This is a genomic window from Alteromonas sp. ABH4_456 (genome assembly GCF_056160645.1).
Genome location: NZ_JBSWXO010000005.1, coordinates 57672 through 288357, shown reverse-complemented (window position 1 = coordinate 288357; position 230686 = coordinate 57672). Strand labels below are relative to the sequence as shown.

Here is a 230686-nt window from a genome sequence, read left to right as displayed (position 1 = left end):
ACGGCGTCCATCAGGTAAGCTGACGTCCCCATAGGATCTTCAAACATGGCCACCTGCAGAATTCCGCTAATGGTATACGCATCGCTGCTGCCGTCCATGGTAAAGCCCTCAGGTGAGCGGACATAAATCATTTGATTAGGTGCCGGGGGAGGGAAGTGAATACAGGCGCCGAAATAAGGGACAAGAAAAAAAGACAGGATTTCACGCTGGTCATTCACATCTAACGGTACGATGAAGCCATTGATTATAACGGCTCTGTTGTGCAACGTTTTCACGGTAGTTGTAGATGTCAGCGTTGCCTGGTAGTCAGCATCGAAAGACGCCTGAATGGATGTGAAAACCTGTTCATTAATTGGCTTTGTTTTGTCGGGCTGGTACTGCTTTATGAGGGATGCTTCGTTTTCCGGCAGTAAGTCTTTCCAACCTGCATGCCATGGCTTTTCATTTTCAAACTGACTTCGCAAATCTTCATTGCTGCTTACAAAAATGGCATTTTTGCTGAGGCCGGATGACTCAGCCTGAAATGGTGAACCGCCGGTCAGGAGAAACCCGGCAACTACGCCTGCCAGTAAAGCCAGGCCAACGATTAATCCTGCTTTAGCGTGCATTTCAGGCCTGCCTACACCGACTGAATTTTAAGCGTCTTCTCAATTTCCACCGGTGTTGAGCCCCGTTTAGCCGTGAGGAACACGGTTATTGTATGCTCTCCTTTTTCCATGGCACGGAAAATCATCGTTGATTTTTTTGTTATCCCGGCAATGCGAATTGATTCTTCCGACAGTAATTTTATATGTTCGCTGCCTTTGATATTGACACTGACATCGTAGAAAGATGTTGGCACAAAGAAGGCTAATTCACTGTTTGTTTCTACCCCTGTTGAGGTACTTACCTTCCCGGGTACAGTCACAGTGATATTGTCGAATCGCGTCTGTTGCATATGTTGCTGCATCATAGGGTGGTAGGCAGCAAAACCTGCCATACCTTCTCCGTGAAAATCACAGGCTGATGCGCCGGAGGTACAAACAATACTCATCACTCCTGCCGCGATCAGCAGTGCTTTATTCAAATAGTTCATAATTGTCCACTTTCAGTGTGTAAGCTGCAGTGCCTAATTCATGCTGACGGGTTTGAATATCCACTTCGCCCTCGAACCAGAATGGCTGCATGAGATCCTCAAGCTCCAGGCCTTGTTTATAGCTCACATAGATAATCTGGTTAGGCGGTGGCGGCGGCATATGCAGACAGGCCCCAAAGTAGGGTACGATGAAAAATTCGGTCACCAACTTTTCTTCATTTTGTTGAAGGGGGACCACGTAGCCCGGGATTTTAATCGAACGGCCGTCGAATTCAGGAATGACCTGCACAGAGCTTAACGCCTGCTTGAAACGTTCTGTTTTCTCATCTTCAAAAGAGTTCTGTGTAAACGCCTTTACAGAATCTTGTTGAGATCCGTCCTGAACATTGCTTAGATATTCAGGTGGGTCCATCAGGGCAGCCAAATCACTGGCTGGCATTAACGCAGTCCATTCTATTTCTTCATATTCTGCGGCTGAAAGAGTTGCGCCGCAGGAAAAGGCACTGATACACGTGAAAATTGCGATTTGTCTCAGGATTCGTTTCATTAAAAGCGTCGCTATTGGTTTGATAAAATGCCCGATGTTATAACATCACCATGTTATATAATAACGATAAGAGTTTAGTTTGAATAGTCAGCATACCAGCACTTCGTCGGCTTCTGTCGCGATACATCTCAAAGATGTGGTTCATCAGTACCCGAAAAGTAAAACCCGCATGACACTGCCGGAATGGACAGTGGAAAAAGGTGACCGTATCTTTTTGCATGGCCCGTCGGGCTCGGGGAAAACCACGTTATTGAATTTGCTGGCCGGTGTACTGAACGTAGACAGCGGTGATATTAACTTGCTGGGTGAGGATTTCTCTTCACTGTCATCCGGTAAGCGGGACGGGTTCCGTGCGCGGCACATCGGGGTGGTATTCCAGCAATTTAACCTGGTACCTCATCTCAGTGTGTTGAAGAACATCGAACTGGCCGCCTATTTCGGTGGCAACAAAGGCAATGTAGAAAGCAAAGCTGCGGGCTTAATTAACGCCCTTAAATTGCCTGCAGAAGTGTTAACCCAGTCAGCTAAAAGCCTGAGTGTGGGGCAGCAACAACGGGTGGCCATTGCCCGCGCGCTCATCAATGAACCTGAAATTCTGCTGGTGGATGAGCCAACCTCTGCGCTGGATACCGACGCCCGTGATGCGTTTATGACTCTGCTGATTGATCTATGTAAACAACATCACACTACGCTTATCTTCGTCAGTCATGACAAAAGCCTCGCGCAGTATCTGTCGTCATCGGTGTCTTTGCAGTCGTTATGCTCATTCAGTGAGGTGGCATAATGTTGTTATCTTTTGCAGTAAGCAGTTTACGAAGCCGCGCGAAGTCAGTGCTGCTTACTTTTCTTTCGTTGCTCATCAGTATCAGTGTATTACTCAGTGTTGAGCACATCCGTTTGCAGGCAGAGGCCAGCTTCAACCGCACGGTGTCCGGTGTGGACTTAATTGTCGGTGCGCCAAGCGGACAGATGAACCTCATGCTCTACAGTATTTTCCGCATGGGCAGCCCCACCAATAACGTGGAATACGACAGTTTTGAAATGCTCGAAAATAACGAACAGGTAAGCTGGGCAATTCCAGTCGCACTGGGAGACTCTCATCACGGTTACCGCGTGTTAGGTACCAATCAAACCTACTTCGATCAGTATAAGTACGGCAATAAGCAGCATTTGGCCTTTGCTGACGGCGAATCGTTCAAAGGCATATTCGACACAGTCATTGGTGCGGACGTGGCAAAGAAACTGGCTTATAAGGTCGGCGATAAAATCGTTATTGCCCATGGTACCGGAGCAGTAAGCTTTACTAATCACGACCAGTCGCCTTTTACCATTACCGGTATTCTCGCGCCTACCGGCACGCCGGTTGATAAAACCGTACACGTGAGTTTAGCGGGTATCGAGGCCATGCATCTGGCGCCTTCCCAACTGAAAGACATCCTCGCGAACCCCGATGATTTTTCCAATCCACTGATTCAGCCTGACAGCGTAACCGCCGTGTTGTTGGGACTTAAATCGAAATTTGCCACGTTCACTTTACAGCGGGCGCTGAACAATTATGAAGATGACAGACTCATGGCCATTCTGCCCGGCGTCGCTATGGCTGAGTTATGGAAAATGATGGGCACGGTAGAGAATATTTTGCGGGTGATTAGCGTACTGATCCTGGTGTCGTCACTATTCGGCCTGTCTACCATGCTGCTGGCTTCTATGCAGCAGCGGGAAAAAGAGATTGCAGTGCTCCGTATATTAGGTGCAGGAGCCGGCGTGGTGTTTTTACTTATTTTAACCGAAGCCATTGTCATTGCCGTCAGTGCCAGTGTCATGTCACTGGGATTAGTCACATCTATTTTTGCCGGCGCGAAAGGCTGGCTGGCCAGTGAGTACGGCCTGTTTTTATCTGCCAATGTGTTTAACGCACACAATGCAATGGTTATTGGTGCTGTGGTAGTAGCGACGCTTATTACCTCGCTGTTACCCGCTATCGATGCCTACCGCAGTGCTATTCATTCGAGGCTTTAGGAGTAGGGGTAAGGTCATAGGGATTGATTTAACTTAGCTTTCTTAAGACTGGAACGTCTGATTTGTGTTAGAAAGAAACAGGAAAACACGACAACAGCAAAGAGAAAGGAGATCCCGAAAGTTAAGAAAAACGCGTTTATCATATGCTGTTCGGGCACTTCGGATACATGCTCTGTATGGAGTAACAGGCTAAATATGGCCCCCATTAGTGAAGCGCCCGTTATCAGGCCTAAGTTTCTTGACAAGTTGATGAGCGCCGACGCTTTGCCCTTGTCCTGCTCGAAAGCCGCTCCGATAATGAAAGTACTGTTTGCAGCATGAAATAATTGCCTTCCCGGTGTCAGTATCAATAACGCCACGATATAGCCATAGATGCCAAAGAAAAGGGGAAAACATGCAAAGCTCAATGTTCCCACCGATATCTGAATCAAGCTTAGTTTCATGGTTGAGCATGCGCCATACCGGTCAACCAGTTTTCCTGCCGGGTAGCCTGATAAGGCGCCTGTTAGTGGTCCTAAAGAAGTGACGAGTCCCACATTAATTAATGACAGGTGCAAAATATAGGTCAGAAAAAAGGGACCAACTATTAATGTCGTTATGGCAATTGCATCTACCACAAAACTGCAAAGCAGTGCGCTATTACGCACCTTCTCACTAATAGGTGGATTTTTCAGTAGCGCCGGTTTCTGGTTTTTGGACCGTCGTAAAAACAATAAAAGTAGCAAGGCAGCTAGCAGGAGCAATGCAATATTCACCGCCGGTGTGAGCAAGCCTATGAATGACATGGCGAGTGTATAGCACGCTAACGAAGCAGCGAGAAGAGCAGAGCCTGCTATATCAAAATTTTTAACCGGTTGTCGCAAAAGTTTATCTGCCGGAATATATTCGCATAGACACAAAGACAGGAAGCTTAACGTGACCATTGACCAGAAAATAAACGACCAATCTGTGTAATTAAGGATAAAACTTCCTAAAACAGGACCCAGCCCGGTTCCCAGCGCAGTCATTGTGCCTAGTAGGCCCATCGCGCTTCCAGTGGCGTTACGCGAAAAAATTGAACCGGCCAATGCATAAACCTGTGCAATGATAAGAGCGGCGCCTGCGCCCTGTATCAGCCTTGCGACCATTATCATTATCAAGTTGTCACTTAATGCGCCTGCCAGTGAAGCGAGAAAGAATATACTTATACCAATACGAAGTACTTTTCTTCTTCCATATTTATCGCCAAGTGAGCCCGCCCCGATAATGAGAGAAGTTATGGAAAGTAGATAAGCGATGATCACCCAGTTCACAAGCTGTATCGAAGTGTTGAATTGCTCCGTCAACAGGGGTAACGATACATTCATTATGCTCATCGCTAACGATGGAATACTTAGCATGGATGCCAAACACAGCATAACATTCAGTTGTGAACAGGTTTTTTGATTGACCGGCTTCGTTTGGACAATTTTGTCTATCATAACGCTCCCTTCAGATGGCCTGAATTGACTTGGGCTGTTTCTAACTATAAGGTCAGCTTACTACTTAAAGTTAACTTGAGGTCAAGAGCGCTCATGGGTGTTATTGATATTGCTTCCTTGTCAAAAAAATCCGGTGTTCCGGCTTCAACCCTTCGATATTATGAAGAAAAGAACTTAATTAAATCCGTTGGCAGGCAAGGACTAAAACGACTGTTTGATACTTATGTTTTCGAGCAGTTGGAGTTTATAGCGCTTGGGCAGCGAGCAGGCTTCCCCCTCGAGGAAATTCAGTTGATGCTGACCAGGAGAGGGCAATTCGAAATAAATCGGGAAAAACTGCTCGAAAAAGCAGATGAAATACAGCAGCATGTTAAACAGCTTGTGGCTATTCAGCGGTGTCTGGAACATGCTGCGAATTGTTCTGCAGAAAGGCATTCCGAATGCCCCAAATTTCAGCGCCTGTTACGCCTGGCTGGGAAAGCGCAAGCCAGGAGACGAAAGTAGAGCCGTAGCATGCTGGACTATGGCCTGAACGCCCGGCTAGGGTTCGTTTAAGAAACGTGTCATGCGTCCGGATCTCATCTCTTCCGAAAAATCGCTGCTCGTCAGGCGATACTGAATAAAGTTGTCTGAAATACAAAGGGTGTCGTGAATATCGCCCGGCAAAAATACCTTGCAGTCGCCACAGGTCATCCTATCTTTTCCTCTGGAAACTAGGTGTGTTTCTCCTCTTGACGATGTTATTTTCTTATAAGTCGTCATTTCGATTTCGCCGGATTGAACGGCATATAATACCCAGCCTGCACCATGGTCATGCGGCAGCCGGTATGTATCTTTCGGTTCTGAGTGTGCCAATAGAATGAAGCCATGATTTTTATCAGTGTACAGGACCTTTGTCGCAGGCTTCTCTTTTATTAGCTCATCAAGCCAATCTTCTTTCGCGGACGTGCGGGTAAGTTCTGATAGCAGCTCACGCGCACGCGTTGTGGTTTCAGAATTCAAGCCTGACCAACAGGCGCTAATGTCGCTCGTCACTCTCTCTAAACTATTTCTCATTGGGTATTTCCTTTATTGTGGATGAACCATGCCACTTTACAACTTCAAGTTAACTTGAGGTCAAGGTGTATCCGGGGGGTAGCGACGCCAGGTGTCCTGACTGAGTGGAAATGAGTGCGCGTAGATGAGAGCCGTCCGGGCAAAGTAACTTTAAGTGCGATAAGCTGCTTGTGGTTACAACTCGTTACGTTATAACATTTTATTTTTGGTGTGATAACGGAACAGATAAAATGGAACAAACAGCATATGCGTTACAGGCAGATAATCTGTGTGTCACGCTCGGCACGCAACAAATCTTAAAAAATGTCGCTTTTCATATTGAAAAGGGCGAAGTGCTGGCGCTGTTAGGCGGGAACGGTGCGGGAAAATCGACAACCTTGAAAACCTTTCTGGGTCTTATTTTACCCTCTTCCGGCTCTGCGAAAGTGCAGGGTAAAGAAGTTGCACAACATCCGGAGATCATCCGCGAGAAAGTGGCTTATTTGCCGGAATCAGTCATGCTCTATGAGCACCTGAGTGCTATTGAGAACATCAAGTACTTCATTTCTCTGGCAGGACTGACACGCAGTACCGGCGATATAGAGTCAGCCCTGAAACGTGTGGCATTGCAAAGTACCGCATGGCACAAGAAGATGAGCCATTATTCGAAGGGGATGCGTCAGAAGACAGCTATCGCCCTTGCGCTGCTGCGCGATACGCCCATTTTGTTTCTGGATGAGCCCACATCTGGCTTAGATCCCGTTGCTATCGATGAACTGAACCGCCTTATCAGCCAGCTTGCCAGTGAAGGTAAGTCCATCCTCATGGTTACTCACGATGTATATGGTGCCTGCCACGTGGCACACCGGATTGGCCTGTTACGTGACGGTGAAATCGTAGGAACGTTCACTGCTAACCCCGGCGAGAGTATTGATACTGAAGCGGTACACGCAGCTTTTGCGAAGGGACAGGTTGCAGCATGAGCAGGCAAATAATTACTATCGCAAAAGATGAATGGCGATACTGGTTCCGGACGAAACTGGCTATTACTGTATTAATTTTTACGGTTATTCTTACGCTGGCATCAGTGGTGATTACTGCAATGACGGTGGACGCAGATAATCATAGCCGCCATATTCTGCAGTCTGAGTCAGAGCACGCTTTTGAAGACCAGCCAGACCGCCATCCTCACCGGATGGTGCATTTCGGTCACTATTTGTTTCGTACGCCAACACCTCTTGGCCGCATTGACCCGGGCATCGATACATACACAGGTACTGCCATCTTTTTAGAAGGTCACCGTCAGAACGGCGCGACATTTTCCGGCCAGCAGCAAAGTACCGGACTTAACTGGCTGGGTAAACTATCGCCCGCAACCGTCTTGCAAATACTTGCGCCTCTGTTACTTATTGTCATGGGCTACAGCGTTATCACCCGCGAAAAAGAGGCGGGTACGTTCACCTTCCTGAAAGTGCAGGGTGTATCACCACTCACTTTGATTGCCGGTAAGACCCTGGCCTTGTTCATGGCCGCCGGGGTGGTACTGTTACCGCTGGCCCTTGGCGCGCTTTACGCTACATTTCAGGGCGCGGGTATCGTTGCTGCGCTTTCATTCTTAACGGGTTACGCACTCTATCTGATGGTCTGGGTGGCGTTAGTTATGCTGGTTTCCTTGCTTGCCACAACCAACCGGAGCAGTTTTGGTGTTCTGATTTTCAGTTGGATCGCTATTTGTCTTGTTCTGCCAAGAGTTTCTGTAAGTGCAGCCACAATGGCCGTCTCGTCGCCGGGGAAGCTGGAAACTGACTTTGCCGTTCTGGAGGAATTACGTACATTAGGCGACGGTCACGACGACAGTGACCCTGCTTTTAAGAAGTTTAAAAGTGATTTGCTGGCTAAATACAATGTAGAAAGTATTGAGGACTTGCCGGTTAACTTCAAAGGCGTTGTAGCACAAAAGTCAGAAGCAGACCTGACCGCAGTGATTAACCGGTTTGCGTCGCAAAGCATGAATGAGGAGCAGGCACAGGCTAATGTTGCCCGCCAGTTTGGTTGGATTTCTCCTACCATTGCTATCCAGACCTTATCGATGAAACTTGCAGCAACTGATCTGGAAAACTACCACCGGTTCCTGAATGAAGCAGAAGCGGTGCGGTACGATTTTGTGCAGTCACTGAACAAACTCCATGCCGAGGCTTTGTCTTATGCGGATGACGCGAATAAGTACCAGAGTGAAGCAAACCGTCAGAAAGCAAAAGTCGACTCTGCAAACTGGAAAATGCTGGAAGCCTATACGTTTGAGCCCGAATCCGTGACACAGAGACTGGCCTCTGGCAGGTCGGCGTTCGTTCAGTTAGGTGTGTTGATTGTTGTTTTATTTGGTGCCGTATTTTTAGCAGGGAGACGCGCGTGAACTGGACGGATTTAAAGCGTGAATCAGGGCTTATCCTGACTAAAAAGAGTGTGATTTTCTTACTGTTTGTTGCGTTTGCTCTGTCGGCATTTTCGGTGTGGACAGGCACGCAGGAAGTGGAAAAACAGCGTGAGACAATATCACGGCTTATCGACGCCGACCGCATCGACCGCGCTGAAGTGCTGGAACAGAAAACCGGTTATGGCAGTGTGGCATACTATGCCTTTAGTCTGACTTACGATCCGCCTTCAAATCTTGCGTTCGCCGGGTTGGGAAGCCGTGATTCTTATCCATGGAAGCACCGCATCCGCGCGCTTGCACTGGAAGGGCAAATTTACGAGTCTGATACCGGTAATCCCGAAATGGCTATGGCAGGGCGTATCGATTTCACGTTCGTCATTAGTATTCTTTCCCCGTTGATCACCATCTTGTTATTGCATGATATCCGCGCCGCCGAACGCGCGTCCGGCCGGTATGCATTGCTGGTGGTGTCAGCCCGCCGCAAGTTTGGTTTGTGGTTGCCAAGAACCGTTTCCATGGTGTCGTTCCTGTCTCTGGCGCTGCTGATCCCGTTCTGGATTGGCGCGGTGTGGAACGGGGCGCTGGCTATCCATATTGTTCTGGTGTCGCTGATCACCATATTGCACATCGCATTGTGGGCAGCACTCTGTTACTGGTTTGGTAAGAAAGACTCCTCAGCACCTCATCTGGCGTCTGCACTTCTGGGCTTATGGTTGGTCAGCAGCTTCGTTTTGCCGGCGCTGGGAAGTGTGGCCATTGAGCGTATGTTTACAGGACCACAGGGCGGCGAAATCCTGATGACTCAAAGGGAAGCGGTAAACGGTGCATGGGAGCTCCCGTTTGAAACTACAATGGATGCTTTTACCGCCCGTCACCCCGAGTGGAAGCCTTATACAAAGATGGATTCATTGTGGGACTGGAAATGGTATTACGCATTTCAGCAGACCGGTGATCAGGCCGCAGAGCCTTTGTCTCTCGCATACCGCGAAGTGGCGAAACAGAAGTACGAGGCAGCATCCTGGTTGTCGGTATTGTCGCCAGCAAGCTGGGTTTCAAGAAGTGTTACCCGGCTAGCGGAAACCGATCCGGTAGCGGCATGGCATTACGAACAGCAAGTGCGCGATTACCATGAATCATTACGGAAATACTTTTATCCGTACTTATTTAAAGCGCCGGCCTTCGACAGAAGCGAGCTGAGTAAAATGCCTGTTTTTGCGCCTGAAAAGAGCAACTAACGATAACAATGGCCGCCCAAACCCACAGGCGGCCTTTTCGTTTTGTTTTCACTGACAACTGTTGAGCTTCGTTTGCAGGTGGCGCTGCTGATACCACAGCAGTGGCGCGCACACGCAAAATAATCCCAGCGCATAAAGCATCTTTGTGCCCAGTCCCACGGCGATGGTGGCGCAGAACAGGCAGCTTAGCATTACCAGTGGACGATGCTTTGCTGATAAAAGGCGGACGGCCGCCAGCATACTTGCCAGATAAATCAGTACAAACACTCCATTTACCCAACCAATCAGGTCTTCCAGGTTGTACGCACCGTAATGCGTGATAACCAGGGTGAGTGTCATGACGACAAGTACGCATTGCAGCGCCCGTTGAGGCACGTTGTACTGGTTGAGGGTCTGGAAGTAACCCGGCAATACCTTATTGTTGCTTAAACTCCAGGTTAACCGTGCCAGACTGGCTGTGTACACATTCACAGTTGCCAGGCCGCCAGCTACACCGAGTGCACCGATAACCGCCGCGCCACCGCCGGAGAAAATCTGATCAAATACGGTAACCATGCTAAGAGAATCTGACACCGGTGTGTCGATGAGCAGCCAGGTACAGCCCAGGTAAATTAATCCCACCAGTAATGTGCCGGTCATAATGGCAGGGACCAGATCACGGCCCGGGTTTTTAAAATCCTCGGCCAGATGGGAAATGGCTTCTATACCCAGAAAACTCCAGAACGCGATGCCCATGGCGGCCAGCATAGGATTCATATCAAAAGGCGTAGCCGTTGCCTCAGGGAGCTGTTCGCCCGACGCCACAGGCTGACCTGCCAGCATAGCAATAACGACCAGAGTAATAACGAGTGTGAGGATGAGCTGGAGGGTCGAAGAAAACTGAATACCCCGGTAATTAAGCGCAAATAGCAGCGCGATAATACCCAGTTGAACGGGCAGCGCCCAGTCCGGTGAGAGACCAAACAGCGTTTCGATAAACCAGTACGTCATAATGATGGCAGCAGGCGCGCCAATAGGTACCACAAACAAGAACAGCAAACCGATAGTTCTGCCTGCAGATTTGCCAAACGCCTTTTCAACAAAATAGGCCGGGCCGCCCGCATGAGGGTAGCGGGAGGAGAGTTTAGCAAACACCATGGCAACGGGCAGTATTGCCACTGTTAGCACAAGCCAGCTGATCATTGCCCAGTGGCCAGCGGTGTTAATGGTCATCTGCGGCAGAATAAATACGCTGGTACCCAGCAAAGTGGTGGTCAGCAGCCCTGCGCCCTGCCAGCGTCCAATTTTGTTATTTGCATCGTGCATGGTTATAAACAAACCCAATCGTACTGCGTTAATTTCAATTGCGTAATATACTGCGTTTTTGCGCTTCATAACGTGTTACTTTGCGTGCATTCAGCGCGTTGTTGCCGTCATTTTGACGGTATATAGACTTTTTACCTGCAAAATGACGGAATCACGATGGACAAATTCGATCAGGCTATTCTTGCTCAGCTCCGGCAAAATGCCCGGGCCAGTATTTCAGCGATTGCTGATGAAGTGGGCCTGTCTCGTTCGGCGGTAACAGAACGGATAAAAAAGCTGGAATCGAACAACGTGATCCGCGGCTATCAGGTCATGTTGTCAGAATCGCAAAAAGAAGGCGTTGCCGCTTATCTGGAAATCCAGCATAAGCGGGCACGGTGCGCAGACGTGGTGCCCTATTTTCGCGCCATTCCTGAGGTAGTGTCGTGCTACGGTGTTACCGGCGAGTGCGACCTGATTGTGCTGATAAAAGCAGACACCATGCGCCGGCTACATGAAATCCGCGAACATATCGATACCATCGACGACATTATCAAAATCAAAACCCACGTGGTGCTGAATCAGTGGTTGGGGTAAAGAGTGAAAACAAAGAAGGCTGCATATCTAAGTGCAGCCTTATTCAGGACTAATTTTGGTAAAGCGTACTGATGTTAAAAATCGTACGTGACCGTGAGGCGAATATCGCGCCCCGCTTCGTAGGGGCCAACCACTAGTTCGTATCCTGCAACGCCACTGTAATCACCGACACTGGAGTGATCGCGATACAATTTGTCGAACAGATTAGTAACAGCAACATTGGCGATGAAGCTGTCAGATATCTGCCATTGGGCAAAAAGATCTAAAGTGGTATAGCCTGGTTTCTCTAATGCGTACAATGCATCAACCCAACCGTTATCTAAATCGGCATGCAGAGTGTCAATGGTTAAACTGTCTACTCTGGTCACCGTTGCCCCTATAGTCGCGTCGGCATTGATTAAATATTCGACGCCCGCTACCCAGGTATTGCCACGGCTATTACCTAAACCTAAAAACTCATAACCATTGATATCAATACTGCCGTAATCTGTTGAGTACAGCGAACTCCTCGGCGATAACTCTGCATCCATAGAAGAAAAGCCAACGAAGAAGTCAAAGTCAGACCAGCGGTAAGCTAAATCGAATTCAAAGCCTTTTGAATCGATGGTGCCGATATTGTTGTAGACAGAGGTGCTGTTGGCTCCGACATAGATGACATCATTAATCGCAGAGTGATAAACGGCTGCACGGGCATGTAAGTTATTCGCCTGATATTCTACGGACGCCTCAATATTCTCTGCCGTTTCTGGTTTTAACCCGTCGTTGACGACCGGGTTCTCAGAGCGATCGTACAAATAGCTGTCGATGGTAAAGCCGTCACCGATTTGTTTGCCTCTTGCCGCTTCGGCATAGCTGAGCCCCAGTGTCCATGCCTTTGTGAGCGAATAGGCCAGTCCCGCATTGTAACTCATTTCTGTGTCGTTAAGTTTTGCTGCAGGTTCTGTTATCGGTGTTCCGTAATAATCGTCAAGCAAGATCTTTTGCTCATAGCGGTAGTTGTCATAACGCACGCCGTAGCTCAAAAGTAAGTCGCTGGTTATGTCGCTGTAGCCCTGAAAGTAAATGCCTGTGACACTTCCTGTTTCTCCGTGATCTTCTTCAGGTTGTGCAACGGCATAGCCACTGTCTACTTCATCATTGCGGTAATCAACACCATAAATAAACCGGTGGGCCTGAACATCACTGGTGTTGCGGATATCGAACCCATAGGTGTCAATTTGAGCCAGCCAGTCGAAGCGCCCGCCACGGAAAGAGGAACTGGTCGAGTAAGCAGTCGCTTCTATATTCACCAGTGTATTCACATTCACGCGGTAGTTTGCGACGTAGGTGTCACGTTTTGCTTCACTGGAATAAAGCGGGTCCTCTGGTTGAACTATCCAGTTAGGACGGGCAGAGAACAACCCTTCTTCGTCACGTTGTTCAACACTGAGGGAAAGATACTGGTTTGCCGAAATATTGCCGCTGGCTTTGATGAAAAGCATGCTTTGATCCGCTGATGACCCGCGGATCGCGTTGCCTTCGCCATCTTCCATATCGTTACGATCAATATCACTGTAATAACCAAGTACGCCCCAGGAATCACTTAGCTTGCCGTAGACGGTGCCACTTAATCTGCGCCCGTCATTTGTAAAATAGTTGGCTTTCAGCCTGCCGCCAAACTGTTCACCTGTAGCGAGAAGATCATTCGCATCCTTCGTCTTGAAACGAATAGAACCACCAATCGCCCCCGGACCGCTCGTCGCTTCACCGGCTCCGGCCTGAATATCGATTTGTTGGAGTAAATCCGGGTCGAGCGTTACACGTCCAATATGGTGGAATAAAGTAGAAGTCTGTTGTGCGCCGTCCACTGTCACGTTCAGCAGCGCATCTTCCAGGCCGCGAATGTAGATTTTTTGCGCTACTCCCACCGAGCCGCCAACGCTTACTGAGGGCGAATAGCGGAAAATATCTTCCAAATCGTTTGCCTGATAATGCTCAATGTCTTCAGCCGTTATGCTCAGATTGGTAGCCGCTCCGACAACCGCTATTTTTTCAACGGATTGCTGTTCAGGGAGTGCTTGCGCATAGAGATGATATGTAGGGGCTGATGTCGCACAAATGAAGCCGGCAAGCGCGATTTTGTTCACGGTTGAGTCCTTTTCTTTTATGAATAAGAATTATTATCATTAACCTTAAGGACAAGAGACAGGACTTTTACATTTGTTACATTTGCGGTAAATCCACAGTCATTATAAGACCTGAACCAGCGCCATTAGATGCTGATACTGCGGCCGATATGGCTTTTAATTGTCGCTCAGCAAGTGATAAACCTAGTCCGAAGCTGTTGCTCTCTGCAGGCCTTGATTTATCTACACGAAAAAACGGGCGAAAAATGGCATTCAGGAATTCGGTGGGCACGCCCGGTCCTTCGTCGATGATTGTAATGCGGTAACCATCCACTGCTTTTTCCAGGCTAAGATGTACGCTTTTTCCGGCCGGCGTGTAGCGCAGAGCATTTCGTAAAATGTTCTCTACGGCCTGACCCAGTGCACGATGGTTACTATTATAAATCGTTGCTTCTTCTGGCAGTGAGCCAATTATCTGGCGATCAGGGAATTCAAATCTGGCATCTTCGATGAGCACATCGAGCAAAGATACTAAGTCGATAGATTCATTACGTAATTCCGGCGCTTCGTTTTCTAGCCAGGACAACGTTAGCGTATCGTCGACCAGCTTGCGTATGTGCTGAGACTCTCTATGAACCCGTGTCAGTTTGGTTTGCATTTCTTGTGGAGAACGGGGGGTGTTGGTAAGCAGGTTTTCGATGGCAATGTCGAGCCGCGTCAACGGTGTACGCAGTTCATGTGATAAATCCGTAATTAGCTGCCGTTGGTGAATAATTAAGTCCCCAATTCTGTCTGCCATCTTATCGAAAGTCGTGGATAAGTGCGCCAGCTCATCATCACGCTTACCTAAATGCTCTCTTACTCTGACATCAAATTTTCCGGCACTGAATGCGCGGGTGGCTTTCTCCAGCGTTTTCAGGGGAGACATAATATGTCTGTAAAGCACATAACTCAGCGTAATCAGTAAAATGAGAGGCAAAAATACCTGCAAGGAGACCCGCGTGATTGTCCAGTATGAGCCCGGCCTCATCCGCTCAGGCAGTTCAACCAAAAGACTGGTTTTTTCGTCCGAGAATGGAAGCTCCATAATGGGAAAGTAATCTAAATACAAGTGAATTTGCCATTCGGTACTCCGGCCCATATTGTAGCCAGTGTATTCATCTCTGCGGGACGTATTTCCTGCAAGGTGTGTAATTTCCGCCCGCGTGACAGCAGCCCAGATATTTTCCTTTCGCTGCAGTTCAGAAAGCCATTTTTCAAGTGCTTCATCATTCCCGGCCTCAAGGAGCTTTTCAGCGCTGTCACGCCACGCATTGAGCCGGGTGACATCACTTTCCTGCAACATGCTCATGTCACTTTCAATTTGCGTCACTGCGATATCAATAAGATAGAAAAGCGCGACCACTCCCGTGCCGACAATAAGAAATAACTTCCAGAACAATATCCGGTTCATCTCAGGCAATATCCTTTGCCGTGGACGGTTTGCAGGCGGCTACCATCCCATCCGGCCCCGCTTAGCTTTTTTCTGACTCTGCTCATGTGCATATCTAAACTCCGGTCGTACTGACTGAATGCGCGGTGCAAAATGGTTTGATAAAGAAATACCTTACTGAGCACCTGAGTATGATTTCGCATTAAGGTAGTCAAAAGGCCATATTCAGTGGGTGTAAGCTGCAATGCTTGCCCGTTTGCAAAAATTTCCTGTTGCCTGCTAACGGTTATCAAATCATCGATTTGCAACTCACCATATTGTGGCGAATTTCCTTTCATAGAGCGTCGCAGGATGGCATCTACCCGTAATAACAATTCTTCTGTATTAAATGGCTTTGACAGGTAGTCGTCAGCGCCGGCGCTCAGGCCACGAATACGTTCTTCTTCTGCATGTTTGGCGGATAAAATCATCACTGGCGTGTCATTACAGCTACGCAGAATGCTCAATACAGTGAGGCCATCCTGGCCTGGTAGCATGATATCGAGAAGGATCAGGTTGAATGTACGGGAGACTGCAAGATTGAGACCTTCATCCCCGCGAAAGCAGGGTGTCGTCAGATAGCCATGGTTGTTCAGAAATTCGCATAATTGATCATTCAGAGACTGGTCATCTTCAATAACGAGTATGCCGGGTCTGCCATCAGAATAGGAAATAGTTTCGGGGGGAGTAGACATACTTATCCAATTAACCTGAACAAAGCATCAATTTAAGTTAAATGATAATTATTATCAATATGTCGGCGGCGGGCGCGCAGCATCCAGCGCCAGAAACCCAGTACAAAAAGCGCCAGCGTCAGCACGCCGGTAAGTATCCACAAAATCCGGCCTGCCAGGGTGAAGTAGGTGCCGTCATGTAACGGATGCAGCCAGTTCATGATGGTATTCGTCGCACCTTGTTGCTGATAGTCAAACACTTCCAGTACCTTTCCGGACACACCATCGATATAAACATAACTGTGAGGAAAGCGGCGGGAAGGGTCGCCTGATACTTGCAAACGAATGCGGTAGTGCGCGCGGGGGCCTCCGGCATCCGGTGTTTCAATCCAGGCGCCTTTACTGTCAGGCAAAGCCCGTTTTGCGATACCCAGTGCCTGTGCCGGAGAAATGACGGGTGGTGCAGACGTGGCATTCTCAGAGGTAAAGTTGGCGTACTGCGACTGGCCAAAAACAGGTTCCAGCACAAAGCGGGATTCATTAGGTAGTGCCAGCATGACGCCGGTCATGCAGAGCAGAAGAAGCGGAATAGCACTGAATAAACCCAGGGTTTTGTGCCAGTCGTATAGCAGCCCGATTTTATTCGCCTTGCGCTTAAAACGCAGTTGCCTCGCCCATTGTCCCCGTTTGGGCCACCAGACAATCAAGCCACTTATCAGCAAGTATGTGCATGCAAGCCCCAGGTATCCCACTATGATGCCGCCGGTTTTACCCAGCAATAAACGAAAGTGCAGATTGTAAATCCAGGTAACGAAATACTGCCCCCAGAAGTCACGCCGTAAAACGGTGGTCCCATCGGCGGTTAGCCACACCATCATAGGTGCAAAGTCTTCTCCTGCCGTCTCTTTGGGATTGTAATAGCGGGCCGGAATAACATAAGCGTCGTTCGTGACTTCAAAGCGCCACGAACGGGTTTTATCAGGATAGGCTGCACGCAGTGTTTTAAGTGCTGTGTCATAGTCTGGCGAGGCTGCTGCTTGTTGTGGCTGCCTGGCGGGTAAATTTAAGGCGCTGTCGAGTTCGTTATAAAAAACGAGTATCGCGCCGGAAAGCGCGATGACGGTAAATACTATTCCCACAGATAAACCCAACCACAGGTGGATTCGTCTGTGAACCTTTCGCCAGTTGATGCCCATGTCGTCAGAACTTCAGCATGACTGAAACTGCGACGGCGCGCCCTTCACCCGGACTATGCAGACTCTGGCTACCATCCCACCAAACATACTCATAATATTCATCAGTTACGTTCTTCAACTCCAGCATCACATCGGTGTTCTCTGACACGCTGTATCGGGCAAGCAGATTCAGCAGAGTGAAATCACCAAATGTTCCGGCGTTATTGGCAGAGTTCAGTTCGTAATCTGTCTGGCCACGCAATACCGCTGACAGCATGATTTCTTCATTCAGATAATAATCGGCACCGGCAGAGTAAACCCACTCGGGAACATGATCAATATCGTTGCCCGCCAGTTCGGGTTGATCCGGAGAGGGCGTCTCAATTTCGGCTTGCTGCCAGGCTAGCGTTGCCCACAGAGAAAAATCTTTCGATGGCGACCATGCACCCTGCAAATCAATACCTTGCCGTTCAGTGGCCCCCAGGTTTTCAAAATCACCATTTGGATCGTTCAGTCGACGTTTCAATTCGCCGCTGGCCGTTTGATTCCAAAGCGTAAGGCGGGCACTCGTGCTGGCATCTGGTTTGTAGGCGATACCCGCTTCCCAGCCACGGTTTACTGAAGGTTCCAGATTGGTCTGGCGAGGCGGTAGAAGATAAGCGCCTGAGCCCACACCAATTTGAAAGGTTTCCCCCCAGTTAGCAAACAGGGTAATGGCATCTGTGGGTAATACCGCCACAGACAGTTTGGGCTGACTAATCGTACCGTAGTCATTTACTGGTGCCGTCACATTATTTAACCGGTCCTCAAAATCACCGGTGACTTTATCTACCCGCCATGCAGGGGTGATACGCAACCAGTCTGCCGGCGCTATTTCACTTTGAATGTACGCGCCCTTAACACGAAGTCTGAAATGCTGATCTCTGGTTTGGGTATCGGCGATACGGTTGGTACTCAGGTAGCGGGCGGAAATATTGTCTTGTCCCTCTATGCTGGCACCGGCTTCGAAAAACAGACCACTCAGACCTGAATTACGAACAGTATAAGTTGCCGAAGCCTGCACTCCGTAATGCTCTTCTTCGGTGTAACGGTTCTGTTGGCTGACTCCGGCCGAAAAAGTGACATAGCGGTCGTCTTCAAGCTTGTTCAACCAACTGGTCACTTTGTAGGTAACATTCTTCGCTGGTTCGCCGTGCAGTCCCAGGTTGTATTGCTGCATTTCCCGGGTACCCATATCTGACGCGTTATAGTTGTTAGTGGCGCGTGGGTCTGAATAGGCTATTTCGCGGGTGAGGTATCCGGCTTCCTGCGCATCGCTGTCGTAATAACGCGCGCTGGCATTTGCAGACAACGTAGAGGAAATGGCATAACCCCATTTGCCCGCAAGACTGGTGCGGTCAAACTCGCCATGATCCCGGTATCCGTCACCCTCCCGGTAGCCAATGGCGTAATTCTGGCTGAAATCACCCGATTCGTCTCCAAGTGCTGCCTGTACATCATACTTGCCAAAGCTACCTGCAGACAGTCTTGCGTCGGTGTAATCGCCACCGGTGCGGGTAATGAAGTTCACATTGCCTGCAATGTTGTGCAGGCCGTAGCGTGGGTCAGTCGTGCCCCGCACCAGCTCCAGGGTGGAAATCTCGATGGGCAGGATCATATCGAGATAGGGCATGTTGCCACTGTTTGCGTTTGACGGAATATCATCGATTAATAGTTTGGCCGCATTCACTTCGCCCTCGCCGTTAAATCCACGAAATGAGAGCTTTCCGCTGGTGGTGCCCTGGTTAAATTCGGTCAGTACCACGCCGGGCATTCTGCCCGCCAGCTGCCAGGCATAATCAATATCTGGCTGACGAACCGCATCTCCGGATAAACGGTCTACAGAGGTAAGCATCCGGCTGGCGTCTGCAGATGCTTTCGCTGTCACTTTAATCCGTTCACCAACAGAAAAGCTTATGTCGCCTTTGCGGCTATTGTCTGCATTTGTCGCATCCGTTTCCTGAGCGTTCAGCGATAATGCGATAAACAAAGTGGAAAGCGGAAAAAGCAAAACGGGAGAAACAGGAAGAAAGCGGGCGTTTTTGAAAGGCATAAAATCTCTGACCGAAAGTTTAAAAATCAGCGCGGATTATTCCTTCTCACAGGGTCTGCTACAATGCGACATAATGTCGCACCAGAGCCCGTTATCATGCTCAGAAATACCAACCTCAACTTGCTTCGTACGTTACATGTATTGTTGCAGGAAGCCCATGTGAGCAAAGCAGCGCAACGTCTTTATATCACCCAGTCAGCGGTGAGCAGGCAGTTAGCACAGCTTCGGGATATCTGGCAGGACGAGTTGCTGGTGCGAAATGGCAACCAGCTGATCCTCACGCCCAAAGCCGAAATGCTCAAAGCGAAGCTCGACACGCTGATGGACGATTTCGATTTGCTGTTGGCTGAAACCGTATTCGACCCTGAAAATTGGTTTGGCGAGCTGGTGCTGTCGTCGAGTGATTATGTCGCCCAGTATGTCATGCCGGACGTATGCAAGCGGCTCAATACGCAGGCGCCAAATCTGGCGGTGAGTTTGCGACTATGGGAGCCCGAATACATTCACCGGCTCCACGAACTCAATATCGATATCGCCTCCACCATGTTGCCGCAAAAGCCGGATGGCATTTCTGGTATCCGCATTGGCGCGGACCATTCGGTGCTGGTGATGCACCAGTCACATCCACTGGCTTCAAAAAAACATGTCACCGTAAAGGACCTGATTGCTTATCCGCATATTAAAATTACCGGTGGGGCTGACAAAGATACCTTTGTTGATGACATTCTGCGGCAGCAAGACTTACAGCGCCGGGTTCATTTGCGGGTGCCCTTCTTCAATGCGGCATTAAGCCATTTGCAAGTATTCGACGGGCTAATGGTGATGCCAGAGCACATTGCTGAGAGTTTGGGAGACAGCTGGAATATTGTGTATAAGCCACTGCCTTTCGACGTTGACGAAAACCAGTACTGGCTTATCTGGCATCCTAAATATGATAACGACATCAGACATAAATGGGTGCGGGAGCAGGTAAAAGACGCGATTGCCCATTGCGAAAGCTCAATCCAACTTTGATTGATTTGCGGTATTACCCTAAATCATAATTATGATGAAATATTATGATTTCCAGTTATGCTTATGATGCTTCTACAATGCAGGAAATTGGAGGGGCATCATGACCATCGTTGTATTTTTCACTTTATTTTCTGTTTGTTTGTTGGGAGCCATGTCTCCCGGTCCGAGTCTGGCGGTTGTGACTAAACATGCGCTGTCTGGCGGGCGCTTTAACGGGCTTTGTACTGCATGGGCCCATGCGTCAGGTGTTTTCTTCTATGCGTTATTAACCAGTTCAGGGTTGGCCGTGTTACTGCAACATTCGCCCGTATTGTTTAAAGCGCTCACCTGGCTGGGAGCCGGGTATCTGGCCTGGCTTGGTGTAAAATCGCTGATGTCGAAAGGCGGCATTCAGGCGCAAATGCAGTCTGGCAAAAAAGTCTCTGCGCTGGCAGCAGCGGGGGATGGCCTGGCAATATCATTGTTCAATCCTAAGATAGCGCTCTTTTTCATTGCCCTGTTCAGTCAGTTTATCGGTGTGGCGGGCAACATGGCGGAAACAGCGGTTATCGTTGCAACCCCTGCATTAATTGACGGGCTTTGGTACACGCTGATTGCCGTGGTAATGTCCAGTCAGGCGGTAGTACAACGGATTCAGGCCAAAGCAGGCATTATTGATAAAGTCACTGGCGGGGTGTTGATCTTACTGGCAGTAAAAGCGGTGTCACTTTAAGAAAGTTAAAAAATGAAATCAGCATTGCACTTTTTAATTGATACTATTTAAAGAATCAATTTCTAATCAGCCAGCATTTTAGTCATATTATCACAGTGACTATAAGCTTATCATTCCAGTTGAGTCTTGAAGGTCGTCAGACCTGCGTGTCACCCATAGCGGTTGCGAAAACGGACTTCCCTTATGTTCACTTTCGCAACCGTTTCCCCTGAGTTTCAGTTATTGTCTTCGGCCTGAAGCAAGTATTTCAGAGAGCCCCCGGATTCTACTCTGTTCATACCTGGATGGGACATACAGCCAGTTCCGCAGGTTAAGCAGTGAAAGCGCTGCAAGAGGGTACAATCTGAGTGCCGTTTCTTCTTTCTTATATTTTAAAATTCTTGTTATCTATAATGGTATTAATTTCATTGATACCTCTCATCATTAAGTTCGCGTTTTAGATAGCGGGAAATCCTGTATTTTGTTTTTTTGTTAATCGAATGTGTCATTAGGAACACGGGTTTAACAAAGGCGATGTGAGTAATGTCCGGTGGCATGGTGAAACGCAGCAAAGATCGCGGTAACCCGGCTAATGGCATTTGCAGGTGAAGACAAACAGGAAACCAAAATGAAAAACACGCAAATTTTCAAAGTAACGGCGCTGGCAGCAGCGATCGCCAGTCCGGTGCTTTACGCCCAGGATGCTGTTGAAGCGGAAGAGTCTAAGGGGTTTGAAGTTATCCTTGTGGAAGCGCAGCGAACCACACAAAATCTGCAGGAAGTCCCGGTGAGTGTGCAGGTGCTCTATGGCTCTGATCTAGCAGAACAGAATATCAATGAACTGACACAACTCTCGGCTCTGGCGCCCACGCTGCAGGTGGGGCAGGATAACACCTACGCCATTCGTGGCATAGGTTCCCAGGTTTTTGCCGAGACTATCGACCCCAGTGTAGCGCTGGCAATTGACGGTGTAAGCCTGGGCCGAAATGCGCTGGCCGGCCAGCCCTTCAACGACATCGCCTCAGTGGAAGTACTGAACGGACCGCAAGGATTACTGTTTGGTAAAAATGCGTCTGCAGGTCTTGTCAATATTGCGACAAAGCGCCCTGTAATTGATGAAACCTCTGGCAATATTTCGTTTGAATACAATTTAAGAGATACCACGCCAACAGATGCTACGGGTAAAATTGCCAAGGGCACTATTAATCTGCCGGTATCCGAAAATTCTGCTCTGCGTATTAACGCCTTGTATTCGATGCAAGACAGTATTATTGACAACGTTTATCCCAATACTGAACGCACGGATTTAGATCAGGAAAAGTCCGGGATTAAGGTGAAGTATCTGTATGAAGATGGTCCGCTGAGCCTCTATTTTATTGGTGATTACAATAAGAATGAAGGCACCGGAGAGCGCTATGCCAGAACGTTCCGTGCAGTTGATCCTGACAGTGAGATCGTTGCGCTGCTGGAGGCAGATAATATTGTAGCGGGACCGGAAAACATGACCAACAATTCCGATGGTGAAATGTTTATGGACGTAGAAACCGGTGGTCTGCAGGGAGAGGTGGTTTACGCATTTGATAACGGTATGGAGCTTATCAACATTGCTGCATGGCGTTACTTCGACAGTGACGCTAACTTACATAACGACTTTTCATCATTGCCTGATATCGTAAATAACCCGAACACAAACGAGTATGAACAGTTCTCTAACGAGTTGCGTCTGGTGTTACCTGCCACTGAAAACTATTCCGGTCAGGTGGGCTTATTCTATTTTGATTCAGAATCGAACATGACAAACAGTCTGGAAGTGCAGGGGCCGCCACCGTTTGTGGCCGTTGGTTTCCCATTCTGTGTGGAAGCTGAGATTTCTGGTCCGCCGCCGGGCTGTCCTTATAGCAACGATGTCTTTTTGGGAAATGACTCTGTTACTACATTGACGCAAACCAGTTATGCCGCATTCGGGCAATTCGATTTTTATCTTTCGGATAAGCTTACTGCTACCGCAGGTGCACGGGTTACGCAGGATGAGGTCTCATCTGATGTGCTGCAAATGCAGAAAGACTATTTTGTAGGTATCGGTGGACCCCGTGGTCAATTCTACGAATCGGTAGATAACACTAATCTGAGCTGGAAGCTTGGCGCTCAGTATCAGTACGACGCGGACCTGATGATGTATGTTTCTGTAGGACAAGGCTACAAAGCGCCGGGCTTCAATACCGACAATCAGGATAACGAAGCGATTCCGTTCGCAGTAGAAGATGAAATTTCGACAACCATTGAGGCGGGCTTTAAGAGCAAAGTGCTTGATGACAAGGTGATCTTCAATGTGTCTGTGTTTAATACCGATTTTGATAATTACCAGGCGCAGTCGTTTAATCTCGATGCTCAGGCGTTTATCATACAGAATGCTGCTACTGTAACCTCGCGGGGCGCTGAAATTTCAGTAAGAGCACTGGCCAGTGATAACCTGACCTTTTACTGGGACGCAGCCCTGTTAGATTCAACCTTCGATGAATTTGCACAGGCATCCTGTACACCGGACTCAACGGAGTGTGGTCCGGATGATGCTTTCTTCGATGCATCCGGATATTCCACACCACTGGCGGCAGATTTCACTTCCACGCTGAAAGCGCAATACGAGCAGGAAATCACGGCTACGGTCTACGGATTCCTGAATGCCAGCGTATATTACCGGTCTGATATTAATTACGGTATTGCATCGCCTTCAACTGAACTGGATGCCATCACTACATTTAATATTAGCGCTGGTTTTGAAACCGATGAGGGCTTACGAGTGTGGGTATTCTGTAATAACTGTACTGATGAGAAATACCCCGTCTCTATGGCCTTTGATGCCGGTGAAAATAACCGTGGCTTAACTTCAATTCACCAAACCTGGGGGCTCAACTCAGTGCGCTCTCTTGGCCTGGCAGCCTCCTGGGCGTTTTAATCTCATCCTTAGCCAACTCGCCGGGAGTTGGCTTTTTTGCGCCAAAAAATAGTGCGTGTTTGAGATTACTTCACCAGAATATAACGATTCTCGTTTTATTCGATTTTCACTATGAACCCTGTTGTTATTTCCATTGGTCTGCTGCTTTGCAGTAATGTGTTTATGACTTTTGCCTGGTACGCCCATCTTAAAGAACTGAACAACAAGCCGTGGATCATTGCAGCGCTGGTGAGCTGGGGCATCGCGTTGTTTGAATATATGTTTCAGGTGCCGGCAAACCGCATTGGTTTTACGGTATTGTCGGTTGGTGAACTCAAAATCATTCAGGAAGTGATCACCCTGAGCGTATTCGTCCCCTTCTCTCTGTATTATCTTAAAGAGCCGTTAAAGCTGGATTATCTGTGGGCCGGGTTGTGCCTGGTGGGGGCGGTGTACTTCATCTTCAGAAGCAAATTCAGTTAGGGGACTGGCAATTACCAGCCCCCGGCGTAGTTACTTTTTAATGGCCACGATGCCGTAGGTGCCGGAATTATCCGGATAGCTGGTGTCATCACAGTTACAATACGAGAATGTTTCTGAGAAGGTGTAGTAGGGCTCCGGAATTCTTGGGTAAATCAACCCAGGACGTGATGGCGAGTAAATAGGATACGAGTATGCCGGCTTTTTAAAGCCTGGCGGCAGTCCTTCCATGCGTTCTCCGGCTTCACGCATGGGGCCGGTGTCTTCTTCGTGATCGGCCGCACCATTAATCACTGATAAATTCTCAATCATCGATTCAGGCAGGCCGGGCGTAAAATCGTAGGCCATTTGTAAATGCCAGATCTTCCATTTACCGTCTTCCAGAATGAAATCGCCGGCATATTTTTCCCAGAAAAAGACGCTGCCAACTTTAGCGTCGTCGCCTTCAATATTGGCCATCAAGCCCATACCCGGTGAGTACCAAATTCCTTTCGCTGTTTTACCGTCACCGGCCACTTCAATCACCGGCGTGGTGTTGGTATGCATCGCCCATTCATGACCGGCGCCAAGATTCGATTCTTCCAGTTTCAGTTCCGGCATCACTTTCTGCATGGCTTTTAATGCCAGTTCACGGTTTCTTTGATTTTCTTTACCATAAGCATTGCGCACAGTTTGTAAGCCGTCCATCACCCACAACGGGCTGGCAAAAACGGCAGAATCGGCAAATTTACCTTTCGCATCTACCCAAAGGATGTCGACTTCTTCAAGGTTCATACCTGCAGCATGTAGATAGGCATGTTTGCTCATCACGTTTTGCACCTGAAGGGCTATGTACGCGTGCTCACCTTTGCTGATAACCGGTCTGTTGTCCGCCATAGCTTCCCCAGACGCCATAAAGCCGGTGGTGGTAGAGAGCAGCACTGCCATAGCGACTGCTTTTACTGATGAATTAATCATTATCTTTCCTTAACGTTGATTTGTGTCGGGCACAATTTGAGAATACGTTGATAAATCTTTCTAAATACTTGTGGGAGCGCTCCCATGCTGTTGCGATGTCAAGTCGCAATGTCAAACCTGTCGAAATACATTGCAATGTAATTAAAATGTTATCAAATTGGTAATGTTTATGAAGTTAATCCAATTTATGGATGCCGTTCTTCTTGTTGCCCGCGAAGCGTGTAGAATAAAGTGAAAGGGAACAGATTCCTCAGATAAGGGTCGGAGTGGCGGGTGTCATCGGATAATAAAAAAACAGTCAGAAAAATGAGCAGAGCAACAGGAGAAGATGTTGCAAGACTGGCTGGTGTTTCCAAGTCTACTGTTTCGCGGATCTTTAATGGTGGAGTGGTGTCTCCGGTGGCGCGGGAAAAAATTCTGGCCGCGGCTAAAACGCTGCATTATCGTCCTAATCCTACCGCGCGTTCTCTCACAATAAAGCGTTCTTTTCTGGTGGGCGTTGCGATTACCCAGCTTGATAATCAATTTTATCCTGATTTTGTGCAGTTGCTGTCAGACAAGCTGGCATCTCAGGGATACAGAATTGTTTTATTTGTGACACACGGTGAACGTGGAGATGATCCGACCCTCGAGGAAATTCGCAACTACAGCCTGGATGCTATCATCTTTGCTTCCAGTCGCAGTGCTACAATGACGGCTGCGGCTTGTGCTGAAGCGGGTATACCCACAATCATGTTTAACAGTGTGGACCCGGTAGAAAACTGCAAGTGCATCAGTACCGATGACATTAATGGTGCTGAGCAAATCGCGGCGGCGCTTTATGAGGCTGGTCACCGGTTCATCGGTGTATTAAAAGGACTGGAAGAGAGTGTGATTACCCGGCGCAGGGTGAGCGCGTTCGCAAACAAAATATGCGAGCTGGGCGGCGCAAAAGTAGTGGGTGAGAACTGCAACTTTCAGTTTGAATCAGCAAAACTGGCTACCCGCCGCCTGTTAACCCGGTTCCCTGATACAGATGCTATTTTTGCGTTAAACGATCACATGGCTCTGGCCTGCATGGAAGTGTGCCGGAATGAGTTTCAGCTTACGCCGGGTGAAGACATATCGATTATTGGGTTTGACGATGTGACGATATCTGGCTGGGGAACGTTTTCTCTTGCCAGTTTTGCTCATCCTCTGGGTCAGATCACCGATGAAATTGTAAACTATGTGCTGGCGTCACAGCGTACAGAGCAGCCCGATACCTCGCCAGTCTATTTTAAAGGTGAACTGAGATACCGTTCATCATTGAAGTCTCCCTCTTAATGCTCTTCTGAGTACTTCCTTACCAATATTTGTTAATCAAATGTTTTGAATTCGTTTATTGGATTTTTCCGATCACTGAGTTTTAAGTAGTCTCATCGTCAAGTTTTTAAATTTGGGAGCGATCCCAATTAGCTATCTGTCGGGGGATTCCTACTGCTCCCGGCGTGAACAAGGAGCATTACGATGAAACGCATAATCTTAAGTTCTTTTATCGCAGGACAGTTCATATTAGCTGGCTGTGCGTCGACTTCAGCAGAACCCGGAGCCGGCGTGAGTGTTGCTAACGCTGATTTTAGTCCGGTACTGGAAGCGGTTGATACTAACCGCGACGGAAAAATGTCCCGTGCAGAGTGGCAACATGCAGGGTTGCCAGCATCGTCCTTCGGCATGTTTGAAAAAGGTCGGGGTTTTGTTACTAAAGCCGATTTTGATGAGAATCCGGCTCCTCCGGGCATTGATATAAATGGTGACGGCAAGCTGACCGTTACCGAGTTCAGACAGTTCGACCGTATGATGTCTGCAAAAATGAACCCCCGTGAATCCATTTCTGCCGCTGAACGGGCGCTGGCAATGTGGGAAGTTCAAAATGTGATGAGTAAGCATGCTTACTATCACGCCGCTGCATTAAATCTGGAGGAAATCACCGCGATATGGGTAGACGAATATGGTGACAATGCGGCCACGGCTAAGTTCTCAAGCCCTGCCTGGGTAATGAATGGCATAAACACCATCAAAGGTGCTTATGGCAGGATAAATCAGGATAACCGTCAAAAAGCGCTGGAGAAGATTGCCAAAATTTATCCGGACATCGAAGTGACAGAAGCGAATCTTGGCGCAGGCCATGAGTGGGTGATGCATACCAATACGACACCTGTCATCGAGGTGGCGGGTGACGGTAAAACAGCGAAAGGGATCTGGTATTCACCGGGCATGGGGTTAATCACTGAATTTGAAGGTGGTACCGCACGTGTTGACGGTACGTTTTTCTGGGAGAAATATGCCGCCGACTTCGTTAACGAAAACGGCGTTTGGAAAATCTGGCATTTGCAAATGGCGTATGACTTTACGCCCAAGCTGGATGATAAATGGCTGGATTTTGAGAAGAAAGGCATGGTGCAAACCGGAGAACGGGACGGCGAAATGCCGGATGGTTTCTCAAAACCTGAATATTCCTACCCATCTTACAGTATGAAACGAGCCGCAACGATTTATCCGGCCATTCCTCAACCTTACTACACCTTTTCAGAAACATTCAGTTATTGAGTTATCGCCGCCCCGCCGGCGGCGTTTTAATCTGACCTGCTTTTTAATAAGACTATCTATGACTATTTTTCGTGTTTGCTTAGCGCCCTTCACACGGTGTGCGCTATTTGTGCTTTTTTCGCTTGCCAGTGCTATGTCTGCCAATGCGAAGGAGCAACCTTTATTGCATGCTGAACTTGCCAGAGAAGTTGCCTCAGAAGGCATCATTCTGCTGGAAAACGACGGCGTACTGCCATTTCGTCACAATCAACGGCTGGCGGTGTTTGGTATCGCCCAGCAAGATTATTTGCATGTGGGTACCGGCTCAGGATATGTGAATGCGCCTTATACCGTCAATCTGATTGACGGGCTTGAGAAACAGCCGGGCATCACCCTTTATCAAAGCCTGACAGTCAGGTACAAAGACTATTTTGAGAAGACCAGATCTGAGAAAGAAGATAAAGCCCGGAGGTCCGCCGGGCAGTGACGCCGTGCGGGTGCCGGAAATGCCATTGTCAGATTCGTTGTTAGCACAGGCTGCAAAAGCTAATGATGCTGCGGTGATTGTGCTTAACCGCCCCTCAGGAGAGGGGAAAGACCGGACAATGGACGGCGACTATTTGCTCAACCCTCAGGAAGAAACATTGTTCGGTCAGGTATCAGCGCATTTCGATAAAGTGGTGGTGGTGCTGAATATTGCCGGCATTGTCGACATGTCGTGGGTTGACCGCTTTAAGCCGTCAGCGGTATTAATTGCCTGGCTACCCGGAATGGAGGGCGGTAATGCCCTGGCAGATATCCTCACGGGTAATATCAATCCTTCCGGTAAGCTGACGAGCAGTATCGCCTTCAACTATAAGGATTATCCGTCATCAGCAAATTTTGGCGGCTTTGTTGATGGCTATGAAAAACGGGTTGCTGACGGCACGGAGATAGAATATTAGGGATTTATTCCGAACCACAAAACGCCGGCAAAAGGCGTGGAATACGAACGACCGGTCAACAACCGCTATTTTGTGGAATATGAGGAAGATATTTACGTTGGATACCGCTACTTCGAAACGTTTGGTGTACCGGTACGTTGTCCCTTCGGCTTTGGTCTTTCCTATACACAGTTCGATATCACAGTGGGGTCTGTGGAGAACCGTGCCAGTGAAAGTATCTTTACTGTTAAGGTTGCAAATCGCGGCAAAGTGGCCGGTAAGGAAGTGGTTCAGATTTACGTAAACAAGCTGGACGGCAATCTGGAGCAGCCTGAAAAAGTATTGGCAGCGTTCGCCAAAACCAATTTGCTGCAGCCTGACGAAAGTCAGACGCTGACCATTACCGTCGCAATGAATGATCTTGCGTCATTTGATACATCCGCATCAGCGTATGTGCTTGAGCCGGGACGCTACAGCTTCTTTGCAGGCAATTCTGTTAAACATGCACCGCTTGTTTCGGTAAATCACCTGAATACCCGTCGTGTGGTGAAGCCACTATTGATCTTAGCGGCGAGACTACTGAGCAGGCAGAAATTTCATTTGCAGATGTCAGCCGCAATACCGCGTTGCTTAAACAGTACATTGCACAATTCTCTCACACGGAACTAATTGCTCTGCTTGTAGGGCCGGGAATGGGTTCAGAGAAATCATTGTTTGGTCCTTTTTCAAAGGTCGTCGAGGGAGCCGCAGGGCAAACCGCGACCATTAAACGTTTAGGTTTACCTAGTCTTGCTCTGGCGGATGGTCCTGCAGGTTTAAGGCTGGAAGCCAAAACAACGGGGTTTCCTGTCGGAACACTGGTGGCCTCAACCTGGAATGTGCCTCTGGCTGAGAAAATGGGGGCGGCCGTGGGTCAGGAAGCGCGGCTGCATCAGGTCGATCTCTGGCTGGCACCGAGCGTAACCCGCTCAACGGAAGAAATTTTGAGTACTATTCCGAAGATCCGCTGATTTCCGGGCAAATGGCGGCGGCTGTTACCCGTGGCGTGCAAAGTCAGCAGGTAGGTGTAACACTGAAACATCTGGTAGCGAATAATCAGGAAGCTCATCGCTTTGATGGTATCGATACCGTGGTTTCTGAGCGTGCGCTCAGGGATATTTACCTCAAAGGCTTCGAAATTGCGCTATCGGCATCAAATCCGCGGGCCATTATGACTGCCTACAATGCTGTAAACGGCACCTATACCGCTGCCAGCGAAGATCTCATTTCCCATATTCTGCGGGGTGAATGGGGTTACGACGGTGTGGTCATGACAGACTGGGAAGGTGACGGGATTTATTCATATGAAGGGCTGCTTGCCGGTAACAACCTTTTCATGCCGGGCTTTCCGGGGCAAATCCAATACTTCGTTGACGGGCTCAAATCGGGACAGATTTCCAGAGAAGACCTGGAAGCCGCTGCTTTGCCGCTGGTCAGGCTAATTCTGAGCTCTCCACGGTAATTTCCAAAATTAGCGGGTATTTGTAACTCAAATGTTTTTAATTTGTTAATTCTATTGGGAATGTAAAACAGGATTTTTAATAATCATCCATAGACGCTCCTGTCTGTAACGTTATGGGAGCGCTCCCATAAGTGGCAAGAAGATTCGTTAACAGCAAGGACACGAGATATGAGAACTAATGAAAGAACATCACTTGCCAGTGCGGTTGTGCTGGCATTGTCCGGCATTGCCGGTACTGCTGCTGCGCAAACAGATAAGAAAGATGACGATAAAACACTGGAAGTGATTGAAGTAACCGCGCAGAAGCGGGTACAGAGCATCAATGATACCGCTATCGCCATCAGCGCAGTGAGTGGCGATGACATCACCAACCGCGGCGACAGTTCTTACGATGCTGCCATTAAAGGTACACCGTCTGTGAAAGTGCAGGGCATTGCCCAAGGGGCTCAGGTATTTATTCGTGGTGTGGGTTCCCAGATCGATCCTGCCTTCGCCGACCCGGCAGTGGCAACGCTGATTGATGGTGTGTATACCGGCAGAACCGAATCTGTGCAGGCGGGGACTTTCGACATCTTACGAATCGAGGTATTAAGGGGGCCGCAGGGAACCTTGTATGGCAGAAACGCGTCCGGCGGCTCAATGAACGTTATCACCCGCGACCCGGTGTTGGGTGACGTAGAAGGATACGTCACTGCACAACTGGGCAATTTCAGTATGAAACGTCTGGAAGGCGCACTTAATTTACCCGTCAGCGACGATTTTGCCATTCGTGTTGCCGGATATAAAAGTAGCCGGGATGGTTATTTAAGTGATGGCAGTATGGAAGATGATTCGTCAGCGTTACGGGTAAAAGCCCTGTATGTGCCTTCTGATGAAACCCGCGTGTTGTTGAAATACGAGAAATCCACCTATGAAGGCAATGCGGCAAATACAGTGCCGGTAGAAGGATGGGAAGGTAACCTCACATTTCCGCCGTTTCTCGCTGCATTCGCCCCGGATGGTTGGGTGACTGACAATCCCGACGACCCGTGGACAAACGACAAGTATCATCAACCCGGCCTCAACAAGCGTGACTCGGTTACCTATTCATTGCAGGCGAGTCAGGACTTTGACTGGGCCACAGTCAATGTGATTGCAGCTTATTCAAATCACGAAAATTCCGAGAAAACCAGCCACTTGTTTGGTATTACCGATCCGGATGTATTCTTCGCCTGTGGTTCATCGGACTGTTACGACGATAATACCGGTAATGCAGATTACAAAACCGTTGAAGTACGCCTTGATTCACCGGCCAGCTCGGACGTAGTGTGGATGGTTGGCGGCTACTTCCTGAAAAGTCAGGGGGATGTGGGCGGTGACGGACAGGAGCTGACACTGGGTGATGCTATTTATACTTACAATCAGGCGTTCGCCCCGAGTGAGACAAAAGCCATTTTCGGACAGATGACTTATCCGTTGTCGGATACCCTGCGCCTGACAGGCGGCCTGCGTTTCAGTAATGATACCCGGGAGAACAGTTATGAGTTGTATGATCCCGAGGGTGTGCAGCTTGAAACCGACAGTCAGACCACTGAAGACGACTCTGTCACGTGGAAAGCGGGTATAGAATATGATGTCAGCGACGATCAGCTTTTCTATGCGCATATTGCCTCCGGGTTTAAGCAAGGTGGCGTTAATACCACAGTGCCGGTGACGGATTTCGACCCGGAAGAATTGATCAGTTACGAAGCCGGTATGAAGAACACGCTGCTGGATAATCACCTGCAAGCCAACTTTGCCGTGTTCTACTATGACTACATGGATTACCAGGTGCCTACGCTGCAAAATATTCCCGTTGGTGATACCGGCGAGATATCTACTTTCCCCGTGGTGCTGAATGCCGGAGACAGCTCTATTTACGGTGCGGAAGCGACATTTGACTGGATTGTGTCAGATGCCGGCAGATTGAAAGTATCCATGAGCTATATGAACACCGAATATGGCGAAACAGAGTTACCGGTCAACCCGTTTATCGACGGCGGCCCTTATCAACTTGAAGGGCGGGAAATGGTCAACGCGCCTGAGCTTACCGCGATGCTAGGGTATGAGCACAGCTGGTATCTTGACAGCGGCTCACTGATTGCGGGCATTACAATGAATTACTCCAGTGACTATATGACTTCCATTGAGTTTTATGTGCCCGGAGCAAGGCAGGAAAGCTTCACCCGTACCGATGCAAGTATTCGTTATGAATCTGACTCAGACTGGACGCTGGGGCTGTGGGTGAGAAATATTGAAGACGAGGCGCAAACTACGTATGTATTTCCGGCATACAGACGTTTTGTTACTTCTCCCCGAACCTTCGGCTTAAATTTCACATACCGTTATTGACGGTATGCAGAAATCAAAAAAGCAGCTTTATAAAGCTGCTTTTTTTAATTCTTTTCGCAATTATGATGACGGCGATTCTGAAATTTCCGGTGATTCCGCATCTTCATTTTTTTCAATAATTTCCGGATTGCACATCGTTAAAATATCGCAAAGAAAATACATCATTTGGAATGTCTCCCGTCTGTAAGATGTACCGAATATACCGCCACACCAATAGCTTTACAAGGGTAAAACAATAATTTTACAAAAGCGTGTTTTTCACCAGTGCCGTAATGTCACCGTCGTGGCGGAATCCCGCATGCTCTGCAGCTGGCGTGAACAAAGGCGGCTGTTTTCCAAACCCTTCTTCCAGTGCTGCATCCGGCTTCCAGCTCACCAGTTCTTCAGACGCGCCTGTCTGCGAGGCTATTTCCCTTACCAACTCAAGCATACTGGTTCTCACTGCAGGTAGCGTAACCACGCGGCTTACCGGCATTTGTGAGCTGTCCAGCACGGCAGCATTCAAAAGGTTGTTCACACACTGGTTCACTGACATCAGCCACATGGTTGCCTGTTCAGACACCGGGGAAATATAAGGCTGGCCCGCTTTGAGCAAATGAAATACATCACTCAGAAAAGCCGATTTAAGGCCGCTTTTGGCGAGAGGACGGGCGACAATGCCGGGCAGCCTTACTGTCACTGTATCGGCCAGTTTGCGGCGGGAAAAATCAGCCAGTGCTAATTCAATCATGGCCTTATGCGTGCCGTAGGTCATAGCAGGTACAATCGGGGCATTGTCGTCTACCACGTCAGGCATAGGAGCGCCGAGGACTGCTATCGTACTGGTATACACTATACGCGGGCGGTGACCATTTTCGCACGCTTTTGAAAACAGGGTCAGTGTGCCATCCAGGTTCACCGTTTTGGAGAGTGCAGGGTTCTGTTCTGCTGCACCGCCGGGAACGGCTGCAAGGTGGAACAGAATATCACAGGGCGATGAGAACACTTCTGACAGCATGGTTTCATCAGAAAAAGGGGTTTCAAATGCCGCCACCCGGTCGTGATTTTTCAGGAAATCGGGCAATACCATATCAATGGCAATCAAATGCCAGTCCGGCTTTGCCAGAATAGCGTCACATAACTTTTGCCCTACGAAACCGCCTGCGCCGGTTACCACCACTCTTTTCATTTGTATTTACCTTTTTCTCATTGTGGATACAAATAATAAAACACCTTTTAAAGCGTAAATATTCGTTTTCCAGATACATTTTATTAATAAATCCGATTCGGATTTCACGCCCTAATTTCTTATAAATACACTCACTGATTTATACCTGTTGACTGCGTGAATTTGTTTGTCAGGAAAACATGCCTGAAATTAACAAAGCAATTAATCTGAAAATTTTGGAGTGAAAATATGGTGACAGAAATGGCACGACTGGTCGTTTCTCCTGAGAACAAGATCCGGTTTGAAAAAGCGGTCTCTCTGGCTGTGGAACACTTCAAACAAGCAGAAGGTTGCCACAGCTTTGCTCTGGATGCAGTGATTGAGAACGAAGGCGAATATGTTTTGCTGGTGCGCTGGGACTCTGTCGAAGCGCATATGGAAACTTTCCGGCAGTCTGAAGGCTTTGCAGCCTGGCGGTCGCTGGTGTCTGAGTTCTTTATTGCCCCGCCGGCGGTGGTTCACACCAGAACAGTGATAGACGGCTTTTAATTACCCTATTTGTAACGGAGACCACCATGGCTATTTGGTTAAAGCGGGGCGCGGAAGCGCAGGTTAAAGCAGATGCTGACCGCAAAGTACGCGAGATTGTAGAAGCGACACTTGAAGACATTGAAAAGCGGGGCAATGCGGCTATCCGCGACTTATCCGTTAAGTTTGATAACTGGGACAGAGAAGACTACCGGCTGACAAAGGAAGAAATTCAGGCATGTATGGACTCGCTGTCCCCGCAAGATCTGAAAGATATTGAATTCGCCCAGACGCAGGTGCGTAATTTCGCGCAAATTCAGCGCGACTCCATGAAAGATGTAGAAGTAGAAACTCTGCCCGGAGTGATTCTGGGACACAAGAATTTACCGGTAAACGCTGCCGGTTGTTATGTGCCGGGTGGTAAATATCCGCTGCTGGCTTCCGCTCACATGTCGGTTATCACCGCAAAAGTGGCCGGTGTTCCCCGTGTAATAACTTGCGCCCCACCTTTTAAAGGCAAACCTGCTCCTGCCATTGTTGCGGCGCAGGCACTGGCCGGTGCGGATGAAATTTATGCGCTGGGTGGTATTCAGGCTATCGGCGCAATGGCATTGGGCACAGAAACCATCAGTGGTGTGGATATTCTGGTTGGCCCGGGGAATGCGTTCGTTGCTGAAGCGAAGCGTCAGTTATATGGACGTGTAGGTATCGACTTATTTGCCGGTCCTACCGAAACCCTGATCATTGCTGATGAGTCGGTAGACGGTGAAATGTGTGCTACTGATATTCTTGGTCAGGTAGAGCACGGACCGGACAGTCCTGGTGTGTTGCTGACCAATTCAGAAAAACTGGCCAGAGAAACCATGGCAGAAATTGAGCGTCTGCTGGAAATTCTGCCTACTGCTGACCATGCCCGTAAAGCGTGGGAAACGTTCGGTGAAGTCATCGTGGCAGAAAGCTACGAAGAAATGGTGCAGATTGCTGACGAAATTGCCAGTGAGCACGTGCAGGTGATGACGGCTGATCCGGATTACTTCCTCAAGAACATGACTAACTACGGCGCGCTGTTCCTTGGTCCGCGTACCAATGTGGCGTATGGCGACAAAGCCATTGGCACCAACCACACGCTGCCAACGAAGAAAGCGGCCCGGTATACTGGCGGGTTGTGGGTCGGCAAATTCATTAAAACCTGTACCTATCAAAAAGTGGTTACCGACGAGGCATCTGCATTAATCGGTGAATATTGCTCGCGTCTGTGTGGCCTGGAAGGCTTTGCCGGTCATGGTGAACAGGCAAACCTGCGGGTGCGTCGTTACGGCAATATTGATGTGCCGTATGCCGGAACGGTTACACCCACCGCAAAAACGAAGGTTTAGGAGTCATTATGACAAACAGTACGTTACCGGCATTACCGGACTTTCGTCTGGAGGGTAAACGGGCACTGGTTACCGGCGCTGGGCGGGGCATTGGCCTGGCCATTGCCGCCGGACTGGCGGAAGCCGGGGCGTCGGTAACACTGGTTGCCCGTTCGGCCGGCGAAATTCAAACTGCGGCAGAGGCGATTTGTGCGCGGGGAGATAAAGCGCAGGCAGAGGTGCTGGATGTCAGTGATCTTAACGCGGTGCGCGATTTTTTCGAACGGCACGACCCGTTTCATGTGCTGGTCAACAACGCCGGTACCAACCGGCCGAAACCGGTCACTGACGTCACCGAAGACGACTATGATGCGGTACTTAATCTGAATGTGAAAAGCGCCTATTTTGTCGCACAGTCCTGTATTCAGCGCATGATTGAAGGTGGCATCAAAGGGTCGCTGATTCACATCGGATCGCAGATGGGCCATGTGGGCGGCGTTAACCGCTCATTGTATTGTGCATCGAAATGGGCACTGGAAGGCATGAATAAAGCAATGGCTCTTGATCTCGCTCCGCACGGGATCCGCACAAACACTATTGCCCCTACGTTTATCGAAACGCCGCTGACCAGGCCATTCTTTGAAGATAAAGCCTTTCTGGCTTCTGTGCTTGAGAAAATCAAAATCGGCAGACTGGGGAAAGTGCAGGATCTTATGGGCGCGGCATTGTTTCTGGCATCAGATGCATCCGCATTAATGACTGGTACCAGCCTGGTAGTTGATGGTGGCTGGACAGCGGAGTAAATATGACTGTTAACGTATTACCGGAATTTACATTTCATCATGGCGGTGTAAGTGTGCCTGATCTTGAGCAGGCAAAAGCCTGGTATGCCAGCGTGCTGGACTTCGCCACCGAGCGGGAATTTTACATTGAAGCTGCAAAGGCGAAGGTGGCCATGGTACGACGGGGCGACCTGCGCTTCGAAATATTTGAAGTGGAAGGGGCGGCTTCGTTGCCTGAAGAAAGGCGACACCCACCACAAGATGTAAAGACCCACGGCAATAAGCATGTAGCATTCAAAGTACCTGATTTGGAACGCTTCCTCGACGTCGTGGAAGCACGGGGGGCGGATGTTGCTTTCGTGGTCAGGGAGAAGTTTGGTAAAGGCTGCTTTATTCGTGACTGTGCAGGGAATCTTATTGAATTTGTTGAAGAAAACAGAAGCTGACTGCCTGCGTTTCTGTTGGCCGTAACGGCAGTGTGATTGTTACACTGCCGTTTTTTTCGCCCGGAATTCACTATTGCCGTTACGAATATCTGGCATCGGTAATGACGATTTAATTTAATTCTCCCGTTTCTCTATTGTTGTTATGTTGTTAATCAATTGTGATTGCTCAAAGCGGTTGGCTGGCGAACTATTTTGTCGCCAGGATAATAAAACCGCCCCGGCGTTACACAAACGGATGAGAGAACCTGGAGTACAAACCTGTGAACAAAACGCGAATCCCTACCATGCTCGCCCTGGCTGTCGCTGCTGCCGTGACCCCGGCTTACGCCCAGTCAGACAATGAAAACGCTCAGTCTGGCCTGGAGGTTATTGAAATCACTTCCCAGCACCGCACTGAGAATGTCCAGAAAGCGGCACTGGCGGTATCGGCCATTTCCACAAAGCAATTGGAAAAGAGCGGTATCACGCAGCCTGATCAATTGTCATTTTTAGTGCCTGCACTGCAAATCAACAAGACCGGCGGCACAGGGAACGCCTTTTACGTACGGGGTGTGGGTACACAGGGAACGAACGCGTTTGCCGAGAACGCGGTGGCCTTTAACTATGACGGCGTTTACATTGGCCGTCCGGGCTCTGTGGTTGGCACCTTTTTCGATCTTGAGCGACTGGAACTGCTGAAAGGACCTCAGGGGACGCTGTACGGTCGTAATGCTACCGGCGGTGCTATCAATGTAATTTCCCGTAAACCCGAGCTGGGCTATACCGAAGGCTACATAAGCGGCAGTGCTGGTAATTATAATTCACACCAGTTGGCGGGCGCAGTGAATGTTGCGGTCAGTGACAACTCAGCTTTGCGCATTGCCGGCCAGTGGGTCAGCCGCGACGGGTATTTATCCGACGGTTATGATGACGAAGACGGTAAAGCGTTGCGGGTACACTACCTGTATGCCCCCAATGACAAATATGACGTATTGCTGAGTGGTGACTACTACAAGGCTGGCGGCAAAGGTGCGGGCAGTGTGCTGATCTCTGACGGCGCGCCGGCAATTGATGAGCGGATTGGTGGTGCCGATCCGGTGAGTATAGCGGCATTTGATGCTTCCCAACCCACCGCCTTTTTCCTCAGCCGCCCAGAGTTTGTCAGTACCTACATGGATTTTGAGACCTTCAATTTCTATGACGCTGACGAGGGCGTTGATTACGAAGGCTATCAGGACAGTACTTTCTGGGGGGTGTCCGCTACTATCAACGCTCACTTCGACAGCGGTACGCTGACGGTTATTCCTTCATACCGCGTGGCCGAGCCGGACACCACTTTCTACCTGCCGGGCTTTCCGGTCATCAATCAGGATGAGAACAGGCAAAGTTCACTGGAAATGCGCTTCGCCTCAAACGATACCGGCGCAATTAAGTACGTTGCGGGTGCATTTATTTACGCTGAAGATCAAAAATCTATGTCCTGGGCGGCACCTTTTTCCTTTGCTGCTTCGCTATGGGGGCCGGCTGGTGAGTATGTTTACTCTGATCTAGGCACAGACAGTCAGGCGGTGTTCGGACAGATGACCTGGTCGGCCACTGATAACCTCCGCTTTACCTTAGGTGCACGTTTCACTGAAGAAGAAAAAGAGATGCAGGTGCGTCAGTCCGCGCTGACGCTGGAAACATATGACTTATACGATTTCAACAATACGCCCGACACTGTGCAGGCTGAAGACGAGCGCTCTTTCAATAACTTCACCTACCGCGCGGGAATTGAATACGATGTGAATGCGGATTCCATGCTGTATGTGAACTACACCACCGGCTTTAAATCGGGCGGCTTCTTTGCTGACTCTGTCGATAACTCCTATGAGCCGGAAGAAATCGGCGCGCTGGTGGCCGGTAGTAAAAATCGCTTTATGGATAATCAGCTACAGCTGAACATTGAAGCTTTTTACTGGGACTACAAAGATCAGCAGGTAACTTATCTGGGTTACTTACCGTCCGGCGCATTTGGTTCTCTCACCCGTAATGCCGGTGCTGCCACCATGCAGGGGGCAGAGGTAGATATTCAGTATGCTGTCAGCGATTACGGTTTGCTGAAAGCGAATATTCAGTATCTGGATGCCAGTTACGATGAGTTCATCTATGACGGAGCAGGAGCAGACACAACAGTAACCACCTGTGCAACAACCGCAGATGAAAGTGGTGCGAGTCTGGTGGTGGATTGTTCAGGGAAGCCGGCACTCAACAGCCCTGAATGGACATTGAATCTGGGGTATGAACACACATTCGAACTCAGTAACGGGCTCTATCTGGTGGGTTCAATCTGGCATCACTACGAAACAGAGCGCTATGTGGATATTGGCTATCAGGATTCCCAGAAGCAGGATGCTGTGGGGGTAACAGATTTATCATTCACTCTGGATAACGGCGGTGCGTGGTCGGTAAGCTTATACGGCAACAACATTACTGATGAAACAGTGATCACTACAGCGATAGCACGACCCGCATCATCGGCTACCTATGCGGCATTAAAAGCACCCCGTACTTACGGGGTCAGAGCAAAGTACAACTTCTGATGTACAGATAAGAGAAAACCCCGCTGACAGTTAACTGTCAGCGGGGTTTTTTATTGGCGGGTTATCGGGCAATGTCTTGCCCGCTATTCGCCAGACGACACTTACCAGGCAATGGCCCCTGCATCAATGGAAAAATCTGCGCCGGTGACAAAGCTGGCTTCGTCACTGGCAAGATAGGTGGCGCACCAGGCAATGTCTTCCGGCTTGCCTAAGCGGCCCAGCATGTTTTTTGCCATGACATTTCTGAGGAATTCTTCATCGTCAATCACCGGAGCTGTGGCGCCGGTTACAATGAGCCCGGGTGATATAGTGTTTGCCCGAACACCATGAGGACCACCTTCCATCGCCAGTTGGCGGGTCATTGCCAACACACCTCCTTTGCCCGCACAGTGCGCCAGTGCGCCAGAGCCTTTTAATGCCTGGTAAGCGTTGGCCGAAGCAAAATTAATCACAGAACCGGATCCGGATGCTTTCAGATGTGGCCAGAATGCCCGGGTGACCAGATATACCGAGTCTAACTCTGCTTTTAAGGTTAGTTGCCAGTCTGCATAGGTCATATCCTCTATCCATTTAAACACAGCAGTAGCCGCAGCATTGACGATGATATTTAGGGATCCGGTTAGCGTCGTCACTCTTTCACGCAAATTGGTAATGTCATCTTCATCGGTGAGGTCAGCGGCACAGGCGAACTGCAAAGACAGGCCTTGTGACTGCGCTTCCTCTACCGTGCGCAACGCCGCTTCTTCATTTATATCTGTGCCAATAACCGTTGCGCCTTGCCTGGCGAACATGAGAGCGCAACCTTTACCGATGCCATCGCCGATACCTGTGACCAGTGCGGTTTTCCCTGCCAGTCGGCGGTTTTGTTCAGAAACGCTGTTACTTTCGTTATGCATATACTTTCCCCTGTAATAGTTAAACTAAGTGTAAAAAATGTTGCGAAAATTTGAAAATTTGCGTTACTGATGTGCCGAATCCCCCGTACAGATAGTGTGTTGTCCAGCGCTAGTCTCGTTGATGTTGTGAATCATTTGTTATTGGAATGTGCGATATCTGCATAATCGATTTGTGCGCGTACAGCCTGTCAGTACACTTTGAGTCATAATATATAAATGCTCAGATGAAGGTTAGCGATGGGACAACTTAAAGATGTACGCCGTGTGGTAACGGGGCACGATGAGAATGGCAGATCGATTTTCAAAGACGATCAGGCTTTTGAGACAAAACTAATTCCCAGTGGTGATGCCGAATTTACACTTGTCTGGACAGCACCTGATTTGCCGGTGGAAAACAATGATGAAACTGACGGTCGCAACCGTGATGCCGGACTCACATTGAACGGCGGTTCTGTGATCCGTGTGGTGGATATGCTGCCGCAATCGGCGTCGCCCTTTCATCGTACCAACAGTCTGGACTATGGCATTGTGATGCAGGGCCAGCTGGAACTTGAGTTGGATGATGGCAATACAACTCTGCTTCATGCCGGTGACATCGTAGTGCAACGGGGCACTATCCATCTTTGGCGGAATCCGTCTGAGAACGAAGTATGCCGTATTGTTTTTGTACTTACAGAAGCAACGCCGGTAGAAATTAACGGTGAGCCTCTGCCGGAAGTTCACCCTTAACAGGAAGTAAAAAATGGCTGATTTTGATGTAATCGCAATGGGCGCAGGCCATAACAGTCTGACAACGTGCGGGTATCTGGCAAAAGCCGGAAAGAAAGTACTGCTGCTGGAGCGCCATGACTACGCCGGTGGCGGTGCAGCCACACAGCAAATCCTGACGCCGGGTTACCACCACGATTTGCACTCCAGTGTGCATATTATGATTCAGGCGAACCCGCTTATCACCAATGATGAGCTGGATTTGTTCAAAAAATATGGCATGGACTACAAATATTCAGACGTACCTCACGCCACTATTTTTGCTGACCAGACGGCGCTGATGACCTATAAAGACCTGGATAAAACCTGCGAAGGCATGGCTAAAATTTCTCAGCGTGATGCTGAAGCGTACCGCCGTTTCGTTGAACTGGGCCAAAGCATGCTGCCGATGATTATGCCGGGTATGTACAAACCTCAGCCTCCTCTGGGCGCGCTGATGGCAATGCTGGACAGCAGTGAAGAAGGCCGCGTGATGATGGACATGATGCAACGCAGCAGCATGGATATTATCAATACCTGGTTTACTCACGATAAAATCAAAATGCACATTGCCCGTGCGGTGTCTGAAAACCTGCAATTACCTGATGAGCTGGGCACTGGTATGGGGACTGTGATGTTTACGGCGCTCATGCACACCTACGGCGTAGCCCAACCCTGGGGTGGCTCAGGTAAATTGTCAGAATCTATGGTGAGAGCTATCGAAGCTACCGGGGGCGAAATTCGCTACAACAGCGAAATCAAGCGCATCCTGGTGTCAGGCGGTAAAGCCAAAGGCGTTGAGCTGGTCACTGGCGAGAAAATCATGGCCCGTGACGCTGTCATCGGCTCCATGCACCCCCATAAAATTCGTCAGTTTGTTGATGGCGTGTCTGAACCCGTACTCAAGCGTGCTGAAAATGCCAGTCTGGCAGCGTTCAGTTTGTTTGTTGCTCACTACGATCTTCGCGAACCCGTACAATTCCGTACTGCAGAAAAAGATGTGGAAAAAGCCATTATGCTTACCCTTTGTCAGCATGAATCCATGGCGGATATGCAGCGTGACTTTGATGCTGTAAAGCGGGGGGAGCTGACCGACATGATGTTTTCTGCGGGTAACGATGAGTCCAAAACGGATCCCTCTCGCGTACCGGAAGGCGCCGGCATGTGGCACAGCACCGGCTTTGCTCCGTTTAATCTTCTTGAAGGTGGCAGCAGCCGCTGGGATGAAATACGTGAAGCTTATGGTGAAGAACGCCAGAAGCAACAAGGTAAGTTCGTGTCGAACCTTAACAGCGACAATATCATCGCCCACAAATTCTACACGCCACTGGATTTGGAAAGAAACTCGCCGAACTCCATGGTGGAAGGTGATGTTCACGGTGTGGCACCGTACTTCTACCAAAGTGTGGGACATCGTCCTACGCCGGATCTTGGTCAGTTTAAAGTACCGGGAATCGATTCACTGTATCTGGTTGGCCCGTCAATGCCGCCTGCAGGTGGTGTTGTGGGCGCTGGGCGCGCCGCTGCCATGGTGATGTTCGAAGATTTGGGTATGGACTTCGACAGCACGTTCCAGACCGGCGAAAGTAAATCCAAAAGTAACGTGAAAGCCAGAACACAGGCGCCGGATGATGGTGCGGTGCGACTGTTCGATGAGAACGATGCTGAACTGATGACGGTGGACAGCATTGATACAACAGATGATGAGTTGGTGGTGCGGGGTAAAACCTTCGGAACGATGCCATTAACTGCCCGCCTGGGGCCCGGAGATTTACGCAGAGCCGCTAAGATGGCGCTGTCTCCGGCGAAGTTCATGACAATCGTAAAAATGCTGTTCAGCAAAGACTAAACAATGACAATTCTACTACGGATAGGCTCCGGGAAACGCAACATGGTCACCAGAAAGGCTGGTACGATACAGGAAATTATTCTGATCCTTCCTGTTACACATCGCCGTGATGAGGGCCGGGTTGTTAGCGCCAATCATGCCGTTGCTTGTGCAGGCATTCGGGCATATTGAGCATGCACATTACCCGTAGTACAACACTTAAAACCCCGCGACAGTCTTTCTGTAGCGGGGTTTTTTAATTAACTTCATATGATAACAGTAAGGCTATACCGTTATTTCCGGCAGGTAACAGCTAACAATCTGAGATCAGTGTTCCCCCGTCCACCACAATATCCTGACCTGTTGTAAAACCTCCGGCTGCACTGGCCAGATAAAGCGCGGTAGCGGCGATTTCATCTGTTGTGCCAAGGCGGTTAAGGGGTGTTTGCTGCATACGTTTGGTCATAAACGCCGCGTCGGCCTGCAGATGTTTCGATAACGGCGTATCGATAAGACCCGGGCAAATACAATTGGCGGTTATGCCATATCTACCTTGTTGTACCGCGTAGTTGCGGGCAAGTTGAGACAGCCCGGCTTTCGTGACCGAATACAGTCCTAAGGCCGATGTGCCACGTTTGCCTGCAATGCTGCCCACATAAATTAGCCGTCCGCTACCCCGCTGCTGCATGCCTTTAACTGCGGCAGCAGACAGTAACTGGGCTGACAGCAGGTTAATTCTCATGGTACGCAACCAGTCGGCCTCAGCGCAGTCGTCCATGCTTCCCACATGACCTTCAATGCCGGCAGTGTGAATAATAATATCTACCGGCGCATTCTGAATATGCTGAATGAGTGCATTAGCACCGCCTTCAGCACTGAAATCCGCAGGAATATACACTGTGCCGGGCGGAGTTTCCGGGAAACTGTGCTCACGGTCGGCCAGAATAAGCGTTGCACCAGCCTCAAGAAAAAGGCGGGCAACGGCACTGCCAATCCCGCCAAGTGCACCTGTCACCACCACGCGTTTGTTCTCAACGCTGAACAGGGAAGCGACATTAGCAGTCATGGTTTTACCATGGTGTGGTCAATTTTGCCGAATACGCTCTGACCCAGGTGATCTTTCACGTCGAAGCTGAGGGATTCACCGTACTTTAGAAAATCGGTTTTCACTTCACCAAATTCCAGTATGTCCAGTGCCCGGCGCTCTGCTAGACAGGCCGATCCTGTTTCTTTCCAGTCTTTACTGGATACCGTTCCCGAACCTAAAATCATACCGGCTTTGATGTTGCGGTTGTACGTGATGTGCTGAAGGATTTGCCCGAAAGAAAAGTCCATTTCGCGGCCATTAGGGTGACCAAACCATTCCCCGTTGCGGCTCACTTCCATGTTCAGGTGCACACGTCCGTCTTTCCAGTCATCACCCAGTTCATCCGGGGTAACCGCCACCGGTGCAAACACCGTCGCCGGCTTTGCCAATATAAAGCCGAAGCCCATTTGTAATTCACGGAAAAGATGCTTACGCATGCTCATGTCATTTAAAATAGTGACCAGTTTTACCCTATCCAGCGCTTCAGAGGCGGACGCCCCCATAGGAATATCGCCGGTAATAACCGCAAATTCCCCTTCAAAATCGGCGTTATCTTCTTCAGAAGGGAAAGCATAATCTTCACAGGGGCCCATAAAGTCATCGCTCTGACGCTGAATAAGAATAGGGATGTTCGGATCTTTCTTCACATCCAGATCAAAGGCCTTTTCCATTATGTTGCCATGGTTTAGAAATGCCGAGGCATCAATGAACTGGTGGCAGCGGGGCAGGGGAGCCATAGCATCCTGAGGGTTAAACGTGAATGCGTCTGAAACCGCATTATCGTTGAGCTTGTCGTAAACGGCGGTGAGATCAGCAAGCACCGCGTCCCAGTTTTCCAGTGCCAGTTGCATGGTTTTAGCAATATGGGAAACGTCTGCTGCCCGGGTTAAATCACGGGATACCACTACAAGGGTTCCGTCGCGGGTGCCGTTTTTCAGTGTTGCGAGTTTCATAGCCTTCTCCTTAAAAGTTAACGCCGCCATCGCAGTTGATAGTTTGCCCGGTAACAAAGCCGCATTCTTCGGATGTCAGGAACAACAGTGCGCCGGTTAAATCCTGTGGCTCTTCGGTTTGCTTAATCAGTTGCAGATTATTTTTCACGTTATCGAATAACTGCGGGGGCAGGTTTTTTGCTGATTCCGGCGTACGGGTAAGTCCGGGCGAAAGGGCATTGACTCTGACTCCTGAAGAACTGAATTCTGCAGCCAGCGCCCGGGTCAGACCGATCCCCGCCATTTTTGTTGTCACATACGCTGAAAACCCGGGCATTGCCGTGCCGGTGGTGCTGGAGGCGATTTGAACGATGCGTCCGTAACCCCGTTCTGCCATACCCATACCGAACGTTTTGCCCAGAATGAATGCAGCTTCAACATTTATGGCTTCAAATTTTCTGAACGTTGCTAAATCAAGTTCAGCCAGCGGTATTACCGGCATGAAAGCAGCGTTATTAACAAGAATGTCTACCTGACCGAATTTACTGAGTACGTTATCAGCAAACTGCGAAACCTGTTCTGCGTCTGACAAGTCAACAATTTCACTGTAAGCCCGCTGACCGGTGGCACGAATTTCTGCCACCACGGCGGAGGCATCCTGAATGTCCGCTATGGCGATATCGCATCCCCGTGATGCCAGAGCCAGAGCGAATTCCCGTCCTAACGCACCGGCGGCGCCCGTAATAACTGCAATTCTGTTTTGATGTCCCGGCATTTTCTTTCTCCACAAAAAATTGTGAATAAAGTGTAACAGGCACACCTGAGGCGGAATATTTGATTCGGTAAAGCCGGACTATTTGTTTTGCCAATAATCCGGCAGTGGTGTCAGGCAAAGGTCTTACGGGCAGTAGCTATTATCTGTTCTCTTAACCAGATTAGCGCCGGATCCTGGTCCCGGTATTTATGCCATTGCAATGCCCACGATATCTCAGGTAAAGGTTCCGGAAGCGGAATGGTTTTGATGGGGATGAGTGCCTGCCAGTGCTCAGCAAGATGTTGATAAACAGTTGCCACGCGCGCTGTGCCGGGTAAAAATTGAGGAATCGCATTAAAAGTCGATGTGATTATTTCTACTTTTGGCTCTTTTCCCCACTTATCTCTCATGAGTACTTGATCCTGACTGGTTACGCGACTCGTGCCAAATTTTACAGTGACGTGGCCAAGGTTCAAAAAATCGTCCAGTGTTATATTTTCATGAACTGCATCGTTCTGTTCACATGCAATACATACAAATTTTTCAGAAAATAATTCCTCGCATGGGTGATGATCAACCTTTATCGACATCGGCATTATCATGAAGTCTACTTCTGCCCGGTCTAATACTTCTGCAGGCTTATTGCTCGGAATAAAAAATTCAAACTGAATCCCCGGGGCAAGTGAATTAATCTGCTTAGCGACCGCGGTAAGCAATACCGTACTACTGTAGTCGCCAGCGATAAATTTGAATTTTCTGTTACAGGTGTACGGATCAAAGGTTACACCGCGATCAACGGTGGCTTGAATTTGTAAAAGGATATTGTGAACTGGCTCTGCGAGGCTCTCACCTAATGGCGTCGGTTGCATTTTTGCACCCACCCGTACCAGTAAATCGTCATTGAAAAACTCCCGCAACCGCGCCAGTGCACCACTGGTGGCAGGCTGACTTAAACAAATACGTTCAGCTGCCAGCGTAATACTTCGTTCGGTAAGCAAGGCATCCAGTGCCACCAGTAAATTGAGGTCGAGTCTGTTTAAACGCATGAGAAAACCTGCATGAAAGCCCTAAAGCACTAGTATCATTTTTTAACTATATGATTACAACAAAGAAAACATTATTTTACTTAAGGCTTTCGTATTACTGATAAGCAGGTGTTAAATGGGCGCCATTAATGCGCTCATGGTTAACGCCATAACCTGAATATGCTCTACTTTTGAACCGCCGGTTTGCTCAATTTCACCTAAGCGCTTTGAGTTAGTCACAATCATGCTGCATCGGGGCCAGCGGCGATTCTCGAAGCGGGTGAAGATCTCTTCTACCGTGCCACCTGATGCAATTTCATCGGCTATCACCACAGCATCTTCATGGCCCATACCTGCACCCGACGCGAGATGGGGTGTTGTGGCATGAACTGCATCTCCCATCAGCAATATCCGGCCTTTAAACCAGGAACGGGGCATGATCATCCCTTCCAGCGGGCGTGCCAGAATGCTGGATGATTCAGAGAGTTCCGCTTTCACTGCTTCAATCACCGGTGCAGTAAATGGCGCAATCAAGTTTTGCAGGTAAGGCAGCAGTTCTTCATCAGCGATGCGGGACTTTTGCGGCCGTTGTTCGGTGTAATTCAGGTACATGTGGGTGGATGACACCGGGGTAAAACCGAGTTTGCCATTGCTACCGTAAAACAATGCCGGACGTTCCAGGCCGTGGCGTTCCACCACCGCGCGCCACACCACCTGACCGGTATACTGAGGCACCGGTGCTCCGGCAAAATACTGCTCACGGGTTTTAGAAAATACACCATCTGCGGCCAGTACCATGTCAAACACATGTTCAGAGCCATCTGTCAGCATGGCTTTAATACCGTCTTCCTGCTCAGTCAGTGTTTCGTAGGTGCAGCCAAGGTGTACATGCACGCCGCTTTGCTGCACTTTTTCAGCCAGAATACCGGCAAGTACCGGGCGCATGATGCCACCGCCTCCGGTAATACTTGAACCGGGCACGGCAGGAGTAACTATTTGACGCAGGAAAGTACCGTCAGCAGTGAGCATGTCGACGTTCTGGCAAATAGCACCGTGGCGGCGGAATTCGTCAATCAGACCAATTTGCTCTATGGCACGCAGTGACGGACCGCTAACAGTGATACCGGCCCCGTCTGTCTTCCATTTTTTGTCCAGTTCAACAAGGTGTACTTCTATTCCTTGTTTACTGAGCAGAATGGCTGTGGACATACCGGTGAAGCCCCCGCCGACAATAAGCACTTTATTTACTGATGATGTCATGTTCATGTTCTTCTGTTTCTGAGTCGGGGTACCAGACGAGATTCCCGTGACTATTTATTTCTACCTGTACCGGCGTTAAGTGACTCCCTTTACAGGGGCCGGAAATACAAAAACCGGTATTGCGTTCGAACAGCGCGCCGTGTGAGCCGCATTTAATGAACTGGCCAGACCCGTCCAGAAAAGCATCTTTTTTCCAGGCCATGGACGCATGTTCGTAGCCCTTGTGCGGACAACTGTTACGAAAAGCAGCAATGCTGTTATGGCCGGTTCTCACTACAAAAATAGACGCTGCCCGCTGTGCGCCGGTGCTGAAACCTTTACTGGTATTCAGCACAATATCCTCCAGCGCACACAGGGTGATGCCATCAGTGCGGATCGCCACCGGGCATCCATTTTTTCACCAGGGTGAAATTGAAAATTTGCGAGGTATCTGCGCTGGCCATGGCTTCCCGTGGCGTCCAGCTGTCATCATGCAAATCCATGTCTGCATCATATTCAACATGCACGCCCATGGGGCTGTTGAAGTACCAAAAATAGTTTGAGCCAAATATATGCCGGCCCGGACCCCAGAAAGTTTCGTAGCCTTTATCCTGAAAACGTTTGCCCGCCAGCAACAGCTCGTTCGGCCCGGCCAGGTGGAACGTGAAATGCTCACAACCCTGCATATGCGACGGGGTATCGATAAGAAACAGTGAGTGGTGATCAAAAGTTCCCTGCGGGCGCAGGAACGGCCCTAACCGGGTGAAACGATCGGCAACCCGGAAACCGAGCCTGTCGATGTAAAACGACTCTGCCTCTTTAATATTCGGAACGAAGTAGACGACGTGGGACAAGCTGGCAGGAATGATGTCGTAGCTGTCATCTGCCCCCGGTTCATTAACCGGACGCTGTGGTGCAAAACCCGGAGAATTAATCTGCTCATTTTTGCCGGTAAACGCCTTACGACAAGTGATTTGAAATTTCAGCGCAAAACCGCTGTTGTCCACGGTAGTCAGGCTACCATCCTCACCGGTAATCACTTCGCGGTCAGTACTCAGTTCTGCTTTGATAGCATCCAGCGTGGTCTGGTTGTCTACGCCATACACGGTTTGTCTCAGCATCGATGCAGTGGGTAACGGTGCCGGTAGTGCTGCATGGTCCTTGTGTCTGATGATAACAGCCGTGCCGTCCTGTCCTTCAAAGCGGCCACCTTCATCAGATACACCTACAGGAATAAGGCCGTAATCGGTGAGGTACTGACAACAAGCCTGTACGTCGTCAACACCGAATACCAGTTCGTCTAAACCAACTATATTCATGGTAAATCCATTATTTCTTTAACTTGAAAGTAGTGTAGAGAGGTGGATGAGGAGTTGGAAATTGCTTGATTGGATGAAGGTTATTTACAACTCAGATACAGGAAATAAACAATTGGTGAGACAGATAGAACGCGCACACCGGCGAGGATTCCAGTGTGCTTTTTGATGCTCAGTTTAAAAGAAGTTACTTCATTTTCTCAAATTCCGCTGCGCACCAGTCGGCAACATAGTCCCGCATACCGGTGCCGTTGTCTGCGCCACAGTGTTCTATTTCAAAGTCTTTGGTTGTGAATATTCGCAGATGACGGTTAACTGAATTTACTGCCTGCTCGTAGGATCGATAAGCGTTGCTTACTGGTATCTGGCGATCACCTTCACCATGCGTAATAAGAAACGGCATTTTCATTTTTTCGATCTGGCCATCCAAAGTGACTTTTGGCATATAGGCCATAAAGTCATCAAGGTTTTCCTTCCCCCATACCCACAGTACATGATCCCAGTAGTGTGGCACCGGATTCTCGCCTTCACGCTCCATACGCTCTTTTTGTCTCTGGCCCCAAACATGGTTAGCGCCCATTACTGCGCACAGTGCAAATCGAGGTTCGTTCGCAGCCGCGCGTGGCGCATAATAGCCACCCAGAGAAAGGCCAAAAATACCTATTCGATTCTCATCCACATCATCACGGGATGCCAGATAGTCGAATGCCGGTGTTGCCCATTTTTCTGTATCGTACACTGCAGTCAGGCCACGTTTACGCAGTGCTTCACCGGTACCTGGTTGATCGACAAACAAAGTGTACATGCCCCGGTCGAGGTTAGATTTACCATGACCGGCCATGTTCACCTGTTCTTTCATTGAGTCCAGGCCATTTACCGAAACCAGCGCCGGGCGCTTAATGCCGCTGCCATCGTGAACGAAAATAGCGGGGTAAGACGTGCCTTCATAAGGAATATCCAAAAAATCCACATGTAAACCGCTGCACTCTACGTGCTTACGGTACAGCGCCAGGCCTTTGTCGTAGGCTTCCCAACGCGGAGCATAATCTCTGGATTGCATGCGTTCGGCAGACAGATAGTAACCGGATGCACGGGCGTACTTTGTTCCGGCAGACAAAAAATAGCCTTGTTCTTCATCTTTGCGGGCGTTCTCTTCGACCTGCTTCGCCACGGCAATCCAGCTGTCAAAAAGTAACTCTGTACCCGCATCTTCACCGTTGGCGGCGGCCTCAAAAATAGGGCGACAGGCGGCATCTACTTCGCCGTGATTCCCTCCGCATGCAAGGGCGAGATTAACCTGAAGATTCCAGACGTAATTTCCTTTGAACGGTTCAAACATGTCGTGCTCCTGTATCGACAGCGATTGGTACGTGTCGTGGCTAATTGGTCAGTAGTTATTTGCACTATGATTACTCATCGAAACTTACAAACACAATTAAGACCCTATCGATTATTCGGAATGACATTATCAGTATTGTAAATATTTGGTTACTGTTGTTTGAGTTGTTATCAATTTGTTATTTATATGAACCTTATTCGTAAGGCGAATTTGTCGGCACACTGATACTGCAGTTAGTCTTGTTCTGAATAGTTCGCTTGCGCACATGCTATAGCAGAATACTGTCGCGCATTTTTCCGACTGGCTGGTAATTAATAACTTAAAGCTACAAAAGGCAAATCCATGATTAAAGATCGCAGAGCCGGTACCCTTCAGGGCATCGTGCTAATATTACCTATTACCCTCAGTACCATGGGTTCCGTGCTTCTCGCTCCTATCGTGCCGCAGCTCATGCAGGCATTTGGGCATATCGAAAATGCAAACTATTGGGTACCTCTACTTCTTTCTCTGCCAGCGTTGTGCATCGCACTTGGTGCTCCCCTGGCCGGTTATATCGCTGATAAAGTCGGACGCCGTCAATTGCTTATTGCGAGTATGTTTGTTTACGCGGTTTGTGGCGTATCTCCCTTATTTCTTGATAGTTACTGGATGGTTTTCGGCTCCAGATTACTGGTTGGAGTCTGTGAAGCCTTTTTGATGACGTGTTCCACAACGTTAATCGGGGACTATTTCAAGGGCGATGACAGGAATAAATGGTTAGGAAGTCAGGCTGCCGTTGCCTCTCTCACTGCTATGTGTCTGTTTCCTCTCGCAGGATACCTTGGTGCCACCTATGGTTGGAAAGGGCCTTTCGCATTGTACGCGCTTAGTTTGCCATTAGCGGTAATGACAATTTTGTTTACGTGGGAAACCGGCTCTCAGTCAGATGAGGAAGTGGAATCTGAAGCTCACGTTACTGAGCATACAAAGAGCTTTCCTTGGGGGCACATGGGCACCGTATGCGGTTTTACTTTAATTGGCGGTATTCTTTTTTACTTGCTCCAATTTCAAATGGCTGCAGCACTGGGTGAGTTCGATATAGACAATTCAGCTATCACCGGGTGGTTACTGTCATTCGCCAGTATCGGCGTGCCTATGGGAGCAATTGCCTATCGTTACATACATCAATGGCTGGGCCTTAAAAATCTTATCGCACTCGAATTTGGCATTCTGGCGCTGGGTTTCTTCTCGATGGCCAGTGCACCTGACTATAAAGTTTTCGTCGCTGCCGGGTTCCTGAACCAGTTTGGCGCAGGCATGCTGCTTCCCACTATGCTTACCTGGGCCGTTAAACCGCTGGGTCACGCTGTTCGGGCCCGGGGAGCTGGTATTTGGCAATCTACGTTTGCCACTGGTCAATTCGTAACAACACTCGTCTTTGCCTGGGTGCTCGCGAATCTGGCAAATGGCAGTCACCTGGAAAGCTTTAAAGTATTTGCCGGAGTAGCGCTGGCCATGTTTGTTATCTCTATAGTAACGCTACCAAAAAAGAATAGTGGTATTAACTCTGCCATTAAAAATGGCGCGTGATCAGACTCGATAATATAAAGGAAGTAATAATGTTTAATAAAATTAAAGTAGTATTTTTTCTGGCAGTATTCTCAATGTTTCCTGTTTCTGCCAGTGCTATGGAAACGATTAATGACGAAGATTTACCTACGTTCGGTATAAGAAACAAAGCCAGTTATATGCATTACATAAAACTGTTCAATGAGAAAAACCCTCAGGCATTCGAAGCTTATTTTTCTGATGATATTGTGTATATAAATGGAGGGCTGGTATTAGAAGGTATACCCGCGGTAAAAAAACACTATCACGGCCTTTGGTCATTGATGAAAGAAGACTTAACTGTGAACGAATTTGTTTTTGACGGCGATACCCTTGCTGTTGATCTGCACGCTCACTTTACCGTCATGCGGGATGATGAAAATTCACCGTTCGGTAAAATTAAAAAAGGTGATGCTTTTGACTACTACGGGTCCATTATTTATAAAATTAATCATCTCGGGAAAATTAAAAAGCTAACGGTATCTTATTTGGATTTTACATATACAACTGATGGGAAAACACGCTCACTGGGTTCTCCTCACTAGCAAATAAAATAAACCTTACTTTACCTCAGGGCGTCCTCAATAACAGGTCGCCCTTTTCTCTTTCTATTTTCTCAGTCTCCTGTATTCGTTCCGCAAAATTTCTCTATTTGTTAATTCGAATTCTAAATTTCGTTTCAATTTAGCAAAATAAAAATGCGGTTATTAACAAATAATTAAATAAAAAAATACATATGTGCAGTGGTTTAATTTTAATCATTCTGCGTCAGTGATCTTCGAATAAATAAAGGAACGTCTGAGATGAAAAAACAGCAATATCGCTTCTTTCTGAGTGCTGTAGCTATTTCGGTTTTATCTGCAACTTGTGCAACCGCCACAGCGCAAGAATCTGCAGAACAAAAAGAAGACCTCGAAATAATTATGGTTACATCTTCGAAAACGAACAAACCTCTGCAGAAAGTCCCTGCTGCTATTTCTGTAGTGGATGGTGAGCGTCTGGCTCAGGCTGCCCGTGTGTCTGCTGATGAGGTGCTTGCCAATGTAGCAGGGGTCGAAGTGCAGGGGGCGGCCAGGGGCAAAGTGTTTGCTATTCGCGGCCTGGGTTCCGATTTACCCCCGGGGGTTGGCGAAAGTTCGGTATCTACTAATTACGATGAGGTGTATTCCATTCGTGCAGAAGCTGGTCAGTTAGGGTTTTATGATTTAGAACGAGTCGAAGTCATGCGCGGCCCCCAGGGGACACTTTATGGAAGAAACGCTACAGCCGGGGTGATTAACTTTATATCACACTCTCCGGTATTGGGGGAGTTTGGTGGCCATGTTGGAGTAAGCGCCGGCGATTACAATTTTCGCCGGGGAGAGGGGGCCGTCAATATACCTGTGTCTGAGGACTTTGCGGTGCGCGTGGCGGGTACAATCGTAAAACGAGATGGTTTTTTATCAAACGGGCATAACGATTTAGAAGGTGATGGTCAGCGTATCAAGGCGCTATATCAGCCCAGTGACGATTTTAGTTTACTGTTGGGGTATGACCGGATCCATCTGGATGGCATGGGGGCGGGTGCCACTGAAAGCGCTTACTGGGAGAGTGGTGACTACTACACCACTGATGATTCGGGAATTGGTGATGGGCAGGATTATACGTCGGATAAGTATTATGCCAAGTTGCAATGGAATGTGGGGCCCGGACAACTCACTATTCTGCCTTCTTATCAGACTGGAGATGGTACGAATGAGGCAATTTTTGCCGGGAGGGGGACTGCCGGTTACGATCCTAAAAATGTAGAACAAAATGCTCTTGAGGTGCGCTATGGCAGTCTTCCTGGCGAAGACATTGAATGGATTGTTGGTTTTTTCCATTACGATTATGAGCAGAGCCTGGTCGCCGAGGAATTATATGCAGACGGTACAACCAGTGGTGTTGAAGATTCAAGTTTTACCAGTGGTGATTCCGATGCGTTGTTTGGTCAGGTAACCTTCCCTGTCGCAGAAGACTGGAGGATAACTGCAGGTGCGCGCTATACCTGGGACGAGAGAGAATCAGAAGGAACTGCGCCAGCTCCAATTTATGGGTACGCAGGTACGAGGGACGATAACTTTTTCGACTGGAAGCTGGGACTTGAGCATGATCTTTCCGAAAATGCACTTGTCTATTTGCAGGCTGCAACCGGTTTCCGTCCCGGTGGCGTGAATCCGTTTGACGGTAATACCATCATTCCCGAGGAGCTTTTATCCTATGAGGCAGGTATCAAATCCAGACTATGGGATGGTGCATTACAGCTTAATGCCAGTTCGTTCTATTACGATTATTCCGATTTCCAAATCGTTGATTTCTTTATCACAGCCACGGGACCTAATCTAAGTTTCTACAATGCTGACGCGGTGAACTGGGGAGCTGAACTGGAAATGTTGGCAATTCCCTCTGACGCCCACCGAATCAACTTCTCTCTCGCTTACTTAAACTCTGATATTGAGTCAAACCTTTGTCTTAATCCAAGCGGGTACACCGGCGCGGCAGACGCAGAATGTGACGGGTTAGGGGCCAATGCGATTAACTTTAAGGGGGAACGGCTACCACATTCACCGGATCTGACTATCAAAGCAGGTTACGAATACATTTATGAAGGTAACGGTGGCTGGCTGTTGATCCCCAGAATCGAAATGAGGTACGTCACTGAGCAATACGTTGCTCCGAGCAATCAGGATATTGCCTTGCAAGGTGATTACTTCACAGGAGATATAACCGTAACCTGGCATGATGCACAAGATAAATTAAGTGTTTCAGGCTATGTGAAAAACTTTACTGATGAAGCTGTCAAGACTGGTTTCTTCACAGGGTATGTGGTCGGCGGAGCACCAAGAACTACTGGTGTGTCACTAAACTATCGCTTTTAAATTTTTCAGGAACGAAGATGAATACTTTAACGGGTAGTAAGCTCAAGCAATCTGCCAGTAGCGCTTTCGCGCTGCTGGCAGGCGTCGTGATGATAGGAAGTGCCCTGGCGCAACAGTTGCCAGACGGGCCTCCTGGCCCACCACCGGCCATGCCGCGTATTCAAGACACGCAGTATAAAAGCTATATAACAATCGCAGGTGAAGCGGTTCAAAAAAGCGAAACTGCAGAGGTTACTGATAGCGGTGTAATCGGCAAATCTGCAATCAATGGACTAACGCTAAAATCACATGAAGATGACTTCAATGCCATTATCATTAAAGAGCCGGGCGCACTAGTCAAAATCAGTGATACATCTGTCAACCTGAGTGGAGACGGCAGCAACGACTTTCTGGGCAAAGGGGCGGGCTTACTTGTTACCGGTGGCGTGGCCTATGTGTATGACAGTGAAATTGTCACGTCCGGTGTAGTATCCAGTGCACTGGTGGCGGCGGAGCGTGCAACGCTTAAAGGGTTTAATAGTAAGTTCGTTTCTCATGGCGGACAGTTGCCTGAAGATTACGTGCCGGTCATTGGTCCCGGTATGAAAGAGCCTCCGGCCCCGTTGGGTATTACCGGTACCGCCAGAACACTGCTTACCATGAGTAATGCACGGAGCTATTTCTACAACTGTGAATTCATTGCTGATGGGTGGGGTGCATTGTCTACGGATGCCGCTGGCGGAGAAGCCTACCTTGAAGTGAACGACAGTCAGGTCACTGTCAATAATAGCGGATATGGCGCCTATGCAGATTTTGGTGCAAAAGTGGTGGCAAACCGCACTGTGTTTGATGTGGCAACGTACACTGGCGTGATTGCGGGAGAGGCTGAAATGGCCTTTTTTGATAGCGAATCCAGTTCGGGTCGCAACGTGGTCATGATTCACTCAGTCATGGGCAATCCGCAGGAAAAGGGGCGGTTAGTTGTTGCTGGCGGGAAGCACAATGCAGAAGATGCTGCATTTTGGGTGAAAAGCGCGAACGCAGTCATCACCTTAAAAAGCACCTCTATTGTGTCTGAATCTGGTGTGCTTTTGTTGGCCGAAGTCAATGAGGACAAATTCCGCACCCAGGTTAACGGAGCCCGCGTACCCGGAACAGCTCTGTCGATTGAAAACAGCAAGCTATCGGGTGATGTCGTCAATCAGGACAGCGAAAGAGGACTCGTAGTTTCATTGAATAAACGATCGGTACTAAATGGAGCGTTATCCAATGTGACATTGAGCATTGATGAAACGAGCGCCTGGCATGCAACAGGTAACAGCGTTATTGAGCTGGACAATGCAGCGGGCCTCGAGCAAATACAAACCAACCCGGGAGTAACGGTAACTATTCGTTCATCTCATCTGAAGCCCGGGAAAATCAGTCAGCCCTCTGGCGGCAATCTCATAATCGAAACTATTTAATTTATCAGGAAATATGTATGACTCTACCTTCAGTTTTTAGAAAAACCTGTTTAGCGACCCTTATTGCTTTCGCGGGAGCGACACACGCTTTCGATGTTTCAGTAAATGAGCAGCACGTGAAGGCTGGCGAGCCGTGGAAGATTTTCCAGGATACTCGCGTTAACACACTCATTCTGGAAAAAGGCGCGGCTATTCAGCGACCTGGCAAATCCGTTACGATGTTGGTTGATGGCAAGGAAACCGCCATGTTGCCGGGTAAATATAATAATGTGGAACTGGTCATTACCGATAAGTTCTACCAAAGTCCTACTGGTAAAAATGACCGTGGAGTCGACAATTTTCGCACAGCTTTGCTAATTACCGGGAAAGGGATTGATGAAAAACGTTCAGTCATTCAAGCCATTCAGGGCGGCGAATATTCTGCGTCGGAGGCGAAAGACATCACATTGGTATCTGATAGCGGAAATTTCAATGGTGTGATGGTCGATGGCAACGTCAGTTATCGTGTTGACGGTGCAAACGTTGATTTCCGCTCTGATGCCGATGGCAGTGATAACAGCGATTTTTCCGGCTATGGTGCAGCATTTGCAGCTTATAACGGCGCCCGGTTGGCTATCTCAAACAGCAACATTGATGTGTCGGGTGTGGCACGTCTGGCCCTGTATGCATATGAAGATGCAGACTTATTGATCACAGACTCAACATTCAAAGTAGATGGTGGGGAACTTTATGAAGGGTATCCTAACTCGGCTGACTTCTCTGCGATGCTTGCTCCGCCCTGGGTGTTGGGTATCAAAGGTAGCGCACGTGGCACTAACATGATGGGAAACCGTACGACGTTTACCATGGTGCGTAGTGAAGCCGAAGCTGCAAACTGGGGGGTGTTGTCTACTGATATGGGCGCAGCTATGTTGATGACTATTGTAGATTCTTCATTGACATTAAATGGTGAAAAAGACCTCTTTAGTACCCGTTACGGCAGCGGTTATGGCAGTTATATTCTGGGATCTGAGCACTTCTATTACGGTGTAACCATTCACGCCGGTACCTACGGTGGAATTGTGCGGGAAGGTGAGGCTTATTACGGTGACTCGACGTTTGACGAACCATTAAATATCTATCCCCGTTTACAAATTCCAACAGGTGAAACATTCATTGATTTTTTCGGCAACGAACAACAGGTATTTGATATTCAGATTGATGATACGCCCGCGTTTTCAAAGATCACCGGGAAAGGTAAAAAGTCTTACATCTATTCAGACAATTTTGGCTGGATGTCTCATGGCGATGGCAAATTGGTGATAGCCGAAGGTACAGAAGTGAAGACCGGAAAAAGTACCTTCCTGCTTAAAGACGGTAATGTTGATATAACAGTAAAAGATCGGTCTGAACTCACTCCGGGTAACGGGGTATTACTTCAAATGATGGACAACGATGACATGCTGGTGGGTATCGATCCTGAGTCTCAGGTTGCACTTCACTTTAATACTACGTTCACCGAGAAAGCTGGCTATCCCGGTATCGACTACTCACTTGAGTCTGTGACTGATGAAAAACGCGCCAATGTGACGTTAAAAGCAGAAGGCATTAAGCTTGAAGGTGACCTTTACAACGCGACAGGTTATTTTGGAAACCAACCAGGCGATAAACTCACAGTTACTATGGGTAACAGGTCCATCATCATTGGTGTTATCAGTAGTACGAGCGCTATTCATATCGATGAACATGGAGACCAGAACACTCAATTCACTGATGCTGAGTACTATTATCTCGGACATGTTAAAAACAAGCCTTTTTTCAATGGTGTCAACGATATCGAAGTTGTGCTTGAAGACACGGGAGTCTGGCTGGTAACAGGGGAGAGTATTATCACCTCCCTGACTATTGCAGAAGGCGCGGAAATGAAAGCTAAAAACGGTAAGTTATCAATGACTGTTGACGGAAAAGTTACGCCAGTCAAGCCAGGTAAATACGAAGGTATCATCAAACTGACTGTATCCTCGTAATTTCGAAACCATTAACTCAATCAATTCTCATTCCTGGCGGACATGTTGTCCGCCATATCTCCTTCCGGCTTTTTCTCCCCAAAATAAAATTGACTATCGATATCATTTGTTAAGCGCCTTTACAAAATGCTTGCATTCAAACGCATGTTTAATATATAACCTACCTGTTACATTAAATTAACTTTTTAAGCGTTTAATGCAACAAAAAAGGGCGATGAAGAGAGAAATAGCCCGATACGCGAAATGTGTGATGGGGTCTGAGAGCCAAAGCGTGAAACCATAATGACATCGATATCACGGGGCGCTCAGTAAGGGACATGCATTTCATTTGTGTCACAAAAACTCAATTGGAAACCAAATAATGTTTAAAAAATCAAAACTGTCATGCGCGGTGGCAGGTACTCTGAGCGTTGTGGTTGCGTCACAGGCCTTTGCTCAGCAAGCGCCTGAAGAAATGGAACAGATTGAAGTCCGTGGTGTTAGGGGATCACTGTCTCAGTCTATGAACGTGAAGCGTCAGTCATCAGGTGTTGTTGATGCCATTTCGGCAGAAGACATGGGTAAATTCCCTGATACTAACCTGGCAGAATCACTTCAACGGATTACCGGTGTATCAATTAACCGTGTAAACGGTGAAGGTTCTGAAGTTACCGTGCGTGGTTTTGGTGGTAACTTCAACTTAATCACGTTAAACGGCCGTCAGATGCCGGCTGCAAACGTAGCATCAATTACCGGTAACTCAGATGACCAGGGGGCTTCCGGCTCTACCCGTTCATTCGACTTCTCTAACCTTGCCTCTGAAGGTGTAAGCGGTATTGAAGTATACAAAACCGGCCGTGCAGCAGTACCGTCAGGTGGTATCGGTGCAACAATTAACATTAACACCATTAAACCACTGTCTCAGGGTGAAAACCGCATGTCTTTCGGTGCTAAGGCAATGAAAGACGAAAGTGGTGATGGCGTAACGCCGGAACTGAGTGGTATGGGTAACTGGTCTAACGACGACAATACCCTGGGTGTAGCAGTATTTGGTTCTTATCAGGAACGTAATTCCGGTAGCCGCGTGATGAACGTGTCTCAGTATCAGCTGTTTAACTGGGATTCCACTTCACCGGGTACCTTTGGTCTGGTCGATGGTGCGAATGTGACCAACCCGCCGGAAGAAGGTCAGCTGGTAGCGATGCCAACTAACGTAGGTTACGGTGTTAACGAAAACAACCGTGAGCGTTTAAACGGTATGGTTACGTTGCAATATGCACCGTCAGATATGTTAACCATTACTGCTGATGCGACGTACGCAAGCAACACCATGGAGGCCACGTCTATCACGGACGGTGTATGGTTTGCCCGTCAGTTCACTGATATGGAGTTCGATGGTAACCCTGTTGTTGCCACACCTATCCGTTTCAGCGAAGACATCGACGGCGGTAAAGACTTTTTCTTCCAGAACCTGGCGCTGGCCGCGAAAGATGAATTGCACTCCTTCGGCTTAAATGCGAACTGGTGGGTGTCTGATGAACTAAACCTGCGCTTTGACGTTGCGTCATCAGAAGCCAAAAGTGGTGGTGACGGCCCTTCCGGTAAAAACGTTGTGCGTATGAACGTTGCCGGTGCAACTGCAGGCTGGCAGACAGTTGATATGTCTTCAGGGTTCCCGCAAGTGAGTATCGTGGTAGACGACTCCATTAAGGGTAACGATAACGGTATTTTCGATATGCCGGATGTAGGCCCTCAGGTTGCCCGCGCCATTGAATCTAATCAGAAGCAAACTGTTGATCAGGTCCGTTTTGACGGTACCTGGGATCAGGGCGCAGACGTGAAAATCGACTTTGGTGTTGGCTATATTTCAACCGAGATGAACCAGAACCGTTTCGAATCCGAAGCGCAGCTTGGTGGCTGGGGTGTCGCTGATGTAGGTAATATTCCGGAAGGTCTGCTGGAAGTCACTTGCACTGCCTGTGCGTTTGAAGACACGAATATCACTGGCGTAGCTGGTGCTGACGCCATGGCTGTTCCGGCCGGCTCATCAACTATTCCGTTGGGTAGCGTGTCGTTCAAGGGTAATGCAGTAGAGCTGGTTAACAGCATCGCGCCTATGTACGGTTACACTCTGGATACGTTCAATGCGATTTCTTCAGCTGATAACACAGTGAAAGAAGACATTCTGTCTTTATACGGTATGGCGTCAATGGACGGCGAACTGGGTGGTTTCGAGACTAACCTGGTAGTCGGTGCACGCTATGAAAAAACAGACGTCGAGTCGATTTCTTTACAAACCGTCCCACTGCAAATCAACTGGGTATCAGACAACGACTTCCGTACTGTACTGGGTGACGAAACACAGGCACTGTCGCAGAAACACTCTTATGAAGCGTTCCTGCCGAATATTGACTTCTCGATCAATCTGACTGACGATTTAAAAGCCCGTGCTTCTTACAGCATGACGCTGGCCCGTCCGGCCTACAACCAGATGTACACTGCTACCACAGTGGGTGCGCCTGGTCGTCCTACCTACCTGGGCGGACAAGGTTCCGGTAGCCGTGGTAACGCCGCGCTGGATCCGCTGGAATCCAATAACTTCGACCTGTCCTTAGAGTATTACTACGGTGATGCGTCTATGGTGTCTGTGGGTTACTACCGTAAAGACGTAGACAACTTCGTAGGTACACAGCAGGTTTCTCAAGGTCTGTTCGGTCTGCTTGACCCTACTTCCGGTGCAGCCGGTACAGTGTCTGCTGAAGCAATTGCTGAACTGGAAGCCCGTGGTGTAGAAGTGACAGAGCGTAACTTCTTTACCATGACAGCACTGTTAACCAACCCGGATAACTTCCCGGGTGGTGCTGATGAGTTCGAAGAAGGTCAGGCATTCGCTGATGCAGTATTTGCTTCAAACAACGTTGAGCCGCAAGCCGGTGACCCGGAAATGCAGTTTGAGGTGACTCAACCTGTGAACAACCAGAGTGCACGTATCTCCGGTTACGAGTTCGCATGGCAGCATTTCTTCGGCGACAGCGGCTTTGGTTACCAGGCTAACTTCACCATCGTAGACGGTGATATCGGTTACGATGTAGGTGCGAGCCCTGCTATCGAGCAGTTCGCTCTGGAAGGCTTAAGTGACAGTGCTAACCTCGTATTAATTTACGAGAAGAATGGCCTGTCTACCCGTATCGCTTACAACTGGCGTGATGCGTTCCTGGCAGAAGTTAACCGTTCTGTATCGTCACAGCGTAACCCGCTGTTCATTGATGAATACAAGCAGTTAGATTTGAACGTCAGCTACGACTTCACTGATGACTTCACCATGAGCCTTGATGTCATTAACTTACTGGAAGAAGGTCAGCGTCAGTATGGCCGTACACAAAACAACACGTTCTTTGTTCAGGAACTGGACAGACGTTTTGTACTGAGTGCCCGTTATAGCTTCTGATTGAAGTTATAACAACCGTTGAAACCGCACCTGATAGTTGAGCAGGTGCGGTTTTTTATGGATTGAAAATGAGCCTGCTACTAACTTCGTATTGACATTCAGGTGCTTCACCTATGTGATTGTGCCTGACGTTGGCTGAAAATAGGGCTGTTCTCTCGCTTGTTGCGGATTCATGGTTACCTGGCAAAGAAATATTCGTGGAGTTTTAATATGCATTACAAAGGCGAGCAGTTTGAGGGAAAACATTTTGATGAAGATCTCGAAGCTGTAAAATTCGAAAATTGCCGGTTTATCGATTGCGACTTTACCCGCGCAAAATTGTCAGGCGCAGAATTATCAGGTTGTGCCTTTACCACTTCAGACGGCGAAAAAGGTTGCAACTTTTCTTTTGCTGACATTCGCGATACCAGCTTCCGTAATTGTCGTCTGGCACTGGCCAGTTTCCGTGGTGCCGACGGATTTGGTGCTGAATTCAGAGATTGTGATTTAAAAGGTGCTGATTTCAGGCAAGCTTCTTTTGCGAACTTTATCACTACGAAGTCTTTCTTTTGCTCTGTAGTGATAACCGGTTGTAATTTGAGTTATGCGGATTTCGAAGGACAGCTGCTTGAGAAGTGCGAATTATCAGAAAACATCTGGCGCGGCGCGAACCTCAGCGGCGTGAGTATGGACGACGCAGATCTCAGCCGTGGCGATTTTTCTTCAGACCACTGGGGCACGTTCAGCTTGAAAAACTGTGATCTCCGGCATGTGGACTTACATGGACTCGACATCCGCAGAATGGATTTAACTGGCGTGAAAATTTGTGATTGGCAGCAGGAATCCCTGCTCAGTCCTCTTGGTTTAATTGTAAGCTAGGTTTTTACGTTCCCTTTTACCGGCGTTTTACTGAGAATATAAGTACCTATAGGAAGATTGCTTCTTAGCAGCTATTTCCCTGACTGAGTGATATCAATTATATAGTTCGCCAGTTTCTTAAGTAACGTACGACGCGCCCCGTTTAGTTCCAACGAGGCGTTCAGCCGGAAGCAATGATTAAATTCATCATGCAGGCTGAACAGCTTTCCGGGGGCAATCGTAATGTGCAGGCGTAATGCTTCAAAATAGATATCCATCGCATTCACGTGAGGCTGGCATTCTATCCATAAAAAATAACCGCCGTCCTGCGAGTGAATTTTAGCAACGTCCTGTAAAAGTGCTTCAAGGCAGGCCTGCATGGTTTTTTTTCTGGTTATCAGTTTCTTACGAAGTTGCTTCAAGTGCGACTCGTAGTTTTTGGAAGACAGGTAGTGAACCAGTGACAGCTGAACAGGCGCACTGGTAGCCAGTGTACTCATCAGCTGTTGTTTCTGAATGTCCAGCGACTTATGGCCGGCTGCCACCCAGCCTATGCGATAGCCTGCTACCAGTGACTTGGAAAAAGACGAACAAAGCAGGCTGTACCCGTCTTCGACAAAATGTTTAATAGGCAACGGTGGTGTCTGTCCGGCATACAATTCAGCATAAACATCATCTTCGATTAATGTTACCCCATAGGTTTTGAGTAACCTCGCAATCTGCTGCTTTTTGTCATCACTAAGTGAGTAGCCTACGGGATTCTGAAAGCTGCTCATCAGCCAGCACGCCTTCACCGGATGATTTTGAAAAGCCCGCTCGAGTGCGTCAATATCCAGCCCGTTCAGCGGCGAAACCGTTACTGTAATTGCCTTTAAGCCAAGCCGTTCCAGTGCTTGCATAGCGCCATAAAACACCGGAGATTCAATCACTACCCAGTCACCCGGCCTGGTACAGGATTGCAAACTCAGACTGAGTGCTTCAAGTGCGCCTGCCGTGATAATAATTTCATCAGGGGAAATATTCACACCCCGCGCCGCATAGCGTTTGGCAATTATTTGTCTGAGTTCAGGGTTACCCGGTGGCAGGTTATCCATCGCACTGGTCAGTGAAATTTGTTGTGCAGCTGCAACGATGGACTTATTCAGATGGTGCCTGGGATACAGAGCAGGATCGGGATAAGCAAACCCTAAGCTGAACATATGCGGGTCGCGGGATGCCTGAAGTACTTCATAAACAAAATCATTAATGCTCACCGCTTCCGCTGTTTGTACTTTGTTCTCATCAGCCGGGCGGGCTGCTGATGTAACTGTAAAGCCGGAGCGCTCATGGGAGCTGATCAAACCCTGACTTTCGAGCATCTGATAGGCATGGAGCACGGTCATCAGGCTGTAACCTGTTTGGCGGGCCTGCTTGCGCAGCGACGGAAGCTTTTCATGTTCCAGCCAGATACCCCGCTCGATCTGCTCTTTTATTTGCCCGGCTAAAATTATATATTTCGCCATTGCTTACTCCGGCCAAAGCTTCATCAGATTATAACAAGCGAATAAACGATCTGTTATAGAAAAATGTACGCTTTCTGTACCTGTTTATTGTTCCTCTGCGGGTTTACTTTTGAATCTGCCAATTAAGAGTTTCGTCCAGTCGTGGTCTGGCCCGAAATCCGCACAATGTCAAAGGGGACGTTATGAAACTGTATTTACTCTTGTTGTCTTTCTTTCTTGCTGCGCCGGCTCATGCAGGTGGAGGCACGGTATTGGGTATGATTTTCACAATTGTTTTTGTCGTCGTCATGCTGGTGCTGTACTGGATGGTCGTGGCGGAAGTGGGCGAAAAAGATAAGAGTTGAGGATAATCTGATCCTCAGAATTCCTCCGCCAGCGTCTTTTCAACTCATTACTAAACTATTCCGCTACGGGCCCGTGCTGGCGGCCGCCTGGTGTAATGATGTCTACCGGCACGCTCCGGGTTTTATAGTCAGAAACCATGTCTGTTTGCTTCATTTTTAAGATTATTGATTGCCTGAATTACTGCCGGCTGCACTTTCCCTGTCTTGCGGTCGCAGGCAGAAAACGAGCCTTGTCTTGTGGCGATAGTGAACTTGCGGATATATTCAATATTTAACATATTAGTAAAAGTGATAGTTGCTAACTGGTCTTTGTTGTAAATAAAGATAGTATGCCGCCCAATAGTTCCTCATTTAATGAGGAAAACGATGAGTTGGGTTTATCTGGTGCTGGCAGGGTTAACCGAAATTGGTTGGCCTCTGGGCCTGAAATTATCTCAAAGCGGCCAGTACAAATGGGGTGGCATCGCCATGGCGATTGCATTTATGGGGGTCAGCGGCTTTTTACTGTATCTGGCACAAAGGGATATTCCTCTGGGCACCGCGTATGCCGTATGGACCGGCATAGGCGCTGCCGGTACGTTTCTGGTGGGCGTTTTTGCCTTTGGCGACCCTACATCACTGCTGCGCTACATCGGCGTATTTTTGATCATATCCGGTGTGGTACTGCTGAAAGTAGGATGAGAAATGTGAGGTGAATATCACCTCACGACATCAACTACTCACCATGGCCGCTTCTTCTAAAATCAGTGTGCGCAGCCAGCGGTGAATAGGATCGCTGTCTACGGTCGGGTGCCACATCATGGCTTCCCGCAAGTCGGGAAAATCGAAGGGCATAGATAGAATATCAATAGGCATGAAAGTGGCCATGAGTTCAGCAAAACGGCGGGGAATAATGGCCAGTCTGCCGGTGCTGACCACTGTGGTGCACAGTGAGGTAAAGTCGTTGGTGATCACTTCTACTTTACGTTTAATGTTGCGCTCTTTAACCAGCCATGGCTCAATACTTAAAAGGCTGACACGGCCGAATCCCACCGAAGCGTGTCCCAGTGATGAGAAGATTTCCGGCGTCAGACCACCCTGCGTGTCCGGATTGTCTTTGCAGGCAATACAAACCATTTCGTCAGTGGCGAAAAAGGCGTGAGGATAACCGTCCACGGTTTCACTTTCCGGCGCAATCACAATATCAATCCCGCTTTTCACCATGGTTTCCACCTCAACGGTGAAAGGTGAAAGAAATTCGAAAGTCATGCCAGGCGCCAGCTTCTGCACTTTCGCCAGCACACCGGCAAGGAATACCTGAATAATATAATCTGACGCAACAATGCGGAAATGTCGCTGGCTGGTGGCGGGCTCCAGTTTACGTTTATTGGTAATCGAACCGCGCACAATATTCAGCATTTCTCTTACCGGTTCCTGCAGTTCCAGTGCATAAGGCGTGGGCTGCATTTTTCGGCCTATCTGCACCAGCAAATCATCATCAAAATAAAGCCGCAACCGCGATAAAATACTGCTGGTGGCCGACTGTGACAGGTGCAGCTTGTCAGCTGTTCTGGTGATATTTTGTTCTTCCAGCAGTATGTCTAGTGCTACTAATAAATTCAGATCCAGCTGTTCAAACCGCATAACGCCCTCGTTGCCTGTTTAGGTATCTATCAAATTGATGCAAACCATCTATACATTCAATTTTTTGTTTGGTCAGCGCCCATTTAACATTGTTTCTCCATTAATTTAAATATTTTTAACAATAAAAAATCGAATTTCTGTTCGGTTTGTGGAGCGGCGATGAAACTAGCCTCAATCGATAACGGTAGTCCGGATGGCCAACTGGTTGTTATCTCAAAAGATACTTCGCAAATGTGTCGTGTACACGGTTCTGCCGGCACCATGGCCGCGTGTCTGGCTGACTGGCAAAGTGTGCTTCCGGTACTTCAGGATATCAGCAACGCACTGAACAACGGCACCTGTGAACAGGCCGAGCCCGTTGCCGGTGCCTGTTTCTTAGCACCGTTACCCCGCACGTATCAGTGGCTGGATGGTTCGTTGTTTATGAATCACGGCCATTTGATGCAAAAGGCGTTTAATCTCGATCCCATCGAAGACGCCGACAAATATCCGCTGATCTACCAGGGCGCCGGCGATGCCTTCACCGGATGTAATGACACCATCGCGCTGTATAACCCTGCCCATGGCGTAGATTTCGAAGGTGAGTTTGGCGTTCTGACCACGGATGTGCCTGTTGGAGCTACGCCCGGTGAGGCCATGCAGGCCATCAAACTGGTGGTGCAACTAAATGATATCAGCTATCGCGGTCTGGCGCCCCGTGAAATGAAAACCGGCTTCGGTTTTGTGCAGGCAAAAGGCGAAACCGCTTTTGCGCCGTTCGCGGTAACGCCGGATGAGCTTGGCGACAGCTGGGCAGACGGCAGAATCCATTTAACCCTCAATATCACCCGCAACGGTGAATGGTTTGGCAACCCGTCGGGCAGTGAAATGCATTTTGGTTTCCATGAGCTGATTGCCCACGCCGCCACAGCCCGTCCTATCAAAGCCGGTACGGTGTTTGGCTCCGGTACGGTTTCCAATACAAACCCCGAAGTCGGACAGGCCTGTATTGCCGAGCTGCGCGCTAAAGAGCTGATAAGGCACGGCAAACCGCAAACCCCGTTTTTGAGTAACGGTGAAACGGTACACATGGTGTGCCGCGACAAGCAGGGCCAGCCGCTTTTCGGCGAAATCAATCAAACAGTAAAAGGAGGCTAACATGTTCAGCCCCAATGATTTTGACATCGTAGATTTGTCCGTCACGCTGGACAACAACCCCCACACCGATCCGCCGCCGCTGTTGCCAAAGATTGATTATATGGATCACCAGGAAGGTTGGCCTGAAATGGAGGCTATGTTCCCCGGCCTTACTCTCGACCAACTACCAGGCAACGAGTCCTGGGCAGCAGAACGCCTGCAAATCACCACCCACAGTGGTACGCACATGGACGCGCCATGGCACTACGCATCCACCACCGACGGCGGCAAGCCGGCTTTTGGTATTGATGAATTACCTCTCGACTGGTGTATGCGCCCGGGTGTGAAGCTGGACTTCCGCAACATGGAAGACGGCTATGTGGTGACCGCAGAAGACATCGAAGCTGAGCTGAAGCGCATTAACTATGAACTGCAACCACTGGATATCGTGGTGGTGAATACCCGCGCCGGTGCCATTTTCGGCGAGCCGGGTTACCTCGAAGCCGGTGTGGGCCTTGGCCGCGAAGCCACCATGTACCTCCTTGAAAAAGGTGTGCGGGTAGTGGGCACCGATGCCTGGAGCTGGGATGCACCCTTCAAGTATACCCGCGAACGCTTCGCTGAATCCGGCGATGCGTCAATTATCTGGGAAGGCCATAAAGCCGGCCGTGATATCGGCTACGGGCAAATGGAAAAGCTATCAAACCTTGAGTCACTTCCAGCGTCCGGATTCTGGATTTCCTGTTTCCCTTACAAAATTAAAAAGGCATCGGCGGGCTTTGTTCGTGCCGTCGCGTTCGTGCCTAAAAAGACGAATTCTTAAGAGGAGTTATCATGTTTAAGTATTTCCCCACCAACTATGTGTGGAACCTGTCAGTCGACCTCGCCATCGAAATGGGCGCCCGTATCGGTGAAATCGAAGAGATGTGTGCTCCGCTGCAGGAAGCCGCGAAGAAAAAAGACAAAGAGGGTACCGAAGCGTTCCGCAATACCTGGGCAAACATGGCAGACAAGCTGTGTGTGCTGGCCGAAGAAGACGAGCAGGCTGGCCGCATGATTTCTGCCGGCGAAAAATACATGCGCGCTTCCTCGTACCTCATCACCTGTGAGCGTTTGCAGGCCCACAATGCCCCTGGTCGTCTTGAGCTGTACAAGCGTGAACTGGAATTGTTCGAACGTGGCATGGCGCTGAAAGGGGCGAACTGTAAGCGCGTTGAAATTCCTTATGAAGGCAAACATCTGTCCGGACTTTACGTGAAAGCGAAAAATGTAGATGGCCCGGCACCGCTGTTAATTCAGGTAAACGGCCTGGATTCCACCAAAGAAATGAAGTACCTCGTTGGCTTGCCACAATGGCTGGCAGACCGGGGCGTGTCGTCACTGGTACTGGATCAGCCGGGTACGGGCGAAGCGTTACGCCTGCAAAACATTAACGCCCGTTTCGACAGCGAACACTGGGCATCACCGGTGGTTGACTGGCTGGAGCAGCATCCTGAAGTAGACAACAGCCGCATTGGTATGGAAGGGGTGTCGTTAGGGGGCTATTACTGCCCGCGCGCGGTGGCGAACGAGCCGCGCCTGGCACTGGGTGTGTGCTGGGGTGCAAACCACGACTGGCGTGACGTTCAGAAGCGTCGCCTGGAAAAAGAAGGCGACTTCCCGGTACCACACTATTGGAATCATGTGTGCTGGGTATGGGGCGCAAAAGACATCGACGAGTTCATGACCATTGCTGAAAACGTGTGTCTGGACGGGGAAGTAGAAAAAATCAAAGTGCCTTTCCTGGTCACCCACGGTTCGAAAGACTCACAAATCCCGCTTAAGTGGGCAGAGCGCACCTACGAGCAACTGGTAAACAGCCCTAAGCGTGAGCTGAAAGTGTTTACCGAACGTGAAGGCGGTGTACAGCACTCCAGCTTCGACAACAGCATCAACGCCGGTCACTACATTGCTGACTGGGTAGCGGAAACGTTCAACGCCCGCACATCGATTGAAGGATAAAATCATGAATATTATTGGACCGGATTTATTGATTTTTGGTGTTGATGATGTGGAAGCCTGTAAACAGTTTGCGCTGGATTACGGTTTAACGCAGGCATCTGAACACCGCTTCGTTGCCCTTGATGGCACGGGTATTGAGATTTACAGCAAAGACGACAGCAGTTTGCCTGCGCCGCTGGAAACGGGGTCAAGTATCCGCAAAACCATTTACGGCGTGGCAGATACCGCAACCGTGGATGCCATTTACGACGAACTGTCGAAAGACCGTGAAGTAAAACGTCTGGATGACGGCAGTATTGAAGCTGTGGATGACATGGGTTTTGTGCTGGGCTTCCAGGTCACTATGCGCAAGCCGCTGGATATGCCAGCAGAGAAAATTAATGCACCGGGTGCACCTGCACAGCGTCCGGCCAATGAAATTGGTGTATCGAAAGACTTTACGCCGGAGCCGCGCACTCTGTCTCACGTGGTGTATTTCGTGCCAGATTACAAAAAAGCCGAAGCGTTCTACGCAGAACGTCTGGGCTTTATCACCACCGACCGCTTTAGTCATGTGGGTCCTTTCATGCGTCCTGCAGGCACTACCGATCACCATACGCTGTTCTTCCTGAACACGCCGCCGCAAATGAAAGGTATTGAACACTTTACCTTCCACATGTCTGGCCCGACTGCGGTGGTGCAGGCCGGTAACCGCATGGTGGAAAAAGGTTACCAGAGCTTCTGGGGGCCGGGCCGTCACATCTTCGGTTCTAACTGGTTCTGGTACTTCAAGAGCCCGTTTGGCTGCAACATGGAATTCGATGCTGACATGGATCTCCATGACGACAACTGGGATGCCCGCGAAGCCTTGCCGGGTGCGGATAACTCGCAGGTGTTCCTGCTGCAGTACCGCGAAAAGTGGGCACCAATGGGCCCGCCGCCACCAAAAGGCTGATTGTGATGAACCAAGGTGTCCTGCTCTGCAAATTAGATGAACTACCCGACAATAGTTCCCGGGGTTTTTTGCCTGATACCCGGGGTCAGGACACCGTTTTTATTGTGCGCCGTGGCAGCAAGCTGTATGGCTACAGCGATATTTGTCCGCACTATGGCGATACCGCCTTACCCTGGAAGAAAGATGTTTATCTGGATGCCGGTGGTGACTACATCGTTTGTGCGGCGCATGGCGCGTTATTTACACCCGACACCGGAGAGTGTGTGAAAGGGCCGTGCAGAGGCGAGTTTTTAACCCCTCTGAACATCACGGTGACCGCTGAACAGGATGTCGTTTTACTCTGTGAATCACGAGGAAAAGAACAATGAGCGCATGCGTAAATAAAGTATTGATTATTGGTGGTGGCTTCTCAGGTATGTCTGCCGCTATCGAAATGAGTAAGCGTGGTATACAGGTTGATCTTGTAGAGATTGATAAAAACTGGCGCACCGACGGTGCCGGGATCAGCATTGGCGGCGCCACCATAAGAGCACTGCGTCAAATCGGTGTGCTGGATGAATTTAAAGCGCAGGGTGCTACCCACGCCGGTTTGGATGTTCATGCGCCCGACGGTACTCATCTGGCGCATATTCCTGCGCCGCCAGTGGCGGGCAACGAAGCACCCTGTGAAGGTGCCATTATGCGCCCGGTGCTGGCCAAAATTCTGGCAGCTAAAACCCGTGAATGCGATGTGAATGTGCGCTTAGGCATTACGTTTGAAAACATCAACGACAAAGGCGACAGCGTAGAAGTGACCTTTACCGACGGCACCAGCGGTGAATACGATCTGGTGGTTGGTTCAGACGGCCTGATGTCATCGGTAAGAACCACATTGTTCCCTGATGCACCCAAGCCATCTTACATCGGCCAGGGTGTATGGCGTGCAGTTTTGCCCCGTATTCCTGAAATTGAAAACATTCACATGTGGATGGGTAAGAATGTGAAAGTGGGTGTGAACCCCATGTCGAAAGACGAAATGTACATGTTCATTACCGAAAACCGGGCGGACAACGAGTTTATTGAACCGGCTACTTTCAAAGAGCGCTTTATTGCGTTGCTGGAGTCTTTCCCGGCCCCGGTTGTACAGCAAATGAAAGGCATGCTGCATGACAAGTCGATGATTCACTACCGTCCGCTGGAAAGCATGTTGATGCGTGCACCCTGGTATTCAAACCGCGTAGTGTTAATCGGTGATACCGTGCATGCGACCACGCCGCACCTGGCATCCGGTGCCTGTATCGGACTTGAAGATGCCATTGTATTGGCAGAAGAACTGGATGACAAAGCCACGTTGTCTCAGGCATTAAGCGCATTCCAGACCCGTCGGTGGGAGCGTTGTCGCCTTGTGGTTGAAAACTCCGGTCGCCTTGCTGAAATCGAAATTGAGGGCGGTGACAAAATGGAGCACGCCGGCATTATGCGTGATTCTGCCATTGCGATGGCGCAGCCGCTTTAAGCACTATTCAGCGATAAAAAAAGGTGCGCTTTGTATCAGCGCACCTTGATCATTGCGGGTAAAAATTCGCTTAACAGAACTCGTAACTCACATTAGCGAATACCATTCTTGGTCTGGCATAGGCGACTTCTGCATAGCCACTGCCTGAACCTAAAGACGAGTTACCAGACACGCGGTAAATCTCATCGGTGGCGTTGTTAATGCCCAGTGCTGCTTTCCAGTCTATATCCGGCGATTCGATAACTACCGAAATATCAACCAATGTTGAAGAAGTGGAATATTGAACAAATCCCGGGCCTTCATCGATTTCCTCGCAGATACCTGTAACGCTATCTAACGATTTTCTCCATACAATGTATCCAAAAGACTAATTTTCGCACTGTGTTAATCAATTGTATATTGAGTGTAAGTTTCGGGTTGGACCGGAACGCCTTATACACTAATTGAACAGAGAATAATAAAAACGTTACGCAGGAGATGGTTATGAATCAGTCTTTTCGTCGTGCAAGAGAATACACATCGCAGGTCGTGCGCGATCCTATTCCTTATTGTTATATGGCCGGTATCGCCGCATTACTCATGGTTGACCGTTTCGTGTCAATTGGTGGATACTGAGGACGTTCAGGCTGTTTTTGAAACAGCCTGAACGTCCTGGCGGAGTCATTTTTCGTCAGTAATATCTTCTTCTGAATATTGTTGTCTGCACAACGGGCCAGGACACTAAATAGCGCCTTTACGAGGCTATTGGTATGTCCGGACAGACGCTTGCTTTTGATTTATCTGTCAATGATTCACCTGAAACATCCCGCCTGTTCTTCAGTCACATTTGCGTTACGCTGATGGCGATATAATTGTATTACATCGGTACTTTTTTTTCCGGCGGGAATCTATTTTCTCAATAGCTCATATTGATAAACTGGGCTTCTGGATAGAATGAGTAAAGATTATGTTAACGGTAATCTATGATCTTTCCATAAGAATTTGCTATGTACAGAATTTTACTTCTAAGCTTATTGCTTTTAACCGTCCTCATTTTTCAACCCGCAACTGCAGCAACAGAACACCCTAATATTATTGTCATCATGGCTGATGATGTAAGTAGCAAGGTCGGCGCTTTTGGTGACAGTATCGCGCAGACTCCCAACTTAGATAAATTAGCTGCTGGGGGTATCCGCTATACGAATTTCTTCACCGTTGCCGGTGTTTGTGCCCCCAGCCGGGCTGCTCATATTACAGGTATGTATCCAATATCTTTCGGCGCGCAACATATGCGCACGGAGGATAAAAATTACCGGGCTGTGCCCCCTCCTCATGTTAAAGCATATCCTGAGTTGCTCAGACGTGCCGGATATGCGACAGCGAATGTGGCAAAGCGTGACTATCAGTTTGGCGAACCTTTTAGTATCTGGGATGTGGACGTAAATGGCTTCATGGATGAGCCGGATTTAGCGGTTTGGAGAAAGCTGCCTTCCGGGAAGCCGTTTTTCGCAATGATCAATCTGCTCTCAACCCACGAAAGCAGGCTGGCTCCAAGGAAGACACAGGAAACTATTGAAGGTCCTCACGCAGGATTCTTAAAAGCAATGGGGGGGTGGGTTAGCCAGAATGTACAGGAGGTGACGCAATCAAAAGATGTCACTGTGCCTCCTTATTTGCCTGATACGCCTAAAGTGCGTGACTCTGTAACGCAAATGTATGATCTGATCCATTACATGGATGCTCAGGTGGGTAGTATCATAAGCAATCTCGAAGAAGACAGTCTGCTGGAAAATACGATTATACTCTGGACCACTGACAACGGTGATGGTTTCCCGCGTGCCAAAAGAGCCGTACTGGACTCAGGTATTAAGTTACCTATGATATTAAGGTTTCCTGACGGCGTTAGCGCGAATACTGTCGACAGCCGGTTGGTATCAATGGTCGATATTGCACCTGCCGTATTGACCATGGCCGGAGTAGAGGTACCCGATTACATGCAGGGGAGAAACTTTCTGAGTAATCAGAGGGACTATATCTATGCAGCAAGAGACCGGATGGATCAGGTTGAAGACAAAGTCCGGGCTGTCAGGAATAAACGGTATAAGTTAATCCGTAACTACTTAGCTGATAAACCTTATTTCCGCCCGCTTCCTTTCCGTGACTGGTTTCCGGCTATGCAGGAATTAAATGAACGTCATCAGGCTGGGTTGCTGACACCTCTTCAGGAGTCCTATTTCTCGGCTCCGAGGGCTGAAATTGAACTGTACGACACATTGAACGACCCGCATGAAATCAATAACATCGCTGGTCAGCCAGATGTCCGGGAGATCCAAAGTGAGCTGGAGTCTGCACTGGATAATTGGATGGATGTTGTTGATGACGGCAAGTACGAATCGGAAGACATGTTAATTAATGCAATGTGGCCCGGCGGTAATCAACCACAAACTTCAGCTCCGGTTATTAAACTTGAAGAAGTTAGCGGAAATAAGAAAAAAGTGATTCTGAGCAGTCAGACCGAAGGTGCGTCGATCACTTATTCTACCGACCCTGAACAAAAACACTGGCACCTGTATACTGGTCACCTTGTTATTGATGATGAGAGTCACTTGTCAGCAAAAGCAATAAGATACGGTTTTGCAGAAAGTGCTATCAGTACACAGGTAAAAAATTAACTACGCCCGTCAAGCTGCAAAACATCCATATCCTGTTCGATGGCGTTGGATATATGGGCGTGCATGGCATTGCGTGCCCTGGACGGATCGCGGAGTTTCAGTGCATTGAGGATTCTACGGTGTTCATCTACATACGGGTGAACGCCTAAATCCCGTACCCGCTGGTGGAATGTGGAACTGAGCACTGACTGGTTTCGCAATCCCCACAGCCACTTCACGTAAGATTCCAGTGCACTGTTGTCGGTCGCTGCTGCGATGGTGCAATGGAAAAGTTCATCAGCCTGCTCTTTGGCTTTCTCACTGGATTTGGTGTCTTCCATAATGCGAAGGGCGTTTTCCAGTACCGCAAGCTGTTCTTTGCTTATTCTGGCGGCAGCAAGACTAACCGCTTCAGGCTCTACCAGAAGGCGGGCTTCCAGTACTTCGAAGGGACCGGGTACATCATCCAGCTTTCCGGCATCCAGTTCATTCAGCGGCAAAGCATAAATGCCAGACCCGGTGCGAATTTCCACCAGGCCGGCAATTTCAAGGGCAATCATCGCTTCACGAATAGTGGGGCGGCTCACTTCAAACCGTACCGCCAGATCACGCTCTGAGGGTAAACGCTCGCCCGGTTTGATATTTCCGCTGCGGATCTGACTTTCTATTTGTGTGGCGACTTCGATATAAAGTCTGCGTACTTTTACCGCTTCTACTTTCATGGCCTGATTCTGATTTTCTGTCTGCTTAACCGTAAAAGCATAGGGAGACAGGTAAATTAGTCAAGCCAATTTTATTCATCAGTTAACGCGGAACTTGTGCATTTTCGATTGCAGTACCTCGTTGTTTTGTTTGAGCTTCTCTGACAGCTTATTCAGTTCCTGCGCCAATGTATGTTCATGAGCAGCGGCATCCTGTACGCCAAGGATATTTTCAGCTATCTGACGGGCAGTAACCGACTGTTCTTCGGTGGCTGCCGACATAGTGTTAGCAAGCTGTTCCACGTTGCCGGCACCCTGTTTCACTTCTTCTGCTGCCTGTTCGCCCTGAGCTGTGACATTCAGGGATTCCATGGCACGCTCATTATTACTGCTGATCCCACTGATAACCGTATTACTCACATTCGTGAGATTTTCCAGTAAGTCTGAAATCTTATCCGTCGAAGCCCGGCTGGCAGTAGCGAGTTGTCTTACTTCATCGGCGACCACGGCAAAACCGCGGCCGTGTTCGCCTGCCCGTGCGGCTTCGATGGCTGCGTTTAAAGCCAGTAAGTTGGTTTGCTCAGACAAGGTGTTAATGGTATTTAGAATCGTACTGATTTCAGACACCTGCTGACCCATGGTTTGTGCCTCGGCAGCCACGCTGTCCATGTCTTTGGTTAACGTCTGCATGGCGACTTTAATTTCCCGGTTTGCGGTCAGAGAGCGTTCTGAAATACCTTTCAATGACTGGCTGGCTTCCAGTGTTTTCATTGTTGAGCGGGCTATCTCTTCGCTGGTGGTTGCCATTTCTTCTATCGCAGAAGAAATCGTCATGGCTTTGCCGGATGTCTCGTCAGCGTCTTTTAATACCACAGAAGTCGACTTATATAAGTCGTCACTGATGCGGTTTGAAATACTCACTGACTCTTTCACGCTTTGCAGTAAATCCCGCAATGTGTGAATGGTCTTATCGATGTAGCCGGAAATCTGCCCCAGTTCGTTATCGTCCGGCAATCGTATATTGACTGTCAGATCGCCATTGCCGGATACCTTGTCAAGGTTGGTTGAAAGGCTGCGTAACTGCTGGCGCAACAGAGAAATCATAAAGAAATAGAGCAGGCCAATGACCAGCACGACAACCAGTGAAAACCCGATTATCAACATGAGCTGGCTGTTAGCCATATCGCTATTGCTGATGGCCATACTGTTGATACGCTGCCATTGCTTGTCCAGCTGTTGCTTGACCTGACCGATTTGCCGTGTGGAGGCCTGAAACCAGTCAGCCGGAGCCGGCAAAATAGAAAAATTAACGGGGTCAGATTGCAAGGCGTCCACCACGCTTTTCATTAATCCGGCGTCTGCAGAGTCTGCTACCTGCTTAAATGCTGAAAGGTCATTCCCGCTGAGCAAATTATTTAATTGCTTTGTGATGTACCCAATATCCTGCTCGTAGGCCGAAATTTCATTAAGGGCGGCAGGATTTACGGCGCGTTTAGCAAGCAGGCCATTCACTTTGCCCCGTACCTGTCCAAGCCGCTCTTTTAGCCACGCATATTGAATCGCATAAGTAAGCTCTGTCGCCGCTTCGCTGCTATGAATATTCAGGGTGAGGTTTGAGGCTGCATCCAGAGCAGATTTATTCAGCTTACTGTAAAAGCTGAAAGCATTTTTACCATTGCCGGCATCCACTTCTTTTCTGATCGCTGGCTTAGCTTTCAAGGTTTCCTGCAACAAAGCGACTTTTCGCGACACATTGAAGCTTTCCGGCCACTGGCCGGATAACAGTGCCATAAGTTGTTGTTCTGCAGCGTCAGCTTTAATGCGCTGAGCATCCACTTTCGCTTTTGCCTCATCACTGCCTGAACCCAGGAAGCCTGCTGTTAGTCCCCGTTCAACGGCATGATGATGGGCCACTTTTTCCAGCCGGTCGAGCAACTGGATGAGAGCCGTATCGTCACCGGCACCTGAGCGCTGTGCGAGGGTATAACTCACATCTTTACCAACCAGGAAAAAAGCAAAGACAAACAATAGTGCGGCACTGATCAGCGTGAGCTGAACCAGAGAAAATCGATGTAACCAATTCAAGTTGCGTTCCTCGCATTTCAATTGAGAAAGTAAAGCGGAGCAATACAACACGATTTGCTTGATGGATTTTTAAGCAAAGTATAGTAAGACTGCGAAAAACAGCGAGTTCCGGTGACGGATTAACAACATTTTTGACAGACAAAGAAAGGAATCGTCAGAAACACGCCTGATGCCCGCCATTGGGCAAAGCCGCAGTGCTCCTTGTAAAAAAATAAAATGTCTTTGTCAGGGCATGCTACTGAGAACAAATTGTCGACTTTAGTATTAGAGACTTCGTGGCAAATATCAATGTGATAAAGCAATTAAGATGATTTTAATTTCTAATTAGAAATAATTGTTATTTCGTGGCTAGTGTCGCAGTTTATCCTCAGCTGTTCCTGTAACAATAATGAGCATTCCTCAGAAAAGTGGCAGTTATAGCTGCCACTGTACTTCGATACCAGCTACTCTGGGAGAAGAGAGTGGAGCATAATAAGTTTCATCAAAACCCAACATGAAATTTTGATAGGCTTGCCCTGCTGCGTACCGTCTGTCAGTTAAGTTTTCCACGAACAGACGGACTTGCCATTCCCTGGTTTGGTACCCGAGAGCTGCGTCAAGCAATGACGTGCCGGGCCTGAAAATCGCATTGTCGGTGGTTAATGCCGTTCTTCCCAGATAGCGCCACTGTGCGCGCAAATACCACCCGTTGTCCCATTCGTATTTCGCTGTAAGTGAAGTATCCCATTCCGGAATCATTTTGACTCTGTTTCCGGCGTAGCTGACGCTGTCAGAGTAATTATTGCTGTCATATTCTGAATGTGTATAGCCAGCACCAGCACGTAGCGAAAAATGAGTATCTGGCTGCCACATAAGTTCAGCTTCTACTCCCTGGCTTGTGATAGCAGCATTTGAACTGATAAGTACTGTAGATAGCACTGTGCCGTCCGGGGCGGTAAGTAAACTCACTTCCTGCCAGGATGAAGCATCGATAGAGAACAATGCGCCGGTGAAAAATAAGTTCAGTGAAGAAATGTTGTTTTTATAACCAATTTCATATGACCACAGTGTTTCATTTTCATAGGGCCCGTACTGCGAGGCTATCTCATCCCCTTTGTCGGCTGCAACTAAGTTATACCCGCCGGGTAAGTAGCCCCTCGAAGCAGAAATATAAATATTTTGGCTGCTATCCGGTTGCCAGGAAAGTGCTACCTGAGGTAGCCAAACATCGCTTTTCTTTTCAGCATCAAGTTCGGCATAGTTCAATGCCAGAGAGCCGAGTGTCAGCGAACCGGCCCGTTGAGATACCCGGGCATCCGAATTTTCGTAACGTAATCCCGCATGCAAACTCATGCTATTCGTGAGCGGATACCTGGTATAACCAAACACTGCCATGTTTTTCAGTGAAGAAGACTGTGCGGGGGCTTCCTGATAATCAGAAATACTACCGCTACCAGCCAGGGTGAATAAATTTTGCGTTCTGTGTTGTTCATAGTACGCCGCTCCGGAAAACCATGTTGCACCGTTTGTCAGTTCTTCGGATATCTGAAATTCAGCATTTAAAAAATCACGCTCTACTTTATTTCCGCCTGCAGCGAAAGGCGCTAAGGTGAGATCCAGGTCATTACCAAATCCCAGCTCATTGGCCTCGCGGTAGGCAATGGTGCCATTTAACGTGTAATTCCCGAAATCCCCCTTGTAAGACGCACCTGCACTCCACTCATCTTCGTCAGTGTTTTTGGGAGCATCATGTAATAAAGTGTATTCACCGGCCAGTTTGTTATTGTTGTACAAGGCAGAGAAGGTTTCGTTGTAAGTTGTGGTATCTAGAGGCGCAAATTCCTGTTCGTAAAGGCCCGGAGACTGGTTGTCAGTGACCATAATATTGATGTTAATCTCGCCATGATCTGATGGCAGAAACATGCGACTTCTGCTGTAGATGCGTAAGTTATCAATGTGTCCTTTTTCGTTGTTTGTAGCACCTTCATTCTTAACATAACTGTCACCATTTTGTACCTCGACTTCCAACGAAGAGAAAAAGTCACTGAAAACTTCACCAGACACTGTCACTCCGCCCTTGTAAGCCTGGCCGTTTGAAAAATGCTCAACGTCGCTGAAAAGAGAAATCTGCAAATCGCTGGATGGTGTCGCGGTATTGATAACAATTATTCCTGCGTCTGCATTCGCGCCATATAACGCTGATTGAGGTCCTTTCAGCACTTCGATTTGTTGAGCTTGTCGTATGTTTAAGTTGTCTGGCTCGCGATAGGGAATGCCATCAATATAAACTGCAGCGCGGTTAACAACAAAAGGGTTAGACTCAATGCCGCGGATAGAAATATAGCTGCCACCTATCTGACCGATTTGAGAGATTGAAACATTCGGTAGCAGTTCGTCGATATCCCTTAGTTGTGAGATACCGCTCTGCAGAATAGTTTCTTTGTCTATGACCGAGACAGAAGCAGGTGTATCAAGCAGCGATTGTTGCTGCCTGGTTCCCTTTATAACTATATTCTCGTAGTTCTGATTCTCCTGAGCGATCGCGACAGATTTAAAGAGCGCAATGGGAATGACTCCAAACAAAATGAACTTAGACACATCATTATTCCTTTTAATTAACTGCGAATAATTATCAATCCTGTTTTGGTGCCGTATCAACGCAGAGTTCATCCGGGATCTGGCATAGTTGTTCCTGTTTTGGGCAAAAGCTGGATGGAAAATTCGCAGGGAGGGAAGCCGAAGTGTTTACTAAATCTGGTACTGAAATGGTTGTTGCTGTAGCCGACCAGGTAAGCCGTTTCCGAAACACTTCTGCCATCACGAAGAAACTGCAGTGCCTGTTCCATTCTTGTGCGGAATAGTGCTTCTTTGATTGTTATTCCAAAAGCGTCTTTAAAGTGACCACTTAGCGCCCTGGTGCTCATTCCCACGTGGGTAGCTATAGAGGCTATTGTGAGAGGCTTGGAATATTCTTTGTTGATGAGTGTTTTTGCACTGGCGAGCTTGGTCATCAAGTGTGATGGTTTGGGGACATTTTGATTGTTCAGCTCTTTGATAATAAGTGCAATGAGGTTAAGCGCTCTGGCTTGCATCGCGATGTCAAAGCTATTCTGATCGTTCCAGTATTGAGTGCTGCCACATAGTGAGTAAATCAGTTCATGAGCAGATGCAAAGGTATGAAAGCTCAGGTTGTCAGTACTAATTAGTGGCAGCAAACTATTGGTAATAACTTTGGAATCGTAAAGCGTTTTAAAATCAATATGGAGTCCACAGGATAAATGCTCTCCGGATTTAATGTGCGTTTGAAATGGAGCAACACTGTCTTTTGGAACGACTAATAGCGTTAAAACAGGCCCTTTACAATTTACCTCAATATGGTTCGCGTAACGCGTCTTCAGAGTTGAGATGCCTGCGCCGAGATGGATACCGGGAGGAGGAGACGTAAAATAGTGCTTGTCTTCATCAAGAACATGCCTTGATACCCAAAATTGACCAAGAGATGTATCACAACTATCGAAGTAGCTGTTTGCATTGGCTACTTCGTTATTTATCGCTTCTAAAGCCGGGGTCCTTTTTTGCAATGATGAGTCAAAACGTTCCATTCAGATGCCTTTATGGTTTCAAAAATCCCTGAATTGTATATTAATGCAAATGAGATTTATTTGCATTAAGGTGGGTCGTTATTTTATTCTCCGGACGAGCTTTGCAGATGAAGGAAGCACGCTATGAGTAGTTTAAAAGAATCACTGGCATTACAAGGGATCCCTCAAACCATGTTGTGGACATTACACAACCGTGCGACTGAAGCGTTGAGGGAAAACGGGATTATTAAAGACCCGGATGCAGTTTCAATCTATCAAAGCATAGACTTTGATTACAGCAAACACTTCGGACGTCCTGACGGATCTCACGCATTGCGTTCTTTTATTTTTGATGAAGCGCTGAAGCCCTGGTTGAAAAGGTATCCCAAAGGCACAGTCATTGAGTTAGCTTGCGGTCTGGAAACGCAATTTCAAAGGTGCGGGAATGAAAGCACAAACTGGATTTGTGTGGATTTGCCAGAAGCAATATCGGTGAGAAAACTGTTTTTGCCGGAAGAAGGGAACTGCCACTATATCTCATGCAGCGCACTGGATACTGACTGGTTCGATCTAACGCCGTGTGATCAGCCTGTGTTCATCAGCGCACAGGGCTTGTTAATGTACTTTTCCGAAAATGAGGTAAAGACATTGCTCAAGCGAATCAATCAGCACTATGAGAATGTCACTTTCATGTTTGACACAATTCCGCCCTATTTTTCCAGAAAAACTATGTCCGGTTATTGGCGTACAGCGCATTACAAGGCGCCGCCTATGCCTTGGGGAATATCTCGCTGTGACATCGTTTCGACTCTGAGTGACTGGGTTCCGTCAGCTAACCGGATTGATATTATTCCCTATGGATTTATTCACCATCCGCTGGCATTTACTTTATCTTTATTATCCAGGTTGCCGCTTCTGCGGGAAATGCTGCCTTATATCGTCAAACTGGAAAAAGGGACGGATCAAATGAGTAGAAAAAACGATTAGTCACATCTTTTTTCCAATTGGTAATAATTATCATTTGCGTTATTGGTTTTTGCGGTGTATCTTAAAACTGTCCCTATCATAACAATAATGATCACACTTCAGGCATTTGCCCCGGTACAGGGGCCTGTTTTCTTGCCGCATAACCTTAACATTCAGTGGGAGTCGAACGATGGAAGCAATTATCTTTTTGCTGTTGTCTGCGGGCACAGCTGCATCATGTGGTTTACTGGTTCGTTTTTTGGGCCGCTCTGAAACAGAGTAAGCCACCGCAAACCAGTCAAACATCCAGGCGCTTTACGTGGTAAACGGAGAAAGTCATGGCGCTCGTTTTATTATACGACGATGCAAGATCTCAACGGATCTGCAGTGCATCGGCCGGTGAAATTTCCACCTTCAGGCAATTTCTCAAAACAGAAAAAGTGTTCTACAACAAATCACGGGTCGGTGCGCTTTTGCTTCATCACTATCAGTTTTTGATGGACCTTGCAGCAACACCTGTGCCCAAAGAGCTGTCAGCATGGCTGGAGTCAGATCGTAAGTTACCTGTTATGCATTGCTTGCGGGCAGATATTCGGGATTTATGCGCCTGTTGCCCCTGGGTGTCGGAATGTAATAAACAAGACTGTTCTGCCGCCGATTGTATCGGGAGGTTAATGGCGAGCCAGCTTATTACTGATGTGTACGAAGGTGAACAGCGGCGAATGGATAAGTTTATCGGCGCAGTAATCAGTAAAAGCCGGCGCTTCTTTTATGTGTTACAGAAAAATAGCAGGCAGCAACAAAGCTCGCTGTTTGACCTTATCGACTTACTGAAACTGAAGGGTAAAGAGGAAGGGGCAGTGGCACACGCCTGCCGGACGACATTAATCAACTACCGCTCGGCATTAAAAACCGCTATCAGATAAATCTCCAATGCAAATGAGAATGGTTTCTCTTTGTATGAGATGTTATAGTATAACAATTCTCATTGATGGAGTTTATTATGAAACCCGATATACATCCCGATTATCAGCAAGTGGTATTTCACGACGTGTCCGCTGACGCCTACTTTCTGGTTGGCTCAACTATACAAACTAAGCGAACTATAGAATACGAGGGAGCAACCTATCCCTATGTCCCGCTGGATATTTCGAGTGCATCTCACCCAGTTTACACTGGTAAACAAAGAGCATCGAAAAGTGAAGGCCGAATCGCTAAATTCCAGAGCCGTTTCGGTAAGCTGGGTAAAAAGTCCTGATCCCGGGACGAATTTACAAGCAAACCTTCAACTTGATTTCCGGGGGGAGCAAATCAATGTTCCCCACTTTCCCGTCATCCTTCCTGAAAATTACCGGATTACATCCCGTAATCCCTTAAATCACTATCACCGGTGAAAATTTTTTTCTGACGGGTAGTCATAGCACTCTACTTAAGTATAATGCGTTCAATAAAAATAATAAGAATAATTATTATTTGTAAAAAAGACCATACTTAAATAGGAATCTCGCATGTTTAAAACAAACCGGAAGTTTGTGTGCACAGCTGTGTCCGCTGCTATCACTTCTCTTTTTTCACTTTCAGCCTTCGCACAGGATGAGCCGGAAACGCTGGATGTCACCGTTGTAAAAGCCGCTGCAGAGGAACTGAAGCAGGCGCAGGGTGTATCCGTTATCACAGAAGAAGACTTCAAGCGCCGTCCGGTCACCAATGATATTTCAGAAATCGTACGTACCATGCCGGGTATTAACCTGACCGGTAACTCATCTTCAGGTCAGTACGGCAATAAGCGTCAGATTGATATTCGCGGGATGGGACCCGAGAATACATTGATCCTGATTGACGGTAAGCCGGTGTTGTCACGTAACTCAGTAAAAATGGGACGCTCGGGGGAGCGGAACACCCGTGGTGACAGTAACTGGGTGCCGCCGGAAGCCATTGAGAGTATCGAAGTTATTCGTGGTCCGGCTGCTGCCCGATATGGCTCAGGTGCATCGGGTGGTGTGATTAATATCATCACCAAATCCCCTGATGTGGCGTCAACCACCGTGTCTTTGCAAACGGAAATTCCGCAAAATGAATATGAAGGCGGTAATTACCGTATCAACGTAGTCAGCAGCGCGCCTTTGTCAGACCGCTTCTCTCACCGCACCATTGTTAACTACAACAAACAGGAAGCGGATGATCCGCAACTGAACCTTGAAGTCACCGACACAAACGTAGGTCGTGGCGGCGCGGCCAAAGCGGTTGGTGCAGGTCGTGAAGGTGTGGAGAATATGGATTTCCGTACACTGGTTCGTTTCCAGCAAAGTAAAGAACACCGTTGGGATTTCGAAGGTGCTTTCAGCCGCCAGGGTAATGAATATGCCGGTGATAACGCCTTCCAGGGGATCCGCTACGGCGTAGACGAAAACGACAACCCGATTATCCCTACGGAAGATGAACTTGGCGAAACCGATGCGCTGGCACTGATTGGGGAAGAAACCCTGGTGATGTACCGCCGCACGCTGGGTGTTACCCACACGGGTCAGTACGATTTCGGTGACTCGTTCAGCTATATTCAGTACGAAGGTACAACAAACAGTCGCTTAGGTGAAGGTTCTGCCGGTGGTGGTGAAGGTGCTATCAACAGCCTTGAGAAAACCACGATCAAGTTGTCTAACATTACCGCTAAAACGGAATGGAACGTGCCATTAGAGCTGGGAGGTTTTGCACAAACGGCAACATTCGGTGCAGAATTCCGCGGCGAAACGCTGGATGATGCAGTGAGTAATCAGCTTACTTTAAACGTGGCTGATGAGAGCGAAATTCCCGGGGCTACTGCCGATCCTGAAAGCCGTCCGTCTGAAACCGATGCCACACTGATTGGTGTGTATGTGGAAGATAACATTTTGCTTTCTGATTCCGTGACAGTTACACCGGGTATCCGTTTTGACAATCACAGCGAAGCCGGCACCAATTTATCGCCCAGCCTGAATGCATCCTGGCAGGCAACAAAGAATATTGTTGTACAGGGTGGTATCAGCCGTGCGTTTAAAGCCCCTAACCTCTATCAGCTGAACCCTAACTACGTGTATTACACCCGTGGTAATGGCTGTCCGCTGGACTTCTCAAGCCTGGGGGGCGGCTGTCACATTATCGGTAACCCTGATCTTGAACACGAAACCTCAGTGAACAAAGAAATTGGTATTAACTATACCAACGACGAAGGTGTTAACGCCGGTATCACTTACTTCCACAACGATTACAAGAATCGCATCGGTACCGGTAACGTGGCACCGGAATACATCCTGCCAAGTGAAGAGGGTGGTGAAGCCAATGTTCAGGTTTTCCAGTGGTACAACATTCCTGAAGCCGTAATACGTGGTCTGGAAGGTAACCTGCAGTTTAACCTGACTGACAGTATTCAGTGGTCGACAAACCTTACTGTTATGCTGGAAACGAAAGACAAAGAAACCGGCATTCCGCTGTCTATCGTGCCGGACTACACAGTTAATGCCATGCTGACCTGGCAGGCAACAGAGCAAATCCAGCTTGTACTGAGTGGTCAGCACTATGGTAAAACTGAAAGTCCGGAACTGAGCCAGACTTCAGGTCAGGCAATTACCGGTGAAGATCGCGATGCCTATACCATTGCTAACCTGAATGCGGTTTATCAGTTTAATGATAACCTGAGCTTCAACCTGTCGGTGAAGAACTTCATTAATACTGAAGTCCGCCGTGAAGGTACACAGGCTTCCAGTGCCGGTGCAAATACCTTTAACGAGCCCGGTCGCAGCTACCTGGTGTCGGCGAACTACACGTTCTGATAATCAGCTGTAAAAAAGCCGGCTGTTCATCAAAACAGCCGGCTTTTTGTTTTTTAATAGCCTCTCATCCTTTGGGCATATTCCTTCCTCAGGCGTGAAGGCCTTTATCCAGGATCTTCAGCATTCTGTTCCAGGCAGCATCGGCCTGTTCTTCGTTGTACACCTTTGAATCCGGTGGTGTCCAGCCGTGCAGCGTACCGGGATACACCGCAATGTCTGCCTGCAAATCCGCTTCTTTATAAGCTTCAAGGAGTAAAGGTTCCATCTCCGGACTGCGTTGGGCGTCATTTTCTGCGATGGCGTGTAATGCCAGTGCTTTTGAGTCAGCAACGGTGAAATGGGGACTGTCGTCTTCTTTCGTGGCCAGACCGCCGCCGTGGAAGGTAGCAATCGCGCCCACTTCTTCAGGGAAAGCGGCGGCAGCGTACATAGTAAAGGTGCCGCTCATGCAATAACCCAGCACGCCTTTTGGTGCGCTTGCATCCACCACAGACTGTTCGTTTAAAAAGTCGAAAAAGGCGCGGTTGTCAGAGTTGGTATTATCCGGCGTGAGTTTAGCGCGCATGGGTCCCAAAATTTCGCGGGCTTCCGGTGCCGGAAAACTGATGCCGTCGGGCAGGGCTGCACCTTTTACATCCCGGTAGAAGGGGTTTACCACCAGCACAGCATATCCGGCGGCAGCCAGGCGCTGACCCATTAAATCGTATGACGCGCGGCGACCCATAATGTCCGGCCACATTACCACCGCAGGATGTTTGCCGCTTTTCGGGCTCGCCAGCAAACAGTCGGCCACGCCATCAGGTGTGTTCACCATTACCTGCTGTGTTTGTACCTCGCCGGAGGCCATGGCAAATTGAGGAAAGGCGGAAGACAAAGCGCCTAATCCTACGAGTTTACTGAAGTCACGACGGTTTAATTGCCCGCCGTTTTTCTTAAAATCGTGAATGTCGGATTCTGTATGGTTGTCGCACATTGTTTTTATCCTTGTTCGGGGTAAGGGGTGACACATTGCTTAACGAGCATACTATGAATATGCCGGTTTGGGTTCATTCAACACGGTAAATAGTTGCGGTGCAAATGAGTTTTGTTATCATTTGGATAAGGAACGGTTATTACTTCAAGGTCGAAAGGTGCCCGATAATTCATTAATCCCCTGGCACGTCAATCATCCCCCTCGGGATGTGTGTTTGCGGCCCGGCCTTAATTTTCATTTTGGTGATACCACTGATAAGGAAACCCGCCACTGGCACGGTGAAGTGCATGACCGTTTTCGTTTGATTTTAGTTCTCGACGGCTATCTTGAAATACGGTTCGGGCATAAAACGCTTATGCTCGGGAGAGGCAGTGACGCTGAACCCGGCCCCAACATGGCACTGGTTTCTCTGGAAACTACAGAATCGTTTTCCCGTCATGCAATTGCCGGTAACTATTGCCGTCGTTTGAGTATTGGTGTTTCCGGGGAATGGTTAACGCACACGTTTTCCAGCGTGCAGGAAGAGCGTTTGTTGAATAAACGCTGGCGGCATCTGGATGTGGCAGCATGGCAGGCGTCTGCTTCCAGTTTAATGATGGCAGAGGAAATGCTCGATATCTCTGAAAGGCCACCGGAGCTGGGCGGTATTGTGCGTGAAAGCAGGGCACTGTCACTGCTTCTTGAAGCATTTGGTCAGTGCCATAAAGTGAACGCAGAACATCAGGAGCGCTTTTCCTGCGTGCAAACGCCTGTACCTGAAAAGTGGATGCTATTTCGTGAATGGATTATCTCCCACGCAGCCAGTGCATTAACCATCGACTATTTAGCCGGTCACATGAGCACCACCCCCAGTACGTTACAACGCAAATTCAAAGTCTTTTTTGGCGAAACGGTATTTGATTGCATCCACAGCGCCAGACTTGAACTTGGCATGAAGAAGCTGCTTACCGGTTCACAGCCGATCACCAGTATCGCAATGGATGTGGGTTACGGGTGCAGCGCCAGTTTTTGTACTGCATTTAAAAAGCAATTTGGTATGACGCCGTCTCAGGCCAGAACCCGACATACTGCTCCCCTTGTCATGCAACCGTAAATGCGGTTTCAACAAAACAAAATGCCGTTTTAAGTAAAGCGACACGGCCTGCATTAAAGATAATGAGAATCGTTATCAAAACGGTCGATCATGAACGTTGAGTTGTTCACCGTACTGTCGTATATCCGCATAACAATAATTACAACATGTCGTCATCATTCAGGCGGGCACAGGCTAATGCCTTGCATATGACACCCTTGCTTTTGAGACATTGTGCTGCGCAGTTTTTACGACGAATTTCTCTTCATGGTCCCTGATGACTCTAATCACACATTCAAATCAAGGACTAAGTTGTTATGAAGCGCGAACCCGTATTCAAAGTATCACTGCTTGCCATGGCATTAAATATCGCCAGTGCTGTCTCTGCACAGGAAAATCAGGCTCCGGACAGGGATGCAAAGGACATTGAGAAAATTGTCGTTATTGGTGAAAAAGCCAACCGCAGCCTGAAAGATGCCACCTCTTCTGTGTCAGTTATTTCTGAAGATGCATTAAACGATACGCAGTACAAATCGGTATCGGACGCATTGTCTGAAATTGCCAATGTGGTTATCCCTACAGGCGGCCTGCCGGATATTCGCGGTGTGTCCGGTAACGGTGCAGCCGGAGGCTTCAATTCTATCGCCGGCGGTGCAAAAGGCCGTGTGATGACGTTAATTGACGGCGTAGCGCAACCCTTCGTTGCCGATTTAGGCGGCGACAGCGGTATGTGGGATCTGCAGCAAATTGAAGTCTATCGCGGTCCCCAATCTACCAGTAACGGCCGGAACAGTATCGGTGGTTCTGTGTTCATCAAAACCAAAGATCCTTCACAAGACTGGGAAGGGGCTGCCCGCGTCGGCTACCGTAACCAGGATCAATACATTGATACATCCGGTGTTATTTCGGGCCCGCTGGTTGAAGATACCCTTGCGTTCCGCCTGAGTGTGCAGCATCTCGATGCCGATACCATTACTGATGACACTGGCTACGATACTAATCCGCCGGACTATGATCTGGATAAAATCAAAACCACCCGTATTCGCGGTAAGTTACTGTGGACGCCCTCAGATGACTTAAGCTTCATGCTCACTCACACTTACAATGATGAAGCGGGAGATACCGGCCGGATTTTTTATGCGCTGGAAAATTTAGATGACCGTGAGCGCATCTACTTCCGTGATATCGAGACTGAAGCGTCTACTACGACGCTTTATACTGACTACACCATCAATGACAACTGGTCTTTCGACATGCTGGTGTCCTACATGGATTACCAGTGGGGCTTCGACAGTTACGAGGCTACCCCCGAGGCTGAACAGCAGCTCGGGTTTGATGAATCCAATATTACTGTTGATGCGAAGATGAACTACGTGTCTGGCAGAAAGGGTATCAGTGGCTTTGTTGGTGTGTACTATTTTGACAGAGATCAGGACATACTCAGCACCGGTTCTGCTGCCTACACCGGTGATGATGCAAGTGACTCTGTGGCTGTTTACGGTGAAGCTACCTTCCCGCTGAACGACAAGTTTTCGCTGATCACCGGCGCCCGTTTAGAGCGTGAAACCCAGGACAGGCATTTTGTTTACGGTGCAATCGACGCCATTCTCGACCAGGACACAAATATATTCCTGCCCAAAGTCGCACTGCAGTATGCCTGGACTGATGCCACCACCGTTTCTGCCAGTGCCCGTAAAGGCTATAACGCAGCCGGCGGCGCACTGAATTTCACGGCGCAGGAATACTATTATTTCGACGATGAAAAAGTGAATACCTTCGAGCTGGGCAGCCGCACTCAGTTTGCTGACGGGAAAGGGTATTTCAGCGCTAATGTATTCTACAACGACTACGACGGGTATCAGGCTGTAAGCTCGTCGCGGGTGATTGAGAACCTTCCTCAGGTTGTTACTTACGGTGCAGAATTTGAGCTTCATACTTTACTTACTGAAGATCTGGAACTGAATGCCGGGATTGGTTTGTTGCAGTCAGACATTAAAGACCCCGGTGAAAGTTATGCCGCGGTGAAAGGCAACGAGTTAAATAACGCCCCTGAGTTTAATGCGACCTTAGGCGCCACATACTGGTTTAATGATAAGTGGAGTACAGGTGCCACCGCCCGCTATATCGGTGAGTACTATGGTGATTTCACCAATACAGCAGAGCGCGTTGCCGGCGATTACACGCTGGTAAGAGTTAACGCTAATTACACCGCAGATAACTGGCTCATTACTGCTTACATTGACAACCTTTTCGATGAGACAGCGCTGGTTAGCCAGGAACCGGTAAGTGCCCGTTATCCTGCCGGCTTTGCTTCTATTGCTGATCCCCGCAATGTGGGTGTATCGGTCACTTATCGTTTTTAAACCTCTGATGCGTGAGCCTTTCGGGCTCATGCATTTTTTTATGTGTTGTAAACCGTACTTTCTCCGGAAATGATCATGATAAAAATGCAGCACTGGCGGCGACGCTTTGTGTACATAACCTGCTTATGGTTAAGCGTTGTTTACGCCTGCTCCGTTTATGCCGGCGCGGAGCAAGCTGATGCCTGGCCAAAGACGCTGGTAAACAGTGATGGAAGCCGGGTTGTTATTCCCGCCAGGCCTGAAAGGATTTTGTCTACCTCAGTAACCGTTACCGGTACATTGCTGGCGATTGATGCGCCGGTTGTCGCCAGTGCATCGGCGACAACCAATGCCTATTTTGCGCAGTGGCAGGAGGTGGCGAAAGCAAAAGAGGTCACCAATGTATGGCCAGCAGGGCGTATCAACCTGGAGGCTGCTTATGCCGTCCGGCCCGACCTCATCATTGTCTCTGCAGGAGGCGCCGATTCGGCCATGGCCCATGTGGAGATGCTTCGTGCCATCGCACCGGTGCTCATTGTGGATTATGCCGTGACTGACTGGCAGGGTCTGGCAACAACATTAGGCCGGGCTCTGGGGCTTGAGCAATCCGCGCAGCAACGTATTACATCATTTAATCAGTATGTTGAAAACGTTCGTCAGCATATTCATCTGCCAGAGGGAAAGGTGAATATTGTCAGTTACAACGGGCCCGGCATTATCAATCCTGTTGGTACGGCAACCGGTACCCACGGTAAGTTATTACGGGCGCTTGGATTCGATGTTGTTACACCACCTGGCATCATGAAGGGTAGCCCCGAAGATGCGGGCGATTTTATCCGCAGCGAGTATGAGCAACTTATCAGATTGAACGCAGCCTCTGTTTTTTTACTACGTCGGCGCGTAGATGATGTAAACGGACTCCTCAATGACCCGGTATTACAAAATTTACCGGCGGTGAAAAACAAACAAGTGTGGGGTATGGGAGAAAACTCATTCCGCATGGACTTTTACAGCGCCACTGAGACGGTGGATATCATTGCAAAGCTGTTTTCTTCCCCATGAAGGTGTATTCGCGGCACTTTGATTTACCATGTTTGATTATTGTGCTTGCAGTGCTGCTTTTTGCCAGTGTCGCCATTGGCCCGGAGGTGCTGCCACTGCATGAAACAATATCGGCATTTACTCAGTTCGATGCAGCAAACACTGCGCATTTGCTGGTACGGGAATTACGTGTTCCCCGCACGCTCGTCACTTTCTTTTGTGGCAGTGCGCTGGCTATTGCCGGACTCATCATGCAAAGCATGACACGAAATCCCATTGCTGAACCGGGTCTGTTAGGTGTTAATGCCGGCGCGAGTCTGGCTGTTGTTGTCGCTATTGCATTTTTCGGGGCTGAAACGGCATTCGTCAAAATGCTTGCCGGTGCGGCGGGGGCTGCGCTTTGCTCTTTGCTGGTGGTAAAGCTGGGGACCGGTCCGCATCGTTTTTCGCAGGACAAATTAGTACTGGCCGGCGTGGCGTTCTCGGCAGTGTGCCTGGCGGCAGGGCAGTTAGTGATTGCGTCTGCCGATCTCTCCGTGTTTGAGCAATACCGGCACTGGATGGTAGGGGCAACGGCAGGCAAAGGGTTTGATGTACTCTGGCCGTTAATGGGGTGCTGGCTGGTGGCACTTGTGCTGGCTTTGTATATTGCTCCCGGCATTGATGTGCTTATGCTAGGTAACCATCTGGCGACGGCATTAGGCGTAAATGAAAAGTGGCTCAGCCGTGGCTGCTTGACGGTCATCACGTTACTGGCCGGCGCGTCTACAGCGGCGGCGGGCCCGATACTCTTTACCGGCTTAGTTGTCCCTTTTTTGTGCCGCTGTATTGCACCTGTTACCCACCGGCGGCAGTTATTGCTATGTGCGGTTATTGGCGGTGAAGTGTTGTTGCTCGCGGATGTGTCGGGCCGTGTTGTGGCTGCACCGGGCGAGGTCAGTACCGGCATCATGATGGCTATTCTTGGCGGTCCGGTATTTATTGCACTTGCCAGAAATGAGCGGGGGGCAACGTCGTGACGGCCCCGTTTTTACTGCGCGCCGGAACATTCTCTTTCTTCGTTTACCCGCGTGTTCTGCTGGTGCAGTGTCTGCTGATCTTCATACTCGCAGCTCTTTGTCTTCATGGCCTGATGTCTGGCAGCAATCTGCTCACATGGCAGGATGTAACGGGGTGGTTGGCTGGCAATGGTCTCGCGCCTTTGCCCGCTAAAATTCTTATCGATATCAGGTTACCCGTTGTCCTTACCGCCCTGGGCGTCGGTGGCTGCCTGGGAGCTGCCGGTGCGGTCTTTCAGTCTGTTTCACGAAACCCCTTAGGCTCTCCTGATATTTTAGGCTTTACGTCCGGTGCTGCGACAGGGGCAGTTTACCACCTGGTGTTTATCAATCAGTCACCCGCCGGTGTAGCGAGCTTTGCTTTTCTGGGAGGCTGTTTTACTGCGCTGGTGATTTATCTTTTCGCCATTAAAGGACGGGTTCTGCAAACGGGAAGGCTTGTTTTAGTGGGCATTGGCACAGGTGCAACGCTTACCGCGTTTACCGGATTATTGCTGGTAAAAGGAGATATTGATAACGCGATGCTGGCCAATTTGTGGCTGCTGGGCAGTCTGGAAGGCAGGCAATGGGGACATGTATTCACCGCTATGGCCGGGCTTTTCACTGGCTTGCCGGTGTTGATGTTGCTGGCGAAATCTTTGCGTTTAACTGAAATGGGCGATGCGGTGGCATTTGGCTTAGGAGTTAACGTGCAACTAAGCCGTCATGCCGGTCTGGCTATTTCTGTGCTGATGGTTTCTATGGCTACCGCTGCCGCCGGCCCGATGGCGTTTATTGCCTTAGGTGCGCCCCATATTGCCAGGGCGCTTACCGGTCTTTCCTTACCGCTATTCACAAGCTCACTCTGCGGGGCGGTTTTACTGCTGGCTGCGAACAGAGTAAGCGCCGTATTGCCTTTGGCCAGCCAGTTACCGGCAGGCAGGGTCACCGCGATACTCGGCGGCGTGTATCTCATTGTGCTACTCCTCAGACAACATAAAAAAGGGCGTTTTGATGTCGACTCTTCCTGAACCGCATACGTTTTCCGCGGCAGCGCTTGCTGCAAAATCACTGAGCTTCAGCTATGTGAAAAACACCATTATTCGAGATGTATCGGTGCAGTTTCCTGCCGGAAAAATCAGTGTGATTATAGGGCCAAACGGATGCGGTAAATCAACGCTTTTACACTTGCTTGCGGGCCTTTACCGGCCTTCTTCCGGTGAGGTTTCGTTGCAGGGGCAGCCGCTGTCATCCTTCACTCCGAAAAACCGTGCAAAACAACTGAGTTTATTACCACAAACCAATGTTTCCCCTGAGAGCATGACGGTAAAAGGGCTGATTTCACGGGGACGGTATGCCTGGCAAACACTCTTCAGTCAGTGGCATGAAGAGGATGAAAAAGCCGTTAATGATGCACTTTTGCAAACCGGATTGAGTGACCTGGCAGGCCGGGAAATCGCAACTTTGTCCGGCGGTCAGCGTCAACGCGCCTGGATCGGACTGGTACTGGCCCAACAAACGCCGCTGATTTTGCTTGATGAACCCACAACATTTTTAGATATCGGTCATCAAATCGACGTGCTGAATGTGTGCGAAAAGCGCAACCGGGAAGATGGCACAACCATCGTAATGGTGCTGCATGACATCAATCTTGCGGCCCGGTATGCCCATCACATCGTTGCCATGAAGGACGGGGAGATAGTGGCAAGCGGCGCACCTTCATCAGTATGTACGTCAGGCAACATGCAGCTATTGTTCGGCATAGATGCGCTTGTGATGGAAGATCCCGTTCATCATTCCCCTTTAATTTTACCCCGCTAAAAGGATGCCCGCATGACCCGTCACAACAGGACTTTACTCACCGGTATGTCACTGGCCGTTACCTGGATGTCAGGCAATGCCTGGCGCAGGCCAGACAGTGAAGTGGAAAGGCTGTATGACCCGCTTTATTACACTGGGCTGGCGCAACTCGCCGAGTCTGCCTGCATGGACTTTGTCTTCAGGCCGGACTCTTTGTTTATTGACCCGTCAGCGCTGGCCAGCTCGGTGGGCTTTAGCGGACTGGATCCGACTATTCTGCTCACCGCAGTAGCTATGGGCACATCAAAAATTGGTTTGCTGACCACGGCATCGACAACATTTCATTCTCCCTATGTGATCGCCCGGCAACTCCAGTCGTTACATCATATCAGCGGCGGGCGGGCAGGGTGGAACGTGGTTACCGCACTGGACGGACACGAGAACTTTGGTCTGCCGGCTATGCCCGGTACAGAAAGCCGGTATGAAAGAGCGGATGAATTTGTATCAGCGGTGCAGCAGTTATGGCACAGCTTTCCGCCCCGGGCGCTGCTCCATGATAAAGAAGCAGGGCGCTATGCCGAACCATCGCAAATTAAGGCAATCAATTTTGAGGGTAAACAGTTGGCATGCAAAGGTCCTCTGACGCTAAGTGGCCACAGTGCCGGAGACGTGCCCTTATTTCAGGCCGGGGCATCGGAAACCGGGAAAAATTTCGCCGCTAAAATCGCCAGGGGAGTATTTGCTGCAACGCCGGATATGACCAGTGCGAAAGCGTTACGGACAGATCTACGACAGCGGGCTGAGGAGTCAGGAAGACAGGCTGATGACATCCGGATTTTGCCGGGGTTATCGCTGTTTCTTGCCGGTTCATACGAAGAAGCGCTGAAGCTGTTTCGCGAAACCAGGGACAACACGCTCACCCACCGCCACCATCAGCTGGTGGCCTCTTCGTTGGGTTTAGAGGTCGGTGAACTCCTCAGTATGACGGTTCTGGATGAGTCCGTATTGCAACCCGTGAGACAGGTAAGAAGCAAAACTCACAGTGAGCTAATCCGCAACGTGGTAAAAAACGGGCCGGTTACACTCGAAGCACTTATGGCAAGGCCTGAAGTAGCAGGCTCAGGTCACTGGATCATCATCGGTACAGCGCAGCAGGCTGCAGATGAAATTGAAACATGGTTCAACAGCGGAGCCATTGATGGCTTCATCGCATTGCCGGGCGGAAGCAGGGAGTGCTTTGAAAGAGTGTGTAATGAACTCATGCCTGCATTGCAGAAAAAGGGACTGGCAAAATTACAATACCATGACAGTACATTTGCCGGTCATCTGTCGCCGGCATCATAAGTAAAACGGCTTATCTGCTACCTTTCAAAATATAAGGAATTAATATTTAGAAAATCTTAAATTTAAGTTAAATAACAATCGTTATCATTACACTTTCTTCCATGCTAGAGTCCCGCCCTCCCATTCAACCCGTCAGGTTATAAGAGCGGGTCAATTTGTCTTACCCTGAGGATTCAAATGCAAAAGAAACTTCTTCCTATTTCAGCAGCGGTTATCTTCGCGCTGCACAATCCATTATCCTTTGCGCAAACACAAGAAAACTCCGCTAAGTCTGCAGACGACAGCGAGCTGAAAGTGATTACAGTGAGCGGCAAGTACAGCATTGGCCAGTCTGTCAGCACGGCAACCGGTTTAGGTCTTACCCTGCAGGAAACACCGCAATAAGTCTCCATTTTGACGTTTGAACGCATGATGGACCCAAACATCACAGCTATTTTAGATGCTGTAAACAATGCGGTTGGTGTGAGTTCAGAAGAAACTGACAACGTGCGTAACTCCTTTTACGCCCGCGGTTTTCGTATTGATAGTTATCAAATTGACGGCGTGCCTAAATCGTGGAGTTTAGGCGGCAATCAGGGTGAGACCGTAGCAGATACTGCCATTTACTAACGTATTGAATTTGTTCGTGGTGCCACCGGTTTACTGACCGGGGTTGGCGTTCCGTCGGCTTCTATTAATTTGGTGCGTAAGCATGCCGACAGCACTGATTTATCCGGTTTTGTTGATGTGGCCGCAGGTCGGTGGAACACGCAAAGATTCACAGCTGATGTGTCTAACGGATTAAATGACGATGGTTCAATCCGTGGCCGTTTTGTTGGACGTTATCTTTCCGGTGATTCCCATGTAGACTTTTATGAAGATGACAAAACCGTACTCTATGGTGTGTTAGAAGGCGAAGTGGGTGAGAATACCTTGCTTCGCGCAGGTGTCAGTTATCAGGACAGCGATCCGAAAGGCACTATTTGGGGGGCGATACCTACGTTCTTTGCTGATGGCAGCCACACAGACTGGGACCGGTCTAAAACTACCGCAGCAGACTGGAACCGCTGGCGCACCACGAATACCAACTATTTTGCTTCGTTAAATCATACCTTCTCAAACGGTTGGGACCTGATCGCGAACTACAATCGCATTGAGTACGAAAGTGACACCCGCTTATTGTACATGTCAGGTTCACTTGATGTACAAACCGGCCTGGGTGTGGGGGCACAGCGTTACAACAGTTATGGTAAATCAAGCCAGGATAGCTACGACGTGCAATTGCGTGGTGACTTTGCCCTGTTTGATGAAATGCACGACTTCGTACTTGGCGCACTGTACAGCGACCAGCAGGCAGACACTTTTACGCAAGATCCTATCGGTGGCGACATGAGCGGAGGATGGGACTCTGTCGACGTAGGTAACTATTTTGAGTGGGCCGGATTGCCTGAACCTGAGTGGGAAGACGAGCGGGTCCAGACTCAGAGTATTGAACTACCCAGCGAGGCTATTATGCCGCAACACGTTTGTCAGCAACTGATTCACTGAAGTTTATTTTGGGTGCCCGTTTGGCAACCTGGTAACGCACTGGCTTTGACTGGAGCGGTGATGTTAATTATGGCAACGACGATGAGTTCATTCCACACGCCGGCGCACTTTACGACATCACGCTAAATCATCGAGTTTATGCCAGCTATACAGAAATTTTTGAGCCTCAGAACCAGCGTGACGCAAATGGTAATCTGTTAGATCCGCTGGTGGGCGAAAGTGCTGAAATTGGTCTGAAAAGCAGTTTCCTTGATGACCGCATTCATACCACTGTGGCGATTTTCAATATTCAGCAGGACAACTTAGCGCAGGTCGATACTGATTTTGTGCCGACGCCTGAGCAATTTACCGCTTATTATGGTGCGAAAGGAACGGAAAGTCAGGGCTTTTAAGTGGAAGTGGTGGGTCAGCCTGTGGATGGTTGGAACATTACAGTAGGGTATTCCCAGTATGATGCTGAAGATGCCGCTGGCAATGACATCAACACCGACAATCCCACAAAGCAGTTTAAATTCTTCACTACTTATCAGTTTGTAGAAAGTTTGCCTGAACTGACAGTAGGCGGCGGATTTAACTGGCAGAACGAAACCTGGTCAACGGGTACCAACCCCGCCGGCGTTGCCGATCGTTTTACGCAGGATGCGTACGTGCTGACTAATTTGATGGCGCGTTACGCCATCAGCGACAATCTGAATCTGCAATTAAATATCGATAACCTGACAGATAAAGAATACTTCACTCAGGTAGGTCAGTTCAGCACGTTCCGTTACGGGAAACCACGTAATTACATGATGAGTCTGTCTTATCGCTTTAATTAAGCTGCGGAAATAAAAAACGGGCTGTGTCTTGTTGAAATGCTATCAATAAAACGTAGCCCGTATCATTTTATGTGGTAAGCGTCGCTTCACCGCGTCACTACGTTTGTTAAGGCAACCGTTTCTTTAGCTACACCCGACATACGCCGTATTTATTCATTTGGTTACCTGCGGACCTTACGCCGTTGGTTACTTGAAATATAAAGCGCTATTAATAACGCACTCACGGTCATTTCGTAGCACCAGTAAACAATGCCCTCAGCAATGCCTTCGCTTTCACAGGAGAGGACTAGCGAGAGGGTTAAAAACACAAATCCGGCATATTTCAGGGTGTTGTCTGACAGAGGTACGGAAGCCGGAGAAATCAAAAACTTGCGGTTACGGGGCATCGCGGCTGCCAGGCACCAAAACGCCACCGTGCACACAAGTAGACAAAGCATCATCACAGGTTGCTCCCTATGCTGATAAACAGCCAGCAACTCAGGCTTGATAGCAGCACAACAGCGCTGGTACGCAGGAGTTTACGGGTTGCAATAATCCATATCACCAGCACGCTGTAGGCAATAAAGCCCAATAACATGCACCAGATAAATGTAACGGCTTTATCAATCTCAGCCAGTTGAAAAAGCAGTCCGGTAAGAGTCACAGACAGCAACGAAACCAGTGCAAAGCTCCCGAACACGGCCAGCAACAGGCGCCAGACAAACAGGCTATTTTGCATAGTGCTCCACCTCTACTTCGATGGCTTCATGATGTTTTCTGTTCAGTATTTTCCATTGCAACAGGAACAGACAGCCTGTCACCAACAGGCAGATATCCATCACCAGTAAAATACTGTCTTCCGGGAGCTGATATGTACCAATATGTTTTGTCACAGTTATCACGCTGAGCAGTGGCAGCAACAGGAAAGTCACAGCGTTGAGCATGGCTGAGTAGCGCCAGCGCTTGTGTTCGCCGGTCAGTAAAGATATCAGCAGCACAATGAACCAGCCGGCAAAAAATACGTCAATTTCTGATTGCGCGCGGTCAGCGAGTGTTTCCGGTAATACGCGGTTAGCAAGAAAGAAACTGGCCACCGCAAAAGGCAGGCCCATAATGGTTGCTGCATTTAAAACCCGTACCCACTGATGACCTTTGTGAGGCGCTTTCTTTTCCCGCTTTTTACTCCACAGTACCAGGCCGGTAGCAATCATCACCGAACCTGTGATACCGGAGATAAAATACAACCAGCGCAATGGCCAGTCTGCGAAGCGTCCGGCATGCAGATTTATCATGGTTCTGCGGGTTTGCTCTGCCACAGAGGGTACTGCGCGGGTCGACAACAGTTCCCCGGTGGCAGTGGAATAGACAAGCCGGCGGTACGGAGAAATCAGCCCGTTGGTCGGTACTTCCATAAATTCGATGGTACCGTTCTGATCTGTGGGGTTATCAACGCCGATAAAGGTAATTTCAGCGCCGCCCAGACGTTGCTGTGCGTCGTCGAACAGGGCCTGCAAATTCACCGGTTCCGCCTTGATTCCGCTGGCAGCAGGTTGCGCCTGCCTGGCTTCAACGGCCTCAAAATAACTGCCCCTGTCACCGAACGTGGTGTTCATGGCCCAGGCGTAAATCATCAGCATGAGGGTGACCAGGCCGGTGTAGGTGATCATAAGATGGAAGGGCACGGCCAGCACGGAGGTCAGTGTATGGGCATCCAGCCAGCTTCGCATACCCATGCCTGATTTGAAGGTGAAAAAGTCCTTAAAGATTTTCTTGTGAATAATAATGCCGGAGATAAGAGCTATAAACATGCACATGGCAGCTATGCTGACCAGCCACCGTGCCCAGATCACCGGCATATAATGAAGATCAAAATGGAAGCGGTATAGAAAGTTGCCGCCACGGGTCTCTCTGACTGACACTTCCTGTCCGGTGCCATCCAGTGTTGCTCTTTTAAAACCACGGGGACCGGCGTCACTGGCCCGCCAGAAGAGTGTGGACACCATGTCCCGTTCACCCGGCACGCCGATAGACCAGCGCGGTGAGTCGGGAGCTTCTTTCAGCAGAAAAGCCTGAGCATTGGCGACAGCATTGGCCGGAGTGGCCGGCTGAGTCAACTCGGGTTGCATCCAGCGGGTTATTTCATATTGGAAGAAAGCCAGCGTACCAGTAACAAACACAGCGAACAGTAACCAGCCCAATATCAGGCCTGTCCAGGTGTGCAGCCAGGTCATACTGTCTCTGAAGCGTGAAAACATAATCTTATACTTGGTTTTAGAAGAGTGACTACCGTGGGTCGCCAGGGGCAGCAAGTATGAAAGCGCTTAATTCTATCTTAAAATAAAACCAAATGATAATTGTTTTTATTTTCGCGAAGTGTTCCTGATCACTGTGAACCGGACGCCGGATAATTCTCTACATCCTCGATGACCCTGCGCTCAAGTCTGGCTTCGCCCTCGGGATCAGCATGAATAATTACGTCGGCGTCGGTAAATGCATCTTCTATCTGCAATTCAACTTCATCGGTGATGTCGTGGGCTTCGCGGAAAGACAGTCCGGCATCAAGCTGAATGTCGAGTTGTATAAAACTCTTATCACCGGCGCGGCGGGTACGCAAAGCGTGATAGCTCAGAACATTGGGATTGGCTTCAAGAATTTGTTTTATGGTTTCTTTATCTTCTTCAGGCAACTCTTCGTCCATGAGTTGGGGAATGGCTATTTTTGTCACCTGCCAGGCGGAATGCGTGAGAAATAATCCCATTGTTAAACCGGCCACGGCATCCAGTCTTGGAATCCCGTAGTAACTGCCTATGAATACTGCCAGCAGCGCACCGGTAATAGCAAAGATATCGCCAATGTAATGAGCCCGGTCAGACTGAATGATTAATGAACGGGTACGCTTTAATGCCAGTGTCTGGAATGATACCAGCAGAATGGTTGCAATCAGTGAAAACAGAAGTACGCCAACCGCAATGTCAGGTCGGGTAACCGGTTCCGGATCCACAAGATGATGCACCGACTCCCACAACACCAGCGATGCTGAAGCGCTTATCAGCGCTACCTGACCAAGAGCGAATAACGCTTCTGCTTTATGGTGTCCGAATTTGTGATTGGTATCAGGTTGAAGGGCGGCATAAGAAGCCACACCTGCGGCAGCAACACTAACCAGTAAGTCGATACCGCTGTCGGCAAGTGAACCGAGAATGGCAGCCGAGCCGGTTATAAACCAGCCACCTGTTTTAAGCAGGCATAGCAGGGAAGCTACACACACTGCCGCACTTGTTGCCACTTTCACCCATCTGCTGCGTTCATTGCGGCATTCGTTTGTGTTTGCGCTCATGTGTGGTTCTATATTTTACGAATAACAAAAATGCCGGACTTCTCAATAATATTTTTAGAAGGCTGTTTAAGTGTAGATAGCAGCATTAAGGTTTCCGTTGGCATCGGGAGAATACCAAGGTTACCACTAATACACATCTCTTTGATAGCGATGTTCGCTGACCAGATTGTCCATGTAAGCATCAACGCCGGCTTCATCAAAGCCTCCATATTGTCCAATGACCTTCCGGATGGCACTGGCTAAAGTTGAAAGTTTTACTAGGGAAGATGCGAATAAGTCCCTGATGTGAGATCATAGCTGTACAGTAAATCTCAGCCATAAACGTCTATGAGTCACCAGTTAACCTTTGCCGATAGTGAGTTTTCCAGCAAACGCCGTCAGACCCGTAAAGAGATATTCTTATCCAGAATGGATAACCTGCTGTCGTGGTCTCAACTGCTGGAAGTGATTGACCCCTTTTATCCTAAAGCAGGTAATGGTCGCCGTCCGTATGCGCTTGAGACCATGTTTCGCATTCATTGTATGCAGCAATGGTATAGCCTTGGTGATGAAGCAATGGAAGATGCGTTATATGAAATTGCTTCGATACGTCAGTTTGCACAACTGTCAATGGATAAAGCCATTCCTGACCGTACTACCATTATGAACTTCCGGCACTTGCCGGAAAAACACAAGCTGACTCGCAAATTATTCAAAACGGTTAACCAATGGCTGACGGACAGCGGTGTGATGATGACGCAGGGTACACTGGTGGATGCCACGATTATTGAAGCGCCAAGTTCTACTAAAAATAAAAAGAATGAGCGTGCTCCGGAGATGCATCAGACCAAGAAAGGCAATGAATGGCATTTCGGCATGAAAGCCCATATTGGTGTGGATGCCAAGAGTGGCCTGGCCCATACGCTGGTGACCACCGCCGCCAACGAACATGACCTGAATCAGTTGAAACACCTGCTGCACGGCGAAGAAGAGTTCATCTCTGGCGATGCCGGATATCAAGGCGCAGAAAAGCGGGAAGAACTTAAAGACACGGATGTTGAATGGCTAATTGCTGAGCGTCCCGGAAAAGTTCGAGCACTGAAAAAGCATCCCCGCAAAAACAAAACTGCCATCAACATCGAATACTTAAAAGCCAGCATCCGGGCCAAGGTTGAACACCCGTTTCGCATTATCAAATGTCAGTTTGGCTTTTTCAAAGCACGTTATAAAGGACTGATGAAAAATGACTCACAGTTAGCCATGTTATTCACCTTGGCGAACCTGTTTAAAGTAGACCAAATGCTACGACGACAGCCAAGATCTGTCTGAAATCCGGGAATAGCCCGGAATTAGGTCGAAACCTGGCCTAAAACGGCAGTATATTAACCAAAATTGAAAATTTAGCGTTTAAAATTCAAGCTACCAGCAAAAAGTATCGCTTGTTACCTAAACTGAAGGACTTATTCGCAGTTTCCCTAACCTAAATAAGTAAGGAAACAGTGATAAGCCTTCCGGGTTAGTTTTAAAGCAAGGTGGTTCTGCGTCACCGTTCACCGGGGCTATGGTGAACGGCTTCCTCGCTGTACACACTCGCGTTGTTGACTACTTCATGCAATAAGCTGTTAATTAATTTCATTTTTTTGCGGCTTGGTGATTTCATGTTTGCCTGAACAGGCTGACCCTGCTCAGGCAAATTAGTCACGTTTAAAAGCGGTATGTCACACGTGCGCCCAGCTCCCGGGGGGCGCCAAGTATATAACCCTGAGTACCATCAGTAGACGAAATGTTGTTGTTCGTTACGTATAACTTGTCAGTGAGATTACGTACGTATATTTCCAACTTAATGTCATCCATTTCGTAGCCGCCATTTGCATTAATCAACGTATAACTACTCATTTCACTCTCGTTCCCCACATCTGAATAGGAAGAACCGGTATAGGAGATAGTGGTATTGAAGAAAAAGCCTTTGCCGTCAAAATAATTCACGCCAACAACGGCTGTTTTTTCCGGGGCAAAGCTAAAACGATTTCCGCTATAGTCTTCAAGGCCATCGGGTGAAACAAACGTGTCGTATTCTGTTTGAGTGAATGCGAGGCCGGTGTATATATTCAGGATGTCTGTGATGTCGTATGTGAAGCTCAGTTCTGCACCAGACAAGCTTGATTCCCCTGCATTCACAGTCATGGTAAAGGCGGCATTTGTTGTACCGGGTTCCTGTACCGCTACTTGCTGAGCGGTCCAGTCACTGTAGTAAACGTTAGCATTAAATACGCCTTTGCCATCTAACACCACCGCCCGGAGCGATGCTTCGTAATTCCATAACTCTTCAGAATCGAAGTTGTTAACGCCATTGAAAAGAGTCAGTTCATTGCCGCCGGAACGATAGCTTTTCTTTACAAAAAAGCTTGAGAATACATCTTCATTCCAGTTGTAAGTAATACCTGCATGGGGCATCAGATTACTGAAATCTTTTGTTTCACTGGTCTCGGGGACAGCAGAGACCAGACCGGCTAACTGGCTGTTGATGAGAAAAATTGCCTGGTCAATCGTCACTCCACCCAGGTCAACGCTGCCGAAGGGGCCGCCCATTTGCGGTAAGTCGTAATCAGAAACAGTACTGCTTTGCGTGAGATAATCTTGTTTTTCGTTATCGTAGCGCAGGCCTGCACTGACAACCCAGCTTTCACTCAGGTCGATCTCCCATTCAGTAAATAATGCACGGGTAGACGTTTCAACCTCTGTTCTGCCAGAAGATAGCGAAGGGAAAAAAGGTTCATAAAGCGCCACAGGAAGTACAGCCGTTGTTGTTAACACAGCGCCCAGCCCGGGCATAAAATTGTCGAAAAGCACGGGCAAGTTGTAGTCAATAGCGTTGCTTTGGGTACGTTTCGCATCGATTGATGACAGAAATACGCCTGAGCTTCCACGAACACTTTCATTTACATAATTAAAGCGTAACTCTTGTGACCAGTTATCATCTTCACTATATCGTCGGATAATACCACCACCTGATCCCGTTGTTGCAGGTGTCTGGTCTGAATCGTTTAGCCTGGTTCGTTCGCCTGTTTGATAAGCGGAAATACTTTTTAGAGACCAAATATCATTGAAGTGATAGTCGATATTGAGAGAAAAAAGATCTGCAGAGGTGTCGAAATCAGCATCCTGGTCAGCTGATGTTGCCCTGTCGGCCTGAGTATATCCGTCAACCAGGTAACTGGTAACACTGCCGTATTCGCTTTCTATGCGTTGATAAGAAAACACTGATTTTAACTGGTCGGAAGGCTGATACAACCACTTCAGGCGGTAAACATTGTTATTCGAATGAGCGTAATCATCTTCATTGCGGGTAATGTTATTGATATATCCGTCTGACCGGTTCTGTTCAACGGCAAGGCGCACGGCGGAAATTCCATCTGCAATGTTGATGTTTGCCATGCCTTTAATTTCTTTTCTCCCGTATTCGCCAACGCCCAGCCGTATTGCTCCTTTATTTGTAAATTCAGGATCAGCAGTATTGATGACAACTGCGCCGGCCAGTGCATTGCGGCCCAGGTTCGTAGATTGCGGGCCACGTAATATTTCGACTTGCTGGACATCCCACAGGCGACTGACCCCCTCGTTTTTTACCCAGCCAGTCAGAGTTACGCCATCAATAACAACAGAGGCAAGATCACCACGGTTAGGTTGGGAGGCCCCGTCAGTATTTCTTACGCCCCGTATCCGAAAATCGAATTGATCACCGCTTACCCCGGGGGTCTGTAAGTAGACGTCGGTTAGATTCTCCAGATTACGCCGCTCAAGGGATTCACTGGTGAAAACCGCAACGCTTTCCTTTGTTTCTTGCAGCGAATTGGCAAGCTTTTGACCTGTGACGACAATATTCTCAATATCTCTTTCATTGTCTTCAGGTGAATTGTTCAGCTGTGCAAGTGTTGTGCTGCTGGCAAGGCCAAGCGATACAGCCAGGCTGACTTTGGACAAGTATTTCATATCATCCTCTGATGTGATTGCTGATAATTGCTTGGAGTCTTTAGCGTTCGCCACTGGTCTGCCGTTTTAAAATATTGCTTCAAGCTGTTTGAATAAAACTGGAATGTTAGCAGAGTTGTTTTTGCATTATCAAAGAAATGAGATTGATTGTTATTTTTATTTTCATCAACAGTATCTATTGGTGAGTACACCTCTTTAGTGGTATTAATTGTAAATGAGAAGCGTTATCATTGGGGCGTGTCGAATTTTTGAGGTAATTGTAGTGGAAGCGGCTCTTGAACTCTCATGTTTGATAAATGACAAATTGATATCTTGTCAAAGTGATGAACGGGGTAAATGGCGTAAACACTCTGTGCTTGAAAACGCTATACAGGCTGATTTTGTTAATGCGCACATTTGCAGAGATATTAGCGTAACAATAAGTAATTGCCTGTTTGTTAGGGATTATAATTCACACATTAAATACTCACTTCCTACAATTCTGCTGATATTTGGTTTAGAAGGTGTGAGTCATTTCCGCTTTTCAGACACTAATATTTCCGGCACTGTTAAGGCCGGTGATGTATGGATGTTTGGGGTGAACAAACATACATTAATCAGAACAACCCCGGCCAATAGCCGCTGTAAAATGGCCGTTTTTAAATACTCTGCGAAGCGAATACACGATGCCTTTAATCATACTGACGCCCTAAGTTGTCAGCTAGAAGGCGATTACATGATTCGTTTGGGGATCCAGCAAAAACCGGATATCTGGACAGATAACGTTATTGCGAACCAGTTGTCATCAGTGAGTGACAGACTGCTTGCTGAGGCCAGAGCGCTGGAGCTCATTGCACAATGGCTAAACCCTATAAACAACGCCCGTCAGTTAACCAGCAAATCGTTGAAACCTGTGGTTGATTTGCTATTGCATAATCTGGTAAATCCGCCCGGACTTAATCAATTAGCCAAACTTGCAGGAATGAGCCACACAAGATTAACAAGAGAATTTAAAAAGCACTACGGAATGACTGTTTTCGACTGGCTGCGGTTGCAACGGTTGTCGTTGGCTAAAAGCTATCTGGACGACTCTACGCTGTCAGTCACGGATATTGCTCAAAGTTGCGGATTCAGCAGCGGCAGTCATTTTTCTCAACTCTTTAAAATGCAGTTTGGAATGACGCCCCGGGCCTATCGTAGCAAACAGGCCCCCGGGTAGCTGAAGTTGTAATTATTTGCGTTTTCTCACAAGCGCCAAAAGGGCGCCGGTAGCAATGAATAAAAGAGAAAACGCTAAGTAGGGAGCGGGTGATGCGAGCTTGTATAGCAAGGTACCTACCAGTGGACCTGCACTCATGCCCAACCCCTGACTCAAGCCATTGAGCCCCGCTACCCGGCCCTGCAGAGTTCCGTGATTACCTGATGTCATAAGTACTAAATTTGACGGCAGCAAGGCACCTAATCCAACCCCGATACCTGTCGTGGCGCAAAGTAACATGGCAGGAGCAAAAGCGAAGCTACAAAACGCCAGTGCTAAAATGGAAATAACCAGCCCACAGGAAAATGTTCTGTCAGGGCGGACTGACATTTTAGCCAGAAGCAGTTGGGTAACGATCATCGCCAGCATGCTACTCATCATCATTGCACCGGTGAAGCGCGTGGCCGCATCCGGGGAGAACTTGTACTGGTCCTGTAACATCCAGTTAGAGACAGGTTGTAAAGCGCTGTATGCCGCAATCGCTATAGCGGTGACGCACAAATAAGGTAGTAATGCTTGCCAGTTATCAGCATGCTGCAACGCATCACTTGTTGCGGGCCGTGTTTCAGGTAGCTGAATCGCTACCAGTAATGAGGATACAAGCATCAGTGAACCAAGAATTAAAAATCCTGCCAGGGTGGAGTCGCTGCCTGTCAGCATCGCAGTCGCGCCGCCAACCACGGTTCCTGTACCGAATGACGCACCCATTATGCTCATGCCCCTGATACGACTTTGGGGCTCTGTAACATCGCAGATTGTCGCCTGGATCCCCGGTTTTAATCCGGCGCTGAGAGCAGCATGTAATATTCTGATTGAAAAAAATACAATGATAATTGTCGTGGTTGTTAGCATGGTTGCAATGCTAAGCAAAGAGGCGATTGCTATCATGCCGATGGCAGAAGATATTAAGCCTGTGGTGATCACCTGTTTGCGGCCAAAATGATCGCAAGCTCTTCCCCAAACAGGGGCTGTAAACATCAGTAATAAGGCGGGTATAGAAAGCAACAGGCCTATATTTAAATCAGCAATGTTCAGCAGGCGGCCGGTTGCCGCGATACTGATAGCGAAGTAGGCATGGCCTGCGCCATTCAATACCAATGCGAGATACAGCAGACTCATTTTTTTCATTATTTTCCATTCCTGATCAGCAATAGCCAATATCAAGATCGAGGGGACCAAAAGGTGAAGTTATGGTGCGGCTGTGTACCCGGGAAAACCCGGCGCTTAACATTGCCTTTGCCAGAGTGCCTTGTTGAAGAGAGACATTGTTACCGGAAATGGCGGGTATCAGCCGCCCAACTACATGGTAGGCAGGTTGTGTGCGCTGGTGGGTAAGACCTTCATGAGCGCACACAAAAATACCGCCCTTGTTGAGGCCATTGCGGATCTGCGTCATCAGGCCTGGCAAATCATCTGAGTAGTACAATGACATGCTGGCGAAGGTAATATCGAACCCTGCAGGTAATGTAGCTTTATTGTAATCTCCGGCATGCAGCTTCAGCCCCGGGTTCCCGGCGATCTCCGGCATCCGTTTCAGTTGGTCTATGACCCCGGGTAAATCAAATATGTGATACTCAAGTGCCGGGCGCATTGCGTGTAGCAGGCCCGCCAGACAAGCTGAACCCGCACCTATATCCAGAATTGTATTGGCGTGTTGCCATTCAGGAAGAGATGCGATGAGTTCAGCGTAGTAACTTCCGCTGGTACTTTTGTGGAACGCATGGAGATTTTGTGTTGCCCGCTCCCAAAACGTTTCATCTTTAAATGTACCGGCAACTGGTTTTACCGTTTGTGATTCAAGAAGTTTAATAACTGCTTCACCACTCTTAATTCTGATATTCCCCATATGCACCAGTGTGGGAAGCAGAGTGTTCGGGCTATTACAATTTAACAGCTCTGCCATGGCTGGTGCCAGGTGATAGTTTTGCTCATGTTTGCACAGTAGTGTTAAAGCTGTCAGTGAATCCAGTAATCCTGCTGTTGGGTCGGTACTCCAGTGCTTTTTTCGGGCAATTTCTGCAGCCGAAACAGGATGATGCAGTTCATCAAAAAGTGCTGAATGGAGAGCTGCACTGAATGCAGCCCAACAAGCGCCGCCATGCAATAAATCGAATAACTTTTTCTGTGGATTGTTGTTCATTTTTGGCTACCAGTTTGCTGAGAAATTAATACCGTAATACCGTGCTCTTGTGTCCTCTGCCACGATACCGCTATTGGTAAGCACTGAACGGCTGAAAATAGTTTCGTCGGTTAAGTTGTCTGCTATCAGTGAGACGGAAAAAGCATTGAATTGATAGCCAATAGTGGCATCCAGAATGGTATAGGAAGGTTGCTCCAGAACATTGTTGGAGTCGAAGTAATACTTGCTGCTACCGGAAGCAATGACACTGCCAAACCATCCGCCGGCGTTGTCTTTTCCTGTGTAGTACAGACCTGTCGACCAGGTGTACTCAGGGGCCATGGGCAAACTGTTTCCCGACAGATCGTTTTCAACAAATCCTGAACCGTTAAATACATTTACCGTGTATTCACCGGCACTTGCATCCATCGTTCCCAGGCTAATAAAACCACGCAATGATTCATTAAATGTGTAGCCGGCATTAATTTCTATGCCTGAGGTTGTGGCTTTTGCCGCGTTGGAAATGGCAGTGACAAAGCCAGGCTGTAAATCGACAATTTGCTTGTCTTTGGTTTGTGTATTAAATAGTGCTGCTGCAAGCTCAAGGGAATTATCCAGTAAGTTGGCTTTGTAACCTAACTCAAAGCCCGTGCTGGTTTCTCTGGCAAAGGTAAATGACAACGCATTCTGTGCGAATGTGTGGTTATAACCTCCGGGCAGATAACCGCTGGCCAAAGAAAAGTACATTTGCTGTTGGTCATTAAATGCGTAGCGCAAACTTGCCCTAGGCAGAAACACACTACTGTCTGTATCTTGTTGATAGTCAGAGGTGCTAAGCCCCGAATAATGCTGGCTACCATCCTTGTTAATTTGCTCTTGCCGGGCACCCACACCAAGGGTCAGCTTATCGTTGATCTCCCAGTCCAGCTGACCAAATATGGCATAGCCGCTCTGATCAATCCGTGTAATTCTTTGCGCTCTTGCCAACAGAGCAGAGCCGCCAATGGTGAAATCTACGTCAGTATTTTCTTCAAAGTAGTAGAATCCGGCTAACCAACGGATTGCTGCTGCCTGATCACCGGATACCCTGAATTCCTGAGAGAACATTTCATCATCAAGGTTCATTAGTGTCTCCGGAACAGGGAAAGCTGCTAAGTCCAGATCAACCTGAAAGTCATTGAAGTAGCGTGTATAACCGGATATTGACGTAAAGGTGAGTTCTCCCCGTGCATGAGTGATTTTTAATGAATGGATATCTGAGTCTTTTTCATCAAAAGTGTCTGAGTTGTAGTTTATTGTGAACCTTGGAGTTGCCTGCTCTCCGGTCAGATAACGTAGTCCCGCTTTACCGGAATCTTTGTGAGACAAATGGCTTCTCCAGGCTATCAGCGTGTCAGGGGATAAACGGGCATCGAATGCGACATTGGCTGTCAGATTTTTTATATGGCCTTTCTCTTCGGAGTCGTCATAAAGGTTCAGTTGCGTACCGTCTGTTTTCTCGAAGCGTAAACCCGCAGAAGCGGCAACAACATCGGTTAAAAGCGGTGTACTGGCCGTAACGGCTACAGCAGTGGCGGGTTTATAGCCATTGGCACCGTCTGTGACTCCGGTCGTAAAATCAAGGTTGCCGGTGGTTTGCCAATCCGGTGACAGGCTGGTTACTTTTACCACGCCGCCTTCAGCATGGCGGCCATATAAAGCCCCGAAAGGTCCTTTATAAATCTCTACAGGTTTAATATTAAACAATGCCGGTAACTGGCTACCACCAAGAGGAAGTGCAATGTCATCCAGGTAGTAGCCTACTGGTTGTTGCAGACTGGAGTCATAACCCAGTACGCCACGAATGGCTACCCGTGTCTGAACAGATGAATCTTCTATTTTGATGTTAGTGGTTGTCTGATCCAGGCGATCAAGGCTTGCTATTCTTGTATCCACATCGATCGTATCTACGCTCAGCGGTATCGCGGCTGGTGACTCTTCCCAAAGGCGGGAGGTTACAACGATGGTCTCGAACGTGTCGTTATCGGGTAATTCAGCCGCAACTGACACAACGCCCGGTGCGCTTATCGCTGCATTTGCTGCTAACAATAAATAGGTGCGGGGGGAGTGCATAATTTGTTTATCCTGTCTTTGTAATTACTATTGAATGACAGAAAAGATACAAAATCCCTGCGGGGCAAAATATCAAATGACGCAACGTTTTCATCAAATCAGGAACGGCTTGTTTACCTGATAAAGCGATCAATTCGGTACACATCAGTCCATTATATTTTTGGTTAATCGTCAGATTCCACTACATTTAAATCTAAATGATAATGATTTCCATTTAAATTGCATTTGTTTTCAAATGCTTATGTTTTATCTATATGTGGTGTGTTGATATGTCTGAAGTCACTACATATAGTGCTCATGGACTTGGCTCAAGGAAAAACAATGATTTCATATATACAAAAACGTGATGAACAAATAGAGAATTTTAACCCGTCCAAGATAACCCGTGCTATCGAGAGGGCGATGCTGGCCACGCAAAGTGGAACCAGAGAACAGGCGCAGATAATTTCAAAACAGGTGGTTGAGCAACTCGAACAAATCAAAGCAATTGACCGGCGCTATGTACCTTCTATTGAAGGTGTGCAAAATATTGTTGAAGAAGCACTGATGAAGAGTGAGTTCACACAAGCGGCAAAAGCCTACATTCTGTATCGTAACGAACACGCAAAAATGCGCAAACGCGATATTTTTAGCAAGCGCATTAACCTCAAGCCCTACGAATATCCTGAGCTCCTTGAATATTCAGATGCTATTCGCCACTCGTATTGGTTGCATACCGAATTTAACTACACCTCTGACATACAAGATTTCAAGGTCGGGATCTCTGACAGTGAACGCAATGCAGTAAAAAATACTATGTTGGCGATTTCACAAATTGAAGTGGCAGTTAAAACGTTTTGGGGCAATTTACACGGTAAATTACCTAAACCAGAAATTGGCTCGGTAGGCGCAACGTTTGCTGAAAGTGAAGTCAGACACCATGATGCTTATTCACACTTACTTGAAATACTGGGCCTGAACGAAGAGTTTGAACGTTTACAGGAAAACCCGGTGATTAACGAGCGTGTGCAGTATCTGGAATCGGCGGTGCGTCACGCGAAAAGTGATAACAACAAAGATTACGCCGAAGCTGTGCTGTTGTTCTCTTTGTTTATTGAGCACGTGTCGCTGTTTTCTCAGTTTCTGATCATTATGGCGTTCAATAAGTTTCGCGCTCAGTTCAAAGGCATTTCTAATGTTGTCGAGGCGACGTCCAAAGAAGAACAAATCCACGGCAATTTTGGTATCGAGATCATCAAGATTATCAAACGTGAAAATCCTGCCTGGTTCGACAGCCGCCATGGGGCCATGGTGCAAGAGCAGTGTCGACAGGCTTATCGCTCCGAAGAGAAAGTCGTTGATTGGATTTTCCAGCAGGGAGAACTGACGTTTCTACCCAAAGCCGTGGTGCTTAACTTCATTCAGGACCGTTTTAACCGCTCACTTAAAAGCATTGATATTCCACCGGTATTTTCGGTTGATGAGGCCCTGCTCAGGGAGTCTGAATGGTTTGATGATGAAATTATTGGCACTAAGCATGGTGATTTCTTTAACAAGCGCTCGATCAATTACAACAAACGCAGCAAGAGCGTAACCAGCGACGATTTATTTTAGGGAGCAGATGGCAATGAAATGGTTAACGGAAAATAGCAGAAAGTACTTACAAGCGGGTTACTTGACAGAGGATACCACGCCGGAAAAGCGCATTCGTGAAATCGCAGAAAACGCTGAAAAAATTAACGGGATTAGCGGGTTTGCAGATAAATTTTACCGTTATATGCAGCGTGGATATTTCTCACTGGCATCACCAGTATGGTCGAACTTCGGCAAAGATCGCGGCTTGCCCATTAGTTGTTTTGGCTCCTACCTTGGTGACGATATGGGCGAAATTCTTTATACCCAGTCGGAAGTAGGCATGATGTCTAAAATGGGGGGCGGCACGTCCGGGTATTTTGGTGCACTTCGCCCCCGGGGTGCGGCGATAAAAAATAATGGCGTATCGTCGGGAGCCGTGCATTTCATGCAGCTGTTCGACACTATTGTTGACGTGGTGAGTCAGGGCGCTACGCGCCGTGGTAATTTTTCGCCTTATTTGCCCATTAGTCACCCCGATATTGCCGAGTTTCTTGAAATTGGATTAGAAGGCAATCCGATCCAGAAACTTACCCATGGCGTTACGGTGGGCGATGCATGGTTACAGGCCATGATAGACGGAGACCAGGACAAACGTACAATTTGGGCTAAGTTAATACAAGTGAGAGGCGAAATCGGGTATCCGTACATCCTGTTTGAAAATAATGCGAATAACCAGACGGTGGACGTATACAAGCAACAGCATCGCCGTATTTACGCCAGTAACCTGTGTACTGAAATCATGCTTCCAAGCGCGGAAGATGAGTCTTTTGTCTGTTGTTTGTCATCGTTAAATTTATTGCACTATGACGAGTGGCAACACACGGATGCGGTAGAAACTTTGACGTATTTCCTCGACGCCGTGATGACGGAATTTATTACCAAACTGGAGCAGTACAAACATTCTTCCGCCCGGGACGATGCAAAAACCTTTATGTTTATGGAGCGTGCGTACAACTTTGCTCAGAGACATCGTGCAATAGGGTTAGGGGTATTGGGCTGGCATTCATTGTTGCAATCAAAAATGCTGAGCTTCGAAAGCCGTGAAGCCGCTAAATTGAACGTGGAAATCTTCAAGCTTATTCAGCAGCGGTCTTATGCTGCGTCGGAGCAATTAGCGCAGGAATTTGGTGAACCCGAAGTGTTGAGGGGCTATGGCCGCCGCAACACGACCACTATGGCCATTGCGCCAACCACATCGTCGGCCTTTATTCTTGGCCAGGTGTCTCAGGGCATCGAACCTATATGGTCTAACTGTTACGTTAAAGACATCCAGAAAATTAAGACCACAATTAAAAACCCTTTCTTGCTCAGTTTGCTTGAGGAAAAAGGTCAAAACAAAATAGAAATATGGCGCAGTATTCGCGACAGAGATGGTTCTGTACAGCACTTGCCGTTTCTTTCTGATACAGAAAAAGAGGTGTTTAAGACGTATCCCGAAATTAACCAAATGACCATTATTCATCAGGCCGCAGCCAGACAGACGTATATTGATCAGGGCCAGTCACTGAACATCATCATTCATCCCGATACGCCGGTAAAAGAAATCAACGCGTTGTACATAGATGCATGGAAGTTAGGGCTTAAATCATTGTATTACCAGCACAGTATGAATGCTGCTCAATTGCTTAACCAGAAGCAGCTTTGTACTGCCTGTGAGGCTTAGGTAAACGAATAAAAATGACTGGTAGTCATCTTTTGCGTATTCTCCGGATTACATAAATGCCTGTGTAATTCGGGGAAACAGCGACTCTGCAGTTTGCACTGTGGTGAGGTGGGTATTCAGGCTTGTATGTGCTGATTCTGAGATGTCAGCCGGCATACCGTTGAGTTTGTTGCATACATTAACAGGCTCAACAATTTGCTCAATTACATCATCAACAAGAATGCAGGCATGGGCCAGGACCACTTTCCGGCCGTCATTCCTGACCATGAGTCTTAGTGCTGTGCCGGCAACTTTCTGCCCCTTAATGTTTATGTTGTAATCACCGTCACAATAAGCGCCGTGTGTAGCATGACACTCTGTTTCTATGTTCAGTCCCTGCATAAAAAGTTGTAATGCAGCAGTAAGTTTCAGATAGGCCTTTTTAATTGAGAAATCGGTGTTTTCCGGCCACAGATACAGATGAGAAATGTTAATCATGCCTGCGGTTTGTGGTACAGGCGAACCGCCGGTTTTTCTGGAAACATATTGCCAGTCACGGGAAGTGAGCCATTTTGATAACTGCTCATTCATTATCCATTTCCGGCCTGCGGGAAACACAATAGTGGGCTGGGTACAGCGCCATAAAAACAAGCTTTGCTCAAGCTCATCCGCCATTATTTGCTCTGTCAGCAACGCTTCCCTCGCCAAAGCCTGGTGGCAACCGGTTGAGGGAAGGTACACGATTTTATTCCGGTGTGCTGGACCTGTTTTTCTACTCATTATCAGCCTTATGCAAAGGGTACGGGGCTATTTCAGTACATGCTCAGATCCTTGCGGGGCAGGGACATGCACTTCCTCTGAGTTTTTACGCCCCGGCCTCAGCAACTTAAATCCGATGAAACCGGTCAGTGATCCTATAAGAAATATGCTGAGTGCAACACCCGCCGGAGCCTGCTGGCCGTTATTGAAAAGAGACAGGGTGGTTTGCCCGAATAATATGATGTCTGCAATAAATGTCAGATAGAGCAAAAAGGATACAAAACAACAACTGATACCCATGAATTTGCGGATGCTGTTTTTGAAAAAACCGAGAATAACAAAAGCGAACAGTACGCCCCAGAAGGGCAGTGTAACAAAGTCTGGTCTGTCTGCTAACGTGGCCGGCAGCGTACGTTCTAAAAAGAAACATACGGCTGTTGCACCCATCACACCAAAGCAACCACCAAGTGTTAGCGCCCGTGCAAGTGCAAGTGTTTTAGGATACGCGGCTTTTTTCGCACGTTTGACGAACCACAAAACATTACCCGCGACAATGAGACCACAAAATGCCATACCCAGAAAAAAGTAAATAAAACGGGCATCAAGTGCAGCAAAATTTGCCAGGTGCATACTGAAGAGCAAGGTGATGCCAGGATAAAAAATCTCGCCACCCGGAGGATTATACTCACTGGAAAATTCCTCATCTCTGACCGAGTAGAACTTATTCACGTAGTTTGAAAATGTCCCGTTTTTTACGCCATTGACCCTTATCAGGCTGTTTGTATCGCCGTAATTCTGAATATTCAAACCAGTTATCGTAGCATCGTATTCTGTTTCAGTATCTGTAATAAGTTGCTGAAGATCAGGAAGGGGTTTTGGCGTAAACGCAGCTTGCTCTGAAGCATTGGCAATCCCTGCATCATTGAGCATGGTGTTAAAGTCGCCTTTGTATAGCAACATGGCCGTCGAAAGTTGAAAAATAATACCTAGATTGAACATAACACCGGTTAACGCATACATCAGTCCAAACGGCAGAGAAATGACGCCTACCACATTATGTAAGTCGTTCATTTTGTATCTTGTTGTCTTATCCCGGCGATACAGAAAAAAGTGCTTAATCAGGTTTTTAAGTTGTATGACAATGCCGGTAAATATGATCACTAGAAAAAAGAAGGTGATCACACCAATAATGTACCTACCCTGAGGGATGTGCAGGGTATAGTGCATGTGGTTGAGATAATTGGCTAACTCAAAAGGATTGCTGTCGTTAAGCACCTTTCCGGTAGAGGGATCGATAAGCAGTTGTGTAAACTCGCCACTGCGTTCAGGCTTTTCCAGCTTCTCATTAATTTCTTCTACGGTCAGGCCTTGCGCGGTTAATAAGCGTGCTTCATCGAAATAAGCATTACCTGCTTCTGACAGCTCAGGTGAATCATAAACCGGTAGCGATAAATTGATGTAGGGAGAATAGTCGCCCGGGAGGCGAAAAAACAACAGCCTGGATTCGTCAAAGTCCTGTGAATCAACCGCGTTTTGTATTGCGCTATTAATATTAACGGTTTGCTCAGCAACGGAGATAGGATACTGAGGTAATGATGCCCACCGCACGACTTCCGGAAGGAACAATGTAATTGAGCCTGCCCAGAAAACGATAAATAACGGAATAGAAATAAACAGTCCTACCCAACCGTGAGCTTCTGTCGCTTTACGAATAGTTTCTTTTTTCATAGTACGTCCAGAATAAGCAGCGCATTTATCGAGCCTGATGTCAGAAGTATCAATGTGCTCCGGATCAGACTTTTCTTAAAATTCTCAACACAGAAATAATAAGTAGCAATGCCTGCCCATAAAAGAAACCCGCCTACAAAACCGATAAGAAAATAGACCTCCCGGTGGATCGGAACAAGGTAAGCAATATTCACCATAATACTAACATTTAAGAACAGGCCCAGAAATAAACCCGCAAACGTTCTACCCCACATCGGCTCCTCCCAGGCTGGCTGCAATCAGCATAAATGCTGAGCCGGCGATTACTGTGGCAGACAATTTAGCCTTATTAAAATGGGGTAATATCAATGCAAGACCTATCCATGAGGTCATGCTGACACACAAAGTAATGATGCTGGCAGCGAGAGGATGATAGAGCTCGCTTAACATTACAGTACAAACAATGACTGACGGAATGAAAAGCCCCCAGGCCAGGCCTTTAGAAAAAGGCTTTGTGAGGAGCACTTGCTGATCTGCACTCAAATAGATAGGAAACGATCCCAACCAGCCTATCTGTACTGCAAGTATTTTGAGAAGAATTAACACAAGTGCTCCTGCAAACTACACATTGATTTTAGTGTGTTTAAAGGTGGTCACTAAAGCCATAATATTTGGCAATACACAGAATAGTATAATCCACGATACGCCCATTATGTCGCCTGCCATACCGTGCTCTACGATGTGCGCAAGATGGAAAAGGGTCAGGAGTGCAATCAGAGAAAGTGTTAACCAGCGAACTGCTGCAGACCATTTCACACTGAGCAATAAAAGGGGGGCAAGAGAAAAGAACAATATTCCCTGAATCATTGCAAAAGGAGGCAAGTGAATGTCTACAGGCCCGCCGTTCTCCGCAACCTGTGCGAGTGCGTGACCCGCTTCAGAAAGGTACAATCCGAAGATACCCAAAATTGGGATAAGTAAGTAAATTGGGACTTTTGTTTGATAACTCTGCATGAATTTCTTCCTTAAATAATTGTCCGAAAAAACCGTATTGTGGGCGTGTACTAATACAGAAAGGGATATTGATGCCCGGCCCGGATGGAAACAATCAGAGACATCAGTCTGATAAAGTCGACTACGACGTTTTACGTCACCTTCATCCGAGCAGCAATCTGGTTTTTATAATCCCTCTGGATTTACGTTAACACAAATGGGAATCATTACCATTATACTTTGTGGTTGCTTCGTTGAATAGACAGAAAGTAATGGTTTGGGGAAAAGGCGGACATTCTTTGTAATGCCGGTAACTGACAAAAAGTTACTTTCACAAGGCATCTGTATCAATACTTCAACGTTAAAGGTGAGCCACGAATCTGGCTCACCTTCTCAACCGGCAAAGTTATACGTTGTATGTCGAAGATGCGGTATCACCACCGCGACCTGTCCAATTTGTATGAAAAAATTCGCCACGTGGTTTATCAAGGCGCTCATACGTGTGTGCGCCAAAATAGTCTCGCTGGGCTTGCAATAAATTGGCTGGTAAACGGCCATTGCGATAACCGTCAAAATAATTAAGCGCAGCGCTGAATGTAGGGGTGGGAATACCGTTTTGTGCGGCAACGGCAATCACATTTCTCCAACCGCTTTGTGACGCCTGTAACTTTTCAATGAAGTAAGGTGCCACCATTAAATTCGATAACTCAGGATTTGCATCAAATGCATCTTTTATGTGCGATAAAAAGGTGGAGCGAATAATACAGCCTCCACGCCACATCAGCGCAATCCCGCCATAATTCAATTCCCATTTAAACGCTTTTGCTGCTTCACGCATGAGTACGTATCCCTGAGCGTAAGATACAATTTTTGAAGCCAGCAAAGCGTTCCGGATATCTTCGATGAACGCGCGCTTGTCTCCCTTAAAAACAGGTTCGGGACCTCTTAGCAAAGATGAAGCTGCAACGCGTTCTTCTTTTTGAGCCGATAAACAACGTGAAAATACGGCTTCGCCAATAAGCGTAAGTGGTACGCCGTGATCCAGAGCTGACACAGCCGTCCATTTCCCTGTTCCTTTTTGACCTGCGGTATCAAGGATTTTCTCGACCAGGGGCTCGCCATCTTCTTTATACGCAAAGATATCCCGCGTAATTTCGATTAAATAACTATTTAACTCGCCCTCATTCCACTCTGCAAACACACTGTGCATGTCATCAGCAGTCATACCTAGCAGATCTTTCATGATTTGATACGCTTCACATATCAACTGCATATCACCGTATTCGATACCGTTATGCACCATTTTTACAAAGTGGCCGGCTCCGTCTTCGCCTACCCAGTCACAACATGGGGAACCGTCGTCCACTTTAGCAGCAATCGCCTGAAAGATATCTTTAACCTCAGGCCAGGCCTCTTGTGCACCGCCTGGCATTATTGACGGGCCGGTTAATGCGCCTTCTTCCCCGCCCGAAACACCTGCTCCAATAAAGTGAATGCCTTTTTCTTTCAGCAACGCAGCACGACGATTAGAATCCGGGAAGTGCGTATTACCGCCGTCTATAATAATGTCGCCTTTTTCCAGATGCGGAACCAATTGTTCAATCATTTTATCTACCGCAGGGCCAGCTTTAACCATCAGCATGATTTTCCGGGGTGCTGTTAATGAATTGACTAATTCCTCAATACTGAATGCTCCGCGTATGGCCTGGCCTTTTGCGCGGCCTTCAATAAACCTGGATACTTTGTCGGTAGAACGATTATATGCCGTTACAGTGAACCCTTTACTGGCCATATTCAGAATGAGGTTTTCCCCCATGACAGCCAAACCCACTACAGCAATGTCTGATAGATCTTTCATATTAATAACAATGTCCCGTTAACGTATGTCTAGTTTACTGTTCAATTTTTTGAACAACGTGGAGCCTGCGTTACTTATTGTTGTATTAGTCGTTTATTTAAAATCTTGTTCCGGATAAACGCGCTTCATTTCCCTAATTCGTAGCTTCTATGATTAAATGAAAATGAGAACTAATTGCGTTTTCTCTGAGGTGCTACTGTATATTAACTGTTACAAACTTCAAGAAAATCTGGCATTTACGTAGAATGAAATAATCTGTAACTCGCTGAATATAAGCCTCCATTTCTACCTGCAGATGTCCTGAAACGTAAACTTGAGTTTTTCAACGCACTTTAGGAAGCTGCACAGCCATTGCTTTACTTGACAATTGATAATAAGTATCATTTTCAAAAAATGTACATATAAGGATTAATCATGACTTTCTCAGGATCAACCCGTTGTAAAATTGCCTTAGTGCTGGCACTTTCTACCGGCAGTTTTTCTTCTCAGGTATCAGCAAATGGTGCTATCGGTGATCACGTAAATAACCTTCACGCGCACCTGGGCGAATACTCAGAAGAAGTGCGGTGGCTGGAAGATAAATTTGGTGCCGTCGTTGATGCCTACGAAAAGCAGGGCAAAGGAAAAGTCGATACTGACGTTATGATTGAGTACTGGGAAGAAGTAGATTTCCATTCAGCCATTGAGACACAGTATGTGCCTGTTTACGCCACAATCTGGCAAGGCATTTACGGTGTAAAAACAGCCATCGATAGCGGTGCCGCTACGACAGCCGTCCGTGCTGAAGAGGCAAAACTGGTACATGCCCTCTGGCAGGGCCTGGGGGCGGTAAAACTGGCTTCTCAATATCAGAAAAAAGGACTTATTGCTCAGGTTCAAACCACCGAAACTGAACCGACAACGCCAACGGAAGTGATTGATGACATTAAAGTTCGCCTTGATCGCGTCGTCGCGAAGTATGCTGAACAGTTGTCTGAAGTGGCAACCACGCTGGTGTATGATACCTATCTGCAACGTTTCGAAGGTATTGAGGGGGCCTTAATTGAATTAGATGCGCCTCTGGTTGAAGATCTGGAGAAAGACTTTAACGTTTCTTTACCGCAGGCGATTGAGCAAGACAAAGGCGTAGATGCAGTACGCGAAGTTGTGAGTACCATGCAGGTTAAGTTAGATAAAGCCTATGCGTTACTGGCTGAAGCAGAGAAAAGTCGTAAGAGCGTGTTTTAAGGAATCACTATGCAACGCAGAGCGTTTGTTCAGGGCTTAGGACTGGCTGGCTTAGCTGGCGGTCTTGGGCTGTTACCCGGCATGTCCTTCGCTAATCCGGCAACCGCGGTATCTGTTGATTCACTGCCAAAATTGAAAGGCGACCTCACGCTTTATCTTGGCAGAGGAGAGGGCGGACTTTACGAAAATGTCCTTGAGGCGATCAAGAAAAAGAACCCGGAACTGAATTTACAAATTCGTCGCGGTGCGACGGCAGAGCTGGCCAATATGCTGGTCGCCGAAGCTAAAGCCGGCGTGAAACGGGCGGATTTGTTCTGGGCAGTAGATACCGGTTCTATAGGTATGATTACTGACCAGGGGCTGGCAAAGCCCCTGCCAGACGACGTGGTCAATCAACTGAAACCGGGTTTTCAGTACCCTATGTGGTCGCCGGTAACCGGGCGCATCCGCACTTTACCTTATAACACTGAGCGGGTACGTGCAGACCAGATCCCTGACAGTGTGATGGCCCTTGCCGACACAGATTTGAAACTGGGTTGGGCACCTGCATATGCCTCTTTTCAGTCTTTTGTTACAGCGATGCGCATTCTCGAAGGTGAGAAAGCAACAGCCAGCTGGCTGAAAGGTGTGAATAGCCGGGCGAAGAAATATGCCGGTGAACTGGGTGTGGTAATGGGGGTTGAGCGCGGTGAAGTAGATTTGGGCTTTGCCAATCACTACTACACGTTAAGGCTTAAGTCCGGCAAGCCGGATGCCACCGTAGATATAGCCTACACAAACGGTGATGCGGGGTGCCTGGTGAATGCCTCCGGCATTATTTCGCTCACTGAAGGTGATTTACCGGTAAACTTTATCCGTTACCTGCTGACCAGAGAAGTGCAATCTTATCTGGCGTCTGAAGCCTATGAAATTCCACTGGTCGGCGGCGTAGCGCCGCCTGATGGTCTCACGCCTCTGAGCAGTATTTCTCCTCCTGATTTGGATCTTCGTAAGTTAGCTGATATAAGACCGACATTAGACTTAATGAGGAATGTTGGCGTTCTGTGAAAAACCTGCCTAAATCGTACCCCTTTGCAATCATCATTGCGGTGATTGCAATTTTACCCGTCGGGGTTTTATTTTCCCTTGCCTCTGATGATGCTGCGTTTTTTGATACCAGAAATATCACTGTATTAATGAATACGCTGGCATTGATGGGGCTCACGGTGGCAGGGGCTGTGATGGTCGGGGTGCCCCTGGCGTTACTCACAGCATATGTCAGTTTGCCTTTAAAGCGGCTGTGGCTAATTTTATTTGCAGCACCGCTGGCTATGCCAAGTTACCTTGGCGCATTTACCCTCTATTTTTCTTTCGGCCGCGGCGGCGAAATCGAGAGCTTTACCGGTTTGACCACGCCATCTTTGGAAGGACTGTGGGGGGCAGGGCTGGTCATGACGTTGTACACCTATCCGTTTGTGATGATGACCACCCGTTCCGCCCTGCTCAGCCTTGATGCCAGTCAGATAAATGCTGCCCGTACATTGGGATTATCATTAACTGCCAGTATCTGGCGCATTGTTTTGCCACGGGTCGTAAACAGTATTGCCGCCGGGGCATTGCTGGCGGCGCTGTATGCGCTATCGGACTTCGGGACGCCGGCAATCATGGGGCTGGATACATTTACCCGGGTAATATTCGTGGAATACAACGCCTTCGGTCTCAGTCAGGCAGCCATGCTATCGCTGCAGTTGATGCTGATAGTCGTGCTTATTCTCTTCATCGAATCTCAAATCCGTGGTGCCAAAGAACGACCTGGCAAACACATTCAAATACATGTTCATCCGGCGAAAAGTCTTGGTTTTGTGAGTCTGTTTTCGCCGGTTATTCTGTTATCTCTGGTTCTGCCTCTTGGCATTTTTGTATTGTGGCTGGCCCGGGAGGGAGCAGAAGGCTTTGATATTACCTATGCATGGAATTCCGCCTACGCCTCCATGATGGCCGCGGTTGTCGCAGTCATTCTGGCGATTCCCGTTGCCCATGCCGCTATTGCCGGCCGGGTAGGACGATTTTTTGAGCGAATAACGTATTTTGGATTCGGTGTCCCCGGCATTGTAATGGGGACAGCGCTGGTTTATCTCGGATTACAAATTCCGGTACTGTATCAGACGCTGGGCTTGCTGGTGATTGCCTATGTATTGCGCTTTTTGCCGCTGGCTGTGAGTACAGTTCGCAGTACTACTGAGAATCAGGATGGTGGCCTGGGAAACGCTGCGCGGGTATTGGGGGCTTCGCCCAGAGAAGCGTTTTTCCGTATTACCTTACCTCTGACTGCGCGGGGCATGATTGCCGGCGCCGCATTGGTTTTCCTTGAAGTGATGCGTGAATTACCGGCAACATTGATGCTCGGGCCCACAGGTTTTGAAACGTTAGCAACGTACCTGTGGCGTGTTTATGAAGCTGGCTATTTCGGACGTGCTGCAGTACCGGGTTTATGCCTGGTATTTATTTCCGGGCTTGGGTTAATCCTGATGCTTACCGGCGAGCGAAAAGCAGAATTTTCAGTTAATGAGAGTCAACATTCCTGATGCTAGAAGTTAATGGTTTATCAGTCGATTATGGAACTAATCGGGTAGTGCGAAATTTAGATCTCAAGCTTAATGAAAGCGAGATCTTAATGTTAGTCGGGCCCACCGGTTGTGGAAAAACGACAGTTTTACAAGCACTCGCGGGTTTGATCCCCGTAACTGAAGGGAAAATTGCTCAGGGTGGATGGGTTTCCACACCTGAGAAACAGGTGCCACCGGAAAAACGCAACGTGGGGATGGTGTTTCAGGACTTTGCACTCTTTCCCCACCTCACCGTAGAGCAAAATGTTCAGTTCAGATTGAAAGACAATACGTTGGCTGATCACTGGTTGGAATTACTGGGTCTGAGTGACTTCCGGCACGCTAAGCCTGCACGGTTATCCGGTGGACAAAAGCAGCGGGTAGCATTGGCCAGAACGCTGGCACATGAGCCTGCTTATGTATTACTCGACGAACCGCTTTCCAATCTGGATGCCGCATTAAAAGACAGCTTGCGATGGGATATTCGTGATGCCCTCAAAAAGGCGGGTGTACCGGCAATTTGGGTAACCCACGATCAGGATGAAGCCCTGTCGGTCGGTGACAGGGTAGGGATCTTAAATAAAGGTGTGCTTGAACAACTGGATACACCAGAGCAGTGTTTTGAAAAGCCGGCCAGTAAATTTGTGGCACGTTTTCTTGGTGAAGCCAGTTTTCTCAAAGGGCGTATTTCCGGCAATGAAGTAGAAACCGCCATTGGCAACGCACCGGTGTATTCAGCTGATAATCAGCAAGAATTAGTGGAATTGCTGGTAAGGCCCGACGATGTGATTATTACCGAAAAGCCGGAGCAGCCAAACGCGACGGTGTTACGCAGCCGTTTTGAAGGTGGCAGCAGATTATTGTTTGCTGCGCTGGATTCGGGTGAAACTGTGAGTGCCAGAGTGTCTCACGAATTGAAAGTAATGCCGGAGCAGCGGGTATTACTCACCTTGCAATCCGCCCACCCGTTATCAGCATTTAATTTATAAGTCTCGCCGGCCGGGCAAAAAATATATCGGAAGCACATTACCGGTTAATACGGTTAATGTGCTTCAATCCCCAAGAAAACAGATATTAAGCAGATAGCTCTTTTCTGACAATATCAGCGCCCGCTGCCAGGGCCTCAAGCTTACCCCTCGCAATGTCCCGGGAAAGAGGAGCCATGCCGCAGTTGGTACAAGGATAAAGCTTGTCCGCATCAACGTATTTCAGTGCTTCCCGGATAGTCGCTGCCACTTCTTCAGCCGTTTCAATTTCCGGGGTAGCCACATCAATGGCGCCAACCATAACTTTCTTACCCTTTAGTAACTCAAGGACTTCAAATGGCACACGCCCGTTGTGGCACTCCAGAGAAATAATGTCGATGCTTGATTGCTGAATGGCAGGGAACGTTTTTTCATAATGACGCCACTCTGCACCGAGAGTTTTTTTCCAGTCTGTATTGGCTTTAATGCCGTAGCCATAACAAATGTGAACGGCAGTCTCGCATTTTAAGCCTTCACAGGCTTTTTCCAGCGCTTCGATTCCCCATTCATTAACTTCATCGAGGAACACGTTAAAGGCAGGTTCATCAAACTGAATGATATTCACGCCGGCGGCTTCGAGCTCTTTAGCTTCTTCATTTAACGCTTTTGCGAATTCGAAAGCTAACGTTTTACGATCTTTATAATAATCATCATACAGGGTATCAACCATGGTCATCGGACCGGGAAGTGCCCACTTGATGGGACGATCGGTTTGTGCCCGCAGGAACTTCGCATCGTCAATGAACACAGGTTTCTGGCGGCTTACCGGGCCGACGATCCCGGGCACGCTGGCATCGTAGCGGTTACGAATTCTGACTGTCTTTTTATTTTCAAAGTCAACGCCGCTTAAGTTTTCAATAAAGGTTGTGACAAAGTGCTGACGGGTCTGTTCACCGTCACTGACAATATCGATACCTGATTTTTCCTGTTCTTGCAGCGTCACCCGAAGGGCATCGTTTTTACCTGCAGCGAGGGCTTCTCCCTCAAGTTTCCATGGAGACCAGAGCTGTTCAGGTTGCGCCAGCCACGATGGTTTTGGCAGACTTCCGGCGGTGGAGGTCGGGAATAATTTTGTCATTGTAATACTACCTGTACCTTAAAATCAGATTGCTGACGCAGCAACGCCAGAGGCCCATTGCTGAAGCGTATTTTGATGTTTCTGAATGAAGTTCTCTTCGCACCATTTACCCTGCTCGATGGCAAGTCGGGCGCGTTCTTCCTTGTCGTACACCACTTGAGTAACTGAATAATCGTGATTTCTTAGACTTGGCTTGTACACTTCACCGGCGACAGAGTTCGTGTTGTAAATCTCCGGGCGATAAATCTTCTGGAATGTTTCCATGGTGCTCAGCGTGCTGATGAGCTCCAGTAAGCTGTAGTCGTTCAACAGATCGCCGAAGAAAAAGAACGCATAGGGCGCCGAGCTGTTAACAGGCATAAAATAACGAACTTTCATGCCCATGGTTCTGAAATACTGCTCTGTCAAAGATGTTTCATCAGGTTTATATTCCGTGCCTAACACTGGGTGCTGATTACTGGTACGGTGATAGGTTTTGTTGTCTGAAACACTCAGGCAGATCACCGGCGGTTTACTGAAGTTCTCTTTATAAGCGCCGGAACTGATGAAGTCCTGAAACATTTTTCCGTGTAATTCACCATAGTTTTCCGGTACAGAGAAATGGTCTTTCCCCTCATTGTGTTTACGTAACACCACACTGAAATCGTAGTCGCGCACATAAGACGAGAAATTGTTACCCACAATGCCTTCAATACGTTTATTCGTATAGTGATCGACAACGCTGGTTTTCAACACTTCAATGGTCGGGAAGGTCTCACCATTACCTTCAACATCAACATCGACATGCACGATATCGAGCTCAACGGAATAACGGTCTTTTTTAGGGTTATCCCAGTGTGCCAGACTATTGAAGTTGTTATTGATCATGTTAATTGCTTTGCGCAGATTTTCCTGCCGGGCTTCACCACGGGCCAGGTTTGCAAAGTTCGTGGTAAGACGTGTTTCGTCCGCAGGAGAGTAGTGCTCATCAAAGCGAACGGTCTTAATGGAATAAGTGAAATCGCTACTCATAATAGTCTGGTGCCCCATGATCAAAACAAAAACTAACATTTAATGTGTTGAGCTAATTGTAGGGCGAGTTAACTATGATGAATATTGATATTAATTAATGGTTGTATGAGCCGTTTTCATGGTTTGGGGTCGTGACCCGAATTGCCGCTGTTTTTCAATAGTCATGGCTATCATTCCGGCACCACTTTGCCAGACGCGGAAGGCGAATCAACGGAAGTGTCTTTTATATACCAGATGCTATTTTTCTCTCCCCGTAAAGCCCGCCCACGGGTTTTCAAAGCACCTTTATAAAATACATAAGCGAAGACACAGGCTGTCGCTTCAACCCACAGGTTACTGGGTGTGAGCTGCCACGATACTGCGGGCAATACGAGACTGATAAGCGTAGTGACAGGAATACAGGCACAACATAAACTCAACAAGAGTTGCAAATGAATGGCGCTGCGTGCCGCACCTTTCAGAAAGCTGTAGGCCAACGCCAGCAGGAACACAGTGAAATAAACCCAAAGGTATGACTGATTTACCGGCTGTCCGAATATGTACATCCATTTTGAAGAAAGTAATGTTGCTGCCACGCCCAGCATTGACCCCACGCACACACCAACAGTGAGGTTTGCCATGACCGCGTTAGATGTGGATTGCACTGCCTGCTTCTTTCGTCTCTTTTCCAGCCACAGTAAATTTCCTGTGTAGAACAATGCTGCACCCATCAGGCCTAAAATGAAGTATACCCAGCGGCCAAACGTACCTGCAAAGTTACCAAAATGCAGCGCAAATAAGCTTTTTACCAGCGGCCAGTATCCGCCATTTTCATCACTGCTAAGTGTGGAGTAGGTAACTTGTTGTGTGAAAGGGTGCATCAAGATCACGTCAGAATCTGCAGCACGCTGGAGCACACCTTTCCCTGCAACATCAATGCGTACAGATGCTCTTTCTGTATCCAGATTTGAAAAGCTGAGTTGTTTGACCCGGTACCCTGTTGTGGTTTCATTCACCTTCTGTATGAAACTGGACATCGCCGGTAAGGCAGAAAGCGGGTAGACGTCAGAAGACTGACCGCCGCGCTGAAACATGGGCTCATCGCCATAAATGTAGTCCAGTCCGTCGTAGATGATGTCATGAAAAGCAAACACTACCACAGTCCAGGCAATGATCAGGTGGAAGGGCAGGCTGGTGATGCCGAGCAGATTGTGGGTGTCCAGCCAGAAACGGCTGGCACCTTTTTTCTGGCGAAGCGAGAAGAAGCTTTTCACCAGTGTCGGCAGCAGAAAGATAACCCCTGATACCAGCGCAACAAAGTAGAGTGCAGAGGCAATGCCCATTATCACCACGCCGAGATCTTCATGTCCGACTTTGCCGGGAATGCCTGCGGTTCTGTGCAGTTGATCGATGAGATCTCCCAGCACATTTTGTTCGCTGACGCTGGAGTACACTTCACCATGTTCGTTTAACGAGGCACTGCGAATCACACTGTTCAGAGAGATACCCCTTCCACCACCCTGTTCATACCAGAAAAGCGGAGATTGATTTTCTTCAAGGCTGACAGTAAAACCTTTGATAACATTTTCATGCGCCCCGGCGGCCTGTTGAATCAACGTATCATATTCGTTCAGTTCTACCTGAGGTAAATGCGTATCAGCGGGTATAGCCCATTCTGTAATGGGGGCTTTGAACATGGTCAGTGCACCGGCGAAAAAGGCAATAAAGAGTACAAGGCCCGATGTTATGCCTGTCCAGGTATGTACAGATTGATAGATACGGATAATGTCGCTGCGGATTTTCATACTGCGCTCCTGAGCAAGGCAAAGAGACCCCAGCAAGCCAGGTTTGCTGCTCCGAGCCAAAGAAAGGCACTGCGGCCAGATTTAAACAGAAAACCAAATGCCACGATAATCAACCAGATGAAGGGGACCATCCACATCGTAAACTGGTCCTTATTAACGGCACCGATCCCGCCCGGACCATACCAGGCGAATAGTCCCATAATTGCGAAGGATAAAGTCAGGCCAAGTAAGCAGCAGGCAATATTCTTACTCCACCAGTCGGTACGGATTTTTTGGTCTTGCTTAAGCCTGCTCATATCAGGTTACCTTTCCCGCTTTAATTAACGTCATAACAGGCACAATGACGGACAGCACCGCCAGCAGAAGAGCCCAGGTAAATATGGCTGCGGCAACAGTCATGATTTGTAACCAGATCACCAGGGAAGCGCCGAGGAAAATATAGCCGGCGTACCTGAAAGCGGGACCTCCCTGAGAAGACGCAAACCGCTGGTTTTTATTGGAAAAGTATAGTAAGGCCATTCCCGCCAGTGCAGTAAGAAAGGCTATTAAGGAGAAAAGCATGACTGTCGGTCCCTGAAATCTGAAAATAGATTAAACTAAAGTCGAATGATTAATGATAATGATTTACAGTCCCGCTGTATAGAAGAGAGTAGCACCCTGTTTAGACCACTGAGGTGGGTAACTCAGAAATAATCCAGCCTAAAACTGTTAAGGCGCCTGCATACATCAGAATACCGGCATAGTTACCCATCATCACAAGAGGGATAACAGGAATAATCAGGCTCCAGCTCAACAATGAACGCAGGCGCGAAGATATTTTCAGCGACAACAGCGTGCTGCTTTCATCGTTGTTTCTTGCATGCAATTGCCTGCGCCGGTGGTCGGTATTCGCCAGAAGCATAATAATAACGGCGCTGTATGCGATGAATGGCAAAGTGGTAAAAAGATGATTCATTTTGCGATTCCTTCTTCACTGAAGGCGACATTATCCCGTTGATTTTTTGCTTCCCGGTGCCAGGAAGCATACAGATTATAAAAGCACCATGCGGCACAACAAAGCAGCACCAGGTCGACAAACAGTAAGGCAATCATGTTGTGTATCACTGCGTCAGCCCAGCCGGTGCCGGACGCCACAAAACGAAGTAAGGGTAACGCAAGGCAAAGCAGACCGTTCAGCACATAGAAAAGCTGTTTTAGTTTATCTGTTCTGCGGACTAATAATGAGAATAAGGTAACAATACCTGCGGCGATTATGAAAGATAACGGGGTCCAGGTACTTTCACTGGCACCAAAAGCACCACTTAGAAAAAAGCCGAGAGCACTGCTTAAAGAACAAACCGGCAGGCCCCAAAATCCCCATATGCAAAGGCGACTAAACCAGCGCCACTGATCCGTATTTTCTTTCTCGTTTCTGTGGGCATAAAGCTGCAGGCCGGTAACCGTGACATAACAGGACGCAACACCAAGACTTATCCAGACAATTTTAGAAAACAGACCGGCAAAGGTGCCAAAATGGATAGGGAAAATCAGAGACAGGACGACACTACCGGCGGAAGGTACCGTACCAACCTGCGGCTTATATTCTACAAATTCTCCGTTAGTTACATCATAAACCAGTTGCTCGAAACCAACTCCGCCTTCAGCTGGCATGAAAAACGCCGTCATGCTTGCAGATTCAGTTCCCCAATGAGAAACAGAGAGAAACGTTGGTAATGAGCCTTGTTTTTTGTATGCATCAGCCACCATGGTATTCAGGTTCGCTGACTCTTGCGGCGTTTCACTTTTATTTTGCTGTTCGCCGACCAGTGTATACATCATTGCTTCCTGATCACCTCCGAAGGCAACCATCGCCATGGCAGGCAGGCCAAAGGCGCCGGCAAAACTGAAAAAGCTGCCTGTAAATGCGAGCAAAATGGCAAAAGGAATACTCCATGTACCGGCTACGGTATGGGAGTCACGCTTCAGTGACTGTCCGTCCCGTTGCTTTCGTATTGCAAACATGTCGGCGAACAGATGTTTATGCATCATAAAGCCTGAAACAGCTGCAATCAGCATGGCGAGACCAAGAATCCCAGTCAACAACAGCCCCCAGGGTGGCGGGATATGTAATTCCGTGTGAATAGCCACCAGGAAGCGGCTCAGCGCATTACTGTCATCTGTTGCCGATAAATCACTGCCGAAACCTTCAGTCTCAGACAGAACGTTGCCTTTCGCATCAATACGATACTGAATACCGTATTCATCCATTACGCCTGAAGGATTTTGTTTGTGAGTGTGAAAATAAAAAACCAGTTCCTGCCGGTGATTTTCATAGGCTGAAACTTCTTCACGGAATTCTTCCGGTGTGCTTTTTGCCAGGTCGGAAACGGTTTTATTTATGTCGGAGCTGACCAGTAACCCAAGACTTTCGTTGCTGTTTGCCCATTCACCAATTTCTTCAGATACTACGGCGACTGTGCCGGTAAAAATAACGGCATAAAGCAGCATACCCAGCACAATGCCTGACCATGAGTGTAAGCTTAATAGTGCTTTTGCTTTTGAGCGTACGTTTGCTGTTGGACCACTCATCATATTACCCCGTAAACTGGTAGGTCAGAATGCCGCTGTTAAGTAAAAATAATGCTGCTAATACCCACCAGGCTTTCCGCTGATCTACAGTCAGATAGGTATAGAAAAAAAGCACTGACCAGATAAGCGGGAAAATAACCAGTGGCATGATGATATTGTTTACTTTGCCGGCACCGGCAGGAAACCACACAGCCATGGCCAGCATAAAGCATAGGGAAACAAGCAACGTTGCCGGACCGGATAGCCAGAACCGGCCATTTTTCAGAAAATTCGCTGCAGATGTGGTCATTGAAAAAGATCTTTTTTAGATTTTGCAAAAGAATATCACAAAACCATCGTCGTTTAAATGATAATTATACTCATTCTCTTGTGGGCGGTGCAAAGAATGGTGCAGCGGGCAGAGCCCGCTGACATCCTTGCACAGATCAGAATTGATATGCGACAGATGCCACAATGCCGCGGGGATCACCGGCATGTACACCGCGACCAGCAGGAGCCTGCGAGGCCTCAGCAACGTAACGTTCGTCGAAGGCATTCTGGATGTTTAGCTGAAAGCGCCAGTCCAGATAATTTACCCTGGCGTAAAAGTTCGCCAGCGTATACGGGTCTGTTTCCAGGGTGGTTGTGAAATATCGTGTACCAATATATTGAGCACCGCCGCCCAATGTTAAGTCAGCATTTGCAGTAAGTGGCATGGTGTAATTAAGCCACAACGAGGCTGTAGAGTATGGCGCACCCTGAACCTTGCCGGTTTTTACCAGGTTGCCTTCTTCATCTGCATCGTACTCATCGGTTTCAGACTTACCGATATTGGCAAATACGCTCAACTGTTCAGATACCTGCCAGTTCACATCAAACTCAAAACCGGTCGCTTCCTGTTTACCCGCCGCTCTCATACCGAACGGGTTGGTGCCATCGATTGGGGCTGTGGGATCGGAAACCGCAACATTGAGCTTTTCTATAGAGAATGCCGCCAGAGTGAAGCTGATATTTTGCGAAAAGCTGCCCTTGAGGCCAAGCTCATAGCCTTCTCCTTCTTCCGGTTCAAGGAAATTAAAGAACTTATCCGTGTCAGTGTTGGGAGAAAAGGATTCTGAATAGCTGCCATAAACGGTGAGGTCATCAGTAATATTATACGTTGCTCCATACTGGAAGCTGGTATTGTCCAACTGTTGTTCAGCGCCGTCGAGAATACGGTTGATGTCATCGTATCGCACCCCTGCACTGACAATAAAGTCGTCGGTCACATTCAGATAGTTCTGCGCAAAAAAGCCACTACGTTTAGCGTCTTCAGTACCTCCGTATGCCATTAATGATTCGTAGGGGGGACGCTCTTCTGAGTAATCAGGATTACTCCAGTCAAGTGCCGACATAACTGTTGCATCCCAGGCGCCACCATATTCGTAATCCGTTTCCCGGTAGTCAGCCCCGATCACCAGCCGGTTTCTTAAACCGCCAATCTCAAAATCACCGGAAGTACTTAACTGAAAGGCATTTTCATCGGTTGCGCTTATCTGATTTGCCGGTACACGGTAAACAATATTCGCTTCCGGATCGTAGCTGATTGGCAGCCATAACACGCTGTATTCATAACCGCTGTCCAGTTTCCGGGCCCGGGCGTTAAGCTGCCAGTTTTCGTTTAACTGATGTGATACATCTACACCATAATTGTACAGGTGACGCTCCATGGTATCGTCCGGACCGTTGTTTATTTGTCCGATGGGTCCTGTCAGGTTACCGTCAGCGTCAATAACATTCCCGAAGTCCGCCGGGTTATCGTCTTTTGTAATCTCAGCAAAGGCCGTAATGGTTGTCGCATCGCCAATAAAGAATTTTACGGAAGGTGCAATATATGTGCGGTCGAACGAGTTGTTGTAGTCTCTGTGTGTGTCGTTGGTGGTATACAACCCGACCAGTCTGAATAATGCTTCATCACTGAACTGACCATTCAGGTCAAAGCGTGGACTTGCATAACCATAGTTACCGAAATCCAGCATGACTTCACTTTGAGCTTGTTTTGTCGGGCGCTTTGCTCGCATATTAATAATACCGCCCGGGTTACTTTCTCCGTAAAGAATCGAGTCCGGCCCTTTGAGGATCTCTACTTGTTCCAGTCCGTAGATTTCAGGGTCGCTCACGCCACCCCACTCCGATACCCGGAAACCGTCAATTAACACCGGAGGGTTCTGGAATCCGCGCATTGTAAAAGCTGACTGACGACCATCACTCGAACCCAGAAATCCTGCGTTTGATGTGTAAGCCAGCACCATCTCAAGTGCTTTAGGCTTGACTTCCTGAATGAAATCCTTGTTCAGAATTTGTACGGAGCGGGCAATCTCTTTTAATTCGATACCATTGCGGAGTAATGATGAGGCATCTTCAGTATGAAGCCCTGTCACCTCGATATGTTCTATTTTGTCATTATCATCTGCAGCAGCAAAAGATGAGCCGGCATGCATGAGTGCGCAGGCAATCGCGATTTTACTGAATTTCATAGTGTTCCCTGTTTCGTGCTTTCTGTTTGCGCGAATTCTATACATATTTATTGCAAGCGTATTTACTACCTTAGAGTGATATTGTAAATGATAATTATTTCTATTTGAAATTATTCATCACTGATCCTATGATTCTATTCAGGGGTAATCCATATCAATGGGTTAAATTGCGGGCAGGCTTTTGAGAAGCAAAATGAATGAATCTGTTTCTACAATGCAAACGATGCGTATTGCACTGAAATCACACGGTTGGCTTGTGAACAAGCGTCTGTTTCTGCCTGTTATTCTGCTTTCTTTTTTATGGTGGCCTTTCAGCCGTGAGACGACTCAGCAGGTTCTTGCTGACGCGTTCTTTCAGGTGGGGGCTTTTGTTTACGCATCTCTGGCGTTGTATTACCTGTGTACATTACGGGTGCCCGCAGAGACCATCAGCCGGTTCATTGCCCGCCATCCGTTTTATGAAGTCTTCATTGCCGCTTTTCTGGGAGCTTTACCCGGCTGCGGTGGCGCAATTATTGTTGTTACTCAATACACAAGAGGAGTAGCAAGCTTCGGTTCCGTTGTGGCGGTGCTCACCAGTACAATGGGGGATGCGGCATTTTTACTGTTGGCCCGGCAGCCGGCAGATGGTCTCATAGTGATGGCCGTCGGCATGGTGGTGGGGTCACTTACCGGAATCATTGTTAACCGTTTTCACAACTACCGGCCTAAACTTATTGAAGATGAGTTCAGCAGTCCTCAGGACGACAGTAACACTTGTGCGTCCATGAGAGTAAGTAAAGCACTGACCGGTCTGGCAACACGTTTCTGGCTGGTGATCAGTATCCCTGTTCTGCTTATCGCCATGGCTTTGGCGCTGCAAGTTAGTCCTGCGGACTATTTACCTGTTTCTGAGCAACAACTCACCCTGTCAGGCGCAGTCCTCGCAATTGTGAGTGTTACGCTCTGGGCTACGGGAAGTGTGGGCACGGGATATTCCTCATTAACCAGTGAAGATCCGGGGTCACAGCCACCTGACTGGAAACGAAAGGCTGCACTGGACACGCAGTTCGTGCTGGTATGGGTGATCATGGCGTTCATGCTTTTTGAGATCAGTATGCTGGTCTTCGGTGTAGATTTAGTCGATGTATTTCAGTCTATGGGAGCAAGTGCCGTGGCGCTGGCTATCCTCATCGGCTTCTTACCCGGTTGTGGTCCGCAAATACTCGTTACCACGCTGTACCTCAATGGCGCACTGCCGTTTTCTGCGCAACTGGGTAACGCAATCAGTAACGACGGAGACGCGCTGTTTCCTGCTATTGCGCTTTCTCCCCGCGCAGCGCTATTGGCAACGCTCTATTCTGGCATTCCGGCCTTCCTGGTGGGTTTCGGATATTACTTCCTGGTTGAGCTCTGATCCCAGGCGCTCAGCAGGGGTGCAAAATTTGCCATCAAATAGTAACAATTATCATTTGCATTATTGTCCATTCACATCTAAGGTAGACTTAAGAAAACGGGAAATCACCTAATCTTGTTCACCGTAGAGGATGTCATTATGGATATTACCTTCCTGTGTCCAAAACACACTGAATGGGTGTACAGCCACCCGGAACAGGCTGTGCACTTTCTGGCAAGAGATGAATATCAGGGCTCAATGTTATATGCCGACGGCCAGTACAGAGAGGCCATTGCCTATCTTGGGTGTGCGTTTGATATTGCAGCCATTTTGCTGGAAGTCGACGGGGGAGATAATGACGCTATGCGACTGAAGCTGGAGTCGCTCGGTGACTTGCTTAGCGATGCATATTTCAAGCTCGGATTAGTTCATTATAAGAGCGCCATTGAAATACGGGCTGCCGGATTGCTTTCAACTATGCCTTATTACAATGTGGCGGTGCTGCATGCCTGATGGCGAGGTTATGAATAAGGAATGTCATGCTCATTACGTTATCTGGGAGCGTGTCATTAAAGACGGAAACAGAGACTTTGACGCGGATGTTTTCGAAGGCGCGCGGCTTAAGTATTTACGTGCAGTCGAATTGGCCGTTGCCATGGTCGAAAGCGAACCTTGCATCCGGCCCACCATCGGTGCCTTGTTGGTGAGCTATCACAATCTGGCCGATCTTTACGAGCGGCATGGCTATCCGCTCTTCGCTCTGAATGCGCTGACCAGCGTGTTTCAGCATGTTGAACATCTTCAAAGGGCGAATCCTGCAGAAACCGCGCCCATCTGGGGCAAGCGCATTGCCTCAGAACAACTCTACCTGTTTAAAAAGCGACACGGCGAAGCGGAAGAATTTCAGAGACCTGCTTTCATCGCCATAAAACCTGACGACATCAGTACGCACCAAAGGTCTCTACATTAATTAACAAGGAGCATCCGCATGTTAAGACACCTGTCTTTTAAGCTTCAACTGGCGTTATCGCTGGTTCTGTTCAGCCCTTTTTTATGGGCACACCCCGGCCATGATCACGCCCACTGGACGAGTACAGTTCTTCATGTTCTGTTTTATGCTTCCATTGCCGCAGCGGCCGCAGCATGTGCCTTTGCGATTTACAAAGTCGTCAAGCGCCAGTCGTTAACGCAGGGAGATTAATCATGTTCCACAAGTTACTTGAAAAAGTGGATGTTCTGGTCAATTTTGAGCGCGCCAGTGCCCACTGTGATATTCCCTGCAAAATTTATGATCCCGTCAGTGCACAGTTGGCTGCGCTGAGTGTTATCCGCTTTGCTGATCTGATTGAAGAGTTAAATGGCGAAAATCCGGCTCAGCTTGTTCGCCTTGTACGTGAAAAAGAAATTCATGCGGAAAAGGTAAAGCAGGAAATCAGAGTGATATGGGGCGACTATTTTAAAGCGCCACAAATCGAAAAATACCCTGATGTTCATGAACTGGCACACAAAATTATGATGGCCGGTTCTGCCTGTAAGCAACATACCAGCCGTGACAAAGGTGTGGAGCTGCTTAATCTGGTCAATCAGTTTGCGGAATACTTCTGGGCTTCCAAAGATATTGCAACCTACACAGCAACGTGCCCGTATCCGCCTGCAGAGCAAGTGGTCTATCCTAAACTTGCCTGATGCTGAAACTTCTCGTCGTCGATGGCCGCAGCATGGAGCCGGCACTGAGTGCCGGTACGTTCGTGCTGGTGCGCCATCTTTTCTGGCGACTCCCCCGCATTAACGACATTGTCGCTTTTCGTTGTCAGACCCGTGGCCTGCTTATCAAAAGAGTAATTTCTGTAGAACCTGAACTCGGGCTCTATCTCGGTGGCGACAATATTGCTGAATCAATCACTTCCGAACAAATAGGCTGGGTAAAACCGGCTGATATCATCGGCAAAGTTCTGTGGCGCAGCCGCTGAGTATTGCTGTACGAAAGGATTAAATAAGGACAGGTTTAACAGAAATCCCTTTTATGTATTCTGGTATTTCGTAAATATCGGATTATTCCCCATTCACTTTGATTCTGTTATGCCTGTAATAAGCCGTTTCTATGGCATCATTATCGCCATGTACTTTAACGATCACAATCCTCCCCATTTACATGCTAAATATGCAGGTCAAGAAGCCATTTTTGCGTTTGACGGTACTATAATAAGTGGCAAGTTGCCGGTTCGTGCGGTAAATATAATTAACGAGTGGATTTCCGCTCACCGGATGGAGTTACTTGAAAACTGGCACCGGGCACAGTGTGGTAAGCCGCTCAATAAAATCAAACCGCTGGAGTAACGTTATGCTTCATGTAGTAAGTGCGAAATATCTGGAAGATTTTAAATTGTGGGTATGTTTTAACGACGGAACTGCAGGAGAAGTGGATCTTCGGGGAAAGCTTAGTGGTCCGGTTTTCGATCCCCTAAAGCAAGAAGCCTATTTCGCAAAAGTATTTGTCGATCAGGAATTGGAAACCGTTGCCTGGCCCAACGGAGCAGATTTGGCTCCCGAGTTTCTTAAAGACAACCTTGCTCAGGTTCCATCCTGACCACAGCTTTAATAGACAGCGCCCGTAACGGGCGCTGTGCATTTTATTCTCCGGTATTATCTGTCAGCTTCATCGGATCCATAAGCTTCATCAGTTCCTCGCGGGGAATGTCTGTCATTTCCTCAGCGACATCTACCACCGGACGCTGCTCTTTGTATGCCTTCTTGGCAATTTCTGCGGCGTTGGCGTAACCGATGACCGGATTCAGAGCGGTCACCAGAATCGGATTGCGGTGCAGGGCTTGTTCCAGCGTTTCCTGATTCACCGTGAAACCGGCGATGGCTTTGTCAGCCAGAATGGTGGCGCTGTTTGCGATGAGTGTCAGGCTGTTCAGCAGGTTGGACGCAATCACAGGCAGCATCACATTCAGTTCGAAATTACCTGATTGGCCACCAATGGTGATTGCCGCATCGTTGCCGATGACCTGTGCTGCCGCCATTGCAACAGCTTCCGGAATAACCGGGTTAACTTTGCCAGGCATGATAGACGAGCCCGGTTGCAGAGCAGGCAACGCGATTTCACCCAGTCCGGCCAGCGGGCCCGAGTTCATCCAGCGCAGATCGTTGGCTATTTTCATCATCGTCACGGCGGTGGCCTTCAACTGGCCTGAAAGTAAAACGGCGGTGTCCTGGGAGCCAATCAGCGCGAAGAAGTTGTCGCCGGGTTGAAAGTCAATATCCGTAAGAGCAGACAATTCACGGTTAAATGCAAAAGAAAAATCTGGATGGGCATTCACACCGGTACCTACCGCAGTTCCGCCCAGAGCAAGGGTTTGCAGGGCAGGCTGCAGGTTCTGAATCGCATTAATTTGCGCGTCAATCTGCGCCTTCCAGCCACCCAGGCTCTGATCCATGCGAACCGGCATGGCATCCATCAGGTGAGTTCTGCCGGTTTTACAATAATCCTTCAGGGTTTGCGCTTTTTCACCGATGGTTTCTGACAGATGCGTCAGTGCCGGAAGCAATACGCGGTGTACCTGAATCGCTGCGCTGACGTGGATGGAGGTAGGGATCACATCGTTGCTGCTCTGACCATAGTTAACGTGGTCGTTGGGGTGCACATTAACACTGCCGGCCTTATTCGCCAGAGTGGCAATCACTTCGTTGGCATTCATGTTAGAGCTGGTGCCGGAACCGGTCTGAAACACATCCACCGGGAAATGCTGCATCATCTGCTCATCGCTCAGCAAAGTATCACAGGCTTTAACGATGTTGTGGCTGGTGGATGCGTTTATACAGTCTAATGATAAGTTTGCTTTGGCGGCGGCTTTTTTAATGGTCACCAGCGCTTCAATAAAAGGGCGGGGCATTGGCTGGCCGCTCATAGGAAAGTTATTTACAGCCCGTTGAGTCTGCGCGCCGTAAAGTGCTTTTGCAGGTACCTCAAGTTCACCCATACTGTCTTTTTCGATACGATATTCTGACATGTTGTGTCCTTCACAAAAAATATTGAGCCAGGATGTTCAGTTCCCGCTGGAACTGACGGATTAACTGGTCTTCGTCGTCGCAGGTCACCATACGTTGTGCTGCTAACAACGGCCGGTATATCTGGTTAAGGCAGTGGTGCCGCCAATGCGTTACCACAAAACAGTCGCATACGGTGTCGAGTAACAACCTGGCTGCGTGGATGTACAAACTCACTTTCTCATACGTGGAAAGTAATAAAGAAGATGCATGTTCAATGCGGCGCAAGTACGTATCGACAAGCAGGGGGCTGTCCGGCTCATCGCCTTTGCGGATATGACTTTCCAGTTCCAGTAAACCTTTTTGCATAACAAAACCGTACACATAACCAAACAAATTCATTAAATCATAAATGATAATTGTTTTCATTATCATTTTGTGATGATGCCAGATCTATACAAAAAAGTTAATGTCTGGTAAAACGTAATTGATTAATACAATGGGAAATAAATGATGAAAAAAACGATTGTTGCGATCTCAGTTTTGTTTAGTGGCTTCGCTTTTGGCGAAGAATGTGCGACCACTATCGACAGCACTGACATGATGCAATTCAATAAATCTGAAATGACAGTACCTGCTTCTTGCGACAACTACACAGTAACGCTGAAGCACACGGGTACATTGCCTAAAGAAGTCATGGGTCACAACTGGGTTTTATCTAAAACCGCGGATGCCCAGGCAGTTGCCGGAGACGGCGTTGGTGCTGGTCTGGCAAACAACTACGTTAAAGCAGGTGACGAGCGTGTTATCGCTATGACTGATGTAATCGGTGGTGGCGAAGAAACAGCCGTTACTTTTGATGTTAAGGCTCTGGCAGCAGGCGAAGACTACACGTTCTTCTGCTCGTTCCCCGGCCACATCGGCGTAATGAAAGGCTCACTTAAAGTATCTTAATTGTACTTTATTCGGAGAAGGCCACGGTGGCAGCACCGTGGCCTTTTTTATTGCCGTTGTTTTTTTAAGCATGATCGCCGACACTACATCTATTGTTTTTTATTGCCTGTATATAAAAAAGTATAAATGCAGTTAATGCATAGGAGTGAGTCATGCGTATCGATCCCCGCACATTGCGTCTTTTCCTGGCGGTTTGCCGGGAGGGCACCATCAGTGGTGCTGCCCGGGCAGAGCACCTTTCCCAACCATCCGTTTCCGTAGCGATTAATCAACTGGAACGTGTTCTTGCTACCAAGCTTTTTGAACGTAACCGGCAGGGAATTCTGCTCACCCCGGCAGGGGAAGCGCTGAAAATCAAAGCACAGGCGGTAGACAGCCTGCTGATCTCTGCGCAGGAAGAAATCAAACTGCTGGCGGAAGATATCGGTGGCCCCCTGAATATCGGTGGAACACCCGGCGCTCTGGCGTCAGTGATGGGGAAGGTCATTAACAGTTTCAGCGAGCAATATCCGAAATTTAATCTGCGAATTATTGAGTGTCACGACGCCAAAGCCCAGCGTTTGCTGAAAAGTTACGAACTGGATGTGGCCATTCTGACGTCAGGTATGACGGACTCGCCGGAAGATTTCTGTGAACTGCCGGTGATGACTGATCCGTTTTCGATTATCGTCGGGCAGGCGAATAAAGATCTTCCCGATATGATGAATCTGAAGCAACTGGCTGCGGCGCGCTGGGTATTACCAGACAAGGTTGGCGGGTTTCGCAGACAAATTGACGCCCTGTTTATCAACAGTAATGCAGCACTGCCGGGCAATGCTATTTCCTGTGACTCACTGCTTACCACAAAATCCATCGTGCGCTCATCAGATTACATCACCATATTGCCAAATGAAGTGGTGAAATCTGAGCTGGAAAACGGGACCCTGCGGGCAATAAAAATTGAGGGCATAGCCTTCCAGCGCAAGGTGGGCCTGTTATGGCTGGCGGAACGAAAGTTACCGGCAATTGCACAGGCTTTCATTGACCATACCGTGCAGTGTCTGGATGTATAGTCTTTACCTATATTTAACAAAAAAATAAATATTTGAACAAATATCTGAGAGTGCCAACATAAGCGTATATCCAGAAGAATAGGTGACGCTTATGCGTACAATAATTAATAACGCAAATATCTTCGACGGCAGCGGTAGTGACCTGGTTTCCGGCTCTGTTGCCATTGAAGACAAACGTATTGTTCAAATCAGTGACGCAGCCATTCCTGCACAGGAAGGCGACATTGTTATCGACGCAAAGGGTAAAACGCTTATGCCCGGTATGGTTGAAGCCCATGCTCACCTTACCTGGCCAACGTCGGTGGAAAAATTTGTACCGGGCATGTTCCTTCCCCCTGAGGAACTGGCGCTGACAGCAGCCCGTAATGCCCGTATTCTTCTCGACCACGGGTTTACCAGTGCTTATTCCGCAGGCGCGTTAAGCAAAACCCTGGAAATCTCATTAAATGAACACCTGGTAACCGGTGGACTGCCCGGTCCCCGTTTAATTCCGTCCTCTGTAGAGCGCGAGCCGCCCAACGATTCTGATCTCGATCCCGGTCATGTTGAACTGCATTCCCGTGGTCCGGAAGGTGTTAAAGAGTTCGTCAAAGACTGTGCGGATATTGGTGCGAAAGCCATCAAGTTTCTTATTAGCGGCGAAAGCGCACTGAAACCCGGTGCATCGCTGGAGTTGCTGTATACCGAAGAAGAATTAATGGCAGCCGGTGAGCAGGCAAAAGAAAGCAATGTGTGGCTTACTGGCCATGCTCATGCATGCGATGCGGTGAAATTCGGGATTAAAGCCGGCTTCCGCATTCTGTATCACTGCACCTACGCCGATGACGAAGCTATTGATATGCTGGTGGCGAATAAAGACGAAATGTTCGTTGCACCTACTATCGGTATTATTCAGGCCACGCTGGATGCAAACCCGCCGCCGCATATGGACATGACCCATATGAAGGAAGACGCTGCTATTGTGCTGTCTAAGCTTAAAGCGCTTGTACCGAAGCTGAAAGCGAAAGGTGTAAGAATTCTGCCAGGCGGCGATTACGGATTCCCTTTCAACCCTAACGGCCGCAATGCCCGCGACCTGGAGTTATGGGTTGAGCACTTCGGTTATACCCCTGCCGAAACCCTGCACGCAGCCACACAATTAGGTGGTCAGTTGATGGGGATGGGTGACGAGCTTGGTCTGGTAAAAGAAGGTTACCTGGCTGACTTACTGCTGATTGACGGCGACCCCACCAAAGACGTCACCATTATGCAGAACAAGCAAAATATCGCGATGATTATGCAAGAAGGCCGTTTGTACAAAACGCCAGCCCGCGACAGCTAGCCCGCCATAAGGAAATTTGCAATGTATGATGTAGCAATTATTGGCTGCGGGCCGGTAGGGGTTCTTGCGGCCAATTTTCTGGGAAAACGGGGGCTTGATGTCGTCGTTCTGGAGAAAGAAGCCAACCCGTATCCATTACCCCGCGCCGTTCACCTCGATCATGAGATGGTGCGGTTATTCCAGTCTGTCGGCTTACACGACACCATTTTAAAAGATATGCGCGACACCGACGGTCATCTGCATATCGGCGCTGATCACGGTGTTATCCGGTATATGGGCACAGTGGGCAAGCCCCGTCCTTACGGCTGGTCGAATGATTACTTCTTTTATCAGCCTGAGCTGGAACATCACTTGCGAAATGCGCTGTCCCGTTTCAGCAATGTATCGCTGCGTCTGGGCACGGAATGTGTTTCGATCAGTCAGCAGACTGATACCGCCGGTAAACGCAGTGTAACGCTGGAAACCCGCACCGGCGATAAGGCGGAAACTGTTCAGGCCCGCTGGGTCATTGCCTGCGACGGTGCCCGCAGCGTGGTCAGAAAATCGCTGGGTATAAAGCTGGACGATTTGCAGTTTGAAGAGCCCTGGCTGGTGGTGGATGCCGAAGTGGAAGGGGAGATCCAGTTCCCGCCACTGACCGGTTTACCTGATGATGCCAATATTCAGCAGTTGTCTGTGATGATGTGTGATCCCGAACGTCCGGCGACTGTTGTGCCCGGCAGGGGTAACCACCGCCGCTGGGAATTAATGTTGCTGCCCGGTGAAGATGATCAGGAAATGATGCAGCCGGAAAAAGTCGCAGAGTTACTTGCGCCTTATCTTAACGGCGTTCCGCATAACATTGTGCGGGCTGCGACTTACCGTTTCCACGGCCTCGTGGCGGAACAATGGAAATGCGGCAATGTCTTTTTAGCCGGTGATGCTGCCCATCAGACTCCGCCGTTTTTCGGACAAGGCATGTGCCATGGTTTCCGTGATGTCGCCAATCTTGCGTGGAAACTGGACCTGGTATCTAAAGGCCTGGCAAATGAATCCCTGCTTAAAACCTATCAGCCTGAGCGTGATCCCCATGTGCGGGCTGTTATCTCTGCCGCAGTAGGTGCAGGTCGTTATATCTGCATGCTGGACAGGGAAAATGCCGCGCAGCGTGACATAGACATACGGGAAAAGGTGAAAAAAGGTGAGTTGCCTACGACGGCCGCCGACCTGATCCCGCCAGTTACAGACGGCATTATTGCAGCAGAGACTTCGCAGGCCGGCCGCCGCTTCATTCAGCCCCGTTTGAATATTAACGGCTCGGAACAGTTGTTTGATGATTTAACCCATGGCGACTGGCGACTACTGGTATCGGGACTGGATGTGGCGGGCAAAGCGTTAACTCAGGTTAAAAGTACCCTGCCGGACCTGAACATCGAAGTGGTCGACTTAAGCCAGTGGCGCGACCCGCAACTGACCGCCTGGTTTGAAGAAGCCGGTGTGGGAGCGGTACTGCTGCGCCCTGACTACTACGTTTACGGTACAGCCAGTGAATGCTGTGCCTCTCTTTTACAGCAGCTGAGACACCAGCTTGATGGTGCCTGCACTGCCACTCCACAACAGGAATCCATAGCATGACAATAACATTAGCCCTCGCTGATAAGATCATTGATGGCACCCTGCGTTATGCCAGAGAAAATAACGTGAACCCGCTGGCGGTTGTTGTACTTGATGCCGGTGCGCATCCGGTTGCTTTCAAACGGGAAGATAAAGCCAGTTTATACCGCTTCGATATCGCTATGGCGAAAGCAAAAGGCGCTCTTGGCATGGGATTCAACACCCGTGGCATCGCAGAGAAAGCGAAAAATAATCCGGTATTTTTTGCCAGTGTCACCGCTATCAGCGGGGTTGAGCTGGCGTTATCTCCGGGGGGGAATCTGATTAAAGACAGTCAGGGCAATATCCTTGGTGCTGTGGGGATAAGCGGTGACACCGGTGAAGTCGATGAGCATTGCGCCCTTGCCGGCATAGAGGCCGTTGCCGGAGAACTGGAGAATAAAGCATGAAACTACGCAGTATAGAAATGGTGCTGCCGGAAGCAGATAAAGCCGCAGATTTCCTGGTGAATGTGTGGGGCACCAGACTTGCAGCCGTGCAAAACAACACGCATTACATTCGCGGCTCCGGCACATTTCCCTATCTGGTTGCGCTGGAAGAAGGCGACAGCAAGTATGTACGCAGCGTCACATTCGTGTGTGAAAGCGATGAACTGACTGCCCTGAAAGAACGTGTCGCTCAGTCCGGTTTCCCTTGCCGGCCTGAAGCGTGCACCGACCTGGGCGGTGGTGAGGGCATTGTTGTTGAGCTGCCTGAAGGTGAGTTATTACGTTTTCTGGTGAATGTAGAAGAAGTTGATGCGCTGGACGATGACGATTTACCTGTAAAACTGACGCATGTGGTTTTCAATGCCACAGATGCAGAACGTACGGCTGACATTGTGGAAGAAGTGCTTAACTTCCGCGTGTCAGACCGCACAAAAGGCATGGTATTCGTGCGCTGCAACGATTCCCACCACAGTACGGCTTTTGCCCGCGCAGGATTCAGCTCTCTGAATCACATTGCATTTGAGATGCAGGATATGGACGCGGTGATGCGCGGTGTCGGCCGGTTGCGCGACGATGAACGCACGCCTGCCTGGGGCCCGGGCCGACACGGACCGGGTGACAACGTGTTTGCCTATTACATCGCGCCTTTCGGTGCGGTTGTAGAGTTTTCTACCGCCGTTGAGAAAGTGCCGGAAGATTACAAAGTGGGTGCGCCGGAAGACTGGACGTGGCCGGAAAACCGCATCGATCAATGGGGCATGTCTGACAAAGATTTCGCCGGGCTGAAAGTAGCTGAAGAAACATTCCGCTTTCACCGCACATGGCAACCCGCGCCGCTGAATTAAACGACTCAGGAATTTATTTTATGAAATACGTAAGCTTTACTACCGCCAGTGGCCAACAGGGCTTTGGCCGTCTTGACGGTGATGTGATCACCGATTTATCTGCACAGGCTGCTGATTTAAAAACGGCCATTACGGAAGGCACCCTGTCATCGCTGAACAGCGAAACGACGCTCAGCCTGGCTGATGTCACATTAGGTCCGGTTGTGCCGAATCCTGATAAAGTGTTCTGTGTGGGTCATAACTACGAGACTCACAGACAGGAAACAGGCCGCGCTGCCACTGATCATCCGTCAATTTTCGTGCGCTTTGCAGATTCCCTGTCTGGTCACAATCAGCCCATCGTGATGCCAAAGGTGTCAACGCAGCTGGATTTCGAAGGTGAACTGGCTGTGATCATCGGCAAAGGTGGCCGTTATATTTCTGAGCAGGATGCCATGTCTCATGTTGCCGGCTATGCCTGTTTCAATGATGCGTCTGTACGTGACTGGCAGTGGCACACCCGCCAGTTTACACCGGGCAAAAATTTCCCGACTACCGGTCCCTTCGGTCCTTACATGGTAACGCCGGACGAAGCCGGTGACCTTTCTGAGGTGCAGGTTACTACGCGCCTGAACGACGACATCGTGCAACAACAGCCCATCGGCGATATGATCTTCCCAATTGCAACGGTGATTGCATATATCTCCAGCTTCACACCGCTTAAACCCGGTGATGTTATTGCCAGTGGTACACCAGGTGGTGTTGGGGCGAAACGCAATCCGCCACTGTGGATGAAGCCGGGCGATACGGTGTCGGTTGAAATTGGTCCTATGGGCAAGCTGGTGAATACCATCACCGCTGAATAGTTGTTAAGCATCAGGCAGGAAAATAACCATGGAAAACACCGCGGTAAGTGAACAAATCCGCCGTCTGGGTCGTGAACTCGGTCCGCCAGTGATGGAAGGTCTGCTAGCCATTCTGGGTGACGAGCAACGTCAGCTGGTGGCAAAACAGCCCGCCAGTGCCGTTGATGTGGCATATGGCGACCATGAGCGCCATGTGCTGGATATTTATGGCGCAGGCAGCCAAAACGGTGTGTCAAAGCCGGTGTTTGTTTTTGTTCACGGTGGCGGTTTTTTGAAAGGTGATAAGGGCGATAGCGAGCGCTGGTATAACGCCTGCGTAGGCCGTATGGCAGCAGAGCAGGGCTGGCTGGGTATAGTGATAAACTATCGCCTTGCCCCTGATTTTACCTGGCCCGCCGGTGGTGAAGATGTGGCCCGCGTGGTCAGCTGGCTTAAATCCAACGTGGCTCAGTATGGCGGTGATGCTGATAACATCATCCTGTGCGGTACCTCCGCCGGTGCGTGTCATGTGGCGACGTATCTGCAACTGAACCCGGATAAAGCGGACATCACCGGTGCGGTGTTATTGTCCGGTTTGTACGGCATTACCCCGCTGGATGACCGCGACACCCTGTACTATGGTGATGCAACCGGATATGACTCCCGCAAGCCTTTACCTGCACTTATTTCAACGACTGTGCCCTTATTTATTGCCTGTACAGAGCTTGACCCCGAACGCTTTCAGAAGGAATGCATCGGATTATTACAGGAGCGGTTGCAGGTAAATCATATTCTCGACAGAAGCATGTTCCTGTCAGGCCACAATCACTATTCAGTGGCCGGCCATCTGGGTACGTCCGATACCCGTTTGCGGGATGAAATCAGTTCGTTTGTCTCCTCAGTGACAGGTTACTGATATCGTATAAAACGAAAACGGGACGCTAATCAGGCGTCCCGTTTTTATTTCCGGTATACGTTGAGCTAAAGCGCTTTTTCCTTCAGCAGTGCCCGTTTAACCACCGGGCTTGCCAGCATTTGCTGATAGTGCTGAATAACGTATTCAAACTCTGAAAAATCAAAGCCAGCCCGCTTCAGCCGGTTTACCGTCCAGAACAGGTAAGCGTCTGTAGCACTCCAGTCGTCACCATACCAGTAAGGGCTGGCTTTCAACCGCTTCTCTGCGGTTTGATACGCCGGTTTTAACTGCGATGCTGCTACATCTTTCACTGCGCCAACATCAGTGGTTACGCCCAGTAAGTCCGGCTTGCAATATCGCGTGATCAGCGGGTGAACGAAGCTGGCAAACCAGGCCAGATCGCTCACTGCTTCCACGTTGTTGATGTCAGCGGGCAGTATCCCTGCATCCGGATAGTGTGCGTGCAGAAACAGCAATATGGCCGGGGTTTCTGTAATCACGCCTGTATCTGTCAGCAGAGCCGGTACTTTTCCCTTAGGATTTACAGCTAAATACTCCGCCGTTTTATGGTCGCCTTTAGCAAGATGTACCGCACGCAGGGTATAATTTGTCTGCGCTTTTTCCAGCATAACGATGGATATTTGAGAGCAGGCGCCTGGCGAGGCGCATAATGTCAGCATGCCGTACTACACACGGTTTTGCTTGAGAATTTTCGAATAAGCCAGCGCGCTGGGCTTTGGCTTCCGCTCAAAAGTTTTTCTGTCTACGGTATGCAGGCCGAATTTCGGTCCATAGCCAGATACCCACTCAAAGTTATCCAGCAGCGTCCAGTGAATGTAACCTTTTACCGGCACGCCCTTATCAATCACACTCTGCAGATGTTTAAGTGAGTTAGAGATAAAGCGTTCACGCTGACTGTCATCTTCTGTGCCGATCCCATGTTCAGTAACAATGATTGGCTTGCCCGTTTCCGCGTATATGTAGGCAACACAGTTGGCCAGAGAAGTTGCGTCTATCCAACTGCCTGAATAGTTCTTCTCAGCATCATCGGGGGTAGGGACATGACCGTTCTTGTCCCACACTACTCTCTCGTAGTTTTGTACGCCGATGAAGTCAGTCTCTTTAACTTTCAGCCAGTCGCCGTAATTATATTTACGCATCTCATTACGCACAGAATCCGGTCCTGTAGACTGATCATCCAGCATCGCGAGGGTAAAACCCACGTCGAGGTTACTTCGTTCTGCTTTAATGGCCTGACGCGCGGCTTTGTGTCCTTCAATAAGAATAGGGTTCATTACATCTAAATCTTGTAAGCGCGCAGCATTCAGGCCGGTAAAATGCTCTGATTGCGTGGCTTTGCCTGCCGCTGCCAGCATTTTTTCCTGCATATCCCACACGAAAGGCGGGACGCCGAGCACTTTTAGCAGGCGAAGTAAGTTAGGTTCGTTAAAAGTAACTGCGTAGCCAATACCATCAGCCAGCTGTGCGGCAACTTTACTGCAATAGTTGGCGAACAGAGCTGGCGCTTCCGGCTTGGTCCAGCCGCCACGGGCTGCAAACCATACCGGGCTGGCAAAGTGATTAAAGCTTACCAGAGGTACCATGTTGCGCTTGTGGCAGCCGTCGATAATGCGTTTGTAATGGTCAATCATTGCCTGGCTGAACAGGCCCGGTTCCGGCTCAATGCGTGCCCATTCAATGGAAAAACGGTAAGCGCTGAATCCCAGATTGCTGCACAAATTCAAATCGGTTTCCCACAATTCAAAACTGTTACAGGCGTCACCGGACTGCTCCTTGAACAGCGTGGGCTTCACGTTCTCCAGTAACCAGATATCTGAATTAACGTTATTACCTTCAACCTGATGACCCGCACTGGCTGCACCCCATAGAAAATTGTCGGGAAACTGACCGCCAGCCGGTAAAGATGAAGAGGCGGCTTTGGCAAAATGCGGGGCGCTCATAGCGGCAGAGGCCATAGCAAGGAATTGTCTGCGGTTGATCATGTTACGTCCTGATGTCAAAGATTAATTTTTCAACTGTAAAAATAACGTGAATCAATCTTCAGGAATAATAATCATTTTTGACGGTTGTATAGTCTGAGTTAATGGTTAAACCTGACACAACCCGCAAGCAGGGCGAACGGTTCGGGGATTTTTTATATATAGTTTTTATCAATACATGGCATCAAATAAATAATTTGTTCGTATTGAAGAAATTACGTAAGTTACATTTTGTTAAAAACTTGAAAAGGATAATAACAAGATGAGTGATATGACCCTGAACCGCTACAAAAGCGTTGAAACCGTGGTAGGAGCGGTCATCAACGGCTTATTCAGTTTGTTTTTTGTTTTCCTGATCTTCGGCGGGCTGGACGTGGTGCCTATGCAGGGCGACAACGGTCTGTTTATTGACAGCATTCCTCAGGGGCTGGCAATCGGCTTTATGGGCGCTTTCTTTCCCTCGTTTCTTACCCGCAAGCGCATCCGCAACGGCCAGTTGCACATCAACGGACAATCCGGCCACACATCCTGGTTACCGTCCCATCCGGTGCTTCGGGCACTGGTGTTTGCTGTTTTTGGTGCGGCACTGTCATTAAGCTTCTTTGCGTTACTCACTTTTGCAGTAAATATCGACACCCTTTCGTTCAGTACAGCCGCTGTAGTAAAAACAATTTGGGGGATTTGTCTGGGAGGGCTTGTTGCTGCCATTACCATTCGCCTGGCCCTGAACGATTACGCACATTGAGTTTAAAAACGTCTTTGCACCCATGTGTCAGTGGTGTTGCCCCGGTGAAGACCGGGGCTTTTTAAGTTCAAAAACATTTACCACTTCAGCGATACATCGCCCAAAAGGCCAGAAGGTCGAAGCGGTGCATCCGGCACATAGGCGGGCAGGGTGGTGAAGGTGTACTTTTGCTTCACATCCGGCTGGGCGTCACCGATTAAGCGGTTCACCCACAGGTTCGTGATATTCAGCGTTACCGTATTCTCACCGGCTGTCAGGTAGTCCGATACATCTACTTCAAAGGGCGGCTTCCACAGCGTATTCACCACCTGTCCGTTCACTACCACTTCCACCACATCGCGCACATCTTCAATATGCAGCTGTACAGGTTTGCCCCGCATAGCCTTATCGATGTTGAAAGATTGGGTGTAGCTGGCGGTGCCGGAGAAGTAACGGATACCGGTGTCGTCAGACTCAGCCCAGTTCCCGGCAGACAAAGTGGCTTTGGCTGGCGCGCCCCGGTCTTTCTGGAAGGTCACCTGCCATTGGTCTTTCAGCGTTTTTGTATTACTGAATGATGAGGCCACTTTATCCACGTTCGCCGGCGAATCACCGAACACCACATATCCAGACTCGTAAGGCGCCAGGGTCTTTTCAATCACGGTGCGCCCGTCTTTTACTGTGCTGTTTAATGTAGTAATGGCACCGGTAACCGCGTTGTAGTGATACGGTTTTCTGTCAGACACGTTGAAGGACAGTGTTACCGGCTCGTCACGGTTTTTGCGGTTGGTGTAGTAGTAAATTTCTTCGCTGTCTGTCTGACGGTGAACGAAGAACAAGGTGGTATCGTCATGCTTACCTGCATAGCGAAAATCCGGTGTGACACCGGCTTCTTTAATACCGCTCTCTACGTCGTCGGCATTGATCACACGGCCTTTACCGGTTTTGCCGCTCCACAGTGTGTTGGCAAGTTGAGCAAAACGGGCGGCATCATCTGCCAGCGACGGGCTGGCCAGTGGTTTTTTACCGATAACGGTGGCGCCATTTGCTACCAGTTCAGCAATGCGCTCCAGAACCGGCAGCGTCATGTATTGCGAGGTGCCGCCCAGATAAAGTACAGCATAGCGCTGGCCTGAATCTGTGCACAGATCAGCTCCACAGTTTTGCAGCAGATCTGTAATGACGTCGTTATTTACGTAATCGTAAGCATTTTCCAGTGGCACATCTTCAGATGGCTTGTCCAGATACAGGGATGTTGGAGGCGCATCTTCACCATAGAAATAGGCCACATCTGCTTTGAAGTGACCCTGCTGTAACATGTAAGCATTGCGGCTGATATAGGTTACCCAGGGTTTAGCATAATCAGCCCAGGTCTCCAGACGGTTAAAGTACTGACCAAACACAAATAAACTCAGACCCGGGCCTTCATCTTTGGGTTGGTGAACCGATGTATGAATGATGGGGCGGTTAACACCCAGCGCAAATTCCATGTCGATCATGGGCTGCAAATCCCGGGGCGAGAAGGCCCAGGGGAAAGACGCCGACGTCAGCGATTCTGCCGCTACCAGGTTCTGCCCGTAGATGTGCGCCACAGAAGCGGCTTCGCGGATATCTGCCCAGTACTGCGGCTGCGGTCCTACTTGATTTTCGGTATCGAAGGCCCACATGGCGGCCATAGGCACATCGGCGTTACTGCGAATACGCATGCCGTCACCCAGAGTAGGGCGACCGTTCTCCAGTGCTTCGGAGTAGTGTTTCAGGCCCGCTTCTTTTACCCGCTTGCTGATCACGGCGTAGTGATTGTCTGCCAGCATTTCGCCTAAGGTTAAGCGGTAGTCGTAGAGAAATTTATCGGTTTGTACCGCATCACCAATGATCACGCCAACTAAGGCCGGTAACCAGGGCGTTAAGTCGTAACCGCGGCGTTGTTTGAATTCTTCAAACATTTTTGGTGTCCAGTTCGATGCACCGACTTCAATACTGTCATTCAGCAGCGCTTTTACGCCTTCTCCCAATGCATATTGACCGCTGGCATCTTTGTACATGTCGAGGTAGTGATCAATATAGGCACTCACCGCGCTGGCATCGTATTTGTCGACTTCAAGGCCGGTGGCGGCTTCTGTGGCAGGGTGATTCTCTTTACCGGTCAGGCTGTAACCAATGCGGATAATTTTCCACAAGCCTTTTTCCGGGTGCCAGTTAAGTGAACCGTCTGCATTCAGCTTGTCTGTAATGTCAATCACAGCGTCCGCAGGCACACCTTCACCGGTGTGTTGATAAGACAGCGTGTGATAATCCGGGGCAATACCAAAGCCGGCTTTGTCTTCAAAACGATGCACTCTGGCTTGCGGATAAAAGGCTACTTCCAGCAAATCTACCGGCTCTGATTTTGCTTCTCCGGTAGGTAAATTAAAGCCCGGAGGTGGTGCAGCGCCGGGCGCAGATGACGATGGCAGGGAAAATTTGCCGTTCGGATTACGCGACATCACGATACGCATGAATCGCGCTTTAACTTCCGGAAAACTGATCGTGGTTTGCGCGGTTGTTCCTACAGGAATGGTTGCCACAGGGGCAAACGTTACGCCGTCTTCACTGGCTTGCAGCGTGGGTAAAAAGGGCGCCGGGATAAACATGCCCGGTGGTGGCATGGCAAACGACAGGCTTTGAACGCTTTTTAGCTCACCAAAATCAAAGGTGATTTCAACGTCTTTGTCCGGATGAGACTGTGTTTTGGTCGCGCTGCTGTATGAACCGTCAGACAATATACCGAGGTCTAGCTCGTCGTCATTGTTGGTTGTTACGGAAACAGGCTGAATGCGCTGTTCATGAACAGGGAAGGCGATAACGGCAATATCTTTGTAGTAAACCGGTGTCTCTTTTTCGGCATGTGTAGGATCAGCAAAAATTTCCTCTGCGCCATAGAAATCCTGGAACGCACCCGTATTTTGAGGCGGTTGCGGCACCCGAACGGCTTTTTTCTGTCTGGCGTCAATGGTAATTTCGCTCCACGCCAACTTTTTCATACCGTCTGCAGGCTTTACCCAGGGACCACCGGTTTCACTCCAGCCCGGCGAGGCGGCAATGCCGAATTCAAAATTGTGCTTATTCGCTTCGCCCAGCGCGTATTCAAAAGTGTCTTTCCAGGCCGGTGTCATATATTCCAGTGCAGTATCGACAATTTTAGGCGTCATGAGCTGGGCATCAAAGTTCTGCACACCGCCAATGCCAACCCTATCCATCCAGGCGAGATCTTTTTCAATTCCTTCACGGGTAACGTTACCGTTCATCCAGTGCCACCACACTAAAGGTTTAGCGGATTGGGGCGGGGTGATGAAGTCGTCTTCGAGTGTGGTTGCAGTACTGTTAAACGAAAGCAGAGAAAGGCCCAGCGCCACTTTGGATAATGCGAACAGAAACGGGTTTACGGGTTTGGTCATAAACTTGCCCCTTAAAAATGATAACGAGGGCTGGCACTTTCGTGGCAGCCCTCCGCGTAGGAAGATAAATTAAAAACGGGTTCTGAAGCCAACGGATAAGAAGCGGCCCATGCTCTTATAAGCCACACCCTCATCGATGTTACGGAACGGAGGATCTTCGTCCGTTACGTTATCTATGTTGAACGTCACCTGCGTATCCATGCTGAAGTCGTAGCTGGCGAACAGCGACAAGGTGGTGTAGGAATCGATATGTTCCTCTGCTACATCAGCACTGCCACGGTAGTAAACCGTACCGGAGAAGTACCAGTCGTCACGACGCAAGCCCAGTGTAGCCACACTGTTGAACGCTGAAATGGCTTCGTTGAAATCACCCAGTGCCAGCGTGTCGTTAAAGCCTGCGCCTTTTACGTTCTCTTTGTCACGGTTCATGATGTAGGTACCGCTTAATGAGAAGTCCAGTTCGCCTAAATCGATATCGCCGAACCATTGTACCGAGTAGTCCAGACCATCAACTTCGTACGCGCCCATGTTCGATTTACGCTGGTCGCTCACCACATAAGGTAAGCCGTAAATATCTACCATGGCTTGCAGACTCTCGTAACCCTGGGTAGGGAAGTCGCCGAATTTTGCAATGATTTCTTCCACCGATGACGGGTTCACAATGTAGTAGTCTTCGTTCACTTCTGCATCGTAATAAGCCGGGCCGAAGTAGAAACCAGCGTTTTGATCCAGACGGTCCTCGTATGCAATGCTCCAGTAAGTCAGTGACACCTTCGTGGAGTCGGTGACGTACCAGTCAGTCCCTAACGACATGGTTTCTGCGGTTTCAGGCTTAATACCTTCTGACGCACCGCTTAAAGTAAATGACGGCTTAAAGAAATCAGGGAAGAACGGGCTGTCTGATGAACGCAGCGGGCTGATTGGCAGGAACAATTCATATTGCAGCGGTGCCGCTAAATCAGCCAGTGCCGGTGCGTGGAAAGACGTACCCCATGTACCGCGGACGGTAACGTCTTCGGTAGGGTTCCAGGTCACTGCGATTTTCGGGTTTGAGCTTGAGCCAACATCGTTGTACTTGTCGTAACGGCCGGAGATAGACACGTCCAGATGCTGGATACCCGGCATCATGTTGTCATCACCAACAAGCGGGATGTAGATTTCACCAAATACCGACTTAACGTTACGGTCGATGTCGCGTACTGAAGAGGTAGAAGGGTTACCCACTTCGCCAGCCGTTACAGACTGATAGAAGGACTCTTCACGGTACTCTGAGCCTACTGCTGCCCGCATCATACCGCCGGCAATTTCAAACATGTCCCCGTTGGCAATGACTTTGAATTCCGTTAAATCCTGATCGGTACTGGTGTCGTCAAGCCAATTATTAATGCCAGCCAGTACAGAGGCACTGGTTTGTGATACATCATAAGGGTTCAGTGCCGTCTCAGTGGTACTGGCGGAAAGCGCTGCCAGCTGAGCATTCGCGTTAATGGAGTAGTCATGATAGTAAGACGTACTCTTACCATAGTTAACGGTACCCTTAACTTTCCACGTATCGGTAAGCTGATAAGTCAGGGTGGGCGTAACCTGCCATTGCTCATACATGGACGGGTTTGCGCCGGCGCTGCCCCATACATCCGCGTAAGAGAATGAAACGGTGTTAGAGGTCTCATCACCCACAGCGATAAAATACGGGTTGTCAGCAGTGATCGTTGCGGAAGCACGAATATCTGAAGGATCGTAATCTGTGGCTTCACGGCGTGAATAGTACGCCAGCACATCCAGGCTTAAGCGGCTGGACAGTTCCTGAGTCAGGTTGGCGAACAGTGAATAACGCTCTTCTTCCGGATAATAAGACTGGTCGTCGTAGGTAGAACAGTAGTTCGGTGATGATGCATCCACGCCAGGCAAACCATATAAGGTGTCGTCTAACAGAATGTTACCGGGCGTACAGGACGTAGAACGGTAATCTGCACCGCCAACACCGGTGAGATCTTCTTTAATGAAGTCCTGATCTTTACCGTACATCGGTGAACGGTCGCCGTAAGAGAATGCAGTGACCAGTGTGCCTTTATCCCAGCTTGTGCCAAAGCCGCCGGAAATATCAATGCGGTCGTAGTCGCCCGCACCCATACCATATTGTACGCTAAGTTCACCGCCTTCCATGTCTTTCTTAGGAATGAAGTTGATGACACCGGCAACAGCGTCAGAACCATAGATAGACGAACCACCGTCCGGAATCACTTCTACGCGCTCAAGCAAACTTGCGGGGATCATCGACGAATCAACCCAGTTCATCGGGCCAACCGGAACAAGGCGATTCCCCCCCAACATGACCAGAGTAGCCATTCCGCTCAAGCCGCCAATACCGCGAATTTGCGGTGGCTCAAAAGGAATTGAGGCTGTGAGGGTATTTTCCGGCACGGCGTTGAAGTCTGCCATTTGTGGAATGCGGCGAAGCAAATCGGTAGCAGAGGTCACACCCTGCTCAATGATTTTTTCCTGATTCAAACCGATGACGTTGGAACCGACGGGATTAACCCCTTCAATCAACGTACCGGTAACGGAAATGACTTCTACGTCTTCCTCGTCTTCTGTTTGTGTGTCCTGAGCAATGGCAGTGGCGCTCATTGAAACGCTTAATCCTGCAATAACAGCAAGAGAAAGTTTGTGTAGTGGCATGGGTGTTTTCATCGTTATAACTCTCAGTATTAACCGACAGGTGTGTAATTTGTTACCAAGATTTAACAATGCGTATACAAAAGTAAAATACTATATTTTTAATAATGTATTAGTTCAGACTATGCATGCCCTGTGAGGTCAGGCTGAATAAGGTTTGCCTGTGGGGCAATTCTCTACGTGATATCGAAAATATAAATATCAGATATGATTATTATGGATTGAAAATGATTGTTTGATAGTTCGGGATGACTTGCAGGATGTAAAAAACCTTGGGTTTTGTAAACAGCTGTTGTACTTTTTAATCATAATTTCCTTCGTGGAGTACTCTTTCGCCGTGAAACCAGATGAGATCCCCTTCTATGATCTGTATGGTGAGTCGTTCTTAAAGCTCAGTGCTGACTTCGTTCATCTGGAAGATATCCGCGCCCGCAGTGCGGGACTGGGATGGGAGATTTCGCCTCACCGCCACGGCAAATTATTCCAGCTTATTTGTGTTATTGATGATGAATGGACCGTACAACGGGATGATGAAAAGCTGACGCTTCAGGGAGACTGGGTAGTGACACTACCACCCGGCGTAGTGCACGGATTTACCTTCGCGCCGGACACCAACGGCTACGTGCTCTCTGTTAATGCCGATGTGGTAAATGCATTGCGCAGTGACAGCGCAATCGCGGACTTTACCGGTGCAGTATGGTCTTCACAAGCTATTGAATTTCAGGACAAGCATCAGTCTGAACGGTTCGTTGCTTATCTGCATATGCTGGCCGGTGAAATGCGCAGTAATGATCCCGGTGCCACAGTGAGCATCCATATGTTGCTTAAACTTTTGTTTGTGCTGGTTGCCAGGCAACAAAATACAGCCCGTAATCTTGCCGGTACATCGGGCCGGGACTCCAGGGTATTGCTGGGTTTCCGCGAGCTCATCGACAAACATTATCAGCAACATTTGAATGTAAATGATTATGCGTCAAAATTGTACATTTCTGTCTCTACCCTTAGCCGCATATGTCAGCAGCATCTCAATACCACCCCGAAAAAGCTGATCCACCAAAGACTGGTAAATGAAGCGAAGCGGCGACTGATTTACACCCGGCAATCGCTGGATGAAATTGCTGATACTTTAGGGTTCAAAGATACCGGTTATTTCTGTCGTTTCTTTAAACAGGCGGAAGGTACTACGGCGGGGGAATTCAGACGCCGGAGTGAGCTGTAAAAGTTCTGCTGCACTGGTATCTGTTTATGACAATTTATTTATGGCTGTAAAATCTGTTTTGAATGCTGATGAAAGGGGCGAAAGCCTTTTAATTCTTATTTAAAAGACTGAATTGTAAATAGTGCTTTTTTACTTGTATTTTTCGTATCGTTATAGAAAAAACTAATGTCTGTCGTCGCATTTCTTAACAGCATCTGTTAATTCGCGGTAGCATACTGTTAGCCCTGAAACGGCTTGTAGTTATTACGCCGCAACTGAATCGTTTCTGACAGCGAAATCCGGTGCCTGAAATATTTTGCGCTCCTTTCACTGTCAGCAGGAGAATGAATTAATGAGTGGTTTTACTGTTGATGCCGACTGGCTGCACTGGTGCGAGTCACCGTCGAAGCCGAAGTTTGTCGTACCGGAAGGTGCTGTTGACGCCCATTGCCATGTGTTTGGTCCCGGTAATGAATTCCCCTTCGCGCCGGAGCGCAAGTACACGCCATGCGACGCGTCTAAAGATCAGTTGTGGGCATTACGTGATTATCTGGGTTTCAGCCGCAACGTTATTGTTCAGGCTACCTGCCACGGCGCTGACAACCGTGCACTGGTTGACGCACTAAACCACTCTGATGGTCTTGCCCGCGGCGTTGCTACCGTAAAAGCGGATATTACTGATGAAGAGCTTCAGGTTCTGCATGCCGCTGGTGTACGGGGCGTTCGCTTTAACTTTGTGAAGCGGTTAGTAGACGCGCTGCCCTTCGATTCGCTGGGCACTATTGCTGAGAAAATTAAGCCTCTTGGCTGGCATATCGTCATTTACTTTGAATCTCAGGAACTGCCTGAGCTTTATGATTTCTTCACCAGCCTGCCTACCACTGTTGTGGTTGATCACATGGGCCGGCCTGACGTAACAAAACCGGTAGACGGACCAGAGTTTGCTCTGTTTCTGAAACTGCTGGAAGAGAACAAAAACTTCTGGTCGAAAGTAAGTTGTCCCGAGCGCTTGTCCATTGTGGGACCGGAAGGTGGCTACGAAGACGTAGTGCCGTTCGCCCGGGAAGTGGTTACCCGTTTTGAAGACCGCGTGCTGTGGGGAACAGACTGGCCGCATCCGAACATGAAAACACATATGCCGGATGACGGGCACCTGGTGGATATGATCCCCAAAATCGCCCCCACAGAAGCGTTACAGCGTAAATTATTAATTGATAACCCCATGCGCCTTTACTGGGCGGATTAATCATCGCTGCCGGTACCTATAGGAATGATGCAGGTCTGGCTGGCTGAACAGAAATGAGTTGGGAGAATAAAATGAAAGTAATCGTAGTGGGTCCCGGTGCGTTCGGGATCAAACACCTTGATGGCCTGAAAAATATCGATGACGCTGAAGTTGTTGGTCTGGTTGGCCGAAATTTAGAAAAGACACAAGCCGTGGCAAACGAATACGGTATTCCGAATGTGTATACGTCTCTGGACGATGCACTGGAATCCGATGCTGATGCCGTTATCCTCTGTACCCCTACACAACAGCATGCTGCGCAATCAATTCAATGTATGAAAGCCGGCAAACACGTACAGGTTGAAATTCCGCTGGCAGACAGCTGGGAAGATTCAGAAGCGGTTGTGAAAACCCAGCAGGAAACCGGCAAAGTGTGCATGGTGGGTCATACCCGCCGCTTTAATCCTTCGCATCAGTATGTACATAATAAAATCACAGCCGGTGAACTGAATATTCAGCAGATGGATGTACAAACGTATTTCTTCCGTCGTAAAAATATTAATGCCAAAGGCGAGCCCCGTTCCTGGACCGATCACCTGCTGTGGCACCATGCTGCCCACACTGTGGATTTATTCGAATATCAGGCGGGTTCTCCTATCGTTAAAGCGAATGCGATTCAGGGACCAATCCATCCCGAGCTGGGCATTGCTCTGGATATGTCAATTCAGCTGCAGGCTGAAAACGGTGCAATTTGTACACTGTCACTGTCGTTCAACAACGATGGCCCGCTGGGTACATTCTTCCGTTATATCTGCGATAACGGCACTTACATTGCCCGTTACGATGACCTGGTGGATGGCCGCGAAAATGCCATTGATGTGTCCAAAGTCGATGTGTCGATGAATGGTATCGAGCTTCAGGATCGCGAGTTCCTGTCTGCCATCAAAGAAGGCCGCGATCCGAACAGTAGTGTTCACAAAGTCATTAACTGTTATAAAGTGCTTCACGATCTGGAGCAGCAACTTAACAGCTGATGCTGCTAGTCTTCCGTATCGTGTGTCGACAACGTCAGGCAACTACAGCCAGCGTATCCGGCATGATGCGGAAGCGGTATAAAAGTTAACGGGAGAGAGAGAATGAAACAAAGAAAGCTGGCTGGTCGTCTGGTATCCGAAATCGGCCTTGGATGCATGAACCTCAACCACGCTTACGGCGCTTCAGTCTCTCAGCAGGAGGCCAGCAAGTTGCTGGCTTCTGCTTTTGAACAAGGCGTTACCCATTTCGATACTGCCGCGCTTTACGGTTTTGGCAGTAACGAAAAGCTGGTGGGTGAAGCCATTAAAGGTTTTCGTAAAGACATCTTTCTGGCCAGCAAATGCGGCATGACAGGCGTTGACGGCAAACGTGTCATCGACGGGCGTCCGGATACTCTGGTAAAAACCCTGGATACCGCTCTGCAAAGTCTGCAGACCGATCACATCGACCTGTATTACCTGCACAGAATCGATAAAGATGTGCCAGTGGAAGAAAGTGTGGGTACGCTAGGTGATATGGTGAAAGCCGGTAAAATCGGTGCCATCGGTTTGTCTGAGGTGTCAGCAGATTCTTTGCAGAAAGCCCACAATGAATTCCCTATTGCTGCGCTGCAAACAGAATATTCTCTGTGGACACGCAACGCAGAAATTGCCGTACTGGAAACCTGTCAGAAACTGGGTATCGATTTTGTGGCTTTCAGCCCGCTGGCCCGTGGTTATCTTGCTGGTGGTATCGACAATCCGGAAGCTCTGGCAAATGGTGATATCCGTAAAGGTATGCCACGTTTTCAGGGTGACAACTGGACAGCGAATCAAAAGCTGTACGCTGAGTTTGCAGCCCTTGCTGAAGCAAACGGTGTCACGCCGGCTCAACTGGCTATCGCCTGGGTTCTGGCACAAGGTGACCATATTCACGCTTTGCCCGGCACGAAGTCAGAGGCGCACTTAACGGAAGATTTAAAGGCCAGCGCAGTGTCTCTGGATAAGCAGGTATTTGCACAGGCTGATGACATCATCAACCGTCAAACCGTGCAGGGTGCCCGCTATGGCGCAGGTGCACAGGCAGATATTGATACAGAAGATTTCTGAGTATCTCTCAGACGGAAAGAAATAGAGCTGAACAGAAAACAAAGCCCTCCATGTGAGGGCTTTTGCTTTTAAAAGGGCAGGGAATAAGCGTCCTGCGCATGAGAATCTGACAATCTATTACTTTCCTGCAAAAGTTTGAGACTGTGTCTCTTCAGCAAACCGCGCCAGTTGCTTCGTCAGCCGGTCAACTATCTCTGGATGAGAGTCAGCCACATTAAAGCGCTCTGACGGGTCATCTTCAAGGTTATACAGTTCAGGCTTAACACGGGTAGCACCGGCACTGGCCATCTCACCGCTGAATTCATCAAAAGGAGACAGGCGCAGTTTCCATTTTTTATCTCTGACGGCTTCAGCCACATCACCACGGAAATAATAGAAGTAATTGTCTTTGCTATGCGGAGTATTACCCTTCAGAAAATCCGACAGATCCGCGCCGTCCAGTGTGAGATCTTCAGGCAAAGTTGCGCCGCTTAATGTGGCGAATGTCGGGAATAAATCCAGCGCTGAAATCAATTCTGAATTGACCGAGCCGTTAATTTTACTGTCAGGCCAGTGAATGATGGCAGGGACACGGGAACCGCCTTCATAGGTGGTGCCTTTTGAACCTTTTAACGTGCCGGCGCTGCCCACATGCCAGCGTTCCACACCGCCCTGAACCATTCTGTCGGGCAGGTTTTGCCACGGGCCGTTATCACTGAAAAATACAATAATGGTGTTGTCCGCAACACCTTTTTCTTCCAGTGCATTCATTACTTCACCAACACTCCAGTCAATCGTTGATACGGCATCGCCATATAATCCGCCTGCGGATTTTCCTTTTTGAAAATCCGGTGCTGCCACCGGTAAATGGGGCATGGACCAGGCCATATATAAAAAGAAAGGTTTATCGTCAGAAAATGCGCCGATATTGGCAACAGCTTCTTCGGTGTATGATGTGGTGAGCACAGACTGGTCTTTGATCACACCCACAGGCTTGTCGTTACGGAACATTTGCAGCGGAGACATGCTTTCTCTGCCCATCAATTCTGCTGTCACCCAGGGATCAGTCATATCATTGCTGTAAAGCAAGCCGAAATACTGATCGAAGCCATGGTCCACCGGCAAAAATCCGGCTTTATCGCCCAGGTGCCATTTTCCTACCATAGCAGTTTGATACCCCTGAGATTTAAGCATTTCAGCCATCGTAAATTCAGACTGGGGCAGGCCGCGATCTGAATCAGGCATCAATACCTGCTGCATACCGGAGCGGATGGCATATCTTCCTGTCATAAGTGCCGCACGGGAGGGTGTACATACTGCCTGACCAGCGTAGAACGAGGTGAGTTTGATCCCTTCTGTGGCCATTGCATCTAAATTGGGAGTCACAATATTGGGATGCCCGTAGGTGCTTAGATCTCCGTAGCCCATATCGTCAGCCATCATTACGATGATATTGGGTTGCTCCGGTTGCGGGGCTGACATAGCGCTGTTGAGCCCTGCCAGCGAAAATGCGGTGATAAGTGAAACGCGGGCAGAAGCTGCCAGCAATGTAGATACATAGCTCACTGGTAAATTCCTTAAACTAGGGGAGAAAAAAGGCCCGGCCATAATATCGGGGTATTGAGGGATTGGCCGGGCACTCACTGGAAATCAGAAAGTGGCGCGGAATCCCGCAAACAGCCGGCGACCATTGTCTACAACCTGATAGGGCAGGCCGTCGGTAAACTTAATTTCTACCGCTTCATCAAGCAGGTTCACGCCTTCCACGACAACGGTGAAATTCTCCGATACGTTATAATTCACCGACGCATCTAACGTGCCGTATGCTTGAGTAACCGCGCCTCTGCCACCGAACGCTACAAGCTGAGACAGAAATTTGTCGCGCCAGGTATAGGAGATACGCGCGCCGAAGGTATCATCCTCGTAAAATCCGCCCACGTTGAAGTTGTGCTTTGAGCCGGCGGTAATGGCTTCCGGGTCGCTGTTATCAATAAAGGTATAGTTGGCGTTAACACCGGTATTGGACAGCAAGCCCGGCAGTGAAACGAAACTATGCTGACCGGCCAGCTCTGCACCACGAATTTTGGCACCTTCGCCATTGGACGGACTGCGGTCGATAAACTGGGCTGTAAAGACTTCCCCGGTCAATGCATTGGTTACAGGCAGGTTTATTACCGTAGAGCCGGAGCGGATAAGAGACACCAGATCTTTGTAAAACAGCGTTGCAGATACCATATCTGTGTCACCGTAGTAGTACTCCAGAGCCACATCAATGTTATTCGATTTAAACGGATCCAGTGTCGGGTTACCGCCTGTAATACTGTTGGCTTCCACGTTCGCTACCGTTACCGGCGAAATGTCTGTAAAGCGCGGACGGGCAATGGTTCTGCTGGCACCAAATCTCGCGATTAATTCATCTGTGAGGTTATAGCGAAGGTTAAGACTCGGCAGCCATTCACTGTAGCTGTTGGATTCCTCGATTAACCCCAACGGTGCCACTGTGGTTAACCCGCCGTTAGGATTGAAGGTAATCTGATTTAGGTCAGCGCCGGCACCACGGGACAATTGCTCTGTGCGGGTGTAACGAACGCCAAAGTTACCCGACAGATTGCCATCGCCACTTTCAAACTCTATTTCGGCATAGGCATTGGTCGCTTCTTCGGATACATCCTCCGACAGGGTGGGATCAATACCGTAATTACCGGCAGCAATAAGCTCTTCCCGGGAAAAGCTGTTCAGCATTCTGCGGGTATCAATGGCCAGCCGCTCCTGAATAAGGCCCGGATAGTTTTCAAGATACGCGCCGTTCAGTGGTGATACCGGTTGCAGCAGGAAAGCGGCAGAAGAGGTGCCGGTGATCCCCAGTTGTTCGAACAGCTCCACCGGAGGCTGGTCGCCAAAGAGTGACTCAATTTGGGCCACATTCATTGTCAGTCTGGCACTTTGACCCACTTTATTGCGGTCAGCGTAATGAAAGCCGGTTTTGAATTTCGTGATATTGCCGAAATCCAGGTAGCGCTCAGCGTCGAGTTTTATATCCAGTAAATCTTCCGATGATGCCTGGTTGTAGGCACCGTTAACACCAACGAGGCGATAGTTCTGCTGGTCCAGCACACGGTCTTCAGAACCGTTCATGTAAGTGGTTGAGGTAACCGCATCACCCTGTTCAGATTGCAGCGTTAAATCCACCAGCGTACTGTTCACAATATTCAGGTTGTCTGCCAGCTGTGAAGAACGGGAGCGGTTTACCTGACCGTTAACCGTCCAGTTATCAGTAAGATATTTACCCAGCAACGTCATCGACCAGGTATCACCTTCCCGCTGTTCTATCCGGTTTCCGGCACGGGTATCCACATTATCGGCGCGGAACGTCGTTGCTACTGCACGTCCGTCAATATCCCGGATTTCAGACTCGTCAGGATAGTACGGCCCCAATGAGTTGTAGGGGAAGGCGAGGAATTCTGCCCGTGCGCTGTCGACTTCATATTTTGTGTAAAAGCCGTCAGCCGTCAGCTCAAGGTTATCCGATGCCGCCCACTGGGCTGACAAAATTGCACTGGTGCGGGTGCGCTTTTCGTCGTACATGGTGTGAAAGGTAATGTAGGGAATGGCTACACTGCCATCATCCAGTACGCCATTACCGTTGAAGTCCTGTCCGCTACATAAGTCCCGTGAGGCCACGGAGCCGTCGCAGATCTCCGGATTGGCAATCCCGTCTTCAGTAAACGCGCCAAACTGTTGAGAACCGCTGGTGAAACCTTCAGCTTCAGAAAAGCTGGTATAACCGAAATTTAGAAAATCCTGGGTGCCGGAATTCCGCTCCATGTAAGACACACCCAGTGTCAGACCAAAATCACCGTCGCCATAAACATCGCTGTAGAAAGCAGTAACACGGGGACCAATATCTTCGGCGTTAGACTCCTTGCTGCCCTGCACTGACAGCGCAAGCTGGCGCTCAGTAAAGTCGAAGGGGCGGGGAGTGCGGATCACCACCGAGCCGGCCAGGCCACCCTCCTCAAGAGACGCGGTGGGCGTTTTGTGTACTTCCAGGGTTCTGACAAATTCACTGGGTAAAGAAGTAAAGTCAAAGCTGCGGCTGGTATCTGAACCGGTATCCGTTAACGCATTTGGTAACGCCACACTGTTCATGCGTACAAGCACGAAGTCGGAAGGCAGGCCCCGTATATTTATCGAGGAGCCTTCACCGCGGGAGCGGTTAATTTGGACACCTGTAATACGTTGAAGGGATTCCGCAACGTTAATGTCAGGGAACTTACCTACATCTTCGGCAGAAATCGCATCAACAACGGTGGAGGATTCTTTTTTAATTCCCATGGCCTCAGTGAGGCTCTGGCGGATCCCGGTAACCGCGATGACTTCCATATCATCAGTTGGCGTGTCCTGAGCAAAACCGGGGTTGCAAAAGGTGGAGGCAATGGCGATTGCTAATGTGCTTTTCAGGCATCTGTTTTTTGTGTGTGTCATCGTGCTCTCAGTAATCAAAAGTCGTTGTCCGGAAAGAAACTACAAACAGACAGGATCTGTTTACTCTTCTTTGTTAACTGGAGGTTAACTTGAAGTTAATGTTGCACGCGTATTGTGATAACTACAATTGATATTAAATTATCAACCTATAACTTATGGGAAATTACGGCTGATTATATCGGGTTCTCAGCGCTTCCAGCAGATAATTCACCGGTTCGAAATCTGTCAGGCTGGTGCGGCACACCATGCCGGACGAGAAAGTTTGATTCAGTGAAATTGCCTCTACAGGAATTAAATCGTACTGTGCAAAGGTTTCTGACACCGCATCCACAGACATAATAATGTGGTCGGTTTGCTGGCCGATACGGGCAAGGCCAAGTAAAGATTCAATCCCGTAGGTGAAGCCGGAAAAAGGAATGCCTTTGCGTTGCAGATTCTCTTTCATGGAAATGTTTATTGCACCTTCCCAGATCCCGAATGCAGACCAGGGATAATCGCAAAGGGACGCTGCGCGTTCGTTCGCGGGCAGCGCATGGATAGGATGTGAGCGGCGGGCGAACAGCATGCTTTCGAGATCTAACAGCGGAATAGCACTGAGTCCGTGAGCCAGCTCACCGGCGGGGATAAAGCCGAAATACATGTCAGAATCACCATTGAGTACTTTGGGAATGGCAACGTCTGCTGATTCAAGCTTAATGCCGATGTTCAAGCCAGGAAACTGGTGATACAGCGAAGGCAGTACATCCGGCAAAATCTCAGACAGCCACACGGGGCCGGCGCTGCCTGTGAGAGGTTTGTAATAGTTCTGCTTAATTTTCTCAATTTCACGGGTGGTTATCTCCGCTTCCTTAAGGATGATATTGGCTTTGGTCCTGAGAATATCTGCGAAGGGAGTGGGGTTTAAACGGCCACCGGTTCTGTCGAATAACTTCACATCCAGCAGCATTTCAAACTGACTCAAACTCTTCGACAGCGCAGGCTGGGACACATTCAGTACCTCCGATGCCGCCCGCAACGAGCCTTTGTCATAAATTGCTACAAACTGGGCAAGATGCCGGGACAACAAGAAGCGCATAGTACACCTGCATTAATATGAGTACGCTTATGTTGCCTCTGGTTGCAGGTAAAAGCCAGCGCGTCTGTTAAGGGCTGAGCATAAAAAACCGGAGGCCTGATGCCTCCGGTTAATTAACTAAAGCAAAACATGCCTGAAGTGATTATTCAGGATGGTTGTCCAGCACCATCACGCCCGCGCCGGTATTGGAAATCGGGGCATGGTAGTGCTTGTGCACCACTTCCACGTCGTGGCGTAATGCGCCGCGCATTACCATCCACATGATGGTTTCAATACCTTCAGAGCCTGAGCGGCGCATGATTTCAGTGTTCGAGAGGTCTGCAAACCACTCAGGATCAGTGGCGATTTTATCCATACACTCTAAATCGAATTCCACATCAATGATGCCTGCGCGCTCACCCTGTAGCTGGTGAGACATACCGCCGGTACCCAGAATCACCACGCTGAGATCGTCCGGGAAGCTGGCGATAGCTTTGCCTAAAGCCTGGCCCAGTTTGTAGCAACGGCGGGCGGTCGGTACAGGATGCTGAACGGTATTTACCGCCAGAGGAATGGCCTGAACCGGCCAGATTTCATGGTCGCCGTAAAGCGCGCGGATAGGGTTTACAAAGCCGTGATCGACTTTCATTTCCTGACAGGTACAAATGTCGAATTCCTGCTCTACCAGTGATTCCGCCAGATGCCATGAGAAAGGTGCGTTACCCGTGAAAGGTGCGACAGGCTTCAGGCCCCAGCCCTCGTCGGCATTGAAGTACTGATCAGCACAGCCCAGCGCGAACGTGGGTACTTTGTCGAGGAAGAAATTCAGGCCGTGATCGTTGTAAACCACAATCACGATGTCGGGCTTCTTCTCTTCCAGCCACGCCTTGGCCGGACCGTAGCCGTCAAAGAAGCGTTTCCAGTAAGGCTCCTGCGTTAAATTATTGGATATTGCAGCGCCCACTGCCGGAATATGTGAGCTGGTGATACCGCCTAAAAGCTTAGCCATTCCAGTAGTCTCCTTTTGCCTTAATCAGTTCATCGAGCTTTTCGGCCCGTTTTTGTAAATTCGCGATAAATTCTTCAGTCGTAATGCCCTGAAACGCCGCGCCGGCATCCTGTACTGATGTGCCACGGGGAATCGCCATTTTGGCCATGAAGTAAATGTTTGCACCCATACGCAGCATGCCGAGAAAATCCTGATTCACTACGGCATCTTTATATTTGTCTTTCACACCCATTTTGTCGCAGTAAGCGGCCGGGTCCTGATCAAACTCAAGGCGGTTGGCTTCTTCATTAAAAGAAAACAGTAACTTGTTTAACGCATAGGCCGGGTTGGCTGCGCGTCCGTCGAACACATAAGTGCCCGGAATATCGTCATAATCTTTGGGTTGCCAGCTCATTGTGAAACCTCTGTTAACATTGTTTATTGTATTTTATATAGATTGAATGCATAGTTAATGCATAAAAAAGGTGCTTAATTGTCAATTTTGTAGAAAGTGAAAATTATGTTGAATTCTTTGGACGCGGTGGATTTCTATGGTGATGACGAACAGGTGGAACACAGACACATTCTGTACTGTGAGCCGCTGACCACACGCAGTGAACGCCACGACTGGATGATTCAGCCTCACCGTCACAGGGATTTGCACCAGATTTTTTTCGTCGTCAAAGGGGGCGGGCAAGTTCAGCTGGATGAGCAGCAATTAGCTGTATCCGCGCCGGTATTATTGTCTATTCCTGAAGGCCACATGCACGGTTTTCAGTGGGAACCCGGGTCTGAAGGATTTGTACTGTCAATTGTGTCTGCGGCGATTTCTGAAATCTCACCGGGAGCCTATCAGGCTGCGTTTCAGGAAGGCGCTATTTTGCAGGATATTCCGGCGCAAACCTGCGAAGATTTGCAGCTTATTTGCAAACAACTGAAGCGGGAGGCCGACGGCCACGGGCAATTTGAAGAACAAATGACCATCGCACTTTTAAGGCAGATGGTTGTGCATATTGCCAGGTGTACATCGCAACATGAAGATGTGCCCGGTCAGTATTCCAAGGCGGAAAGAAAGTTTCTGCAGTTTAAAGCGCTGATCGCCCAGTTCGGCACAACGCATCACCAGGTGGGATGGTATGCAGGAAAAATCGGCGTATCAGCGGCGCACTTAAATCAGCTTTGCCAGCAACATGCGTCCGTGAATGCATTGTCGATGATCCACCGGCATCTGCTGGTGGAAGCCAAGCGTCACCTGATGTTCGCCGATTTCAGTATTACTTCAATCGCCTACCGCATTGGCTTTAAAGATCCGGCGCACTTTACCAAGTTTTTTACCAAAAAGGCCGGGTTGTCACCGCTGAAATTCAGACAGGAAACCCGTGATAAAGCGTCGCCGGAAACAGCGTAAGCCGTATTATACTACCGTGATGTCCACTTCAATGTTGCCACGGGTAGCATTGGAGTACGGGCACACCTGGTGTGCTTTGTCTGCTTAACAAACGCTGACGAAGCCCGCCAGCTGGTCACACTCATTGATAAGTTACAGGGCTGTTTTCAGTCCTAAACTTTAAAGCGGTTCACGTTACCGTCGATATTGCGGGATACATCACTGACCCGCTGACTGGCGGCACCGGCCTGTTCAACGGTTGCGATAACCTGCTGACTCAGCGTGTTCAGCGATGATACGGTTTCATTCAGGTTCATCACTACCTGGCTTTGCTCTTCCGTGGCGGTGGCAATCTGATAGATACGGTCGTTGGCACCGGTGACCGACGACGATACTTTATTCAGTTTTTCATTCAGCGACGTTGAAATCTCTACCACTTCCGCCATCTGTGACGAGCCCGACTCAATAGCCGATACAGCCTCAGACACCCCTTTGTTAAGATTCAGCAGCATCTCATTAATGTCTGTGGTGGCCTGTTGGGAACGGTTAGCCAGCGAGCGGACTTCATCAGCAACCACGGCGAAACCGCGACCCTGTTCGCCGGCTCTGGCCGCTTCGATTGCCGCGTTCAGTGCCAGCAGGTTGGTCTGTTCAGAAATGCCGCTGATCACGTCCAGCAGGGAAGAAATTTGTTGTGTTTCTTTTTCCAGCTTCTGAATCACAGAGCTGGCATGAGTGATCGCCTGAGAGGTTTTGGATACCGTTGCTGCGGAGGTAGACACCGCTGCCTGGCTGTCAGCTGCATCTTCATTGGCTGTGCGGGTATCGCTCAGCGCATCCTGTGTATTGTCAGCAACTTCCTTCAGCGCATAGCTGAGTTCGTTAATTGCGGTAGCAATCTGATCAAGGTTGTCACGTTGCTCATGGGAAATGTTTCTGACATCGTCTGACGATGAGCGCATCGAGGCTTCCGCATCTTTCAGTGACACAGCGTCAGCTTTAATCAGCTTGATAAGCCGCTGAAGGTTGTCCATTAACGCATTGAATGCCAGTGCCACGCCGGTGATTTCATCGCGGCCATCTGAACTTAAACGCTGAGTCAGATCGCCTTCGCCTTTACTGATTGAATCAAGCACATCGCGCAACATATTAATGCGGCGGGTAATAAGGCGCGGACCGATAATAATACTTACTGCACAGGCAACAACAGCCAGCACCACAGCAATGATCAGATACACGGTTTGCTGGTTACTGGCTGCAAGACTGTCACGGGTGATTTTGTCTGACTGATTTTTCACTGCTTCGCCAATGCGGTCATAGTTGCCCCGCAAGGCTTCAAACAGTGGCATCCCCTGCTGGTGATAAATGGCGGCAGCTTCCCGTACGTTATTTTGGCGTATTAACGTCATGACCTGTTGATTCAGCCCGATCCAGCTATCAAAATCCTGTCGGAACTGCTTTGCCTCGCTAACCACGTCCGGATAATCTTTCGTGAGTGAAAGCACTTTTGCCATCCGGTCGTTAGCCTGCTGAGCATTCTCTTCGTAATCTTCAATCAGGGTCGCTGCGCCACTGATCCCCAGTTCTTCAGCCAGCATCAGGTCCAGCAGCGCAGAGTGCGCCTGATACAAATCGCGGTCTGCGTTCAATGCCGTACTGATTGATTCTGTGAATGTGGCAGACAGGGTTTCAGTGTTGTGCGCCAGTGAGCGGCTGTTAGAAATGCTTATAAAACTGACTACCAGAATAAGTAGAGCAACAAAGCTGAGTGGCACTGACAGCTTTTGACGAACGGTCATATTTTCGAAGTTGAGCATAACGCCTTCTTTATGTGGTGATTGGCAATGTACAGTTGACAAAGTGTTTTTTCTGATCTCAATTATAAGGTATAGCACCAAACTGTATCAGCATTTCACATTATACTTTATGGTAATCATGAAAATTGTAGTCATACTTTTTATGATTTCAAATACCTAATCTCTCCAAAAGGTGTAGGGCATCTCAGTTTCTCACCATCTATACTTCTCGCATTATATTTCAGGTTCTAATATCTGACCCGGTTCAGATTTCAAAAGGATTAATATTTTGGCCATACGTAAATTTATTCGTCCGGCGCTTATTGCAGCGTTGGGTACTTTACTTGCTCCTCAGGCTCTTGCTCAGGATGTTGAATTTGATTTCAGCGGTTCCTGGAGAATGCGTTACGAATCGTTGAAAAATCCGATTTTTCCGGCCACAGAAGCCCAGCGTACTCAATCCAACGACCGTATTTCTTCACGGGTTTTGTTGAAAGGTGAGGCAAATTACGGTAACTGGAATGCCACCGTGGAAATTCAGGATTCACGGGCATTTTTAGATGACAACGATCCGACGTTGAAATCGTCTCAGGTTAACACCCTTGAACCGCTGCAGTACTTTATCCGCTACAAAGATTTCAACGAGTATGTAAAAGCCATCACCGTTGGCCGTATGGCAGTCGACCATGGCAGTCGCCGTTTGATGGCGAAAGGTGTGTATCGTAATGCCATCAATGCCTTCGACGGTGTGATGGTTGATACCGTCGTCAAAGACTGGGATATCCGCGGATTCTATTTTCTGCCGGTAAGCCGCTTTCCGACGCAATCTCAGATGGTAGAAGATAATAAGCGTGCATTCGATAAGAGCTTCAGTGAGCGTAAGTACTTTGGTCTGTATGCCGTGTCTCCGGATGAGAAATGGAAGATTCAGAATTACTGGTTCAAGGAAAGTGACTCTGAAGAACTGGCGACGAAAAATCGCGACCTTTACACCTTGTCTGTGGATTACTCAGAAAGCTTTGACGGTGACTGGAAAAGCAATATTGAAGTGATTGGGCAAACGGGTACGGCAAGATCGTCTTCATCAGCCAGCGATATTACCGATCTGGATGTGAATGCATGGATGGTGCACGCCCATTTAGGTCAGCAAGTCACAAAGAGCACCTTTTTACGGGCGGAAATTGACTTTGCTACCGGCGACAATGACAGCGCGGACGATGAGATTAACGCCTTTGACGGCCTCTATGGCGTGCGACGTTTCGACTTCGGTCCAACGGATGTGTATCAGAGCTTTAAGCGCAGCAACATTATTGCGCCGGGGTTACGCAGCGTAACCAAAATCGGTGGTGTGCATAACATCATGGTGGGTTATAAAGCCCTGTGGTATCACAAAGTAGAGCAGGGCGAAGAGGACTTCATGGGTAACCAGTTAGAAGTCAGATGGCGTTATCAGGTCATGCCGGAACTGCGTCTTGAGTTTGGCGGTGCCTACCTGATGAAAGGCGATGCTCTTGAGCAGGGTGATTACCCTGATGACTCACAGTTTGCCTACACCGCATTTCTTTATAAGTTCTAAAAAAACAGGCTGTGCATGTTTAACAACATGCACAGTTGCGTTTCGTTTTCTCCATATGACCGATGCCGGGATTGAACGTATTGGTCGGATCCAGTGAGCGGTAGAAGGCTTTCAGGGTAACTTCTGCATCATATAGATGGCCCACGTTGTGTTCTGCCGGGTATTTGGCTCCGCGGTTATCGAGCAGGGCCAGCATCTCTGCTTTTACCTGCTTTGCCTCAGTACCTTTTTTAAGAATGTAGTCCTGATGGAATACATGACAGAAAAAGTGTCCGTAATAGAGTTTCTTCTCAATTTTTGCGTCAAGCTCCGGCGGTAACGTTTCTACCCAGTCCATGTCGTTGCGGCGCAGCGCAATATCCAGTGCGAGGATGTCGCCCACTTCTTTTTCGTGCAGTAACTGATAGCGCAATGCAGCGCCTGCTGCGGCAAACCGGTGCAGGAAGGCGGCAGACGCTTCGTCCGGTGAACAAGCCATATAACTGCCGCCAAGTTCAGCGGCAAAAAATGATGTCAGAAAAGCTTCTGCTTCTTCAATGCCCTCATCACTCATCTTCAGAATGAGGTGATGCTCATACTGGTTCCGGTACTGCATCAGACTGTCGGGCAGATGATTGGGAAACAGCCTGGCGGCAGATTGCATAATGCGGTCTGAAAGAAACGAAGGTAGCCAGGACTGCTTGTTAAGCAGCGCATCAATGCGGCCTTTTGCTGCAAACATTTTAGGCAGCCTGCCGGTGCCCACGTGCTTAACAGCCAGAAAGGTGTCTTTGCCGTAGTCTTTAGCGACATCGAAAATATCACGGTGCATGTACTCTGCGACTTCCGGTAAGTGCGTAAACTCTGCCAGCATGTGCCGGCGCAACTTCGCCAGAAGCGCCGGATCATTCACGCCAATATAAAAGGTTTGTTCTCTTTCGGGTTTGGCAAAGGTATCCAGTCTTACTGCAAATACCGCGAGCTTACCGGCGCAACCACTGGCCTCAAAAAGTTTGCCCGGGTCTGCGTTGTAGCGGGCGGGGGTTGAGGCATCCACATCACGAATTATGTCTGCGTAATCCTGCGCGCTGGCAAACTTACTGTTATCCGTACTGTTCTTATCGAATGTGCCGTTTTCCAGGTTTGTCAGGATCTCTTCAGGCTCTGACCCCAATTCAATGCCGAGGTGATTAACCAGTTGCAGCCTGCCATGTTCATTAACCTGCGCATACAAGGCATATTGGGTGTAGGCAGGACCGCGTTTGATTAGTGCGCCGCCAGAGTTGTTTGCTACACCGCCCACAATGGACGCGCCCAGACAGGATGAACCGATAACGGAATGGGGACTGCGCGAAAGAGGTTTTAACTGATCTTCAAGCTTATGCAGCGTGGCGCCCGGGAAGCTGATGACCTGTTTGCTATCTTCAAGCATGATGAGATCATCCATGGCCAGGGTATTTATCACCACGATTTCCCTGTCGTAATCATCGCCGGACGGGGTAGAGCCTTCCGTCAGTCCGGTTTTTGCAGCCTGCATAATAATGATGCAGTTATTGTTTACACACACTTCCAGCACGCGCCAGAGTGCAACCAGAGTTTGCGGAAATACCACGGCCAGAGCTTTACCTTGCCCTGAACGCCAGCCGGAACGATAGTGTTCGGTAGCGGCAGGATCTGTAGCGATATGTTCGGGGCTCAGCACAGCTTGCAGTTGCGCAACAACCGGGTGCGACATGAAATAACTCCTTTTGAAAAGCAGGCCTGGAAACCTGGTTGAATATATCGCATTTTTACCATGATGGCTTATCGTAACCGGCGCGCTGGTCGGGTAAACTGCGCGCCTTACCTCTTAACAGTGATTTTGGTTTTGCATAATTCAGTTTTGGCACTGCGTATTCAGGAACTGGCTAAATCAACGCGGCCTTTTGTCACGCGGGGTAGTCGCGTAATACGCTGCGAGGGTTGTCTGCTGCCGGCGGTGCACTGTATTTGCGATGCTGTACCGGAACCTGTGGCTGAAAGTGCCTTTCTGTTTCTGATGTATAAAGGCGAATGCTACAAACCGTCGAATACAGGCCGTTTAATCGCTGATGTGGCTAAGTACAATTATGCCTTTACCTGGTCGCGGACAGAACCTCAGCCAGCGTTGCTGGCGCTGTTAAATGACGAACGCTACATGCCGGTAATCATCTTTCCGCATGAGAATGCAGCACCCGAAAGGCGGTTGTATGACGTGCCTGTGCAGGAAGGTAAAACCCCTTTGTTTATCATGCTCGACGGCACGTGGCGTGAAGCCGGCCGCATGTTCCGTAAAAGTGCGTACTTGCAGTCTTTTCCTGTACTGGGCATTCAGCCTGAAGCGCTGTCAGATTACGCCCTCCGCGAAGCTTCGCATGATTTTCAGCTATGCACAGCAGAAGTAGGTATCGAAGTCCTGAAACTGGCGGGCGAAGCACAGGCAGCGGCCAGCCTTAGTACGTATTTCAGTCATTTCCGGAAAAATTACATTATGGGTAAACCCCATATGAGTAACCGTTCGTAGTAAACAAGGATTCGCCACACCGCATTTTTGTGGCAGACTGAAGTTAATGTCGCTGCATGGAAGAAGTTAATGACGCTATATCGCCCGTTGTTCAAGCATATTCGTAATCATTCTGCGCTTTTCAGCGAAATGTCGCAGTATCGTGATCAGGCCGTTCAGGCCCTTGGATTAACTCATTACGCGTTTCACAAAACGCCTAAATTTGTCACTGAAGATGGTCGCAGGCTTACTATTGAGCCGGAACGCAGCATCGTGTTGCCCAACGTACATCATCTCAAAGGAGTGAAAACCAAACTGGCAGAGCAGGTTGCCGGGCTCAGCATGGTGACTCACAGTGAAATCGGCTACCGCTATCCTACCGCTGCACTGGCAGGCCTGGATGCGCCCTTTATTAAACGGATGCGCTCTGAGTATTTTCACCGGGTGGATGAGGATCGCAGTATTTGCCGGCCGGTTAACTTGTCTTATGGCATTAAAAGCCGGGGTAAAGGCGATAACCGCCAGGAATATGAAGTCTGGATGCCCGATGAAGCACCGGAACAAAGTCCGTTACCGTTATTAATTGACCGCTACGGCGAAGACTTACCCGATGATGTGCGGGACTTTGTTGAACAACCTTCCCGCGTACATGGCTGGATGGGGGTAAAACGGGCGGCCTTTGAAGCCCTCTACCAGAACAAAGCGGTGTGCGGTGATTTAGTGATTTGTGTAGCACTCAGTGTCGACGCTTACAATATCGGCGCCCGCCCTGATTTGTCTTATTCACCGGAAGCGGAAAGCTCCATCGCGGTCAGCAATGCTGAACTGGAGTGGGAAATTGAGGGATACTACGCGCCACGGGACTGGAAATTCGATCACGACACAGTGTGGAATGCCATCAACCATACCCTTGAGGCAGTAAACGCGCCGCTGAATGATTTGTACGGTCAGGATGCCATCCCCGTAAATGAAAGTAAGACAGAGCGGATTTTATCCACCTTACAATCCTTAGGCGTAACCACAGAAGAAATTGAGAGCATCAATTTGCAGCCCTGGGAGTTTATGCTGACAGAGAGTGAGTCGCGGGTAAAAAATCACGATCCCAGCAGAACGGTAAATCTGCTCGGACGCCTGAACCGTTTGTTCTATCAACCCGACAGACAGCTGCCGTCACTGAACTGGATGCATGATTTAATCAGCTGAAGTCAGCAACCGTTCTACGAACCATTGCTTAAATGCGTCACGGTCGGCCCATTCTAAGGCGACGTTAACCTGCGGGCCACTGTCTGCCGGTACAGTAAATCCGTCTGGGGTGACAGATAAATGCATGGGCTCAGCGGGTAGCCAGCTGTGGTCGGGAAGGGCAAGGTACACAGCAACGGCGTCGTACATTACCGAACTGCGGGTTGCCAGATAATCAGCATTTTCCCAGGTAACGAGGCCCGCCCAGATGGGGTAGTTCTCAAAAATGACCTCAAGCTGTTTGTCAATGCTGTTTTTCAGTTGCTGATATTGTTCACCGTCGAAAATCATATCGCCGCAGGTATCAAGAGGCGTAATGGTGAAACTGTGTAAGGGCGCGTGAAGCACTTTCCGGAAGGCCGGTACATTGTTTTGCACGTTGTACTCGGCAGAAGGCTCATCACTGTATCCTTTGTAAATACTGCCATGCATGCCCACTATACGCATTTTCGGAGCCAGTTCCGGCGCACGTTCCAGCACGGCAGCAATATTATGCATAGGGCCGGCAACGATAATGGTGACGGGATCTGAAGACTGTTCAAGTAACTTTATAATAGCACCTGCACCGTCTTCGATAATGTCACCCTGGTAATCAGACAGTGCGAAGTCAGCTACCCAGGGCTTGTGAAATTCTGCTTTGCCTTCAAAGCGCTCACCCATTCCAACAGGAATATCTGTTCTTCCTGCTTTTGTCAGAAATTTCGCCGCCACCTGCGCCCGGTAACGGGTATCTTCCGATGCCGTGGTTACCAGTTTCAACTCTAATTCCGGACTTTTTAAAATAAGCGACAGCGCTACCATGTCATCGATATCGCTGCCAATGTCGGTGTCAAAAATTACCGGAACAGGCTCTGCGGCGCGGGTCATATTACTCGGCGCTGCGGTCATTATGAAAAGCACGGTCAACAAGCGTTTTAACACATAAAACATCAAAAGAATCCTTATCTGAAGAGGGGCGAAGCAAAGGCACCCTGATGATATTACAATACGGGCCATATCACCGTAGAAATTAATCCGCTGCAATCAGCCGGATAATCACGATAGGCGAATGATCTTTTCTGCTCTACAATTAATAATCAGAATAAGGACATAGCAAATAATCCGGAGTAACAGTGCTTAGCGAACTTTCCCTTGGCGGCATGCTTTTCAGCCCGATGGTGGTGATGATTCCGCTGGCTTTTCTGTTGTCGTTATTAACCCGTTACGGGTTATATGCCACCGGTTTATATCAAAAATTGTGGAAACCACCCTGGTTCGAGGTCGCGCTGTTTATTTGCTACCTCGCGGCGACGGTGAAAATGTTGGCGGGTTGAACATGGGAAAAGTACTGAGCATCATTGTGACACTTCTGGTTATCGCCGTCGCTGTCTTCTCAGGGCGCTGGGTGTGGGATCATTATCTTTATTCGCCCTGGACCCGGGACGGCCGCGTTCAGGCTGACATCATCACTGTTGCACCGGATGTGTCCGGATGGGTAACAGCCCTGCCGGTGAAAGATAATCAGAAAGTACAAAAGGGCGATGTGATATTCCGCGTTGATGTTAAACGCTATCAGGCTGCGGTAGACGAGTTAAACGCGCAGGTGCACAGTAAACAACTGGCGCTGGATCTTGCGCAGCATGAGTTTACCCGCCGTGAAAAACTCAGAGAGCGTAACAGTATCAGTGCCGAGGAGCTGGAAAGCAGCCGCATCAGTTCCGATATGGCCACAGCTGCACTGGATGTAGCAAAGGCACAGCTTGCCAGTGCGGAAATCGATCTTGAACGGGCAACCGTGACTGCGCCGGTGAGCGGGCGGGTAGTGAACCTGACCCTCCGGGAAGGAAACTACGTGAATCAGGGCACGCCGGTGCTTTCTGTGGTTGCTGATAATACTCTGTACGTTACCGGTTATTTTGAAGAAACAAAGCTTCCTCTCATTCATGAAGGTCAGAAAGCCACTATTCACCTGATGAGCGGCGGCAAAGCGTTGTCGGGCACAGTATCCAGTATTGGACACGCTATTGCCGACACCAATACCTCCACAAACAGCCAGTTGCTTCCCGAAGTGCAGCAAACCTTTAACTGGGTGAGACTGGCCCAGCGTGTACCGGTAGACATTAAACTGGATAAGGTGCCGGAAAATACCCGCCTCGTTGCCGGTATGTCGGCGTCGGTCCGGTTAGCCACAGACGGGGAGTAATCTCGTTGCCTGCTTTCCTGGCTGTCTACCTAAGGCCCTCCCGCGCCTCGTTAATATTTGCCCTGAAAGGGGTTATCTCCATGGCGATGGCAATGTACGTGGCCATGTGGATGGACTTGGAGCGGCCTTACTGGGCGCTGGTCTCTGCGGTTTTTCTGCAGGTACGTCCGGAAGCCGGCATGGTGCTGGAAAAAACCGTTTGTCAGATCCTGGGGACTCTCATTGGCGGTGCCTTCGCCATGGTGGTACTGCATTATTTTCATGCCTATTCAGGGATTTCCCTGTTTTGCCTGGCGCTGTGGACCTGGCTGAATTCCGGTCTGTCATCACTGGTGCGGCGGGTGAACTTTATTTACTTCTTTGCTATGGCCTGCGTCACACCCTGTATTATTATTCTGCTGACCATGGCTACGCCTTCCGCAGTTAGCAGCCAGAGCATTTTTGATATCGCCCAGTCCCGGATCAGTGAGCTTATCGTTGGGTCGGTGTGCGCCATGCTGGTTTCGCTGATTTTATGGCCCCAGCGGGTAGAGAAGGTGCTGGTTGATCATGCCAAAAACACCATTAACCAGACGATGGCTTATCTGTCGGTAGAATTAGATCCTGACGGTTCACACGATGAGCGGCACAAGCACATCGACGATACCCTACAGTCTTTAACGGCGCTGAGTGATGACTCCAGCGCTGTCGTTTTTGAAGGTCCGGACGGGCCGGGGAAATCCCGCGCGGCCACCGTTATCTGTAATAAAATCCTGTCGTTAATTGCCGTGGTACAAATATTCGGCCGGCTGCAACGGAATAATCCGGAATTGCTGTCAGAGAATATGATGTCGCTGCTCACTCAACTGAGAAACGATGTGGGCCTCATTGGCAGCCTGAAAAGTTTCGACGAATGTTATGAGCTGGCACAGAAGCAAAGACGCAAATGGAGCAAGCTTTTCCAGTCTGACCAATTGACCACATTAGAATTCCGTTTGTGCCGTACCGCGCAGGAAATGGTAGCAGATTTAGTGGTCATACTTCGTGCTTACCGGGCACTGGAGCGGGGAGAAAAATCCACCCTTAAAGCCTCAGGTATTAAACCTCACCGCGACTGGCTGGTAGCAGTGACGACAGGCTTTCGCACATGTCTGGTTTTCAGCACCGGCGCATTTTTATGGGTAGGCACAGGTTCACCGGCAGCCATCATGCTGATGATCTTACCGGTAATATTTTCCATCATGTTCGCCAGACTCGCGCCCGTGGTGGTCACCAGGGCCATACGTGGTGTACTTATCGGAGCCTGCTTTGCTATACCTGTAGCCATTTTCTACGCCCTGAACCTGATAGCCGCCAGTAGCGGTGACTTCGCCATTCTGGTGCTTATTTTATCCGGCCCGCTGTTTTTAGGTTTAATGCTGCTGTCGCACCGGGCGTTTCTGCCCTACGGCATCGGCTTTTGCATTCCGTTTGTGATCCTTGTGCAACCGGCCAACGATATGAGTCGCTCACTTTCGGTGGATTACACCACCAGCAGTGCACTGGCGGTCCTCAGTGGCGTGATGATTTTATACTGGATATTTAAGTTATTTGCCGGGCCCGGCGCGAACTGGATCCAGTCACGTTTGCTTTCAGTGACCTATCAGGATTTACTTAAAATTGGCAGTCCCGGTCATGATGAAGACTGGTTCAATGCGCGGATGTGTGACCGGCTTCTGCGACTCACCAGTTACGAGCAAAATATTACTTCAGGTTACCGGACACTAACCGACCTGGGCCTGACAGGCCTGAACCTCGGACATGCTTCTATGCGGATTCGGCGTCTAATGAGTGGCTTGAGTGAGCGCTCACTAACCGATCTTGAACAGGAGTGGCAGCAAGCGCTGGCGGCCTCTTTTCTGGCTGCATCAAAAGGGGATGATACAGACCTTCTTGCCCCGGTAAATAAGCGGATAATCAATACACTCAAAGCGGAAGGTGCGCCGGAAGAAAATCTGGCTCTCATAGACGGTATCTTCACCCGCCTGCATTATTCTTTCCGCCGCACGGCAACCATGATCAAAGAAGCCCGCGCCTAATTCACATATCACTACCAGGTGCCAGATTAAGTTTCATATATAAATATTTTGGTAAGGCCAAATGGTGTTTTTAATTGTCTTTTACTCGCTTATGCAGTAGTCTCTAAATAATTGGCATGACCAAATTTGAGGTTGCAGATGATTGAAACATGGCGCTGGTTCGGACCCGGCGACAGCATTACGCTAGAAAAAATCCGCCAGGCAGGCGCGACCGGTATCGTGACATCGCTGCATGATGTGCCCACCGGTGAAGCCTGGCCACTCGAAACCATAAAATCCCGTAAAGCGATGATCGAAGATGCCGGCATGCAGTGGGATGTTATTGAAAGTATTCCTGTGCATAACGACATTAAAAGTCGTACCGGTAATTATCGTGAGCTTATCGAAAACTATAAAACGTCGGTGCGCAATGCCGGCGCTGCCGGTGTCACGACCGTGTGCTACAACTTTATGCCGGTGGTGGACTGGACCCGCACGAATCTGACTTATCAACTTCCTGACAAAAGTTATGCATTGCGCTTCGAATATTCAGACTTCGCTGCTTACGATGTGTTTGTGATGCAGCGTCAGGGAGCAGAGAATGATTATTCTTCTGATCTGTTGAATAAGGCGAAAGCCCGGTTTGATGCCATGTCTGATGCTGAACGGGAATTGCTGGAGAAAAATATCATTGCCGGATTACCCGGTGGTGAAGGCTCTTATAACCGCGAAGGGATCAGAGATACCATCCAGCAGTTTATCGATCTCGGCGAGGACGGTTTACGGAACAGCCTATTTGAATTCCTTGAAGCAGTCATTCCGGTAGCAGAAGAAGCCGGTGTGAAAATGTGTATTCATCCTGACGATCCGCCGTTTTCTCTTTTTGGCTTGCCCAGAGTGGTGTCTACCCAACAGGATGCAAGGAAGATCCTCGAAGCGGTGCCAAGCCCTGCAAACGGACTCACCATGTGTGCCGGCTCCTACGGTGCCAGAGGCGACAACGACCTTATCGCCATGGTTAACGAGTTTGCAGAGCGGATTTACTTTGTGCATTTACGCAATGTGAAACGGGAAGATGACGGTTCATTTTATGAAGCCGCCCATCTGGACGGCGACAATGATATGGTGGGGCTGGTACAGGCGCTGTTGAAATGCGAGTCCAGTCTGGGGTGTCAAATTCCCATGCGCCCTGATCATGGTCACACATTAAGTGATGAGCAGGACAAAGCGGATTTGAAACCCGGTTATTCCTACCTTGGCCGTCTGAAAGGCCTTGCAGAACTGCGCGGGCTTATTTGCGCCGTGTCCTACATGAATGCAAAGCACTAGTCGATTGCCCAGTACGGCGTATCGCCGTATATCGACAGCATGTAATCAATGAAATGGCGCACGCTTACCGGCGTGTGCTGTGATTTCGGATAGACAAAGTGAATATCCTGTGGTGACTTCCGGATAGCCGGCTTAAACGCATCCAGTACAGAGATCAGTTTTCCTTCCCGCACACTCTCTCCAACCAGCCAGTCCGGGAATAAAACCAGTCCCATTCCTTCCCGAGCAGCCGTCAGTAGCGCTTCCGCATTATTAGACGTCATCAGCGGTACAAATTGTTGTTGTGTCCAGCCCGAATCAGGCTCGTGGAAAAACCACGGGTTAGTCCCGCTGAAACCTTTATACACCAGACACCGGTGCTGTTTTAAATCAGCAGGGGATGTCAGCGGTGTATTGTTCTTAAGATAAGCCGGTGATGCCGCCAGAAAGTAACGCTGTTCGCAGATTTTTCTTGCCCGCAGGGAAGAGTCCGGCAGGGCACCTATGCGGATAATCACATCGGCGTCACCTGCATGAGGATCGATAAACGCATCTGTTAAAGTAAGCTCCACCTGTACATCCGGGAACAGTTCGGAAAACTCCGCCAGAAACGGGGCAACATGATGTTGTCCGAACTGAACCGGTGCATTTATTCGCAGTATGCCGCCCGGTTCGCCATCGAAATCCTGTAAATGCTGCTGCATCTCCATCAAAGATTTTTCGATTTCTGACGTATAGCGAAAGAATATCTTTCCCTGTTCGGTGGGAGCCAGCGAACGGGTGTTGCGATAAAACAGCGGCTGCTCCGTGGCATCTTCCAGTTGCTGAATGGCCCTTGATACCAGAGACGGTGAAACCCCTTTCTGCCTGGCGACGGCTGACAAACTGCGGGCTTCATAAACCGCGATAAATAGCTTGAGAGTACGGAGTGTAACGTGATTCAATAAATTCATTTATGCGTAATATGCAAAAATCTTTTCTGAATTATCGTGTTTTTCGCACATTTAGCAATGGTTAAAATACACTTTTTCAGGAGAAAGGTGCGGAGCCATACAGCTCCGCATTAATAAGTTACCAGTGCTTTATACGGCAACCTTTCAGGGCATAAAACAGAATGAAACCGTAGCAAGGAATGGTCATCCAGTAAGCATTCAGAACACCGTATGCATCAGCAATCGCGCCGAAAACCATTGGCAATACTGCGCCACCCGCAATACCCATGATTAACAGGGCTGAACCACGGGCAGTGAATTTACCCAAGCCTTCCAGTGCCAGTGGCCACACTGCCGGCCAGACAATGGCATTGGCCAGGCCAAGAAGAGCAATACACGCAAGGGGGTCGGGCAGCGTGGTGACACCGGTCCAACCCCAGATAACAGCAGAAATACTGTCACTGGCAGGGTCTGTAAACGGAATGGCAACCGCGAGTAACATGCCCAGTACCGCAGACAGCGTAAGCAACTGATGTTGGGTTAAAACCCGCGGGATCAGTACCAGACCCAGGGTGTAACCTATTACCATAAAGAACATGGTATAGGACGTCAGCCCCAATGCGCCTTCCACGCCAAGCTCAGAGCCGGCAAGCCCGATAGTGTCACCGGCAATGACCTCTACGCCCACATAGAAAAACAACGCCGCCACACCCAGCACCAGTTGGGGAAACTGCAAAATTGAGCCGTTCCTCATGCCGCTGGCATCAAGGCTTTCATCTTCTTTGTCTAAATCCAGCTCAGGCAATCCGGAAAAACGCAGCGCGACTGCCAGTAACAACAGAGCGACAGCCATGCCAATATAAGGTGCTACCAGACTGTCAGCCAGAGACTGAATTTGCGCAGCCCGTTCTGCTTCCGGTAAAGCGGCAATGCTCTGCGCTGTTACGCCGGAGAATTCCCCCAGTACCAATGCGGTAAATACCACCGGTGCCAGCCAGCCTGCGCCTTTATTCAGCAGGCCCATAATCGATATGCGGGCTGCAGCGGTTTCCGAAGGCCCGATTTTTACCAGATACGGGTTGGATGCGGTTTGAAGAATAGTCAGTCCTGAACCTACAATAAATTGTGCGGTGATGAACAGGGCAAAGGTTTGGGTTTCTGCAGCCGGCACAAACAAAAAGCAACCGGCGGCTATCATCACCAGACCCAGCGACATGGCATTGCGGTAACCGGTTTTATTCAACACAAACGACATGGGCAGAGCCATGACGACGTACGCAATGTAAAAGCTGAATGCGATCAGCAGCGCTTCCATGCCCGATAACTGACATACAATTTGCAGAAAAGGGATTAACGCACCGTTCAGCCAGGTAATGAAACCAAACACAAAGAACAAGGTGCCGATAATGGCCATGGGCAGCAATACTGTACTGCCGGAAGAAGAGGTTTTACCTGTTGTCATTATTATTTCCTTCAGATTAAAAGGGAAAGGCCCTGCAAGCCTTACGACATGCAAATCCCGTTACGCCAGACGCGCTGAACCTGCAAGGCGTCGTTTACCGCTATCCAGTTGGCCTGCGAGCCGGTTTGTAATGTGCCGATACTTGATGAAAGCCCAAGAAAATTTGCCGGTGTTGAAGTGGCCATTTTCAGTGTACTTTCCAGCGCAATGTTCAAATCAAAACGGGTATGCTGAATGGCTTCTTCCATGGTCAGCACCGAACCGGCCAGTGTGCCGTCTGCCAGTTTGAGCGTTGGTCCCTGACGCAGCACCTTAATGCCCTGATACATAAAGTGGTCAGCATCGCTGGCCGCCGGGGCCATGGCATCGGTCACCAGCATCAGCTTGTCGTCACCCTTCAGGCGGATGGCCAGAGTGGCACTTACCGGGTGCACATGCTGATGATCAACTATCAGTCCGCAATACACATCATCACGGTATAACGCGCTGCCTACCACGCCGGGTTCCCGGCTGGTAAGGGCAGACATGGCATTGTAAAGGTGTGTTGCACCGGTCGCACCGGCATCAAAGGCTTTAAAACAGGTGTCTGCATCTGCGTTGGTGTGACCGGCCGATACAATTACGCCCGCGTCCACCAGACGGGTGATGTCTTGAGGGGATACGGTTTCCGGCGCAACGGTAAGTAATACCTGGCCTAAGTCTTTGCGGGTGAACAGGGCAAATTCGTCGTCACTCAGGGGGCGGATATGCGCAGCGCTGTGCATGCCCTTTTTCGCAGCAGACAGGTGCGGGCCTTCAAAGTGAACGCCGGGAATGGCGGCAGGGTCGGCCTTATGCGCTTCAGCTATAGCATCCGCACCGGCAGACATGACGGCTATATCGTCGGTGATCAGCGTAGGCATAATACTGCCTGTACCGGTAGTCAGGTATGCGCGTGACATGTGCAACAAAGAATCCGCCACCGGCGCTTCATTAAACTGCACACCACCGCCGCCGTTAACCTGAACATCTACCATGGCCGGCATGATCAGGCCATCCAGTACATCGTGTTGCCCCGGCTCAGCATCAGGTGTCACCGACGCAATGCGCCCGTTTTCCACCGTGAATACCACGTTGCTTTGCAGGCGGTAGCCATCAAAAAATTGTGAAGCAAAATAACCCATGAATTAAACCGTTTCCGTGACTTTCTTCAAGCCTACCGGATTATCCGGGTCCATGTTAAGGGTTCTCGCTGCAATTTCGATATCCAGATAAAAACGCTGCATGATCAGCAGCGGCGCAACCAGCGGATGCACCTCGTCATCTACTTTTAACAGCGGAAATACCGGCGCACCACGGCGCTTCACTTCTTCAATTTGTCCGCTGTGAAAACTGGCTGAAGCATCCGGCACGTGTACGTCAATAATGGCTACGCCACGGTTCAGCAAGGCTACCGGTCCGTGCAGGAACTCTGCGCTACTGAACGCTTCGGCCTGAACGCCAAGTACTTCTTTCATTTTAAGGGCTATTTCACGGGACACCGCATAACCAAATGCACGGCCAAGTACCACGCAGCGCTCCATAGGCTTAAGTACCTCAGCAGTGAGTACCGGTACCTGTGCAATGGTGTCGTCAAGCCGGTCAGGCAAGACACTCAGTGCTTCGTGCAGTGCCCGGTTGTCTGAACACGCCGCCACAATGGTCAGCAAAGCATATAAAGTGGCGAGATAGCTTTTCGTGGCTGCCACTGCCACTTCCGGGCCGGCTTTAAGGGGCACAAAGAAATCAGCCAGATCTGCCAGCGGTGAGCTTTCATCGTTAACCAGCGCAACAACCAGTGCGCCTTTTTCCTTCGCCATTTTTGCCTGAGCCAAAATGTCAGGGCTGCGGCCAGACTGGGAAATCACGAACACTAACGCTTTTTGTAAACGCAGTGACTTGCCAAATACACTGTTCACCGACGGTGCTGCGGCGGCTACCGGCAAACCAAGCTCTGTTTCAATGAGGTATTTGCCGAAAACGCCGGCGTGGTCAGATGTGCCACGGCCAATCATGTACACAAATTCCGGGTCTTTTTGCTTAATTGCTGCCGCCAGCGCAGTGATTTGCGCTGCGTTGTCACGTAATTGTGTGCGGAAAACGTCAGGGGTCTGCGACGCTTCAGCAGCCATTTTTGTTGCGTGTGCCATTCAGGCCTCCTTAAATGCCTGCCGTGCCAGCGAAACCGCACCGTATTCAGGGGAACACAATGGGGGGCTCAGCAGCCGTTGAATAGTAACAGGGATCTGGCTGCTCCAGTACGATGCCAGTCCGCCAATCATGGTGATACGCCGTGCATCCAGCGCCTGTAATCTTGTCAGCATTTTGGTGAGGTACACAGTACCTTCGTTAATAATGGCCTGCGCACCGGCGTTATTCTGCTTCGCAAAGTCCAGTACCAGCGGTGCAAGTGCCGCGTAATCACCGGAGCGGTAGTGCAGGGCCTTCGCGACAATATCTTCCGGTGTGATTACATTGAGTTGCTGACACACCGCCTCCGTGAAATCACAAACCGGTTGTAACGCATCCATCGCTTCCAGCGTGTGGCTGATTGCCCGCCAGCCCAGCCAGGCGCCGCCGGCCTTATCGCCCAGGGGGAATCCATGACCGCCAATACAGGTATGCACATCATTCACGCTGGCAAAGGCAGAACTGCCCGTGCCGGTAATTAGAATGGCACCTTCGCTGCCACCGTGAGCGCCGGTACAGGCAATGTGTAAATCAGTAGTAATCATTGTACTGGCAAAGGGAAGCTGCCACTTTTCCGCAACCTCCCGGTAGGCCGGAATGTTCACCCCGGCCAGTCCCAGGCAGGCATGCACCTGTGCCAGTGCATCTGCCGGCAGTCCGGCTTCATTTAATGCTTGCATGGCAGCGGCATTCACTGAGTTATATGCGGTCTCTGCTGATTGTGCAGGATTAGACGGGCCGGAAAGCCCTTCGCCAAGCAGTTCGCCGTTCAGGGATTCAAGGCGGGCTTTGCATTTAGTGCCGCCGCCATCGATACCAAGAAAATACTGTTGCTGAATCACTCACGGGTTCCTTGCTGTTGGATAGATAAAATAGAGAATTAAAAACGGTGTAAGATCAGATTTTGATAAAAATCTGTTTGCGGTAGAGCCAGTAGACGGGAATAAAACAAATACCCACAAACATCACTACCCAGGTAGTGGCACTGGCAAATTCGCTGAAGCCTGCCTGCAAAGACCACTCAACCCATGCCCCGTGAACAGATGTGCCGGCTATTTCCCAGTCCAGGCACTTCTCAATAATAACGTGCAGCACATAGGCGGTAATCGCATTGGCGCCAAAGATGACCGGAATGGCCGTGCCCGCACGGTGGCCTTTAATATCGGTGTACCACACCATCACCGCCAGAATCATAGCGCCGATCCCGCCGGTAGCCAGTACGAAGGAACTGGACCAGATTTGCTTGATGAACGGAAAGCCCAGGCTCCACACACAACCGGCACAAAAGGTGAGAAAACCGAATAAGAAAAGATGCATCACTGCGTCTCTTAACTCACCTTTGGCGGCAATGATAATGCGGCCTATGAGCATGCCCATGATGCCGGTAACCACAGAAGGGAAGGTGCTGAGTAAACCTTCAGGATCCCATTCACCACGCCACAACATGCCGGGCATGAATCTGTCGAACCAGTTAATAATGTTCTCGCCCCGTTCCAGGTGGCCGGCGGGTAAACCCGGGGCCGGCACAAACAGCACAAACAGCCAGTACAGCACCAGCAGGGCAATGCCGGTTTTAATTATTGTACGTACAGAGCAGTAAACCGCCAGATAGCAGCAAACCAGATACACCACTGCGATACGTTGCAACACGCCAAGAATACGAACCTGCTCGAAGTGGGTGTAGAACAGGTTCACCACTAATCCCAGGGCGAACATGATGCAGGTGCGTTTCCACACTTTTTGCAGTACAGGTTTCAGATTGGGCGAATCAGCATGAATATTCTTAAAGCCTAAGCTGATTGCCACACCCACAATGAGGATGAAAAAGGGAAATATCAGGTCGGCGAAGTGAATGCCATCCCAGTATGCATGGGACAACTCACCATAGGTATTCGGACTGTTTGCCACAATCATGGCCATGATGGTCAGGCCGCGGAATACGTCCAGCGACAATAAACGGTTTTTCTTTTCGGTGTTATCAGCCGTGTTTGTCATGATCAACTGCTTCTTTAGTAATCAGGGTTTTTACGTTAACCTTGCTTTGTCAACGTTGTCAAATATTATTTTGCTGAAATGAAATACGATAAGACAGATGAATGGCAGGACAGGAATGTTGCGGGCCGTCTCCATAGCCTTTATGCTCCTGAAAGACAGGAATTTTTTTGATCATGGCAGTCACTATGAAGAAGCCGACAATTAAGGATGTGGCCAAGTTAGCGGGGGTTTCCTTTAAAACCGTTTCCCGTGTGGTCAACAACGAACCCAGCGTCAGCGATGAAGTACGCACCAAAGTGCAGGAATGCATTCAGAAACTGAATTATCAGCCTAATCATACTGCACGTACCATGCGTAAAGCGCCGTTTTCACTGGCGTTCGTGTACGACAACCCGAACAGTCACTATGTGATTGAAATGCAGAATGGCATCATTTCAGAGTGCCGCAAGCGCGGGTTCGAACTGGTTATTCATCCCACCGACTCCCGTTCCGAAGAGGTGGGCAAAGAACTGGCGGCCATGATTGGTTCAAATCAGATAGGCGGGGTGATTCTTACGCCGCCGTTATCCGAAAACCGTGAACTGGTTACTTTTCTGCTGAACCGTGATGCCAAGGTTGTACGCATCCTCTCCGGTTCAAAAGCGCCGGATACACTCGCTCCGGTGGTCCACGTGGACGATGTGGAAGCCAGCCGTAAAATGACAGACTACCTGCTTGATCTCGGGCACAAGCGTATTGCGTTTCTCGGCTATCATGCCTCACATGAATCCAGCCTCGGCCGCCTGCGTGGTTTTCGGGAAGCCCATGAAGCACGCGGACTGGATGTGGATAAGAACCTAATCGTAGACGGCGAATTTACCTTCGATTCGGGTATGGCGATGACAAAACAGGTTCTCAGCAATGACAATAAACCCACCGCTATTTTTGCATGTAACGACGAAATCGCAGCAGGCGCGGTGTTCATGGTGCGCCTGAATCAACTGCGGGTGCCGGAAGATGTTTCCGTGGCCGGATTCGAGAACAGTCCGTTTTCAATTCAAACCTGGCCACACCTCACTACCATCAATCAGCCAAATTTTGATATCGCCGCTTCCGCCGCCGAAATGGTGATCAAGATGATGCAGGCGAAAGATGTTCACACCGTGGAATCTAAAGGCTTCAGCCTCGAACTGGTGGTCAGGGATTCCGCTGCGCCGCTGAATTAATTTCCTGATATTCCGGAACAACCGTGTCATAAATTTTTCATTTTGATGTTTGACAACGTTGACACGCGGTGATAGCGTCAAAAACAGGATGATGAAAAAATCACCGTAAAACAAAAATAAAAGAAAACATATTCAGCGACGTTGCCTGAAGCTGAAACGATAAAAGTGTTGAACTGATGGGAAACGCAAATGAACTATGCACTTCCGAAGAAAACCCTCATTGCCAGTGCGCTGCTCTGTGCTCTGAACCCTGTTGCTTTCGCGCAGGAAACTGCTACGCCAGATGAAGACCTGATTGAACGCATCGACGTGACTTATCGCTCCAGCCTTGTGCAGGCAGCGGCTATCAAGCGTGATGAAACCAAAGTTGCCGATATCATCACCTCAGAAGATATCGGAAAATTCCCCACCGAGAACATTGCTGAAGCTATTCAGCGCATTCCCGGTGTACAGATTTCCAACATTAACGGTCGTGGCTCCACGATAAGTGTTCGTGGTTTAGGTGCGCAATATGCGCGGACGACCGTTAATGGTCAGACAATGGCAAACGCCGATTTCACCGGCGGTTTCCGTTACGACATTATTCAGTCTGAACTGGCCTCTGCCATCTCGGTGATTAAATCTCCCAGTGCTGACATGGACACCGGTGGTTTATCCGGCACAATCAACATCGATACCACCAAGCCGCTGTCTTACGGTGAGCGTAAAATTGTGGCCTCGGTAAAAGGTCAGTATTCAGAATTTTCACCTACTGACGATGTTACGCCGAAAGGAAACATTACCTATATCGACCAGTTTGCTGACGATACCGTGGGTATTTTCCTGAACGCCGGTTATCAGGAACTGGATGACCGCGTAGATAACTTCTGGATGGGCCGCTGGTTCCAGGACGACGAAGGCAATGATTATCCACGCCGTCCACGTTACCGTCGTATCGACCGTGAAACCAAGCGTTATCTGATGAACGGTGCCGTGCAGTGGCGTCCGACTGACAGCTTTGAAACCACGTTTACTGCCATTTATGCCGACGACGATACCTATCAGGATTTGAACCAGCAGGTATTCCTGTTCGACCGTGATGACATCACCCTGCTTGGCGAGCCGGTTGGCGGCGTATACACCAATGTGAGAATTGATGATTTCACGCTGGAAAATAACCGTCAAATCGAGGAAAAAGGCGCAACCAGTAAAGCCTTTACCTTGCAGTCTAAATACGAAACGGAAAACTGGATAATCTCAGGCGTGGCGCACTACACCGCGGGTGATGCTACAGAAAGCGAAGAAGCCGCTATTCTGGCAACCACCGTGTCTGCCACCATGGATATTTCCGACAGCAGCAATGTTATTTTTGATGTGGATGAAGATCTCACCGACCCGGCGCTGTATCCCTACGACATGCCCCGTAACGAATATCCGAACGGTGCGACCCGTATTGTGGATACCTCAGAAAAGGCGCTGCAATTTGATGCTGAGCGTATTCTCGACGGCGACATTTTCACGTCTTTCGCATTCGGCGTGAAGTACCGTCAGGAAGAGTTTAACCGCGAGGTATACCGTACTGACCGTTTCGCCATTGGTGATGCAGACCCTGCAGACTTACCGCTGATGTCTGAATATAACTTCATGGTGACGGACTTCCTCGATAATCAGATGTCTATTCAGCATGCCTGGATCGCACCGGATATTCAGGCTTACCGCGATGCGCTGGTAGCAGAGGGCGTGACCATTCCTACCTTCTTTGCGGCCCAGTCGTCTTACGGTATCGAGCGTGACATCTTGTCGTTCTATTCCGAGCTTGAGTTCGATACCATGTTAGGTGATTTCCCGTTCCGCGGTAATTTCGGCGGACGCTACGAAACCACAGACCGGACTATCAATACTTACCTTACCGGTGAGCAGAATCCGGATAACGAAGAAATCCGCATGGTGGTGGGTGAATACGATATCGATTATGACTACACCAACTTCCTGCCCAGCATGAACCTGGTGTTAGAGCTCACCGATGAAGTACAGGCCCGTTTTGCGGCAGCAAAAGTGCTGGTGCGTCCTATTCTGACGTCCAATACACAAATTGCTGCTTCAGAAACCTCTGCGTCTAACTCCTTCGGTACCACTACCTACACCATCGATCTGGGTCAGCCGGAAATGAAGGCAATGACCGCAGATCAGGCAGATTTAGGTCTGGAATGGTACTACGGTGAAGGTGACAGCCTGGCGTTAACCCTGTTCTGGAAAGAAATTAAGAACGGCTCTGTGACCGAGTTTGTTTGTCCGGACAGTTATGACGGTGTGGCACTGAGCGGCACGGCAGCAGACTGTACCGACAATGAAGGTAATATTTATGAGATTACCAGCACCTACAATGATGGCTCCGGTACTACCATCAAAGGTTATGAGCTTGGCTGGAACCAGGGACTGGACGAATGGCTGCCCATCAAAGGTTTTGGTTTCTCAGCAAACTATACCTTCATTGATGCGGAAGACGGTGAAGACTTTGTACTGACCAATTCTTCTGAAGAAACCTGGAACTTCATCGGCTACTGGGAAAATGAAGTGTTCAGCGCGCGAGTCGCACTGAACCACCGCAGCCCGTATATTCAGGACAGCAACGATGCGTTCTTCGCCCGTGAAGGCCGCGTGGTAGATGGCCGCGATCAGATAGACGTGGTACTGAGCTACAACGTGACTGAAGAACTGAACCTGCGTTTCGGCGCACTGAATATTAACGGTAACGATGAAGAAGCCTACTACACCGATGAGAAGCCGGTCTGGCAGACCACCAGTGTACTGGGTACAAGCTACTATCTGAGTGCAATGTACTCGTTTTAAAAACGCGGTGTGCGCTGCCTGTTAATGCAGCGCACGTTTTTTACAGGAAAAAATCAATGCGTAAACCTATGTCTATGCCGGTCAGTGCGCTGTGTCTGGCAGTGGCGTTTGCCTTAAGTGGTTGCGGTACACCGGCAGAGCAACCCCGCGTCAGTGAAAGTGAAACCGTAGCCTTGCAAACCCCTGTGCAGGCCGTTCTCAGCCGGGTCACCGGTGGTCAGGCAGGGCACATTTCCACCCGCAAAGTTACCGACAACGAACCTGAGTGGTACGAAGTGAATGTAACAAACGGACAGGCGGAAATCAGTGGCAACAGCGATGCTGCCATGGCATACGGTGCATATCAGTATCTGCGGGAGCAGGGCGCGTTATCGGTAAGCTGGGAAGGCAACCGCGTGGCCATGCCCGACCATTTTGCTGACTACGATGGGGCGAAAATCGCTACACCGTTTGATCAGCGCGCGTATCTGAATGTGTGTGCCTATGGCTATACCACACCCTGGTGGGACTGGGCGCGCTGGGAGCAGGAAATAGACTGGATGGCCCTGCACGGTGTGAATAACCCCGTGGCAATGGAAGGTCAGGAGTTTGTGTGGCAAGCCCTGTGGAAAGAGTTCGGTGTAACAGACAGTGAACTGGATACGTACTTTTCAGGACCTGCGTTTACGCCCTGGCAGCGCATGGGTAACATTGAAGGTCATGAAGGCCCGTTACCGCAAAGCTGGATTGATAAGAAACACAAACTGCAGAAACAAATTCTGGCACGTATGGATGAGCTGGGCATGAAGCCTGTTGTTCCGGCGTTCAGCGGGTATGTACCCAAAGCGTTCACCGAACGTTTCCCTGATGCAAAAATTTACGAAATGCCGAAATGGACAGGGTTCGAACACGAAACCTACTGGCTGGACCCGGCAGATCCGTTATTCGATAAAGTGGCAAAACGCTTTATCGAAATCTACACCGCCACCTATGGCGAACACGAATATTATTTATCTGATGCGTTTAATGAAATGCTGCCGCCGGTGTCAGAAGATAACCGTTACGCCGACCTGGCGTCTTACGGAAAGCGCATTTATCAGTCTATTCAACAGGCTGCGCCGGATGCTACCTGGGTGATGCAGGGCTGGATGTTCGGTGCCGATGAAGAGTTCTGGGATCTGGAATCCATCGAAGCCTTTTTGAAAGATGTACCGGACAGCAAAGCCATGATCCACGATATCGGCAACGACCGTTATCATGTGTGGCAGCGCACAGAAGGTTTTAAAGGTAAGCCGTGGATCTTCGGATTCATTCATAACTACGGCGCATCAGACCCCGTTTACGCTGACTTTACAGACTACACAGAGCAGCTGGATGTGGTAACGCATTCAGAAAATAAAGGTGCCTTAACCGGTTTCGGTGTATTCCCTGAAGGTATTCACAATAACTCTGTGGCTTATGAGTTCCTGTTCGATTTACCCTGGCAGGCAAAACCGGACATGCAAAGCTGGATAGCCACCTACGCCAACGCGCGGTACGGTAAATCGTCTCCGGCGCTGCTGAATGCCTGGGATAAGCTTATCGACGGTGTGTATTCGGTACGTTACTGGACCACGCGCTGGTGGGAAGGGTCAGCAGGCGCTTACTTACTGTTCAAGCGTCCTACAACAGATATCACAGAATTCGAAGGTAGCCCGGGCGATCTCGCCAGCCTCGACGCAGCCATCATGGAACTGCTGTCTCTGGCTGACGAATACGCAGATTCCCCGCTGTATATTTACGATTTGGTGGACGTGACAAAGCAGTCAGTATCACTACACGTGGATTTAATGTTGCAGGAAGCCGTGGCGGCTTATCAGGCGAAAGACATTGAAAAAGGCGATGCACTGACGGCACAAATCACCAAACTGGTTACACAACTGGACGCGCTGATGGGATGGCACCAGGAGTCTCTGCATACCTGGTTGTCAGATGCAGCCGCTTACGGTGACAACAAAGCCGAATCTGACTTTTATGTGAAGAACGCCCGCCAGCAAATTACCGTGTGGGGCGGTCCCAAGCTGAAAGACTACGCGTCTAAAGCCTGGCAGGGCATGTACAAAGATTTCTACCTGCCGCGGTGGTCGCAGTACTTGTCAGCCCTTCGAGCTTCCGTGGTGTCTGAGTCATCTTTTGATGATGAGGCACAACAGCAGGCTCTCATTGAATGGGAGAATGCGTGGACAGAGCAAACCACCATTCCCGCGCCGGTAAAACCGGACAACCCTGTGTTGCTCGTTAACGGGTTAATGATGGAAGTTTCCCGTTAACAGCCTGCCCGCCTGTGGTTGGGCAGGCGGGCTTTTTCTTTCTGTATGCTTATCTTATTGCTGCGCCATCAGTGCCGTATAAAACTGCACGGCTTTTACCAGGTTCGCTGCCGATATCTTTTCATTGGTGCCGTGAATACTGCCAAGATCTTCTGAACGTAACACCATAGGCGCAAAGCGGTAACTGTCGGTTATTTCGCTGTAAAAGCGGCTGTCTGTAGCAGCAATGGTAAGGCCCGGCGTAATAATCGCATCCGGATAAACAGCCCGTGTGGTCTGTACCATCTGTAAAAAACCTTCATTATTACTGGATGCTACCGGCGAAGGCTCAGTGAATTCTCCGGCTTCCACCGTTACCCGGTCATCATTAATGGCTTCACGCACCCATTCAGTCACCGATTCAACCGAATCCCGCGGGTGCAGCCTGAAATTAATCGTGGCCGTTGCGGTGGCGGGTAATACGTTAGACTTCACGCTGCCTGACAGCATGGTGGGAGCTGTGGTGGTGCGCAGCATGGCATTACCGCTGGTACTGCTGCCTACAACAGCATTCAACAGGGGCTTAAACAACCACATATTGGCAAATAACAACCGCTTGGTGAAATCCATATGCCGGGCAATGTCGCTGTACATCTTTTCGCTGATGCCTTCCAGTCCGCCGGGTAACGGCGCTTCGTGAAGCTTCATCAGTGCAGCGGCCAGAATAGTTACCGCAGTATCCTGTGGTGGCATGGAGCTGTGTCCGCCTTCCCCTTCTGCGGTGAGTGTCAGTGTTAAATACCCTTTTTCCGACAGGTTAATACTGGCAATGCCTTTATCGATACCCGGCACAATACCGTCCAGCACGTAAGAACCTTCATCCAGTGACCAGGCAGGCGTGATCTTTTTACTTTTAAACCACTGGGTGACTGCAATTGCGCCGTCCGTGCTGCCAATCTCTTCGTCATGGGTAAGGGCAATATAAATATCCCGCTGCGTGGTGATGTTTTCTTCCAGCAAGTGTGTGGCAGCAGCCATCAGTGTGATGACAGAATTTTTGTCATCCAGTGCGCCACGGCCCCACACTTCACCGTTTTTAATGACGCCGCCAAACGGCGGGTGCGTCCAGTCGGGCTCTGTACCCGGGTTAACAGGCACCACATCGTAATGGGCAGAAAACAGCACCGGCTTTAACGCAGCGTCCTGACCTTTCAGGCGGAACAGCAAGGTGTGCGTGTTCAGGCGCACCAGTTCTGCTTTTTCAAATACCAGCGGATAGGTGGCGGCCAGCCATTCCTGAAATGCGGTGAAGCTGGCGTAGTTGTCCGGGTTGCCGGTTTCATAAGACACGGTTTTAAAGGTCAGTGCCTCAGAAAGCTGTTTAGCCAGTAATTCATCGTCGGGCTGAACTAACGTAATGTCTGCAGACGGGGCAGACTCCTGTGGCGTAAAACGCATGGCGTTAAATATCAGTACACCAATCAGCAGAACAATCACGACACCCAGTGACAGGAAAAAACGCTTCATACTCTTATCCTTAAATGAGCAGGCAGTTTAACTGACAGAATCAATGTATACCTTCACCGCGTGGCGCATAGAAGGGAAAGCAATATTATCCGGATTAATATCACCCGGTTTCAGCCATTCTACACCGGCAATTTCGCTGGCCTGAAGCGAAAATTCCGGGCGCTTTTTCAGCGTGGCAACAAAAAAGCCATCGCAGGTGTGATAACGCACACCTGCATAATCGTAGGTATTGGGCGCAGACAGCAAATATTGCCAGTCAGCAACATGAATACCCAGTTCCTCGCGGGTTTCCCGCATGAGTGCCTGTTCCAGCGATTCATGAAAATCCACAAATCCGCCCGGCAGACCCAATTTACCTTTACCCGGGGCTTTCGCCCGCACGGTAAACAAAAGGTGGCCGTCACACACCAGAATACCCGCTACCGCCGTGGCAGCATTCAGGAAGTAAGTAAAGCTACAGTCTTCACAAAAATAGCGGTTTTCAGATAACGAAAAAGCATCGCTTTTGCAGTTCGGGCAAAAGCGCAACGGGTCTGTATTCATGCAGAAAATACATCAGTTTGATGACAGAAATTAGCGGTTAGCATGCCAGAAAATGTGCAGGCGGGGCAACTTTCTAAAACACCACACTGATTAACGCGGCCAGCAGGAATGCAATGCTGCCGAGCAGGGTTTCCATTACCGTCCAGGTTTTCAGGGTGGTCTTTTCGTCCATATCCAGCAGGCGAGATACCAGCCAGAAGCCGGAGTCATTGAAGTGCGACAGTACCGTCGCGCCGCCGGCAATGGCAATCACAATACAGCAGATGTCTACTGCCGAAAGGCCGGTGGTGGCCGATACGATGGGGGCCATCAGAGCCGCAGTGGTGGTGAGTGCGACTGTGGCAGAACCTTGTGCGACCCGTAAACAGGTAGAAATCACAAACGCCGCCACAATCACCGGTAATCCTGTGTCCTGTAATAAGCCTGCCAGTGCTTCACCAATTCCGCTGCTGCGCAGTACACCACCGAACATGCCTCCGGCACCGGTAACCAGAATCACACCGCAGATGGGTGCCAGCGATTCCCCGCAAAGCGCTTCGGTTTTCTCACGACCAAGATCCCGGGTAAACAGAAACAAACACAGAATAAGCGTGATCAATAGCGCCACCGGGGTTTTGCCCAGCATACGCAGAATATCAACCCATAAAGCATCGCCGCTTATCGCGCCGGATACCTGCAAGGTGTTCAAACCGGTATCCATAAATATCAGCAGCACCGGCGTTAGCAGCACAGCCAGCACCGTACCGAATGCCGGCGGAGTGGTTAATGTGGAAGAATCAGTGTTCTTATACAGCGGCGGCAGGGAAAGTACGGTTTTCTTGCCCGCATACAGGGCAAAGCAATACGCGCCCAGATACCAGGTGGGAATGGCAATCAGCAATCCAACCAGCAACAGAAGACCAATGTCAGCGCCCAGTAAATCAGCCGCTGCCACCGGGCCCGGATGAGGTGGCACAAAGGCATGCATTACCGCAAACGCACCGGCTGCGGGAAACGCGTATTTGATTGTTGAGCCACCGAACTTAGCCGCCACACTCATCAGTATAGGGAACATCACAATCAGTCCGGCATCAAAAAAGATAGGAAAGCCGAACAGTAGTGACGCAACACCCAGCGCAAACGGCGCTTTTTGCTCACCGAAGCGGTTGATCAGACCATCGGCCAGCACTCTGGCACCACCGGTGACTTCCAGTAATTTGCCAATCATGCAGCCCAGCCCTACCAGCAAGGCCACAGAGGCCAGCGTGCCACCAAACCCTTTCATCATCACCGGCACAATGTCGTCAGCTGGAATACCGGCTACCGCTGCCGACAATACGCTGACAAGGATCAATGCCACAAATGCATGCACCCGCATTTTTATAATAAGCAGTACCAGCAGCACCACCGCGCCAAGGCCGGTAAGCAACAGGTGAGTAGGGTCGGTTCCAACATCCATAGCACGTTCTCTTATTCACAGCGTTTTACAGGTTCAGAAGCGTTTACTGAAAGCCGGCAGAAAAAATTACGCCTTAAAGCCATTCACAATCAGTAACGTTACCGGTAACATGGTACATGTTACGCTAAAAAGGTAAACAATTATTTAACACCAAAACCGTGGAGCAGGCTGCAACATTATGAGTAAAAGCGAGAGCAAACAACCGCCGGCAGGCTTCTCTGTGGTGGTCATGGGCGTGAGTGGTTCAGGTAAAACCACCGTGGCTGAAATGCTGGCGGCAGACATGCAGGCAACCTTCATCGACGGCGACGATTTACACCCCAGAGCCAACGTAAAAAAAATGGGCGAGGGCTCCCCGCTTAACGATGAAGACCGTGCGCCCTGGCTCGAACGCATCAATGATGCGGTGTATAACCTGGAGCAGCGCAGCCGCAAGGGCGTGATTGTGTGCTCGGCACTGAAAAAACGCTACCGCGACGCAATTCGCAAAGATAATAAAAACCTCGTGTTCGTGTTTCTCGACGGGCCCAAGCATGTGATTTTAGAACGCATGGCTGCCAGAAAAGGGCATTTCATGAAACCGGATATGCTCGACAGTCAGTTTGATGCGCTGGAGCGCCCGGACATTAGCGAACAGGATGTCTTAACAGTCACCATCGACTGCACACCGCAGGAAATTGTCAGCCGGGTAACAGAGCGTTTAAAAGCGCGAAACTGTATCTAATCAGATGGTTTGTTGGCGCTTACTAACTTAGGCTGTACCGGTTTTTAGCTTACAATGTTTCCCCCTCAGTCAGGCTGTGAGGCAAAGTAATCAGCTTCTCTGCTACCGCTTCTCCCTGCAACGATGTCAGCAACAGGCGGGCTGCCTGTTCTCCCATCTCTTCCCGGGGAGTAAGCACACTGGTTAATACCGGCGTGGTTGCGCCGCCGATATCCAGCCCGTTGTATCCCACCACTGCCATGTCTGCAGGGATCTGTTTTCCCGTTTGACGGCAATGCAGCATTGCGCCGATGGCAATATCATCGTTCGTACAGAACACGCCGTTAGTTTGCGGATGTAAGGACAACGCCTGCGCCATCAATTGTGCACCACGGGTGAAACTGGAATGCTCCGCTGTGGACACCGTTACCGGTTGTAAGCCCGCTTCTTTCATGGCCCGTTCGTAACCTTGTTGCCGCAGCAGCGTCCGGCTGTCTAACCTGGCGGCAAGATAAACCGTATTCTGTTTGCCGGAGTCCAGCATCCGCTTAACCACCTCATAAGCGGCCTGTTCGTGGTTCATACCCACTGCCATATCCAACGGCTCGCCGGGTACTTCCATGGTTTCCACCACCGGAATACCAGCCTTTTTCAGCATCTGCCTGGTGCGCGGTGTGTGTTGGGTTTCAGTGAGCACCAGGCCGTCAATCTGATACGACAGCATCATATCAATCTTGTCTTCTTCGGTTTGCGGGTTATAACCCGTGTGAGCAATCAGGGTGTCGTAGCCGTTGGCAGCGGTGACGTTCTCAACCCCCTGCACCAAATCAGCAAATACCTGATTCGACAACGAAGGAATAATAATGCCAATGGTCTTACTGGAGGATTTCGACAAAATGGCCGGCACACGGTTTTTAATGTACCCCAGCGACGTTAAAGCTTCTGCAATTTTGGCCTGCGTAGCCGGTGCCACAGAATCAGGGGCCCGCAGATAGCGGCTTACCGTCATTTTAGTTACACCAACAATGTCGGCAATATCCTGAAGTGTAGGGCGTTTGGCAGGCATAACGTCTCTTTTTTACGATTAGTCTGCCGGTGATGTTACACGTAACATGAGGAGGAGGGAATGATACTACGGTAGGAAGTATATTTGTGTTTAGCAATCAGCTAAATAAAGATTCCGATATAATCTTTCTGGCTCAAGTTAACCAATTACAAATTCTGAGGCCATTCACTCTTTCAAACTCTCGCAGATTATTTGTGACAAGAGTTAGTCCTATGCTACGAGCATGTCCTGCAATCATTGTGTCGTAGGGGCCAATCATTTTCCCATCTTCTTCAAGGGTAGATTTAACTTCTCCGAACTGCTGCGCAGCATGCTGGTCAAAATCGAGCACCTCTAACCGTGCAGCAAAACCTTCTATAACGGTAAGAGCTTTTGTTGGATCCACGGATTTTTCTGCGCCAGCGACAAGCTCTCCCCAAGTGACAGATGAAATGCAAAGTTGGCCTATATGAATATTGAACAAGCGTTTTAACTGAGGCGGTTTTCTTTTGATTGTGTAGATGCAGATGTCCGTATCGAGCATAAATTTAAGCACTAAAATTCCTCGCGTTCCTGTGTTTCAGGTTGCAACCTGTCATCCATAAAATCATCAAGAGGGGGGGCATCAAACCAGTCATCCCATGCAGTATCTGCAGGCACAATTATTCGCTTGTTGCCTTCAGCAATTACTTCTACATATTTAACATTGTCTGGCATAGCAACCGCCTTCGGTAAGCGAACAGCTTGAGATTGATTGTTTTTAAATATAGTCGCTTTAACCATAATAATAACCTGTATATAGGGACGGTATATGCCAGAGTGTAGCGGCGGTTAAAAACTAGTCAAGAAGTGGTTCTTCTGTCGATTTGTATCCAAATGTGACAACTGCTTTTAAATTCACCGGTGATCCCCATATCATACCGGTATGTGTTGCGAATAACGGGTATCAATGAAGAGCTTTCTGAAGAATGTGTTGTCACCGCTGGAACCCTTGCTTGATGGCATGACTTCGGCAGGCGACTGGTTCACACGTGAAAATCACCGTTTTACCATTACCGGGTTAAGCCGCAGCGGTAAATCCATGCTGTTCACCAGTTTAATGACCATCCTGAAGTATCGCAGTGAACATCAGTATCAGTGTTTGCCGCTGTTAAAGCACTTACCCGCAGAGCTGGTGGACAGCATGTGGCTGGAGCCGGTCGACGACTTTCCGTTATTCCCCATCGACGATCACATTGCCTCACTGGAAAAGGGCGAGTGGCCTGCTCCCACCGAGAACGTGTATGCGTTTAAAATGGTGGTGCGGTTAAAGCAAACCGGTCAGTTCAAAAAGTATCTGTTTCCTCATACCCATGTGGTGTTTGAGTTTATCGATTATCCCGGCGAGTGGATCACGGATTTACCCATGGCCGGTAAAACCTTTGCCCAGTGGTCTGATTCCGCGCTGGCCCAGCAAATGACCGATCCCCAGCGTTTCTATGCCAAAGACTGGCATCAAACTCTGGAACAATTCGATTTCGATAGCGACCCCACACTTGAAGCCATGCTCACGCTCACAAGCAGCTACCGTGACTATTTAAAACAGGCGAAACAGGCCGGTATTGCCATGTTGCAGCCGGGCAGTTTTTTGCTGGATGGCAGCGGGTTTAACTGGCGGGAAACCGGCTTTACGCCGCTGCCTGCAAAGATAAGCAGTGATATTACCCATCCCTGGACCAAAGCATTCAACGCACGGTTCAGTGAATTTCAGCAAGTTTGGCTTAAACCGCTCCGCGCCGGTACCTTCCGTGAAGCAGATAAGCAAATTATTCTGGTGGATTTATTCGAAGGGTTGAATCACAGCAAACAGCATCTGGCCCAGTTAAAAGAAACGTTAAGCCACCTGGCAGACGTGTTTGTGTATGGCGAACAGGACTGGTTCTCAAAGCACGTGTTACGCAAACAGGAAATCGGCAAAGTGGCATTTGTGGCCACCAAAGCCGATCTCATCCCAGACACTGAAAAGCCGCAATTGCTGGCGTTACTGAAAGACGTATGCGGCGGAGCCACCGCCAAGCTCGAACGGGAAGACGTACCTCACGAGCATTTTCTGGTGTCAGCTATTCAGGCCACCGATGAGGGCAGCAAGCCCGGTGCGCTGCGTTACACCAACAAGCATAAACAGTATGTGGAAGTACAGTTCGAACCTCTGCCGGTGCGTATTAAAGATATGTCGGCAGACGAGCATTATCCTGCGTTGTATCCGCCGGTGCCCGCAGACTATCTGCCCCGCATGTTAAACGGCAGGGGACTGGATAAACTGTTTCAGTTTTTACTGACAACCCGTTAGTTAAAGGTTTAAACATGAGTGAAACCGATTATAAAGCGCCGGAATACCGGTCACGTACCATCGAAACGCCGCTGCAGCAGCAGGCTCCCAGCCAGCAGATGCCGGCAAAAATAGATACCTCCGAATGGGATATCGACGGTCAGCAGGGCATTTCCCTGAAAGTCATTACTCTGGTGCTCGGTGCGCTTACCGTTACCGGCTTTATGGTGTTCGATGCCATCGACTCTCTGGTCACACAATTCAGTGAGTATCCGCTGATTTCCACCGGCCTTGGCGTATTACTCGGCGGCTTTGTAGCCGCGCTTATCGCGCTTATTGTGAAAGAATGGCGTGGCTTTCGTGCGGTAGAAGCCTGTATTGAAAGCCCACTGAATCTGCCCGCACTGGCCAAGCTGGACGATCGCGCCGTTGCTGAAAAACGCATCCGTGAGCACGCCCAACGTTTCGGCAAAGACAGCTATGCCGCCAGATGTTACAAGCAGTACCAGAGTGCATTGCATGCAGATATGACCGCAGCGGATGCAGTTGGCCTGTATGAAAGCATGGTTGCGGTGCCTGTAACCAAAAAAGCCGAAGAAGTATTACGTAAAGAAGCGGTAGTGAGCGGAAGCCTGGCGTTTATCAGTCCGAACCACCTTATTCAGACACTGGCCATTGCGTGGATAAGTTTTCGTACCATCCGGCGTATCGCAAGAGTATTCGGATTACGCCCCGGCACTGCCGGCAGCTGGCGATTATTTAAAGTGCTGGCACAGAACCTGGCAGCACAAAGTCTGTTTGATATGGCTACCGATGAACTGGCTAATCAAATCAGCGGATCTCTGGCCGCCAAAGTGGTAGAAAACTCGGCAGAAGCCGTGGCCGCCGGTGCGCTTAACGTGCGCCTTGGCAGAACTCTCATTAAGTTATTGCGCTAAGCACACACAGTGAAACGTTAATTCACCACCAGTCCCTCAGGCCTGACAAGCTCATCGCTCAGGCCTTTTCCCGCGCCCGGAACGATTGAGACCTGTGCGCGGGGTTTTTATTCCCTTCTATAAAATATTGCTGCCGTCTTCAGGATCACGGGCGTGCTCTGCCTGACGGCGTATATCGTCATTCTCACTACTCACGTCTTCACTGTGGTCAATGACCGCCGGTACAACAACCCTTTCCGGTTTAGCCTTGGACGGAGCAGGGGATGGCGACGTAGCGGATGATGAAGATGGCACGGAAGGCAAAGAGGATCCAGACTGCCTGTTCTCAGATTCCTCTTGCCCTGACTGTTCCTGCGCGGATATCTGGCGAACCGGCACACCATCAGGAAAAACAATCTCACGGGCATCGTCCGGCATGGAAATACCCGCCTGCGTAAAGCTTTCAACGAGGATACGCATCAGCGAAGAGGCCATTTTCACCACGCTGGTGGTTTCCACATTAATCCAGAAATACACTTTCAGGTTTACCGTGGCAGAACCCAATGTATCAATCAGCACTTGCGGCTCTGGTTCATTAAGCACGTTAGGGTGTTCAGTTAACAGAGCCATGGCGAGGTCGCGCACTTCACCAATGTTATTGTCGTAGCCAATGCCAATCACAAACTGCCCGCGCATATTCGGGTTAGCCGTCAGGTTCTTAATAATTCCCTTGTACACAATCGAATTCGGCAACTGAATATGATTACCGTCAAAATCGACCAGCGTGGTAGCACGGGACGTCACCTTTTGCACCACACCGTTGTAAGACTCTATCTGTACTACATCGCCAATGCGAAAGGGGCGCTGCACAGTAAGCAGCAAACTGGAAATAAAATTCTCAGCAATATCTTTAAACGCAAAGCCAAGAATAAGACCAATCAAACCCGTACCGCTGACAATGGCAACAGCGAATTCAGTAAGTCCGGCCATTTTAAGGAAGATGTACAAACCGAACAGCATGATAAGGGCACTGATAGTGCGGCGGGTAACCGAGCGGATAAGCGGACTTTTCGACACATAGCCAAACGGCTTGATCAGCAAATTAGAAAGGCGACCTGCAATAAGCACAAGAACAATGAATATTCCAAGCCCGACAAGTACATCAGGCAGATGGGTGCTTAAATCATTAAGCAGTCCGTTCCAAGTATCGACTGCGTTGGTGGTTTCGGGCATGGGCGTATCCGGCTATGTTTTTTGTTATTACAGAAACATAGGCGAACGGGTTTACAAAGGTGCTTGATTAAAGGTCGTTAGAAAATTACCATTTCGCCCTGTGTAAGAGGCAATAGCTCTATTTCGTTTTTCCTGCCAGAAAAAGTGGGAGCAATTGCTTCTTACCACTTCGTCAACGTAATAGTTCACTCAAAGCGCTTTTTTAGTTGGTGCCACCACATTCGCAAAAATTAATCCGGCAATGAGTGACATAAATATCAGAAACACTTCCTGACCGACATGTTCAGCGGCTACAAAGTCTTGCCCGGAAATAAAAGAATTTAACCCAATGTAGGTTTTAGAACCCGGCACCAGCACAATCAAACCATGCATTCCCACAATGGTATGTGGCTGTCGAGCAATACGGGTAAACATGTTGGCAAATACACCCAGCGCAAAAGCACCAACGAAGGTATTCATGCCCGCACCCATAAAGTCGGCGCTCCACACCGATGCAGCATAAGCGATAAAAGCCGCTGCAATGCCCCAGGGGATATGCTTTGGCCGCGTGCGGAAAATGGCAACCAGAGAGATACTCAACAAGAATACCGCAAGCCAGGTTCCCCATTCAGGTAGCGATTCTGCGGGAACGTAAACGTTTTCTCCGAACAACGAAAAACCACCAGATACGCCCAGAAAGGCACCGAAATACAATTTGAATAATTGCATTAACGCATCCATTACCCGCGCAGTACCGGAAACCATGTTACGAGAAGCAAGTTCTGATAAGCCCATGGTTAATGCTAAACCGGGCACGAGAACAATTACGGACGAGAGAACAATCAACGGGATATTAATGCCGGGATCGATATAACGGCCAATGGCACTGGCGGCTATACCTGCAATAAAACTGGTCATAGGTTCCAGCATCATGTTCACCCGCTTTGAACGCAGCGCCCATAAATACCAGATGTAGGAAAGTAGCCCTAACAGGCCTGACCAACCGATTTCTGACCAGCTTGCACCCATCAACATAGCAAAAGCACCTGTTGCCAATGCAAATGAGAAACCTGTTACCAATTTTCCATAAGGAGAAGGCATGGCATCGATATCTGATAGTAGCCTGTCGGCCTCAGATAGTGTAACTTTACCGCAAAGGAGTTCACTTGCCAGTCCATCGACGTGAGAAAGGGAATTTAAGTCTAATTCACCAGGTTGTAACCTTGCCGCGTGAGTATATTCATCTTCGTGGCCATCGGACCAGATAACAAATGTAATAGAAGTCGGTGTTGCTATAATAGAGGCGCGAACGCCCAGATAGGCCGCCACTTCCAACAGATACGCTTCCAGACGGAAGGATGGCGTACCATACTTGTGTAGCATCTTTCCCAAGCGTACGATAAAACGGCGTTTTTGGATAAATTCGGCAGTATGCAAATTAAAAATTCCGTTGAAAAGTTAGAACTGTTTTTTGTAATAATTATAGTTTCTATCTGAACTTTTTTCTAAGTCTTTTAAAGTAATGGTCGAAATATTTGTCAATTAACCAAGCATAAAAAATGCTTAGAAATGTTACCAATATAATTAAAAGTAGTTTTGACTCAAAGATATGTAGATTTTCGAACGATTTAATTAAAATAAAATGAATTAGATATATAAAATATGAGTAAATTCCAATGCTCACTAAATGTTTTTGATTAAGCATTTTGAATGCCCAGTGCTGCGGAAATAGAATGGCAAAGTAAAAGATAGGCATTAATGCAATGCCCTGCAAAGTGTATCGAAAAGTTTCTCTGAAAAACTCATTTCTAAATAAAAATGATGAGAGTATTACTACGCAGCATAGAGTTAAAATTAAATAAGACTTAAAATTAAGTTCGCTGTCACCTCTATTATTAAATACAGGATTGTAACAGAGAGCGAGTATGCAACCAAAAAGAATTGAATCGATTCTTGTATCAGTACCATAATAAGTTCTCTCGTGAGACACTTGAAAATACTGGGTGATAAATATACGCCATGCAAGAACAAATAAGCAAATGCAGACTAATAACCAAGCGGTATATACTCTATTCGTGTTTTTAATAGAAAAATAAAAAATAAAAGGGAAGATAAAGTAGAAATGTTCTTCAACTGCTAGTGACCATAGAATTCCCGTTCCATCCGGTATATCACCGGGCCATTGAAATATCATGTGATAATTAGCCAGGTAAAAGAATTGAGAGAGGAATCCATTAAATGAAATTCCACCACCCAGAATATCCATATAAACAAGAAGGTAAGCAAGAGATAAGGTAATGGCTAACGGCGGGAATAATCTAAAAAATCGCCTTATAAAGAAATTAGTAAATTTGATTTGATTGGTTTTGTCAAACTCTAAAATTAGTAGAGTTGTGATTAGATACCCACTAAGAAAAAAGAAAACAGTAACTCCAAAGCCTCCGGGAAGAACGTTCCCAAAGCCAGCATGGCTTAGAAGAACTAACAAAACCGAAAAGGCTCTGAATCCGTCTAGTGAAGGTATTTTATTTACACTCATAGGGCCTCTAAAGAAAAATTAAATATCATTCAGAGTTACTATAAGTTAAAAATTTAAAGTATGGAAGTTTTTTGTATTAAGAATGAAAATAATGACTCGTTGTATTGGTTACATGTTTGTGAAAATATAGATTTAATTTTTGGGAAATAGGAAATTTGATGAAGACCTTAATAACAGGAGTGGCCGGATTCATTGGAATGCATACGGCTAAGAAAATGTTGGACAACGGTGAAGTCGTTGTAGGTATAGATAATCTTAATGACTATTATGATCCGACCCTGAAAGAGTATCGCCTTTCTGTATTAAAAAAATATGAAAAGTTTAAGTTTGTTAAAATTGATTTGACGGAATACGAAAATCTAAAGGAATTATTTAATAAAGAAAATATTGATAAAGTAATACATCTTGCAGCACAAGCTGGAGTTAGATATTCAATAGAAAAGCCATTTGCATATACTGAAGCAAACATAACAGGGTTTTTATCTATTTTAGAATGTTGTAGAAACTTTGAAATAGAACATCTTATATATGCTTCATCCAGTTCTGTATACGGTATGAATCCAAAAGTACCGTTTTCCACTGAGGATTCCGTTGACCATCCTGTCTCACTTTACGCGGCGACTAAAAAGTCGAATGAACTTATGGCTCATACATACTCACATCTCTATGGAATACCCACTACTGGCTTAAGATTTTTTACTGTGTACGGTCCTGCAGGTAGACCAGATATGGCCCCTTGGTTATTCACGGAAGCGATTATGCAGAATAAGCCGATAAAAGTGTTTAATAATGGAAATATGGAACGAGATTTTACCTACATCGATGATATAGTCGAAGGAATAATTAGACTCAAAGATGTTATTCCCGAGGCAAATGAAAAAGATGACTTGACTAATCCTGCTACCAGTCGGGCACCGTACAGAATCTTTAATATTGGCAACAGTTCAACAGTAAAACTAGGTGACTTCATTGACGCGATAGAAAGGGCATGCGAGAAAAAAGCGAATAAAATATATATGGGTATGCAAGACGGTGACGTAAAGAGAACATTTGCGGATATTAGTGAACTTGAAGCGGCTATAAATTATCGCCCGAAGGTCAATGTCGTTCAAGGTGTTAAAAATTTTGTTGATTGGTTTAAAGATTATGAAAAAAAATGAAAATAAGATTAATACAGGGAAGCGCATAGAAAAATTTATCTTTCTCTGTTTTTTATTAGAAGCTTGTACAGTCTTTTTTGCAAATGCAAGAGTAGCAACAGGTTTTGAGGCTGAAACAGATGTTTCTTTAGCTTTCGAGGATAATATTTACCGTGTAATTGATGAACTAGCTCAAAGTGATGAAATATTGAGAATAGAGCCTGATTTTTCAGTGATAGGTAAACATTCAAAGCAAAAATATAGTTTAAATTATTCTGGTGACTATGGTTTATTTAGAGCTATAGATAGCGCTAATTATGATGATCATACTGTGAATCTTAAGCTTGAGAATGATCATACAATAAGGTTTCAAAGTGATTTAGAATATGAGTATTCAATAGATCATGAAGAACCAGGTGCAATAAATAGAGTTCAATTAGACATAACCGAATACAACAAATTTGATTTAGAGACAATTGGAGTTGGTCTAACCTATGGAACGGATGATTCTACTGGAAAATTTGAACTGAATTATAAAAATTATTCTAAGGAATATAAGAATAATGATTTATATTACTTGAACTATGGTGCTGATCAATTTTTGTCTAGATTCGAATATAGATTAGGAGTTAAGACAAGAATTTACTTCCTAGCGGTAATGAGCGAATTTAACTACGATTTGTATAACGGGTACGAGTTAGATAACACATATAATAGATACAAAGTTGGTTTGCTCTGGCAGTTTTCTGAAAAGCTTGAGGGTAACGTTAACGTCGGTTATCAGGGTAGGGATTACAAGCTTGAAAACATCAGAGATATAAAAGGATTAGGTTATGATGGAGATATAACATGGCTAATAAACACATATACATCACTAACCATTGACGCTGTGAGAGAATCCGTTGATTCCTCAATAGAAGAAGCTGGTGGTTTAATGCGAACGTCTTTTTCCAGTGATTTAAACCACGATATTACAGAGAGACTTAAGCTTAGTGTAGGGATAGCACAAGCTAAAGATGAATTATATTATAGTGAAAGAAGGGTAGATAAAAGAATTGCTTATTTAATTAAGTTAAATTACGAAGCTAATAGGTGGTTCGACCTATCTGCATCATTTACGCATGAAGAGCGAGATTCTACCTTAGAGATAGCAGAATATGAAGCCAATATATTTGAAATAACTGCAACAATTTTAATAGGGAGTTAACCATGTCGCAAAATGATAAACTTATTAGAAATATTCATGTCTTATTATTATTTATATTCTCTCTATTATTTGCTTCGAAAGCTTTATCACAAGAGAATGAGAATTACCGATTGGGCCCGGATGATGTTATTTCAATAGTTGTCTTTGACGAGCCTGATTTAAGCTTAAAAGAAACTAGAGTATCCAGTCATGGTACTATTGCACTTCCTTTAATCGGGCAAGTGGAAATAAAAGGCATAACAGTAGATGAAGCAGAGGAAAAAATTAAATCACTATTCTTGGGTGATTATCTAAAAAAACCTGATGTGACAATTTCTGTCATCGAGTATCGTCAATTTTATGTCAATGGCGAAGTGAAGAAACCTGGTGGCTATAGCTATCGTAAAGGTATGACAGTACAGAGAGCTATAACTCTAGCTGGAGGTTTTTCAGAGAGGGCTTCAAAATCGAGTATAACAGTTCGTCGAGAAGGTGATGATCAAGGGACTAAGGACGTCAATCTAACCTCACCAATTAAGCCAGGTGATGTAATAACTGTTGAAGAAAGCTTCTTTTAAGTTACGGGGAAGAAAAGTGTTAAAGCAGAATATTAAAAGCGACGAAGAACTGATAAACATCCAATCAGTAATTAAAGTAGTAAAAAGACGGAAATGGAGTCTTATATCATCAATCTTTTTATTCATTATATTAGCTATCGTTTACATACAAATAGCTACTCCTGTTTACCAAGCTACAGCAAAAATTCAGGCTGATCCGATTCAACCAAATGCTTCAGCTCAAGATAGTTTCATAATGAACTCAATGATATTTTTGTTTTACGAGACGCAGTATGAAATCATACAATCTCGAAAAGTTGCTGAATCAGTGGTTGACCGTCTCAATTTAGTTGAAGTATATAAAAGAGAATCAGAAGAACGAAAAAGAGAAGAAGCTAATAATTATACGCTAGCAAATCTTAAAAATTTTTTTATACCAAGGGATAAAGAATCAAATAAAAATAGGGAAAATGATTCTATCTTAAGAATGATGCTGGCAGAGTCAATTCAAGCGAATTTGGTAGTTGAGGGCGGCACTCAAAGTCAAATTATTAATATTAGCTATCAAAATACAGACCCAGTCTTGGCAGCAAATATTGTAAACGAAGTTAGTGCTTCGTATATCGAGTTTGGACTTGAAGCCAGACTGACACAAATTAAAGACACAGCTGCGTGGTTAACAGATCAGCTAGAAGATTTAAGAATTAGTCTTCAAAATTCCGAAGACGAGCTTCGCGATTTTAGGATTGCGCAGAATCTGATAGATACTGAGCAGCAACAACGTATTTCGAACACTCAGCTTCAAACTTTGAATACAGAGTTAGTTAGGGCTCAAACTGAACTTTCATCAGCTAAAGAATTATATGAACAAGTAGTTCAACTGGAGAAGCAAGGCGATAGCTACTTAGCTATAAGCCCAGTTCTCCAAAGTAATACTGTTCGAGATCTTGTTAGGGAAGAGTCAACACTCAGTAGAAAAGTTGAAGAATTAGAAGAACGTTACGGTGATAAGCACCCAAAGCTTATTTCGGCAAGGTCTGAACTTAAATCGGCAAAACAGAATTTGACTCGCGAAGCTGAAAAAATCATAGAGAACATAAAGAAAGGATATAGAGCTGCGCAAAGTAAAGTTGATAATGTAAAAAGTCTAATTGCTACAACTACAGAGAATTTACAGTCTTATCAAGCAGACAATTTCGAATTAACGAGATTAGAAAGAGAAGTTGAGAATAATCGCCGGATATACGAAAGCTTTCTAGCAAAATTAATGGAGGCTGACGTTTCTGGAGATTATGATGCTTCTAATATTAGAATTATAGATAGCGCTATAACGCCTGCAAACCCAATTTCGCCAAACAAGCCAATTATAATTATACTTGCTGTGATAGCAGGTTCAGCTGTAGGTGTCTTTCTCATCATATTCAGGGAGATGACTGATAATGTATTTAGAGTCCCTGCCCAAGTGGAAGATAGTACTGGTTTAATTTCTTTGGGTATTACTCCCTTAGTTTCTAAGAATAAAGGCGATGTATTGCCAGAGCATCAATACTTAGAAGATCCGTTAAGTCTTTTCTCTGAATCAATAAATTCAATTAGAACAGCAATAATGTTTTCTAATATTGATAACACTCCAAAAACAGTACTAGTTACTTCTTCGACTGCTTCAGAAGGTAAAACAACATTATCTATAAATTTGGCATCAGCATTTAGTAAGCTTGGAAAGACATTATTGTTAGAGCTTGATTTAAGAAAGCCTGCTGTTGCTCGTGATCTTAACTTAAAAAAGAACGTGGGCATTTCTGAATTCTTGCTGCATGACAAAGAACTAATGATTAACGAAATAGATTCAGTTACTGGATTAAAAGTAATTACGTGCGGTAAAGTTCCATTAAATCCAACTGAATTGATAAGTTCTAAGAAATTTAAGGCATTTTTAGAACAAATGAAAACTGAGTTTGAATTCATTGTGATTGATACGGCTCCGACATTACCAGTAACAGACTCGTGTATATTGTCAAAATATGTAGATGCGACTTTAATAGCGGTGAAAGCAGAATCTACAAAAATATCTATGTTAAATGAAACATTAGCTAGGCTTAATAAAGTCCAGGCTAACGTAGCAGGATTCGTACTTACTCAGGCTTCACAGAAAAAAATGAGCTACTACGGAGAACACTATTATGAACAAAGTTACTATGGTGAGTAGTAAAATTCAGTAGCATTAAATGTTAAAAAAGATATTTAAAGAATATACAAATGGAGAGCTTTCTCAAGATGAATACAGACGTCTATTCGAGAATGCTCTCCTCGATTTGAAATATAGAAAGTTTATTTTATTACTATTGTCTTCAGAAAAATATGAATATCTTCAGCCTAGCTCAGATAAAAGTAAATTAATTCAACAATTAAAATTTAAGCAAAAAATACTAAATGATGGTTTAAAAAAAATTATCAAAATACTAGCAGATAACAATGTAAAAATAATCTTACTAAAGTCTACAGCGTTAAATAATTTCATCTATAGCTCTGCTCAGCCCCGGATAGCATCAGACATAGACATCTTGATTTCAGAAAGCGATATTAATAAGGCGAGAAAACTTTTAAGCGTTGACTGCCATGCTGTTGAAGATAAAAAAAAGGGTGTTTATGAAGGGTTTTATGAGCAAACATGGTGTTTAGAGAAGCCTATCCCGGTTTACATAGATTTACACACTTCAATTGTCAATCCAGACTTCTTTAAATTAGACAATAATTTAATTATCTCAGAATCTTGCATGCATCCGGCTTATTGCAATGCAAATGTGAGAACGCTAACTCCAACGATGCAGGTTATCCATTTAATATTACACGCCATGATGGACGGCTATAGATCTCATCATTCCTTCTTCGATTCCGCAGTCTTGATTAATAAAAAAGATATAGGCTTTGAGGAAATAATAAACATGGCAGATTTTTTGGGCTACAAAAAGATAATTACGCAGGGGGTTATTTTTATTGCTAATGATCTAATGTGCAAAAAATTTGAACTTAGTTATCGTGAAAAGTTTCTCCACAAGTTAAATAAAATAATAATGTACAGACAATTTAGGAAAGCAAGTGTAAGACGTCGAATTCAGCAGGTTTTAATATTAATAATAAATGTTAAGATTTCGATAGTTATAAAATCACTGATTAAATTTCTTGACTATAGGATTAAATACATTAATAGGTAAAAAATTAAGTTTACGTTTAACATGGTAACTTAACAAAAAGTTTTGCAAAATCACTGCTGAACTTATAGAAATTGCGGTTCCGATAACACCATAATAATATGTGAATATCAAGGATGTAATTATCGAATACAGACCGGAAGATACAGTAATTTTTTTCACAGTCACTTCATGGCCAGTCATGTTAAGTAAATACCCAACAGAACCAGTTGCTAGATTAAAAAATTGCCCAACTACTAAAATCTCAAAAAGCAGTTTTGCAGAGTAAAATTCATCTCCAAAGAGAGACATGATCTCGCCAGAGAAAATAAACAATAAGATGAAAAGAGGTAACACAGAAATTATTAGCAAAGCTGAACTAGTTTGTGCCAGAGTCTTAATTTCCGAAAGTTTACCTTCGTGCCAAAATTTCGAATACTTTGGTGTAACAACAATATTAACGACCATTAGTGCGAAACTTATAAGTAAAGCGGAACGTTGTGCGATACTGAGCATCGCAACTGCTTTATTCGAAAGAAAAAAACCTCCAATAATAATACCAGACCATTGTACGCTAACGCTCATACAAGAAGCTAACCAAAAATTATTTCTAGCAACTTTTATTACGTTAACATTAGTGCTACTCTCGTCACCAAATTTGGTTCTTTTAATTAAATGTTTTTTTAGTAAAGAAGTGTAGGTACACAAAAATATAATTATGTTTGAGAAGATGAATATTACCCCGCAACTAGTAAGACTAATATTAGGGTTTAGCACGCTGAAAAAGTAGATACAGAAGATGAAAACGAAATTAATGCCTAAATTTTGATAGAATACAGAAGTTAAATATTGCCCCAAGCCTTGATAAACAAAACTAGAGGCATAAAACAAACAATAGAAGGGGAGACCAATTAAAATTATACTAATTAAATTCAAGCGCAAGCTTGTCGGAAGAAATAAATATAGTAAATAGAACAAAACTAAGACGAGACAATTGTATTTTATTATCCATTTTGAACATAAAAGTATTAAAGCTCGAGACTTATCATTAACTCCCGTAATAGCAATTTCTTTAAGTAAAATATTATCAATACCTACTCGAAGGATAGTTCCTGCAGATATGAAAACTGAGTATGCAAAAAAGAATACACCAGCAAGATCTGGATTGTATATTAAAGCAATGAGATATGTCAGACATACACCGGACAAAGCCGATACTACCTTGGCCATACCAGTCGATAAAAATTTCTCGATTAGTCTTTTATCTATCATTTTTTCTGAATCTATGAAGTATGGAAACTATTTTCGGACCGTTGACAAAGTATCTGTTGAAAAGTCTCTTTGGAGATTTATAGAATCTATAAAGCCACTCCAGTCGATAATTTCTTACTACCATAGGAGCCCTCTTTTCACTTCCTGATAGAAATAGAAGAGACGCACCAATACAAAGAAAAATGCCCTGAACACCAGCTTGTTTTAATCTTATTGCTAATAATTCTTGTTGCGGTGAACCCACGGCCAAAAAATATATTGACTTAGGGAGCTTCTTACATAATTGAACAATTGATTCTACTTCTTCTTCCTTGTGGATAAAACCGTAAGAAGGATTAATGTGTGTTATGTTGGTACTGTAGAGAGAGCTTATAGCATCAATATCATGTGTTTCCGATCCGATAGCGACATATTGGTAGTCACTGAAAGAAGTTCTTTTACGAAATAGGCTCTCCGTTATATCACTACCTGGGGTCGTATGATTCAATTTTTTCTTTGTATAGAATGAGAGTAACTCTAGAACTTTACTATCATTCAGATAAATATCACACAAAGAATATGCATCTTTAAATTTTTTATTATTATGATATCTGACAATATGATCCACATTTGGAGTTACGATGATTTTATTGTCAAAAATACCCTGTGATAATTTCTCTAAAATTTCGTCCAATGAATAGTCAGAAAAAGAAATATCTAGAAATTCAATAGGTGCATTATTTAACATCACTTGTTAATTCCCAGTTTTCTTTTTAGAGTATTACTAAAAAAATTTCGTAATTCTTCATCATTTAAACGGGCATCATTTCTGAAAAAAGAACCAAAGTATCCTTTCATATAACCTACGCTCTGCTTAAACTGGCCGATTCGCAGGTAATTGAAAAACCGTAGGATAGCATAAACCGGCGTAATACCACGGTAATAGCTAGAGTAGCCGTAATAGCTATATCTTGTTCTACTTCCCATTTCACGGCAGGTATAAATCAATGAATGATTTGGACGCGCTTCAAAACCCATCAATTGTGCCTTACCTAGAGATAAAGTATCTGCGGAAGGACCGATAATGTATCCAGATGTTTTGAAGCAGTCCCAACTCCAGAGTCTACAGTTGCCTCTAACCCACTCCCTAGCTTCACCATCAGGCTTTCCATCTTCGAATTGACCAACACCACTAGAGATAGAAATGTTATTCTTTCTCATGAACGATGTTAACTTAGAATAGTAATCCTTGCTCGGAAAGCAATCTGCGTCGCATATTCCAACAAATTCATGTTCTAAATTATTGTCTAAAAGGTAATTGAAACCCTGTGAAACCACTGTAGAATACTTTACGCCTAACTGGTAAGTTTCATTAGGAAGGGAAAAGTTAAGCACTACAAAATTCTTAACATTAGGTATGTTCTTGATGTTTTCTAAATACTGTTTGCTTCCATCTTGGCTACCGTTTTCAACTATGACCCATGTTTCAATTGGCATATCTTGTTCGCTAATTGATTTGATTAAACGGTCTATATTGTCCATTTCGTCCTTGAGTGGTGTAACGATAGCTACTCTATTCATTTCCTATCCTATTAATTAACTATTATGATTAGATCATTCGCTGTATTAATTTTTCAGCGCTTCAGTTGAAACTTGATCAAATAATTCTATATTTTTTCTATTTATAAAAGAAATATCACCTTTAAGAATGTCCTCATGTTTGCCAGAAAAAAATTTGTACCAAATCAAACTAGCGAGGAATGAGCCATTTTGGTTTGCATGATGACCATCAAACTTCAATATATTGTTTTCAACGTAATAACCTTTAATAAGAGAGTTTTCCTGTTCTCTCAATTTTTGTTGATCTGATGCTGATTCATTTAAGGCAACAAATGGGAGTTTTTCACGCATAATTTGAAAGCCAGTACCTACTGGAATTATCCTGAGGTTGTGTTTTTCTGATAATAACGAGTAGGCATTTTTTAGTTCATGGTACATTTTTTTTTGATCTGATTTTTCTGGGAAAAAAAAATCTGACCTATATGCCCAAGTTTCGTTAATTACAATCTCAGAATCCGGCCTGATTGATCTAATAAAGGAAATTAGCTTTGTTGCATAAGGCTCGAAAGTTGAGAAATCGGTGCTCTGAAAACTTACTTGTTGGATGGTTATAAAATCCCAGTGTTGTCTTTTTAGCAAAATTCGAAGATTTGTGCAACTTTGGCCTCTCCAAGAGTATGCACATTTTTCATCAATAGCTTCTACATGATCTTTAAGTGAACCCGAACCCATCAAAGCATATTCTATGTCGAACTTGTACCTCCCATCAATCTGAGAAATATCTTCAATGTAATGCACAGAATTATCTGTGAAGCTATTGCCGATTGCTAATATCTTTACATCATGAGATTCTGCACAACCGAATAAAAGTAAAAGTAATGTAGATACTATATATTTCATCTTTATATTACCGAACACCGTTGAAACAGTATTTAAGGATTCTAGATTTTTTAATCACTAAAAAGTGTACAGAAAAACAAATTATAAATGTCATAGCCGTCAATGCTATTACTGATAAAAAAGGGCTAGTTAAACTCTCAAAAAAGTATAAGTAAAGAACAATTATAAGAGGTTGATGTAAAAGATATATACTGTAACTTGATTCAGAAATTAGCCGCATATTTTTTATGTGTTCGCCTATACGATAAACTAAAGAAATCATCAAGAAAGTTAGCGGTGCGGAAAAAAATAACTTAATTACTTTGCCAAAATTTTCGCTATAAATATCTGTATAGGTAAATGCAATAAAAATAATAATTGAAGGTATGCCAATAATTACCGGTAATTTACTATTCATAAAGTCAAAGAATTCTTTCTTTTTAACAAAACAAATTGAGCCGAAAATAAAATAACAAAAATAGTAGCCTAGCGTAGCTACATTAACGAAGATAAAGTTGAAATTTAGCAACAGTTTACCGATTATAAACAGCGGTATACTAACTATTGGAATGATGCAATAACCTAATGTAACTAATTTCAATTTGCTAAATAAGTCTATAATTTTGTAGACTGCATAATTCGCAATCAAGAAATAAATGATCAAATTTCCTAAGAACCATAAATGGCCGAGCCAACTACCCCATAAAACGTAATTTAAAGTATTATCAAAATGAAAGTTTTCGCTATAATAATTCATAATTGAATTTAAAGTGATACCACAAAATAACATTGGCATCAAAGCTCTCTCAATTCTATTTGTTAGAAATTTTTCACGTTTTTTTTCGAGTAGCATCAAAAAGAAAAAACCAGATATTATATAAAATGATTCCATTCTAAAGAGATGTATAAAGTCAGATAAAAATGTGAGTGGGACTGAAGTTATTTTTGAAACTACCCTCCAATCCTGCTCAACATCATAAATCCTGCTGGAATGTAAAGTTATACCCAGCAACATAAAAAAGGCTCTGCAGAAGTCTAATCCGTTTATACGTTCCATTTTGTCTCCAATAGCCTGCTAGTAGTTTCTATCATAATAACGCTTTAATTCTTCCGTATATAACTCTTCTACACGCAGCATATTTTCCTGAGTCGGCTTTTCATGGGACTTAAAAACAATATCTTTTAACTTATCTTTGTATTTTTGAGGTAGGACACTGCTTATTGATTTACCGATGCTCTGTATAGCAACTGGAATATTACTCCTATCATAACCTTTGTTGCTGTTACTAATTTCTTCAAAACTCTTAGTATTGAATTCCAAATTTAAAAAAACTTCTAATTCTGATATTACTTTTGTCGGGTTTCTTACAATATCTTCAAAATAAACTATTGTAAAATCTAGATTACATTCTTTCAGTTTTTTTATCTTTACTGAATATATGCCCTCCTCATAATATTTATAAGCGTATAACGGATCTTTTGGTAGAAAGTCCATGTCAATTTCGTTAACACTTCTTATATAGTCTTTTCCATAATATTGAATGCAATAATTTGATAAGCCAACAACTGAATCAGTTCGTTTACCTTTTTGATTTTCCAGTTTTCCTATTATTTCATCTAGGCTTCTATTTTCTCTAGATGGGCTTTTTCCGCTATGATGGTTATACGCCGAAAAAAATCTTTTTGCAGGATCTCTTAAGCATAAAATTATTTTAACGTAGTCGAACAATTCAGAAATCTTAACTATTGATTCAATGTCACTCATTGTCAACGTCGAACCATCTAGATAATATTCAGATTCATTTGAATGAAATATCTTAGTGTAGTCTCTTAAGCTATCAAATTCACCTCTCTGAGATACTATCGTTTGAGGCTCTTTTACGTTTGGTAAATTAAATGCTCCAGTATTCGCTAAGAAATCGTAAATAGTTGTTGTTCCGCATTTTCTAAAGCCTGGTAAAAGTACTAATGTAGATCTATCTTTTGATTTCATTTCTGTTGAATCCGAGCAGTATTAAGAGTAATAAAAACGGTATGTTAACAATCATATTTCCAACGAGCATGGGAACAAAAAGTAATGGGATAGAATACAGTTTATAATTAGATTTTACTGCGAACACTATCCAGAAGAACAAGAGTAAGGTTAGTCCAGCTATTCCAGTTTCCATTAGTTTTCTTACATAATCGTTGTGTGGATCAGTGTACATCCAGTAGTAGTAGTAATTTCCATGTGACATTGTACCGTAACCCAATCCCCACATTTTTTCATAAAAATCTAACCCTAAAAATTGATTTAACAATGCGCCCCAGTATGTTACGCGCCAAACTAACGAAGAATCATTTCCGAAACTAAGTTTTTCAATTTTATTTTCCAAGTTGTTTACATCAACAGAGTTAAATTTATCAAATATAACTTTTATTACTGGTATATCATTTCCAAACAACATAATTAGAGTGGTGAAACAACCAAATAGAATAAATATTAGTTTATTTTTGCTATAGAAAAATATTGAAAGTAAAACAGATAAGCATAAAATTCCGCCAGATGATTTCGTCATCAGCAAGATAAATATCATTGCTACTGTCATAACTTTCTTGTGACTGTTATTACTTACAATCAAATAATAATAGATTATTATATTTGCTACATAGGCTAAATGATTTGGGTGAAGAAAAAATGATTTAAATCTTCCGTGATGCTGAAGGTATGGGAAAAGCAAAAAGCTGAAAATAATAAGTATCGAAATAATTGAAATTATTTTTTCTTTTTGCTCGTCATCTATATAGTTATATACACAGACTAGGAATACTAAGAGTAATGTCGTCCTTAAAATCTCTTCGAAAAATAATTGCTTCTGCGAGTGATTTAGAATTCCAATAAATATAGATGCGATTATAAAATATATAAATATATTGAAGCTTTTATTGTAATAAAAAGACCCGTTTTTATTTAAGAATAAATATGTTGTTAGCGAAAGGAGTAGTATAGAAATTCCTTGGCTAAGTCCACTGGCGATTATTAACAATAAAGTAAATATTGTAATTATTTCGCTTTTTTTAATACTTCCGTTACCTATAATCATTTTTTAGTTATTTCTTTAATTTCGCTTATACAAATCTCGTTTAGATATTTGCTTGCACAATTATAATATAATTTTGTTTCATTAGTATTGAAAGCTGGATTAACATGAAACCTTTCTTTCCAAACTTTTTCAATGTTAGTTGTTTCATACACTTCATATTCTTTCTTAGTCAAAGTATCATACAGCTTTAGTTTTACAGGTGATGAATCATAATAATTTTCGTATGCAAAATATCGCCCGCTTTTCGATACCGCCAAGTGATTACCTGTTATTGGATAGGCTTGTAAAGCTGTCCCATTTATATCCCATTTTACAAGCGTATTTTTAGGTTTTACTCGGTTAAATCCTAATAAGTTTCCGTTTTTCAAAGTGTAATGCAACGGTAAAGGAGTAAACACAAATGTTTTATCTTCATTCAGATCAAATGATACTATGAGTTTTTCAATTGTTTTTTTATTGGTGCCTACATCGATTCGTGTGGCTATTAAGTTTCTTTCATAGTCTATTTCTGGATGATATATTTTCTGTAATTTCCATTTATTAGTTAAAGGTGACTTTCTTAAATATTCTTTTTCTATTTTCTGCCATGTTAAGACTTCTTTTACTAACTCTTTACTCTTATTTAGAAAGTATATTCCACCTTTTATCCCATTTCTGTACGCAAGGACTTCTTCTGTATTTGATGATTGTCCTAAAATGAAGTTTACATATTTTATTGTTTTATTTTTTTTTAAATTTAAAATTTCTAAAGTTCGCCACCCATTCATATAAGCGACGTGGTTTTCGTCTATCCAAATAACTTTCGCTCCATTATGATTTTCATAGAGCTCGATAGGTTTTCTGTACTCAACTTTATTCCTTTCTAAGTCCAAAACTACTATATTTGCTTTGTCGTTTGAAAGAATCTCTGTAAATGCTATCTTTCTTGCATTTTTGCTCTCGGGGCTTATATTATAATAACCTATTGTGATGTCGTATTTTTTCGCTTTTATAATTTCAGCTGCATTAGCTTTAAATATCAGTAATAGCAACAGAGTGAGAGAAATAATTGATTTAGTTCTCATTTTCATGATAGATCTATCTTAAATTGAAGTTTTTTTTAACTGATTTCTATTGAACTTAATTTTATACAGGTTATTAATCCATAAAAACTAGTATCAATATGTAAAGAGTTACCTATCCAAATCGGTTCTGGCGTTGAATTATGTCCATGAATCGAATAGTCCACACCGTGATTTACTTTGTTTATTTTTTTATTAAATCTTTCTCTATCCCACATCAGCGGGAACACGCAGGCTTCAGTGCTTTTTGGCATGTGCTCCCAACTCCAGGTTGGGGGCAGGGAATGTGAAATGCCGATCTTCTTTCCCTGATAATCAATAGTTATTGCGAGCTGCTGCTGCAGGAACCATTTGCACATACTTACCAGCGTTTGGAAGTCCGCTGTTTGATGCCACTTGCCGCCATTTTGCACCCATAAGCGCATGGCGTAACTGTCCCTGCCCATCAATGCTTCCAGCATCATATGTTCATGATTGCCTAGCACCACGTGGGCGTTAATTTCCTGCATATATTCGACGAGTTTAGCGCTGTCTTCGCCGCGATCTATGATGTCGCCTAAGCTTATTAGTACATCGTCCTGAGCGTTGAAATCAACTTTATCTAATTCTGATTTCAGCTTTGTGAAATTGCCGTCTAGATCGCCAACAACAAACACACGTTTATCATCCTCGATAATGATGTGTTTATGCAGGCGCACTTTGCTGATGACATTGGTTTTGACTTGCATTGAACTGACTAACTGTAACTTCCATATTGCTGACAGTTTATTTGTTTCGAGGCTGCGTTTCAAAGAATAACGCGAGGTTTCTGGTATGAAGAGTACTTAGTGGGTATAGGCGCAACGGGCGTTACGCCTAGAAATTGTGTTTTTAGCTATAAAAACAAAGATAAGCTGTAGTAGTTGATACTTTCACGTCGAAAGATTCATTTGCCGCTACATTAAACTCAGTACCGGTTTTAAAAGACTGGAATTCATCAGAACCAGGTAGTTTCACTACCAGTTCGCCTTCAACTACTTTCATCAGCTCATCTTTAGAGGTGCTGAATACGTACTCGCCTGGCAGCATTACGCCAGAGGTACATGGGCCGTTTGCAGATTCGAAAGCGATGGATTTAACGTTATCGTCGAAGTAGCTGTTTACACTTAATGACATGTGAGTTCCTTACTTTTTTATGATGGTGGACAGTCTGCAGGAACTGATTACAAAGTGCCAGTCTAGTTGGTTAGCTATTTAAATCATTATGGCATCGTATAAGGGTTTTCGTTCTATCAGAACAATTGCACATACCGCTAGCAATGCGGTTATTCTTATCCGTGAACCCGATTTTTTTGAGCCGGTCAGCACATGATAAAGCGTTAGGCCGAGCAGTGCCCCTAACACATTGCGTTGTATGTCGTCCCACTGGAATGAACGGCCAACTGATGTTTGGATTGTTTCGATTACCCAACTCACTATCATTACGCCACCAAGGAAGCCTGGAATGCGCAAAGCAATCGGCCCTTTTATGAATGGATAGAACACAAGAGCAAAAATACAGAAGAAGATAATGTGGCAAGAATCCAGTAGCTGTATGCCGACCTTTGTTTTCAAGTCTTTCGGTATAGGAATGAAGAACAGTGCGGTTGATGCTAAAAAGCACAGCAGAAAAATGACAAGTCGTTTGTCGTATTTAATCATGAGAATCAAAGTTGTGATGAGAGTTAATGCAGGTATACAACTCACCATACGCGATTGGGAGTAAAAATTCGCTCACAACTTGTAAGCGAATCTTACTTTGGCTATTTATTTAAGTGGCACCCATCCATTCAGAATATTAAACATAGAGTGCAGTTCTGCCTTGTCTGACGTCAGCTGGGGGCGCTGCTCGTTAATCGCGTAGCCCGGGCCGCTGCTGCCGTATTCTGCAAAGCGTGCATCGTTGATGGGGTCGAATTCTTTTCTGCCGCCTTCTTTGGTTGAACCGCCCATGGAGGCCCAGCCGGTCGTGGTGATGTGCGCATCCATCCAGGTGTTGATAAACACGGCTTTACCGATGGCGAAGGGGTTGGCATAGCGGCCATCGTCGAAGGTGGTGGTAGGATGCCAGGGTCTGCCCAGGGGCACGGAGTTGTCCGGTACGCCTTCTTCACGCAGCAATTTACAGTTTACGAAGGTCAGGCCGAAGGTATCTGAAATCAGCGTGCTGGGGGCAGTGATGTAGCCGGTGATGTCCATGTCTTTCCCTCTGGGGCGGGAATAGATACTGACGGTATCGAAATAGGCATTGCCGTCACCGAAAATGAAATCCACATTGCCACGAATTTCACCACCTTTGAAGTAGCTGCGGCCGCCGCGCACGTACAGGGTGTCCTGATAGCCGAGCAGCGCAACATTCTCGATAAAGGTTTTGTCGGTGTATTCTGATATTTTAAGGGCGACGGCCTGCATACCTGACACTCTGGCCGGGTCGCTGCTTTCTCTGGCATCTTCGGTTAAAAAGTCGAAGCCGTTCTCGATAGTGAGATTAGCAATGTGTACGCCGGGGCGGGTAATTTCCACAGTGGCACTGCGTGAGGTGCCCCAGTGTTCTTCACTGCCGCGGGTAATGGCTTTGCCGGCGTAGCGGTCGAATACAATTTTGGTCTGATCCATACCGGCACCGATAAGGGTGATGCCGGGTTTATCTATCACCACGCGCTCGTAATATTCCCCAGGCGCGACAGCGATGGTCCAGCCGCCCTCCTGAGGGGCGGCGTTAACGGCTTCCTGTATGGATGAATAATGTGTTTCGTCGATGGCGGTATTGGCCACAATGGCATCAGCAGTGACAGATTCAGGTAAAAAGCGTTCCGGCTTCTCGCTGCTGCATCCTACTAACAGTACGACCAACAACAAACAACATATTCTAGACATCAGGGAGTTCCACGGTTTTTCCGTTCACACGGATATTTTGCTGAGAGATATTATCTATATTCTCAATTATGGATTTTTTATCAACCTTCGTGAATATCAGATTTTTCAGCGACACGCCGGTAATGGGCGTGTGATCGTACCCGCGCAGCACAAAAGCCCGTTCGGCATGTTGCACATACAGGTTCTCGATGGTGATATCTTCCAGCTTGGGTGTGAACTCACCCACATCGCCTTCTTCATAGAAGAAATTAATCACTACGGCATCTTTAACCTGGCCCACACGGAACTGACGGTAGTTCAGGTTTTGCAGGTGTCCGCCACGGATAGAGTTGGTTTTAATGCGCACGGCACGGTCGAGATCAGGGCTGCTCATTTCACAGTTCTGTGCATAAAGGTTACGCACGCCACCGGAAATTTCACTGCCAATTACCACACCGCCATGACCGGCTTTCATGGTGCAGTCGTTAATGAGGATATTTTCACAGGGTTGTGCCACACGGCGGCCATCGGCATTGCGGCCTGACTTAATGGCAATACAGTCATCCCCTGTATCGAATGTACAGTTCTCGATAAGTACATCAGTACAGCTTTCCGGATCGCAGCCGTCAGAATTGGGGCCATAGCTGTGACAGTAAATATCACGTACGGTGACGTTGGTACACAGTACCGGGTTGACCAGCCAGAACGGAGAGTTACGGATAGTCACGCCGGAGATCAGCACGTTCTTACAGCGGTAAGGCTGAATGAAAGGCGGGCGCAGGTAGTTTTCTTCAAACACGCGCTCTGCCACCGGTACGCCGTCTTCGGCCATCTGACGCAGCACATCGCGGGTGTATTTCTGGTTTGCCACGGGATGATCGCCCCATTTGGCTTCTTTCCACTTGCCTTTCCACGGCCACCAGTTTTCCGGGCTGCCGCCGCCTTCCAGTGTGCCTTCGCCGGTGATCGCCACGTTGGTTTCTTCAAAGGCGTAAATAAGCGGGGAATAGCCCATCAGTTCAGTGCCTTCCCAGCGGGTGAACACATAAGGCTCGTATAGCTCAGGCTCGGGAATGAAATGCAGTACCGCGCCTTTGGCCAGATAAAAATTAATGTTGGATTTTAAATGTACCGGTCCGGTATAAAACTCGCCTGCCGGCACTTCAACGGTACCGCCGCCCTGTGCGGCCACGTCGCTGATGGCATCACGGATAGCCTGTGTGGCATCTGCCTGTCTGCTGCTTTCACCGGCGGGCTTTGCGCCGTATTCAGTAATGCTGACATGCAGCGGCGGAAATTCAGGTGCACGGATACGTTGACGGATGCGGCGGGCATCGTCGTTCCAGTCGAAATCGCCGGTGGCTACAGGTTGTGTGAAGGTTTGCGTAACACTGCTGCAGCCGGATAACCCCAGAAAACCTGCGGTGGCGGCGCTGCTGCCGGCTAATTTAAGTAAGTTGCGTCGGGATGCTTGAAAACCCATTATTGATTAACTCCGGATGCTATCTGGCTTAAGAAGGTGTGGATCCGCTCTGCGGTTTCTGTGAGATACGGTTCAAACAGCCAGAATGTGTGGATATTGTTGTCGTACTGATAATACTTGCTGGCAATGCCGTGGCTGCTGAGTTTGTCGAGCACTTCGTCTTTGCCGGCGGTAAAGCGCATCTGGCCGCTGCTGATGATAAGCATTGGCGGCGAGTCTGCATCGATATGTTTGGCGGTGGATGCCTCTGCCCAGCGTTCCGGCAGCGTTTCATACGCGCCGCCGAACCACATGCCGGCAGCGGATTTGTCCTTGCGTTTGTTTTCACTGGCAAGGGCTAAGGGGTGGGTGAAATCCAGCACGCCGTCAAGGTCGACGACAGCGTTTACGCGCACGGCGTCTGCTGAATGTTCACCCTTAAACAGGGTGGTGTTGGCGGTATTGCCAACGAGTGCGGCCATATGACCGCCGGAAGAGCCGCCGCCCAGGGCAATTCTGGTCGGGTTGAATCCCCAGGCAGCAGCATGCTCTTTTGCAAACGCCAGTGCGTCATTGATGTCTTCAAGCCCGGCAGGGTATTGCGCTTCCATGGATAACCGGTATTCCGGCGTGATCACCACATAACCTTGCTGAGCCAGTAAATTCGCCAGCGGGTAGAAATGGCTTTTATTGCCTGAACGCCAGCCGCCACCGTGAATGAACATGATTGCCTGGTCATTAGCTTTGTCTGCGGCGGGCAAAAACACATCCAGATGCAGTTCACGGCCATCTGCCACTTTATAACGGCGGTCGAATAACACCTGCTGACCTTCAGTGAAGTAGAGTACCGGCTCTTTCAGCTCGGGATGTTCATCCCGGTAGGCATAGAAGCGCTGGGAAATGCTGTAGCTGTCGTCCACGGGATAATCTTTGGCGCTCACCGGCACGCTGCCGGCGGCACAAATCGCACACAGGGCTGCGGCTGTGAGGCGGCGAAGCCGTGTGCTGACATCAGATTGTGGCCTAAAAGCCTGTAACATGATTAAGGTCTCCGTCGCGGCAGAAATCTGAAGTAATTCACCTTCAGCGATGCCGGGGCGCTTTGTTTTGCATCTGACAGTTCATCAGACATTGCGGCGTCTGCATCCGCAGACACACTGAACAGGCCGGTTTTCGCGCCGACCCAGCGGCCGCGTCTGGCTTTAAACTGTTCGCCCACCACCGTAAAGCGTGTTGCATTAGCGCTCTGCGCGCCGCTTCCGGCGGCTTCTGCGTTAACGCGGTAGCTGAATATGGCCGTGGCATCACCGGCCATCACGTAGCGCAGTTCGATGGTTCTGGTGGTGGCATTGTCATCTGCTGTTCCATTTTCACTGAACAGTGCATTTACCGGGCCATAGTCGTGTACTGACTCGTCGCAACCGGTGCGGGCGTTTTTACACTGCACGTAAACAAGATGGGTTTCACCGTCCACGGGTTTTACTCCGATCCAGGCATAATCTTCACCGAACAGCAGCAATCCGCCTTCGGCCTGTGCGCCGTCTTCCTGCAGAATGATTTCAGCGCGCACGTCGTAGGTCAGCGCCGGCAGCTTTTGCAGTAATAATGACGGTGTAGACCAGAGATTATCGCCGGTGGTGGTGATTTTGGGCTGTGCCGGTAAGGTAAGCACGCCGGACTGCTTGTCGATGCTGTACCAGTCAGGCTGCCAGTTGGCATTCCACTGCCACTGAATGCCTAATTCGTCACTGAATTCATCCGTCGCGGGCTGAGGTTTCACTTCGCCCGGGTTGTCTGCCAGTGGTTTCTTCCAGCGGTATACCGGTTCGCCGGTGCCGTCACCGTCTTTATCTTCACCGATGACAGGCCAGTCGTTTTCCCAGTACATGGGCTGTAAATGCACAATGCGGCCGTATGCCTTGCGGGACTGAAAGTGAATAAACCAGTCTTCGTTTTTATTGGTGTGGATCCATGAACCCTGATGGGGACCGTTAATGAGCGTGTCGCCCTGGTCCATCACGGTTCGGGGTGTATAAGGGCCGGCGATGTTGTCAGAACGGAACACCGACTGCCAGCCGGTCTCCACGCCGCCGGCCGGGGCGAAAATGTAATAGTAGCCGTTACGTTTATAAAACTTGGGGCCTTCCAGTGTGCGGTAACCGTCAATGGCGTTGCCATCAACCACATGGGTATACGTGTCGCTTACCTGTGAGGCATCACCGGACATTTCCCGTAAGCTGAGCACATTGTTAAAGCCGGCGCGGCTTTTTGCCCAGCCGTGCAGTAACCAGGCTTTGCCGTCGTCATCCCATAGTGGGGTAGGGTCGATAAGGCCTTTGCCGGCGAGAATTAATTCCGGTTCGCTCCATTTACCGGCAGGATCGGCGGCGGTGGTCACATAAATGCCAAAATCGGGGTCAGGGTAAAAAATCCAGAACTTACCGTCGTGATAACGGATATTCGGTGCCCATACGCCGTTACCGTGCTGCGGCGTGGCAAACACATCCAGCGGTACCTGCTGGGGCAGGGCGTAGTTGATGAGTTCCCAGTTAACCAGATCGGTAGAGTGCAGCACCGGCAGGCCGGGGGCGGCGTTAAAGCTCGATGCTGTCATGTAGTAATGGCCGTTAACCGCCACTACGTCAGGGTCAGAATAATCGATATGCAGGATAGGGTTACGGTATTCACCGTTCTGCAAATCTGAAATCCACAGCCGCGGATCGTTTGCGTTATCTTCAGCACTGCTTGCGGCTACCGCCGGCGATTTTGCTGCGGAAGACTGCGCATCGGCACAGCCCCCCAGTGCGGCAGTCGCAGCCATAACGGCCAGCGCAGGTGCGCAGGGCAGAGATTTCAGAGTATGCAGAATGCCCATGATTATTTTTCCAGTTCCAGTGCTGCCAGAATGAACGGGCCAACGCCTTTGGCGTCGTTAGCACGTACCGGTTCGCTGAGGTAGTAATCGAAAGAACCGTCGCGGTACGGGTTACCGCCAAGACCTGCTACGGCACAGATGTTGTTCAGGCTGATAACATTGTTCGCCGGGTCGACAGAAATCATCTGATCTTCCATACCGGCAAAGCCTTTTTTCGCATACGCCATGTAGCTTTCAGGCAATACGTTCATGTTCACAGCTTTGGCAATGGCGTAAGTCAGCATGGCAGTACCGGAACCTTCCAGGTAGTTACCTTTCTTATCGCCAAGATCGGTTACCTGATACCACGCGCCGGTTTCATCCTGATATTTCACGGCCTGGTCCACAAAGTTCTGCAGGCGGGATACCAGCCACTCACGTTTTTCATCCTGTGAAGGCACAATTTCCAGTACATCCACAATGGCCATGGCATACCAGCCTAATGCACGTGACCAGTGATTAGCGGAAAGACCAGTGCCTTTGTCTGACCATTTCTGATCCCGGGATTCGTCCCAGCCGTGACGTGGCAGACCGGTTTTGTCGCTGTACAGGTGTTTTTCAATCAGCTCAAACTGCTTGTATACATCGTTAAGTTCTTCAGGGTTACCGTAACGCATGATGTATTCGGCATAGAAAGGTGCGCCCATGTACAGGCCGTCCAGCCACATTTGTGACGGATAACGCTTCTTGTGCCAGAAACCGCCTTCGCTGGTGCGGGGATGGTCGTTCAACTGGTCGCGCAGGGTGTCGGCAGCCAGTTTGTATTTTTCATCACCGGTTTGGTCGTATAGGAAGAACAGCACTTTGCCCGGGTTGATCATGTCGATATTAAACTTGCTGCGGACGTAGGTATTGATGGTGCCGTCTTCATTCACAAAACGGTCGTAGTAGTTTTTGATGTAGGTGAAATACTTCTGATCACCGGTTTTTTCATACAGTTTGGAGAACGCCAGCAGGTTCAGACCATGCACATAGTCCCATTGAGGCTCTTCATCCCAGTCGATCATCCACGCTTCAGGAAAGCGTACCATTTCCGATTCGGCCATACGTACAGACCAGGGTTGGGTGTTGTCTAAGTAACTTGATGAATCCGCCGCCATAACACTGGCCGGGGCGGTGCAGGCCGCCGCGATAAGCAGTACGGAACTAAAGAACTTACGCATGGAGATCTCCAAAAATTAACAATTTAAATACTTAACGTGCTACCGGTAGCATAATGAGGGGTGAGATGTATGTTGTCAAGTTGTTATAGGTAGTGCGTAAGGGTTAACATTCATCCCCTGTGATCTATATAAGCAGGGCGCCACATGGCTTCCATCTCCATATGAATCAATTGGTCTAGCCAATTTCCCGGCGGTATATCAGGCGGTTTCTTAGTCTTTAGTATTAGTTAAACTGTTGTTTACAAAAAATACACAAAAAGTGTTGCCACCGGTAGCAATTGGATCTAGGATGTAAAACAAATGTAAGGCAGACCTCTGTATCTACCACAGCTTTACATGGAAAAATAATAGCCACGACAGGTAAAACCCTGTGAACGTGGCAGAGAGGATCCGGGCTGCACGGAACATGATATGTAAGTGTAGCGAAATAAAAACGTAGAAAGACCCGTGAGGAATACTCATGAAATTTGCCAAAGGTTTTAAGAAAGCGCCACTCAGCTTAGCCGTTACCACCGCAATTGTAACTTCCGTATCTGCCTGGGGACAAACAGCTCCCGCCACGCCTGCAGATGACGACATTGAAGTTATTTCGGTTCGTGCCACCAGTTACGCAGACAGCCTGGCGAAAGCCCTGTCTCTGAAGCAGTCATCAGCCGGTGCCGTAGACACCATTCTTGCAGAAGACATTGCTGACTTCCCTGATCAGAACCTGGCGGAAGCGCTGCAGCGTTTGCCGGGCGTAGCGATTACCCGTGAAGCCGGTGAAGGCCGGGAAATCACCGTACGCGGCCTGAACTCAACGTTCACCCGTGTGCAGTTAAATGGCATGCAGGCCCAGTCGCTGGCTGCCGGTACCGGCGGTGTACGAACCAGCCGTGGTTTCGACTTTAACGTATTCGCCTCTGAACTGTTTAATCAGTTAAGTGTGCATAAAACTACCTCGGCAAAATTAGATGAGGGTTCCTTAGGAGCAACGGTATCTCTGCGTACCGGTCGTCCTTTCGATTTTAATGAAGATGTTGTGGCAGTAAACGCACAGGGTTCGTATAACGACCAGTCTTCAGAACTGACTCCGCGCTTATCCGGTCTGGCATCATGGACCAACGAAGATGACTCCTTCGGTGTGCTGTTCTCGGCTTCCTTGTCGCAACGTATCGTCAATAACGCCGGTTCAGACACAGGCCGCTGGGAAGATGACACCTTCGGTGCGTGTTCAGCCTGTGATTCAGAAGCCGATGTGGCTGCCGTCAGCAGTGCATGGCACCCCCGTTTCCCGCGCTTTGCTGATAAAACGCACGATCAGGACCGCGTTGGTTTAACTGCAGCTTTACAGTTTGTACCTTCTGACGACACACTGATTTCAATTGATGCCCTGTATGCAAACATTGATTCACGCCGTGACGAGCCGTTCATGGAAGCGATTTCTCTTGCGCGTACCGGTGCCACCGGTGTCCAGCAATCAGACGTGACCGCCTATCAGATTGACGGCAACAACACCATGTACGCCGCAACCATTGCTGATGTTGATGTACGTTCGGAGTACTTTGTGGCTGAGTGGGAATCTGAATTTACCCAGTTCAGTGTGAACATCGATCATCACTTTACTGATGAACTGAGCATGAGCTTCCTGGCCGGTACGTCACAGTCGACGCTGGATAACCGTGAATCTACGGTTATTTACGAGCACTTCAGCGATAACGATGAGCGTAAGATGCTGGAATACGCAGAAGCGAGCTCAGCAGTAAGCTATGACTTCTCAGATATGCTGTCTCCGTCTATCGGCTACAGCTTCGATACGGCGAATCCGGCGAACTGGGAAGTGTCTGAATTCCGTGACCGTATTTATGATGCCGAAGCATCTACAGACACAGCCCGTCTGGATTTGAACTATCTGCTGAATGATGAAGTGACGCTGAGCGGTGGTGTCACCTGGCGTGAATATGGCTATGAAATTGCCGGTGTGCGTGCAGATGCGTCTTTTGCTTCCCGTGATGAAGCAGACGGCACAGTCGACGGCAGCGCCTGCGGGATCAGTAACGTAGTCACAGACGCAGACGGTGAAGTGGTCTCTTTCGGTGGCCAGAGCTTCTTTATGGCTGACGGCGACAAGATCAACAACTTTGTAGACAGCGGTTGCTGGCCTTACAACGTGCGTCCGGGTGATACCCGCGCCGTAACAGAAGACAGCACCGGTATTTACGCTCAGGCCGATTTCAATACGGAAGTGGGTGACAAGGTGCTGCGTGGTAACGCCGGTGTGCGTCACGTAAAAACCAACCTGGAATCTACCGGTATCATCAACGGTACTGAGGAAGTGACGGTTGAGCACGATTACACAGACACATTACCGTCTGTGAACCTGGCGCTGGAAATGACCGACGAGTTAATTCTGCGTGCAAGCTGGGCGAAAGTAATGTCCCGTCCGAATCTGGGTACGTTAAGCCCGGGCGGCAGCGTATCGATTTTCGGTGACTACCGCGTGTCGTACGGTAACCCTTACATCGAGCCTTTCCGTGCTGATGCCACCGACTTTGCTGTTGAATGGTACTTCGACGAAGGCGCATTGCTATCACTGGCGTATTTCGTCAAAGATATCGAGTCGTTCCCGACCTCAGAAACGCAGTTCCTGAGCTGGGCGGAAACCGGCTTACCAGAGTCATTACTGGGGGCAGAGCGCGACAACCTGATTGATGAAACCTTTGAGGTTCGCCGTACTGTTAACGGTACCGGTGGCGACCTGAGCGGTTTTGAAATTCAGTATCAGCAGCCGCTGACCTTCCTGCCAGGTCCTGAGTGGATGCAGAAATTCGGTGTGCTGGCTAACCTGACACTGGTTGATTCTGAAGTGACTTACGGCGCAGACCGCACCGGCCCGCTGACCGGTCAGTCTGATGAATCGGCTAACTTTACGCTGTACTGGGAAGATGATGTATTCAGTGCCCGCGTGTCGGCTGCTTACCGTGGTGAGTTCTACACTAACCTCAGCAGCACAGACGAGCGCAAATGGCGCATCATGGATTCGACTACATACGTTGATTTCTCAACCAGCTATAAGATTTCTGAGAACTTAAAAGTTTCCCTTGAAGGTATTAACCTGACCGATGAAACCATTGATGAGTACATCGATGCGGATGCCATGCGCATCATCAACAGTCAGTCTACCGGGCGACAATTTTTTCTGGGCGTGAGCTACAGAATGTAACACAGTGGTAGTGTGTCCCTTGGGCCATCAGTAATGATGGCCTTTTTTCGTTTAACATAAGGATTTTTCATGAAAAAGCTGATTCTTTCTCTCTTCTTCGCAGCAACGGCTTTCAGCGCTGCAGCGCAGGATCCCACCCGCACGACGTTGC

The 230686-nt window shown here is 48.0% G+C and carries 201 protein-coding genes and 2 pseudogenes (2 of these 203 only partly in view); 105 read left to right on the top strand and 98 right to left on the bottom strand.

From position 1 onward, the window contains the following. The 3 genes in view from ACXAG2_RS10570 to ACXAG2_RS10560 are tightly spaced (at most 11 nt apart) and all read right to left on the bottom strand, a layout consistent with a single transcriptional unit that may run on beyond the window. A protein-coding gene (locus tag ACXAG2_RS10570) for a DUF3299 domain-containing protein (protein ID WP_474866735.1) crosses the window boundary here: on the bottom strand, window positions 1–608 show its 5' portion. 64 nt of this gene lie to the left of the window's left edge; 608 of the gene's 672 nt are visible here — the first part of the coding sequence; the start codon lies at window positions 606–608; its stop codon lies off the left edge, out of view. 11 nt (window positions 609–619) lie between these two features. Then, window positions 620–1075, bottom strand: coding sequence for a hypothetical protein (locus ACXAG2_RS10565; protein WP_474866732.1), 456 nt, complete (start codon window positions 1073–1075; stop codon window positions 620–622). Further along, entirely contained in the window at window positions 1059–1622 is a 564-nt protein-coding gene (locus ACXAG2_RS10560) for a DUF3299 domain-containing protein (RefSeq protein ID WP_474866730.1), read from the bottom strand. The genes ACXAG2_RS10565 and ACXAG2_RS10560 overlap by 17 nt, the downstream gene beginning before the upstream one ends. A 79-nt stretch (window positions 1623–1701) precedes the next feature. Between ACXAG2_RS10560 and ACXAG2_RS10555 the strand changes: the two genes are divergently transcribed. Both ACXAG2_RS10555 and ACXAG2_RS10550 read left to right on the top strand, forming a co-directional pair. Continuing rightward, entirely contained in the window at window positions 1702–2406 is a 705-nt protein-coding gene (locus ACXAG2_RS10555; protein WP_474866727.1) for an ABC transporter ATP-binding protein, read from the top strand. Then, window positions 2406–3641, top strand: coding sequence for an ABC transporter permease (locus ACXAG2_RS10550; RefSeq protein WP_474866725.1), 1236 nt, complete (start codon window positions 2406–2408; stop codon window positions 3639–3641). Before ACXAG2_RS10555 ends, ACXAG2_RS10550 begins: the two co-directional genes overlap by 1 nt. Window positions 3642–3655: 14 nt before the next feature. Here the strand turns inward: ACXAG2_RS10550 and ACXAG2_RS10545 are convergent, their stop codons facing one another. Further along, window positions 3656–5101, bottom strand: coding sequence for an MFS transporter (locus ACXAG2_RS10545; protein ID WP_474866723.1), 1446 nt, complete (start codon window positions 5099–5101; stop codon window positions 3656–3658). A 93-nt stretch (window positions 5102–5194) separates the two neighbouring features. On the opposite strand from ACXAG2_RS10545, the gene ACXAG2_RS10540 reads away from it, so the two are divergent. Next, a complete protein-coding gene (locus tag ACXAG2_RS10540; RefSeq protein ID WP_474866720.1) occupies window positions 5195–5605 on the top strand; it encodes a helix-turn-helix domain-containing protein in 411 nt (136 codons plus the stop codon). Between the two features lie 36 nt (window positions 5606–5641). On the opposite strand, the gene ACXAG2_RS10535 is transcribed toward ACXAG2_RS10540, so the two are convergent. Then, entirely contained in the window at window positions 5642–6157 is a 516-nt protein-coding gene (locus ACXAG2_RS10535; protein ID WP_474866717.1) for a cupin domain-containing protein, read from the bottom strand. A gap of 230 nt (window positions 6158–6387) precedes the next feature. On the opposite strand from ACXAG2_RS10535, the gene ACXAG2_RS10530 reads away from it, so the two are divergent. Genes ACXAG2_RS10530 through ACXAG2_RS10520 form a run of 3 tightly spaced genes read left to right on the top strand, consistent with a single transcriptional unit; the run spans window position 6388 to window position 9805 of the window. Continuing rightward, complete coding sequence (locus tag ACXAG2_RS10530; RefSeq protein WP_474866715.1) at window positions 6388–7119, top strand: ABC transporter ATP-binding protein; 732 nt, start codon at window positions 6388–6390, stop codon at window positions 7117–7119. After that, the gene (locus tag ACXAG2_RS10525) at window positions 7116–8549 is read left to right on the top strand and encodes an ABC transporter permease (protein ID WP_474866712.1); all 1434 of its coding nucleotides are present in this window, start codon (window positions 7116–7118) and stop codon (window positions 8547–8549) included. Before ACXAG2_RS10530 ends, ACXAG2_RS10525 begins: the two co-directional genes overlap by 4 nt. Then, window positions 8546–9805, top strand: coding sequence for a DUF3526 domain-containing protein (locus tag ACXAG2_RS10520; RefSeq protein WP_474866710.1), 1260 nt, complete (start codon window positions 8546–8548; stop codon window positions 9803–9805). The genes ACXAG2_RS10525 and ACXAG2_RS10520 overlap by 4 nt, the downstream gene beginning before the upstream one ends. Window positions 9806–9853: 48 nt before the next feature. Here the strand turns inward: ACXAG2_RS10520 and yjeH are convergent, their stop codons facing one another. Further along, entirely contained in the window at window positions 9854–11110 is a 1257-nt protein-coding gene (yjeH, locus tag ACXAG2_RS10515; RefSeq protein WP_474866885.1) for an L-methionine/branched-chain amino acid transporter, read from the bottom strand. Window positions 11111–11266: 156 nt separating this feature from the next. Here yjeH and ACXAG2_RS10510 point away from each other — a divergent pair, with 156 nt between their 5' ends. After that, a complete protein-coding gene (locus ACXAG2_RS10510; RefSeq protein WP_119499538.1) occupies window positions 11267–11686 on the top strand; it encodes an Lrp/AsnC family transcriptional regulator in 420 nt (139 codons plus the stop codon). Window positions 11687–11760: 74 nt separating this feature from the next. Here ACXAG2_RS10510 and ACXAG2_RS10505 read toward each other — a convergent pair whose 3' ends face one another. From ACXAG2_RS10505 to ACXAG2_RS10485, 5 genes are all read right to left on the bottom strand, one after another. Beyond that, complete coding sequence (locus ACXAG2_RS10505; RefSeq protein ID WP_474866708.1) at window positions 11761–13812, bottom strand: TonB-dependent receptor; 2052 nt, start codon at window positions 13810–13812, stop codon at window positions 11761–11763. Between the two features lie 76 nt (window positions 13813–13888). After that, on the bottom strand, window positions 13889–15244 hold the full coding sequence (locus tag ACXAG2_RS10500; RefSeq protein WP_474843987.1) for a histidine kinase sensor domain-containing protein: 1356 nt from the start codon (window positions 15242–15244) through the stop codon (window positions 13889–13891). Then, window positions 15241–15957 (bottom strand): response regulator transcription factor, encoded by a 717-nt coding sequence (locus tag ACXAG2_RS10495; protein WP_474866706.1) that lies wholly within the window; start codon window positions 15955–15957, stop codon window positions 15241–15243. Before ACXAG2_RS10495 ends, ACXAG2_RS10500 begins: the two co-directional genes overlap by 4 nt. A gap of 32 nt (window positions 15958–15989) precedes the next feature. After that, window positions 15990–17132: a PepSY-associated TM helix domain-containing protein gene (locus ACXAG2_RS10490; protein ID WP_474866704.1), complete on the bottom strand. Its 1143-nt coding sequence runs from the start codon at window positions 17130–17132 to the stop codon at window positions 15990–15992. A gap of 4 nt (window positions 17133–17136) precedes the next feature. Next, the gene (locus tag ACXAG2_RS10485; protein ID WP_474866702.1) at window positions 17137–19203 is read right to left on the bottom strand and encodes a TonB-dependent receptor; all 2067 of its coding nucleotides are present in this window, start codon (window positions 19201–19203) and stop codon (window positions 17137–17139) included. A 63-nt stretch (window positions 19204–19266) separates the two neighbouring features. Between ACXAG2_RS10485 and ACXAG2_RS10480 the strand changes: the two genes are divergently transcribed. The 4 genes from ACXAG2_RS10480 (at window position 19267) to ACXAG2_RS10465 (ending at window position 24323) form a co-directional block, all read left to right on the top strand. After that, complete coding sequence (locus tag ACXAG2_RS10480; protein WP_474866700.1) at window positions 19267–20217, top strand: LysR family transcriptional regulator; 951 nt, start codon at window positions 19267–19269, stop codon at window positions 20215–20217. A gap of 100 nt (window positions 20218–20317) precedes the next feature. Beyond that, window positions 20318–20929: a LysE family translocator gene (locus ACXAG2_RS10475; RefSeq protein ID WP_474866698.1), complete on the top strand. Its 612-nt coding sequence runs from the start codon at window positions 20318–20320 to the stop codon at window positions 20927–20929. Window positions 20930–21536: 607 nt separating this feature from the next. Next, window positions 21537–23861: a TonB-dependent receptor gene (locus tag ACXAG2_RS10470; protein WP_474866695.1), complete on the top strand. Its 2325-nt coding sequence runs from the start codon at window positions 21537–21539 to the stop codon at window positions 23859–23861. 111 nt (window positions 23862–23972) lie between these two features. Next, window positions 23973–24323, top strand: a complete 351-nt coding sequence (locus ACXAG2_RS10465; RefSeq protein WP_303573316.1) for a DMT family protein — start codon at window positions 23973–23975, stop codon at window positions 24321–24323. 30 nt (window positions 24324–24353) lie between these two features. Here ACXAG2_RS10465 and ACXAG2_RS10460 read toward each other — a convergent pair whose 3' ends face one another. Then, window positions 24354–25277, bottom strand: coding sequence for a nuclear transport factor 2 family protein (locus tag ACXAG2_RS10460; protein WP_474866691.1), 924 nt, complete (start codon window positions 25275–25277; stop codon window positions 24354–24356). Window positions 25278–25583: 306 nt separating this feature from the next. On the opposite strand from ACXAG2_RS10460, the gene ACXAG2_RS10455 reads away from it, so the two are divergent. From ACXAG2_RS10455 to ACXAG2_RS10420, 8 genes are all read left to right on the top strand, one after another. Then, entirely contained in the window at window positions 25584–26582 is a 999-nt protein-coding gene (locus tag ACXAG2_RS10455) for a LacI family DNA-binding transcriptional regulator (RefSeq protein ID WP_474866689.1), read from the top strand. Window positions 26583–26765: 183 nt separating this feature from the next. Further along, on the top strand, window positions 26766–27845 hold the full coding sequence (locus ACXAG2_RS10450; protein ID WP_474866686.1) for a nuclear transport factor 2 family protein: 1080 nt from the start codon (window positions 26766–26768) through the stop codon (window positions 27843–27845). A 109-nt stretch (window positions 27846–27954) separates the two neighbouring features. Beyond that, window positions 27955–28311, top strand: coding sequence for a glycoside hydrolase family 3 C-terminal domain-containing protein (locus ACXAG2_RS10445; RefSeq protein WP_474866684.1), 357 nt, complete (start codon window positions 27955–27957; stop codon window positions 28309–28311). Between the two features lie 19 nt (window positions 28312–28330). Continuing rightward, on the top strand, window positions 28331–28768 hold the full coding sequence (locus ACXAG2_RS10440; RefSeq protein WP_474866682.1) for a glycoside hydrolase family 3 protein: 438 nt from the start codon (window positions 28331–28333) through the stop codon (window positions 28766–28768). A gap of 36 nt (window positions 28769–28804) precedes the next feature. Then, entirely contained in the window at window positions 28805–29416 is a 612-nt protein-coding gene (locus tag ACXAG2_RS10435; RefSeq protein WP_474866680.1) for a fibronectin type III-like domain-contianing protein, read from the top strand. 23 nt (window positions 29417–29439) lie between these two features. Continuing rightward, window positions 29440–29757, top strand: coding sequence for a hypothetical protein (locus ACXAG2_RS10430; RefSeq protein ID WP_474866678.1), 318 nt, complete (start codon window positions 29440–29442; stop codon window positions 29755–29757). Continuing rightward, window positions 29691–30248: a glycoside hydrolase family 3 protein gene (locus tag ACXAG2_RS10425; RefSeq protein ID WP_474866882.1), complete on the top strand. Its 558-nt coding sequence runs from the start codon at window positions 29691–29693 to the stop codon at window positions 30246–30248. Before ACXAG2_RS10430 ends, ACXAG2_RS10425 begins: the two co-directional genes overlap by 67 nt. A 168-nt stretch (window positions 30249–30416) precedes the next feature. After that, on the top strand, window positions 30417–32618 hold the full coding sequence (locus ACXAG2_RS10420; RefSeq protein ID WP_474866676.1) for a TonB-dependent receptor: 2202 nt from the start codon (window positions 30417–30419) through the stop codon (window positions 32616–32618). A 241-nt stretch (window positions 32619–32859) separates the two neighbouring features. Here ACXAG2_RS10420 and ACXAG2_RS10415 read toward each other — a convergent pair whose 3' ends face one another. Next, entirely contained in the window at window positions 32860–33786 is a 927-nt protein-coding gene (locus ACXAG2_RS10415) for an NAD-dependent epimerase/dehydratase family protein (RefSeq protein ID WP_474866674.1), read from the bottom strand. A gap of 240 nt (window positions 33787–34026) precedes the next feature. Between ACXAG2_RS10415 and ACXAG2_RS10410 the strand changes: the two genes are divergently transcribed. The 5 genes from ACXAG2_RS10410 to ACXAG2_RS10390 all read left to right on the top strand — a co-directional run bounded on the left by ACXAG2_RS10410 (window position 34027) and on the right by ACXAG2_RS10390 (window position 39437). Further along, the gene (locus ACXAG2_RS10410; protein ID WP_349582765.1) at window positions 34027–34314 is read left to right on the top strand and encodes an antibiotic biosynthesis monooxygenase family protein; all 288 of its coding nucleotides are present in this window, start codon (window positions 34027–34029) and stop codon (window positions 34312–34314) included. Window positions 34315–34340: 26 nt separating this feature from the next. Next, window positions 34341–35669 (top strand): histidinol dehydrogenase, encoded by a 1329-nt coding sequence (gene hisD / locus ACXAG2_RS10405; RefSeq protein ID WP_119499553.1) that lies wholly within the window; start codon window positions 34341–34343, stop codon window positions 35667–35669. An 8-nt stretch (window positions 35670–35677) separates the two neighbouring features. Then, window positions 35678–36451 carry an SDR family NAD(P)-dependent oxidoreductase gene (locus ACXAG2_RS10400; protein ID WP_474866670.1) on the top strand — a complete coding sequence of 258 codons (774 nt, stop codon included), beginning with the start codon at window positions 35678–35680 and terminating at the stop codon, window positions 36449–36451. A 2-nt stretch (window positions 36452–36453) separates the two neighbouring features. After that, the gene (locus ACXAG2_RS10395) at window positions 36454–36876 is read left to right on the top strand and encodes a VOC family protein (RefSeq protein WP_474866667.1); all 423 of its coding nucleotides are present in this window, start codon (window positions 36454–36456) and stop codon (window positions 36874–36876) included. 260 nt (window positions 36877–37136) lie between these two features. Beyond that, window positions 37137–39437: a TonB-dependent receptor gene (locus ACXAG2_RS10390; protein WP_474866664.1), complete on the top strand. Its 2301-nt coding sequence runs from the start codon at window positions 37137–37139 to the stop codon at window positions 39435–39437. A 101-nt stretch (window positions 39438–39538) separates the two neighbouring features. On the opposite strand, the gene ACXAG2_RS10385 is transcribed toward ACXAG2_RS10390, so the two are convergent. Then, a complete protein-coding gene (locus ACXAG2_RS10385) occupies window positions 39539–40333 on the bottom strand; it encodes an SDR family NAD(P)-dependent oxidoreductase (protein WP_474866662.1) in 795 nt (264 codons plus the stop codon). Between the two features lie 237 nt (window positions 40334–40570). Between ACXAG2_RS10385 and ACXAG2_RS10380 the strand changes: the two genes are divergently transcribed. Together ACXAG2_RS10380 and ACXAG2_RS10375 are read left to right on the top strand one after the other, a co-directional pair. Then, entirely contained in the window at window positions 40571–41062 is a 492-nt protein-coding gene (locus ACXAG2_RS10380) for a cupin domain-containing protein (protein ID WP_474866659.1), read from the top strand. 13 nt (window positions 41063–41075) lie between these two features. Next, window positions 41076–42929 carry a phytoene desaturase family protein gene (locus ACXAG2_RS10375; protein ID WP_474866657.1) on the top strand — a complete coding sequence of 618 codons (1854 nt, stop codon included), beginning with the start codon at window positions 41076–41078 and terminating at the stop codon, window positions 42927–42929. 292 nt (window positions 42930–43221) lie between these two features. Here the strand turns inward: ACXAG2_RS10375 and ACXAG2_RS10370 are convergent, their stop codons facing one another. From ACXAG2_RS10370 to ACXAG2_RS10335, 8 genes are all read right to left on the bottom strand, one after another. Further along, window positions 43222–43974 (bottom strand): SDR family NAD(P)-dependent oxidoreductase, encoded by a 753-nt coding sequence (locus ACXAG2_RS10370; RefSeq protein WP_474866655.1) that lies wholly within the window; start codon window positions 43972–43974, stop codon window positions 43222–43224. Next, entirely contained in the window at window positions 43971–44948 is a 978-nt protein-coding gene (locus tag ACXAG2_RS10365; protein ID WP_474866653.1) for a fumarylacetoacetate hydrolase family protein, read from the bottom strand. Before ACXAG2_RS10365 ends, ACXAG2_RS10370 begins: the two co-directional genes overlap by 4 nt. A gap of 10 nt (window positions 44949–44958) precedes the next feature. Next, complete coding sequence (locus tag ACXAG2_RS10360) at window positions 44959–45702, bottom strand: SDR family NAD(P)-dependent oxidoreductase (RefSeq protein WP_474849255.1); 744 nt, start codon at window positions 45700–45702, stop codon at window positions 44959–44961. 110 nt (window positions 45703–45812) lie between these two features. Continuing rightward, window positions 45813–46694, bottom strand: coding sequence for a LysR family transcriptional regulator (locus ACXAG2_RS10355; protein WP_474866651.1), 882 nt, complete (start codon window positions 46692–46694; stop codon window positions 45813–45815). A gap of 144 nt (window positions 46695–46838) precedes the next feature. Beyond that, a complete protein-coding gene (locus tag ACXAG2_RS10350) occupies window positions 46839–47966 on the bottom strand; it encodes an FAD-dependent oxidoreductase (protein ID WP_474849251.1) in 1128 nt (375 codons plus the stop codon). Next, complete coding sequence (locus ACXAG2_RS10345) at window positions 47947–48348, bottom strand: Rieske (2Fe-2S) protein (protein ID WP_474866648.1); 402 nt, start codon at window positions 48346–48348, stop codon at window positions 47947–47949. Before ACXAG2_RS10345 ends, ACXAG2_RS10350 begins: the two co-directional genes overlap by 20 nt. After that, window positions 48332–49264: a VOC family protein gene (locus ACXAG2_RS10340; RefSeq protein WP_474866646.1), complete on the bottom strand. Its 933-nt coding sequence runs from the start codon at window positions 49262–49264 to the stop codon at window positions 48332–48334. Before ACXAG2_RS10340 ends, ACXAG2_RS10345 begins: the two co-directional genes overlap by 17 nt. A gap of 184 nt (window positions 49265–49448) precedes the next feature. Next, entirely contained in the window at window positions 49449–50600 is a 1152-nt protein-coding gene (locus ACXAG2_RS10335) for an alpha/beta hydrolase family protein (protein WP_474866644.1), read from the bottom strand. 342 nt (window positions 50601–50942) lie between these two features. On the opposite strand from ACXAG2_RS10335, the gene ACXAG2_RS10330 reads away from it, so the two are divergent. From ACXAG2_RS10330 to ACXAG2_RS10300, 7 genes are all read left to right on the top strand, one after another. Further along, window positions 50943–52169, top strand: coding sequence for an MFS transporter (locus ACXAG2_RS10330; protein WP_474866642.1), 1227 nt, complete (start codon window positions 50943–50945; stop codon window positions 52167–52169). A gap of 29 nt (window positions 52170–52198) precedes the next feature. Next, entirely contained in the window at window positions 52199–52732 is a 534-nt protein-coding gene (locus ACXAG2_RS10325; protein ID WP_474866640.1) for a nuclear transport factor 2 family protein, read from the top strand. 258 nt (window positions 52733–52990) lie between these two features. After that, complete coding sequence (locus ACXAG2_RS10320; protein ID WP_474866638.1) at window positions 52991–55084, top strand: TonB-dependent receptor; 2094 nt, start codon at window positions 52991–52993, stop codon at window positions 55082–55084. Between the two features lie 17 nt (window positions 55085–55101). Beyond that, complete coding sequence (locus tag ACXAG2_RS10315) at window positions 55102–56526, top strand: hypothetical protein (RefSeq protein ID WP_474866636.1); 1425 nt, start codon at window positions 55102–55104, stop codon at window positions 56524–56526. A gap of 17 nt (window positions 56527–56543) precedes the next feature. Then, window positions 56544–58532 carry a hypothetical protein gene (locus ACXAG2_RS10310; RefSeq protein ID WP_474866634.1) on the top strand — a complete coding sequence of 663 codons (1989 nt, stop codon included), beginning with the start codon at window positions 56544–56546 and terminating at the stop codon, window positions 58530–58532. A gap of 361 nt (window positions 58533–58893) precedes the next feature. Next, window positions 58894–61959 (top strand): TonB-dependent receptor, encoded by a 3066-nt coding sequence (locus ACXAG2_RS10305; RefSeq protein WP_474866632.1) that lies wholly within the window; start codon window positions 58894–58896, stop codon window positions 61957–61959. A gap of 210 nt (window positions 61960–62169) precedes the next feature. Beyond that, window positions 62170–62817 (top strand): Qnr family pentapeptide repeat protein, encoded by a 648-nt coding sequence (locus tag ACXAG2_RS10300; protein WP_474866629.1) that lies wholly within the window; start codon window positions 62170–62172, stop codon window positions 62815–62817. A 71-nt stretch (window positions 62818–62888) separates the two neighbouring features. Here ACXAG2_RS10300 and ACXAG2_RS10295 read toward each other — a convergent pair whose 3' ends face one another. After that, window positions 62889–64298, bottom strand: a complete 1410-nt coding sequence (locus tag ACXAG2_RS10295) for an aminotransferase-like domain-containing protein (protein WP_474866626.1) — start codon at window positions 64296–64298, stop codon at window positions 62889–62891. A gap of 182 nt (window positions 64299–64480) precedes the next feature. Between ACXAG2_RS10295 and ACXAG2_RS10290 the strand changes: the two genes are divergently transcribed. After that, complete coding sequence (locus ACXAG2_RS10290) at window positions 64481–64642, top strand: hypothetical protein (RefSeq protein ID WP_474843954.1); 162 nt, start codon at window positions 64481–64483, stop codon at window positions 64640–64642. A gap of 366 nt (window positions 64643–65008) precedes the next feature. Beyond that, window positions 65009–65323 carry a DMT family transporter gene (locus tag ACXAG2_RS10285; RefSeq protein ID WP_070125969.1) on the top strand — a complete coding sequence of 105 codons (315 nt, stop codon included), beginning with the start codon at window positions 65009–65011 and terminating at the stop codon, window positions 65321–65323. A gap of 30 nt (window positions 65324–65353) precedes the next feature. Here the strand turns inward: ACXAG2_RS10285 and ACXAG2_RS10280 are convergent, their stop codons facing one another. After that, a complete protein-coding gene (locus tag ACXAG2_RS10280) occupies window positions 65354–66265 on the bottom strand; it encodes a LysR substrate-binding domain-containing protein (RefSeq protein ID WP_474866623.1) in 912 nt (303 codons plus the stop codon). Between the two features lie 159 nt (window positions 66266–66424). Here ACXAG2_RS10280 and ACXAG2_RS10275 point away from each other — a divergent pair, with 159 nt between their 5' ends. The 6 genes from ACXAG2_RS10275 to ACXAG2_RS10250 are packed head-to-tail and all read left to right on the top strand — an operon-like array spanning window position 66425 to window position 71811. Continuing rightward, window positions 66425–67402, top strand: coding sequence for a fumarylacetoacetate hydrolase family protein (locus tag ACXAG2_RS10275; RefSeq protein ID WP_474866621.1), 978 nt, complete (start codon window positions 66425–66427; stop codon window positions 67400–67402). A 1-nt stretch (window position 67403) separates the two neighbouring features. Continuing rightward, window positions 67404–68204, top strand: coding sequence for a cyclase family protein (locus ACXAG2_RS10270; RefSeq protein ID WP_070125966.1), 801 nt, complete (start codon window positions 67404–67406; stop codon window positions 68202–68204). An 11-nt stretch (window positions 68205–68215) separates the two neighbouring features. After that, entirely contained in the window at window positions 68216–69382 is a 1167-nt protein-coding gene (locus ACXAG2_RS10265) for an alpha/beta hydrolase family protein (RefSeq protein WP_303573374.1), read from the top strand. 4 nt (window positions 69383–69386) lie between these two features. Beyond that, on the top strand, window positions 69387–70316 hold the full coding sequence (locus ACXAG2_RS10260) for a VOC family protein (RefSeq protein ID WP_474849229.1): 930 nt from the start codon (window positions 69387–69389) through the stop codon (window positions 70314–70316). 5 nt (window positions 70317–70321) lie between these two features. Further along, window positions 70322–70684 (top strand): Rieske (2Fe-2S) protein, encoded by a 363-nt coding sequence (locus ACXAG2_RS10255; RefSeq protein WP_474849227.1) that lies wholly within the window; start codon window positions 70322–70324, stop codon window positions 70682–70684. Next, the gene (locus ACXAG2_RS10250) at window positions 70681–71811 is read left to right on the top strand and encodes an FAD-dependent oxidoreductase (RefSeq protein ID WP_474849224.1); all 1131 of its coding nucleotides are present in this window, start codon (window positions 70681–70683) and stop codon (window positions 71809–71811) included. Before ACXAG2_RS10255 ends, ACXAG2_RS10250 begins: the two co-directional genes overlap by 4 nt. Window positions 71812–71881: 70 nt before the next feature. On the opposite strand, the gene ACXAG2_RS10245 is transcribed toward ACXAG2_RS10250, so the two are convergent. After that, window positions 71882–72073 carry a hypothetical protein gene (locus tag ACXAG2_RS10245; RefSeq protein ID WP_474866619.1) on the bottom strand — a complete coding sequence of 64 codons (192 nt, stop codon included), beginning with the start codon at window positions 72071–72073 and terminating at the stop codon, window positions 71882–71884. Window positions 72074–72294: 221 nt separating this feature from the next. Between ACXAG2_RS10245 and ACXAG2_RS10240 the strand changes: the two genes are divergently transcribed. Then, window positions 72295–72426: a hypothetical protein gene (locus tag ACXAG2_RS10240; RefSeq protein ID WP_269748657.1), complete on the top strand. Its 132-nt coding sequence runs from the start codon at window positions 72295–72297 to the stop codon at window positions 72424–72426. Window positions 72427–72797: 371 nt separating this feature from the next. Then, on the top strand, window positions 72798–74462 hold the full coding sequence (locus tag ACXAG2_RS10235) for a sulfatase family protein (RefSeq protein ID WP_474866617.1): 1665 nt from the start codon (window positions 72798–72800) through the stop codon (window positions 74460–74462). Here ACXAG2_RS10235 and ACXAG2_RS10230 read toward each other — a convergent pair. The 4 genes from ACXAG2_RS10230 to ACXAG2_RS10215 all read right to left on the bottom strand — a co-directional run bounded on the left by ACXAG2_RS10230 (window position 74459) and on the right by ACXAG2_RS10215 (window position 80808). Continuing rightward, window positions 74459–75163: a FadR/GntR family transcriptional regulator gene (locus tag ACXAG2_RS10230; RefSeq protein ID WP_474866615.1), complete on the bottom strand. Its 705-nt coding sequence runs from the start codon at window positions 75161–75163 to the stop codon at window positions 74459–74461. The genes ACXAG2_RS10235 and ACXAG2_RS10230 overlap by 4 nt on opposite strands. A 78-nt stretch (window positions 75164–75241) precedes the next feature. Then, window positions 75242–77227 carry a methyl-accepting chemotaxis protein gene (locus tag ACXAG2_RS10225; RefSeq protein ID WP_474866612.1) on the bottom strand — a complete coding sequence of 662 codons (1986 nt, stop codon included), beginning with the start codon at window positions 77225–77227 and terminating at the stop codon, window positions 75242–75244. A 414-nt stretch (window positions 77228–77641) separates the two neighbouring features. Continuing rightward, complete coding sequence (locus ACXAG2_RS10220) at window positions 77642–79804, bottom strand: TonB-dependent receptor (RefSeq protein WP_474866609.1); 2163 nt, start codon at window positions 79802–79804, stop codon at window positions 77642–77644. 68 nt (window positions 79805–79872) lie between these two features. Further along, a complete protein-coding gene (locus tag ACXAG2_RS10215) occupies window positions 79873–80808 on the bottom strand; it encodes an AraC family transcriptional regulator (RefSeq protein WP_474866606.1) in 936 nt (311 codons plus the stop codon). A gap of 123 nt (window positions 80809–80931) precedes the next feature. Here ACXAG2_RS10215 and ACXAG2_RS10210 point away from each other — a divergent pair, with 123 nt between their 5' ends. From ACXAG2_RS10210 to ACXAG2_RS10195, 4 genes are all read left to right on the top strand, one after another. Continuing rightward, window positions 80932–81774 carry a class I SAM-dependent methyltransferase gene (locus ACXAG2_RS10210; RefSeq protein ID WP_474866603.1) on the top strand — a complete coding sequence of 281 codons (843 nt, stop codon included), beginning with the start codon at window positions 80932–80934 and terminating at the stop codon, window positions 81772–81774. Between the two features lie 317 nt (window positions 81775–82091). Next, on the top strand, window positions 82092–82679 hold the full coding sequence (locus ACXAG2_RS10205; protein WP_474866600.1) for a hypothetical protein: 588 nt from the start codon (window positions 82092–82094) through the stop codon (window positions 82677–82679). 77 nt (window positions 82680–82756) lie between these two features. Continuing rightward, window positions 82757–83011 (top strand): type B 50S ribosomal protein L31, encoded by a 255-nt coding sequence (locus ACXAG2_RS10200; RefSeq protein WP_474866597.1) that lies wholly within the window; start codon window positions 82757–82759, stop codon window positions 83009–83011. Between the two features lie 250 nt (window positions 83012–83261). Then, window positions 83262–85559 carry a FepA family TonB-dependent siderophore receptor gene (locus ACXAG2_RS10195; protein ID WP_474866594.1) on the top strand — a complete coding sequence of 766 codons (2298 nt, stop codon included), beginning with the start codon at window positions 83262–83264 and terminating at the stop codon, window positions 85557–85559. 88 nt (window positions 85560–85647) lie between these two features. On the opposite strand, the gene ACXAG2_RS10190 is transcribed toward ACXAG2_RS10195, so the two are convergent. Then, on the bottom strand, window positions 85648–86532 hold the full coding sequence (locus tag ACXAG2_RS10190) for a dienelactone hydrolase family protein (protein WP_474866592.1): 885 nt from the start codon (window positions 86530–86532) through the stop codon (window positions 85648–85650). 157 nt (window positions 86533–86689) lie between these two features. On the opposite strand from ACXAG2_RS10190, the gene ACXAG2_RS10185 reads away from it, so the two are divergent. The 8 genes and pseudogenes from ACXAG2_RS10185 (at window position 86690) to ACXAG2_RS10150 (ending at window position 97513) form a co-directional block, all read left to right on the top strand. Next, window positions 86690–87625: a helix-turn-helix transcriptional regulator gene (locus ACXAG2_RS10185; RefSeq protein ID WP_474866590.1), complete on the top strand. Its 936-nt coding sequence runs from the start codon at window positions 86690–86692 to the stop codon at window positions 87623–87625. Window positions 87626–87921: 296 nt separating this feature from the next. Further along, window positions 87922–89967, top strand: a complete 2046-nt coding sequence (locus ACXAG2_RS10180) for a TonB-dependent receptor (protein ID WP_474866588.1) — start codon at window positions 87922–87924, stop codon at window positions 89965–89967. Between the two features lie 75 nt (window positions 89968–90042). After that, a complete protein-coding gene (gene fepB / locus ACXAG2_RS10175; protein WP_474866585.1) occupies window positions 90043–91008 on the top strand; it encodes a Fe2+-enterobactin ABC transporter substrate-binding protein in 966 nt (321 codons plus the stop codon). Beyond that, window positions 91005–92006, top strand: coding sequence for a FecCD family ABC transporter permease (locus ACXAG2_RS10170; protein ID WP_474866583.1), 1002 nt, complete (start codon window positions 91005–91007; stop codon window positions 92004–92006). The genes fepB and ACXAG2_RS10170 overlap by 4 nt, the downstream gene beginning before the upstream one ends. Beyond that, window positions 92003–93055: a FecCD family ABC transporter permease gene (locus ACXAG2_RS10165; protein WP_474866580.1), complete on the top strand. Its 1053-nt coding sequence runs from the start codon at window positions 92003–92005 to the stop codon at window positions 93053–93055. Before ACXAG2_RS10170 ends, ACXAG2_RS10165 begins: the two co-directional genes overlap by 4 nt. Beyond that, complete coding sequence (locus tag ACXAG2_RS10160; RefSeq protein WP_474866578.1) at window positions 93039–93845, top strand: ABC transporter ATP-binding protein; 807 nt, start codon at window positions 93039–93041, stop codon at window positions 93843–93845. The genes ACXAG2_RS10165 and ACXAG2_RS10160 overlap by 17 nt, the downstream gene beginning before the upstream one ends. 12 nt (window positions 93846–93857) lie before the next feature. Then, a complete protein-coding gene (locus tag ACXAG2_RS10155) occupies window positions 93858–95168 on the top strand; it encodes an NtaA/DmoA family FMN-dependent monooxygenase (RefSeq protein WP_474866576.1) in 1311 nt (436 codons plus the stop codon). A gap of 177 nt (window positions 95169–95345) precedes the next feature. Further along, a pseudogene (locus ACXAG2_RS10150) lies at window positions 95346–97513 on the top strand (TonB-dependent siderophore receptor). A 161-nt stretch (window positions 97514–97674) separates the two neighbouring features. On the opposite strand, the gene ACXAG2_RS10145 reads toward ACXAG2_RS10150, so the two are convergent. The 4 genes from ACXAG2_RS10145 to ACXAG2_RS10130 form a co-directional block, all read right to left on the bottom strand. Continuing rightward, complete coding sequence (locus tag ACXAG2_RS10145; RefSeq protein WP_474866880.1) at window positions 97675–97950, bottom strand: DUF3325 family protein; 276 nt, start codon at window positions 97948–97950, stop codon at window positions 97675–97677. Window positions 97951–97952: 2 nt separating this feature from the next. Continuing rightward, complete coding sequence (locus ACXAG2_RS10140) at window positions 97953–98231, bottom strand: hypothetical protein (protein ID WP_474866573.1); 279 nt, start codon at window positions 98229–98231, stop codon at window positions 97953–97955. Beyond that, the gene (locus ACXAG2_RS10135) at window positions 98221–99747 is read right to left on the bottom strand and encodes a PepSY-associated TM helix domain-containing protein (RefSeq protein ID WP_474866571.1); all 1527 of its coding nucleotides are present in this window, start codon (window positions 99745–99747) and stop codon (window positions 98221–98223) included. Before ACXAG2_RS10135 ends, ACXAG2_RS10140 begins: the two co-directional genes overlap by 11 nt. Window positions 99748–99875: 128 nt before the next feature. Continuing rightward, window positions 99876–100829: a cation diffusion facilitator family transporter gene (locus ACXAG2_RS10130; protein WP_474866569.1), complete on the bottom strand. Its 954-nt coding sequence runs from the start codon at window positions 100827–100829 to the stop codon at window positions 99876–99878. A gap of 327 nt (window positions 100830–101156) precedes the next feature. Between ACXAG2_RS10130 and ACXAG2_RS10125 the strand changes: the two genes are divergently transcribed. Then, window positions 101157–102137, top strand: coding sequence for an IS5 family transposase (locus ACXAG2_RS10125; RefSeq protein ID WP_474866567.1), 981 nt, complete (start codon window positions 101157–101159; stop codon window positions 102135–102137). A 375-nt stretch (window positions 102138–102512) separates the two neighbouring features. On the opposite strand, the gene ACXAG2_RS10120 is transcribed toward ACXAG2_RS10125, so the two are convergent. Continuing rightward, on the bottom strand, window positions 102513–104852 hold the full coding sequence (locus ACXAG2_RS10120) for a TonB-dependent receptor (protein ID WP_474866565.1): 2340 nt from the start codon (window positions 104850–104852) through the stop codon (window positions 102513–102515). 661 nt (window positions 104853–105513) lie between these two features. On the opposite strand from ACXAG2_RS10120, the gene ACXAG2_RS10115 reads away from it, so the two are divergent. Then, window positions 105514–105996, top strand: coding sequence for a helix-turn-helix domain-containing protein (locus ACXAG2_RS10115; protein WP_474866563.1), 483 nt, complete (start codon window positions 105514–105516; stop codon window positions 105994–105996). A gap of 12 nt (window positions 105997–106008) precedes the next feature. On the opposite strand, the gene ACXAG2_RS10110 is transcribed toward ACXAG2_RS10115, so the two are convergent. Genes ACXAG2_RS10110 through ACXAG2_RS10100 form a run of 3 tightly spaced genes read right to left on the bottom strand, consistent with a single transcriptional unit; the run spans window position 106009 to window position 110266 of the window. Then, window positions 106009–107163, bottom strand: a complete 1155-nt coding sequence (locus ACXAG2_RS10110) for an MFS transporter (RefSeq protein WP_474866561.1) — start codon at window positions 107161–107163, stop codon at window positions 106009–106011. A gap of 16 nt (window positions 107164–107179) precedes the next feature. Continuing rightward, window positions 107180–108175 (bottom strand): methyltransferase, encoded by a 996-nt coding sequence (locus tag ACXAG2_RS10105; protein WP_474866558.1) that lies wholly within the window; start codon window positions 108173–108175, stop codon window positions 107180–107182. 6 nt (window positions 108176–108181) lie between these two features. Continuing rightward, window positions 108182–110266: a TonB-dependent receptor gene (locus ACXAG2_RS10100; RefSeq protein ID WP_474866556.1), complete on the bottom strand. Its 2085-nt coding sequence runs from the start codon at window positions 110264–110266 to the stop codon at window positions 108182–108184. Between the two features lie 321 nt (window positions 110267–110587). Between ACXAG2_RS10100 and ACXAG2_RS10095 the strand changes: the two genes are divergently transcribed. Further along, complete coding sequence (locus tag ACXAG2_RS10095; RefSeq protein ID WP_474866554.1) at window positions 110588–111859, top strand: ribonucleotide-diphosphate reductase subunit beta; 1272 nt, start codon at window positions 110588–110590, stop codon at window positions 111857–111859. Between the two features lie 13 nt (window positions 111860–111872). Then, on the top strand, window positions 111873–113543 hold the full coding sequence (locus ACXAG2_RS10090; protein ID WP_474866550.1) for a ribonucleoside-diphosphate reductase subunit alpha: 1671 nt from the start codon (window positions 111873–111875) through the stop codon (window positions 113541–113543). A 48-nt stretch (window positions 113544–113591) separates the two neighbouring features. Here ACXAG2_RS10090 and ACXAG2_RS10085 read toward each other — a convergent pair whose 3' ends face one another. The 5 genes from ACXAG2_RS10085 to gnd all read right to left on the bottom strand — a co-directional run bounded on the left by ACXAG2_RS10085 (window position 113592) and on the right by gnd (window position 118839). Further along, window positions 113592–114263: a lipoyl protein ligase domain-containing protein gene (locus tag ACXAG2_RS10085; RefSeq protein ID WP_474866547.1), complete on the bottom strand. Its 672-nt coding sequence runs from the start codon at window positions 114261–114263 to the stop codon at window positions 113592–113594. Between the two features lie 66 nt (window positions 114264–114329). After that, window positions 114330–116009, bottom strand: coding sequence for a PepSY-associated TM helix domain-containing protein (locus ACXAG2_RS10080; protein WP_474866544.1), 1680 nt, complete (start codon window positions 116007–116009; stop codon window positions 114330–114332). Window positions 116010–116252: 243 nt separating this feature from the next. After that, the gene (locus tag ACXAG2_RS10075; RefSeq protein ID WP_474866542.1) at window positions 116253–116594 is read right to left on the bottom strand and encodes a hypothetical protein; all 342 of its coding nucleotides are present in this window, start codon (window positions 116592–116594) and stop codon (window positions 116253–116255) included. Window positions 116595–116609: 15 nt separating this feature from the next. Beyond that, a complete protein-coding gene (locus ACXAG2_RS10070; RefSeq protein ID WP_474866539.1) occupies window positions 116610–117002 on the bottom strand; it encodes a hypothetical protein in 393 nt (130 codons plus the stop codon). Between the two features lie 385 nt (window positions 117003–117387). Then, complete coding sequence (gene gnd / locus ACXAG2_RS10065) at window positions 117388–118839, bottom strand: decarboxylating NADP(+)-dependent phosphogluconate dehydrogenase (protein ID WP_474866537.1); 1452 nt, start codon at window positions 118837–118839, stop codon at window positions 117388–117390. A 414-nt stretch (window positions 118840–119253) separates the two neighbouring features. Between gnd and ACXAG2_RS10060 the strand changes: the two genes are divergently transcribed. From ACXAG2_RS10060 to ACXAG2_RS10045, 4 genes are read left to right on the top strand one after another with little or no spacing between them, the layout of a single operon-like run. Next, window positions 119254–120066 carry a hypothetical protein gene (locus ACXAG2_RS10060; RefSeq protein WP_474866535.1) on the top strand — a complete coding sequence of 271 codons (813 nt, stop codon included), beginning with the start codon at window positions 119254–119256 and terminating at the stop codon, window positions 120064–120066. Window positions 120067–120075: 9 nt separating this feature from the next. Then, window positions 120076–121113: an extracellular solute-binding protein gene (locus tag ACXAG2_RS10055; protein WP_474866532.1), complete on the top strand. Its 1038-nt coding sequence runs from the start codon at window positions 120076–120078 to the stop codon at window positions 121111–121113. Next, window positions 121110–122630: an ABC transporter permease gene (locus tag ACXAG2_RS10050; protein WP_474866529.1), complete on the top strand. Its 1521-nt coding sequence runs from the start codon at window positions 121110–121112 to the stop codon at window positions 122628–122630. Before ACXAG2_RS10055 ends, ACXAG2_RS10050 begins: the two co-directional genes overlap by 4 nt. Then, window positions 122630–123640: an ABC transporter ATP-binding protein gene (locus ACXAG2_RS10045; RefSeq protein ID WP_474866526.1), complete on the top strand. Its 1011-nt coding sequence runs from the start codon at window positions 122630–122632 to the stop codon at window positions 123638–123640. Before ACXAG2_RS10050 ends, ACXAG2_RS10045 begins: the two co-directional genes overlap by 1 nt. Before the next feature lie 85 nt (window positions 123641–123725). On the opposite strand, the gene ACXAG2_RS10040 is transcribed toward ACXAG2_RS10045, so the two are convergent. The 9 genes from ACXAG2_RS10040 to ACXAG2_RS10000 form a co-directional block, all read right to left on the bottom strand. Next, window positions 123726–124754 (bottom strand): methionine synthase, encoded by a 1029-nt coding sequence (locus tag ACXAG2_RS10040; RefSeq protein ID WP_474849185.1) that lies wholly within the window; start codon window positions 124752–124754, stop codon window positions 123726–123728. 24 nt (window positions 124755–124778) lie between these two features. Beyond that, the gene (locus tag ACXAG2_RS10035; protein ID WP_474866524.1) at window positions 124779–125765 is read right to left on the bottom strand and encodes a DUF1852 domain-containing protein; all 987 of its coding nucleotides are present in this window, start codon (window positions 125763–125765) and stop codon (window positions 124779–124781) included. 170 nt (window positions 125766–125935) lie between these two features. Further along, entirely contained in the window at window positions 125936–127549 is a 1614-nt protein-coding gene (locus tag ACXAG2_RS10030; protein ID WP_474866521.1) for a PepSY-associated TM helix domain-containing protein, read from the bottom strand. Next, window positions 127546–127845 carry a hypothetical protein gene (locus tag ACXAG2_RS10025; RefSeq protein WP_474866519.1) on the bottom strand — a complete coding sequence of 100 codons (300 nt, stop codon included), beginning with the start codon at window positions 127843–127845 and terminating at the stop codon, window positions 127546–127548. Before ACXAG2_RS10025 ends, ACXAG2_RS10030 begins: the two co-directional genes overlap by 4 nt. A 1-nt stretch (window position 127846) precedes the next feature. Continuing rightward, window positions 127847–128110, bottom strand: coding sequence for a hypothetical protein (locus tag ACXAG2_RS10020; RefSeq protein WP_474866516.1), 264 nt, complete (start codon window positions 128108–128110; stop codon window positions 127847–127849). Window positions 128111–128210: 100 nt separating this feature from the next. Beyond that, complete coding sequence (locus tag ACXAG2_RS10015) at window positions 128211–128504, bottom strand: hypothetical protein (RefSeq protein WP_474866514.1); 294 nt, start codon at window positions 128502–128504, stop codon at window positions 128211–128213. Continuing rightward, window positions 128501–130120, bottom strand: a complete 1620-nt coding sequence (locus ACXAG2_RS10010) for a PepSY-associated TM helix domain-containing protein (RefSeq protein WP_474866512.1) — start codon at window positions 130118–130120, stop codon at window positions 128501–128503. The genes ACXAG2_RS10015 and ACXAG2_RS10010 overlap by 4 nt, the downstream gene beginning before the upstream one ends. Window position 130121: 1 nt before the next feature. Then, on the bottom strand, window positions 130122–130406 hold the full coding sequence (locus ACXAG2_RS10005; RefSeq protein ID WP_474866510.1) for a hypothetical protein: 285 nt from the start codon (window positions 130404–130406) through the stop codon (window positions 130122–130124). 136 nt (window positions 130407–130542) lie between these two features. Further along, window positions 130543–132612 (bottom strand): TonB-dependent siderophore receptor, encoded by a 2070-nt coding sequence (locus tag ACXAG2_RS10000; RefSeq protein ID WP_474866508.1) that lies wholly within the window; start codon window positions 132610–132612, stop codon window positions 130543–130545. Between the two features lie 193 nt (window positions 132613–132805). On the opposite strand from ACXAG2_RS10000, the gene ACXAG2_RS09995 reads away from it, so the two are divergent. The 8 genes from ACXAG2_RS09995 to ACXAG2_RS09960 all read left to right on the top strand — a co-directional run bounded on the left by ACXAG2_RS09995 (window position 132806) and on the right by ACXAG2_RS09960 (window position 136574). Continuing rightward, complete coding sequence (locus ACXAG2_RS09995) at window positions 132806–134008, top strand: putative manganese transporter (RefSeq protein WP_474866506.1); 1203 nt, start codon at window positions 132806–132808, stop codon at window positions 134006–134008. Window positions 134009–134146: 138 nt separating this feature from the next. Next, window positions 134147–134500, top strand: a complete 354-nt coding sequence (locus tag ACXAG2_RS09990) for a hypothetical protein (RefSeq protein ID WP_119499646.1) — start codon at window positions 134147–134149, stop codon at window positions 134498–134500. After that, complete coding sequence (locus tag ACXAG2_RS09985; RefSeq protein ID WP_474866504.1) at window positions 134493–134957, top strand: hypothetical protein; 465 nt, start codon at window positions 134493–134495, stop codon at window positions 134955–134957. The genes ACXAG2_RS09990 and ACXAG2_RS09985 overlap by 8 nt, the downstream gene beginning before the upstream one ends. Window positions 134958–134975: 18 nt before the next feature. Beyond that, entirely contained in the window at window positions 134976–135188 is a 213-nt protein-coding gene (locus ACXAG2_RS09980) for a hypothetical protein (protein ID WP_474843909.1), read from the top strand. Window positions 135189–135190: 2 nt separating this feature from the next. Continuing rightward, window positions 135191–135673, top strand: a complete 483-nt coding sequence (gene sodN / locus ACXAG2_RS09975) for a superoxide dismutase, Ni (protein WP_474866502.1) — start codon at window positions 135191–135193, stop codon at window positions 135671–135673. Further along, the gene (locus tag ACXAG2_RS09970) at window positions 135673–135957 is read left to right on the top strand and encodes a S26 family signal peptidase (RefSeq protein ID WP_119499650.1); all 285 of its coding nucleotides are present in this window, start codon (window positions 135673–135675) and stop codon (window positions 135955–135957) included. The genes sodN and ACXAG2_RS09970 overlap by 1 nt, the downstream gene beginning before the upstream one ends. 109 nt (window positions 135958–136066) lie before the next feature. After that, window positions 136067–136324 (top strand): DUF4160 domain-containing protein, encoded by a 258-nt coding sequence (locus ACXAG2_RS09965; protein ID WP_474866500.1) that lies wholly within the window; start codon window positions 136067–136069, stop codon window positions 136322–136324. Window positions 136325–136328: 4 nt separating this feature from the next. Then, window positions 136329–136574 (top strand): DUF2442 domain-containing protein, encoded by a 246-nt coding sequence (locus ACXAG2_RS09960; protein WP_474843903.1) that lies wholly within the window; start codon window positions 136329–136331, stop codon window positions 136572–136574. A 43-nt stretch (window positions 136575–136617) separates the two neighbouring features. On the opposite strand, the gene ACXAG2_RS09955 is transcribed toward ACXAG2_RS09960, so the two are convergent. Beyond that, entirely contained in the window at window positions 136618–138000 is a 1383-nt protein-coding gene (locus ACXAG2_RS09955; protein ID WP_474866499.1) for a class II fumarate hydratase, read from the bottom strand. 10 nt (window positions 138001–138010) lie between these two features. Beyond that, window positions 138011–138346, bottom strand: coding sequence for a hypothetical protein (locus ACXAG2_RS09950; protein ID WP_349582971.1), 336 nt, complete (start codon window positions 138344–138346; stop codon window positions 138011–138013). A gap of 141 nt (window positions 138347–138487) precedes the next feature. Between ACXAG2_RS09950 and azu the strand changes: the two genes are divergently transcribed. The 8 genes from azu to ACXAG2_RS09910 all read left to right on the top strand — a co-directional run bounded on the left by azu (window position 138488) and on the right by ACXAG2_RS09910 (window position 145970). Further along, the gene (gene azu / locus ACXAG2_RS09945; RefSeq protein ID WP_474866496.1) at window positions 138488–138931 is read left to right on the top strand and encodes an azurin; all 444 of its coding nucleotides are present in this window, start codon (window positions 138488–138490) and stop codon (window positions 138929–138931) included. A 152-nt stretch (window positions 138932–139083) separates the two neighbouring features. Continuing rightward, window positions 139084–139983, top strand: coding sequence for a LysR family transcriptional regulator (locus ACXAG2_RS09940; RefSeq protein ID WP_474866493.1), 900 nt, complete (start codon window positions 139084–139086; stop codon window positions 139981–139983). Between the two features lie 91 nt (window positions 139984–140074). Then, a complete protein-coding gene (locus ACXAG2_RS09935; protein ID WP_474866491.1) occupies window positions 140075–141304 on the top strand; it encodes an amidohydrolase family protein in 1230 nt (409 codons plus the stop codon). A 21-nt stretch (window positions 141305–141325) separates the two neighbouring features. Then, window positions 141326–142918, top strand: coding sequence for a bifunctional 3-(3-hydroxy-phenyl)propionate/3-hydroxycinnamic acid hydroxylase MhpA (gene mhpA, locus ACXAG2_RS09930; protein WP_474866489.1), 1593 nt, complete (start codon window positions 141326–141328; stop codon window positions 142916–142918). Further along, on the top strand, window positions 142915–143346 hold the full coding sequence (locus ACXAG2_RS09925; RefSeq protein ID WP_474866486.1) for a GlcG/HbpS family heme-binding protein: 432 nt from the start codon (window positions 142915–142917) through the stop codon (window positions 143344–143346). Before mhpA ends, ACXAG2_RS09925 begins: the two co-directional genes overlap by 4 nt. Then, window positions 143343–144230, top strand: a complete 888-nt coding sequence (locus ACXAG2_RS09920) for a VOC family protein (RefSeq protein ID WP_474866484.1) — start codon at window positions 143343–143345, stop codon at window positions 144228–144230. The genes ACXAG2_RS09925 and ACXAG2_RS09920 overlap by 4 nt, the downstream gene beginning before the upstream one ends. Before the next feature lie 20 nt (window positions 144231–144250). Then, window positions 144251–145075 (top strand): fumarylacetoacetate hydrolase family protein, encoded by an 825-nt coding sequence (locus ACXAG2_RS09915; protein WP_474843888.1) that lies wholly within the window; start codon window positions 144251–144253, stop codon window positions 145073–145075. Between the two features lie 28 nt (window positions 145076–145103). Next, the gene (locus ACXAG2_RS09910; protein ID WP_474866482.1) at window positions 145104–145970 is read left to right on the top strand and encodes an alpha/beta hydrolase; all 867 of its coding nucleotides are present in this window, start codon (window positions 145104–145106) and stop codon (window positions 145968–145970) included. 65 nt (window positions 145971–146035) lie between these two features. On the opposite strand, the gene ACXAG2_RS09905 is transcribed toward ACXAG2_RS09910, so the two are convergent. Continuing rightward, on the bottom strand, window positions 146036–146650 hold the full coding sequence (locus ACXAG2_RS09905) for a glutathione S-transferase family protein (RefSeq protein WP_474866478.1): 615 nt from the start codon (window positions 146648–146650) through the stop codon (window positions 146036–146038). A gap of 6 nt (window positions 146651–146656) precedes the next feature. After that, a complete protein-coding gene (locus ACXAG2_RS09900) occupies window positions 146657–147973 on the bottom strand; it encodes a glycoside hydrolase family 1 protein (protein ID WP_474866476.1) in 1317 nt (438 codons plus the stop codon). Window positions 147974–148232: 259 nt separating this feature from the next. Here ACXAG2_RS09900 and ACXAG2_RS09895 point away from each other — a divergent pair, with 259 nt between their 5' ends. Further along, a complete protein-coding gene (locus ACXAG2_RS09895) occupies window positions 148233–148715 on the top strand; it encodes a hypothetical protein (RefSeq protein ID WP_474866474.1) in 483 nt (160 codons plus the stop codon). 77 nt (window positions 148716–148792) lie between these two features. On the opposite strand, the gene ACXAG2_RS09890 is transcribed toward ACXAG2_RS09895, so the two are convergent. Together ACXAG2_RS09890 and ACXAG2_RS09885 are read right to left on the bottom strand one after the other, a co-directional pair. After that, entirely contained in the window at window positions 148793–152131 is a 3339-nt protein-coding gene (locus tag ACXAG2_RS09890; protein WP_474866472.1) for a glycosyl hydrolase, read from the bottom strand. 69 nt (window positions 152132–152200) lie between these two features. After that, window positions 152201–154810 carry a TonB-dependent receptor plug domain-containing protein gene (locus ACXAG2_RS09885; protein WP_474866470.1) on the bottom strand — a complete coding sequence of 870 codons (2610 nt, stop codon included), beginning with the start codon at window positions 154808–154810 and terminating at the stop codon, window positions 152201–152203. A 334-nt stretch (window positions 154811–155144) separates the two neighbouring features. Between ACXAG2_RS09885 and ACXAG2_RS09880 the strand changes: the two genes are divergently transcribed. The 4 genes from ACXAG2_RS09880 to ACXAG2_RS09865 all read left to right on the top strand — a co-directional run bounded on the left by ACXAG2_RS09880 (window position 155145) and on the right by ACXAG2_RS09865 (window position 159353). Beyond that, window positions 155145–156026, top strand: coding sequence for a helix-turn-helix domain-containing protein (locus ACXAG2_RS09880; RefSeq protein ID WP_474866467.1), 882 nt, complete (start codon window positions 155145–155147; stop codon window positions 156024–156026). Between the two features lie 331 nt (window positions 156027–156357). Beyond that, the gene (locus ACXAG2_RS09875; RefSeq protein WP_474843872.1) at window positions 156358–157251 is read left to right on the top strand and encodes an amidohydrolase family protein; all 894 of its coding nucleotides are present in this window, start codon (window positions 156358–156360) and stop codon (window positions 157249–157251) included. Window positions 157252–157322: 71 nt separating this feature from the next. Further along, the gene (locus tag ACXAG2_RS09870; protein WP_474843870.1) at window positions 157323–158264 is read left to right on the top strand and encodes a Gfo/Idh/MocA family oxidoreductase; all 942 of its coding nucleotides are present in this window, start codon (window positions 157323–157325) and stop codon (window positions 158262–158264) included. A gap of 102 nt (window positions 158265–158366) precedes the next feature. Continuing rightward, window positions 158367–159353 carry an aldo/keto reductase gene (locus ACXAG2_RS09865; RefSeq protein WP_474866465.1) on the top strand — a complete coding sequence of 329 codons (987 nt, stop codon included), beginning with the start codon at window positions 158367–158369 and terminating at the stop codon, window positions 159351–159353. Window positions 159354–159470: 117 nt separating this feature from the next. Here the strand turns inward: ACXAG2_RS09865 and ACXAG2_RS09860 are convergent, their stop codons facing one another. The 5 genes from ACXAG2_RS09860 to ACXAG2_RS09840 form a co-directional block, all read right to left on the bottom strand. Next, entirely contained in the window at window positions 159471–160898 is a 1428-nt protein-coding gene (locus ACXAG2_RS09860) for a sulfatase family protein (protein WP_474866463.1), read from the bottom strand. An 84-nt stretch (window positions 160899–160982) separates the two neighbouring features. Next, window positions 160983–163817: a TonB-dependent receptor gene (locus ACXAG2_RS09855; RefSeq protein ID WP_474866461.1), complete on the bottom strand. Its 2835-nt coding sequence runs from the start codon at window positions 163815–163817 to the stop codon at window positions 160983–160985. A gap of 163 nt (window positions 163818–163980) precedes the next feature. After that, entirely contained in the window at window positions 163981–164892 is a 912-nt protein-coding gene (locus ACXAG2_RS09850; protein ID WP_474849147.1) for a LysR family transcriptional regulator, read from the bottom strand. Between the two features lie 142 nt (window positions 164893–165034). Then, complete coding sequence (locus ACXAG2_RS09845; protein ID WP_119499678.1) at window positions 165035–165880, bottom strand: class III extradiol dioxygenase family protein; 846 nt, start codon at window positions 165878–165880, stop codon at window positions 165035–165037. After that, window positions 165873–166274 (bottom strand): protocatechuate 3,4-dioxygenase, encoded by a 402-nt coding sequence (locus ACXAG2_RS09840; RefSeq protein WP_119499679.1) that lies wholly within the window; start codon window positions 166272–166274, stop codon window positions 165873–165875. Before ACXAG2_RS09840 ends, ACXAG2_RS09845 begins: the two co-directional genes overlap by 8 nt. Before the next feature lie 105 nt (window positions 166275–166379). On the opposite strand from ACXAG2_RS09840, the gene ACXAG2_RS09835 reads away from it, so the two are divergent. Next, the gene (locus ACXAG2_RS09835; RefSeq protein WP_474849145.1) at window positions 166380–167267 is read left to right on the top strand and encodes a helix-turn-helix domain-containing protein; all 888 of its coding nucleotides are present in this window, start codon (window positions 166380–166382) and stop codon (window positions 167265–167267) included. A gap of 6 nt (window positions 167268–167273) precedes the next feature. On the opposite strand, the pseudogene ACXAG2_RS09830 reads toward ACXAG2_RS09835, so the two are convergent. Together ACXAG2_RS09830 and ACXAG2_RS09825 are read right to left on the bottom strand one after the other, a co-directional pair. After that, window positions 167274–167348 (bottom strand): annotated as a pseudogene (locus ACXAG2_RS09830) (Ohr subfamily peroxiredoxin); the annotation flags it as partial. A gap of 71 nt (window positions 167349–167419) precedes the next feature. Beyond that, window positions 167420–169063 carry a methyl-accepting chemotaxis protein gene (locus ACXAG2_RS09825; RefSeq protein ID WP_474866459.1) on the bottom strand — a complete coding sequence of 548 codons (1644 nt, stop codon included), beginning with the start codon at window positions 169061–169063 and terminating at the stop codon, window positions 167420–167422. A 268-nt stretch (window positions 169064–169331) separates the two neighbouring features. On the opposite strand from ACXAG2_RS09825, the gene ACXAG2_RS09820 reads away from it, so the two are divergent. Next, window positions 169332–170618: an alginate export family protein gene (locus ACXAG2_RS09820; protein ID WP_474866456.1), complete on the top strand. Its 1287-nt coding sequence runs from the start codon at window positions 169332–169334 to the stop codon at window positions 170616–170618. Window positions 170619–170637: 19 nt separating this feature from the next. On the opposite strand, the gene dld is transcribed toward ACXAG2_RS09820, so the two are convergent. Further along, window positions 170638–172332 (bottom strand): D-lactate dehydrogenase, encoded by a 1695-nt coding sequence (gene dld / locus ACXAG2_RS09815; protein ID WP_474866454.1) that lies wholly within the window; start codon window positions 172330–172332, stop codon window positions 170638–170640. A 147-nt stretch (window positions 172333–172479) separates the two neighbouring features. On the opposite strand from dld, the gene ACXAG2_RS09810 reads away from it, so the two are divergent. Further along, a complete protein-coding gene (locus tag ACXAG2_RS09810) occupies window positions 172480–173139 on the top strand; it encodes a tRNA-uridine aminocarboxypropyltransferase (RefSeq protein ID WP_474866877.1) in 660 nt (219 codons plus the stop codon). 69 nt (window positions 173140–173208) lie between these two features. Further along, on the top strand, window positions 173209–174321 hold the full coding sequence (locus ACXAG2_RS09805; RefSeq protein WP_303573449.1) for a hypothetical protein: 1113 nt from the start codon (window positions 173209–173211) through the stop codon (window positions 174319–174321). On the opposite strand, the gene ACXAG2_RS09800 is transcribed toward ACXAG2_RS09805, so the two are convergent. Next, window positions 174310–175290, bottom strand: coding sequence for a nucleoside hydrolase (locus ACXAG2_RS09800; RefSeq protein ID WP_474866452.1), 981 nt, complete (start codon window positions 175288–175290; stop codon window positions 174310–174312). The genes ACXAG2_RS09805 and ACXAG2_RS09800 overlap by 12 nt on opposite strands. Before the next feature lie 182 nt (window positions 175291–175472). Between ACXAG2_RS09800 and ACXAG2_RS09795 the strand changes: the two genes are divergently transcribed. The 4 genes from ACXAG2_RS09795 to uxuA all read left to right on the top strand — a co-directional run bounded on the left by ACXAG2_RS09795 (window position 175473) and on the right by uxuA (window position 179907). Further along, the gene (locus ACXAG2_RS09795) at window positions 175473–175673 is read left to right on the top strand and encodes a DUF1656 domain-containing protein (protein WP_119499689.1); all 201 of its coding nucleotides are present in this window, start codon (window positions 175473–175475) and stop codon (window positions 175671–175673) included. Window positions 175674–175675: 2 nt separating this feature from the next. Continuing rightward, window positions 175676–176542, top strand: a complete 867-nt coding sequence (locus tag ACXAG2_RS09790) for an efflux RND transporter periplasmic adaptor subunit (RefSeq protein ID WP_474866449.1) — start codon at window positions 175676–175678, stop codon at window positions 176540–176542. A 5-nt stretch (window positions 176543–176547) separates the two neighbouring features. Further along, the gene (locus ACXAG2_RS09785; RefSeq protein ID WP_474866447.1) at window positions 176548–178599 is read left to right on the top strand and encodes an FUSC family protein; all 2052 of its coding nucleotides are present in this window, start codon (window positions 176548–176550) and stop codon (window positions 178597–178599) included. Between the two features lie 138 nt (window positions 178600–178737). After that, window positions 178738–179907, top strand: a complete 1170-nt coding sequence (gene uxuA / locus ACXAG2_RS09780) for a mannonate dehydratase (RefSeq protein WP_474866444.1) — start codon at window positions 178738–178740, stop codon at window positions 179905–179907. Here uxuA and ACXAG2_RS09775 read toward each other — a convergent pair. From ACXAG2_RS09775 to ACXAG2_RS09750, 6 genes are all read right to left on the bottom strand, one after another. Then, window positions 179904–180839, bottom strand: a complete 936-nt coding sequence (locus ACXAG2_RS09775) for a LysR family transcriptional regulator (RefSeq protein ID WP_474866442.1) — start codon at window positions 180837–180839, stop codon at window positions 179904–179906. The two genes, uxuA and ACXAG2_RS09775, sit on opposite strands and share 4 nt — an antisense overlap. A gap of 118 nt (window positions 180840–180957) precedes the next feature. Next, window positions 180958–182280: a sugar MFS transporter gene (locus ACXAG2_RS09770; RefSeq protein ID WP_474866439.1), complete on the bottom strand. Its 1323-nt coding sequence runs from the start codon at window positions 182278–182280 to the stop codon at window positions 180958–180960. A 41-nt stretch (window positions 182281–182321) separates the two neighbouring features. Beyond that, entirely contained in the window at window positions 182322–183443 is a 1122-nt protein-coding gene (gene nagA / locus ACXAG2_RS09765; protein ID WP_474866436.1) for an N-acetylglucosamine-6-phosphate deacetylase, read from the bottom strand. A 3-nt stretch (window positions 183444–183446) separates the two neighbouring features. Then, window positions 183447–184448, bottom strand: coding sequence for a glucosamine-6-phosphate deaminase NagB-II (gene nagB-II, locus ACXAG2_RS09760; protein WP_474866434.1), 1002 nt, complete (start codon window positions 184446–184448; stop codon window positions 183447–183449). Further along, window positions 184449–185330 carry a glucosamine kinase nucleotide-binding domain-containing protein gene (locus ACXAG2_RS09755; protein ID WP_474866432.1) on the bottom strand — a complete coding sequence of 294 codons (882 nt, stop codon included), beginning with the start codon at window positions 185328–185330 and terminating at the stop codon, window positions 184449–184451. Window positions 185331–185385: 55 nt separating this feature from the next. After that, entirely contained in the window at window positions 185386–186483 is a 1098-nt protein-coding gene (locus ACXAG2_RS09750; RefSeq protein WP_474866430.1) for an acyltransferase family protein, read from the bottom strand. A 173-nt stretch (window positions 186484–186656) separates the two neighbouring features. Here ACXAG2_RS09750 and ACXAG2_RS09745 point away from each other — a divergent pair, with 173 nt between their 5' ends. From ACXAG2_RS09745 to ACXAG2_RS09735, 3 genes are all read left to right on the top strand, one after another. Next, window positions 186657–187688, top strand: coding sequence for a LacI family DNA-binding transcriptional regulator (locus ACXAG2_RS09745; protein ID WP_474866428.1), 1032 nt, complete (start codon window positions 186657–186659; stop codon window positions 187686–187688). Window positions 187689–187877: 189 nt separating this feature from the next. Further along, on the top strand, window positions 187878–190517 hold the full coding sequence (locus ACXAG2_RS09740; RefSeq protein WP_474866425.1) for a TonB-dependent receptor: 2640 nt from the start codon (window positions 187878–187880) through the stop codon (window positions 190515–190517). 56 nt (window positions 190518–190573) lie between these two features. After that, the gene (locus tag ACXAG2_RS09735; protein WP_474866422.1) at window positions 190574–192805 is read left to right on the top strand and encodes an alpha-N-acetylglucosaminidase; all 2232 of its coding nucleotides are present in this window, start codon (window positions 190574–190576) and stop codon (window positions 192803–192805) included. A gap of 54 nt (window positions 192806–192859) precedes the next feature. Here ACXAG2_RS09735 and ACXAG2_RS09730 read toward each other — a convergent pair whose 3' ends face one another. From ACXAG2_RS09730 to ACXAG2_RS09720, 3 genes are all read right to left on the bottom strand, one after another. Then, window positions 192860–194311 carry a M20 family peptidase gene (locus ACXAG2_RS09730; RefSeq protein ID WP_474866420.1) on the bottom strand — a complete coding sequence of 484 codons (1452 nt, stop codon included), beginning with the start codon at window positions 194309–194311 and terminating at the stop codon, window positions 192860–192862. Between the two features lie 27 nt (window positions 194312–194338). Continuing rightward, window positions 194339–194854: an NUDIX hydrolase gene (locus ACXAG2_RS09725; protein WP_474866417.1), complete on the bottom strand. Its 516-nt coding sequence runs from the start codon at window positions 194852–194854 to the stop codon at window positions 194339–194341. A gap of 73 nt (window positions 194855–194927) precedes the next feature. Then, window positions 194928–196292 (bottom strand): GntP family permease, encoded by a 1365-nt coding sequence (locus ACXAG2_RS09720; RefSeq protein WP_474866415.1) that lies wholly within the window; start codon window positions 196290–196292, stop codon window positions 194928–194930. 178 nt (window positions 196293–196470) lie between these two features. Here ACXAG2_RS09720 and ACXAG2_RS09715 point away from each other — a divergent pair, with 178 nt between their 5' ends. Continuing rightward, window positions 196471–197016: a gluconokinase gene (locus ACXAG2_RS09715; protein ID WP_474843818.1), complete on the top strand. Its 546-nt coding sequence runs from the start codon at window positions 196471–196473 to the stop codon at window positions 197014–197016. A gap of 49 nt (window positions 197017–197065) precedes the next feature. On the opposite strand, the gene ACXAG2_RS09710 is transcribed toward ACXAG2_RS09715, so the two are convergent. The 3 genes from ACXAG2_RS09710 to vapB form a co-directional block, all read right to left on the bottom strand. Then, window positions 197066–198061: a substrate-binding domain-containing protein gene (locus tag ACXAG2_RS09710; protein WP_474866412.1), complete on the bottom strand. Its 996-nt coding sequence runs from the start codon at window positions 198059–198061 to the stop codon at window positions 197066–197068. A gap of 133 nt (window positions 198062–198194) precedes the next feature. Next, window positions 198195–198596 (bottom strand): type II toxin-antitoxin system tRNA(fMet)-specific endonuclease VapC, encoded by a 402-nt coding sequence (vapC, locus tag ACXAG2_RS09705; RefSeq protein ID WP_474849104.1) that lies wholly within the window; start codon window positions 198594–198596, stop codon window positions 198195–198197. Continuing rightward, window positions 198596–198823 carry a type II toxin-antitoxin system VapB family antitoxin gene (gene vapB, locus ACXAG2_RS09700; protein ID WP_474849102.1) on the bottom strand — a complete coding sequence of 76 codons (228 nt, stop codon included), beginning with the start codon at window positions 198821–198823 and terminating at the stop codon, window positions 198596–198598. Before vapB ends, vapC begins: the two co-directional genes overlap by 1 nt. 166 nt (window positions 198824–198989) lie before the next feature. On the opposite strand from vapB, the gene ACXAG2_RS09695 reads away from it, so the two are divergent. Beyond that, complete coding sequence (locus ACXAG2_RS09695) at window positions 198990–200369, top strand: YcjX family protein (protein ID WP_474866411.1); 1380 nt, start codon at window positions 198990–198992, stop codon at window positions 200367–200369. Between the two features lie 14 nt (window positions 200370–200383). Further along, a complete protein-coding gene (locus ACXAG2_RS09690) occupies window positions 200384–201286 on the top strand; it encodes a DUF697 domain-containing protein (protein ID WP_474866410.1) in 903 nt (300 codons plus the stop codon). 117 nt (window positions 201287–201403) lie between these two features. Here the strand turns inward: ACXAG2_RS09690 and ACXAG2_RS09685 are convergent, their stop codons facing one another. The 3 genes from ACXAG2_RS09685 to ACXAG2_RS09675 form a co-directional block, all read right to left on the bottom strand. Beyond that, entirely contained in the window at window positions 201404–202498 is a 1095-nt protein-coding gene (locus tag ACXAG2_RS09685) for a mechanosensitive ion channel family protein (protein WP_474866407.1), read from the bottom strand. Window positions 202499–202687: 189 nt separating this feature from the next. Next, the gene (locus ACXAG2_RS09680) at window positions 202688–203914 is read right to left on the bottom strand and encodes a threonine/serine exporter family protein (RefSeq protein WP_474866405.1); all 1227 of its coding nucleotides are present in this window, start codon (window positions 203912–203914) and stop codon (window positions 202688–202690) included. A 52-nt stretch (window positions 203915–203966) separates the two neighbouring features. Next, the gene (locus ACXAG2_RS09675; protein WP_474866403.1) at window positions 203967–205016 is read right to left on the bottom strand and encodes an acyltransferase family protein; all 1050 of its coding nucleotides are present in this window, start codon (window positions 205014–205016) and stop codon (window positions 203967–203969) included. Window positions 205017–205174: 158 nt separating this feature from the next. Between ACXAG2_RS09675 and ACXAG2_RS09670 the strand changes: the two genes are divergently transcribed. Genes ACXAG2_RS09670 through ACXAG2_RS09650 form a run of 5 tightly spaced genes read left to right on the top strand, consistent with a single transcriptional unit; the run spans window position 205175 to window position 211110 of the window. Next, window positions 205175–206176, top strand: coding sequence for an NAD-dependent epimerase (locus tag ACXAG2_RS09670; protein ID WP_474866400.1), 1002 nt, complete (start codon window positions 205175–205177; stop codon window positions 206174–206176). Further along, window positions 206163–207362, top strand: a complete 1200-nt coding sequence (locus ACXAG2_RS09665) for an outer membrane beta-barrel protein (RefSeq protein WP_474866397.1) — start codon at window positions 206163–206165, stop codon at window positions 207360–207362. The genes ACXAG2_RS09670 and ACXAG2_RS09665 overlap by 14 nt, the downstream gene beginning before the upstream one ends. Window positions 207363–207364: 2 nt before the next feature. Continuing rightward, complete coding sequence (locus tag ACXAG2_RS09660) at window positions 207365–207919, top strand: polysaccharide biosynthesis/export family protein (RefSeq protein WP_474866395.1); 555 nt, start codon at window positions 207365–207367, stop codon at window positions 207917–207919. Continuing rightward, complete coding sequence (locus ACXAG2_RS09655) at window positions 207900–210104, top strand: GumC family protein (protein WP_474866392.1); 2205 nt, start codon at window positions 207900–207902, stop codon at window positions 210102–210104. The genes ACXAG2_RS09660 and ACXAG2_RS09655 overlap by 20 nt, the downstream gene beginning before the upstream one ends. A 19-nt stretch (window positions 210105–210123) precedes the next feature. Next, window positions 210124–211110: a nucleotidyltransferase family protein gene (locus ACXAG2_RS09650; RefSeq protein WP_474866390.1), complete on the top strand. Its 987-nt coding sequence runs from the start codon at window positions 210124–210126 to the stop codon at window positions 211108–211110. Here ACXAG2_RS09650 and ACXAG2_RS09645 read toward each other — a convergent pair. From ACXAG2_RS09645 to ACXAG2_RS09570, 16 genes are all read right to left on the bottom strand, one after another. Then, window positions 211063–212358 (bottom strand): MATE family efflux transporter, encoded by a 1296-nt coding sequence (locus ACXAG2_RS09645; RefSeq protein WP_474866388.1) that lies wholly within the window; start codon window positions 212356–212358, stop codon window positions 211063–211065. The two genes, ACXAG2_RS09650 and ACXAG2_RS09645, sit on opposite strands and share 48 nt — an antisense overlap. After that, window positions 212348–213085: a WecB/TagA/CpsF family glycosyltransferase gene (locus ACXAG2_RS09640; RefSeq protein ID WP_474866875.1), complete on the bottom strand. Its 738-nt coding sequence runs from the start codon at window positions 213083–213085 to the stop codon at window positions 212348–212350. The genes ACXAG2_RS09645 and ACXAG2_RS09640 overlap by 11 nt, the downstream gene beginning before the upstream one ends. Beyond that, window positions 213085–213918, bottom strand: coding sequence for a glycosyltransferase family A protein (locus ACXAG2_RS09635; RefSeq protein WP_474866386.1), 834 nt, complete (start codon window positions 213916–213918; stop codon window positions 213085–213087). The genes ACXAG2_RS09640 and ACXAG2_RS09635 overlap by 1 nt, the downstream gene beginning before the upstream one ends. 45 nt (window positions 213919–213963) lie before the next feature. After that, window positions 213964–214797: a DUF4886 domain-containing protein gene (locus ACXAG2_RS09630; protein ID WP_474866383.1), complete on the bottom strand. Its 834-nt coding sequence runs from the start codon at window positions 214795–214797 to the stop codon at window positions 213964–213966. A 7-nt stretch (window positions 214798–214804) separates the two neighbouring features. Then, window positions 214805–215833, bottom strand: a complete 1029-nt coding sequence (locus ACXAG2_RS09625; protein WP_474866381.1) for an acyltransferase family protein — start codon at window positions 215831–215833, stop codon at window positions 214805–214807. 18 nt (window positions 215834–215851) lie between these two features. Further along, window positions 215852–216769, bottom strand: coding sequence for a sulfotransferase domain-containing protein (locus ACXAG2_RS09620; RefSeq protein WP_474866379.1), 918 nt, complete (start codon window positions 216767–216769; stop codon window positions 215852–215854). Beyond that, window positions 216753–217859: an O-antigen ligase family protein gene (locus ACXAG2_RS09615; protein WP_474866376.1), complete on the bottom strand. Its 1107-nt coding sequence runs from the start codon at window positions 217857–217859 to the stop codon at window positions 216753–216755. Before ACXAG2_RS09615 ends, ACXAG2_RS09620 begins: the two co-directional genes overlap by 17 nt. Further along, on the bottom strand, window positions 217856–218929 hold the full coding sequence (locus ACXAG2_RS09610; protein ID WP_474866373.1) for a hypothetical protein: 1074 nt from the start codon (window positions 218927–218929) through the stop codon (window positions 217856–217858). Before ACXAG2_RS09610 ends, ACXAG2_RS09615 begins: the two co-directional genes overlap by 4 nt. A 29-nt stretch (window positions 218930–218958) precedes the next feature. Beyond that, on the bottom strand, window positions 218959–219648 hold the full coding sequence (locus ACXAG2_RS09605; RefSeq protein ID WP_474866370.1) for a metallophosphoesterase: 690 nt from the start codon (window positions 219646–219648) through the stop codon (window positions 218959–218961). Between the two features lie 142 nt (window positions 219649–219790). Next, window positions 219791–220075 carry a pyrimidine/purine nucleoside phosphorylase gene (gene ppnP, locus ACXAG2_RS09600; RefSeq protein ID WP_474866368.1) on the bottom strand — a complete coding sequence of 95 codons (285 nt, stop codon included), beginning with the start codon at window positions 220073–220075 and terminating at the stop codon, window positions 219791–219793. 78 nt (window positions 220076–220153) lie between these two features. Then, a complete protein-coding gene (locus ACXAG2_RS09595) occupies window positions 220154–220600 on the bottom strand; it encodes a VanZ family protein (RefSeq protein WP_474866365.1) in 447 nt (148 codons plus the stop codon). A 105-nt stretch (window positions 220601–220705) separates the two neighbouring features. Continuing rightward, entirely contained in the window at window positions 220706–221815 is a 1110-nt protein-coding gene (locus ACXAG2_RS09590) for a pectinesterase family protein (RefSeq protein ID WP_474866362.1), read from the bottom strand. Continuing rightward, window positions 221808–223277 carry a glycoside hydrolase family 28 protein gene (locus ACXAG2_RS09585; RefSeq protein ID WP_474866360.1) on the bottom strand — a complete coding sequence of 490 codons (1470 nt, stop codon included), beginning with the start codon at window positions 223275–223277 and terminating at the stop codon, window positions 221808–221810. Before ACXAG2_RS09585 ends, ACXAG2_RS09590 begins: the two co-directional genes overlap by 8 nt. Next, window positions 223277–224296 carry an alpha/beta hydrolase fold domain-containing protein gene (locus ACXAG2_RS09580; RefSeq protein WP_474866357.1) on the bottom strand — a complete coding sequence of 340 codons (1020 nt, stop codon included), beginning with the start codon at window positions 224294–224296 and terminating at the stop codon, window positions 223277–223279. Before ACXAG2_RS09580 ends, ACXAG2_RS09585 begins: the two co-directional genes overlap by 1 nt. Before the next feature lie 2 nt (window positions 224297–224298). Further along, complete coding sequence (locus tag ACXAG2_RS09575) at window positions 224299–226131, bottom strand: glycoside hydrolase family 43 protein (RefSeq protein WP_474866354.1); 1833 nt, start codon at window positions 226129–226131, stop codon at window positions 224299–224301. Between the two features lie 2 nt (window positions 226132–226133). Further along, window positions 226134–227333 carry a glycoside hydrolase family 88/105 protein gene (locus ACXAG2_RS09570; protein WP_474866351.1) on the bottom strand — a complete coding sequence of 400 codons (1200 nt, stop codon included), beginning with the start codon at window positions 227331–227333 and terminating at the stop codon, window positions 226134–226136. Between the two features lie 460 nt (window positions 227334–227793). On the opposite strand from ACXAG2_RS09570, the gene ACXAG2_RS09565 reads away from it, so the two are divergent. Both ACXAG2_RS09565 and ACXAG2_RS09560 read left to right on the top strand, forming a co-directional pair. Further along, the gene (locus ACXAG2_RS09565; RefSeq protein WP_474866348.1) at window positions 227794–230535 is read left to right on the top strand and encodes a TonB-dependent receptor; all 2742 of its coding nucleotides are present in this window, start codon (window positions 227794–227796) and stop codon (window positions 230533–230535) included. Window positions 230536–230604: 69 nt separating this feature from the next. Beyond that, window positions 230605–230686, top strand: the start of a protein-coding gene (locus ACXAG2_RS09560) for a rhamnogalacturonan acetylesterase (protein WP_474866346.1). It continues 674 nt past the right edge of the window; 82 of the gene's 756 nt are visible here — the first part of the coding sequence; its start codon is at window positions 230605–230607; its stop codon lies beyond the right edge, outside the window.

Excerpts from the sequence above, each read along its gene's own strand:
- ACXAG2_RS10190 (WP_474866592.1), bottom strand. The coding sequence starts at position 86,532 with ATGTGCGACAACCATACAGAATCCGACATTCACGATTTTAAGAAAAAC.
- ACXAG2_RS10470 (WP_474866695.1), top strand. The coding sequence starts at position 21,537 with ATGAAAAACACGCAAATTTTCAAAGTAACGGCGCTGGCAGCAGCGATC.
- ACXAG2_RS09590 (WP_474866362.1), bottom strand. The coding sequence starts at position 221,815 with ATGTCTAGAATATGTTGTTTGTTGTTGGTCGTACTGTTAGTAGGATGC.
- ACXAG2_RS10200 (WP_474866597.1), top strand. The coding sequence starts at position 82,757 with ATGAAACCCGATATACATCCCGATTATCAGCAAGTGGTATTTCACGAC.
- ACXAG2_RS10170 (WP_474866583.1), top strand. The coding sequence starts at position 91,005 with ATGAAGGTGTATTCGCGGCACTTTGATTTACCATGTTTGATTATTGTG.
- ACXAG2_RS10365 (WP_474866653.1), bottom strand. The coding sequence starts at position 44,948 with ATGAAACTCGCAACACTGAAAAACGGCACCCGCGACGGAACCCTTGTA.
- ACXAG2_RS09895 (WP_474866474.1), top strand. The coding sequence starts at position 148,233 with ATGAGTGATATGACCCTGAACCGCTACAAAAGCGTTGAAACCGTGGTA.
- ACXAG2_RS10115 (WP_474866563.1), top strand. The coding sequence starts at position 105,514 with ATGATTCGTTTGGGGATCCAGCAAAAACCGGATATCTGGACAGATAAC.
- ACXAG2_RS10440 (WP_474866682.1), top strand. The coding sequence starts at position 28,331 with ATGCCATTGTCAGATTCGTTGTTAGCACAGGCTGCAAAAGCTAATGAT.
- nagB-II (WP_474866434.1), bottom strand. The coding sequence starts at position 184,448 with ATGGCACACGCAACAAAAATGGCTGCTGAAGCGTCGCAGACCCCTGAC.
- ACXAG2_RS10180 (WP_474866588.1), top strand. The coding sequence starts at position 87,922 with ATGAAGCGCGAACCCGTATTCAAAGTATCACTGCTTGCCATGGCATTA.
- ACXAG2_RS10080 (WP_474866544.1), bottom strand. The coding sequence starts at position 116,009 with ATGAAAAAAGAAACTATTCGTAAAGCGACAGAAGCTCACGGTTGGGTA.
- ACXAG2_RS10000 (WP_474866508.1), bottom strand. The coding sequence starts at position 132,612 with ATGAAATTCAGTAAAATCGCGATTGCCTGCGCACTCATGCATGCCGGC.
- ACXAG2_RS09740 (WP_474866425.1), top strand. The coding sequence starts at position 187,878 with ATGAACTATGCACTTCCGAAGAAAACCCTCATTGCCAGTGCGCTGCTC.
- ACXAG2_RS09980 (WP_474843909.1), top strand. The coding sequence starts at position 134,976 with ATGTTAAGACACCTGTCTTTTAAGCTTCAACTGGCGTTATCGCTGGTT.
- ACXAG2_RS10130 (WP_474866569.1), bottom strand. The coding sequence starts at position 100,829 with ATGAGCGCAAACACAAACGAATGCCGCAATGAACGCAGCAGATGGGTG.
- ACXAG2_RS10095 (WP_474866554.1), top strand. The coding sequence starts at position 110,588 with ATGATTTCATATATACAAAAACGTGATGAACAAATAGAGAATTTTAAC.
- ACXAG2_RS10500 (WP_474843987.1), bottom strand. The coding sequence starts at position 15,244 with ATGAACCGGATATTGTTCTGGAAGTTATTTCTTATTGTCGGCACGGGA.
- ACXAG2_RS10025 (WP_474866519.1), bottom strand. The coding sequence starts at position 127,845 with ATGAGCAGGCTTAAGCAAGACCAAAAAATCCGTACCGACTGGTGGAGT.
- ACXAG2_RS10070 (WP_474866539.1), bottom strand. The coding sequence starts at position 117,002 with ATGCAGAGTTATCAAACAAAAGTCCCAATTTACTTACTTATCCCAATT.
- ACXAG2_RS09575 (WP_474866354.1), bottom strand. The coding sequence starts at position 226,131 with ATGGGCATTCTGCATACTCTGAAATCTCTGCCCTGCGCACCTGCGCTG.
- ACXAG2_RS10400 (WP_474866670.1), top strand. The coding sequence starts at position 35,678 with ATGACAAACAGTACGTTACCGGCATTACCGGACTTTCGTCTGGAGGGT.
- ACXAG2_RS10395 (WP_474866667.1), top strand. The coding sequence starts at position 36,454 with ATGACTGTTAACGTATTACCGGAATTTACATTTCATCATGGCGGTGTA.
- ACXAG2_RS10270 (WP_070125966.1), top strand. The coding sequence starts at position 67,404 with ATGTTCAGCCCCAATGATTTTGACATCGTAGATTTGTCCGTCACGCTG.
- ACXAG2_RS10490 (WP_474866704.1), bottom strand. The coding sequence starts at position 17,132 with ATGGGCATCAACTGGCGAAAGGTTCACAGACGAATCCACCTGTGGTTG.
- ACXAG2_RS10375 (WP_474866657.1), top strand. The coding sequence starts at position 41,076 with ATGGCTGATTTTGATGTAATCGCAATGGGCGCAGGCCATAACAGTCTG.
- ACXAG2_RS10370 (WP_474866655.1), bottom strand. The coding sequence starts at position 43,974 with ATGACTGCTAATGTCGCTTCCCTGTTCAGCGTTGAGAACAAACGCGTG.
- ACXAG2_RS10290 (WP_474843954.1), top strand. The coding sequence starts at position 64,481 with ATGAAACTGTATTTACTCTTGTTGTCTTTCTTTCTTGCTGCGCCGGCT.
- ACXAG2_RS09770 (WP_474866439.1), bottom strand. The coding sequence starts at position 182,280 with ATGACAACAGGTAAAACCTCTTCTTCCGGCAGTACAGTATTGCTGCCC.
- ACXAG2_RS10145 (WP_474866880.1), bottom strand. The coding sequence starts at position 97,950 with ATGCTTTGTCTACTTGTGTGCACGGTGGCGTTTTGGTGCCTGGCAGCC.
- ACXAG2_RS10380 (WP_474866659.1), top strand. The coding sequence starts at position 40,571 with ATGGGACAACTTAAAGATGTACGCCGTGTGGTAACGGGGCACGATGAG.
- ACXAG2_RS09935 (WP_474866491.1), top strand. The coding sequence starts at position 140,075 with ATGCGTACAATAATTAATAACGCAAATATCTTCGACGGCAGCGGTAGT.
- ACXAG2_RS10450 (WP_474866686.1), top strand. The coding sequence starts at position 26,766 with ATGAAACGCATAATCTTAAGTTCTTTTATCGCAGGACAGTTCATATTA.
- ACXAG2_RS09800 (WP_474866452.1), bottom strand. The coding sequence starts at position 175,290 with ATGTTTTATGTGTTAAAACGCTTGTTGACCGTGCTTTTCATAATGACC.
- ACXAG2_RS10035 (WP_474866524.1), bottom strand. The coding sequence starts at position 125,765 with ATGAGTAGCGATTTCACTTATTCCATTAAGACCGTTCGCTTTGATGAG.
- ACXAG2_RS10465 (WP_303573316.1), top strand. The coding sequence starts at position 23,973 with ATGAACCCTGTTGTTATTTCCATTGGTCTGCTGCTTTGCAGTAATGTG.
- ACXAG2_RS09710 (WP_474866412.1), bottom strand. The coding sequence starts at position 198,061 with ATGCCTGCCAAACGCCCTACACTTCAGGATATTGCCGACATTGTTGGT.
- ACXAG2_RS10385 (WP_474866662.1), bottom strand. The coding sequence starts at position 40,333 with ATGCATAACGAAAGTAACAGCGTTTCTGAACAAAACCGCCGACTGGCA.
- ACXAG2_RS10135 (WP_474866571.1), bottom strand. The coding sequence starts at position 99,747 with ATGTTTTCACGCTTCAGAGACAGTATGACCTGGCTGCACACCTGGACA.
- ACXAG2_RS10110 (WP_474866561.1), bottom strand. The coding sequence starts at position 107,163 with ATGAAAAAAATGAGTCTGCTGTATCTCGCATTGGTATTGAATGGCGCA.
- ACXAG2_RS09675 (WP_474866403.1), bottom strand. The coding sequence starts at position 205,016 with ATGAGTGTAAATAAAATACCTTCACTAGACGGATTCAGAGCCTTTTCG.
- ACXAG2_RS10480 (WP_474866700.1), top strand. The coding sequence starts at position 19,267 with ATGCGACATAATGTCGCACCAGAGCCCGTTATCATGCTCAGAAATACC.
- ACXAG2_RS09920 (WP_474866484.1), top strand. The coding sequence starts at position 143,343 with ATGAAACTACGCAGTATAGAAATGGTGCTGCCGGAAGCAGATAAAGCC.
- ACXAG2_RS09775 (WP_474866442.1), bottom strand. The coding sequence starts at position 180,839 with ATGAATTTATTGAATCACGTTACACTCCGTACTCTCAAGCTATTTATC.
- ACXAG2_RS10210 (WP_474866603.1), top strand. The coding sequence starts at position 80,932 with ATGAGTAGTTTAAAAGAATCACTGGCATTACAAGGGATCCCTCAAACC.
- ACXAG2_RS09645 (WP_474866388.1), bottom strand. The coding sequence starts at position 212,358 with ATGATAGATAAAAGACTAATCGAGAAATTTTTATCGACTGGTATGGCC.
- ACXAG2_RS09870 (WP_474843870.1), top strand. The coding sequence starts at position 157,323 with ATGAAAGTAATCGTAGTGGGTCCCGGTGCGTTCGGGATCAAACACCTT.
- ACXAG2_RS09855 (WP_474866461.1), bottom strand. The coding sequence starts at position 163,817 with ATGACACACACAAAAAACAGATGCCTGAAAAGCACATTAGCAATCGCC.
- ACXAG2_RS09605 (WP_474866370.1), bottom strand. The coding sequence starts at position 219,648 with ATGCAAGTCAAAACCAATGTCATCAGCAAAGTGCGCCTGCATAAACAC.
- ACXAG2_RS09665 (WP_474866397.1), top strand. The coding sequence starts at position 206,163 with ATGAAAAAAAATGAAAATAAGATTAATACAGGGAAGCGCATAGAAAAA.
- ACXAG2_RS10010 (WP_474866512.1), bottom strand. The coding sequence starts at position 130,120 with ATGATGAGTGGTCCAACAGCAAACGTACGCTCAAAAGCAAAAGCACTA.
- ACXAG2_RS10295 (WP_474866626.1), bottom strand. The coding sequence starts at position 64,298 with ATGGCGAAATATATAATTTTAGCCGGGCAAATAAAAGAGCAGATCGAG.
- ACXAG2_RS10410 (WP_349582765.1), top strand. The coding sequence starts at position 34,027 with ATGGCACGACTGGTCGTTTCTCCTGAGAACAAGATCCGGTTTGAAAAA.
- ACXAG2_RS09805 (WP_303573449.1), top strand. The coding sequence starts at position 173,209 with ATGACGCTATATCGCCCGTTGTTCAAGCATATTCGTAATCATTCTGCG.
- ACXAG2_RS09970 (WP_119499650.1), top strand. The coding sequence starts at position 135,673 with ATGCTGAAACTTCTCGTCGTCGATGGCCGCAGCATGGAGCCGGCACTG.
- ACXAG2_RS10125 (WP_474866567.1), top strand. The coding sequence starts at position 101,157 with ATGAGTCACCAGTTAACCTTTGCCGATAGTGAGTTTTCCAGCAAACGC.
- ACXAG2_RS09840 (WP_119499679.1), bottom strand. The coding sequence starts at position 166,274 with ATGAGCTGGCAACCCAAAGATTATGACGATATTCCGGGCACTTATGTG.
- ACXAG2_RS09965 (WP_474866500.1), top strand. The coding sequence starts at position 136,067 with ATGCCTGTAATAAGCCGTTTCTATGGCATCATTATCGCCATGTACTTT.
- ACXAG2_RS09580 (WP_474866357.1), bottom strand. The coding sequence starts at position 224,296 with ATGTTACAGGCTTTTAGGCCACAATCTGATGTCAGCACACGGCTTCGC.
- ACXAG2_RS09610 (WP_474866373.1), bottom strand. The coding sequence starts at position 218,929 with ATGAAAATGAGAACTAAATCAATTATTTCTCTCACTCTGTTGCTATTA.
- ACXAG2_RS10090 (WP_474866550.1), top strand. The coding sequence starts at position 111,873 with ATGAAATGGTTAACGGAAAATAGCAGAAAGTACTTACAAGCGGGTTAC.
- ACXAG2_RS10235 (WP_474866617.1), top strand. The coding sequence starts at position 72,798 with ATGTACAGAATTTTACTTCTAAGCTTATTGCTTTTAACCGTCCTCATT.
- ACXAG2_RS10265 (WP_303573374.1), top strand. The coding sequence starts at position 68,216 with ATGTTTAAGTATTTCCCCACCAACTATGTGTGGAACCTGTCAGTCGAC.
- sodN (WP_474866502.1), top strand. The coding sequence starts at position 135,191 with ATGTTCCACAAGTTACTTGAAAAAGTGGATGTTCTGGTCAATTTTGAG.
- ACXAG2_RS09915 (WP_474843888.1), top strand. The coding sequence starts at position 144,251 with ATGAAATACGTAAGCTTTACTACCGCCAGTGGCCAACAGGGCTTTGGC.
- ACXAG2_RS09650 (WP_474866390.1), top strand. The coding sequence starts at position 210,124 with ATGTTAAAAAAGATATTTAAAGAATATACAAATGGAGAGCTTTCTCAA.
- ACXAG2_RS09695 (WP_474866411.1), top strand. The coding sequence starts at position 198,990 with ATGAAGAGCTTTCTGAAGAATGTGTTGTCACCGCTGGAACCCTTGCTT.
- ACXAG2_RS09725 (WP_474866417.1), bottom strand. The coding sequence starts at position 194,854 with ATGAATACAGACCCGTTGCGCTTTTGCCCGAACTGCAAAAGCGATGCT.
- ACXAG2_RS10330 (WP_474866642.1), top strand. The coding sequence starts at position 50,943 with ATGATTAAAGATCGCAGAGCCGGTACCCTTCAGGGCATCGTGCTAATA.
- ACXAG2_RS09845 (WP_119499678.1), bottom strand. The coding sequence starts at position 165,880 with ATGGCTAAGCTTTTAGGCGGTATCACCAGCTCACATATTCCGGCAGTG.
- ACXAG2_RS09905 (WP_474866478.1), bottom strand. The coding sequence starts at position 146,650 with ATGCTGACATTATGCGCCTCGCCAGGCGCCTGCTCTCAAATATCCATC.
- ACXAG2_RS10460 (WP_474866691.1), bottom strand. The coding sequence starts at position 25,277 with ATGATTAATTCATCAGTAAAAGCAGTCGCTATGGCAGTGCTGCTCTCT.
- ACXAG2_RS10495 (WP_474866706.1), bottom strand. The coding sequence starts at position 15,957 with ATGTCTACTCCCCCCGAAACTATTTCCTATTCTGATGGCAGACCCGGC.
- ACXAG2_RS09910 (WP_474866482.1), top strand. The coding sequence starts at position 145,104 with ATGGAAAACACCGCGGTAAGTGAACAAATCCGCCGTCTGGGTCGTGAA.
- dld (WP_474866454.1), bottom strand. The coding sequence starts at position 172,332 with ATGTCGCACCCGGTTGTTGCGCAACTGCAAGCTGTGCTGAGCCCCGAA.
- ACXAG2_RS09715 (WP_474843818.1), top strand. The coding sequence starts at position 196,471 with ATGAGTAAAAGCGAGAGCAAACAACCGCCGGCAGGCTTCTCTGTGGTG.
- ACXAG2_RS10420 (WP_474866676.1), top strand. The coding sequence starts at position 30,417 with ATGAGAACTAATGAAAGAACATCACTTGCCAGTGCGGTTGTGCTGGCA.
- ACXAG2_RS10100 (WP_474866556.1), bottom strand. The coding sequence starts at position 110,266 with ATGCACTCCCCCCGCACCTATTTATTGTTAGCAGCAAATGCAGCGATA.
- ACXAG2_RS10535 (WP_474866717.1), bottom strand. The coding sequence starts at position 6,157 with ATGAGAAATAGTTTAGAGAGAGTGACGAGCGACATTAGCGCCTGTTGG.
- ACXAG2_RS10160 (WP_474866578.1), top strand. The coding sequence starts at position 93,039 with ATGTCGACTCTTCCTGAACCGCATACGTTTTCCGCGGCAGCGCTTGCT.
- ACXAG2_RS10105 (WP_474866558.1), bottom strand. The coding sequence starts at position 108,175 with ATGAACAACAATCCACAGAAAAAGTTATTCGATTTATTGCATGGCGGC.
- ACXAG2_RS09850 (WP_474849147.1), bottom strand. The coding sequence starts at position 164,892 with ATGCGCTTCTTGTTGTCCCGGCATCTTGCCCAGTTTGTAGCAATTTAT.
- ACXAG2_RS09790 (WP_474866449.1), top strand. The coding sequence starts at position 175,676 with ATGGGAAAAGTACTGAGCATCATTGTGACACTTCTGGTTATCGCCGTC.
- gnd (WP_474866537.1), bottom strand. The coding sequence starts at position 118,839 with ATGAAAGATCTATCAGACATTGCTGTAGTGGGTTTGGCTGTCATGGGG.
- ACXAG2_RS10560 (WP_474866730.1), bottom strand. The coding sequence starts at position 1,622 with ATGAAACGAATCCTGAGACAAATCGCAATTTTCACGTGTATCAGTGCC.
- ACXAG2_RS09955 (WP_474866499.1), bottom strand. The coding sequence starts at position 138,000 with ATGTCAGAATATCGTATCGAAAAAGACAGTATGGGTGAACTTGAGGTA.
- ACXAG2_RS09690 (WP_474866410.1), top strand. The coding sequence starts at position 200,384 with ATGAGTGAAACCGATTATAAAGCGCCGGAATACCGGTCACGTACCATC.
- ACXAG2_RS10020 (WP_474866516.1), bottom strand. The coding sequence starts at position 128,110 with ATGCTTTTCTCCTTAATAGCCTTTCTTACTGCACTGGCGGGAATGGCC.
- ACXAG2_RS09640 (WP_474866875.1), bottom strand. The coding sequence starts at position 213,085 with ATGTTAAATAATGCACCTATTGAATTTCTAGATATTTCTTTTTCTGAC.
- ACXAG2_RS10540 (WP_474866720.1), top strand. The coding sequence starts at position 5,195 with ATGGGTGTTATTGATATTGCTTCCTTGTCAAAAAAATCCGGTGTTCCG.
- ACXAG2_RS10240 (WP_269748657.1), top strand. The coding sequence starts at position 72,295 with ATGAATCAGTCTTTTCGTCGTGCAAGAGAATACACATCGCAGGTCGTG.
- ACXAG2_RS10360 (WP_474849255.1), bottom strand. The coding sequence starts at position 45,702 with ATGCCGGGACATCAAAACAGAATTGCAGTTATTACGGGCGCCGCCGGT.
- ACXAG2_RS09995 (WP_474866506.1), top strand. The coding sequence starts at position 132,806 with ATGAATGAATCTGTTTCTACAATGCAAACGATGCGTATTGCACTGAAA.
- ACXAG2_RS10325 (WP_474866640.1), top strand. The coding sequence starts at position 52,199 with ATGTTTAATAAAATTAAAGTAGTATTTTTTCTGGCAGTATTCTCAATG.
- ACXAG2_RS10195 (WP_474866594.1), top strand. The coding sequence starts at position 83,262 with ATGTTTAAAACAAACCGGAAGTTTGTGTGCACAGCTGTGTCCGCTGCT.
- ACXAG2_RS10320 (WP_474866638.1), top strand. The coding sequence starts at position 52,991 with ATGAAAAAACAGCAATATCGCTTCTTTCTGAGTGCTGTAGCTATTTCG.
- ACXAG2_RS09730 (WP_474866420.1), bottom strand. The coding sequence starts at position 194,311 with ATGAAGCGTTTTTTCCTGTCACTGGGTGTCGTGATTGTTCTGCTGATT.
- mhpA (WP_474866489.1), top strand. The coding sequence starts at position 141,326 with ATGTATGATGTAGCAATTATTGGCTGCGGGCCGGTAGGGGTTCTTGCG.
- nagA (WP_474866436.1), bottom strand. The coding sequence starts at position 183,443 with ATGGGTTATTTTGCTTCACAATTTTTTGATGGCTACCGCCTGCAAAGC.
- ACXAG2_RS10015 (WP_474866514.1), bottom strand. The coding sequence starts at position 128,504 with ATGAATCATCTTTTTACCACTTTGCCATTCATCGCATACAGCGCCGTT.
- ACXAG2_RS09635 (WP_474866386.1), bottom strand. The coding sequence starts at position 213,918 with ATGAATAGAGTAGCTATCGTTACACCACTCAAGGACGAAATGGACAAT.
- ACXAG2_RS10250 (WP_474849224.1), top strand. The coding sequence starts at position 70,681 with ATGAGCGCATGCGTAAATAAAGTATTGATTATTGGTGGTGGCTTCTCA.
- ACXAG2_RS10285 (WP_070125969.1), top strand. The coding sequence starts at position 65,009 with ATGAGTTGGGTTTATCTGGTGCTGGCAGGGTTAACCGAAATTGGTTGG.
- hisD (WP_119499553.1), top strand. The coding sequence starts at position 34,341 with ATGGCTATTTGGTTAAAGCGGGGCGCGGAAGCGCAGGTTAAAGCAGAT.
- ACXAG2_RS09900 (WP_474866476.1), bottom strand. The coding sequence starts at position 147,973 with ATGATCAACCGCAGACAATTCCTTGCTATGGCCTCTGCCGCTATGAGC.
- ACXAG2_RS09735 (WP_474866422.1), top strand. The coding sequence starts at position 190,574 with ATGCGTAAACCTATGTCTATGCCGGTCAGTGCGCTGTGTCTGGCAGTG.
- ACXAG2_RS10565 (WP_474866732.1), bottom strand. The coding sequence starts at position 1,075 with ATGAACTATTTGAATAAAGCACTGCTGATCGCGGCAGGAGTGATGAGT.
- ACXAG2_RS09620 (WP_474866379.1), bottom strand. The coding sequence starts at position 216,769 with ATGAAATCAAAAGATAGATCTACATTAGTACTTTTACCAGGCTTTAGA.
- ACXAG2_RS10310 (WP_474866634.1), top strand. The coding sequence starts at position 56,544 with ATGACTCTACCTTCAGTTTTTAGAAAAACCTGTTTAGCGACCCTTATT.
- ACXAG2_RS09875 (WP_474843872.1), top strand. The coding sequence starts at position 156,358 with ATGAGTGGTTTTACTGTTGATGCCGACTGGCTGCACTGGTGCGAGTCA.
- ACXAG2_RS09750 (WP_474866430.1), bottom strand. The coding sequence starts at position 186,483 with ATGACAAACACGGCTGATAACACCGAAAAGAAAAACCGTTTATTGTCG.
- ACXAG2_RS10335 (WP_474866644.1), bottom strand. The coding sequence starts at position 50,600 with ATGTTTGAACCGTTCAAAGGAAATTACGTCTGGAATCTTCAGGTTAAT.
- vapB (WP_474849102.1), bottom strand. The coding sequence starts at position 198,823 with ATGGTTAAAGCGACTATATTTAAAAACAATCAATCTCAAGCTGTTCGC.
- ACXAG2_RS10510 (WP_119499538.1), top strand. The coding sequence starts at position 11,267 with ATGGACAAATTCGATCAGGCTATTCTTGCTCAGCTCCGGCAAAATGCC.
- ACXAG2_RS10045 (WP_474866526.1), top strand. The coding sequence starts at position 122,630 with ATGCTAGAAGTTAATGGTTTATCAGTCGATTATGGAACTAATCGGGTA.
- ppnP (WP_474866368.1), bottom strand. The coding sequence starts at position 220,075 with ATGTCATTAAGTGTAAACAGCTACTTCGACGATAACGTTAAATCCATC.
- ACXAG2_RS09565 (WP_474866348.1), top strand. The coding sequence starts at position 227,794 with ATGAAATTTGCCAAAGGTTTTAAGAAAGCGCCACTCAGCTTAGCCGTT.
- ACXAG2_RS10485 (WP_474866702.1), bottom strand. The coding sequence starts at position 19,203 with ATGCCTTTCAAAAACGCCCGCTTTCTTCCTGTTTCTCCCGTTTTGCTT.
- ACXAG2_RS10415 (WP_474866674.1), bottom strand. The coding sequence starts at position 33,786 with ATGAAAAGAGTGGTGGTAACCGGCGCAGGCGGTTTCGTAGGGCAAAAG.
- ACXAG2_RS09885 (WP_474866470.1), bottom strand. The coding sequence starts at position 154,810 with ATGCCACTACACAAACTTTCTCTTGCTGTTATTGCAGGATTAAGCGTT.
- ACXAG2_RS10155 (WP_474866576.1), top strand. The coding sequence starts at position 93,858 with ATGACCCGTCACAACAGGACTTTACTCACCGGTATGTCACTGGCCGTT.
- ACXAG2_RS09825 (WP_474866459.1), bottom strand. The coding sequence starts at position 169,063 with ATGCTCAACTTCGAAAATATGACCGTTCGTCAAAAGCTGTCAGTGCCA.
- ACXAG2_RS10340 (WP_474866646.1), bottom strand. The coding sequence starts at position 49,264 with ATGAATATAGTTGGTTTAGACGAACTGGTATTCGGTGTTGACGACGTA.
- ACXAG2_RS09865 (WP_474866465.1), top strand. The coding sequence starts at position 158,367 with ATGAAACAAAGAAAGCTGGCTGGTCGTCTGGTATCCGAAATCGGCCTT.
- ACXAG2_RS10475 (WP_474866698.1), top strand. The coding sequence starts at position 20,318 with ATGACCATCGTTGTATTTTTCACTTTATTTTCTGTTTGTTTGTTGGGA.
- ACXAG2_RS10275 (WP_474866621.1), top strand. The coding sequence starts at position 66,425 with ATGAAACTAGCCTCAATCGATAACGGTAGTCCGGATGGCCAACTGGTT.
- ACXAG2_RS10230 (WP_474866615.1), bottom strand. The coding sequence starts at position 75,163 with ATGAAAGTAGAAGCGGTAAAAGTACGCAGACTTTATATCGAAGTCGCC.
- ACXAG2_RS10280 (WP_474866623.1), bottom strand. The coding sequence starts at position 66,265 with ATGCGGTTTGAACAGCTGGATCTGAATTTATTAGTAGCACTAGACATA.
- ACXAG2_RS09835 (WP_474849145.1), top strand. The coding sequence starts at position 166,380 with ATGTTGAATTCTTTGGACGCGGTGGATTTCTATGGTGATGACGAACAG.
- ACXAG2_RS09720 (WP_474866415.1), bottom strand. The coding sequence starts at position 196,292 with ATGGATGTTGGAACCGACCCTACTCACCTGTTGCTTACCGGCCTTGGC.
- ACXAG2_RS10455 (WP_474866689.1), top strand. The coding sequence starts at position 25,584 with ATGAGCAGAGCAACAGGAGAAGATGTTGCAAGACTGGCTGGTGTTTCC.
- ACXAG2_RS10030 (WP_474866521.1), bottom strand. The coding sequence starts at position 127,549 with ATGAAAATCCGCAGCGACATTATCCGTATCTATCAATCTGTACATACC.
- ACXAG2_RS10545 (WP_474866723.1), bottom strand. The coding sequence starts at position 5,101 with ATGATAGACAAAATTGTCCAAACGAAGCCGGTCAATCAAAAAACCTGT.
- ACXAG2_RS09615 (WP_474866376.1), bottom strand. The coding sequence starts at position 217,859 with ATGATTATAGGTAACGGAAGTATTAAAAAAAGCGAAATAATTACAATA.
- ACXAG2_RS09660 (WP_474866395.1), top strand. The coding sequence starts at position 207,365 with ATGTCGCAAAATGATAAACTTATTAGAAATATTCATGTCTTATTATTA.
- ACXAG2_RS10300 (WP_474866629.1), top strand. The coding sequence starts at position 62,170 with ATGCATTACAAAGGCGAGCAGTTTGAGGGAAAACATTTTGATGAAGAT.
- ACXAG2_RS10260 (WP_474849229.1), top strand. The coding sequence starts at position 69,387 with ATGAATATTATTGGACCGGATTTATTGATTTTTGGTGTTGATGATGTG.
- ACXAG2_RS09890 (WP_474866472.1), bottom strand. The coding sequence starts at position 152,131 with ATGACCAAACCCGTAAACCCGTTTCTGTTCGCATTATCCAAAGTGGCG.
- ACXAG2_RS09925 (WP_474866486.1), top strand. The coding sequence starts at position 142,915 with ATGACAATAACATTAGCCCTCGCTGATAAGATCATTGATGGCACCCTG.
- uxuA (WP_474866444.1), top strand. The coding sequence starts at position 178,738 with ATGATTGAAACATGGCGCTGGTTCGGACCCGGCGACAGCATTACGCTA.
- ACXAG2_RS10255 (WP_474849227.1), top strand. The coding sequence starts at position 70,322 with ATGAACCAAGGTGTCCTGCTCTGCAAATTAGATGAACTACCCGACAAT.
- ACXAG2_RS10005 (WP_474866510.1), bottom strand. The coding sequence starts at position 130,406 with ATGACCACATCTGCAGCGAATTTTCTGAAAAATGGCCGGTTCTGGCTA.
- ACXAG2_RS09630 (WP_474866383.1), bottom strand. The coding sequence starts at position 214,797 with ATGAAATATATAGTATCTACATTACTTTTACTTTTATTCGGTTGTGCA.
- ACXAG2_RS10060 (WP_474866535.1), top strand. The coding sequence starts at position 119,254 with ATGACTTTCTCAGGATCAACCCGTTGTAAAATTGCCTTAGTGCTGGCA.
- ACXAG2_RS09990 (WP_119499646.1), top strand. The coding sequence starts at position 134,147 with ATGGATATTACCTTCCTGTGTCCAAAACACACTGAATGGGTGTACAGC.
- ACXAG2_RS10315 (WP_474866636.1), top strand. The coding sequence starts at position 55,102 with ATGAATACTTTAACGGGTAGTAAGCTCAAGCAATCTGCCAGTAGCGCT.
- ACXAG2_RS10215 (WP_474866606.1), bottom strand. The coding sequence starts at position 80,808 with ATGGAACGTTTTGACTCATCATTGCAAAAAAGGACCCCGGCTTTAGAA.
- ACXAG2_RS09940 (WP_474866493.1), top strand. The coding sequence starts at position 139,084 with ATGCGTATCGATCCCCGCACATTGCGTCTTTTCCTGGCGGTTTGCCGG.
- ACXAG2_RS09670 (WP_474866400.1), top strand. The coding sequence starts at position 205,175 with ATGAAGACCTTAATAACAGGAGTGGCCGGATTCATTGGAATGCATACG.
- ACXAG2_RS10530 (WP_474866715.1), top strand. The coding sequence starts at position 6,388 with ATGGAACAAACAGCATATGCGTTACAGGCAGATAATCTGTGTGTCACG.
- ACXAG2_RS10140 (WP_474866573.1), bottom strand. The coding sequence starts at position 98,231 with ATGCAAAATAGCCTGTTTGTCTGGCGCCTGTTGCTGGCCGTGTTCGGG.
- ACXAG2_RS09985 (WP_474866504.1), top strand. The coding sequence starts at position 134,493 with ATGCCTGATGGCGAGGTTATGAATAAGGAATGTCATGCTCATTACGTT.
- ACXAG2_RS09745 (WP_474866428.1), top strand. The coding sequence starts at position 186,657 with ATGGCAGTCACTATGAAGAAGCCGACAATTAAGGATGTGGCCAAGTTA.
- ACXAG2_RS09595 (WP_474866365.1), bottom strand. The coding sequence starts at position 220,600 with ATGATTAAATACGACAAACGACTTGTCATTTTTCTGCTGTGCTTTTTA.
- ACXAG2_RS10350 (WP_474849251.1), bottom strand. The coding sequence starts at position 47,966 with ATGACATCATCAGTAAATAAAGTGCTTATTGTCGGCGGGGGCTTCACC.
- fepB (WP_474866585.1), top strand. The coding sequence starts at position 90,043 with ATGATAAAAATGCAGCACTGGCGGCGACGCTTTGTGTACATAACCTGC.
- ACXAG2_RS09625 (WP_474866381.1), bottom strand. The coding sequence starts at position 215,833 with ATGGAACGTATAAACGGATTAGACTTCTGCAGAGCCTTTTTTATGTTG.
- yjeH (WP_474866885.1), bottom strand. The coding sequence starts at position 11,110 with ATGCACGATGCAAATAACAAAATTGGACGCTGGCAGGGCGCAGGGCTG.
- ACXAG2_RS10430 (WP_474866678.1), top strand. The coding sequence starts at position 29,440 with ATGGGTTCAGAGAAATCATTGTTTGGTCCTTTTTCAAAGGTCGTCGAG.
- ACXAG2_RS10550 (WP_474866725.1), top strand. The coding sequence starts at position 2,406 with ATGTTGTTATCTTTTGCAGTAAGCAGTTTACGAAGCCGCGCGAAGTCA.
- ACXAG2_RS09950 (WP_349582971.1), bottom strand. The coding sequence starts at position 138,346 with ATGCAAAAAGGTTTACTGGAACTGGAAAGTCATATCCGCAAAGGCGAT.
- ACXAG2_RS10040 (WP_474849185.1), bottom strand. The coding sequence starts at position 124,754 with ATGACAAAATTATTCCCGACCTCCACCGCCGGAAGTCTGCCAAAACCA.
- ACXAG2_RS10205 (WP_474866600.1), top strand. The coding sequence starts at position 82,092 with ATGGCGCTCGTTTTATTATACGACGATGCAAGATCTCAACGGATCTGC.
- ACXAG2_RS10525 (WP_474866712.1), top strand. The coding sequence starts at position 7,116 with ATGAGCAGGCAAATAATTACTATCGCAAAAGATGAATGGCGATACTGG.
- ACXAG2_RS09960 (WP_474843903.1), top strand. The coding sequence starts at position 136,329 with ATGCTTCATGTAGTAAGTGCGAAATATCTGGAAGATTTTAAATTGTGG.
- ACXAG2_RS09570 (WP_474866351.1), bottom strand. The coding sequence starts at position 227,333 with ATGCGTAAGTTCTTTAGTTCCGTACTGCTTATCGCGGCGGCCTGCACC.
- ACXAG2_RS09685 (WP_474866407.1), bottom strand. The coding sequence starts at position 202,498 with ATGCCCGAAACCACCAACGCAGTCGATACTTGGAACGGACTGCTTAAT.
- ACXAG2_RS09585 (WP_474866360.1), bottom strand. The coding sequence starts at position 223,277 with ATGGGTTTTCAAGCATCCCGACGCAACTTACTTAAATTAGCCGGCAGC.
- azu (WP_474866496.1), top strand. The coding sequence starts at position 138,488 with ATGATGAAAAAAACGATTGTTGCGATCTCAGTTTTGTTTAGTGGCTTC.
- ACXAG2_RS10305 (WP_474866632.1), top strand. The coding sequence starts at position 58,894 with ATGTTTAAAAAATCAAAACTGTCATGCGCGGTGGCAGGTACTCTGAGC.
- ACXAG2_RS10055 (WP_474866532.1), top strand. The coding sequence starts at position 120,076 with ATGCAACGCAGAGCGTTTGTTCAGGGCTTAGGACTGGCTGGCTTAGCT.